This window comes from Streptomyces sp. NBC_01341 (assembly GCF_035946055.1).
Classification (GTDB): domain Bacteria; phylum Actinomycetota; class Actinomycetes; order Streptomycetales; family Streptomycetaceae; genus Streptomyces.
The window spans coordinates 6,571,593-6,802,278 of sequence record NZ_CP108364.1 but is presented as its reverse complement, the minus strand read 5'-3'; the positions used below and the strand labels follow the sequence as shown (position 1 = coordinate 6,802,278).

The 230,686-nt window shown below is 71.6% G+C and carries 182 protein-coding genes, 1 pseudogene and 1 riboswitch (2 of these 184 only partly in view); of the genes and pseudogenes, 73 read left to right on the top strand and 110 right to left on the bottom strand.

Annotated features, from left to right (window positions below):
* A protein-coding gene (locus tag OG206_RS29915) for an SHOCT domain-containing protein (protein ID WP_327121586.1) crosses the window boundary here: on the bottom strand, positions 1-157 show its beginning. The gene continues 338 nt to the left of window position 1, outside the view; only the first 157 of its 495 coding nucleotides appear in the window; it begins with the start codon at positions 155-157; its stop codon lies beyond the left edge, outside the window.
* Positions 158-347: 190 nt separating this feature from the next.
* Between OG206_RS29915 and mutA the strand changes: the two genes are divergently transcribed.
* From mutA to meaB, 3 genes are read left to right on the top strand one after another with little or no spacing between them, the layout of a single operon-like run.
* Entirely contained in the window at positions 348-2,204 is a 1,857-nt protein-coding gene (gene mutA / locus OG206_RS29910) for a methylmalonyl-CoA mutase small subunit (RefSeq protein ID WP_327121584.1), read from the top strand.
* Positions 2,204-4,438: a methylmalonyl-CoA mutase gene (gene scpA, locus OG206_RS29905; RefSeq protein WP_327121582.1), complete on the top strand. Its 2,235-nt coding sequence runs from the start codon at positions 2,204-2,206 to the stop codon at positions 4,436-4,438. The genes mutA and scpA overlap by 1 nt, the downstream gene beginning before the upstream one ends.
* Positions 4,439-4,448: 10 nt before the next feature.
* Positions 4,449-5,468: a methylmalonyl Co-A mutase-associated GTPase MeaB gene (meaB, locus tag OG206_RS29900; RefSeq protein ID WP_327122445.1), complete on the top strand. Its 1,020-nt coding sequence runs from the start codon at positions 4,449-4,451 to the stop codon at positions 5,466-5,468.
* A gap of 282 nt (positions 5,469-5,750) precedes the next feature.
* Here the strand turns inward: meaB and pgm are convergent, their stop codons facing one another.
* Positions 5,751-7,397, bottom strand: a complete 1,647-nt coding sequence (gene pgm / locus OG206_RS29895) for a phosphoglucomutase (alpha-D-glucose-1,6-bisphosphate-dependent) (RefSeq protein ID WP_327121580.1) — start codon at positions 7,395-7,397, stop codon at positions 5,751-5,753.
* A gap of 585 nt (positions 7,398-7,982) precedes the next feature.
* Here pgm and OG206_RS29890 point away from each other — a divergent pair.
* The 9 genes from OG206_RS29890 (at position 7,983) to OG206_RS29850 (ending at position 17,778) form a co-directional block, all read left to right on the top strand.
* Complete coding sequence (locus tag OG206_RS29890; protein ID WP_327121578.1) at positions 7,983-9,158, top strand: glycosyltransferase family 4 protein; 1,176 nt, start codon at positions 7,983-7,985, stop codon at positions 9,156-9,158.
* Entirely contained in the window at positions 9,155-10,639 is a 1,485-nt protein-coding gene (locus OG206_RS29885; protein ID WP_327121576.1) for a sugar transferase, read from the top strand. Before OG206_RS29890 ends, OG206_RS29885 begins: the two co-directional genes overlap by 4 nt.
* 3 nt (positions 10,640-10,642) lie before the next feature.
* Positions 10,643-12,004: an O-antigen ligase family protein gene (locus tag OG206_RS29880; protein ID WP_442805917.1), complete on the top strand. Its 1,362-nt coding sequence runs from the start codon at positions 10,643-10,645 to the stop codon at positions 12,002-12,004.
* Positions 12,001-13,623 (top strand): lipid II flippase MurJ, encoded by a 1,623-nt coding sequence (locus OG206_RS29875; protein ID WP_442805916.1) that lies wholly within the window; start codon positions 12,001-12,003, stop codon positions 13,621-13,623. Before OG206_RS29880 ends, OG206_RS29875 begins: the two co-directional genes overlap by 4 nt.
* The gene (locus OG206_RS29870; RefSeq protein ID WP_327121574.1) at positions 13,613-14,383 is read left to right on the top strand and encodes a polysaccharide deacetylase family protein; all 771 of its coding nucleotides are present in this window, start codon (positions 13,613-13,615) and stop codon (positions 14,381-14,383) included. Before OG206_RS29875 ends, OG206_RS29870 begins: the two co-directional genes overlap by 11 nt.
* On the top strand, positions 14,380-15,522 hold the full coding sequence (locus OG206_RS29865; protein WP_327121572.1) for a glycosyltransferase: 1,143 nt from the start codon (positions 14,380-14,382) through the stop codon (positions 15,520-15,522). Before OG206_RS29870 ends, OG206_RS29865 begins: the two co-directional genes overlap by 4 nt.
* Positions 15,522-16,196 (top strand): YveK family protein, encoded by a 675-nt coding sequence (locus OG206_RS29860; protein ID WP_327121570.1) that lies wholly within the window; start codon positions 15,522-15,524, stop codon positions 16,194-16,196. Before OG206_RS29865 ends, OG206_RS29860 begins: the two co-directional genes overlap by 1 nt.
* Positions 16,193-17,356: a GNAT family N-acetyltransferase gene (locus OG206_RS29855; protein ID WP_327121568.1), complete on the top strand. Its 1,164-nt coding sequence runs from the start codon at positions 16,193-16,195 to the stop codon at positions 17,354-17,356. Before OG206_RS29860 ends, OG206_RS29855 begins: the two co-directional genes overlap by 4 nt.
* 110 nt (positions 17,357-17,466) lie before the next feature.
* Positions 17,467-17,778, top strand: coding sequence for a chaplin (locus OG206_RS29850; RefSeq protein ID WP_327121566.1), 312 nt, complete (start codon positions 17,467-17,469; stop codon positions 17,776-17,778).
* A 90-nt stretch (positions 17,779-17,868) separates the two neighbouring features.
* On the opposite strand, the gene OG206_RS29845 is transcribed toward OG206_RS29850, so the two are convergent.
* Both OG206_RS29845 and OG206_RS29840 read right to left on the bottom strand, forming a co-directional pair.
* Positions 17,869-18,729 carry a tyrosinase family protein gene (locus OG206_RS29845; RefSeq protein ID WP_327121565.1) on the bottom strand — a complete coding sequence of 287 codons (861 nt, stop codon included), beginning with the start codon at positions 18,727-18,729 and terminating at the stop codon, positions 17,869-17,871.
* A 17-nt stretch (positions 18,730-18,746) separates the two neighbouring features.
* Positions 18,747-19,208, bottom strand: a complete 462-nt coding sequence (locus OG206_RS29840; protein WP_327121563.1) for a tyrosinase family oxidase copper chaperone — start codon at positions 19,206-19,208, stop codon at positions 18,747-18,749.
* Between the two features lie 335 nt (positions 19,209-19,543).
* Here OG206_RS29840 and OG206_RS29835 point away from each other — a divergent pair, with 335 nt between their 5' ends.
* Together OG206_RS29835 and OG206_RS29830 are read left to right on the top strand one after the other, a co-directional pair.
* Complete coding sequence (locus OG206_RS29835) at positions 19,544-20,806, top strand: cytochrome P450 (protein ID WP_327121561.1); 1,263 nt, start codon at positions 19,544-19,546, stop codon at positions 20,804-20,806.
* A gap of 136 nt (positions 20,807-20,942) precedes the next feature.
* Positions 20,943-22,136, top strand: coding sequence for a glycoside hydrolase family 26 protein (locus OG206_RS29830; RefSeq protein WP_327121559.1), 1,194 nt, complete (start codon positions 20,943-20,945; stop codon positions 22,134-22,136).
* A 406-nt stretch (positions 22,137-22,542) separates the two neighbouring features.
* On the opposite strand, the gene OG206_RS29825 is transcribed toward OG206_RS29830, so the two are convergent.
* Positions 22,543-23,973, bottom strand: a complete 1,431-nt coding sequence (locus tag OG206_RS29825) for a hypothetical protein (protein ID WP_442805915.1) — start codon at positions 23,971-23,973, stop codon at positions 22,543-22,545.
* Positions 23,974-24,126: 153 nt separating this feature from the next.
* Here OG206_RS29825 and OG206_RS29820 point away from each other — a divergent pair, with 153 nt between their 5' ends.
* Positions 24,127-25,398 carry a molybdopterin-dependent oxidoreductase gene (locus tag OG206_RS29820; RefSeq protein ID WP_327121557.1) on the top strand — a complete coding sequence of 424 codons (1,272 nt, stop codon included), beginning with the start codon at positions 24,127-24,129 and terminating at the stop codon, positions 25,396-25,398.
* 310 nt (positions 25,399-25,708) lie between these two features.
* Here the strand turns inward: OG206_RS29820 and OG206_RS29815 are convergent, their stop codons facing one another.
* From OG206_RS29815 to OG206_RS29805, 3 genes are read right to left on the bottom strand one after another with little or no spacing between them, the layout of a single operon-like run.
* Complete coding sequence (locus OG206_RS29815; protein ID WP_327121555.1) at positions 25,709-26,494, bottom strand: class I SAM-dependent methyltransferase; 786 nt, start codon at positions 26,492-26,494, stop codon at positions 25,709-25,711.
* Positions 26,491-27,150 carry a TIGR04282 family arsenosugar biosynthesis glycosyltransferase gene (locus OG206_RS29810; protein ID WP_327121553.1) on the bottom strand — a complete coding sequence of 220 codons (660 nt, stop codon included), beginning with the start codon at positions 27,148-27,150 and terminating at the stop codon, positions 26,491-26,493. Before OG206_RS29810 ends, OG206_RS29815 begins: the two co-directional genes overlap by 4 nt.
* Positions 27,147-27,878 (bottom strand): glycosyltransferase family 2 protein, encoded by a 732-nt coding sequence (locus tag OG206_RS29805; protein WP_327121551.1) that lies wholly within the window; start codon positions 27,876-27,878, stop codon positions 27,147-27,149. The genes OG206_RS29810 and OG206_RS29805 overlap by 4 nt, the downstream gene beginning before the upstream one ends.
* Before the next feature lie 123 nt (positions 27,879-28,001).
* On the opposite strand from OG206_RS29805, the gene OG206_RS29800 reads away from it, so the two are divergent.
* Both OG206_RS29800 and OG206_RS29795 read left to right on the top strand, forming a co-directional pair.
* Positions 28,002-28,772, top strand: a complete 771-nt coding sequence (locus OG206_RS29800) for a response regulator transcription factor (RefSeq protein ID WP_327121549.1) — start codon at positions 28,002-28,004, stop codon at positions 28,770-28,772.
* 4 nt (positions 28,773-28,776) lie between these two features.
* Complete coding sequence (locus tag OG206_RS29795) at positions 28,777-29,889, top strand: sensor histidine kinase (RefSeq protein WP_327121547.1); 1,113 nt, start codon at positions 28,777-28,779, stop codon at positions 29,887-29,889.
* Positions 29,890-29,908: 19 nt separating this feature from the next.
* Here the strand turns inward: OG206_RS29795 and OG206_RS29790 are convergent, their stop codons facing one another.
* Entirely contained in the window at positions 29,909-30,997 is a 1,089-nt protein-coding gene (locus OG206_RS29790; RefSeq protein ID WP_327121545.1) for an NAD-dependent epimerase/dehydratase family protein, read from the bottom strand.
* 291 nt (positions 30,998-31,288) lie between these two features.
* On the opposite strand from OG206_RS29790, the gene dhaK reads away from it, so the two are divergent.
* Genes dhaK through OG206_RS29775 form a run of 3 tightly spaced genes read left to right on the top strand, consistent with a single transcriptional unit; the run spans position 31,289 to position 33,345 of the window.
* Positions 31,289-32,281: a dihydroxyacetone kinase subunit DhaK gene (dhaK, locus tag OG206_RS29785; protein ID WP_327121543.1), complete on the top strand. Its 993-nt coding sequence runs from the start codon at positions 31,289-31,291 to the stop codon at positions 32,279-32,281.
* Positions 32,282-32,320: 39 nt separating this feature from the next.
* Positions 32,321-32,938, top strand: coding sequence for a dihydroxyacetone kinase subunit DhaL (gene dhaL / locus OG206_RS29780; RefSeq protein WP_327121541.1), 618 nt, complete (start codon positions 32,321-32,323; stop codon positions 32,936-32,938).
* Positions 32,935-33,345 (top strand): PTS-dependent dihydroxyacetone kinase phosphotransferase subunit DhaM, encoded by a 411-nt coding sequence (locus OG206_RS29775; RefSeq protein WP_327121539.1) that lies wholly within the window; start codon positions 32,935-32,937, stop codon positions 33,343-33,345. Before dhaL ends, OG206_RS29775 begins: the two co-directional genes overlap by 4 nt.
* A 116-nt stretch (positions 33,346-33,461) precedes the next feature.
* Here OG206_RS29775 and OG206_RS29770 read toward each other — a convergent pair whose 3' ends face one another.
* Positions 33,462-36,890, bottom strand: coding sequence for a phosphodiester glycosidase family protein (locus OG206_RS29770; protein WP_327122441.1), 3,429 nt, complete (start codon positions 36,888-36,890; stop codon positions 33,462-33,464).
* A gap of 250 nt (positions 36,891-37,140) precedes the next feature.
* Between OG206_RS29770 and OG206_RS29765 the strand changes: the two genes are divergently transcribed.
* Positions 37,141-37,647: an NUDIX domain-containing protein gene (locus OG206_RS29765; RefSeq protein ID WP_327121537.1), complete on the top strand. Its 507-nt coding sequence runs from the start codon at positions 37,141-37,143 to the stop codon at positions 37,645-37,647.
* Between the two features lie 18 nt (positions 37,648-37,665).
* On the opposite strand, the gene abc-f is transcribed toward OG206_RS29765, so the two are convergent.
* From abc-f to OG206_RS29750, 3 genes are all read right to left on the bottom strand, one after another.
* A complete protein-coding gene (abc-f, locus tag OG206_RS29760; protein ID WP_327121535.1) occupies positions 37,666-39,351 on the bottom strand; it encodes a ribosomal protection-like ABC-F family protein in 1,686 nt (561 codons plus the stop codon).
* Positions 39,352-39,624: 273 nt separating this feature from the next.
* On the bottom strand, positions 39,625-40,842 hold the full coding sequence (locus OG206_RS29755) for a PP2C family protein-serine/threonine phosphatase (RefSeq protein WP_327121533.1): 1,218 nt from the start codon (positions 40,840-40,842) through the stop codon (positions 39,625-39,627).
* Between the two features lie 25 nt (positions 40,843-40,867).
* Positions 40,868-41,755 (bottom strand): GNAT family N-acetyltransferase, encoded by an 888-nt coding sequence (locus OG206_RS29750; RefSeq protein WP_327121531.1) that lies wholly within the window; start codon positions 41,753-41,755, stop codon positions 40,868-40,870.
* A 916-nt stretch (positions 41,756-42,671) separates the two neighbouring features.
* Between OG206_RS29750 and OG206_RS29745 the strand changes: the two genes are divergently transcribed.
* A complete protein-coding gene (locus OG206_RS29745) occupies positions 42,672-44,024 on the top strand; it encodes a sulfite oxidase (RefSeq protein WP_327121529.1) in 1,353 nt (450 codons plus the stop codon).
* Here OG206_RS29745 and OG206_RS29740 read toward each other — a convergent pair.
* Both OG206_RS29740 and OG206_RS29735 read right to left on the bottom strand, forming a co-directional pair.
* Positions 43,994-44,917, bottom strand: a complete 924-nt coding sequence (locus tag OG206_RS29740) for an NAD(P)-dependent oxidoreductase (RefSeq protein ID WP_327121527.1) — start codon at positions 44,915-44,917, stop codon at positions 43,994-43,996. The genes OG206_RS29745 and OG206_RS29740 overlap by 31 nt on opposite strands.
* On the bottom strand, positions 44,914-45,714 hold the full coding sequence (locus OG206_RS29735; RefSeq protein WP_327121525.1) for an adenosylcobinamide amidohydrolase: 801 nt from the start codon (positions 45,712-45,714) through the stop codon (positions 44,914-44,916). The genes OG206_RS29740 and OG206_RS29735 overlap by 4 nt, the downstream gene beginning before the upstream one ends.
* 243 nt (positions 45,715-45,957) lie before the next feature.
* On the opposite strand from OG206_RS29735, the gene OG206_RS29730 reads away from it, so the two are divergent.
* The gene (locus OG206_RS29730) at positions 45,958-46,944 is read left to right on the top strand and encodes a PRC and DUF2382 domain-containing protein (RefSeq protein ID WP_327121523.1); all 987 of its coding nucleotides are present in this window, start codon (positions 45,958-45,960) and stop codon (positions 46,942-46,944) included.
* 58 nt (positions 46,945-47,002) lie between these two features.
* On the opposite strand, the gene OG206_RS29725 is transcribed toward OG206_RS29730, so the two are convergent.
* From OG206_RS29725 to OG206_RS29645, 17 genes are all read right to left on the bottom strand, one after another.
* On the bottom strand, positions 47,003-47,848 hold the full coding sequence (locus OG206_RS29725; RefSeq protein WP_327121521.1) for an ABC transporter ATP-binding protein: 846 nt from the start codon (positions 47,846-47,848) through the stop codon (positions 47,003-47,005).
* On the bottom strand, positions 47,845-48,894 hold the full coding sequence (locus OG206_RS29720) for a FecCD family ABC transporter permease (protein ID WP_442805971.1): 1,050 nt from the start codon (positions 48,892-48,894) through the stop codon (positions 47,845-47,847). The genes OG206_RS29725 and OG206_RS29720 overlap by 4 nt, the downstream gene beginning before the upstream one ends.
* Positions 48,895-48,923: 29 nt before the next feature.
* Positions 48,924-49,970 (bottom strand): ABC transporter substrate-binding protein, encoded by a 1,047-nt coding sequence (locus OG206_RS29715; RefSeq protein WP_327121519.1) that lies wholly within the window; start codon positions 49,968-49,970, stop codon positions 48,924-48,926.
* A gap of 58 nt (positions 49,971-50,028) precedes the next feature.
* Positions 50,029-50,215: riboswitch (cobalamin riboswitch) on the bottom strand.
* Positions 50,216-50,313: 98 nt separating this feature from the next.
* A complete protein-coding gene (locus OG206_RS29710) occupies positions 50,314-50,475 on the bottom strand; it encodes a hypothetical protein (RefSeq protein WP_327121517.1) in 162 nt (53 codons plus the stop codon).
* Positions 50,472-52,316 (bottom strand): acyl-CoA dehydrogenase family protein, encoded by a 1,845-nt coding sequence (locus tag OG206_RS29705; RefSeq protein WP_327121515.1) that lies wholly within the window; start codon positions 52,314-52,316, stop codon positions 50,472-50,474. Before OG206_RS29705 ends, OG206_RS29710 begins: the two co-directional genes overlap by 4 nt.
* 39 nt (positions 52,317-52,355) lie before the next feature.
* On the bottom strand, positions 52,356-53,303 hold the full coding sequence (locus tag OG206_RS29700) for a carbohydrate kinase family protein (protein WP_327121513.1): 948 nt from the start codon (positions 53,301-53,303) through the stop codon (positions 52,356-52,358).
* Positions 53,304-53,445: 142 nt separating this feature from the next.
* A complete protein-coding gene (locus OG206_RS29695) occupies positions 53,446-53,709 on the bottom strand; it encodes a type B 50S ribosomal protein L31 (RefSeq protein WP_327121511.1) in 264 nt (87 codons plus the stop codon).
* A 148-nt stretch (positions 53,710-53,857) separates the two neighbouring features.
* Entirely contained in the window at positions 53,858-54,736 is an 879-nt protein-coding gene (locus tag OG206_RS29690; RefSeq protein WP_327121509.1) for an ABC transporter substrate-binding protein, read from the bottom strand.
* A 6-nt stretch (positions 54,737-54,742) separates the two neighbouring features.
* Positions 54,743-55,435, bottom strand: coding sequence for a GNAT family N-acetyltransferase (locus tag OG206_RS29685; protein ID WP_327121507.1), 693 nt, complete (start codon positions 55,433-55,435; stop codon positions 54,743-54,745).
* A gap of 50 nt (positions 55,436-55,485) precedes the next feature.
* Complete coding sequence (locus tag OG206_RS29680; RefSeq protein WP_327121505.1) at positions 55,486-56,397, bottom strand: YihY/virulence factor BrkB family protein; 912 nt, start codon at positions 56,395-56,397, stop codon at positions 55,486-55,488.
* A gap of 128 nt (positions 56,398-56,525) precedes the next feature.
* Complete coding sequence (locus tag OG206_RS29675; RefSeq protein WP_327121503.1) at positions 56,526-56,843, bottom strand: cupin; 318 nt, start codon at positions 56,841-56,843, stop codon at positions 56,526-56,528.
* A 32-nt stretch (positions 56,844-56,875) separates the two neighbouring features.
* Positions 56,876-58,510: a glycoside hydrolase family 13 protein gene (locus tag OG206_RS29670; protein ID WP_327121501.1), complete on the bottom strand. Its 1,635-nt coding sequence runs from the start codon at positions 58,508-58,510 to the stop codon at positions 56,876-56,878.
* Positions 58,511-58,619: 109 nt separating this feature from the next.
* Positions 58,620-59,504 carry a carbohydrate ABC transporter permease gene (locus OG206_RS29665; RefSeq protein ID WP_327122439.1) on the bottom strand — a complete coding sequence of 295 codons (885 nt, stop codon included), beginning with the start codon at positions 59,502-59,504 and terminating at the stop codon, positions 58,620-58,622.
* A gap of 75 nt (positions 59,505-59,579) precedes the next feature.
* Complete coding sequence (locus OG206_RS29660) at positions 59,580-60,542, bottom strand: carbohydrate ABC transporter permease (RefSeq protein ID WP_327121499.1); 963 nt, start codon at positions 60,540-60,542, stop codon at positions 59,580-59,582.
* Positions 60,543-60,630: 88 nt separating this feature from the next.
* Positions 60,631-62,043: an extracellular solute-binding protein gene (locus tag OG206_RS29655; RefSeq protein ID WP_327121497.1), complete on the bottom strand. Its 1,413-nt coding sequence runs from the start codon at positions 62,041-62,043 to the stop codon at positions 60,631-60,633.
* A 571-nt stretch (positions 62,044-62,614) separates the two neighbouring features.
* Positions 62,615-66,901 (bottom strand): discoidin domain-containing protein, encoded by a 4,287-nt coding sequence (locus tag OG206_RS29650; RefSeq protein WP_327121495.1) that lies wholly within the window; start codon positions 66,899-66,901, stop codon positions 62,615-62,617.
* A 397-nt stretch (positions 66,902-67,298) separates the two neighbouring features.
* Entirely contained in the window at positions 67,299-68,483 is a 1,185-nt protein-coding gene (locus OG206_RS29645) for a S8 family peptidase (RefSeq protein ID WP_327121493.1), read from the bottom strand.
* Positions 68,484-68,833: 350 nt separating this feature from the next.
* Between OG206_RS29645 and OG206_RS29640 the strand changes: the two genes are divergently transcribed.
* On the top strand, positions 68,834-72,031 hold the full coding sequence (locus OG206_RS29640) for an alpha-L-rhamnosidase (RefSeq protein ID WP_327121491.1): 3,198 nt from the start codon (positions 68,834-68,836) through the stop codon (positions 72,029-72,031).
* A gap of 92 nt (positions 72,032-72,123) precedes the next feature.
* On the opposite strand, the gene OG206_RS29635 is transcribed toward OG206_RS29640, so the two are convergent.
* The 4 genes from OG206_RS29635 to OG206_RS29620 all read right to left on the bottom strand — a co-directional run bounded on the left by OG206_RS29635 (position 72,124) and on the right by OG206_RS29620 (position 77,662).
* Positions 72,124-74,202 carry a beta-galactosidase gene (locus OG206_RS29635; RefSeq protein WP_327121489.1) on the bottom strand — a complete coding sequence of 693 codons (2,079 nt, stop codon included), beginning with the start codon at positions 74,200-74,202 and terminating at the stop codon, positions 72,124-72,126.
* Positions 74,203-74,296: 94 nt separating this feature from the next.
* The gene (locus tag OG206_RS29630) at positions 74,297-75,637 is read right to left on the bottom strand and encodes an ABC transporter substrate-binding protein (protein ID WP_327121487.1); all 1,341 of its coding nucleotides are present in this window, start codon (positions 75,635-75,637) and stop codon (positions 74,297-74,299) included.
* 159 nt (positions 75,638-75,796) lie between these two features.
* Complete coding sequence (locus OG206_RS29625) at positions 75,797-76,738, bottom strand: carbohydrate ABC transporter permease (protein WP_327121485.1); 942 nt, start codon at positions 76,736-76,738, stop codon at positions 75,797-75,799.
* Positions 76,739-76,741: 3 nt separating this feature from the next.
* On the bottom strand, positions 76,742-77,662 hold the full coding sequence (locus tag OG206_RS29620; RefSeq protein WP_327121483.1) for a carbohydrate ABC transporter permease: 921 nt from the start codon (positions 77,660-77,662) through the stop codon (positions 76,742-76,744).
* 526 nt (positions 77,663-78,188) lie between these two features.
* On the opposite strand from OG206_RS29620, the gene OG206_RS29615 reads away from it, so the two are divergent.
* Positions 78,189-79,175: a LacI family DNA-binding transcriptional regulator gene (locus tag OG206_RS29615; RefSeq protein WP_327121481.1), complete on the top strand. Its 987-nt coding sequence runs from the start codon at positions 78,189-78,191 to the stop codon at positions 79,173-79,175.
* A gap of 126 nt (positions 79,176-79,301) precedes the next feature.
* Entirely contained in the window at positions 79,302-79,919 is a 618-nt protein-coding gene (locus OG206_RS29610; protein ID WP_327121478.1) for a YdeI/OmpD-associated family protein, read from the top strand.
* A 128-nt stretch (positions 79,920-80,047) separates the two neighbouring features.
* Here the strand turns inward: OG206_RS29610 and OG206_RS29605 are convergent, their stop codons facing one another.
* From OG206_RS29605 to OG206_RS29575, 7 genes are all read right to left on the bottom strand, one after another.
* Complete coding sequence (locus OG206_RS29605; protein ID WP_327121476.1) at positions 80,048-80,473, bottom strand: acyl-CoA thioesterase; 426 nt, start codon at positions 80,471-80,473, stop codon at positions 80,048-80,050.
* A gap of 285 nt (positions 80,474-80,758) precedes the next feature.
* Positions 80,759-81,823 (bottom strand): aldose epimerase family protein, encoded by a 1,065-nt coding sequence (locus OG206_RS29600; protein WP_327121474.1) that lies wholly within the window; start codon positions 81,821-81,823, stop codon positions 80,759-80,761.
* Positions 81,823-82,860, bottom strand: a complete 1,038-nt coding sequence (locus OG206_RS29595; RefSeq protein ID WP_327121472.1) for a LacI family DNA-binding transcriptional regulator — start codon at positions 82,858-82,860, stop codon at positions 81,823-81,825. The genes OG206_RS29600 and OG206_RS29595 overlap by 1 nt, the downstream gene beginning before the upstream one ends.
* Before the next feature lie 54 nt (positions 82,861-82,914).
* Positions 82,915-83,961, bottom strand: a complete 1,047-nt coding sequence (locus OG206_RS29590; RefSeq protein ID WP_327121470.1) for an ABC transporter permease — start codon at positions 83,959-83,961, stop codon at positions 82,915-82,917.
* Positions 83,958-84,956: an ABC transporter permease gene (locus OG206_RS29585; protein WP_327121468.1), complete on the bottom strand. Its 999-nt coding sequence runs from the start codon at positions 84,954-84,956 to the stop codon at positions 83,958-83,960. The genes OG206_RS29590 and OG206_RS29585 overlap by 4 nt, the downstream gene beginning before the upstream one ends.
* Entirely contained in the window at positions 84,953-86,560 is a 1,608-nt protein-coding gene (locus OG206_RS29580; protein ID WP_327121466.1) for a sugar ABC transporter ATP-binding protein, read from the bottom strand. The genes OG206_RS29585 and OG206_RS29580 overlap by 4 nt, the downstream gene beginning before the upstream one ends.
* Before the next feature lie 101 nt (positions 86,561-86,661).
* A complete protein-coding gene (locus OG206_RS29575) occupies positions 86,662-87,747 on the bottom strand; it encodes an ABC transporter substrate-binding protein (protein WP_327121464.1) in 1,086 nt (361 codons plus the stop codon).
* 641 nt (positions 87,748-88,388) lie between these two features.
* Here OG206_RS29575 and OG206_RS29570 point away from each other — a divergent pair.
* Positions 88,389-88,511: pseudogene (locus tag OG206_RS29570) on the top strand (RICIN domain-containing protein); the annotation flags it as partial.
* Positions 88,512-88,642: 131 nt separating this feature from the next.
* The gene (locus OG206_RS29565) at positions 88,643-90,994 is read left to right on the top strand and encodes an AbfB domain-containing protein (protein ID WP_327121462.1); all 2,352 of its coding nucleotides are present in this window, start codon (positions 88,643-88,645) and stop codon (positions 90,992-90,994) included.
* A gap of 57 nt (positions 90,995-91,051) precedes the next feature.
* On the opposite strand, the gene OG206_RS29560 is transcribed toward OG206_RS29565, so the two are convergent.
* Positions 91,052-91,891, bottom strand: coding sequence for a phytanoyl-CoA dioxygenase family protein (locus tag OG206_RS29560; RefSeq protein WP_327121460.1), 840 nt, complete (start codon positions 91,889-91,891; stop codon positions 91,052-91,054).
* A gap of 218 nt (positions 91,892-92,109) precedes the next feature.
* Between OG206_RS29560 and OG206_RS29555 the strand changes: the two genes are divergently transcribed.
* Positions 92,110-93,132, top strand: coding sequence for a LacI family DNA-binding transcriptional regulator (locus OG206_RS29555; RefSeq protein ID WP_327121458.1), 1,023 nt, complete (start codon positions 92,110-92,112; stop codon positions 93,130-93,132).
* A gap of 111 nt (positions 93,133-93,243) precedes the next feature.
* Here the strand turns inward: OG206_RS29555 and OG206_RS29550 are convergent, their stop codons facing one another.
* From OG206_RS29550 to OG206_RS29535, 4 genes are all read right to left on the bottom strand, one after another.
* Positions 93,244-96,585: a LamG-like jellyroll fold domain-containing protein gene (locus OG206_RS29550; RefSeq protein WP_327121456.1), complete on the bottom strand. Its 3,342-nt coding sequence runs from the start codon at positions 96,583-96,585 to the stop codon at positions 93,244-93,246.
* 597 nt (positions 96,586-97,182) lie between these two features.
* Entirely contained in the window at positions 97,183-97,521 is a 339-nt protein-coding gene (locus OG206_RS29545) for a YkvA family protein (RefSeq protein ID WP_327121454.1), read from the bottom strand.
* A gap of 41 nt (positions 97,522-97,562) precedes the next feature.
* Positions 97,563-97,820: a WhiB family transcriptional regulator gene (locus OG206_RS29540; RefSeq protein ID WP_327121452.1), complete on the bottom strand. Its 258-nt coding sequence runs from the start codon at positions 97,818-97,820 to the stop codon at positions 97,563-97,565.
* A gap of 101 nt (positions 97,821-97,921) precedes the next feature.
* Positions 97,922-98,779 (bottom strand): helix-turn-helix domain-containing protein, encoded by an 858-nt coding sequence (locus tag OG206_RS29535; RefSeq protein ID WP_327121451.1) that lies wholly within the window; start codon positions 98,777-98,779, stop codon positions 97,922-97,924.
* Between the two features lie 262 nt (positions 98,780-99,041).
* Between OG206_RS29535 and OG206_RS29530 the strand changes: the two genes are divergently transcribed.
* Positions 99,042-99,566: an ATP-binding protein gene (locus OG206_RS29530; RefSeq protein ID WP_442805970.1), complete on the top strand. Its 525-nt coding sequence runs from the start codon at positions 99,042-99,044 to the stop codon at positions 99,564-99,566.
* A 90-nt stretch (positions 99,567-99,656) separates the two neighbouring features.
* Here the strand turns inward: OG206_RS29530 and OG206_RS29525 are convergent, their stop codons facing one another.
* From OG206_RS29525 to OG206_RS29470, 12 genes are all read right to left on the bottom strand, one after another.
* Entirely contained in the window at positions 99,657-100,349 is a 693-nt protein-coding gene (locus OG206_RS29525; protein ID WP_327121447.1) for a ribonuclease H family protein, read from the bottom strand.
* 25 nt (positions 100,350-100,374) lie between these two features.
* On the bottom strand, positions 100,375-101,169 hold the full coding sequence (locus tag OG206_RS29520; protein ID WP_327121445.1) for an SDR family NAD(P)-dependent oxidoreductase: 795 nt from the start codon (positions 101,167-101,169) through the stop codon (positions 100,375-100,377).
* A 162-nt stretch (positions 101,170-101,331) separates the two neighbouring features.
* A complete protein-coding gene (locus tag OG206_RS29515) occupies positions 101,332-101,829 on the bottom strand; it encodes a peptidylprolyl isomerase (RefSeq protein ID WP_327121443.1) in 498 nt (165 codons plus the stop codon).
* A gap of 166 nt (positions 101,830-101,995) precedes the next feature.
* The gene (locus tag OG206_RS29510) at positions 101,996-102,574 is read right to left on the bottom strand and encodes a lamin tail domain-containing protein (RefSeq protein ID WP_327121441.1); all 579 of its coding nucleotides are present in this window, start codon (positions 102,572-102,574) and stop codon (positions 101,996-101,998) included.
* Positions 102,575-102,916: 342 nt separating this feature from the next.
* The gene (locus OG206_RS29505; protein ID WP_327121439.1) at positions 102,917-103,150 is read right to left on the bottom strand and encodes a hypothetical protein; all 234 of its coding nucleotides are present in this window, start codon (positions 103,148-103,150) and stop codon (positions 102,917-102,919) included.
* A gap of 122 nt (positions 103,151-103,272) precedes the next feature.
* On the bottom strand, positions 103,273-103,695 hold the full coding sequence (locus OG206_RS29500) for a DUF6221 family protein (RefSeq protein WP_327121437.1): 423 nt from the start codon (positions 103,693-103,695) through the stop codon (positions 103,273-103,275).
* Positions 103,696-104,031: 336 nt separating this feature from the next.
* Positions 104,032-104,946 carry a PfkB family carbohydrate kinase gene (locus OG206_RS29495; RefSeq protein WP_327121435.1) on the bottom strand — a complete coding sequence of 305 codons (915 nt, stop codon included), beginning with the start codon at positions 104,944-104,946 and terminating at the stop codon, positions 104,032-104,034.
* Complete coding sequence (locus tag OG206_RS29490; RefSeq protein ID WP_327121433.1) at positions 104,943-105,932, bottom strand: zinc-dependent alcohol dehydrogenase family protein; 990 nt, start codon at positions 105,930-105,932, stop codon at positions 104,943-104,945. The genes OG206_RS29495 and OG206_RS29490 overlap by 4 nt, the downstream gene beginning before the upstream one ends.
* Positions 105,932-106,807: a carbohydrate ABC transporter permease gene (locus tag OG206_RS29485; RefSeq protein ID WP_327121431.1), complete on the bottom strand. Its 876-nt coding sequence runs from the start codon at positions 106,805-106,807 to the stop codon at positions 105,932-105,934. Before OG206_RS29485 ends, OG206_RS29490 begins: the two co-directional genes overlap by 1 nt.
* On the bottom strand, positions 106,804-107,769 hold the full coding sequence (locus OG206_RS29480) for a carbohydrate ABC transporter permease (protein ID WP_327121429.1): 966 nt from the start codon (positions 107,767-107,769) through the stop codon (positions 106,804-106,806). The genes OG206_RS29485 and OG206_RS29480 overlap by 4 nt, the downstream gene beginning before the upstream one ends.
* Entirely contained in the window at positions 107,766-109,124 is a 1,359-nt protein-coding gene (locus tag OG206_RS29475; RefSeq protein ID WP_327121427.1) for an ABC transporter substrate-binding protein, read from the bottom strand. Before OG206_RS29475 ends, OG206_RS29480 begins: the two co-directional genes overlap by 4 nt.
* A gap of 143 nt (positions 109,125-109,267) precedes the next feature.
* Positions 109,268-110,029 (bottom strand): DeoR/GlpR family DNA-binding transcription regulator, encoded by a 762-nt coding sequence (locus OG206_RS29470; protein ID WP_327121425.1) that lies wholly within the window; start codon positions 110,027-110,029, stop codon positions 109,268-109,270.
* 443 nt (positions 110,030-110,472) lie between these two features.
* Between OG206_RS29470 and OG206_RS29465 the strand changes: the two genes are divergently transcribed.
* From OG206_RS29465 to OG206_RS29455, 3 genes are all read left to right on the top strand, one after another.
* Positions 110,473-112,185: a lysyl oxidase family protein gene (locus OG206_RS29465; RefSeq protein WP_327121423.1), complete on the top strand. Its 1,713-nt coding sequence runs from the start codon at positions 110,473-110,475 to the stop codon at positions 112,183-112,185.
* A 134-nt stretch (positions 112,186-112,319) separates the two neighbouring features.
* Complete coding sequence (locus OG206_RS29460) at positions 112,320-113,105, top strand: SAM-dependent methyltransferase (RefSeq protein WP_327121421.1); 786 nt, start codon at positions 112,320-112,322, stop codon at positions 113,103-113,105.
* 22 nt (positions 113,106-113,127) lie between these two features.
* Entirely contained in the window at positions 113,128-113,766 is a 639-nt protein-coding gene (locus OG206_RS29455) for a class I SAM-dependent methyltransferase (protein ID WP_327121419.1), read from the top strand.
* 39 nt (positions 113,767-113,805) lie between these two features.
* On the opposite strand, the gene OG206_RS29450 is transcribed toward OG206_RS29455, so the two are convergent.
* The 6 genes from OG206_RS29450 to OG206_RS29425 form a co-directional block, all read right to left on the bottom strand.
* Complete coding sequence (locus OG206_RS29450; protein WP_327121417.1) at positions 113,806-116,490, bottom strand: SpoIIE family protein phosphatase; 2,685 nt, start codon at positions 116,488-116,490, stop codon at positions 113,806-113,808.
* A 78-nt stretch (positions 116,491-116,568) separates the two neighbouring features.
* Positions 116,569-118,686, bottom strand: coding sequence for an MMPL family transporter (locus tag OG206_RS29445; RefSeq protein WP_327121415.1), 2,118 nt, complete (start codon positions 118,684-118,686; stop codon positions 116,569-116,571).
* A 121-nt stretch (positions 118,687-118,807) separates the two neighbouring features.
* Positions 118,808-119,497, bottom strand: coding sequence for a YqjF family protein (locus OG206_RS29440; RefSeq protein WP_327122438.1), 690 nt, complete (start codon positions 119,495-119,497; stop codon positions 118,808-118,810).
* A gap of 134 nt (positions 119,498-119,631) precedes the next feature.
* On the bottom strand, positions 119,632-120,645 hold the full coding sequence (locus OG206_RS29435; protein ID WP_327121413.1) for an NAD(P)/FAD-dependent oxidoreductase: 1,014 nt from the start codon (positions 120,643-120,645) through the stop codon (positions 119,632-119,634).
* Positions 120,642-121,169: an isoprenylcysteine carboxyl methyltransferase family protein gene (locus OG206_RS29430; RefSeq protein ID WP_327121411.1), complete on the bottom strand. Its 528-nt coding sequence runs from the start codon at positions 121,167-121,169 to the stop codon at positions 120,642-120,644. The genes OG206_RS29435 and OG206_RS29430 overlap by 4 nt, the downstream gene beginning before the upstream one ends.
* Before the next feature lie 13 nt (positions 121,170-121,182).
* Positions 121,183-122,241 carry a type III polyketide synthase gene (locus tag OG206_RS29425; protein ID WP_327121409.1) on the bottom strand — a complete coding sequence of 353 codons (1,059 nt, stop codon included), beginning with the start codon at positions 122,239-122,241 and terminating at the stop codon, positions 121,183-121,185.
* A 120-nt stretch (positions 122,242-122,361) separates the two neighbouring features.
* On the opposite strand from OG206_RS29425, the gene OG206_RS29420 reads away from it, so the two are divergent.
* From OG206_RS29420 to OG206_RS29390, 7 genes are all read left to right on the top strand, one after another.
* Positions 122,362-123,249, top strand: a complete 888-nt coding sequence (locus OG206_RS29420) for a UbiA family prenyltransferase (protein ID WP_442805914.1) — start codon at positions 122,362-122,364, stop codon at positions 123,247-123,249.
* Between the two features lie 260 nt (positions 123,250-123,509).
* A complete protein-coding gene (locus tag OG206_RS29415; protein WP_327121407.1) occupies positions 123,510-124,424 on the top strand; it encodes an AurF N-oxygenase family protein in 915 nt (304 codons plus the stop codon).
* 9 nt (positions 124,425-124,433) lie between these two features.
* Complete coding sequence (locus OG206_RS29410; RefSeq protein WP_327121405.1) at positions 124,434-126,089, top strand: FAD-dependent oxidoreductase; 1,656 nt, start codon at positions 124,434-124,436, stop codon at positions 126,087-126,089.
* 189 nt (positions 126,090-126,278) lie between these two features.
* Positions 126,279-126,923 (top strand): MarR family winged helix-turn-helix transcriptional regulator, encoded by a 645-nt coding sequence (locus tag OG206_RS29405; RefSeq protein WP_327121403.1) that lies wholly within the window; start codon positions 126,279-126,281, stop codon positions 126,921-126,923.
* 58 nt (positions 126,924-126,981) lie between these two features.
* Positions 126,982-128,427, top strand: coding sequence for a glyceraldehyde-3-phosphate dehydrogenase (locus tag OG206_RS29400; protein ID WP_327121401.1), 1,446 nt, complete (start codon positions 126,982-126,984; stop codon positions 128,425-128,427).
* Positions 128,428-128,817: 390 nt separating this feature from the next.
* Positions 128,818-130,029 carry a phospholipase D-like domain-containing protein gene (locus OG206_RS29395; protein ID WP_327121399.1) on the top strand — a complete coding sequence of 404 codons (1,212 nt, stop codon included), beginning with the start codon at positions 128,818-128,820 and terminating at the stop codon, positions 130,027-130,029.
* 110 nt (positions 130,030-130,139) lie between these two features.
* Positions 130,140-130,568 (top strand): hypothetical protein, encoded by a 429-nt coding sequence (locus tag OG206_RS29390; protein WP_327121396.1) that lies wholly within the window; start codon positions 130,140-130,142, stop codon positions 130,566-130,568.
* A gap of 145 nt (positions 130,569-130,713) precedes the next feature.
* On the opposite strand, the gene OG206_RS29385 is transcribed toward OG206_RS29390, so the two are convergent.
* The gene (locus OG206_RS29385) at positions 130,714-131,913 is read right to left on the bottom strand and encodes a GDSL-type esterase/lipase family protein (RefSeq protein ID WP_327121394.1); all 1,200 of its coding nucleotides are present in this window, start codon (positions 131,911-131,913) and stop codon (positions 130,714-130,716) included.
* Between the two features lie 57 nt (positions 131,914-131,970).
* Entirely contained in the window at positions 131,971-132,543 is a 573-nt protein-coding gene (locus tag OG206_RS29380) for a TetR/AcrR family transcriptional regulator (protein ID WP_327121392.1), read from the bottom strand.
* A gap of 244 nt (positions 132,544-132,787) precedes the next feature.
* Here OG206_RS29380 and OG206_RS29375 point away from each other — a divergent pair, with 244 nt between their 5' ends.
* From OG206_RS29375 to OG206_RS29345, 7 genes are all read left to right on the top strand, one after another.
* Positions 132,788-133,129 (top strand): SAV_915 family protein, encoded by a 342-nt coding sequence (locus tag OG206_RS29375; RefSeq protein ID WP_327121390.1) that lies wholly within the window; start codon positions 132,788-132,790, stop codon positions 133,127-133,129.
* 15 nt (positions 133,130-133,144) lie between these two features.
* The gene (gene lysA / locus OG206_RS29370; RefSeq protein WP_327121388.1) at positions 133,145-134,479 is read left to right on the top strand and encodes a diaminopimelate decarboxylase; all 1,335 of its coding nucleotides are present in this window, start codon (positions 133,145-133,147) and stop codon (positions 134,477-134,479) included.
* A gap of 493 nt (positions 134,480-134,972) precedes the next feature.
* Positions 134,973-135,062 (top strand): K(+)-transporting ATPase subunit F, encoded by a 90-nt coding sequence (gene kdpF / locus OG206_RS29365; RefSeq protein ID WP_327121386.1) that lies wholly within the window; start codon positions 134,973-134,975, stop codon positions 135,060-135,062.
* Between the two features lie 8 nt (positions 135,063-135,070).
* Positions 135,071-136,735 (top strand): potassium-transporting ATPase subunit KdpA, encoded by a 1,665-nt coding sequence (kdpA, locus tag OG206_RS29360; RefSeq protein WP_327121384.1) that lies wholly within the window; start codon positions 135,071-135,073, stop codon positions 136,733-136,735.
* Positions 136,732-138,831 carry a potassium-transporting ATPase subunit KdpB gene (gene kdpB, locus OG206_RS29355; RefSeq protein WP_327121382.1) on the top strand — a complete coding sequence of 700 codons (2,100 nt, stop codon included), beginning with the start codon at positions 136,732-136,734 and terminating at the stop codon, positions 138,829-138,831. The genes kdpA and kdpB overlap by 4 nt, the downstream gene beginning before the upstream one ends.
* 21 nt (positions 138,832-138,852) lie before the next feature.
* Positions 138,853-139,530: a potassium-transporting ATPase subunit C gene (locus OG206_RS29350; protein ID WP_327121380.1), complete on the top strand. Its 678-nt coding sequence runs from the start codon at positions 138,853-138,855 to the stop codon at positions 139,528-139,530.
* 170 nt (positions 139,531-139,700) lie between these two features.
* Entirely contained in the window at positions 139,701-140,516 is an 816-nt protein-coding gene (locus OG206_RS29345; RefSeq protein WP_327121378.1) for an SAM-dependent methyltransferase, read from the top strand.
* A 229-nt stretch (positions 140,517-140,745) separates the two neighbouring features.
* On the opposite strand, the gene OG206_RS29340 is transcribed toward OG206_RS29345, so the two are convergent.
* Positions 140,746-141,423: a DUF998 domain-containing protein gene (locus OG206_RS29340; protein ID WP_327121376.1), complete on the bottom strand. Its 678-nt coding sequence runs from the start codon at positions 141,421-141,423 to the stop codon at positions 140,746-140,748.
* A gap of 238 nt (positions 141,424-141,661) precedes the next feature.
* Between OG206_RS29340 and OG206_RS29335 the strand changes: the two genes are divergently transcribed.
* Entirely contained in the window at positions 141,662-141,925 is a 264-nt protein-coding gene (locus tag OG206_RS29335; protein ID WP_327121374.1) for a DUF5133 domain-containing protein, read from the top strand.
* 117 nt (positions 141,926-142,042) lie between these two features.
* Positions 142,043-142,681, top strand: coding sequence for a TMEM175 family protein (locus tag OG206_RS29330; protein ID WP_327121372.1), 639 nt, complete (start codon positions 142,043-142,045; stop codon positions 142,679-142,681).
* Between the two features lie 92 nt (positions 142,682-142,773).
* On the opposite strand, the gene OG206_RS29325 is transcribed toward OG206_RS29330, so the two are convergent.
* From OG206_RS29325 to OG206_RS29295, 7 genes are all read right to left on the bottom strand, one after another.
* Positions 142,774-143,130: a hypothetical protein gene (locus tag OG206_RS29325; RefSeq protein ID WP_327121371.1), complete on the bottom strand. Its 357-nt coding sequence runs from the start codon at positions 143,128-143,130 to the stop codon at positions 142,774-142,776.
* Positions 143,131-143,290: 160 nt separating this feature from the next.
* Positions 143,291-145,009 carry an acyl-CoA dehydrogenase family protein gene (locus tag OG206_RS29320; RefSeq protein WP_327121370.1) on the bottom strand — a complete coding sequence of 573 codons (1,719 nt, stop codon included), beginning with the start codon at positions 145,007-145,009 and terminating at the stop codon, positions 143,291-143,293.
* A gap of 46 nt (positions 145,010-145,055) precedes the next feature.
* Entirely contained in the window at positions 145,056-145,622 is a 567-nt protein-coding gene (locus OG206_RS29315; protein WP_327121368.1) for a PadR family transcriptional regulator, read from the bottom strand.
* 117 nt (positions 145,623-145,739) lie between these two features.
* Positions 145,740-146,669, bottom strand: coding sequence for an oxidoreductase (locus OG206_RS29310; RefSeq protein ID WP_327121366.1), 930 nt, complete (start codon positions 146,667-146,669; stop codon positions 145,740-145,742).
* Between the two features lie 78 nt (positions 146,670-146,747).
* Positions 146,748-148,304, bottom strand: coding sequence for an MFS transporter (locus tag OG206_RS29305; protein ID WP_327122436.1), 1,557 nt, complete (start codon positions 148,302-148,304; stop codon positions 146,748-146,750).
* A gap of 168 nt (positions 148,305-148,472) precedes the next feature.
* Positions 148,473-149,027 carry an NUDIX hydrolase gene (locus tag OG206_RS29300; RefSeq protein WP_327121364.1) on the bottom strand — a complete coding sequence of 185 codons (555 nt, stop codon included), beginning with the start codon at positions 149,025-149,027 and terminating at the stop codon, positions 148,473-148,475.
* A gap of 67 nt (positions 149,028-149,094) precedes the next feature.
* A complete protein-coding gene (locus OG206_RS29295) occupies positions 149,095-150,234 on the bottom strand; it encodes a PP2C family protein-serine/threonine phosphatase (RefSeq protein WP_327121362.1) in 1,140 nt (379 codons plus the stop codon).
* 225 nt (positions 150,235-150,459) lie between these two features.
* On the opposite strand from OG206_RS29295, the gene OG206_RS29290 reads away from it, so the two are divergent.
* The gene (locus OG206_RS29290) at positions 150,460-151,125 is read left to right on the top strand and encodes a DUF4232 domain-containing protein (protein ID WP_327121360.1); all 666 of its coding nucleotides are present in this window, start codon (positions 150,460-150,462) and stop codon (positions 151,123-151,125) included.
* A 46-nt stretch (positions 151,126-151,171) separates the two neighbouring features.
* Here the strand turns inward: OG206_RS29290 and OG206_RS29285 are convergent, their stop codons facing one another.
* Positions 151,172-152,137: an aminoglycoside phosphotransferase family protein gene (locus tag OG206_RS29285; protein WP_327121357.1), complete on the bottom strand. Its 966-nt coding sequence runs from the start codon at positions 152,135-152,137 to the stop codon at positions 151,172-151,174.
* 215 nt (positions 152,138-152,352) lie between these two features.
* On the opposite strand from OG206_RS29285, the gene OG206_RS29280 reads away from it, so the two are divergent.
* From OG206_RS29280 to OG206_RS29260, 5 genes are all read left to right on the top strand, one after another.
* Entirely contained in the window at positions 152,353-153,441 is a 1,089-nt protein-coding gene (locus OG206_RS29280) for a tetratricopeptide repeat protein (RefSeq protein ID WP_327121355.1), read from the top strand.
* Positions 153,438-154,553: a polyprenyl synthetase family protein gene (locus tag OG206_RS29275; RefSeq protein WP_327121353.1), complete on the top strand. Its 1,116-nt coding sequence runs from the start codon at positions 153,438-153,440 to the stop codon at positions 154,551-154,553. The genes OG206_RS29280 and OG206_RS29275 overlap by 4 nt, the downstream gene beginning before the upstream one ends.
* Before the next feature lie 142 nt (positions 154,554-154,695).
* On the top strand, positions 154,696-155,493 hold the full coding sequence (locus tag OG206_RS29270) for an SDR family NAD(P)-dependent oxidoreductase (protein ID WP_327121351.1): 798 nt from the start codon (positions 154,696-154,698) through the stop codon (positions 155,491-155,493).
* A 319-nt stretch (positions 155,494-155,812) separates the two neighbouring features.
* A complete protein-coding gene (locus OG206_RS29265; RefSeq protein ID WP_327121349.1) occupies positions 155,813-157,810 on the top strand; it encodes an ABC transporter ATP-binding protein in 1,998 nt (665 codons plus the stop codon).
* 80 nt (positions 157,811-157,890) lie between these two features.
* On the top strand, positions 157,891-159,093 hold the full coding sequence (locus OG206_RS29260) for an MFS transporter (RefSeq protein WP_327121347.1): 1,203 nt from the start codon (positions 157,891-157,893) through the stop codon (positions 159,091-159,093).
* Positions 159,094-159,186: 93 nt separating this feature from the next.
* Here OG206_RS29260 and OG206_RS29255 read toward each other — a convergent pair whose 3' ends face one another.
* Together OG206_RS29255 and malX are read right to left on the bottom strand one after the other, a co-directional pair.
* On the bottom strand, positions 159,187-160,404 hold the full coding sequence (locus tag OG206_RS29255; protein WP_327121345.1) for a MalY/PatB family protein: 1,218 nt from the start codon (positions 160,402-160,404) through the stop codon (positions 159,187-159,189).
* Positions 160,401-162,035, bottom strand: a complete 1,635-nt coding sequence (gene malX, locus OG206_RS29250; RefSeq protein ID WP_327121343.1) for a maltose/glucose-specific PTS transporter subunit IIBC — start codon at positions 162,033-162,035, stop codon at positions 160,401-160,403. The genes OG206_RS29255 and malX overlap by 4 nt, the downstream gene beginning before the upstream one ends.
* Before the next feature lie 397 nt (positions 162,036-162,432).
* Between malX and OG206_RS32645 the strand changes: the two genes are divergently transcribed.
* Entirely contained in the window at positions 162,433-162,510 is a 78-nt protein-coding gene (locus OG206_RS32645; protein ID WP_371604899.1) for a 50S ribosomal protein bL37, read from the top strand.
* Between the two features lie 258 nt (positions 162,511-162,768).
* Here the strand turns inward: OG206_RS32645 and OG206_RS29245 are convergent, their stop codons facing one another.
* Positions 162,769-162,981, bottom strand: a complete 213-nt coding sequence (locus OG206_RS29245) for an MbtH family protein (RefSeq protein ID WP_327121341.1) — start codon at positions 162,979-162,981, stop codon at positions 162,769-162,771.
* 229 nt (positions 162,982-163,210) lie between these two features.
* On the opposite strand from OG206_RS29245, the gene OG206_RS29240 reads away from it, so the two are divergent.
* Both OG206_RS29240 and OG206_RS29235 read left to right on the top strand, forming a co-directional pair.
* Positions 163,211-164,314: an alpha/beta hydrolase-fold protein gene (locus OG206_RS29240; protein WP_327121339.1), complete on the top strand. Its 1,104-nt coding sequence runs from the start codon at positions 163,211-163,213 to the stop codon at positions 164,312-164,314.
* A gap of 607 nt (positions 164,315-164,921) precedes the next feature.
* Complete coding sequence (locus tag OG206_RS29235; protein WP_327121337.1) at positions 164,922-166,271, top strand: MFS transporter; 1,350 nt, start codon at positions 164,922-164,924, stop codon at positions 166,269-166,271.
* Between the two features lie 182 nt (positions 166,272-166,453).
* Here the strand turns inward: OG206_RS29235 and OG206_RS29230 are convergent, their stop codons facing one another.
* On the bottom strand, positions 166,454-166,948 hold the full coding sequence (locus OG206_RS29230) for a hemerythrin domain-containing protein (protein ID WP_327121335.1): 495 nt from the start codon (positions 166,946-166,948) through the stop codon (positions 166,454-166,456).
* A 122-nt stretch (positions 166,949-167,070) separates the two neighbouring features.
* Between OG206_RS29230 and OG206_RS29225 the strand changes: the two genes are divergently transcribed.
* Positions 167,071-169,107, top strand: coding sequence for a prolyl oligopeptidase family serine peptidase (locus OG206_RS29225; protein WP_327121333.1), 2,037 nt, complete (start codon positions 167,071-167,073; stop codon positions 169,105-169,107).
* Between the two features lie 44 nt (positions 169,108-169,151).
* Here OG206_RS29225 and OG206_RS29220 read toward each other — a convergent pair whose 3' ends face one another.
* The 8 genes from OG206_RS29220 to OG206_RS29185 all read right to left on the bottom strand — a co-directional run bounded on the left by OG206_RS29220 (position 169,152) and on the right by OG206_RS29185 (position 189,250).
* The gene (locus OG206_RS29220) at positions 169,152-170,849 is read right to left on the bottom strand and encodes an ABC transporter ATP-binding protein (RefSeq protein WP_327121331.1); all 1,698 of its coding nucleotides are present in this window, start codon (positions 170,847-170,849) and stop codon (positions 169,152-169,154) included.
* The gene (locus OG206_RS29215) at positions 170,839-181,731 is read right to left on the bottom strand and encodes a non-ribosomal peptide synthetase (RefSeq protein ID WP_327121329.1); all 10,893 of its coding nucleotides are present in this window, start codon (positions 181,729-181,731) and stop codon (positions 170,839-170,841) included. The genes OG206_RS29220 and OG206_RS29215 overlap by 11 nt, the downstream gene beginning before the upstream one ends.
* Before the next feature lie 60 nt (positions 181,732-181,791).
* Positions 181,792-183,579: an ABC transporter ATP-binding protein gene (locus OG206_RS29210; protein WP_327121327.1), complete on the bottom strand. Its 1,788-nt coding sequence runs from the start codon at positions 183,577-183,579 to the stop codon at positions 181,792-181,794.
* 43 nt (positions 183,580-183,622) lie between these two features.
* Entirely contained in the window at positions 183,623-184,675 is a 1,053-nt protein-coding gene (locus tag OG206_RS29205) for an iron-siderophore ABC transporter substrate-binding protein (protein WP_327121325.1), read from the bottom strand.
* A gap of 115 nt (positions 184,676-184,790) precedes the next feature.
* Positions 184,791-185,636, bottom strand: coding sequence for an ABC transporter ATP-binding protein (locus OG206_RS29200; RefSeq protein ID WP_327121322.1), 846 nt, complete (start codon positions 185,634-185,636; stop codon positions 184,791-184,793).
* Between the two features lie 30 nt (positions 185,637-185,666).
* Positions 185,667-186,737, bottom strand: coding sequence for a FecCD family ABC transporter permease (locus tag OG206_RS29195; protein ID WP_327121320.1), 1,071 nt, complete (start codon positions 186,735-186,737; stop codon positions 185,667-185,669).
* Positions 186,734-187,792, bottom strand: a complete 1,059-nt coding sequence (locus tag OG206_RS29190; RefSeq protein ID WP_327121318.1) for a FecCD family ABC transporter permease — start codon at positions 187,790-187,792, stop codon at positions 186,734-186,736. Before OG206_RS29190 ends, OG206_RS29195 begins: the two co-directional genes overlap by 4 nt.
* A gap of 111 nt (positions 187,793-187,903) precedes the next feature.
* Positions 187,904-189,250 carry a lysine N(6)-hydroxylase/L-ornithine N(5)-oxygenase family protein gene (locus OG206_RS29185; RefSeq protein WP_327121316.1) on the bottom strand — a complete coding sequence of 449 codons (1,347 nt, stop codon included), beginning with the start codon at positions 189,248-189,250 and terminating at the stop codon, positions 187,904-187,906.
* Positions 189,251-189,488: 238 nt separating this feature from the next.
* On the opposite strand from OG206_RS29185, the gene OG206_RS29180 reads away from it, so the two are divergent.
* Positions 189,489-190,436, top strand: a complete 948-nt coding sequence (locus OG206_RS29180) for a methionyl-tRNA formyltransferase (protein ID WP_327121314.1) — start codon at positions 189,489-189,491, stop codon at positions 190,434-190,436.
* 84 nt (positions 190,437-190,520) lie between these two features.
* Here OG206_RS29180 and OG206_RS29175 read toward each other — a convergent pair whose 3' ends face one another.
* The 3 genes from OG206_RS29175 to OG206_RS29165 form a co-directional block, all read right to left on the bottom strand.
* Entirely contained in the window at positions 190,521-191,912 is a 1,392-nt protein-coding gene (locus OG206_RS29175; RefSeq protein ID WP_327121312.1) for a lectin, read from the bottom strand.
* Positions 191,909-193,201, bottom strand: coding sequence for a lectin (locus OG206_RS29170; RefSeq protein WP_327121310.1), 1,293 nt, complete (start codon positions 193,199-193,201; stop codon positions 191,909-191,911). The genes OG206_RS29175 and OG206_RS29170 overlap by 4 nt, the downstream gene beginning before the upstream one ends.
* 381 nt (positions 193,202-193,582) lie before the next feature.
* Positions 193,583-194,527 (bottom strand): helix-turn-helix transcriptional regulator, encoded by a 945-nt coding sequence (locus OG206_RS29165; RefSeq protein ID WP_327121308.1) that lies wholly within the window; start codon positions 194,525-194,527, stop codon positions 193,583-193,585.
* Between the two features lie 172 nt (positions 194,528-194,699).
* Between OG206_RS29165 and OG206_RS29160 the strand changes: the two genes are divergently transcribed.
* Positions 194,700-195,740 (top strand): NAD(P)-dependent alcohol dehydrogenase, encoded by a 1,041-nt coding sequence (locus OG206_RS29160; protein ID WP_327121306.1) that lies wholly within the window; start codon positions 194,700-194,702, stop codon positions 195,738-195,740.
* Positions 195,741-195,933: 193 nt separating this feature from the next.
* Here the strand turns inward: OG206_RS29160 and OG206_RS29155 are convergent, their stop codons facing one another.
* Genes OG206_RS29155 through OG206_RS29145 form a run of 3 tightly spaced genes read right to left on the bottom strand, consistent with a single transcriptional unit; the run spans position 195,934 to position 200,603 of the window.
* The gene (locus tag OG206_RS29155; protein WP_327121304.1) at positions 195,934-197,505 is read right to left on the bottom strand and encodes a GMC family oxidoreductase; all 1,572 of its coding nucleotides are present in this window, start codon (positions 197,503-197,505) and stop codon (positions 195,934-195,936) included.
* 36 nt (positions 197,506-197,541) lie between these two features.
* On the bottom strand, positions 197,542-199,137 hold the full coding sequence (locus OG206_RS29150; protein WP_442805912.1) for an APC family permease: 1,596 nt from the start codon (positions 199,135-199,137) through the stop codon (positions 197,542-197,544).
* Positions 199,134-200,603 carry an aldehyde dehydrogenase family protein gene (locus OG206_RS29145; protein ID WP_327121302.1) on the bottom strand — a complete coding sequence of 490 codons (1,470 nt, stop codon included), beginning with the start codon at positions 200,601-200,603 and terminating at the stop codon, positions 199,134-199,136. Before OG206_RS29145 ends, OG206_RS29150 begins: the two co-directional genes overlap by 4 nt.
* 490 nt (positions 200,604-201,093) lie before the next feature.
* Between OG206_RS29145 and OG206_RS29140 the strand changes: the two genes are divergently transcribed.
* Together OG206_RS29140 and OG206_RS29135 are read left to right on the top strand one after the other, a co-directional pair.
* Complete coding sequence (locus OG206_RS29140; protein WP_327121300.1) at positions 201,094-201,537, top strand: subtilase-type protease inhibitor; 444 nt, start codon at positions 201,094-201,096, stop codon at positions 201,535-201,537.
* A gap of 240 nt (positions 201,538-201,777) precedes the next feature.
* A complete protein-coding gene (locus tag OG206_RS29135; RefSeq protein WP_327121298.1) occupies positions 201,778-203,166 on the top strand; it encodes an MFS transporter in 1,389 nt (462 codons plus the stop codon).
* A gap of 140 nt (positions 203,167-203,306) precedes the next feature.
* On the opposite strand, the gene OG206_RS29130 is transcribed toward OG206_RS29135, so the two are convergent.
* The 11 genes from OG206_RS29130 to OG206_RS29080 form a co-directional block, all read right to left on the bottom strand.
* On the bottom strand, positions 203,307-203,660 hold the full coding sequence (locus OG206_RS29130; RefSeq protein WP_327121296.1) for an STAS domain-containing protein: 354 nt from the start codon (positions 203,658-203,660) through the stop codon (positions 203,307-203,309).
* A 68-nt stretch (positions 203,661-203,728) separates the two neighbouring features.
* On the bottom strand, positions 203,729-205,396 hold the full coding sequence (locus tag OG206_RS29125; protein WP_327121294.1) for a fused response regulator/phosphatase: 1,668 nt from the start codon (positions 205,394-205,396) through the stop codon (positions 203,729-203,731).
* Positions 205,393-207,180, bottom strand: a complete 1,788-nt coding sequence (locus OG206_RS29120) for an ATP-binding response regulator (protein WP_442805969.1) — start codon at positions 207,178-207,180, stop codon at positions 205,393-205,395. The genes OG206_RS29125 and OG206_RS29120 overlap by 4 nt, the downstream gene beginning before the upstream one ends.
* Positions 207,177-208,376, bottom strand: coding sequence for an ATP-binding SpoIIE family protein phosphatase (locus tag OG206_RS29115; protein WP_327121292.1), 1,200 nt, complete (start codon positions 208,374-208,376; stop codon positions 207,177-207,179). Before OG206_RS29115 ends, OG206_RS29120 begins: the two co-directional genes overlap by 4 nt.
* Positions 208,364-208,789 carry an anti-sigma regulatory factor gene (locus tag OG206_RS29110; protein ID WP_327121290.1) on the bottom strand — a complete coding sequence of 142 codons (426 nt, stop codon included), beginning with the start codon at positions 208,787-208,789 and terminating at the stop codon, positions 208,364-208,366. Before OG206_RS29110 ends, OG206_RS29115 begins: the two co-directional genes overlap by 13 nt.
* Entirely contained in the window at positions 208,786-209,163 is a 378-nt protein-coding gene (locus OG206_RS29105; protein WP_327121288.1) for an STAS domain-containing protein, read from the bottom strand. Before OG206_RS29105 ends, OG206_RS29110 begins: the two co-directional genes overlap by 4 nt.
* Positions 209,160-210,005 (bottom strand): STAS domain-containing protein, encoded by an 846-nt coding sequence (locus OG206_RS29100; RefSeq protein ID WP_327121286.1) that lies wholly within the window; start codon positions 210,003-210,005, stop codon positions 209,160-209,162. Before OG206_RS29100 ends, OG206_RS29105 begins: the two co-directional genes overlap by 4 nt.
* A 657-nt stretch (positions 210,006-210,662) precedes the next feature.
* On the bottom strand, positions 210,663-211,142 hold the full coding sequence (locus OG206_RS29095; protein ID WP_327121284.1) for an NUDIX hydrolase: 480 nt from the start codon (positions 211,140-211,142) through the stop codon (positions 210,663-210,665).
* 9 nt (positions 211,143-211,151) lie between these two features.
* Entirely contained in the window at positions 211,152-212,783 is a 1,632-nt protein-coding gene (lnt, locus tag OG206_RS29090; protein ID WP_327121282.1) for an apolipoprotein N-acyltransferase, read from the bottom strand.
* A gap of 50 nt (positions 212,784-212,833) precedes the next feature.
* Positions 212,834-213,496: a hypothetical protein gene (locus tag OG206_RS29085; RefSeq protein WP_442805911.1), complete on the bottom strand. Its 663-nt coding sequence runs from the start codon at positions 213,494-213,496 to the stop codon at positions 212,834-212,836.
* A gap of 69 nt (positions 213,497-213,565) precedes the next feature.
* Positions 213,566-214,357 (bottom strand): glutamate racemase, encoded by a 792-nt coding sequence (locus tag OG206_RS29080; RefSeq protein ID WP_327121280.1) that lies wholly within the window; start codon positions 214,355-214,357, stop codon positions 213,566-213,568.
* A 58-nt stretch (positions 214,358-214,415) separates the two neighbouring features.
* On the opposite strand from OG206_RS29080, the gene OG206_RS29075 reads away from it, so the two are divergent.
* A complete protein-coding gene (locus OG206_RS29075; protein ID WP_327121278.1) occupies positions 214,416-215,597 on the top strand; it encodes a glycosyltransferase in 1,182 nt (393 codons plus the stop codon).
* A gap of 44 nt (positions 215,598-215,641) precedes the next feature.
* Here OG206_RS29075 and OG206_RS29070 read toward each other — a convergent pair whose 3' ends face one another.
* Together OG206_RS29070 and OG206_RS29065 are read right to left on the bottom strand one after the other, a co-directional pair.
* A complete protein-coding gene (locus OG206_RS29070; protein WP_327122434.1) occupies positions 215,642-216,922 on the bottom strand; it encodes a TerD family protein in 1,281 nt (426 codons plus the stop codon).
* 135 nt (positions 216,923-217,057) lie between these two features.
* On the bottom strand, positions 217,058-217,849 hold the full coding sequence (locus OG206_RS29065; RefSeq protein ID WP_327121276.1) for a hypothetical protein: 792 nt from the start codon (positions 217,847-217,849) through the stop codon (positions 217,058-217,060).
* 694 nt (positions 217,850-218,543) lie between these two features.
* Between OG206_RS29065 and OG206_RS29060 the strand changes: the two genes are divergently transcribed.
* The 4 genes from OG206_RS29060 (at position 218,544) to OG206_RS29045 (ending at position 223,298) form a co-directional block, all read left to right on the top strand.
* Complete coding sequence (locus OG206_RS29060; RefSeq protein ID WP_327121274.1) at positions 218,544-219,035, top strand: DUF6643 family protein; 492 nt, start codon at positions 218,544-218,546, stop codon at positions 219,033-219,035.
* 36 nt (positions 219,036-219,071) lie between these two features.
* Positions 219,072-219,896 (top strand): MOSC domain-containing protein, encoded by an 825-nt coding sequence (locus OG206_RS29055; protein ID WP_327121272.1) that lies wholly within the window; start codon positions 219,072-219,074, stop codon positions 219,894-219,896.
* A gap of 131 nt (positions 219,897-220,027) precedes the next feature.
* Positions 220,028-220,648, top strand: coding sequence for an Rv1733c family protein (locus OG206_RS29050; RefSeq protein WP_327121270.1), 621 nt, complete (start codon positions 220,028-220,030; stop codon positions 220,646-220,648).
* A gap of 205 nt (positions 220,649-220,853) precedes the next feature.
* Positions 220,854-223,298 carry a right-handed parallel beta-helix repeat-containing protein gene (locus OG206_RS29045; RefSeq protein WP_327121268.1) on the top strand — a complete coding sequence of 815 codons (2,445 nt, stop codon included), beginning with the start codon at positions 220,854-220,856 and terminating at the stop codon, positions 223,296-223,298.
* On the opposite strand, the gene OG206_RS29040 is transcribed toward OG206_RS29045, so the two are convergent.
* The gene (locus OG206_RS29040; RefSeq protein WP_327122433.1) at positions 223,268-225,601 is read right to left on the bottom strand and encodes a hypothetical protein; all 2,334 of its coding nucleotides are present in this window, start codon (positions 225,599-225,601) and stop codon (positions 223,268-223,270) included. The two genes, OG206_RS29045 and OG206_RS29040, sit on opposite strands and share 31 nt — an antisense overlap.
* A 308-nt stretch (positions 225,602-225,909) precedes the next feature.
* Between OG206_RS29040 and OG206_RS29035 the strand changes: the two genes are divergently transcribed.
* The 3 genes from OG206_RS29035 (at position 225,910) to OG206_RS29025 (ending at position 228,493) form a co-directional block, all read left to right on the top strand.
* Entirely contained in the window at positions 225,910-226,743 is an 834-nt protein-coding gene (locus OG206_RS29035) for a DeoR/GlpR family DNA-binding transcription regulator (protein WP_327121266.1), read from the top strand.
* Positions 226,744-226,811: 68 nt separating this feature from the next.
* Entirely contained in the window at positions 226,812-227,246 is a 435-nt protein-coding gene (locus OG206_RS29030; protein WP_327121264.1) for an SRPBCC family protein, read from the top strand.
* A 113-nt stretch (positions 227,247-227,359) separates the two neighbouring features.
* Entirely contained in the window at positions 227,360-228,493 is a 1,134-nt protein-coding gene (locus OG206_RS29025; RefSeq protein ID WP_327121262.1) for a PP2C family protein-serine/threonine phosphatase, read from the top strand.
* Positions 228,494-228,610: 117 nt separating this feature from the next.
* Here the strand turns inward: OG206_RS29025 and OG206_RS29020 are convergent, their stop codons facing one another.
* The gene (locus tag OG206_RS29020; protein ID WP_327121260.1) at positions 228,611-229,744 is read right to left on the bottom strand and encodes a PLP-dependent cysteine synthase family protein; all 1,134 of its coding nucleotides are present in this window, start codon (positions 229,742-229,744) and stop codon (positions 228,611-228,613) included.
* Between the two features lie 217 nt (positions 229,745-229,961).
* Between OG206_RS29020 and OG206_RS29015 the strand changes: the two genes are divergently transcribed.
* Together OG206_RS29015 and OG206_RS29010 are read left to right on the top strand one after the other, a co-directional pair.
* Positions 229,962-230,309: a hypothetical protein gene (locus tag OG206_RS29015; RefSeq protein ID WP_327121258.1), complete on the top strand. Its 348-nt coding sequence runs from the start codon at positions 229,962-229,964 to the stop codon at positions 230,307-230,309.
* Positions 230,310-230,609: 300 nt separating this feature from the next.
* Positions 230,610-230,686 carry the start of an ATP-binding protein gene (locus OG206_RS29010; protein WP_327121256.1) on the top strand. The gene runs 448 nt beyond the window's last position, so only the first 77 of its 525 coding nucleotides appear in the window; its start codon is at positions 230,610-230,612; its stop codon lies beyond the right edge, outside the window.

The following is a 230,686-nucleotide window of genomic DNA, read 5'->3' as shown; positions in this document are numbered from 1 at the left end:
GCTGAAGCGTGCCGCCCTCGCCCTTGCGGGCGAACGCCAGATCGAGGATGCGTACCGCGTCCGACGCGACGGCGTCGGCGAGTACGGGCGCGATCGCCTCGGCGAATCGAGCGCCGGGAAACGTGACGACGAGGTACTCCACGGGCCCCACGTCCACGATGCGTCCTTCCCCTGCGGTGCTGGGTCGCCAAAAGCATAACTTCGGACATTAAGTGACGCACTGTGAAACTTCCGAAGCAACAGAACTAATCCGCGTCTCAACCGAAAGAATTGCGCACATTCCGGAGAGTGCAAGGTCACAGCCGGTGGCCCTGCTGCACGTCAGAGTGCTGACCTAGCATCTGACCATGACGGTCCTGCCTGCTGACGGGCTCTCTCTGGCCGCCGAATTCCCCGACCCCTCCCACGACCAGTGGCAGAGCCTTGTCGAAGGTGTACTGCGCAGGTCCGGCAAGGAAGTCACGGGAACGGCCGCCGAGGAAGCGCTGTCCACCGCACTCGGGGACGGGCTCACCGCCCGCCCTCTGTACACCTCCGACGACGCGTCGGCCGACCCCGGTCTGCCCGGCTTCGCGCCCTTCACCCGGGGCAGCAGGGCCACGGGGAACACCACGGACGGCTGGGACGTGCGCCAGCATCACGCCCTCACCGACCCCGTGCGCCTCAACGAGGCGGTGCTCGGCGACCTGGAGAACGGCGTCACCTCTCTCTGGCTGGCCGTGGGCGGCCCCGCAGGGGTGCCGGTCTCCGGCCTCGCCCGTGCGCTGGAAGGCGTCTATCTCGACCTGGCGCCGGTCGCACTCGACGCGGGCTCCGACACCGGGCCCGCCGCAGCCGAGTTGCTCGCGCTCTACGACGCACGGGGCGTCGCCAAGGACGCGGCCCGCGGCAGCCTCGGGCTGGACCCGCTCGGGCAGGCCGCCCGGACGGGCGCCGGAGCGGACACGGACGAGGCCGCCCACTGGGCGGGGATCTGCGGCCGGGAGTACCCGGGCCTGCGCGCGATGGTCGTGGACGCGTTGCCGTACCACGAGGCGGGTGGCTCCGCCGCCGAGGAGCTGGGGCTCTCACTGGCCACGGGCGTCGCCTATCTGAGGACGCTGACCGCGTCCGGCCTCACCGTCGAAGACGCCTGCGCACAGCTGGAGTTCAGGTACGCGGCGACCGCCGACCAGTTCCTGACGATCGCGAAGCTCCGTGCCGCCCGGCGGCTGTGGTCGCGCGTGGCCGAGGTCTGCGGAGCACCGGGCGCCGGGGCGCAGCGGCAGCACGCGGTGACCTCGTCCGTGATGATGACGCGCCGCGATCCCTGGGTGAACATGCTGCGGACGACGCTGGCCTGCCTCGGGGCGGGTGTGGGCGGAGCCGAGTCCGTCACCGTCCTGCCGTTCGATCACGCACTGGGGCTGCCCGACGCGTTCGCCCGGCGGATCGCCCGCAACACCTCCACCATCCTGATGGAGGAGTCGCACCTGGCCCGGGTGACGGATCCCGCGGGCGGCTCGTGGTACGTCGAGCGGCTGACGGACGAACTCGCCGCCGCGGCCTGGTCGTTCTTCCAGGAGGTCGAGCGTGCGGGCGGCCAGGCCGCCGCGCTGCGCTCCGGAATGGTCGGCGAGCGGATCGCGGCCACCTGGGCCGCGCGGAGCAAGGACCTGGCGCGGCGCAAGGAGCCCGTGACCGGGGTCAGCGAGTTCCCGAACCTGTCGGAGCGGCCGGTGGAGCGCGAGTCCGCGCCCGCCGCGCCCTCTCCCGGCGGACTGCCGCGGGTCAGGCGGGACGAGGCGTTCGAGACGCTGCGCGCCCGGTCGGACCGGCACCTGGCCGCCACGGGAGCCCGCCCGAAGGTGTTCCTCGCCGCCCTCGGGCCCGCTTCGGTGCACACGGCGCGGGCGTCCTTCGCCGCGAACCTCTTCCTGTCGGGAGGCATCGAGCCCGTGCACGAGCCCGTCTCGGTCGACGCCTCGACGGCGGCCGCGGCCTTCGCCGCGAGCGGGGCGACGACCGCATGCCTGTGCTCGACGGACGCCCTCTACGCGGAGCAGGCCGAAGGTGTCGCCGCGGCCCTCAGGGCCGCGGGCGCCGAGCGGATCTTCCTGGCCGGGCGCCCCGGGGAGTACAGCGGCGTCGACGTCCACGTCTTCGCCGGCTGCGACGTCGTCGCCGTCCTCTCCTCCGAACTCGACCGCATGGGAGTGGCGTGATGCAGACCCCCGAGACCACCGGGGCCCGCGTGCCCGCGGTGCCGGACTTCTCCGACGTGTCCCTGACGGGGGGCGCTCCGGCCGAGGTGTCCGAGGACCGCTGGCGCGCCGCGGTGAAGGAGGCGGCCGGCCGGTCCGACGAGGAGCTCCGCTGGGAGACCCCGGAGGGCATCGAGGTCAAGCCGCTGTACACCGGACGGGACCTGGAGGGGCTCGACTTCCTCGGGACCTATCCGGGCATCACGCCGTACCTGCGGGGCCCCTACCCCACGATGTACGTCAACCAGCCCTGGACGATCCGTCAGTACGCCGGCTTCTCGACCGCCGAGGAGTCCAACGCCTTCTACCGGCGCAACCTCGCGGCGGGACAGAAGGGCCTGTCCATCGCGTTCGACCTGCCCACCCACCGGGGCTACGACAGCGACCACCCCCGTGTGACCGGTGACGTCGGCATGGCGGGCGTGGCGATCGACTCGGTCTACGACATGCGACAGCTCTTCGACGGCATCCCGCTGGACCGGATGTCGGTGTCCATGACGATGAACGGCGCGGTGCTGCCGGTCCTCGCGCTGTACATCGTGGCGGCCGAAGAACAGGGCGTGGCGCCCGAGAAGCTCGCCGGGACCATCCAGAACGACATCCTCAAGGAGTTCATGGTCCGCAACACCTACATCTATCCGCCCGGCCCCTCGATGCGGATCATCTCCGACATCTTCGCGTTCACCTCGCAGAAGATGCCGCGCTACAACTCCATCTCGATCTCCGGCTATCACATCCAGGAGGCCGGTGCGACGGCCGATCTGGAACTCGCCTACACGCTGGCCGACGGGGTGGAATACCTGCGGGCAGGCCAGGCCGCCGGGCTGGACGTGGACGCCTTCGCCCCGCGGCTGTCGTTCTTCTGGGCGATCGGCATGAACTTCTTCATGGAGATCGCCAAGCTGCGGGCGGCGCGGCTGCTGTGGGCCAAGATGGTCAAGGAGTTCGGCCCGAAGAACTCCAAGTCCCTTTCTTTGCGCACCCATTCGCAGACCAGCGGCTGGTCGCTGACCGCGCAGGACGTCTTCAACAACGTGACGCGCACATGTGTCGAGGCGATGGCGGCGACCCAGGGCCACACCCAGTCGCTGCACACGAACGCGCTGGACGAAGCGCTCGCCCTGCCCACGGACTTCTCCGCGCGCATCGCCCGCAACACCCAGCTGCTGCTGCAGCAGGAGTCCGGAACCTGCCGTGTCATCGACCCGTGGGGCGGCAGCGCGTACGTCGAGAAGCTCACGAACGACCTGGCGCGGCGGGCGTGGCAGCACATCGCGGAGGTCGAGGCGGCGGGCGGAATGGCCAAGGCCATCGACGCCGGCATCCCGAAACTGCGGATCGAGGAGGCGGCGGCGCGCACGCAGGCCCGGATCGACGCCGGACGCCAGCCGGTCATCGGGGTGAACAAGTACCGGGTGGAGACCGACGAGAAGATCGACGTGCGATCGGTCGACAACTCCTCGGTGCGCACCCAGCAGATCGAGAAGCTGCGCCGGCTGCGCGAGGAACGGGACGAGGCCGCGTGCCAGGACGCGCTGCGCGCCCTGACCGAAGCGGCGGGGCGGGAGCCCGGGCCGGGACTCGAGGGCAACCTCCTGGCTCTGGCGGTCGACGCCGCCCGGGCGATGGCCACGGTCGGCGAGATCTCTGACGCGCTGGAGAAGGTGTACGGGAGGCATGCGGGCCAGATCCGTACGATCTCCGGGGTGTACCGCAAAGAGGCAGGAGAGTCCCCGTCCGTGGACCGCACCCGTACCCTCGTCGGCGACTTCGAGGAGGCCGAGGGCCGGCGTCCTCGCATCCTCGTCGCCAAGATGGGCCAGGACGGCCACGACCGCGGCCAGAAGGTGATCGCGACCGCCTTCGCCGACCTGGGCTTCGACGTCGACGTCGGCCCGCTGTTCCAGACGCCCGGCGAGGTCGCCCGGCAGGCCGTCGAGGCGGACGTACACATCGTGGGCGTCTCGTCCCTGGCGGCCGGGCACCTCACCCTCGTGCCGGCGCTGCGGCAGGAGCTGGCGGCCGAGGGCCGGGAGGACATCATGATCGTGGTCGGTGGGGTGATCCCGCCCCAGGACATCGAGGCACTGCACGGGGCGGGCGCGGCCGCGGTGTTCCCGCCCGGAACGGTGATCCCGGACGCAGCCCATGACCTGGTCACGCGGCTCGCCGCCTCGCTCGGTCACGAGCTGTGAGCCGCTGACCGTGGCCGCGAGGATCGACATCGACGCGTATGCCAAGGGTGTGCTCGACGGGAAACGCGCGTTCGTGGCCCGTGCGATCACACTCGTGGAGTCGGCCCGCCCCGATCACCGGGTGCTCGCTCAGCGACTGCTGAGCGAGCTGCTGCCTCACGCCGGGCGGGCCCGGAGGATCGGGATCAGCGGGGTGCCGGGGGTGGGGAAGTCCACTTTCATCGATGCGCTCGGCACCCTGCTGACAGGCCTCGGCCACCGGGTCGCGGTGCTGGCCGTGGACCCCTCGTCCAGCCGTACGGGCGGTTCCATCCTGGGCGACAAGACCCGGATGGAGCGGCTGGCGGTGGACGCCCGGGCATTCGTCCGCCCCTCCCCCACGGCGGGGACGCTCGGCGGTGTCGCCAAGGCGACGCGGGAGTCCATCGTGGTCATGGAGGCCGCCGGCTACGACGTCGTGCTCGTGGAGACGGTAGGGGTGGGGCAGTCGGAGACGGCGGTCGCCAACATGGTCGACACCTTCCTGCTGCTCACCCTCGCCCGTACGGGTGACCAGTTGCAGGGCATCAAGAAGGGCGTGCTGGAGCTCGCCGACGCCATCGCCGTCAACAAGGCGGACGGCCCGCACGAGCGCGACGCCCGCTCCGCGGCGCGCGAACTGGCGGGCGCGCTGCGGTTGATGCACCCGGTGGACGCGGCCTGGACTCCCCCGGTGCTGACGTGCAGTGCCCGGGAGTCGACCGGTCTGGGCGAGCTGTGGGAGCGGCTGGAGCAGCACCGCACGCTGCTGGAGTCCACCGGGCGGCTGACGGCCAAGCGCCGTGAGCAGCAGGTGGACTGGACCTGGACCATGGTCCGCGACGAGCTCCTGGACAGTCTGCGCGGCCACCCTGCCGTACGGACTCTCACCCCGGGTCTCGAACAGCGGGTTCGAGCAGGCGAGTTGACGGCCACTCTGGCGGCCGAGCAGATCCTCCGGGCCTTCCGGGGCGAGGAGCGGACGGACGAGGACCGAGCGGACGCGGTCTGAGGCGGGCCCCCGGCCGCGCTGCGCCCCCGGCTCCGGGGCCACTCTCGCACCCTCGGGCCCGCTCCTGGCGGTGCGGGCCCGAGAGGCACCGGGTGGGCGAACACGGCCTGCGGAGCGCTCCTGGAGCGGATCGGGGCCACCCCGGGCAACGCGGCGCTCTTCGGCATGTGAAGGCCACCGTCCCCGGGCGGGTGACCGCGCGGCCCTGGGTGGGAAACGCCACGGAGGGCGGGACCGGCGTCCGGGTCCGCCCTCCGGCCGGTCCGGCCCCCGTCGATCGGGTCAGTCCGTGGAGCCCAGCGCGTCGGAGACGAGGGCACGGGCCTCCTCCTGGACCGTGGCGAGGTGCTCGGGCCCCTGGAAGCTCTCCGCGTACACCTTGTAGACGTCCTCCGTACCCGAGGGACGTGCCGCGAACCAGGCGCTGTCGGTGCAGACCTTGAGCCCTCCGATCGCAGCGCCGTTGCCCGGAGCCTCGGTGAGTACGGCGGTGATGGGCTCACCGGCCAGCGTGTCCGCGCGGACCTGTTCGGGCGAGAGCCTGGCCAGCACAGCCTTCTGTTCGCGTGTCGCGGGCGCGTCGACCCTGGCGTAGGCGGGGTCGCCGAAGCGTGCGGTGAGTTCGGCGTAGTGCTGCGAAGGCGTGGATCCGGTGACGGCGGTGATCTCCGAGGCGAGCAGGGCGAGCAGGATCCCGTCCTTGTCGGTCGTCCACACCCGGCCGTCGCGGCGGAGGAACGAGGCACCGGCCGACTCCTCGCCGCCGAAGCCCAGGGTGCCGCCGAACAGCCCGTCGACGAACCACTTGAAGCCCACCGGGACCTCCACGAGCTGCCGTCCGAGGTCTGCGGCGACCCGGTCGATCATGGAGGAGGAGACCAGGGTCTTCCCGATGCCGGTACCGGCCGGCCAGCCGTCACGGTGCGAGTAGAGGTAGCGGATCGCCACGGCCAGATAATGGTTGGGGTTCATCAGCCCGCCGTCGGGCGTGACGATGCCGTGCCGGTCCGCGTCGGCGTCGTTGCCGGTGGCGATGGTGTAGGCGTCCCGCTGTTCGATCAGTGAGGCCATGGCGTACGGCGACGAGCAGTCCATCCGGATCTTCCCGTCCCAGTCCAGCGTCATGAACCGCCAGGTGGGGTCGGCGAGCGGATTGACGACCGTGAGGTCGAGCCGGTGCCGCTCCGCGATCCGCCCCCAGTAGGCGACCGAGGCGCCACCCAGCGGGTCGGCGCCGATCCTGATCCCGGCATCGCGTACGGCGTCCAGGTCGAGCACGGCCGGGAGGTCGTCGACGTAGCCGGTCAGGAAGTCGTGGCGACCCGTGGTCCCGGTGGCGAGCGCCCGGGCGTAGGGGATCCGCCGGACCTCCTTCAGCCCGCCCTCGATCAGGGCGTTGGCCCGGTCCTGGATCCACGAGGTGGCGTCCGACCCCGCGGGTCCGCCGTGCGGCGGGTTGTACTTGAAGCCGCCGTCCCCGGGAGGATTGTGCGAAGGCGTGACCACGATGCCGTCGGCGAGACCGCCGGTACGGTCGCGGTTGTACGTCAGGATCGCGTGCGAGACGGCCGGGGTGGGAGTGTAGCCGTCGTCCGTGTCGATCAGGACGGTCGCGCCGTTGGCCGCGAGGACCTCGACGGCCGTGACCCGTGCGGGTTCGGACAGTGCGTGGGTGTCGGCGCCGAGGAACAGCGGCCCGTCGGTGCCCTGCTGGTGCCGGTACTCGCAGATGGCCTGGGTGGTGGCGGCGATGTGGTCCTCGTTGAACGCGGCCGCCAGGGCCGAGCCGCGGTGGCCAGAGGTTCCGAACGCCACGCGCTGACCGGGCTCGGACGGATCGGGGTGGACGGAGTAGTAGGCCGTCACCAGCCGTGCCACATCCACCAGATCGCCGGCCTGGGCCGGCCGGCCGGCCCGTTCGTGAACCATCGTTTCTCCTCTGTCTTCGGCTGCCGCTCGCGGACCGCCCCGGGACGGACGATCATCACGAGTTGTACCCGATCCTGCCGCGTCGACCGCGCCTCGGGTACGGGGCGGGACCAGCAGTACATACGGAACGGGCGGGGCAGAGGGCCTGTTCGGCGTGATCGGCCGGTTCACGCGGAGAGTCGCCGCACCACGGCGCGATCACCGAATTCCACCCCAGGGCGTCGGCGGACACCCGGTGCCTGAATTCTCACCCCCGGGCGGGCGTGGAGAATTCGGCTCCCTTACCGTCGGGAATTCGGGTCGGCGCGGGTATGCGAACAGAGGCACGCGCCACGGCAATCATGCGCCATCGATCGGCAGAAAATCCTATTGCCCCATCCGACACGCCGCAGCATTCGGGGGTAAATTATCCGACGACCCGACAGGGCTAACGGCGGGGCGACGAGTGCGAGTCGTACGCGTTTTCCCACTCGGCGTCTGTCACAGTGCGTTTCGGTTTTACCCACTTGATCTCCGCCGCCATATTCCTTGCCGCCGGTGTTTACCCGAACCGGCTCTTCGGGGGCTTGTGAAAGAGAGCCGTGCGTGCTGCAGAAGAGTTGCACCGAGGAAAGTCGACTGACGGTCCTTCACCTGGTCCAGCCGGTGGAGGGAGGAGTCGCGAGGGTCGTGACCGACCTCGTCGCGGCTCAGGTCCGTGCGGGGCTGCGTCCCGTGGTGGCCTGCCCACCGGACGGTGAACTGGCGGCCGGAGCCGCCGCCGCGGGTGCTCGCGTGTGCGAATGGCCCGCCGAGCGGGCTCCGGGGCCCCGGCTGAGCCGCGAGGTCTCCGCGGCGAGCCGCCTGATCCGCTCGTGCCGTCCGGATGTGATCCACGCCCACAGCGCGAAGGCCGGGCTCGCCGGCCGCCTCGCCGTGCGGGGCCGGGTGCCGACCGTGTTCCAGCCGCACGCCTGGTCGTTCGAGGCCCTCGAAGGCCGGGCCGCCGGTCTCGCGAGGTCCTGGGAGCGGTTCGGGGCCCGCTGGAGCGACCGCATCCTCTGCGTCAGCGAGTCCGAGCGCCACGCCGGCGAACGGGCGGGCATCGAGGCGCACTGGTCGGTGATCCACAACGGCATCGACCTGGGCCGCTTCCGGCCCGCGGGCCGGGATGACGCGTCAGCCGGCCGCGCCTCCCTCCCGCTCCTCGACGGCGTTCCGGCCGACGCCCCGCTCGTGGTGTGCGTGGGGCGCCTGAGCCGGCAGAAGGGCCAGGACGTGCTGCTGCGGGCCTGGCGGATCGCGCGCACGGCCGGTGCGCGGCTCGTCCTGGTCGGCGACGGACCCTGCGCGCCGGAACTGCGGCACACCGCACCCGACGGGGTGCTGTTCGCGGGGGCCACCCCGGACGTGCGGCCGTGGATCCGGGCCGCGGATCTGCTCGTGCTCCCCTCGCGGTGGGAGGGGATGGCCCTGGCTCCCCTCGAAGCCATGGCCTGCGGCACGCCCGTCCTGTTGTCCGACGTCAACGGGGCCAGGGAGAGCCTGCCTACGGAACATCTGCCCCACTGCCTCGTACCGCCGGAGGACCCCGCGGCCCTCGCGGCGGCCCTGACCGCCCTGCTGACCGACCCCGCGCTGCGGGCGGAGCTGGGCCGGACGGCGCAGAGCCGCACACGGTCGGTCTTCGACGTGACGAAGACCGCCGGGGCGGTCCTGCACCTCTACCACGAACTTGTCGGCAAGTCCCGCCCCACGACGAGGAAGCGCACCGAGCGATGACGACGGAGAGTGCCCCTGTTCCCCGAGCCGCCCAGGCAACTGCCGTACGGAGCGCGGCTTCCGCTGTACGACCGCCACGGAGCGGCGGTGACGACGCACCGTCCGCGCAGGCCGCCGCCGGTGTCCGCCGCCGCAGGGCGCCCGCGGCGCTGATGGCCTCCGACGGGCTCGCCCTCGGCCTGGCCGTGGCGCTGGTGGCCCCCGGCCCGTGGCCACCGGTCGTCCTCCTGCTGCAGGTCACCCTCCAACTTCTGCTGAACGGCTACCGGGGGCTGTACCGGACCGGACTGTCCCCCTCGGTCCTGGCGGAGCTGCCCGCGCTGACCGGCCTCGCCCTGGTGCAGTGGTACGTCACCGCCGAGGCCCTGACCACCTACGATCCCCGCTACTCCGCCGGCTGGACGGCACCGGCCTGCGCTTTCGGCGTGCAGCTCCTGCTGAGCTGCTGCGCGCGCGCCGCCGTCCACCGGGTCCTGCTGCGGTCGGCGGCGCGCCATCCGCAGTCCACGCTGGTGGTCGGCGACGGACAGCTCGCCGACCGGGTCGTCGCCGTCCTCCAGGAGCACACGCGGTACGGCATGCGGCCGGTGGGCCGGGTGGGCGCCACAGCCGCCGCGGACGCGGCAAAGGACGCGAAGGCGGGTGAGGCCCCGCTGCCCGTCCTCGCGTCGGTGCAGGACGCGAGCCGGGCGGTCATCCAGAACTCCGTCCGGCACGCCGTGTTCACGGTTCCGCCCGAGTCGGCGTCCGACGGCGCCGAGCTCTTCGCGCTCTTCACCAAGCACGGCTGCCGGGTGTGGCTGATCACCGATCAGGGAGCGGTCGCCCGCTGCCGGACCGGGCCCCGGCCGGACCACGTGTGGGGTTTCGCCGCCCACGCGCTGCACACCGGCCCGCACCGCCCCGTGGCCCACCGGCTGAAGCGGGCCATGGACGCCGTCCTGGCGGCAGTCGCCCTGGTCGCCGCGTCGCCGGTCATGGCCGCCTGCGCTCTCGCCGTACGCGTCTGCGACGGTCCGGGCGTCGTCTTCCGCCAGGAGCGCATCGGCAGGAACGGGCGTCCGTTCGTCCTGCTGAAGTTCCGCACCCTGCGCGCCGACGCGCACGAGTCGGCCACCCGGTGGAACGTGTCGGAGGACCGGCGCATGAGCGCGGTCGGCCGGACCTTGCGCAGGACGTCGCTCGACGAGCTCCCCCAGCTGTGGAACGTGGTGCGCGGTGACATGAGCCTGGTCGGCCCGAGGCCTGAACGCCCCTATTTCGTCCAGCAGTTCAGCCGGATGCACCCCGGCTACCGGACCCGCCACCGGATGCCGGTCGGCATCACGGGACTCGCACAGGTCAACGGCCTGCGCGGTGACACCTCGATCGAGGACCGGGCCCGCTTCGACAACAGGTACATCGAGACATGGTCGCTGTGGCAGGACATGTGCGTGCTCGCGCGCACGGCCGGCTCGGTGTTCCGGCTCGGAGGAAGCTGAACCGTGGCACTCATCGCAACCGCGGCGCCCGCGGTAAGGCCCGCCGGCAGGAGCACGCTCCTTCACGGCTGGGCCGGCCGCTGGCCGCTGCTCCCCCTGGTCTTGACCGTGCTGCTGCTGGCCGTACCGGACGACGGGGCGGGGGCCGGGGCCGTCTTCGGAGTACCGGCCCCCGATCTCCTCTCCGGCGTCGCCGTCCTCGTGTGCGCGGGCCGTCTGCTGTTCCTGCGCCGGCGTCCGCTGACCGTCGCGGCCGCCCTCGTCCTCGGTCTGCCGGCCGCGGGACTCGCTCTGGCCACCGTGACCGCCGCGGACCCGGCGGCGGCGCTCCCCGGACTCGCCCGGTACCTCCAGATCTTCGTCCTCGTGCCCGCGGCGGTCCTGCTGCTGGTCCGGGACGCGCAGGGGTTCAGAGTCGTCGCCGGTTCGCTCGTCCTGCTGGCAGCCGTCCAGGGAGCCACGGGCGTGCACCAGTACGTCACGGGCTCGGGCGCCTCGTACATGGGTGAGGACATCCGTGCGGTGGGCACGTTCGGCCCCAGCGATGTGATGGGAATGGCCACGGTCGTCGGCTACGGGCTGCTCGCCGCCGTCGCCTACGCGCTGCGCACCCCGGCGGGTACACCGGCCTGGCTGAAGCCGTGGGCCCCCGTGACCGCCGCGCTGCTGGTCGTCCCGCTCACCCTGTCCTTCAGCCGGGGCGCCTGGATCGCGACCGCGGCGGGAGCGCTCACCGTGATCGCGCTGACCGGCGCCCGGCAGGCCGTCCGGGCACTGGCGGTCCTGGCGGCCGCGGGGACCGTACTCGTGGGCGGGTTCGGCGTCGGGTCCGAGATGATCTCGCAGCGGCTCACCAGCATCACCCAGGTGACGAGCACGCCGGACCGGTCGGTCAACGACCGCTACGCCATGTGGGCCGCCGCTACGGACATGTGGCGCGAGCGGCCCACGACCGGTGTCGGCCTCAAGGGCTTTCCGGCGCACCGCGACGCGCACGCCTCCATCGGACTCTCGGCGGGCAGCGACACCGCGGGGGCGGGGCAGGAGTTCCGCAAGCAACCGCTGCTCTCCCCCCACAACATGTACCTGCTGGTCCTCAGCGAGCAGGGACTCGTCGGCTTCACCGCGCTGGTCGGCTCCTGGGCCGCACTGCTCGTCGGCGGGGTACGCAGGCTGGTGCGCGCCCGCGCCCGGGGCTCCGCCGCCGTCGACTGCGGGCTCGCCGCCGTCGGGCTGATGACCTGGCAGACCGTCGACTTCCTGTACGCGGACATCGGGGGCCCGTCCACCGTGCTCACCGGGATCGTGCTGGGCCTCGCCGCGTGGTGGGCGCTGGCCGAGCCGGAGAGGACGACCACCGCGTGAGCACGACCGCGACCGGAACGGCAGGGGAGGCGCCGGACACCAAGGCGGCCGTCCACGAGAACCCGGTCCGCCCGGGACGGTTCCTCGCCCGGGCGGCGGGGGGCGCCGCCGGACTGACCGTGATCGCCGCCCTGCTGGGACTCGTACGGGACCAGGCGGTCGCCCGGCTCTTCGGCGCCAGTCATGACAGCGACGCCTTCCTGATCGCGTGGACGGTTCCGGAGATGGCGGCCACGCTGCTCATCGAGGACGGCATGGCGCTCCTGCTCGTGCCCGCGTTCAGCCTGTCCCTGACCAGGCGCGCCGCGGGCGGGCACCTGACGGACCCCGTACGCGCCCTGGTGGCGGACACCCTGCCGCGGCTGTTCGCCGTCCTGGCCTGCGCGGGCGCGCTGCTCGTCCTGGGGGCGCCCTGGGCCGTCGCGGTCCTGGCGCCCGGGCTCGACGATCCACGGCTCGCGGTGGACTGCACCCGTCTGACGGCCGTCACGGTGCTCACCTTCGGTGTCACCGGATACTTCAGCGCGGCGCTGCGGGCGCACGGGCGATTCCTCGCACCGGCCGGGGTCTACATCGCGTACAACATCGGCATCATCGCCGTGACGCTGGCACTGCACTCCGTCTGGGGGGTGCGCGCGGCCGCCGCCGGGGTCGCCTTCGGCAGTCTGCTGATGATCCTGACCCTGCTGCCCACCTTCGTACGGCTGATGCCACGGCGGGGCGGGGCCCCGCCGGCCGCCGCGCGCCGGGAGCGGTCCACACTGCTCGGCGCGACGGTTCTGGCGCCCGTCGTCCTGTTCGTGGTGAGCCGCCAGTCGCAGGTCCTCGTCGAGCGGTTCCTCGCCTCGTCCCTGCCTGACGGCGCCATCTCGCACCTCAACTACGCGCAGAAGGTCGCCCAGTTGCCGATGGTGCTGTCCATGATGATCTGCACGGTGACCTTTCCGGTGGTGGCCAGGGCCATGGCGTCCGGCGACCGTGAAGGCGCCCGGCGGCGGGTCGAACGTGACCTCGCGCTCGCCGGGACCGTGGTGCTGCTGGGCACCGCGATGGTCCTCGGCTGCGCGCCGCAGATCATCGAGGTCCTCTTCCAGCGCGGGGCCTTCGACGCCACCGACACCGCGGCCACGGCCGGCGTCATGCGGGTCTACGCGCTCGGGCTGCTGGGCCACACGCTGGTCGGCGCCCTGTGCAGGCCCTACTTCTCCGCCGGCCGGCCCACCTGGTACCCCCTGGCCGCGATGGCGGCGGGACTGCTCGTGACCACGGGGGCCGGGCTGGCCATGGCCGGTCCGTTCGGTGTCGACGGCATCGCCGCGGCGAACGCCATCGGGATCAGCACCGCCGCGCTGCTGATGCTGCTGGGGCTGCACGAGCGGGCGGTGCCCGTCCGGGCGAGGGCCGTGGCCCTGTCGCTCGCCCGTCCGGCCGCGGCGGCGGCGGTCGCCGCGGCCGCGGCCGGCCTCGCCACCGACCTGGTGCCCGGTCCCCTGGCCGGCCTGGCTGCGGGGTGCCTCGCCGTCCCCGCGGCCTTCCTTCTGACCGCTCTCACGCTCCGGGCTCCCGAAGCCGTCCATCTGCTGGCACTCGTCCGACGGAGGTTTTCCCATGGCCGCTGACACCTCGGCACCCCGTGCCCCCGCATGGCCCGCGCGCACCCGGCCGTGGATCCTCACGTACCACTCCGTGAGCGATCCCACGGACGACCCGTACGGCATCACCGTCTCCGCCGGGCGTCTGGACGAGCAGCTGACCTGGCTGCGGCGCCGGGGCCTGACCGGAGTGGGGATCACCGCGCTGCTCCGCGCGCGGAGCGCCGGCGAGCGCGGGCTGGTCGGCCTGACGTTCGACGACGGATACGCCGACTTCGTCGACGAGGCGCTTCCCGTCCTCCTCGCTCACGGCTGCACTGCCACGGTGTTCGTCCTGCCCGGGCGGCCCGGCGGGTCCAACGTCTGGGACCCCCTCGGTCCGCGCAGACCGCTGCTGACGGAGGAGGGCGTCCGCACCGCCGCCGCGGCGGGCATGGAGATCGGCTCGCACGGCATGCTGCACCGCGATCTGACGACGCTCTGCGACGACGAACTGCGCCAGGAGACACACGACAGCCGGGACGCGCTGCGCCGCATCACCGGGCACGCCCCGGCCGGCTTCTGCTATCCGTACGGCACGGCCGACCGGCGGGTCGTCGAGTCCGTGCGGGACGCGGGTTACGTCTACGGCTGCGCCCTCGCCCCCGGCTCACTGTCGGGGCCGCACGCGCTGCCCCGCACGCACGTCAGCCAGGCCGACCGGGGCACCCGCCTGCGGGCCAAGGAGGTACGGCACCGGCTCCGGGAGCGCCGCGCCGTCGCGTCGCGTCGGGGTGACGCCGGGTGAGGGCGCTGCACGTCATCACCGGACTCGGCGTCGGCGGCGCGGAGCAGCAACTGAGGCTGATGCTGCGTCACCTTCCGGTGCGGTGCGACGTGGTGACGCTCACCAATCCGGGAGCGGTCGCCGAGGGGCTGCGCGCGGACGGCGTCCGCGTCCACCACCTGGGCATGCGCGGCAACCGTGATCTGGCGGCGGTGCCCAGGCTGGCCCGGCTGATCCGCCGCGGAGCGTACGACCTGGTGCACACCCACCTGTACCGGGCCTGTGTCTACGGCCGGATCGCGGCACGCCTGGCCGGGACCCCCGTGGTCGCGACGGAGCACTCCCTGGGACGCGCGGAGATCGAGGGACGTCCGCTCACCCGTGGCACCCGTGAGCTCTACCTGCGCACCGAGCGGCTCGGGGCGGCGACGGTCGCCGTCTCCGACACGGTCGCCGGCCGGCTGCGTGACTGGGGCGTGCCCGCCGCCCGGATCCACACCGTGCCGAACGGCATCGACGCGGCCGCCTTCCGCCACGACGAGGGACAACGGCGCGCCACGCGGGCGCTGCTGGGGATTCCCGACGGGGCCTTCGTGGTGGGCGGCGTGGGCAGACTCGTCCCCGGGAAGCGCTTCGACCTGCTGATCCGCGCGGTCTCCGCGCTGCCGGACGCCTGGCTCGTCCTGGCCGGGGACGGTCCGGAAGCCACCTCGCTGAGTGACCTGGCGGCGCGCCTCGGGGTGGCGGGCCGTGTCCGCCTCCTCGGGGCGTGCGGCTCCACGGGCCCGGCTCCCGGAGTCCCCGCTGTCCTCAGCGGTATCGACGTGTTCGTGTCCGCCTCCCGCGAGGAGACGTTCGGCCTGGCGGCCGTCGAGGCACTCGCGGCGGGACTGCCCGTGCTGTACGCGGTCTGCCCCGCCGTCGAGGACCTTCCGGCGGGCCTCGCGCCAGGCGCGTGCCGCATCGGGTATTCCTCGGACACAGCCGATCCCGCGGCCGGACTGACGGCGGCGCTGAGGCACCGGATGGAGAGTGGCACCGGCCGGCTGCCGCCCCCGCCGGCCGTGGACCACTACGACATCAGACGCAGCAGCCGGCGGCTCATGGACGTCTACGCACAAGCCATCGACACAGAACCCTCGACCGGGAGAGCACACTGATGACCGAGTCCCCCGCGCAGCCGTCCGTCTCCGGACGGTTCCGCAGGCTCCGCCCCGCATCCGTACGCCCCAGCTGGTGGCCCCTGCCCGCCTGCGTCCTGCTCGGGGCGGCCTGCGGATTCTCGTACGGCACGCTCGCCACACCCCAGTACACGGCCACCAGTTACGCGATGGTCACCGCGGGCAAGGCCGTCGACCCCGCCGCCGCCCTGGGGTACGCGCAGTCGTACGGCCGTCTGGCCACCAGCGACGCGACCCTCTCGTACGCCAAGGGGGCCGCGGGCGAGCCGGTGCGTGAACTGCGCACGCACGTGCTGTCCGAGACGTCTCCGGACTCACCGATGATCGCCGTCTCCGGCACGTCGGACGATCCGGACCGTGCCGCGGACATCGCCAACGCCGTCACCGAGGCCGTGGTCGTCAGCAGCGGGCACGTGGCGAAGGACACCGGCGTGAAGCTGATCAAGTTCTCGCACGCCGTGCCACCGGGCGACCCCGTGTCCCCGTCCGTGCCCCTCGGCGCGGCCGTGGGCGCGAGTGGGGGCGGGCTGGTCGGCGCACTGATCCTGCTCGTCCGCCCGCGCCCCGGGCGCAGGGACACCACCGCACCGGTGCCCGCACCCGCCCAGGGCGGGGTCGCCGCACCGGCCGACGAGAAGGAGCTCGTGGGATGAACACCGACCGCCGGCGGCTCACCGTCACGCTCTGCCGCGACCTCGCGGAGTTCACGGACCTCGCCGCGGAGTGGGATGCCCTGCACCGCCGCTGTCCGACCGCCACACCGTTCCAGAGCCATGCGTGGCTCCGCTCGTGGTGGCTCTCCTACGGAGTGTCCGGCCGCCTCCGCGTGCTGCTGGCGCGACGGAACGGGCGTCTGATCGGGGCGGCACCGCTGATGCTCGTACACCGTCCGATGCCCCTCCTCATGCCGATCGGCGGGGCGATCTCCGACTTCTTCGACATCCTGGTGGACGGCGAGGACACCCCCGCGGCGGTGACGGCTCTGGAGCGGGGGCTCCACCGGGCCGCCTCCCACACGGTCGTCGATCTGCGGGAGGTGCGACCTGACGCGTCCGCCCAGCTGCTGTTCGGCAGCTGGGCCGGCGCGCGGAGCAGGCTCACCGACTCGACCTGCATGGAACTGCCCGCCGAGCCGATCGACGCCCTCATCGCGCGGATGGGCGGTTCACGGGCGCAGCGGTCCCGGGCCAAGCTCCGCAAGATCGACTCGCTGGGTATCGAGTGCCGCGAGGCATCAGTCCACCGGGTGGCGGGCGCGATCGGCAACCTGCTGCACCTGCACGAGCTGCAGTGGCTCGGCAGGGGGGTCAACCCGGAGCACCTGCGTCCCCGGTTCTGCGCGCACCTGGTGCGCTCCGCACGCCGGATGGTGCGTGACGGGGAGGCCACGGTCAGGGAGTTCGTGCTCGACGGGGAGGTGGTGGCGGCGGACCTGTCCCTCGGGTCGGCACAGCTCACCGGCGCCTATCTGTACGGTGTCGATCCCCGCCTCAGGGAGCGGAAGGTGGACGTCTCGTCGATGCTGCTGCGGGAGATCGCGCGGGAGGCATCGGGTTCCGGCCGCGGCGTGCTGAGTCTTCTGCGGGGCGCAGAGCAGTACAAGAACAACTGGGGTCCCGCGGCGGTCGTCAACCAGCGTCTGCTGCTCGCCCGTTCCGCCCTGGAGCCGATGCTCCGTCTGCGCGAGGGGCAGCTGGCCGTGCGCGACCTGGCCGCGGAGACGGTGAAAGCCCGCTTCCCGGCCGCGCGGGACTGGCGCGCCCGGCTGAGCGAGCTCCCGGTGACCGGCCTCGCCCTCTTCAGCCGGGGTTGATCCTGGATGATTACTTTTGCGGTGATCCGTTACCGTCCGTCGACTCCCGCGTTGTCAGTGCATACCGGCCGCACCCCCCGCAGCCGGTCTCGAATCCTCAAGGAGAACTGATGTCGCGTATCTCGAAGGTGGCCGCTGTCGTGGCAGGTACCGGTGCCCTGGTCGCCGGCGGTGCCGGCATGGCCGTCGCCGACGCCGGCGCGGGCGCCCTGGCCGCCGGCTCCCCCGGCGTGCTTTCGGGCAACGTCATCCAGGTGCCCGTTCACGTCCCGGTCAACGTCTGCGGCAACACGGTCAACGTGATCGCCCTGCTGAACCCGGCGTTCGGCAACACCTGCGCCAACGTGTCGGACCACCAGGAGGTCGAGGCCGAGCACCACGACGACGCCAAGGCCGAGGGTGACTACGGCTACGGCCACTGATTTCCCTGACGGGACCTGCCGGGCCCCCTCCCTCCGCGTCGGTGCGGGGGGAGGGGGCCCGGCCGCGTCACGGAGGGGTCCGACGACCGCTCATGCGTAACGGTAGAGGCGCGAGTGGTCCATGAGCTGGGAGGGCGGTACGTCCCACGGCGGCATCGGGCGGTCGTACGGGAAGATCCAGTCCTGTTCCGGATCGCCGGCCGCCGGCGCGCCGGCCGGCAGGTAGCGCGAGCGCGGGTGCGCCTTCTGCCAGCGCGTCCAGAGCAGGTCGATGAAGGCGTGGTGCAGCCAGAAGACCGGGTCGTCGGGCGACGCCGCACCTGCCATGGACCCGCCGATCCAGCGGTGGACCCGGTTGTGGTTGGCGATGTCGCGTGAGCCCCTGATGCCCCAGCCCTCGATCCTGTTCCGGAAGCCGCGGGTGCTGACGCTGTTCCAGGGTTCGGCGTCGTAGAGGGGGTCCTTCAGCGCCCTGTCCACCTCCGCCGCGCCGGGCAGGGTGACCGGAGACGACGGACGGCCGAAGTTCCGGCGCAGAAAGGGTTCGTCGGTGGCTCCGGCGCTGATCCGCCAGTTCCCCCGCCGGTAGGCGAAGGGCCCCGTCATGACCTGGCGGTCCCCCGGCCTGCCGTTGCCTCCGAGGAGGTCGTCCCCCCACAGGGACGCCTCCGGCGTGTTGTCCCGGGTCCAGTCCCAGTACGGGATCGAGACGCGCGGGTCCACACCCCGCAGCGCCTTCTCGAACTCCAGCAGGTACCTGCGGTGCCAGGGGAAGAAGGACGGGGTCATGTGGGCGGGACGCGGCCTGCTGTCGGCGTCGGACACGTAGAACTCGCGGTGCGTCCGGACGAACTCGTCGTAATGCCCGGAGCGTTTGAGCTCCAGGATGGCGTCCACGAGGCGCTTCTTCTCCGTACGTGTGAGGTGGCGCTGATTCTTGCGGGTGTACACCAGCTCGTCCTCCGGGGTCAGATGGCGTGCGGGGGCGCCGCGGACAGCTGGGCGGCGCCGATCTCGTCGACCGCCGCGCGAGCCGTCTCGAGCAGCGTGGGGTACGACTCGTAGTGGTTGACGGCGCTGAGGTAGCTCCCGTCAGCGCGCCGCATCACGTGCAGGGGACGGCCGTCGATGCGGACATCGGCTTCGGATGCCGTGGTCACGTCGCCCGCCGCGGCGGCCTGCGGCACCGTCCCGGCGGGAACCACCGGGGTGGTCCCCCCGCGGATGTCGCGTCCCCTGTACAGCTCTGAGAAGCGCTCGGGCCCCACGGCGTCCCGCCGGTTGCCCGCTCCGGTTCCCTGCCCCCGCAGGAGTACCGGGGCGAGCACGCCGCCGGTGCCGGCGACGACGGCCACGGTGAAGGCTGTCCGCAGGACCGCGCGGCGGGCCGGCCCCGCCGGCTCCCCGCTCGTGCGGGTGTTCGGGTTCATGCTGGGTGTACCTGCCTCTCGTCCGCTTCCGCGAGGTGTCTCGCACACGAGGGCAACGAGACACGGGGCGAACGGTTCTCATGGATCGGAACGCGCACGGCCGGCCCCCGCGGGCCCACGGCGCCCCGCGCGAGGTCCGGCGGGCTGTCGGATACGTCCCATTACACCCCGAGCGGGGCGGGCCTCCACCCCACGACTCGCCTCGGGCGCGTGCCGGGCCGGACGGCCCCCGCGCGTACCGCGACCGTGGGAATTGTCCGGCTGCTCCGGCCGTGTCGGCCTCGCGGCGGAGCCCGCCGGGCCAGCATGGCCGTCCGAACTCCCGGAGGTTGTGCATGAACGCGCCGACGCAGGCACCCACGGACCGCATGCGAGGGACGGCGGGTGCGGACCTGGCCGACCCGGCGTTCTGGAGGCTGCCGCGGTCCCGGCGACTGGCGGAATTCGCCCGGCTCCGGGAACTCGACGCCCCGGTCCGCTTCACGCCCGGCACGGGTCCGCGCACACCGTTCTACGCCCTCGTGAGGCACGCCGACGTACGGGCTGCCAGCCGGCAGCCGCTGGTCTTCGCGAGCGCGCCCGGGGCCACCACCCCGGAACCGGCGCCCTGGGCCAAGGCCCTCTTCGGCAACTCCATGGTGAACATGGACGGCGCCGGGCACGCGGGTCTGCGCAGGACCATCTCGCGCGCCTTCACGCCGAGGCTGCTCGCCGCGGCCGAGGAGAACATCTCCGCCGTCGCCGGGCGCCTGGTGGACGAGATGGCCGCCGAGGGCCCCGGCGACTTCATGCGGTCGGCGGCCTCACGCATGCCGTTCGAGATCATCTGCGACCTGATGGGCATCCCCGCCCGCAACCGCGCCGCGATCCTCGCCCGGATCGACCACGCGTCGGAATACGTCGGGGTGCAGCGCCGCGGCCGGGCGCGGCTGCGCGTGCCCGGGCGCGGTCTGCGCTCCCTGGCCCGTATGCAGTTCGAGATGGCGGGCATCGCCCGGGAGCGGCGCCGGGCCCCCGCGGACGACGTGATCTCGGCGCTCGTGCGCGCCGACATCGACGGGCAGGCACTGTCCTCCCGCGAGCTCGGCGCGTTCTTCTCGCTGCTTCTCGTGGCCGGTGTGGAGACCACCCGGAACGCGATTGCCCACGGGCTGGTCCTGCTGACCGCGCATCCGGAGCAGCGGGCGCTCCTGCGGTCCGACTTCGAGCGGTACGCCGACGGTGCCGTCGACGAGATCGTCCGCCACTCGACGCCCATCATCCAGTTCCGCCGCACGGTCGCCTCCGAGTACGAGCTGGGAGGGCGCACCTTTCTGCCCGGGGACAAGACCATGCTCCTGTACGCGTCGGCGAACCGGGACGCGTCGGTCTTCGGGGATCCCGACGCCTTCGACATCACCCGGTCGCCGAATCCCCACCTGGGATACGGCGGCGGCGGGCCCCACCACTGCCTGGGCGCGCATCTCGCGAAACTGGAGATGAAGGCCCTGTTCCGCGAAATGCTCGAACGACTGGGAGACGTGCGGTCCGTGGGAGAGCCGGGGCTGATCGACTCGAATTTCGACAATCGTGTCGGCACTCTCCCCTTCACTTTCTGACGCGTCACCCGAACGGCCCGATCGAAGCGGGCGCGCGTAGCGAATGGTCTATTCCCGGGTGGTCCCGCAGGCCCTTGTTGAATCTTTCTCCTTAATGTCGTCATGGCGGATACAGGCCGTAATCCAAGGAGGAACCGTGCCCGCACAGCGCCGGCTCATCAATTTCGGCATCGGGGCGACCGCGTTCGGCCTCCTCGTGAGCGGCGCGGTCCTCGTCGACCACGACGGCGCGGACACGGAGGCCGGAAAGGGCTCCGCGCGCAGCGCACCGGAACCGGCCGGAACGACCGCCATCGGGGCCTACCTGCATTACGGGCCCCGGGGTGTGCAGCGGATGGCGGAGCTGTCGCGATGGCTCGGCGGCACGGAACTACGGGTCGGGCACAGCTATCTGCCCGGCGACGTGTGGCAGAACATCGAGGGGCGGCCCGGCTTCCTCGCCTACTGGGCCGCGTGGCGTCGCGCGGACGCGAACAGGATGTTCGTCCTCAACACGCCCATGATGGAGCGCAACGAGGCCCGCGTCTCCGACAGCGAGGTGCGGCGCCTGCTGCGGGCCGGGGTGAACGGGTCGTACGACGAGCACTTCCGCAAGCTGGCCGAGCGCCTGGTCCTGCTGGGCATCCCCGACACCGTGCTCGTCCTGGGCTGGGAGATGAACGGGACCACGTACACGCACCGCTGCGGCCCGGACCCCGTGGCCTGGAAGGCGTACTGGAAACGCATCGTCACCACGATGCGCTCCGTGCCCGGCCAGAAGTTCCGTTTCGACTTCGCGCCGAGCAGGGGGCGGGACGCCGTGCCCTGGACCGAGTGCTATCCGGGTGACGACGTCGTGGACATCATCGGCATGGACTCCTACGACCAGCCGCCCGCCCGCACCTTCGACGAACAGGTCAGCGAACCCTACGGGCTCCAGAAGCAGGTCGACTTCGCGGCCGAGCACGGCAAGCCGATCTCCTTCCCGGAGTGGGGGCTGTTCCGAAACGGCGACAGCCCCGAGTACATGCGCCGCATGCTGGAGTGGATCGATCTCCACAAGCCGCTCTACCAGACGATCACCGACTACTGCCCGCACGGGGTGTGGCAGTGCTCCGAGAACCCCCTGTCCTCGGCGGTCTTCCGGGAGAAGCTGAGCGGGCTCCCGAACGCCGAGCCGTCCACGCCCGCACCCGACCCGAGCGGGACCCCGGCCGTGCCGAAGCCGGACAAGCCCACGCCGACGGTTCCCGTCCCGGACACCAACGCCGACGAGTGGTGCGTCAGCATCCCGCTGAGCGACTGGTTCGGCCAGTGGCTGACGGACCGCAAGTTCTGCGTACGCCGCTGAGGTCCGCCCCCGGCGGTGGGAGCGGCCTGCCGGGACCGGCGGATCGAGGGAGCACGACATGCGGGTGGCTGTGGCGGGCGGAACCGGCCCGGTGGGGCGTCCGGTCGTCGGGAACTGACGGCGGCGGGGCACGAGCCGGTCGTGCTGTCACGTGCACGGGGCGTGGACCTCGTCCGGGGCACCGGACTCGACGCGGCCCTGTCCGGTGTGGACCTGGTACGCAGGCTGCTCACCGCCCGTCAGGAGCGCCGCCTTGTGGTGCCTCTGCGGCTACCGGATGCGGCGGGCGCGGCGATGCGGGGGAGGGCCAGTTGCCTCTGGGCAAGGGGCCGAGGGGATCGGAGACGTTCGACGCGTGGCTCTCCCACGCCGGCGGTGCCCCTCACGGAACGGCCCTTCCCGCCTCTCACCACCCGGTCCACAGCAGATGGTTGATCAGCAGGGCGACGGCGGCCTGGGCTGCCAGCCAGCCCCGCCGGTCGGCGGCCGGGAGCAGCGCGGCGGCGGGAATCAGCCAGACCACGAAGGGCTGCCAGATGCGTTCCGTCTCCGCCTTGCTCATTCCCGAGAGGTCGGCGACGGCGATTGCCAGGAGCGCGGCGAGGGCCACGCACGCCAGGCGCTGAGCGGGCGTCACCGTGCCGGGTCGCAGACCGCGTACGGCGGCGGGGGCCGACGCCACCGCCCGGCGCAGGCCGGCGACGGTGGCGAGGCCCGCCGCGAGCGTGGCGCAGGCGAGGTTCGCCCAGACCCAGTAGCTGTAGGGGCGGGTCCCGCCGGCACCCTGGTAGTAGCGCTCGACCAGCAGGTGATAGGCCTCCCACCAGTTGAAGCCCGCCAGGGTGAAGGCCACGGGAGCGACCAGTGCGCCGAGCACCAGGGGACCGAGCGGCCGTGCCGTACGCGCGAGCAGGAGGACCGCCGCCAGGAGTGCCGCGACGAGTGTCAGACCGTAACTGAGGTAGCAGGTCAGCCCGAACAGCAGTCCTGAGCCCAGCGCCGCGGCTGCCGGGTGCCCGGCCGTGCGGGTCGCGGCGACGGCCAGCAGGGCCACGGACCAGGCCGCGACGGCGGCGAAGTACCCGTCGGCCGAGGTTCCCGTCCAGACGGCGAACGGGGCCAGGACGAGGAACGGGGCGGCACGCCGTGCGAGGTCTTCGCCCGTCAGTGCCCGCAGCGCGACCATCACGGCCACCGCGGCGGAGCCCCCGAGCACGATGCACCACATGCCCGCCCAGGCACCGCCCCCGAGTCCTGCCCGGTCCAGGCCGACGAAGGTGAGTGTGGCACCCGGAGGGTGTCCGGCGACGTGCGCGGGCCAGTTGCCGGGCGGCCCGATCACGATGTGGTCGGTGAATCCGCGCAGCGCGGCACCGATGTCGTCGAACCGGTCGATCACGCGCAGGTATTCGTGCTTGGTGGTCAGCCGGCGCTCGATCCCGCGGTACCAGCCCTCGATGAGGGCGAGCGAGAGGATCCAGGCCACCGAGCCGGCCCAGCAGGTGAGGAGCAGGCCCCGCCAGGGCATGCGGGCCGCGAGCCGGGGTCCGCCGGCGATGACCGCGGCGGCCACGGCCGGCGCGGCGAGGGTGCCGGGGCCGATGTGCGGGTCCCAGGAGGCCAGGAGGGGCGGCCAGTGGACCTGCAGGCTGCCGTCCCCCTCCTGGATCACCCACCCGACCCCTATGGCAACCGCCACGAGCAGCGCTCCCGCCGCGGCGGCCGTCAGATCCCGACGACGCCCGGCGGGAGCGGTCGGGACGGCGGACACCGCGGGGTCGGTGGGCACGGCGGGGTCGGGGGTACGGATCAGGTCACTGCGTTCCTCGGTCGTCACGCACGCACGCTACGCACCGACGGGCCTCGCCGGGGGGTGCGACGCCGCCGCGTCACAGATCCGTCAGATCCGCGGAGGGACACGGGCGGACGTCAGACTTTCGTCAGGAGTCGTAAGCCCCCCGGTGCGCTGCCCCGGCATAACGTCGGCACCATGCGCGACAGACACCGGCAGGCCCGTGCACACCTCCCCTCCCCCGGCTTCCCGCTTCCGACCGAGCCCGCGTTCTGGCGCAGTCCGGTGCGCGGCGCCCGGTTCACGGCCGTGCTCGGTCTGGTGCTCCTCGCGGGGATCACCCTGATGTTCGTGACCGGCCTCCTGTCGTACGCGGCGTACAACCCGGACCTCGCCGCCGTGAACGACAAGACACCGGACAAGGGGTGGCTCGGCTTCTACCTGTTCGACTGGCCCACCGGACCCCACTGGCTGTACCGGCTGACACAGGGGGTCCACGTCACCCTGGGCATCGTCCTCGTGCCGGTCCTGCTGGCGAAGCTGTGGTCGGTGGTGCCGAGGCTCTTCGCACTGCCGCCCGCCAGGTCCGCCGGACACGCCCTGGAGCGTCTGTCGCTGCTGCTGCTGGTGGGCGGGGCGCTCTTCGAATTCGTCACGGGACTGCTGAACATCCAGTTGGAGTACCTGTTCCCCGGATCCTTCTATCCGCTGCACTTCTACGGGGCGTGGGTCTTCATCGCCGCGTTCCTCGCGCACACCTGCCTGAAACTTCCCCGGGCGCTGCGGGTACTGCGTGCCGGACTCCCCGCCGGGGAGAAGGACGAACTGGCCTCGCCGCGTCCGACCGTGCCGACCGTCTCCCGGCGTGGCGCCCTCGCCACCGTGGGGGCGGGGTCGCTTCTCCTGCTGGTCACGTCGGCCGGCCGGAGCTTCGACGGCGGCCTGCGGCGCACCGCCCTGCTGACCCCGCGCGGCAGCGCCGAACCGCGTCCGGGTCCCAACGGGTTCCAGATCAACAAGACCGCGGCGAAGGTGGGCATCACTCCGGCCGACACGGGGGAACGCTGGCGGCTCACCGTCGTCGGACCGGCCGGGGAGATCCGGCTGTCGCGGACGGAGCTGCTGGCTCTGGGCCAGCACAGCGCGGCCCTGCCCATCGCGTGTGTGGAGGGCTGGTCGACGTCCGACCAGTGGTGGCGCGGAGTCCGGCTGCGCGACCTCGCCGCGCTCGCCGGATTCCCGGGTGAACCGCCCGGGGTGCTGGTCGAATCCCTCCAGCGCAGCGGGCCGTTCCGGACGGTGGCGCTCAGGGGGAACCAGGTGCGCGATCCGCTGTCCCTGCTCGCACTGGGAGTCAACGGTGAGGCGTTGTCACCGGATCACGGCTACCCGGCACGCGTCATCGTGCCGGCCGCCCCCGGCGTGATGAACACCAAATGGGTGAACCGCCTGACCTTCGGAGAGCTGTGATGAGCGTTCTGCGCCGCTGGTACGGGGAGGGACCACTGCACCTGTTGCTGATGGCCGCGTCGCTCGCCCTCGCGGGATACGCGGGGGTGCGACTGCTCGACGGGGACACCGTCATGATCCTGGTGTGGTTCGTGGGCGCCGCGTTCGTCCACGACCTGGTGCTGGTGCCGCTGTACTCGGCGGCGGACCGTGCCCTGCGGGTCCCCTTCGCGCGGCGTCCGCGACTGGTGAACTTCGTACGCGTCCCGCTGCTCCTGTCCGGGCTCCTCCTGTTGACGTGGTTCCCCCTGATCACGCGTCACGCCGAGCGCTACGAACCGGCGAGCGGGCTGTCCCCCGACAGGTTCCTGGGGAACTGGCTGCTGATCACCGCCGCCCTGTTCGCGGTGTCCGCGCTCTGGCTGGCGCTGCGGACCGTGCGGGAGCGGCGCAGGGCGAGGAACGGGCGGCCGTCGGCCTCCCACTGATCGACGGGCGTCCAGTCCTGGGACCGGGCGTAGCCGAGGAGGGCGGACACGCCGACGCGGGCCCAGGGGAAGTGGGGGCCGGCTCCCGCCTGCACGCGGCCGTCGTCGAGCCGGACCTGGACCCGCTCGTCCACGTCGTGGGGCGCCGCCTCCGTGATGAGCAGTCCGCCGGGGGCCAGCACTGCGGCGACCCGGCGGAGCAGCGCCCCGGGGTCACCGCCGATCCCGATGTTGCCGTCGATGAGCAGGGCCGTCCCCCAGCGTCCCTCGCCGGGCAGCGGCTCGAACACGCTGCGGCGGAGCGCCGAGCCGCCGAGCCGCTGGGTGCGTCCGATGGCGGCCTCGCTCACGTCGATGCCCAGGGCCCGGTGCCCACGCGCGGCCAGAGCGGCGACCAGCCGGCCGGGGCCGCAGCCGATGTCGATGACCGTGCCCTCGCTGCGGCACAGTGCCGACAGGTCGGCGGCGTCGGCTTCCGCGCACCAGCGTTCGACGTCGAGGGGCAGCAGCCATCCGTCCTTGCGCCGGAGGAAGAGAGGGCCGCGTCCCTGGCTCAGTGCTCGCGCGTACGGATCGGCGGTCGCCCACGGGGCGGAGCCCGGGCCCGCCGGCGGCAGGACCGTACTCATCGGACCGCCGCCCGGCTCAGTCGCCCGTGAGCCTCGGCGAAGCGTCCGTGCGGCGCGGCGGCGGCGACGAGGGCCGCGTCCTCGGCCGTGTCCACGTCGCGCAGCGGCGGCAGGTCCCGCACGGCGAGGCCGAGGCCCGTCAGACGGGCACGCTGGAGTCCGCCCGTGTCGGGGCGGGACATCGGAACGCCCCGCACGAGGCAGGGGTCGGGGGCCGCGAGGCCGAGGGCCCAGAAGCCGCCGTCCTCGGCCGGACCGAACCAGGCGTCGCAGCCGTCCCATCCGGCCGGGGAGAGCGCGGGGGCCAGCAGGGCGGGGGTGATCTGCGGGGTGTCCATGCCGATCAGGAGCGCAGGTCCCGTACACGTGGCGAAGGCCGCCGCGATGCGTTCGTCGAGGGTGCCCGCGCACTGCGGCAGTACGTCGAAGCCCGGTGGCGTCCACGGTCCGGGGCGGCCTTCGAGGACCAGGACCCGCCGCCGCACGGGCAGGGTGAGCACGGTCCGCAGGGTGTCCTCGAGTGCCGCGGCGGCGAGTTCAGCGGCCTCCTCGGCGCTGAAGGGCGGCGTGAGCCGGGTCTTGACCTTCCCGGGGAGCGGTTCCTTGGCGATGACCAGCAGTGTCGTCACTCCGCCGCCCGGCGTCGGTGTGCTCATCGGGTCGCCTCCGCGGGGACAGCAGGCGAGGTCCGAGTCGCGGGCTGCCGCAGCACCGCACGCATGTCCCGGACCGCGTGCCAGGTACCCCGCCAGGTGCCGGTGACCTTGGACTTGCCGGTGCGGGGCAGATACGGCACGTCCGTCTCGGCGACGCGCAGTCCGGCGTCCGACGCGCGCACCACCATCTGGAGCGGATAGCCGCTGCGACGGTCCGTCAGACCGAGCGCCAGCAGCGCCTCCCTGCGTACGGCCCGCATCGGCCCGAGGTCGTGCAGTCTCAGACCGGTACGGCGGCGGAGCATCCCGGAGAGGGCGACGTTGCCCGCCCTCGCGTGCAGGGGCCACGCGCCGCGGGCCGTGGGGCGGCGCCGGCCGAGGACCAGGTCGGTCTCGCCCTCGGCGATCCGCCGGACGAAAGAGGGGAGGAGTGCCGGGTCGAGCGAGCCGTCGCAGTCGCAGAAGCAGACGTACTCGGCCTCGGCGGCGAGCAGTCCCGCGTGACAGGCGGAGCCGAATCCGCGGCGCGGTTCGTGCACCACGGTCGCACCGAGCGAGCGGGCGATGTCCGCAGACCCGTCGGTGGACCCGTTGTCGACGACGATGGCCCGCCATCCTTCGGGGACACGGGCCAGTACCCGGGGCAGGGCCGCGGCCTCGTCGAGGCAGGGCAGGACGATGTCGGCGCGGAGGGGGGCGGCGGGATCAGCCGGCGAGTAATCGGTCACGCCGATCACCCTACGGAGCCAAAACCGGCATTCCGGGCTTCGGGATCTTACGAAACGTGGACGTCGACCGTGTGGCGGGGGGAGGCCCTCCACCCGGACGGCCGCTGATGCCACAGTGGCGCCATGCAGAACATCGCTTCCCCGCCGGACTCCGGCGGCGTGTCACCGAACGGCGGTGAGGACGGCGTGTCGCGCGGCCGTGTGCTCGTCGTCGACGACGATCCGACCGTCGCGGAGGTTGCCGCCGGCTACCTGGAACGTGCGGGCTACGACGTCGGACGGGCCGACGACGGGCCATCGGCGCTGGACAGTTTCGGTGTGCGGCGGCCCGATCTGGTGGTGCTCGACCTGATGCTGCCCGGCATGGACGGCTTCGAGGTGTGCCGGCGGATGCGTGCGCGGGGGCCCGTGCCCGTCATCATGCTCACCGCGAGGGGGGACGAGGACGACCGGATCCTGGGGCTGGAGACCGGTGCCGACGACTACGTGACCAAGCCCTTCAGTCCACGCGAACTCGTGCTGCGGGTGGAGGCGGTCCTGCGCCGGGGCCGGCGCCCCGGCCCCGGTGCCCCCGCCCGGCTCGGCGGCGCCGGGATCGGCCTGGAGCCTCTGGCCCGTCGCGCGACCCGCGACGGCAGGGATCTCTGCCTCACGCTCCGCGAGTTCGACCTGCTCGCCTTCTTCCTGAGCCACCCGGGGCAGGCCTTCACCCGCGAGGAGCTGATGCGGGAGGTCTGGGGCTGGGACTTCGGCGATCTGTCGACGGTGACCGTCCATGTGCGGCGACTGCGCGGAAAGGTCGAGACGGACCCGGCGCGCCCCTGTCTGATTCACACGGTGTGGGGCGTGGGATACCGCTTGGACCTGCCCGCCGACGACACCTCAGAGGACTGAGCGCATGGCGGACATCCTCCTCATCGCCCTCCTCGCGTTCCTCGGCGCCGCCGTGGCCGGGCTGCTCGGCGCACTGGTCCTGCGGCTGCTCCGGAACCGGCCCCTGGTGGTCTCCCTGAGCGTCGTCGCCGCCGTGGCGGTGACGGCGATGCTGGCGGGGACCCTGGCCGTGGCCTGGGCGATGTTCCTGTCTCCGCACGACCTGACGGTGGTGACGACCGTCGTGGCCATGGCCGCCGCGGTGTCGCTCGCGACCGCGGTGCTGCTGGGCCGCTGGGTGGCCGCGAGCAGCCATGACCTGACGCTGGCGGCCCGCTCGTTCGGCGACGGGGGCACGTTCGCGGCACCGCGGGGGCAGGCGACGGCGGAACTCGCCGCGCTCACGCGTGAACTGGCGGCCACCAGCGCGAAGCTCGAAAGCTCCCGGGAGCGTGAGCGCGCCCTGGAGAGATCGCGCCGGGAGCTCGTCGCCTGGATCTCGCACGACCTGCGGACCCCGCTGACCGGGCTGCGCGCCATGTCCGAGGCCCTGGAGGACGGCATGGCGCCGGACTCGGACCGCTACCTGCGGCAGATACGCCGTGAGGTGGAGCGCATGAACGACATGGTCGGTGATCTCTTCGAACTCTCCCGCATCCACGCCGGATCGCTCACACTGGCGCCCACCCGGGTCTCCGCCCACGACCTGGTCGGCGACGCCCTCGCCGGTGCCCGCCCGCTGGCCCGCGAACACGGGGTCCGCCTCGTCGGCGACCGGGTCGACGCGGTGCCCGTGGAGGTCGACAGCAAGGAGATGAGCCGGGTCATGGGCAATCTGCTGATCAACGCGATCCGGCTCACCCCGGCCGACGGGACGGTGGCGGTGGCCGCGCAGCGCTCGCCCGACGGTCTCGTGCTCTCGGTGACCGACGGGTGCGGCGGGATCCCCGAGGAGGACCTCGCGAGGGTGTTCGACACGGGGTGGAGGGGCAGCCAGGCCCGCACCCCGCCGTCGGGGGCGGGCCTCGGGCTCGCGATCGTCCGCGGGATCGTCGAGGCGCACTCCGGCCGGGCCGGCGTCAGGAATGTGGCGGGTGGCTGCTGTTTCGAGGTCACCCTGCCCGCCGCCCCGGTCTGAGGCGGGCGGACGCCGGGAGCTACGCCCGCGATCCCGTGGCAGCCCGCAGGGGTGCCGTGGCGAACTCCCGCATCCCCGCGGCGAAGTCCGTCTCCGGCTTCCAGCCGAGTTCCTCGCGCAGGCGCCGGGAATCGGCGGTCACGTGGCGGACGTCCCCGAGCCGGTACTCACCGGTGACGACGGGATCCGGCCCGCCGTGGGCCGCCGACAGGGCCCGGGCCATCTCTCCGATGGTGTGCGGGGTGCCGCTTCCCGTGTTGTAGGCGTCGAAGGTGCCCGGCGCCCGCTCGGCCAGTGCCGCGAGAGCCACGGCGTTGGCCGCCGCCACGTCCCGGACGTGGACGAAGTCGCGCCGCTGGCCGCCGTCCTCGAACACCCGGGGTGCCTCTCCCCTGGCCAGGGCCGACCGGAAGAAGGACGCGACACCGGCGTACGGGGTGTCGCGCGGCATCCCCGGGCCGTACACATTGTGGTAGCGCAGCGCCACCGCCCGGCCGCCCGTCGCGCGGGTCCACGCGGCGGCGAGGTGTTCCTGTGCGAGCTTGGTGGCCGCGTACACGTTACGGGGGTCGGCGAGGGCTTCCTCCGTGACCAGGCCGGGCACCAGTTCCGAGCCGCAGGAGGGGCAGTGCGGCTCGAATCGCCCGGCTTCGAGGTCGTCCACCGCCCTGGGGCCCGGCCTGACCGTGCCGTGCCGGGGGCAGTCGTACCGTCCCTCGCCGTAGACCACCATGGACCCTGCGATCACCAGGTCCCGGACCCCGGCCGCCGCCATTCCGGCGAGCAGGACCGCGGTGCCCAGGTCGTTGCAGCCGACGTACTCCGGTGCGTCGGCGAAGTCCTTGCCGAGACCCACCATGGCGGCCTGATGGCACACGGCGTCGATGCCGGACAGAGCACCGGCCACGGCCTCCCTGTCCCGTACGTCCGCGACGATCGTCCGGACGCCCGGAGGCAGTTGGGCCGTCGCGGACCCGCCGGGCCCGGCGGGTCCGTGCGCCGAGGGGAGCAGGGCGTCGAGGACCACCGGCTCGTGCCCGCCGGAGGCGAGGGTCCGGACGATGTACGACCCGATGAAACCGGCTCCGCCGGTGACCAGTACGCGCATGCCGCCACGCTAGGCCGCCCGCGGACCGGAGAGGCCGCGCGGCACGCCCGCGTCACGGGACCGTAAGAACCTCAGGGGCTCGTGCCGGACGCCCTTCTGCGGGTGGTCCGCGCGCAGACGGGCGTGTACGCGTCCCTCCGACGGCTCGGATGTGTGTCCCTCCGACGCGTCGCTTCCCGATCACACGGGTCTCTTCGATACTGGGGGCCGTACGCACCTGAGACAAGAGGATCGGATTCACGCCGACGGCCGGCACCTGCGGTCTGCCGTCGCTCTCTCCAGGAGGAACCGTTGCGCATGCTCATCAACGTGCCGGAGACAGTCGTCGCGGACGGCCTTCGCGGTATGGCCGCCGCTCACCCGGAGCTGCTCGTGGACGCCGAGAAGCGTCTCGTCGTCCGGCGCGACGCGCCCGTGGCAGGCAAGGTGGGGCTCGTCTCCGGCGGCGGCTCCGGACACGAGCCGCTGCACGCGGGATTCGTCGGGCCCGGAATGCTCTCCGCGGCATGCCCGGGAGAGGTGTTCACGTCTCCCGTGCCCGACCAGATGGTGCGGGCCGCGGTGGCGGTCGACAGCGGTGCGGGTGTGCTGTTCGTCGTGAAGAACTACACCGGTGACGTACTGAACTTCGACATGGCGGCCGAACTCGCCGAGGACGAGGGTGTGCGGGTCGCCCGGGTGCTCGTCGACGACGACGTCGCGGTGGCCGACAGCACCTTCACCGCGGGCCGCCGGGGCACCGGGGCGACGCTCTTCGTGGAGAAGATCGCCGGTGCGCTCGCCGACGAGGGCGCACCGCTGGAGCAGGTGGAGGCGGTGGCCCGCCGGGTGAACGAGTCCTCGCGGAGTTTCGGGGTCGCTCTCAGCTCGGTCACCACACCGGCGAAGGGCACCCCTACCTTCGATCTCCCCCCGGGGGAACTGGAGTTGGGCATCGGCATCCACGGCGAGCCCGGACGGGAGCGGCGCGCGATGATGACCTCCCGTGAGATCGCCGACTTCTCGGTCGACGCGGTGCTGGAGGACCTGCGGCCGAGCGGTCCTGTGCTCGTCCTGGTCAACGGCCTCGGCTCGACGCCGTTGCTGGAGCTGTACGGGTTCAATGCCGAAGTGCAGCGGGTGCTGTCCGAGCGGGGTGTGACGGTGGCTCGTACCCTGGTGGGGAACTATGTGACGTCGCTCGACATGGCGGGCTGTTCGGTGACCGTCTGTCAGGCGGACGAGGAGCTGGTACGACTCTGGGACGCGCCGGTACAGACGCCCGCGCTCCGTTGGGGCCGGTGAACAAACCTCCGTCGGTCCGTGTGAGGAACAGGAGATCTTGTGCTCGACACCGACTTCTTCCGTCGCTGGATGACGGCCACCGCGGCAGCCGTGGACCGCGAGGCGGACCGGCTGACCGAGCTCGACGCCGCGATCGGGGACGCCGATCACGGCAGCAACATGCGGCGCGGGTTCACCGCGGTGCGCGAGGCACTGGAGAACGAGCCACCCGCGACGCCCGGTGCCGTGCTCGGGCTGGCGGGAAGGCAGCTGATCTCGACGGTCGGCGGGGCGTCCGGACCGCTGTACGGGACCTTGCTGCGCCGCACAGGGAAGGCGTTGGGCGACGCCCAGGAGGTGTCGCCCGCCGAACTGGCCGAGGCTTTCGGCGCGGGGGTCGCGGCGGTGGCGCAGCTCGGTGGGGCGCAGGCCGGTGACAAGACGATGCTCGACGCGCTGCTCCCCGCCGTCGAGGTCCTGGCCGACTCGTTCGAGGAGGCTCACGGGGCGGCCGTGGCCGGCGCGTCGGCGACGGTCCCCCTGCAGGCGCGCAAGGGCAGGGCCAGCTATCTGGGCGAGCGCAGCATCGGGCACCAGGATCCGGGGGCGACGTCGGCCGCACTCCTGGTCGGGGCGCTCGTGGACGCTGCGGCTCACGGCGACGGGGGCGGCGCGTGACCGGGGAGAAGCAGGTCGGGATCGTGCTGGTCTCGCACAGCGGGCCGGTGGCGGAGGCCGTGGCCGAGCTGGCCGGGGGGCTGGCGGCCGGCGGCGCGACGGCCCCGGTGGCGGCGGCGGGCGGGACGTCCGCCGGAGGGCTCGGCACGAGTCCGGAGCTGATCGCCGAGGCGGCCCGGAGAGTGGACCGGGGAGCCGGTGTGGCGCTCCTGGTGGACCTCGGGAGCGCGGTGCTGACCGTGAAGTCGATGCTGGCCGAGGGCGATGAACTGCCCCCAGGAGCACGGCTGGTGGACGCGCCGTTCGTCGAGGGCGCGGTGGCCGCACTGGTGACGGCCTCCGCGGGGGGCGACCTGGACGCCGTGGAGGCTGCGGCGTCGGACGCCTACGGCTACCGGAAGACGTGAGCGCCGGGAGCCGGCGGAGTGGATCCTGAGGCCCTGTTCCGGCCGTCCCCGTAGGAAGGGGCGGCCGGAACAGGGCCTTCTGCATGCCTCGCGGTGGTGTCCGATGTTGCGTTGTGTCAGGCGGCGGGCGCCACCGCCCCGGCCGCGATGGTGACCCGCACCTCCCGGGTGGTGCCGTTGACGGTCACGGCGAGCGTGACCGAACCGGGCCGGAGCGCGGTGAGCGTGCCCGTCTCCGGGTCCAGCGCCGCGATGTGACGCCGTCCGGCGGTCCCGGTATCACCGATGTGGACGTCCGGCGACCCGGTCCAGTCGGCGCTGAGGGGGAAGGCGGCCGGCACACGGCCCGCTCCCTGGGTGACGCTCGCGGTGACCTGGGCACGCTCCCCCGCCACGAGCTCCGCTGGTGCGTCGAGGGACAACGCGTCGACGTGGGCGCGTGTCTGCACGGACACCCAGTCCGGCCCGCCGCGCCACGGCTGCTCACGCGCCCGGGTCTGTTCGCCCCGCGGGACGTGGTCGGCTCCGATCAGGGACCACCCCGTGAAGCCGCCCGCGTCCGCCGGTCCGGCCGGGGTCTTCCCCGAGTTGCCGTTGACCAGGTACGGAACCCCGTCGACGTGGGAGGCGTGGAACACCCCGACGTGGCTCCCGATCATCGCCGCGCCCTTGCCGGTCGTACGCCGGAAGTCGGCGAGCCACTGTTCGATCAGGGCAGCCTCCTTGCGGTCCCCGAGCCGGCTCCCCTGCTGCGCGGTGGGATCACGCGGCGGCACGTGCTCGATCAGCATCACGGACCCGACGGAGCGGTCTTTCGCCGCCGCGTCGAGCTGGGCCCTGAACTCCTTGATCTGGGCGATGCCACCACCACGCAGGCCGAGGCTGGAGGTGTCGAGGGTGATGACCCGGGTCCCCTCGTGGTCGAAAGTCCGCTGCGCCGGGCCGAACCGGTCGGTGAAGTCGTCGATCGTGCCGCCCATCACCTCGTGGTTGCCGGGCACGTAGTACCAGGGCAGCGCGTCGCCGAGTTCCTCCTGGAGCACCTGCTGCGCGAAGTCGAGGTCGGCGGGTGACCCCTCGTCGACGAGGTCCCCGTTGACCACCAGGAAGTCCGGCCGGGCCGCCCTGATCTCCCGGAGGGTGCGCCGGGCCTGCCGGACGATCGCACTGTCGGGGTCCCGCGCGACGAACTGGGCGTCGGACATCACCGCGAAGCGCCAGTCCCGGCGTTCGGTCACAGCGGCCGTGTCGATCAACGGGTCTGCGGGCGCGCGCTGTTCGGGAATGTCGACCGTCGGCGGCACCTGGGCTGACAGGTCGTCGATCACGATCTCACCCGTGTACTGCCGTGCGGCGGCGGTCTCGGCGAGGTAGAAGCGGTACACCGACAGCGGCGTCGCCACCCCCGGCGGCACGGCGAAGGTGACCTGCCGCCAGCCGGTCCAGGTGATGTACGGCCCCCGGAGCAACTGGTCCGAACCCGTTGCGTCCTTCAGGTGCAGCGTGGGCCAGGCACCGTTCCCGTCCCCCTTGATCCAGAGCGTGTACGACTGGGACTGTCCCGGCACGGGAACGGGCTGCGGCGGCGCCGCGTAGGCCGCGCGTGTCGCCGTCGACCGGGTGAAGTCGTAGGTGAGGCGGAGGCCCGTACCCGTGTGCCCCTCGGGTGTGGCGGCGAGCGCGCCGTCCGCGCGTGCCTGGCTGAACTTCCAGGTCCCGGCGTCGTCGAAGGACGACACGGCCTGCTCGGTGAGGCCGACGCTCACCGCGAGGGTGGTGTCCGCGCCGCCCACGGCTGCCTTGATCAGTCCCGCTCCCGCTCCGGTGCGCGACCTCACGGTGAAGGATCCGCGTCCGTCGTCGGCGATCTCGAACAGCGCGTGGTCGTAGTCGAGGGTGATGTCGGCCGGCTCGACGGGGGCGCTCGCGCCGTGGGCGTCGAGTCCGACGATGCCGAAGCGGCCCGTGGCCTGCGCGCCCGCGAGCCCGACCCGTGTCGTGGTCGGCATGACGCGGGTCAGACGGTCGAGGACCGTGAGCCTCGTCTCACCGTGGACGCCCGCCCGTTCGGCCCGTACCTCGGTGGTTCCGCTGCGGCGGGCGGTGAAGGTGCCCTCCCCGTCGATGCTGCCGACGGACGGGTTCGCGGCGCGCCAGTGGGGGGTGCCGGCCGCCGGGCCGTACGTCTCGTCGTAGCCGGCGGCGGTGAGCCGCCTCGTCAGACCGGGGAAGACCCGCTCGGGGTGCCCTCCGGCCACCGGGTCGTCCCCGGGGGCGACGCCGGCCGGGGTGCGGGTCTCCAGCCAGAAACCGCGCAGTCTGCCGCTGCCGTCGGGGGCCGTCAGCGCGAGGCCGTTGGGGACGGTGCGCTCGCTGCCGTCGGACGGGCTGTTCTCCACCTGGAGTGCGTCGCTGCCCGGCTCACGGGCGACGAGTGTGGAGGAGCCGCCGCCGTCGAGGTTCAGCGCGCTGTAGGAGCCGGCGCGCCGCATCATCGCGCCGAGTTCGGTGAGCGTGACACCGCCGCTGTCGGTCTGACGGCCGTCGACGGTGAGGACCTGCATGGTCCGGCCGTCCTTGGAGAAGCCCACGGCCGTCCGGGGCGCGGCGGTGTTGTTCCCCTCACCGTCGTGGTTCTGCGCGACCCCGTCGGCGACGAGCAGTTCCCGGCCGCCCACCGCCGTGCGCGGGACCACGCCGCTGTCGGTCCGGGCGCGGTACTCGATGCTCACCGGATCACCCGGTGCCAGGGCCGAGAGCAGCCCGGCCCCGGCCTCGCGGCCGACGAGCACGACGGTGTCCTCGGGCACGGGCTCCGCCCCGGGCGTGCCGGACACGGAGGCGACCTTGCCGTCGCGTACGGCGACTTCGGTCACCGGCCGCGCGTCGTCGACGGTCAGGGCCCGGTCGGCGGTGCCCCAGGCCGAGGTGTAGGCGCCCACTCCCTGGGCCGGTACGTTCGCCGCGTTGTAGGCGGCGAACGGGTGCGGGCCCGACGGCAGGGTGAGCGTGCCCTCGAAGTACAGCTCCAGGACGCGGCCGGCGTTCCCCGGCCCGATGCCCACCGCCCGGTTGATGCCCGGGGCCGGGGAATGGACCGTCAGGCCGTCCTTGATCCCCGGGCCCTGTGGTGCCCCCGTCTGGTTGATGTCGAAGAAGTCGGCGTTGACCGCCGCCACGGTACGGCGCCCGCGCCCCGGATCGTGCCCGGCGGCGAGCTCGGAGACCGTACTCCGGTCCGCGACCCTGCCGGTGGAGAGGTAGTCGGCCCGCACGTCGTCGCCGTCCAGGTCCACCGAGAGGGCGTCGACCCTCAGCCACTTGTCGGACTCCAGGCGGTCGTACGAGTCCAGCCGGACGCCGGGGGCGATGGGCCGGGATGCGCGGGCCGTCTCGATTCCGTCGCCGTCGACGACGGATGCCGCCTCGCCGGGCGGACCGCTGGCGGGCGGTGGCGATACGGGTCTGAGGATCTCGGCTGCGGTGTGCGGGCGGGGGTCGGGACCGGAGTCGGCGGCCGCGGGTGCGACGGCTCCCGCCGCCATCGCCGACACGGTCGCCAGCAGCACGAGTGGCCGCAGGGCACCGCGGAGTGTGGCAAGGCCCACAAATCCTCCTGATACGGAACGGATTGCGCGCAGAAAGCGCTGTCGGCCGCCAGCATGGCCGGACACGTCGGCCCGCACCAGAGGGCAACAGGGACATCAGGAGGAACGAGGTGCGCCGAAGGAGTGATGCCACGGCAGCGGGGTGTCCGGATGCTCGGCAGGCCTACCGCGTGGGCAGACTGACGCCATGACGACAGTCAGGCGCAGTGCCGGGGTCCTGCTCTTCCGGGTCGTGAACGGCGAGGACGGCGGCCGGGACGCCGAGGTGCTCATCGGCCACATGGGCGGCCCCTTCTGGGCGCGCCGCGAGGCCGGCGCGTGGTCCGTCCCCAAGGGCGAGGCGGAACCCGGCGAGGAGCTCCGGACGGCCGCCCGCCGGGAGTTCGAGGAGGAGCTGGGACTGCCGCTCCCGGACGGGACGTGGGTGACGCTGGGCGAGAACCTCCAGGCCGGCGGCAAGACGGTGTCCGTGTGGGCCGTGGAAGCCTGGCTGGACCCGTCCCGGGCCGTGCCAGGGACCTTCACCATGGAGTGGCCCAAGGGCTCCGGTGTGCGGCGGGAGTTCCCGGAGATGGACCGGTTCGCCTGGTGCACCCCGGAGGAGGCCTCGGAGCGCCTGGTCGCGGGACAACGGGTCTTCATCGAACGTCTGCGCGACTATGTCCGGGACGGGCGGGTGCCCTCGGAGGAGTAGGGGCTGCCCCGTGTGCGCTCAGCGGGTGTGCGCACCCGGCACGACGCGGCCTGCCCCGAGTTCGAGGTGGTCGCCGGCGAAACGGCATCGGAAACTGCGGTCGTGCGAGACGACGACGACCGATCCCGTGTACCGCTCGAGCGCGGCCTCCACCTCCTCGGCCAGGTCGAGCGCGAGGTGGTTCGTCGGCTCGTCCAGGACCAGGAGATCCGCCGGGCGGACGACCAGCCGGGCCAGGGCCAGCCTGCGCTGCTGTCCGACGGAGAGGTCGGCTACGGGGACGTGCAGGTCCTCCGGGCGGAACAGGCCGAGGGTCAGCAGTTCGTCGGCGTACTCGTCGGGGAGCCCCGGCCGGCCCGCGGCGAAGGTCACGAGCAGCGTACGGCGTGTGGGGCGCGGAGGGAGTTCCTGCGGGAGGTAGCCGACCCTGCCCCACCGCCGGACCGTCCCGGCATCGGGTGCGAGGTCGCCGGCCAGGACACGCAGGAGCGTGGTCTTGCCCGCACCGTTCGGCCCGGTGACCAGAAGCCGCTGTCCCCGCATCAAGCGCAGTGAGGGCAGGTCCAGCCGGCCGGTCACGACGACGGACTCCAGCTCCGCCACGGGGCCCCGGTCCCGGCCGCCCGCCGGGTCCGTGCCCGGATCCGCGGAAGAGGAGCCGCCCGGGGCGACGGCGAGCTCCGCGGTGAAGCTCAGCGGACGGGGAGGCGAGGGGACCGGGAAGCGGCGCAGCGCTTCCAGCCGGGTCCTGGCAGCCCTGACCCGTCCCGACAGTTTGGCCTCGTGGGACCTGCGGTGCTTGCCGAAACCCTCCCCTGGATCCTTGCCGCTCCCGGCGAGGCGCTGCCCCGCCACGCCCACCAGTGCCTCGGTGCGTGCGACTTCGGCGAGCCACTCCTGGTGTTCCTGGGCCCAGCGGCGGCGGGCGGCGGTCTTCGCCGTCCGGTAGCCGTCCCAGCCGTCGCCGTACCGCCTGACGCCGCGCAGATCACGGTCGACCTCCAGGATCACGGTGGTGGTCCGCTCCAGGAACGCCCGGTCGTGGGTGACGGCCACGACGGTGCCGGGGTGCGCGCGGAGGTGTTCCTCGAGCCAGCCGACGGCGGCGTCGTCGAGGTGGTTGGTCGGTTCGTCGAGCAGGAGGAGTCCGGGCGCCGCCGCGAGGACGCAGGCGAGGGCGAGCCGGGCCTGTTCACCACCGGACAGCGTGCCCAGCTCGCGGTCCCGCGTGACGGCGCCGAGGCCGAGGCCGTGCAGGGCCGCGTCGGTCCTGGCGTCGGCCTGATAGCCGCCGCGTTCCTCGTACCGCGACAGCAGGTCGCCGTACGCGGCGAGGCTCGTCTCGCCGGGATCGCCGTCGGACATCGCCTTCTCGGCCGCGGCGATCAGCCGTTCGAGCGTCCGGAGCTCGGCGAGGGCCGCGTCCACGGCGTCCTGCACCGTGCGCCGGGGGTCGAGTGCGAGGGTCTGGGCGAGGTGGCCGGTGCCGCCGGGGAAGAGTGCGGTGATGTCACCGGCGTCCGGAGCCTCCGCTCCGGCGAGGAGCCGCAGCAGCGTGGACTTGCCGGATCCGTTCTCGCCGATGACACCGGCCTTCTCCCCCGGCCGGATCGTGAAGGACACCTGGTCGAGGACGCGCCGGTCGCCGTACGCCTTGCAGACGTCGTGAACGGCCAGTTGGGCATGACGGGGGTGTGGACGCATGGGTGCTTTCCCTGAAGTGACGTGTCCTGGCGCGCGCGTGGGCCGCCGGGGGGCGGAACGCACCGCGGGACCGGAGTGCCGGACGGCGGAGAGGAGCGCCGCCGACGGCGCGCCCCGTGCGGAGCACGCGGCGTCACCCGGCGGCGTCACGGCCGGGAATCAGAGAAAGAAGTAGTACGTACCCATGACGTCCACCGTAGCCGTGCGGGGCGGGGCCGCGCGAAGGGTTTTGTGCCCGGCCGCCATCCGCCTGCCGCTTGCCGTCTCTGCGGGTCAGGTCACGGGCTCCCGCTCGGGCGGGTCACCGACCCGGGCCCCGCCACCCCGACTTCCCGGCGGGTCCCCGCCGCCCGGTGGCCTGCTCATCACGAGCACGGCGACGTCGTCGCGGCGCACACCGCCGGAGAACTCCTGCAGGTCGGTCCGGAGCGCCTCCAGGAGTTCGGCGGGCTCGCGGCCGGTCCACTCGGCGAGCCGTTCGTCGAACGGGTAGAAGGCGCCGGTCGCGTCCCTCGCCTCCGTCACGCCGTCGGTGAAGACCAGCAGGGTCGCGCCGGGCGGGAACGCGACCCACTCGGCCGCCCGCTGCTCGCTGCTGAGCTCCGCCATGCCGAGGGGCACCGACGTCCGGTCCAGAGTGACGACGGAGGCCGTCCCGTCGCGCAGGAGCCGTGGGAGCATGTGGCCGCAGTTGACGACCCGCACCTTGTCGCCCGCGTCGAATCCGAGCAGCAGCGCGGTGACGAAGCGTTCCGTCTCGCCGATTTCGGCGGAGTAGGCGTTGTGCCGCACGACGGCGTCCTCGACCGCATCCGCGACCGCGGTGAGCTCCGGCTCCCGGACGGCGGCCTCCCGGAAGGCGCCGAGAGCGGCGAATCCCGCCCCGATCGCCGGGAGGCCTTTTCCCTGAACATCACCGATGATCACCCGCGTTCCGTGCGAGGAGTGCACGACCTCGTAGATGTCGCCGCCGACGAACCGGTCCTCCTCGATCGGCTCGTAGATCCCATGGACGCAGACCTGCACCGTCGTGACCGGGAGAGGGCGCAGGATCTGGCGCTGGAGCGCGACGGTGGCCGAGCGCAGGCGGGCCATCTCGGTGGCGTGCCGGATGCGCGCGGCGCACGCGACGACTCCCAGACCGCTGGCGAGGGCTGTGAAGCCGATGAGGAACACCACGTCCCAGAAGGCGCCGGTAGACGTGATGCGGGACGCCACGACCACGCACGTGACCCAGAGCGCGACGAAGCTCGTCTGCCGGACCGAACAGAAGACCGAGGCCAGCGCAGGCAGCACCACCAGCAGCGGGATGAGTGGAAGCTCCTGGCCCGTGAAGGCGTCGATCAGGACGACCGCGGTGGTCAGGAGGACGAGCCACAGGGCGAGCGCCCAGTTCCCGATCCGGGAGGCACCTGCCGCCCTCTCCTCCGGATCGGTCCCCGGCAGTGGTGGTGTGCGCGCCACCGACGGGCGCCGGAGCCCTCTGACCACGGCACGCCTCCCGCCTGTTCGTCGGTTATCGGCCCACTTGTTCCAAGTTACCCGCCCTCCGCTCCGGGGTCCTGACGTCGCCGGGCAGGGGGGTGTCCGAGGGAACGAGGGCGGAGAGAAAGGAGGTCGTACGCCGCAGAGTGAAGCCCAGGCTCTCGTACAGGCGGATGGCGGACGTGTTCGAGGCGGCCGCGTGAAGGAAGGGCGTGTCGCCGCGCTCGCGGATGCCGTGGGCGACGGCCCGGACGAGCCGGCCGGCCAGCCCCTGGCCGCGCGCCGACTCGTCGGTGCAGACGGCGCTGATCTCCGTCCAGCCGGACGGGTGCAGCCGCTCCCCCGCCATCGCGACCAGGACTCCGGCGCGACGGATGCCGAGGTAGGTGCCGAGTTCCACGGTGCGGGGCAGGAACGGGCCCGGGCGCGTGCGAGCGACCAGGTCGAGCATGTCGGCTACGTCCGCGGGGCCGAGGAGCGACGCCTCGCGATCGGGTTCGGCGGCCACGGAGTCGTCCACCATCTGCACACCCGTGGCCTGGAAGACGATCTCCCAGTCGGCCGGCGGCGGCTCGCGGAAGGCGGTGAGGGTCACGGAGGCACCGGCACCCGCGAGCGCGGCCACGTCGGACCAGTCCTGGGGCCCCGGGTCGTCCGGCAGGGCGAGCCAGGGCGTGACGTCGGGGTGGTAACGCAGGACGCGGCCACGCCGTTCGGCGAAGCGGGCGTGCGGACCGGTCAGCGAGGAGCGGGCCGGATTGTCCAGCGGATGCCCCGGGAGCGCGGGTCCCGTGGCCCCGATGGGGCTCGCGCCCGCCGACGGGTCCACGGGGGTCCGCGTGGCCCCGGACAGATCTCCGGGGGCGGGCGGCCGCGCGGACGCGGGCGGGCTGGTGGGCGGGCGTGTGGCCTCGGACATGGCTTTCTCACTCCGGTCGGTATCGGCAGCCGGCGACACGGACGAGAAGCCGATTCAGCCTGCACCTATTCCCTCGCCCCCGGACTGTTCACGTGAGCGCAATGAACGCACCCCTCTCCACGTCCACGCCGGGGCCGGCGGTGGGGCGGGGCGGACCGAGAAGGTGGAGCACGGGGCGAATACGTGGAGGGTTCGGCAATTCGTGTACCGCGGAGGCCGATCCGTCCCCAACGGGCCGCTCACTGTGGCACCCTGGTTACGGCCGCCCCACCGGGCTCCCCCGTACCGGTGGGGCGGTTCCTTGTGCTCCGGCGCATGCGGGCCCCCTGCGCCGCGCACCCCACGAGGTGGTCACGCCGAGCCCCCGCCGAAGTGGCGTCGGTCCGGCTCAAAACCTCGCATGCATGCATGGGTTGGCGCCGACCGAGCAGGCGTCCGCACCTCGTGGTCGACGACCGGAAAAGCGTGACGGGATGACCCCGCGCACTGCCCGGACCACGGGTGCGGCCCCGGGCCGGCAGCGCCGCATACCAGGAGGAGCCGGGCATCTCCCGGATGCACGCGTCCCGGCTGCTCGGCCGCACACTCGGCAAACTGCGCAGCGGCATGCCTGCCCAGGACCGACACCCCTCGGGCGCGCGGCGGGCGCCGCCGGGGGGGGCCAAGCCGCGCGGGCGTCTGTTGCGGCCGCGTTGCAGATTCGTGGCCAGGTGCACGACCTGCTTCCACCCCGGCACGTCCGCCCTCTACGGTCCGTTGACAGTACGCCGCCGACGCCTCGCCACCGCGCTCGCGCGGACACGGTCGAGACCGGGCGAGTACGCCGTTGCGCGCAGGAACCGCCCTGCACCTGCCCACCGCTCGACCGCACCGCTTCCCCGCCCGCCGGATGACCCTCCTCTCCCCTGGAGCGCCCATGAGTTCCCTGCCGCCGTCCGAAGCCGCGTACGACCGGATGCGGCTCCGGCAGTGGTCCCGAGGCCGCGCGAGAAGCGCCGGTATCGATCGCCGCGATCTGCTGCGCCTGATCACGGCCGCCTCATTCGCGGCCCCGCTGGTGCCGGCCGCCGCCGCCTCCGCCCGCGCGGCGGTCGCGCCGGCGGGGATCGTCAAGTCCCTGCCTCCGGAGCTGTTCACCGTGCGCGGCACGAACGCCGAGACGAACTTCGCGGCGCTGCGTGGCACCGGCCTGCTCACCCCCACGGACCGCTTCTTCGTCCGCAACCACACGGCGACCCCGCTCATCGACGTGGCGGACTGGAGACTCACGGTGTGGGGCGACGGGCTGGAGGGCGGCCCGGTGGACTTCACGTACGAGGCGTTGCGGGCCCTGCCGTCGGTCAGCCGCACGGCGTTCGTCGAGTGCGCGGGCAACGGCCGGAGCTACTTCACCTCGCAGCAGGGACAGCAGGTGAGCGGCACAGCGTGGACCCTGGGCGCGATCGGGACGGCACGCTGGCGCGGGGTGCGGCTCGCCGAGGTGCTGCGCGCGGCGGCCGTCGGGAGGAACGCCGTGGACGTGCTGCCGCGCGGCCTGGACGCGGAGGTCGTGAGTGACGGCACGAACCTCGGCCGGGTCCGCCGTCCCCTGCCGGTGGCGAAGGCGCTGGATGACGTGATCCTCGCGTACGAGATGAACGGTGAACCGCTGCCGCCCGATCACGGTGCCCCGGTCCGCCTGATCGCGCCGTCGTGGGTGGGCATCGCCAACATCAAGTGGGTCGGTGACATCGAGGTGAGCGCGGAACCGCTGCTCACTCCGTGGAACACGGGCCTGTACCGGCTGTTCGGCCCCGGCCACCCGCCCGAGGGCAGCGCGCCGCTCACCCGGCAGACACTCAAGAGCGCCTTCGAACTCGCTCCCGGCGCCTCGTTCGCCGCCCGTCGCAGGCACCGTCTCACCGGCCGGTCCTGGTCGGGCGGTGCTCCGGTGCGCCGTGTCGAGGTCAGCACCGACGGCGGCACCGTGTGGCACAGGGCCCGGCTGCGCGACGAGCCGCGTGCGGGGAGCTGGGTGCGCTGGACCGCCGACTGGGTTCCGCGGACGACGGGGCCCGGTGTGCTCCTCGCCCGCGCGACGGACCGGTCGGGCCGCACCCAGCCCGTGACGGCCGCCCACAACACCCAGGGCTATCTCTTCGACGCGGTGGTGAGGCACCCCGTGACCGTCGTCCGAGTCGCCGCTCCGCGCAGTGGTGACATCGCGTCAGGAGCACGCCGGCGGGGCTCCGTCCGACGTCATGACGCGGAACCCCCGGCATCGCGCTGATCGGCCCGGCCCGCGAAGTACGTGGCGATCATGTCCTGGTCCCCGTGCCCCGCCGCCTCCGCCCGGGTGAACCGCTCGGCGGAGGCGGCGACCAGGTCCAGTCTCACTCCGGACGCCTCGGCGGCATCGAGGATCAGCCGGGAGTCCTTGAGCGCCGTGGAGAGCGCGAAGCTCGGGCTGAGGTCACCGGAGAGCACCGCCGCGGACTTGCCCTGCAGATAGGGCGTGTCCAGCGGACCGCCCTTGATCGCGTCCAGGAACAACCGCGGGTCGAGTCCCAGGCCCTCGGCGAGGTTGAGGCATTCGGCCACGCTGTTGACCATGTTGATCACCCAGGTGTTGGCCACGAGCTTGAGCCGGGTGGCGGCTCCCGGCTCCTCCCCGACCCACACGGTGCGCCGGCCGATCGCGTCCAGCACGGGCTGCGCCGTCGCGCGGGCTTCGGACGGGCCCGCGACGAAGACGGTGAGAGCGCCCTGTTCCGCGGGCTGTTTCGTACCCGAGACCGGGGCGTCGAGATAGACGAGGCCCAGTTCTGCCGCACGGTGCACGAGATCCGTCGTGGCGTCGAGCCCGACGGTGGAGCACTGCAGCCAGGTCTGCCCGGGACGCAGACCGGGCGTCGCCGCGTCGAGCGTCTCCGTGACGGCCCGGCCGTCGTTCAGCACGGTGAGGACGACGTCCGCCCCGCTCACCGCCTCCTCCGCGGTGTCCGTCACGGTCGCACCGTGCGAGGCCAGTGGCTCGGCCCTGGCACGCGTGCGGTTCCAGACCCGGACGTCCAGCCCGGCCCTGAGCAGGCTCCCGGCCATCCCGGAGCCCATGATCCCGGTGCCGAGGACGGCGACGGTCGGTGTACCGGGGGCGGCGTCCGCAGGCTGCGGGGTGGTCATGGGAGGTTCCTCTCGTCGGTACGGAGTCGGTCGGGGGCCGGTGCGCGGCGAGCGTGCCGCAGCGCGCCCTCCAGCACGGCGCGGTGAACGGCTCTGGCGAGTCGCGCTCCCCAGTGCGAGCGGGGTCCTGCGAACGGTTCGCCGGGGCCGGCCTCCGGTGCGGGAGCGGCGACGCACACGGCGTCCGTCGGGGTCCCGGAGCAGTCGAGTCCGGCGTCCACGAGCGCCTGGACCTTCGCCTCGGTGGCGGTCGCCACGGCGTTGACGAGGGCGGCGTCGGAGAGGGCGACCGGAAGGGTGACGACGATGTTGACGGTGCCGGCGGGCAGCGGTCCGTCGGTGCCCTCGGCGGGACCGGCGGCCCATCCCCGCACGCCGAGGCCACTGGTGACCGTCGCGGTCACACCGCCGTCGTCCGCGACGGTGTGCGCGGTGACGTCGGCGGCCGTCATGAGTCCGGCGCCGGGGCCCGTCAGCGCCTCGGAGGCCGCGATCTCCGCGAGGTGGCGGTCGGGGTCGAGGCGGGGGTAGCCGCCGGGGACCTGGGCGTTCAGGATCCAGCAGCGCGGCCCGAGGCCTCCGCCGAGCACCGCGCTGCTGCACACCCGCCAGCCGGGGCCGAGCCGCCACACGAGGTGGTGCAGGGCGGCACCGTCCTCGTGGCGTGCCAGCAGTTCGCCGCGCTGCCGGGGCAGGTCGACGCGTGCGGAACCGATGGTGCACCCCCGGTGTACAGGCCCGCTCGTACACCCCTCGGCGTACGGCCTGCCGACGGCCGGCAGCAGCCCGTCGATCATACGGGCGGACGTTGTCCCCGGATGCGGGCGCACCCAGGAAGGCCCTCACCCGAATGGCGTAACGGAGTCGGCGGGCCCGATATCTGCCCGGAACGGGGCCACCGCCCATCCCGGGTAGCCCCGGCCGCTCGGCGTCCAGGCCGGGAAGTTGCAGCGTCCAACCGGGTGAGGCGCGATGGAATCCGGACGCGCCTCACCTGCTGGACCCACCTTCAGGACGCGCCCGGGCGAGGAGGAATCGGCATGGGAGCCGCTGACGGTTTCACGGATTCCGGAGAGCTCGACGGTCTGACCGTCTTCGACAGTGACGGCGAGAAGGTCGGCACGGTCGGACGGGTGTACGTCGACGACGACACCGGCAAGCCGGACTGGATCACGGTCAAGACCGGCATGTTCGGCATGAAGGAGAGCTTCGTGCCGCTCGCCGGAGCCCGTCGCGTGGGCTCCGACCTGCACATCTCGCATCCGAAGGAGCGCGTCAAGGAAGCCCCTCGGGTGGACGCCGACGCGCACCTGTCCGTCGCCGAGGAGGAAGAGCTCTACCGGCACTACGGGCTGACCAGGAAGGGCGCCGGTGCGGGCGGAGACGCGCGCACGACGTCCGGGACCGGCACGGCGGCCATGGGCGCCGCCGGGGCGGCCGGGGCAGCGGGTGCGGCCGGCACCGCCAAGGCCGGTCAGGCGAAGACCTCCGGCACCACGGCCGGCACGGGTGCCGGGGCAGGCACCGGGAAGCACCGCGACATGGACACCTCGTCGACGTCACGCCCGCTCGCGGGAGCCGGGGCCGAGCGTTCGGCCACGGGTGCCGGCGGCCGGGAGGAGATGATCCGTTCCGAGGAACAGCTCCAGGTCGGCACGGAGGAGTACGAGAGCGGCAGGGCGCGCCTGCACAAGTACGTCGTCACGGAGAACGTCACCAGGACGGTCCCCGTCTCCCACGAGGAGGTCCGTCTCGTACGCGAGCCTCTGCGTCCGGGCGAGAAGACGACGGGCACCAAGGACCTCGGCGAACAGGACGTCGAAGTCACCCTCCACGCCGAGCGAGCCACCGTCCGCAAGGAGGCGGTCCCCGTGGAGCGGGTTCGTCTCGAGACCAGCAAGGTCACCGAGCAGAAGGAAGTCTCCGCCGAGATCCGCAAGGAGAAGATCGACTACGCGGACGGCAAGGACGACATGGGCAGCGGCAAGGACATGGGCGGCGAGTTCGGCCAGGGACGTCGTCGCTGACCCCCTCACACAGCGGCGACCGGCCGCGCGGCAGTAGCGAGGGGCGGGCCCGGGAGGTTCACGGGACCGCCCCTTCGCCGTGACCGCGCGGTCCGGGAACGGTAACGCCCGGCAGGAACCGTACGGAGGGGCGTCCGCCCGGCCCGGCCGGTGTCACCACGGCGCGCACGCGGTAGACGTCGGCGATGAGCTCCTCGGTGATGACCTCCGCGGGCGTTCCGCCGGCCACCACGCGGCCGTCCTTCATGACGGTGATCCGGTCGCAGAACATCGCCGCCAGGTTGAGGTCGTGCAGCGCGATGACGGCGGTGACGGGAAGGGCTGCCACCAGCGAGAGCAGCTCGAGCTGGTGCTGGATGTCCAGGTGGTTGGTCGGCTCGTCGAGCAGGAGTTCACGCGGCTGCTGGGCGAGTGCGCGGGCGATCTGGACGCGCTGTCGCTCACCGCCGGACAGGGTGTGCCAGGACTGTCCGGCGCGGTCGGCGAGGCCGGTCCGGGCCAAGGACTCACGGACGGCGGCCTCGTCCTCGGGACCGGGCGCGGACCACGCGCGCCGGTGCGGGATGCGGCCGAGGCGCACGACGTCCAGGACGGTCAGGTCGACCTGGGTGGCGGCGTGCTGTTCGACCACGGCGATGCGACGCGCGACGGCCCTCCGGCCCGTCTCGGCGAGGGTACGGCCGTCGAGGGTGACCACACCGGTGCCGGGTACGAGCACGCCCGCCATGACCCGGAGGAGGGTCGTCTTGCCGGACCCGTTGGGCCCCAGGAGGCCGACGGTCGTACCGGGCGGCGGGGCGACGCTGACTCCGTCCAGGACGATCCTGCCCCCGGCCTCCCTGCTCACGCGGGCCGCGCGGAGTCCGTCGCCCGGGGTTCCGGTCGCCTGTTTCTCGCGCGTCACGCGCTCCTCCGGGTGCGGTACAGGACCAGGACGAACGCGGGCACACCGATGAGGGAGGTGACCACCCCCACCGGCACCTCCTGGGGGTCGAGGACGGTCCTGGCCAGGGTGTCGACCCAGACGAGGAACACCGCACCGGCGAGCGCCGTCACCGGGAGGAGCCTTCGGTGACCCGAGCCGGTCAGGGCCCGTGCCGCGTGCGGCAGGACGAGGCCGACGAACCCGATGGCGCCCGCAGAGCTGACGAGCGCCGCCGTCAGCAGCGCCGTGGTGCAGAGCAGCACGGTCCGGGTCCGGGCGACGTGGACGCCGAGTGCTGCCGCAGCGTCCTGGCCGAAGGCGAAGGCGTCGAGGGTGCGTGCATGTCCGAGACAGATCGCCAGCGTCACGCCCAGCACACCGGAACACATCCACACGTCGGACCAGCCGACCCCGCCGAGGGAGCCGAGCAGCCAGAACAGGACGCCCCGCGTCTGCTCGGCGTCCGCGGCCGTCATCACGACGAAGGAGGTGAGCGCGGAGAAGAGCTGCATGGCCGCGACCCCGGACAGGACGACCCGGTCGGTGGAACCGCCCAGGCTGTGGCTGAGCAGCAGGACGAGCGCGAAGGAGAGCAGCGCGCCGGCGAACGCGCCGGCCGAGACCGACAACGCTCCCCCGCCGGCGCCGAGGACGACGACAGCGACAGCCCCGGTGGACGCGCCGGAGGAGACCCCGAGGACGAACGGGTCGGCCAGCGGGTTGCGCAGGAGGGACTGCATCACGGTCCCGGACACGGCGAGCCCGGCCCCGCAGACCGCGGCGAGCAGGGTGCGGGGCATGCGCAGGTTCCAGATGATGCCGTCCCGGATGGGGGACAGCCGCGCCTCTCCGATGCCGAGGTGGGCCGCGACCGCGGACCAGACGTCGGGGACGGAGATGCGCGCGGGGCCGATCGTGACGGCGACCGCGACGGACAGGAGCAGCAGAGCGGCGCCGGCGCTCCACAGGAGGCCGTCGCGCAGGATGCGCCCGGCTCCCGGCCTGTCGACCGCCGCCGTGCGCAACCGTACGGCCCGGGTGTGTCGGGTGTCCGTCACCCCGCGAGTCCGAACGTGCGCAGCCCGGCGGCGACGCGCTCCACGCCCTCCACGGTCCGGATGCCGGGATTCATGGCCTGGCCGCTGAGCAGGACGTAGCGCTTGTGCCGGACGGCGTCCATGTTCTTCGTGGCGGGGTTGGACTCCAGGAAGTCGATCTTCTTGCGTGCGCTCTCGGCGGTCTGGGACTTGCGGGTCAGATCGCCGATGACCAGGACGTCGGGGTTGCGGTCGGCGACCGTCTCCCAGTTGATCTGGGGCCACTCCTCGTGCGTGTCGTCGAAGACGTTCTTCGCTCCGAGTTCCTCGGTGATGATGCCCGGGGCACCGCAGCAGCCCGCAAGGTAGGGGGATTCGGAGTTGGCGAACCAGTAGAGGAGCGTGGCTCCGGACGCGTCGACGTCGGCGGTGGCCGCGCCGATGCGGGACCGGAGCTCGGAGACGAGCGCGTCCCCCCGCTTCGGCACGCCGAACACCCGTGCCAGATCGCGCACTTCGGTGTAGACGCTGTCCATGGTCAGGGGCTCGCTGCGGGATCCGTCACCACCGCCACTGTTGTCCTTGGCCGCGCAGTCGGCGGGCGCGACATAGGTGGGCACCCCGAGGTCCTCGAACTGTTCGCGCGGCGCCACACCGCCCTTCGCGAGGGTCGAGGCGAAGGAGGCGCTGACGAAGTCGGGTTCCAGGCCGAGGACCTTCTCCGAGGAGGGGCGGTTGTCCGCGATGCGGGGGACCTTCGCGTTGGCCGCCTCGAGCCCCTTCATCACCGGGTCGGTCCAGGTGGAGGTGCCCGCGAGGCTGTCCTGCAGACCGAGGGAGAGCAGGATCTCCGTCGACCCCTGGTCCAGGGAGACCGCGTGGTGCGGCTTCGCGTCGACGGTCACCGTGCGGCCGCAGTTCGCGAGCGCGACGGGATAGCCGTCGGCGCCGGAGCCGTCCCCGGCGCGGGCGGGTCCTGGGCCGCTGCCGCCGCAGGCGGTCAGCAGGACAAGCCCCGTGAGGAGCAGGGCGGTTCGGCGTACGGTGCTGGATATGGGCGGCACGGAGTCCCTCGGCGTCTCTGGGCTCTTGCGCGAAGCCCGGTACGGAGTTCCGCTCCCGGTGCGGAAGCGGGTGCCAGCAGGTCTTCGGACTCGGGTTCGTCCGGACGGGGCGCCTTCCCGGGGCACCCGAGGGTGTCCCAGTGGCCGTGGCCCCGCCCGTCCCCCTCACCGCTGCGCGTCAGCTCCGGATTCGCACCGGATTCCCTGACTCCACGTGGAGTGTGACTGGCGTCTGCAAGCTATCACGCGGCATTTCGCCGGTTTCCGGGGCCGTGGCCGGTACGACGGGGTGCCGGGCCGCACCGGCACCCCGTCGTACCGGCACCTCCCGCCGTCGGGCGCGTCAGGAGCGGGGGCGAACCGATTCGCCGCGGTACGCCGACGGCTTCGCGCACCGGCGCGTCAGCACCGACACCGTCCCCCAGTAGGCCAGCAGCACGACGCGGAGGCCGAGGATCTCCAGGCTCTCGCCCAGCCGTCCGTGTGCCGCGCGGACGGCGCTCACCGGACATCCGCCGAGGCGGTGTGCCACGGCGCGCCGGGGTCGTCGTACGCATCGGCGTAGTCCGCCCCCGCGATCGGCCAGTCCGCCAGCAGTTCGGCGGGCAGTGCGAAGGAGTCCGCCAGTTGCGGGGCGTGCGCGGCGACGGCAGCGATCAGGTCCTCGGTGGTCTCCGCCAGGCACTCGACCTGATCGGGGCTCAGGAATCCGGCGGCCAGGAGATCACCGCTGTTGCGGGCCACCCACTCCACGGCGAACAGCCGCTCCAGCTCTCCCACCCGGTCTCTGGCCTCACCGTCGGGCAGAGCGCGTCGCGCTTCGGCGTACGCCTCGGCGGCCTCGCGGTAGGCGTAGGCCTCCACACCGCGCAGGGCCGGTCCCGAGGCCGCGTTCCACCGCCCGAGGACGTCCGCATCGGGGGCTCGCAGCGCGCGTGCCCTCGCCCGGGCGAACCAGATGTCCTCCACGGCAGCCAGCAGTCGGCCGAGGAAGCGCGGGTCGTCCAGATCGCCGGACTCCGGTTCCTCGGGACCGTCCTCCCGGGGGGCGGCGGCGAAGAGCATGTCGGCGGCGGCCTTGGTGTAGAGGGCGATGTTGTCGCCTTCCGCCGTGATGGCTCCCTCCACTCCGGTGACCAGCTCGGTCATGCCGTTGTTCTCCAGCAGGGCCTGTGCGCCGCAGCGTTCGCGGCTCTGCACGATGACCTCGCGGGCCCGCCAGGTGATCCAGGCCTTGCCGACGTCGACCAGCCTCACGGCCTCGCTCCGGCCCGCCTCGTCCGTACATGCCTCCCACCGGTCGTGCGCCCTGCGGTGCAGCAGGCTCATGGCGAAGACAGTCGCCATGGCCGAGGCGAGCGGGCCGTGGTGGGTCCGGTGGGCGTTGACCGGCACCGGCGGGGTGCCCCGGGAGCCCGGGATGAACCGGTGGCCGCCGTATCGCACGGCGACCGCCAGCGTCGCCCGGGCCGAGCCCGCCGCGCAGGCGCTCAGGGCGATCCGGCCGGGGGTGACCCGTCCGATCGCCGTCAGGAAGCGCCGCCGCCTGTCCCCCGGCTCCGTCCTGAACTCACCCCGGGGGCCGTCTCCCTCGTCGTCCCCCAGCAGGGCGTCCCGCGCGACGAACAGCCGGTCGAAGGACGTCAGGCAGTGGTCCACCGGGCTGCCCATGCGGGCCGGCAGCCGCCGCACCCGGACCCCGGGCAGTTCCTTTACGTCGTCGGTGAGCCGCACCAGGAAGAGGCGTACGCCGTGGTCGGCGCCGTCGGCCAGCAGGCGCGCCGCGACCAGCCCGGACTTGGCGCCGCCCGCCGGGCTGGTGTTGGGCATGAACTTCTGCGCGCCCGCGTTCGGGGTGTGCAGGACGAACCCGTCCCGCGCCCGGTCGTAGGTGGCCGTGGTCTCCATGGCGGAGGCGTTGTTGCCGTGCGCGACCTCGGTGCAGAGGAAGGTGCCGATGCGCCGCATCGAGAGGTGGTCGGACAGATCGCGGCGGCCGGTGCGGTCGTGGTCGAGCAGACTGCCGAGGAAGAGGTTGTAGTGGATGCCCGCGACGGTGGTGAGCGCGGGGTCCACGGGGCCGAGCCAGGCGTGCAGGGCCGCGAGCGCCCGCAGGTCGGCGGCGAGACGCGCGCCGTTGTCGAGCGAGCGGTTGAGGATCCGCAGGCGCTCGTAGGCGACCGCCAGGCGCTCGTCGGGTGTTCCCCCGGCGGGGCGGCGGAACGGTTCTGTGCTGATCAGCCGCTGCCAGAAGCCGTGTTCGCGGCGGAAGTCCGGACCGAGGAGGACGCCGGTCAGCAGCTCGGCGGTGGACGGTGGGGCGGTGTCGGTAAGGGTCACGGTCATACCGAGTTGAACGACCGGACCACGGGGAGGACACCCTTGTCACTCGGGGGCAGTCACGCTGGTCAGAGCGGTTGCCAGCTCCTCACGGTCGGGGGGCAGCGCGCCGGCCCGGCCGACGGTGACGGCGGCGGAGGCCACGGCGTGGCGCAGCACGTCACCGAGCACGGCGGGATCCAGGGACCGGAGACGTGCGCGCCCCCGCGCGCCGAGCAGGCCGTGCGAGGCCAGGGCGTGCAGCGTGCCGGACATGAAGGCGTCGCCGGCGCCCACGGTGTCCTCGATGCGGACGGGCGGCGCGCCGACGCGCACCACGGTGTCGCGCAGGAACGCCAGCGCACCGTCGGCGCCCATGGTGAGCAGGACGACGGCCGGGCCGGAACGTACCCAGCGGGCGGCGGCGCTCTCGGGGGTCTCCTCGGGGTACAGCCGGCGCAGGTCCTCGTCGCTGGCCTTGACGACATCGCTGACCCCGACGAAGTGCTCGGCGCGGCGTACCGCGTCGGCGTGGTCGCCCATCAGCGCGGGGCGCACATTGGGGTCGTAGCTGACGGTCGCCGTGGTCCGCAGGTCCTCCACCAGGTCCAGGACGGTGCCCGCACCGGGTTCGAGCCCGGTGGCGACGGATCCGGTGTGCACGTGCTGCGGCGGCTCCCCCGGCCGGTCCACGTCGCCCAGCGTCCAGGTGATCGCGAAGGTGTACGCGGCCCGGCCCTCGTCGTCGAGTTCGACCGTGGCCGCCGGGGTGGGCGCCCCGCTCCCGTCCGTCAGCACCCGCACCCCGGCCGACACGAGGTGGTCCCTGATCAGCCGGCCGTCGGAGTCGGGGCCGAGCTGGGTCAGCAGTGTGGTGTCACGGCCCAGCCGGGCCAGCCCGTACGCGACGTTCGCGGGGCTGCCGCCCGGGTGGGTCCGGTCCGGCGCGCCCGGCGTCCTGACGATGTCGGCGACGCATTCGCCGATGACCAGCAGGGCGGGGCTGTCGGGCATGGGCGGCGGGTCTCCTGTGGGGGGACGCGGGCGGGGGTGCCCGGCGGGAGGCGGCGGTCAGGGGTCGGACTGCCGCCGATTCTGCCCGGTGCACAGGAGCGTGCCTGACCAGGGGGTCGCTCCGGCGACCCGGGACCGGTGCTCAGGAGGAGGCTCCGCGCCCTTCGTCCCCGTAGCGCTTCTCGAACTTCGCGACCTGCCCCTCGGTGTCGACCACCCGCGCCTTCCCGGTGAAGAACGGGTGGCTCTCGGCCGAGATCTCGACGTCGATGACCGGGTAGCTGTTGCCGTCGTCCCAGTCGATCGTCCGGTCGCTAGACGCGGTGGACCGGGTCAGGAAGGCGTACCCGGCGGAGCGGTCGCGGAAGACCACGGGACGGTACGACGGGTGCTTGTCCTGCTGCATGCCTGCTCCTCGGGGTACGGGGATCTCGCGTCCCGGTTTCTCGGCCCAGCCTCCCGAACGGCGGGGCACGGCGCGATCCGGGGCGTCCGTACGGAGCATCCGGCCGCCCGCGCCGGAGGTGTGCCGGGCGGCCGCCCGGCACACCGGGTCAGCCCGTCGCCCCCAGGGCGTCGGCGACGAGTCCGAGGAAGCGCGCGTGGGCGCGGGGGCTGCAGAGCGGTTCCGGGTTCCACGGCACGGTCCGCACGACCGGGGCGGCCGCCTGCCACGCGGGTGCGTCGATCTCCGCGAGGGGCACGGCGTTGGACCGGATGTCCGCCAGGACGACGCCGGGCTCCAGGGCCGCGGCCTCCGCCCAGTCGACGGTGGCCCAGTTGACGCCGGCGCCCTCGGGCGGGGACACCAGCCCCACGCCCAGCTCGGCCAGCACCCGCAGCTCCGGCCACATCCGTGGGCGCGCGGCATAGGCCTGCTCCGGGCCGGCGGGTGAGAGGGCCAGCACGCGGGGGCCGCCGGGGGAAAGGGAACGTGCCACGGCGCGCAGGCGCTCACGCGCTGTTTCCAGGCCGCTCGCCGCGTCCGGGTCCGTCGAGCCGCCGAGCGAGCGAGCGAGACCGGCGAACCGCTCGCTGACGCGGTCCAGGGTGCGTGCCTGCCCGACGTCGATCACGACGACCGGGACGCTCTCCTCCAGGTGCTTGGCGGTGTCGGGGTCCAGACCGTAGAGCTGGCCGTGGCCGTAGCTGACGGCGACGACCAGGTCGGGCCGGCCGCGTAACAGCGTGTCGACGTCCAGGTCGTCACCGGCGCCCCGGTAGTCGACGGCGTCCAGGGGAAGGCTGCCGGCCTTGGCGCGGTCCGGCTCGGCACCGTCGTGGCCCGAACCGAAGATCCCCTCCGGGTGGACGCCGTGGTCCCACAACGTCGCGCCCGCCTGTATGTACGCCAGCACCCTGGAGGGACGGCGGTCCGCCACCGCCAGCCGTCCACGGTCGTCCTCGAAGCTCCACCCGCTCTGCTCAGCCATGCCGTCTCACCCCTCCGGACGGGCGGCCTCGGCCCTCTCCGGGGCTCGCCACCCACTACCTGCCCAGCCCGCCGGTTCCACACCCTCGGTGGGGCGCCCCAGATAGGTGAGCGGCCCGGGGTGGGCAACGTCGATCACCCGGAAGCCGAGGCGGTCGTAGAAGGCCCTGGCCGGGGTGTTGGCCGTGAGCATGGACAGGTGGACGGCCGGCACGCCCCTGTTGTGCAGGGCGTACAGGAAGGTGTCCATCAGCCTTCTGCCGTACCCCTTGCGCTGCCACGGTGGCAGCAGGTCGATGTGCAGGTGCGCGGGGTGGGCGGCCAGCTCGGGGAGGATCATGCGTTCGGGGCGGTACAGGAGGGCCGTCATGGCCTCCGTGGGCGTTGCGGGCTCTCCTCCGGGCTCCGGAAAGCGTTCCGTGACCCGGGGCAGCCAGATCTCGCGGAAGTTCTCGGCGAAGCGCCGGGTGTCCGCCGTCCCCAGGACGTAACCGACCGCCTGCCCCGATCCGTCGTCGAGGACGAAGGTCAGCTCGGGTTCGAGGTGGGCGTACGGCGCTGCGAAGAGCGCGGGCATCAGCCAGGGGTCGGGGTGGAGGTGCCGGGAGTCACCGCCGTTGTCGGCCGTGCGGACGCAGATGTCCGCCAGGGCCGCACGGTCCGCGGGTCGGTAGGGACGTATGTGCGCCGGCTGCGTCATGGCCGCATCCTCCACTTCTGGGAGCGCTCCCACAAGGGCCCGGAGGCCTGTCAGGACGCCTCGCCCTTCCGCGGGCACGCCGTGCGGGCGAGCTCCACGTTGAACTGGGCGCCGGTCAGCAGGGAGAGGTTCGCGAACCAGACCCAGATCAGGAAGACGACCAGACCCGCGAGGGAGCCGTAGAGCCGGCTGTAGCTCCCGACGTGGGTCGCGTAGAGGGCGAAGCCGGCCGAGGCGACCAGCCACAGCGACGCGGCGAGCACACCACCGGGCAGCCCCCGGCGCACTCCCCGGGCGGAGCGCGGCCCGGTGTTGAAGAGGACCACGATGAGGCAGGCGACCAGGCAGAGCAGCACAGGCCATTTGAGGGCTGTCCAGAACGTCTCACCGGCCTGCGCGAGACCCATGCGGCGGCCGAGCCACCGGGCGAGGGGCCCGGTGAGCACGAGGGCGAAGGCACTGGCCATCAGCAGGACGAGCAGCCCGACGGCCGATGCCACGATGATGTGCGCCTGGCGCAGCGGGGGCCTGGTGTCCTTCACGTGGTGCATGGCGTGCATCGCCCGCCGGAAGACCGCCAGGTAGCTGGACGCCGACCAGATGGCGCTCACACCGCCGGTGGCGACGAGGAGCCACACCGCCGTGCGCTCCTGGGTGGCAGCCTCCAGGGGGCGGCGCAGGGCCGCGCCGGACTCGGCCGGTGCGATCGCGGTGATGTCGCCGATCAGGGCGTTGGTCGCGCCGGGGTTCGCCAGGCCGATGACGGAGACCGTGACCAGGAGTGCGGGGAGCAGGGCGAGGATCGCGTAGTAGGTGAGGGCCGCCGCCCAGTCGGAGACGTCGTCGTTCCACAGCGAGACGGGAGTCCGGCGCAGAGCGGTGCGCCATCGCCTCGTCGTCGCGGTGCGCCCGCCCGTGCGCGGGGCGTGTTCCGCGAGGGAGGTGTCGGTCCTGCTGGGCACGCGGATTCTCCGGGGGACGTAGGAGGAGCGGAGGAACGGGAGGGCCGGGCGTCGTCACGGGTGATACGACGACCCGGCCTCCTCCCTTTCTCTCATGCCTCGATCCCGCGGGTGTACTCCAGACCGGCTCAGACGTTGACGGCCGTGAGCAGCACCACCGCGTCCTCCAGGGCCAGCAGCCCGTGCCGCTCCTGGGGGATGGGGTGGAGCCGGCCCTCCGCCAGCTCCACGTCCCCGGACGCGGCGGTGATCCGCACCGCGCCACGCAGGACCTGCAGCGACGCGGCGGGCGGCGCGTTGTGCTCGTCCAGGGCGGAGCCCGCGGTCAGCGCGATCACCGTCTGCCGCAGCGGCTCCTGGCGCAGCAGCAGGTGCGCGCTGCGCCCGTGGGCTGCGGCACGGGCCGCGGACAGGTGCTCGTCGGCGAGAGCGTTGAGATCGTCCATACGACCACTGTGCCGCAGCCTCCGCTCCCCCGCTATCCCTCCTTGCGCAGCCAGGCCGCGGTGTCGGCGGGCAGCATGCCGGAGGCGTCCAGCGGGGCGCTGGTCAGCAGGACCGTGTCGTGGTCGGGGAGTACCACCGGGCCGGTCGAAAGGTTGACGACGCAGATCAGGCCGTGGGTGCGCGCGAAGGCGAGGACGCCCGGCTCCGACGGCAGCCAGTTCAGCCGGCCCTCCGCCGTCTCGCCGGGGGCCGCGGCGAAACCCGGCTCGGCGCGCCTCAGCCCCAGCGCCTTCCGGTAGAGACTGAGCATGGACGCGGGATCGGTGCTCTGCCCGTCGGCCGCGTACGAGGGCCAGGAGTCCGGCTGCGGCAGCCAGGGCTCCACCGTCGATCCGAAGCCGGCATAGGGCTCGTCGGCGGACCACGGCAGGGGCACGCGGCAGCCGTCGCGGCCGGGGTCGACGCCTCCCGAGCGCAGGTGCATCGGGTCCTGGATCCGCTCGCGCGGGATGTCGGCCTCGGGCAGGCCGAGCTCCTCCCCCTGGTAGAGGTAGACGGCTCCCGGCAGCGCCAGCGAGAGCAGGGCCGCGGCACGCGCCCTGCGGGTGCCCAGCTCCGGGTCGGTGGGCGTGCCGAATACCTTGGCCGCGAAGTCGAAGCCGGTGTCCTCGCGTCCGTAACGGGTGACGGTGCGGGTCACGTCGTGGTTGCAGAGCACCCAGGTGGCGGGGGCGCCGACCGGGGCGTGTTCGGCGAGGGTGTCGTCGATCGAGGAGCGCAGGAGCCCGGCGTCCCACGGGCAGGCGAGGAAGGTGAAGTTGAAGGCGGTGTGCAGTTCGTCGGGGCGCAGGTAGCGGGCGAAGCGCTCGGAGTCCGGCAGCCAGACCTCGCCGACGAAGATGCCGTCGTACCCGTCCGCGATGGTCCGCCAGGACCGGTAGATGTCGTGGAGCTCGTCGCGGTCGATGTACGGGTGCGGGTCGACGCCCTCGGTGAAGTCGGGCAGGGCGGGGTCCTTGGCGAGCAGGGCCGCGGAGTCGATGCGGACGCCGGCCACTCCACGCTCGAACCAGAAGCGCAGGACGTCCTCGTGTTCCTGACGGACCGCGGGGTGCGCCCAGTTGAGGTCGGGCTGGCCGGGGGCGAACAGGTGCAGGTACCACTGGCCGTCGTCGAGCCGCGTCCAGGGCGTGCCGCCGAATTCGGAGACCCAGTCGTTGGGCGGGATCTCGCCGTGCTCGCCGCGTCCCTCACGGAAGTGGAACAGGTCGCGTTCGGGGCTGCCAGGTGGGGTGGCCAGGGCCGCGCGGAACCAGCTGTGCCGGTCGGACACGTGGTTGGGGACGACGTCGATGATGGTGCGGATGCCCAGGTCACGGGCTTCGGCGATGAGCTTCTCCGCCTCGGCGAGGTTACCGAAGGCGGGGTCGATGGCGCGGTAGTCGGCCACGTCGTAGCCGCCGTCGGCCAGCGGGGAGAGATACCAGGGGGTGAACCACAGGGCGTCCACGCCAAGGTCGACGAGGTAGGGCAGCTTCGCTCGGACCCCCGCGAGGTCGCCGGTGCCGTCTCCGTCGCCGTCGGCGAAGCTGCGTACGTAGACCTGGTAGATGGCGGCGTCGCGCCACCACGGTGCGGTGGCCTCGGTCGGACGGATGGCTGCCACGTGACGTTCCTTTCGGGCAGGAGGTACTCCGCCCCCGGCCCGGACACGGGGCGTCGGATGGTGGGCCGGAGGCGGAGTGCTGGTGGGAGGCGGCGGTTCGGAGGGGGCGTCAGCCCTTGAGGCCGCCCGCGGTGAGACCGCTCATGATGTTGCGCTGGAAGAGCAGGAAGATGAGCAGCGTGGGGACCGACGCGATGGTGAGCGCGGCGATGAGGACGTTGAGCGGCACTCCGTTGGACAGCGAGTAGATACCCACGTTGAGGGTCTGCTTCGCCGGATCGGGGAGGGTGAGCATGGGCCAGAGGAAGTCCTTCCAGACCCCGACCACCGCGAAGATGGACACGACTCCGAGGATCGGCCGCGATATCGGCAGCACGATGCTGCGCAGGGTGCGCAGCGCCGAGGCGCCGTCGATGGCCGCGGCGTCGAGGAGTTCGCCCGGGATCGAGTCGAAGAACCGCTTCAGCAGGAAGATGTTGAAGGCGTTGGTGACCGACGGAAGCCAGATCGCCCAGGGCGAGTTGAGCAGGTTGCGCTCGAAGATCGGCACGTCCAGGACCGTGAGGTACTGCGGGACCACGAGCACGGTCGCCGGGATCATCAGGGTGGCGAGCATCATGCCGAGGATGACCTTGCCGAAGACCGGACGCAGCTTGGACAGCGAGTAGGCGGCGGCCACGTCGAGGACCAACTGGAAGGCCAGCGCCCCGAACGCGTAGTACAGGGTGTTGAAGAGCAGTCGGGACAGGTCCATCACGGTCCAGGCCTGGGAGTAGTTCTCCGTGTGGACCGACGACGGGAAGGCCGTCGGCGGGCTCTGCACGACCTCCTGGGTGGCCTTGAGGCCGCCGGTGACCATCCAGTAGAGCGGGCCGAGGAACGCCAGGGTGAAGGCCGTGACCACCAGGGCGAAGACGATCCAGTAGACGGCCCTTCCGCGGGGGCGGCCGAGCTGGGCCGGTGAGACGAGGGTCCGCTGGCGGCCCCGGTCCATGTCCCGGCGCCGGCCGGCGCCGCGTGCCCCGCGCCGGGAGACAAGCGTGTTCGATGCCATCGTCGTGCTCCCGTCCTAGTCTTCGCTGCTGCGGCTGAGGCGTACGTACACCGCGGAGAAGCCCGCGAGCACGATCAGCAGGACGAGTCCGAGGGCCGCCGCGCTGCCGTAGTTGTTGAAGTTGAAGGCGTACTGGTAGATGAGGTAGACGACGGTGGTGGTCGAGCCCTCGGGGCCGGCGCCGTTGGTGAGCAGGAACGGCTCGGTGAAGACCTGCATCGTCGCGATGATCTGCATGAGCAGCAGCAGGGACAGGATGAGCCGCGTCTGCGGGATGGTGACGTGCCAGACCTTGCGGAGCAGTCCGGCACCGTCGAGTTCGGCCGCCTCGTAGAGCTCGCCGGGGATCCCCTGGAGGGCGGCGAGGTAGATGAGTGTGGCCCCGCCCATGTTCATCCAGGTCGAGGCGATGACGACGGAGAGCATGGAGGTGTCCGGGTCCTGGAGCCATTGCAGGGCCGGCAGGTGCAGGAATTCCAGGATGCGGTTGAAGAGCCCGTAGCCCGGGTCGTAGAAGTACTTGAAGAGCAGTACCGACGCGACCGGGGGCAGCATCACGGGCAGGTAGACGAGCAGGCGCAGGTATCCCTGGGCGTGCCGGAACTCGTTGAGCACGACGGCGACGACGAACGGGACGGCGAAGCCCAGGACGAGGGCCAGCGCCGTGAAGAGCAGGGTGTTGCGCCAGGCCTGCCAGAACGCCGGGTCGTTGAAGACGTAGCTCAGGTTGGACCAGCCGGCCCAGGTGGTTCTGCCGTCCTCGGTCTTCTGGAAGGCCAGGACGAATTCCCTGACCATCGGGTACCAGGAGAAGAAGGAGAAGCAGAGCACCGCTCCGATCAGGAAGCCGTGTGCCGAGATGTTGCGGCGCACGGCGCGCACGAACTCCTCACGGGTGGAGTCCGGCCCGGTGGGGCGCTGGTGGTGCCCGGGTGGCGGTGCGCTCGCCTTCCCGGAAGACAGGGTGGGGGCCGACATGGTCTCTCCTCGGTGCCGGTGCAGTCGCTCGCAGACGGACGGTCCGGGTGCGGGGCCGGGCCCGCCCGGCCCGGCCTCCGCACGTCCGTTACTGGTTCGCCAGAACCTGGTTGACCTGCTGCTCCGCGGTGTCGAGCAGCTTGTCGATGTCGGCGTCCTTGTTGGTCAGGACCGCGGACATCGCGTTGTCGAGGATCTTGTAGATCTCCTGGGCCTTCGGCGGTTCGGCCTTGCCCTGGACGGGGTTGTCCATGAATGCCTTGAAGTTCTCCACGGGCATGGTGGCGTTGGCGGCGCGGTCGGCGTCGTCCTTCGTCTTGCTCTCACCGGTGAAGAAGTTCGGCTGCGGCAGTCCGACGGGCAGTGCGTCGGCCTTGGTGCGGGCCCACTCGAACTGGCCCTTGCCGGGGGTGAGGTTCTTGAAGTTCAGCCAGGCGACGGCGGCCTTGATCTTGTCGGGCGAGCTGCCCTTCTTGATCATGTAGTTGTTGCCGCCGAACAGGGTGCCCTCGGCGCCGGGAATCGGCCCGAGCCCGAAGTTCTCGTACTTCGCCCCGAGCTGCTGCACCATGTAGGCGATGTCGTCGGGCGCGGCGAGGAACATGCCGAGCTTGTCGGTGGAGATCTGCTTCTGCAGATCTCCCCACTTCAGCAACTGCGTCTTGCCCATGCTGTCGTCCTCCCAGCGCATGTCGTGCAGCTGCTGGAGGACCTGCTTGCCCTTGTCGTCGTTGAACGCCGCCTTCTTGCCGCTCGCGTCGACGACGTCCCCGCCCAGGCCGTACTGCGTGGCGGTGAAGTGCCAGCCGCCGTTGTTGCCGGCGCTGTACTCGCCGAAGCCGGCGATGCCCTTGCCGAGGGCCGCGATCTTCTTGCTCGCGGCGCGGACGCCCTCCCACGTGGCCGGCGGGGTGTCGGGGTTCAGACCGGCCTGCGTGAAGAGCTTCCGGTTGATCATGAGGCCCATGGTGTAGTTGCTGGTCGGCAGCGCGTACAGCTTGCCGTCCTTGCGGGCGACGTCGAGCACCTGGGGCTGGATGTCCTTCAGAGCCGGGACGGTGGTGTCGTTGACGTACGCGGTGATGTCCTCCGCGCCGTCGTTGTCGAGCACCTGCTGCAGGTCGGTGAAGTACGCGTAGAACACGTCGGGCTGCGACTTGCCCTTGAGCATGGCCGTGAAGCGCGGCGGCTCCAGGCACTGGCCCGGCGTCGACTTTCCGTTGATCTTGACGTTCGGGTACTTCTTGTTGAACGTCTTGATGTCCTCGTTCCACTCGCGCAGCTCGGCGGCCTTCGCGGCCGGCGGCATGCAGTCGATCGACAGCGTCACCTTGGCCTTCGGGTCGAGCGGGGCGGACGGGTCGGACGAACCGCTGCCGGAGTCGTCGTTCCCGTCGCCGCTGCTGCTCGTGCCGCAGGAGGCAAGGGCGGTCAGGGCGAGCGCGGTGACGACGGCGGCCGCGGAGGCACGGCGGGTACGGCGAATCCGAGCACTTCTCATCGGTGGTCCCCTTCGGGCATGAGCACGGTAGGCCCCGGCCGACTCTCTGCCGGGGCGCGGCACACTCAACCACTGGCAACATGTGAACGCAATATCTCGCGCAGTTTTCGTAAATGTTTGACATCCCTCCGCATGCGGCGCACGACCGGGTGGAGGCTCCACGACTCAGCACGGGAGCCCGCGACGGACGGCGGAGCGGCCCCCACGGCGGCTCCGCCGGCGACCCGAAGGGCCCCAGGAGGCCGCCGAGGGCCCGCTCGGAAGCGACCGGTGCCCGGAAGGTCGCCGTGCCCCGGTACGGCGGGCACGCGGCCGTACCGGGGCACGCGTAGGCCATATGAAAAGCCGTCAGCGCCCGGGGGGAGGGAGCGCCGACGATGGCCACCCCGCGACCGCCGTCCGGCGCTCTCCCGGCACGGAGCCCCCTCACCCGCAGGCCCGCCACAGGCCCTCGGGCACGAGGCGGCCCCCAATGCCGCAAGAGACGGACTTCTGAGTGCAAGGGCGTTACGCGAGCGGGGTACCTCCGGATGCTCCCGGAGGTACCCCGCCCGCGTCTGTGCGTGTCCCCCTAAGGGTTGATGTTGATCTTGAATGAGGAGGTGGTGTTCTTCACGTCCTGGGCGTTGCCGCTGAGCTTCAGCCCGTTGAACGTGACCTCACCGACGGCCGGCCCCTGGCCCGCCTCCGGCATCGCGTTGGCCCACAGCCCGAAGCCCGACTTCGCGTCGAAGGCGTCACCGCTCTTGCGCGCGCCCGTGATCGAGATATCGGTGAGCACCGTGTCCTTGATCGGGAACTGCGGCTGGCCTCCCACGTAGTTCGTCTGGAACATGATCCCGCTGTACGTCGGGTCGACGATGTCCACGTGCGAGATCCTGATGCCCTGGAAGACCTTGGAGGCCGAGAACAGCCAGATTCCGGGGAAGGTCTGCGTCCCCCAGAAGTGGCCGCCGGACCGGACGACCGACACGTTCTCGATCGCGGTGGGTCCGGTCCCGAATCCGTTCATCGGGTAGCCGAAGTCCAGCGAACTGACCGTGATCCCCGAGTACACCAGGGTGTCGGCGATGAGGATGTTGCGGAAGGTGTTGTCGTAGCCGCCGTACACGGCCACACCCGCGGCCCGCCAGGTGAGGATGGACGTGAGGTTCTCGTACACGTTGTTCTTCATGTCCGAGCCCCCGGAGTCGATCGCCGAGAACAGCGCGAAGCTGTCGTCGCCCGTGGCCCGCGCCTCGTTGTTGGTGACATGGTTGTCCGTGGACCCGTTGGTCATGTTGATGCCGTCGGCGAACATGTTCCGGATCCGCGAGTTCTTGATCGTGACGTTGTCGGTGTTGGCGCCCCAGTAGAGGCACACCATGTGCTCGTTCCAGATGTTGTCGATCACGATGTCGGAGACGTTCGAGAAGTCGAACACCTTACCGGGACCGTCGATGCGGGACGTGTAGTTGCCGAAGTACGCGAAGTTCGAGAACGACGAACCCTTCGCACTGGCCTCCGCACGGAATCCGATGTCGGTGTTGTCCTGCGTGGACGGGGCCCGGAACCGGGTGAACCAGGGCCCGGCACCGACGACCTTCACGGCCTTGCCGTAGACCTGGAACTTGCTGGAGGTGGAGTAGTCACCCGCCGGCAGGTAGACACCCGCGAGGGTCCCCGTGGTGTCCATACGGACCTTGTCCAGGGCGTTCTGGACGTCCTGGTGGGTGAAGCCGGCCGGCACCGTGTAGGTGGCCGGATCGGGGTTCGCCACCTGGGACACCTGCTCCAGGCTGACGAAGTCGATCGCGTAGTTACTGGTGTTGGCCGCGTCCTTCTGCAGGCGGATCTTGCTTCCCGCCGGGACCGTTCTGCCCAGCATGAGGTTGGCCTCGTCATAGATGTGCCGGGGCGCGCCGGAGCCGGGGTCGTTGCCCGGGCCCGTCTCGTTCCCGTACAGCCAGGCGTACTTCGAGGTGAGGTCGATCGCCTTCAGGAAGGTTCCGTCGACGTAGACGTTCAGCTTCGAGTCGATCCCGCCGCCGCCCGTGGAGTCCGGGATGGAGAAGCGCGTGACCAGGGTGTTGGTGGTGGCCCTGGTGGTGAACTCGACGTACTCGCCAGTGCTGTTGAGGGTCACCGCCTTGCGGCCGGACGCCTCGCCCGCGATGTCGCCGACGGTCCTGTTGGGGCCGACCACCTTGGCGCCGCCACCCGCGACGCCGTCCTCGGCCTCGTACATGTCGTACGGCATGTTGGCGCCGCGTCCGACGAACAGCGACTCCGTGCTGGTGTTGTTCGCACGCTTCACCGGGAGTTCGTTGGCGTCGTCGGCGAGCACCACCTTGACCGTGTAGGAGCCGTTGGCGGCCGTCCACGTACCGAGCGGGACGGGTGACGTCGTCGCACCGGCCGCGATGGCCCCGTTGTACGCACCGGTGAGGGTCTTCACCGTGGCGCCCTTGGAGTCGAGCAGGGTCAGGGTGATGCCGTGGCTGCCGCTCGCGGAGGCCACCGAGCCCTGGTTCTTGACGGCGACGGAGAACGTGACCGTGTCGCCGTCCGACGGGGCCGAGGGCGAGGTCGTGACCGCGCTCGCGACGAGGTCCGAGCTGGAGACCGGCTTCACGACCAGCGGGGTACCGGCGGTGAAGGCGTTGTCGGTCTCGTTCTGCTCGATGATCTCGCCCGCCGGGTCGACGACCGCGCCCAGCGTGTAAGTGCCCGCGTCGCGCGCACCGATGGATGCGGTGACCTGGGCGGAGGCGCCGGCGGCGAGAGCGCCGACCGAGGCGGTGGCCACCTTGGAGCCGCCGAGCTGGAAGTCCAGCTTGCCGGCCGGCGATGCGACCGCGCCCGAGTTGCGGACGGTGGCCGACAGGGTGATGGCGTCCGACTCGACGGGGGCCGCGGGCGAGGCACTGACCGCGGTGACCTGCAGGTCCGGGTTGGGAGCCGGTGTGCCCAGCACCTGGAACTCTGCGACTTGGCCGGCGCCGGATCCGGTGTTGGAGGTGAACTTCAGCTGGACGTCGGCCACCCGGGCGGTGACCGGGATCGTCACCGTGTTGCCGGTGGCCGGACTGAACGCGTAGTCCTTGGCGGCGACCAGGCTGGTGAACGAGGTGGCGTCCTGCTCCCGTCCGAGTACCTGGATGTTCTGGGTGCGCGCGCCCCAGCTGCTGTCGGGGTTGAGCTTGACGACGACGCTCTCGGTGTCGGCGTTGGCGCCCAGCTTGACGGTGAGGGTGTTCGGGTAGCTGCCGCCTGCGCCTTCCCAGTAGGTGGTGAGCGAGTTGTCGTTGGCGTTGGCCGCGACGAACGTGTGCACCACCGAGGAGGCGGTGATCGGCTTGGAGACGGCCAGGTCGGAGGCGCCGCTCGTGGACCCGTTCCGCGTCACCGTGTTGCTGGCGCCGGATATGTTGCCCGCGGCGTCCTTGGCCCTGACCACGTAGCTGACGGTGGTGGCCGCGGACTGGGTGTCGGTGTAGGTGGTGACGTCGCCCGCCACGCTCTTGCGCAGCACGTTGTTGGCGTAGATGTCGTAGCCGGTGACGGCCTTGTTGTCCGTGGATGCCTGCCAGGTCAGCTTGATCTGGCCACTGGCCGGCTCGGTGAAGGCCAGGCCGGACGGTGCGGTGGGCGCTTGGGTGTCACCGGAGTCGCCCGCGCGTGTCACGGTGTTGCTGTTGCCGGACACGTTGCCCGCCGCGTCCCTGGCCCGCACGTAGTACGAGACGCTCTCGCCGGCGGGGCGGGTGTCGGTGTACGTGGTGACGCCGCCGGCCACCGAGGTCAGCAGTGCGCTGCCCGCGTAGATGTCGTAACCGGTGACCCCGGTGTCGTCCGAGGACGCCTGCCAGGTCAGCCTGATCTGCCCGGTGGCCGGCTCGGTGTACGCCAGGCCGGAGGGGGCGCTGGGCGCCTGCGTGTCACCGGTCGCCGGGCCGTAGATCTCCAGTTCCGAGAGCTGCGCGGCGGGCTGGACGGAGTTGGCGGTGACGAGTACCCGCACGTAGCGGGTGGTGGTCGCGTCGAAGGAGATCGTCGTCGCCTGGCCGCCCGCGGCGTTGAAGGCGTAGGCCTTGGACGCCGTCAGGTCCGTGAAGTCCGAGCCGTTGGTGCTGCCCTGGATCTTCAGCGTCTGAGTCCGCTCCCCCCAGCCGTCGGGGAGCCGGAGCACCACGCGGTCGACCCGTACCGAGGAGCCCAGGTCCGCCTGGATCCACTGCGGGAGTGCGTTGTTCCTGCTCTCCCAGTAGCTGGCACGGTTGCCGTCGTTGCCGTTGGAGGCGACGTAGACCTCGGTGTAGCTGCTGGCGGTGAGCGTCCTGCCCGCGGCGAGGTTGGCCGACGACTCCCCGGCGGCGCGCACCTCGAGCTCGGAGAGCTGGGCGTTCTGCCAGCCCGTGTTGGCCGTGATGTTCACCCGGACGAACCGGGTCTGCGTGGCCGGGAAGGAGATCCGCACCTCGTTGGAGGCGCCGGGGCTGAAGGTGTAGGCGGCGGACGTCTTGAGCGTCGAGAAGCTGGTGCCGTCGGCGCTTCCCTGCAGCGACAGGGTCTGCTGCCTGCTCTCCCATCCCGCCGGGAGCTTCAGCCTCACCTCGTCGACCCTGGCCGTGGAACCGAGGTCGGTCTGCACCCACTGCGGGAGCGCGCCGCCCGTGCCCTCCCAGTACGTCGCCTGGTTGCCGTCCGTCACGTTCCGGGCGACGTACTCCCCGGCGCTGCTCGCCGCGGCGGGCCGGCCCGAGGCGATGTTGGGTCCGTCGGCCGCCGACGCGGTGAGCGCCGGCCATCCGATCATCAGAAGACTGGTCGTGACCACGGCGGAAAGGGCCCGCAGTCTCCAGCGTTGGGCTCTCATAAGTCCCCGATCTTCGGCCTCGGCGCGAGACACGCCGAGTGCGCGGCTCTGTCTGTGCGATTCACTGGCGCTTGTTTCTGCATGTACTCAGCCATGTTTTGCGTAGAGCGGTCAGAGAGTTGCAGAGAACTGCGAGAGCGTCCACTGTTGCGACAGAAACCGGAGCAGAGAAACTTATGGCTATGCGACAGCAAAGCCTCTGCACATAGGCATACTTACGGGCCACACCGATAGATCGGCGCATGAAAAGGAGCTCGCAAGCAGCGCAAGCGACTTGCATGGAAATGCAAGGCGCCGGAAAGCCGCTGTTCCACGGCACGACGAGCTGTTCCACCGCACGACGAAGAGCGGGGCCCGCGTGCCGCGGGCCCCGCTCCGGTGATGGTGTCCGACGGGGTCAGAGCCCGCCGGTGAACAGCAGCCGGTCGGGCGAGCCGGAGCCCAGGCCGGTCAGGACGTCCGGGGTGGCTTCGGCGGCGAGCCAGTCGGACACCTCCTGCGGGGTCGCGTCCGGGTTCTGCTCCTTGTAGAGAGCGGCGACACCGGCGACGTGGGGGCTCGCCATGGACGTACCGCTCAGCGCTGTGGACCCGCCACCGAGCTTCGCGGACACGATGCTCACGCCGGGGGCGTACGTCCACACGCAGGTACCCCAGTTGCTGAAGGTCGCCTGCCGGTCCTGCTTGTCGCTCGCACCCACGGCGAGCACACCGTCGGCGCGTGCCGGGGACACGTCGCAGGCGTCCTGGTTCTCGTTGCCCGCCGCGACCACGGGCAGGGTGCCCTCCGCCGCCAGCGCGTCGAACGCGTCGTCGACCGCGGACGACGCCGGCCCCCCGAGGGAGGCGTTGACCACGGCCGGCTGCTCGGCGTTCTGTGCGATCCAGTCGAGACCCGCGATGATCCCGGCCCAGGAGCCGGAGCCCTCGCAGTTGAGCACCCGGACGGGCACGAGCGAGGCGTCCGGGGCGACACCGTACGTCGCACCGGCCACCGTCCCCGCCACGTGGGTGCCGTGGCCGTTGCAGTCCTCACCGTTGCGGCCGTCGCCCACCGCGTCGTAGCCGGAGCCCACCCGGGCACCGAACTCGGTGTTCCCGGACTCGATGCCGGTGTCGAGGATGTAGGCGGTCACGCCCTCGCCCCGGCCGGCCGCGGTGTACGTGCCGTCCAGCGGCAGCTTCCGCTGGTCGATGCGGTCCTGCCCCCAGCTCGAGGCCGCGACCAGGCCGGCCGCCGACGATGCCGCGTCGGGCGGCGAGACGGAGGCCTCGCTGTTCTCCTCGACGGCCGACACGCCCGCCGTCCCGCGCACCTGCTCGAGCTGCGCGGGCGTCAGAGAGGCCGCGAACCCGTGCAGCACCTTGCCGTAGGTGAACAGGGTGCTGACCCCGAGCTGCTCTGCCATGGCCTGCGGCGCCTGCTCGGCGGAGAGGGTGACGATGTACTGCCCGGGCACGGCCCGGGGCGACTTCTGCACCGGCACGAGGGCCTCGCCGGTGTCGGCCGTGGCCGTGGTGGTGCCGATCAGCGGGGCGATCAGCAGTAGGGCGGCAGGTGCCCAGCGGGCGCGCAGGCGCATGCGGTCTCCCTTGAGGTGGAGGCGGATCGCGGACCGCGTCGGGCCCGCGACGTGCGAACACCTGACCTTTCGTCCACATCCCGGGCGGGCCTTGAGCCGCGTCAGCCGGACAGCGCAACGATCGGTACGGGGTGGACCCATTCAGCCCCCATCATGAAAGGTTTCAACTCCGCACCGCGACCGAAGATAGACCGGCGCCGGCGAGGCAGTCAATGCCGCACACAGCGACCTTGCCAATAAGGCTCCGGAAAGACCCTCATTGCGACAGATCTATTGACAGGGTCAGGCTAGGACTCTAGCTTCACATGCCTGAAACGATTCATTGTCGCGTCGTTACGGAGAGCCCTCTCGTGATCAGCAGAAGACGACTGCTCAGCACCACCGCCGCCGCAGCCGCGCTCGCCGCCGTGTCGGCCCCCGCCGCGGGCGCGTCGGAAGGCACGGCCCGGGCCGCCGGACGGGCTCGCGTCACCCGCCCGACCGTCGAGTACGTCCACCAGCCGCTCGGCCTCGGTACCCGGAGTCCACGGCTGAGCTGGCCCGTCGACTCGGACGGCACCGACCGGAGCCAGACCGCCTACCAGGTGCGCGTCGCGACCTCCCCCGACCGCCTCGGGACGCCGGACGTCTGGGACAGCGGGAAGGTCGTGTCCGCCGCGTCGGTTCTCGTGCCGTACAGCGGCCCGGAGCTCGCCTCCCGCACGCGCTACCACTGGTCCGTCCGGATCTGGGACTCCGACGGCCGGGCCTCGGGCTGGAGCGAGCCGTCCTGGTGGGAGACCGGCCTCCTGGAGGAGTCGGACTGGTCGGCAGGGTGGATCGGCGCCCCGGCCGCGCTCACGGCCACCCCCGCCCTGGACGACGCCTCGTGGATCTGGTTCCCCGAGGGCGACCCCGCGGTCGAGGCACCGGCCGCCACCCGGTGGTTCCGCGGCCGGGTCGAGGTGCCGGAGGGCGTCACCCGCGCCCGTCTGGTCATGAGTGCGGACGACGGGTTCACCGCGCGGGTGAACGGCGTGCAGGTGGCACACACCGAGGCCGACGGCCCCGCCGAGAACTGGAAGCGCCCGGTCCTCGTCGACGTGACGAAGCACCTCACCCCCGGCGTCCAGGTGATCGCGGTCTCCGCGACGAACGCCACCACCGGTCCCGCCGGAATGTTCGGTGCTCTGGAGCTGACCACGGCGGACGGTGTCGTCACGGCCGTCACCGGTGCCGACTGGCGGGCCACCGACAAGCAGCCGTCGGACGACTGGCATGGGGGTACCTACGACGACTCGGGCTGGCCCGCCGCCAAGGCCCTCGCCCGCTGGGGCTCGGGCCCCTGGGGCAAGGTGGCGGTCGCGTACTCCCCCGCCACCCAGCTGCGCCGCGAGTTCCGGATGGGCCGCAAACGGGTCGCCCGGGCACGGCTGTACTCGACGGCCCTGGGGCTGTACGAAGTGTCCCTCAACGGCAGGACCGTGGGCGAGGACCGGCTGGCTCCGGGCTGGACCGACTACGACAAGCGGGTGCAGTACCAGACCCACGACGTCACGGGTCTGCTCGAACCGGGGGGCAACGCACTGGGGATCACCCTGGCCGCCGGATGGTACGCGGGGAACATCGCGTGGTTCGGCCCGCACCAGTACGGCGAACAGCCGGCGGCGCTCGCCCAGCTGGAGGTGACGTTCACCGACGGGACGACCGAGCGCGTGGTGACGGACACCGACTGGCGGGCCGCGTCCGGGCCGGTCACGGCGGCGGACCTCATGGCGGGCGAGGAGTACGACGCCCGCCTGGAGACCGACGGCTGGACCCGCGCCGGTTTCGACGCCTCGGGCTGGCTCGCGGCCGGCCGGGTGGACGGGGTCACCGCGGCTCTCGTCGCCGAGGTGGACGGCGCCTGCCGCGTGGAGCGTGAGCTGACGGTCCGTGAGATCACCGAGCCGAAGCCCGGTGTGTTCGTGTTCGACCTCGGACAGAACATGGTCGGCACCGCCCGGCTCTCGGTGTCCGGCCCCGCCGGGACGACCGTGCGGCTGCGGCACGCGGAGGTGCTGAATCCGGACGGCACCATCTACACGACCAATCTGCGCACGGCGCGCGCCACGGACACGTACACGCTCAAGGGGCGGGGACGCGAGACCTACGAGCCCCGCTTCACCTTCCACGGTTTCCGCTACGTGGAGGTCACGGGCTATCCGGGCACACCGGGCCGGGACGCGGTCGTGGGCCGCGTCATTCACACCTCGGCGCCGTTCACCATGGACTTCACGACCGACGTGCCCATGCTCAACCAGCTGCACAGCAACATCACCTGGGGACAGCGCGGCAACTTCCTCTCCATCCCGACGGACACCCCGGCGCGCGATGAGCGCCTCGGGTGGACCGGTGACATCAACGTCTTCGCACCCACCGCCGCGTACACGATGGAATCGGCGCGCTTCCTCACCAAGTGGCTGTACGACCTTCGGGACGCCCAGACCTCCGACGGCGCGTTCACGCACGTCGCCCCCGACCTGCCGAACGTCGGCAACGGGGCCGCGGGCTGGGGTGACGCCGGGGTGACGGTGCCCTGGGCCCTCTACCAGGCGTACGGCGACGTGCGGGTGCTGGAGCAGTCCTGGGCCTCGATGGTCAAGTGGCTGGGGTACCTGGAGGCGCACAGCACCGGACTGCTCCGGCCGGCCGACGGGTTCGGGGACTGGCTCAACATCGAGGACGAGACCCCCAAGGACGTCATCGCCACGGCCTACTTCGCCCACAGCGCCGACCTGGTCTCCCGGATGGCCGAGGTGCTCGGCAAGGACCCCGCCCCGTACAGGACGCTGTTCGGCCGGGTGCGCGACGCGTTCCGGACCGCTTACGTGTCCGCGGGCGGGCGGGTGAAGGGCGATACGCAGACGGCGTACGTCCTGGCCCTGTCCATGGACCTGCTGGCGGCGGGCGACCGTGCGCCGGCGGCCGACCGCCTGGTCGCTCTCATCGAGGCGAAGGACTGGCACCTGTCGACCGGCTTTCTCGGCACCCCGAGGCTGCTGCCGGTGCTCACGGACACGGGCCACACGGATGTCGCGTACAAGCTGCTGCTGCAGCGGACCTTCCCGAGCTGGGGCTACCAGATCGACCGGGGCGCCACCACGATGTGGGAGCGCTGGGACTCCATCAGGCCGGACGGGAGCTTCCAGGACGCGGGGATGAACTCCTTCAACCACTACGCCTACGGCTCGGTCGGGGAGTGGATGTACGCGAACATCGCGGGCATCGCCCCCGGTGCGCCCGGCTTCCGGAAGGTCCTCGTACGGCCGCGTCCGGGCGGAGGGGTGAAGCAGGCCGAGGGCCGGTTCGACTCGCGGTACGGGCCGGTGACGACTCGCTGGAAGAAGGACGCGAAGGGCTTCGCCCTCAGGGTGGTTCTGCCGCCCAACACCACCGCGGAGGTCTGGGTGCCGGGCGGTGACCGGCGCAGCGCGGGCAGCGGACCCGCGGTCTTCCTGAAGCAGGACGACGGTTGCGCGGTGTTCTCCGTCGGCTCGGGCACTCACGCGTTCACGGCGTCCGCCTGACGGGTGCCGGGCCCCGGGGACGTATCCGTCCCCGGGGCCCCCTCCACGCCGGCGGAGCGGGCCCGCCGGCTACCGCACGGCCGTGGCGACGCTCAGGACCGGCCGCCGAAGGGCGATGTCCCGGCCGCCACCCGGAGCACCGCGACTCCCCGCGGGGCGAGGACGAGGCCACCGTCGTCGTCCCGCGCCGCCGCGCCCGCCAGGAACTCTCCGGCCACCTCGTCGAATCCGACGGGCGCGTCCGTGCGGTTGACGAGGAACCAGAACGCGTCGGTGCCGTCGGTCCGAACGGTGAGCTCCACCGCTCCACGGGCAGCGGCGGGCAGTTCGCTCGCCACACCGGCGCCGGACAGCAACGGCCGCAGCATCTCGGCCAGCCCGTCGACGCCCAGCCGGGTGGAGACGTAGGCAGCGGACCCGCCGTCCGCCGCGGCGCGCCTGGTGAGGGCGGGGCGTCCTGCCTGGTCCCCGGACGCGTAGTGCGCGAGCACCGTGACCTCGGGGTCGGTGACGTCGATGCGGTCGGTCCACAGGGTGCCGGTGAGGCCGTTGTCGAGCCGTACGGCCTCCCCTTCCGGCAGCGGGCCGAACTCCTCGATCCGGATGCCCAGCAGGTCGCGGAGCGCGCCCGGGTATCCGCCGAGGTGGACGTGGTCGTTCTCGTCGACGACCCCGGAGTAGTAGGTGACGGCGAGATGCCCGCCTCCGTGCACGAAGGCGTCCAGGCGACCTGCGAGCTCCGTCGGGACGACGTGCAGGACCGGGGCGGCGACGAAGTCGTAGCCGGTGAGGTCACCGGCGGCGGTGACGACGTCGGCCCGGATCCCCAGGGAGAGGAACGCCGAGTACCAGTCGAGCGCCTCCTGCTTGTAGTCCACCAGGGAGGACGGCTGGGAGTCGCGCTCGACGGCCCACCAGGACTCCCAGTCGAACACCAGGGCGACGCGGGCCGGTTCCCGTACGGAGCCGACGACGGGAGCGAGCGTGTCCAGTGTCCGGCCCAGGGCCGTCACGGAGCGGAAGACCTCGCTGTCCGGGCCGGCGTGGGGCACCATCGCCGAGTGGTACTTCTCCGCGCCGGCGGCGGACTGGCGCCACTGGAAGAAGCAGACCGCGTCGGCTCCGTGCGCGACGTGGACCAGGGAGTCACGGGCGAGTTCGCCGTCCTTCTTGGCGAGGTTCACGTGCTGCCAGTTGACAGCGCTGGTCGAGTGCTCCATCAGGAACCAGGGGGTGCCGCCCGCGATGGAGTGGGTGAGGGCGGCGGAGAAGGAGAGCTCGTCCAGGCGCTGCGGCCCCGGGTGGGCGTAGTGGTCGTTGGAGACGAAGTCGATCTCGCCTGCCCAGTCCGGGTAGTTCATGCCCTTGGTCCCGCCCATCACCATGAAGTTGGTGGTGACCGGGATGCCGGGGGTGATCCGGCGCAGGACGTCCCGCTCGGCGCGGAGGTAGTCCTTCAGAGCGTCCGACGAGAAGCGCTTGAAGTCGAGCTGCTGGGTGGGGTTGGCGTGGCTCGCGGCGAGTCGCGGGGGCTGGATCTGCTCCCAGTCGCCGTACTGCTGAGACCAGAAGGAGGTCGCCCAGGCGTGGTTGAGCCCGTCGAGTGTGCCGTAGCGGCTGCGCAGCCAGTCGCGGAAGGCTCGGGCGGCGTCGTCGGAGTAGTCGTAGATGTTGTGGCAGCCGAGCTCGTTGGAGATGTGCCAGGCGACCAGCGCCGGATGGCCGGCGTAGCGGGCTGCCATGGCTTCGACCAGCCGGAGGGCGTACGCGCGGAACACGGGTGACGTCGGCCGCCAGTGCTGCCGCGCGCCCTGGGACAGGGTCTCACCGGTCCGGGTCACCGGGAGGATCTCCGGGTGCAGGGTGGTGAGCCAGGGCGGTGGCGAGGCGGTGGCGGTGGCGAGGTCGACCGCGATCCCGCCCGCGTGAAGGAGGTCGAGCACCTCGTCCAGCCAGTCGAAGTCCCAGCGGTCCTCGGCCGGCTGCAGCCGGGCCCAGGAGAAGATGGCGACGGACACGACGGTCACCCCGGCTTCACGCATCAGCCGGACGTCCTCCTTCCACACCTCGCGCGGCCACTGCTCCGGGTTGTAGTCGGCCCCGTACGCGAATCGCGCGGGGCTGCCGTCGGCGGTCGGGCGCAGCCAACGGCGCCCGGAGGTGGGGGTCATGATGATCCTTCTCGATGCGGAGGTGCGAGTACGACGCGGGGCGGCCGCCCATGGGCAGGGCGGCCGCCCCTGTACCGGTTTCAGGCGGAGGACGTCACTTGTTGACGCTGAAGCCCTGGTCCGTGCCGTAGTCGACGGCGGACTTCTGCCACTGCTTCAGACCTTCGGCCAGCGTGGTGCCGGAGACGTACGCCTTGCCGACGGAGTCGTTGAAGATGGAGTTCGCGTAGACCTGGTAAGGGAGGTAGGACCAGCCCTCGGGCACCTCGTTGGCGGAGCGGGCGAAGATCTCGTTCGCCTTCTGGCCGCCGAAGTAGGGGAAGGGGGTGTCCAGGAACGACGGGGAGGACAGGTCAGCGGTGGTCGCGGGGAACGCACCGGACTTGATGCGCGCCTGGACGCCGTCGGAGTGGTTGGCGTACTCGTTGAAGGCGTACGCCAGGTCCTTGTTCTTGCCCGCCTTCATGACGGCGAGGGAGCTGCCGCCGTTCTCCGAGCTGGACTGGGCCCCCTTCTCCCACTGCGGGAGCGCCGCCGCGCGCCAGTCACCCGCGGCGGACTCGACGCCCGAGGCGAAGTTGGCGGGCATCCACGCACCGGTGGCGAGGGTGGCGATGGTGCCGTCCGCCAGGCCCTTGTACCACTCGTCGCTCCAGGAGCTGATCGGGGCGAGGAGCTTGTCGTCGATGAGCTTCTGCCAGACCTTGGTGAAGGCGGCGACGCCCTTGTCCGCGGTGAGGTCGACGGTCACATTGGTGTCACGGGACTTGAACGGGGTTCCGCCGGCCTGCCAGATCATGCTGGTGGTGAACCCCGCGTCACCGGTGTCGTTGGTGATGTAGGCCTTCGGGTCCGCGGCGTGCAGCTTCCGAGCGGCCTCGAGGTACTCGTTCCACGTGGTGGGCGTGGCTATCTGGTGCTTGTCGAGCACCTTCTTGTTGTAGAAGAGCGCCATCGGACCGGAGTCCATGGGCAGGGCGTACACGGCCTCGTCGACCGCGACCGAACTCCACGGTCCGGGCGAGTAGTCGTTCTCGTAGGCGTCCGCGCCGTAGCGGCTGAGGTCCTCCAGGGACTTGCCGAGGGCGAACTGCCCGAGGGCGTAGTACTCGACCTGCGCGACGTCCGGTACGCCCTTGCCCGCCTGTACCGCGTTCTGCAGGGCGGTGTACTGGTCGTTGCCCGTGCCGGCGTTGACCAGCTTCACCTTGACCTTGGGGTACTTCTTCTCGAAGTCGCCGACGACCTGCTTCAGTGTCGGTTCCCAGGCCCACACCGTGATCGAGCCGCCCTTCTTGAGGGCAGCCCTGAGATCACCACCCGTGACGGTCGTGTCCGAACCGGCGTCGTCGGAGGACCCGCACGCCGTGAGGCTCAGCGCCGCCGCACACAGCAGGCCGACACCGCGCATGGCGCGTCTGGTCATGGTTCTCATATCGCTTCACTCCGTTGTGGTGAGGGTGGAACACGAACCGTCGAGCGACCCGCACGCCGTGGTGCGGGAGATGGGGAGGGTGGCAAGCCGCGCGGACCGGACAGGGGGAGGCGGCCCCGGGGCACGGGGATCGATCGGCCGGCCGGCGTGGGAGGCGGCTCAGCCCTTGACGCTTCCGGCCGCGAGCCCGGACTGCCAGTAGCGCTGCAGGAGCAGGAACGCGATGACCAGCGGCACGATGGTCATCAGCGACCCCGTGATGACCAGGTCGAAGACCGGGGTGCCGCCCGCGGTCGACGCCTGCGCGTTCCAGGCGTCGAGACCCAGCGTCAGCGGGTACCAGTCCGGATTCTTGATCATGACCAGTGGCAGGAAGTAGTTGTTCCAGGTCTGCACCATGGTGAAGAGCAGGACGGTCACGATTCCCGGGCCGAGCAGTGGGAGCACGACGCGGAAGAAGGTGCGCAGCTCGCCGGCGCCGTCCATCCTGGCCGCTTCGAGGAGCTCGGTGGGAACCGCGTCCGCCGCGAAGACCCACATGAGGTAGAGCCCGAACGGAGAGATCAGGGAGGGGATGATCACGGCCCAAGGGGTGTCCGTGAGACCCAGCTTGCTGAACATCAGGAAGGTGGGGACGGCCAGCGCCGTCGCCGGCACGGCCACCGCCCCGATGACGGTGGCGAAGACGGCACGCTTGCCGGTGAAGTCGAACTTGGCCAGGCCGTAGCCGCCGAGTACCGCGAGGAAGGTGGCCCCGCCCGCGCCCACTGCCACGTACAGCAGGGTGTTGAGGAACCAGCGGACGAAGATGCCGTCGTCGTAGGTGAGTGTCCGGGTGATGTTGTCCCAGAGGACGAAGTCCCCGCTGAACCAGAGGCCGAAGGAGTCGAGGAGGCTTCTCTGGGTCTTGGTCGCGTTGATGGCGAGCCAGGCCAGGGGCATGAGCGCGTAGAGGGCGGTGACGCCCATGAGTGCTGTGAGCAGGACGCTGCGGCGGGGCCGGCCGGCCGGGTGACGGCCGCGCGCGGCACGCCGGGGTGCCGGGGCGCGGTGGGTGGTCCGCCGGGGTGTCCGCGGGGCGGTGTAGGACGGTGCGCTCATCGCTCACGCCTCCTTTCGCATGCCGCGCAGCTGGACCGCGTACGCGATGATCATCGTGACGACGCCCATGACGAGCGAGACCGTGGCGGCGTAGTTCTGCTGCCGGCCGGAGAAGGACAGCGTGAACGTGTAGAGGTTGGGCGTGAAGTACGTCGTGATCGCGTTGGGCGCCAGCTTCTGAAGGATGCTCGGCTCGTTGAAGAGCTGGAAGCTGCCGATGACCGAGAAGATCGTCGCGATCACCAGGGCGCCGCGGATCGCGGGGATCTTGACCGACGTGACGATCCGCCACGGGCCGGCTCCGTCGATCTCGGCTGCCTCGTAGAGGGACTTGGGGACGACGCGCAGGGCCGAGTAGAAGATCAGCATGTTGTAGCCGATGAACTCCCACGTGACGATGTTCCCGATGCTCGCCAGGACGAGGGACGGCGAGAGCGGATCGGGCAGCGTGACACCGAGCACGTCGTTGATGTTCGCCACCAGACCGAACCTGGTGCCGTAGATGAAGCCCCACATCAGCGAGGCGACGACGGCGGGCACGGCGTAGGGCAGGAAGACGGCCATCCGGAAGAAGCTCTTGCCGTAGAGCCTGCCGCTGTCCAGCGCGAGGGCCACCAGCAGTGCGAGGCCGAGCATGACGGGGACCTGTACGGCGAGGAACAGGGCGACCCGGCCCACGGCGGCCCAGAACCGGTCGTCCGCGAAGGCCTGGCGGAAGTTGTCCAGGCCGACGAACGACGTCCCGCCGACCAACTGGTCCCGGAAGAAGCTCAGATACAGCGAGTAGAGGATGGGCGCGAGGAACACCAGCGCGAAGACGGCCATGAAGGGCCCTACGAACATCCAGCCGACCTGACCACGCCGGCCGCGAGAGCCTCGGGCTGGTGGGCGGCGTCCGGTCGTGAGCGGCGTGACGGCCGTCATGGGTACTCCTACTGGTCCGGCGTTGTTGCATGGCCCCGGCCGGATGGGGGACACCGGACATCGTGGAGGCGCTGTGCTTGAGAAGGCCGATGTTCACGTCAACACCATGGCGCGATGTTTACGTAAACATTTCTCGGTGAGGTGATGTCTACACGCACTCCGACCCGCGGTCAAGACCTGAACTCCCCTGGAGGCGTACGACGTTCCGGAAGCCGGTGCCACCGCCGCTCCCTCCCGCGCGGCGGCACCGCCGTGAGCCGGGTACGCGTGTCGGCGGCGCCCGCCCGGAAGTGGTAAAAATGCCGGTGGCCGGAGCCTTCGGCCCGCACACGGTACGAGCCGGACGCGCGGCGGCGGCGGCACGCGGACCGATCGGCACCCCCCTCGGTACGGCCTACGGTGGAAGACGGCCGCGGCCGGACGACGCCTCCCGACGGCGAAAGGCTCACGGAGAAACACGACGGAGGCAGACGCAGTGCACGGACAGGAACGAGCCACGGACCGGCCTCCGCACAAGGAAGCGTCCATGGCGGACGTCGCGCGGCTCGCCGGCGTCTCCTCGCAGACCGTCTCCCGTGTGTCCAACGGCCACTCCGTGGTGTCGGAGGAGACCCGCGAACGCGTCATGAGCGCCATGAAGCAGCTGAACTACCGCCCCAACAGCGCCGCCCGCGCCCTCAAGAGCGGGAAGTTCCGCACCTTGGGGGTCATCCTGTTCACCCTGGCGACCACGGGCAACGTCCGTACGCTGGAGGCTATTTCGGCCTCCGCCGCGGACGAGGGCTACGCCATCACCCTGCTGCCCGTCGCGACACCCACGAGCCAGGGGGTCAGGGGCGCCGTCACCGTGCTCGGTGAGCAGGTCGTGGACGGCATCATCGTGATCATGGAAGTCCGGCTTCTGGACGCCGCCATCTCACTGCCGCCGCACACCCACGTGGTGGTGGCCGACTCCGACGCCGGAGACCGTTACAGCGTCGTGGACACGGACCAGTCCGGGGGCGCGCGGGCGGCCGTGCGGCACCTCCTCGACCTCGGGCACCGCACCGTGGTGCACGTGGCGGGGCCTCCCGAGTCGTTCGCCGCCCAGCGCCGCGCCCTTGCCTGGCGGCAGACCCTGGAGGAGTCCGGCCGTCCCGTCCCGGTTCCGGTGGACGGCGACTGGTCGGCGGCTTCGGGGTACGAGGCCGGCCTCGTCCTGGCGGCCGATCCCTCCTGCACCGCGGTCTTCGCGGCCAACGACCAGATGGCCCTGGGCGTTCTCCGGGCCCTGCAGGAGCAGGGCAGGCGGGTACCCGAGGACGTGAGCGTGGTGGGGTTCGACGACATCGCCGACTCCGCGTCGTTCCTTCCACCGCTGACCACCGTGCACCAGGACTTCGCCGAGATCGGCCGGCTCTGCGTGGACGGCGTCCTGCGGCAGATCCGCAGCGAGACGACGGAACGCGGGACCACCCTGGTCCCGACGCGACTGGTCGTCCGGGCGAGCACGGCCCCGCCGCCCCGTTCGTGATCGTGACCCGGCCCGCAGAGCACTCTCCGCATCGGAGTCCCGAGGAATGCGTGAGGGCGGGAGCGCGGTCGGCGCGGCGAGTCCCGCAGGACCGGCCCTGACCCAGTACGTCCCTACCCTGGTCACATGACCTCATCGGGGAAGAGCACGGACAACGGGTCGGCCGCGGACGGACCTGCGGGAGATGCCGCGGATCCGGTGTTCTGCGAGCGGATCCCCTGCCTGGAGTCCTGGCTGGAGCGGCACCACGGCGAACGGTCGGAGCTGTGGCTGAAACTCGCGAAGAAGAGCTCCGGCATCACGTCCGTCACCGCGGCCGAGGTCATCGACGTGGCGCTCTGCTTCGGGTGGATCGACGGGCAGCGCAGGTCCCTCGACGCGACGTACTACCTGCAGCGGATCTCGCCCCGCCGCAGAGGCAGCCAGTGGTCCCTCGTCAACGTCCGCAAGGTCGGGGAGCTGACGAAGGCGGGCCGCATGCGCGACTCCGGTCTGGCCGAGGTACGCGCCGCTCAGGCCGACGGGCGATGGGCGGCGGCCTACCCCTCGCAGAAGGAGGCCGTCGTGCCGTCCGACCTCGCGGCTGCGCTCGCCGCGCACCCGCGGGCGGCTGAACGCTTCGAGCGGCTGGGGCGGACGGACCGGTATCTCCTGATCCTCCAGCTCCTGCGGGCCCGGTCCCCCGAGGTCAGGGCGGCTCGGCTCGCCCGGCTGACAGCAGCGCCGGACGAGGAGAACGGCTGAGCGAGGCGGGACGGCCGGAGCGGGAAACGGCCACCCAGGACGGTCGGCCCGCCCGTGAGTGCGTCACGGTGCCCGACGCTCCCGGGGTTCCGGCGTCCGCTCGGCCGCCCGGCCCGGCGCCCCGGCCGTCAGGAGTTCTTGACCCCGAGGAGTTCGGGCTGATCCGCCAGTGAGGCAAGGTGCCCGGCCGGGTCCTCGATCAGCCGCCGGGCGGACAGGTCGAGCATGCCGGCCAGTCCACTGATCTCCGCGGCGACCGTGCCGTCCTCCTTGACGATCTGCTGCCGCACCCCGAAGGTCTTCCCGGCGCCGTAGGAGAACTCGCAGCTCACGCGCACGCGGTCCCCGCCCCGCAGTTCGCGGAGGTACTTGACCGTCACTTCGAGCTGCACGGGCCCCACTCCGCTCGCGAGCAGCTTCTCCTGGGGAAGTCCCGCGGCTCTCAGCAGCTCCCAGCGTGCGTGCTCCGCGTACTGGAGATAGACGGCCTGGTTCAGGTGGCCCTGGGTGTCGAGCTCGTAGCCGCGCACCGTGACGTCGACGAAGTAAGTCATGAAAACCAAAACACCGTCGGCCGGCCGGCCATTCCGACGATCACCACCGCTCCGCCGATCACCGCCGGATCCGTCGAACTCCCCCGCCGCACTCGCCATGCTCTGCGCCGGGATTCCCAGGTCGCGCGGTGAGCTTCAGGCCCTGGAGACAGGTGTGGATTCCTGTCCGGGTGGACACAGAAGCCCGGCGCACGGAGTTTCCTCCCGAACTGACCGGCGGGTCACGGGGAAGGGAGCAGCCCGCCGGGACGAGGAGCAATGGGTTTCGGGGCCGCCCGGCCGGCCTCAGCCGCGCAGGTGCGGGAACCGCAGCTCGGTCCGGCTGTGGCGGGTCTCGCCCGGACGGAGCACGGTGCTGGGCCATTCGGGCCGGTTGGGTGAGTCGGGCAGGTGCTGGGTCTCCATGCACACCGAGCCGTGCCGTTCGTGGCGGCGGCCGGCGCCGTCGGTGCAGGAGCCGTCGAGTTGGTTGGCGGTGTACACCTGGATGCCGGGCTCGGTCGTCCAGACCTCCAGAACGCGGGCGGAGCCGGGGGCGGTGAGGCGGGCGGCACGGCGCAGACCCGCGCCGGCGTCCCTCAGCACCCAGCAGTGGTCGAACCCGCCCGCCGACCGCAGTTGGCCGTCGTCGGCGCCGAGGCACTCCCCGAGCACGCGCGGCTCGGTGAGGTCGAACGGAGTGCCGTGGACCTGGGCCCGGTAACCCAGCGGGATACCGTCGTCGTCCACCGGCAGATAGGTGTCGGCGTCGACCTCCAGGAGGTGGCCGAGGATGTCAGGGCCGCCGGCGAGGTCGAAGTAGGCGTGGTTGGTCAGGTTGACGACGGTGGGCCGGTCGGTGACCGACGCGTAGTCGACGGCGAGGGTCCCGTCCGTGTCGACGGTGTACGTGACCGCTGTCTCCAGCGCCCCCGGAAAGCCCATGTCCCCGTCCGGGCTGTGCAGGGAGAGCCGGACGGACGCCGTGCCGTCGCCGTGGTCCGGGGCCGCGTCCCACACCTTGGTGTGGAAACCGTCGGGTCCTCCGTGCAGGGCGTGGCCCCGGTCGTTGGCGGGGACGTGGTGCTCGGCCCCGTCGAGGGTGAAGCGGCCGTGGGCGATGCGGTTGGCGTAGCGGCCCACGACGGCGCCGAAGTACGGGTGCTTCGCCGCGTAGTCGTCGAGGGCAGGGAGCGACCGGACGACGGAGGCGGGCGTGCCCGCGGTGTCGGGCACCGTGAGGCGGTGCAGGGAGGCTCCGTAGGTCAGCACCTCGGCCCGGACTCCCGTACCGCTGTCGAGGGTCCACAGATGGGTCTGCGCCCCGTGGACGGAGCCGAACGGGGTGCTGTGCACGATGGGGCGCGGCATCAGAGATCCTCGGTGTGGCCGGAGTCGGACCCGGACGTGGTGGATTCGCGGACGACGAGGCGGTAGCCGGGGCGCGGTCGCCGGGGTTCGGTGAACGGCTGCCCCGCGAGCCGTTCGACGAGGCTGTCGACGGCGAGGCGGGCGATGGCCTCCTTGTCGGGCGCGATGGTGGTGAGTGTGGTGGTGGTGTAGCGGCTCTCCTCGATGTCGTCGAAGCCGACGACGGCGACGTCCTCGGGGATTCGCAGGCCGCGTTCGGTGACGGCCCGCATGGCGCCGATGGCGATGAGGTCGTTGTACGCGAACACGGCGTCGGGACGGTCCCCCCGGTCCAGGAGGGCCGCCATGCCCGCGGCACCGTCCTCGCGCCCGTAGCCGTCGGTGACGACGACGAGCGATTCGTCCGGGGTGATCCCGGAGGCGACGAGTTCCTCGCGCCAGCCCCGCAGCCGCAGGTGCGCCGGCTGGCGTTCCCGGCCGGTGCGCGACCCGAGGAAGGCGATGCGCCGGTGGCCGCGACTGACGAGATGGCGCACGGCGGCGCGGGCCGCTGCCACGTTGTCGATGGCGATGTGGTCGTACGGTGCTTCGTACTCGCGTTCACCCAGCAGGACCAGCGGCGCCGTCTCGGTGCGCGTCATCAGGTCCTCGGTCTCCAGATGGATGGGGCTGAGGATGAGGCCGTCGATCACGTGGGACCGGAACCCCTGGCTGACCAGGAGTTCCTTCTCACGCAGGCCGGCGGTGTGGTCGACCAGGACGGTGTAGTCGTGCCGGGCGGCCGCGTCGATCACCGCTCCCGCGAGTTCCGCGAAGTACGGGTTGCCGAATTCGGGGACGGCGAGCGCGATGATGCCGGTGCGGCCCTTGCGCAGGTGACGGGCGGTGAGGTTCGGCCGGTAGCCGAGCTCGTCGATCGCCTGTTGCACCTTGGTGCGCATGGCGGGCGTGACGTGCTGATAGTTGTTCACCACGTTCGACACGGTCTTGATGGACACGCCCGCCCGTTGCGCAACGTCCTTGAGGCTGACGCCCACGGCACTCCTTGGTTCGGCTGGACTCGATGGATCTTGTCGGCGAGCGGACTGTCGTCAGGTGCTTCTCCGGCTGCGCGCCAGATAACGCTGCGCCACCACGACAACGATAAGGAAACCGCCGCTGACCACCGACTGGTACGAGGAGTTGAGCGAGCCGATCTGGTTGATCAGGTTCTGGATGACAGCGAGCAGCAGGACGCCCCAGAGGGTTCCGCTGATCGAGCCGGCGCCGCCGACGAGGAGGGTGCCGCCGATGACGACGGCGGAGATCGCGTCGAGCTCCATGCCGACACCGACGATGGTGACCCCGGAGGACAGCCTGGCGGCGTTGAGCGCCCCGGCGAGACCGGCCAGCAGGCCGCTCAGGGTGTAGACGAGGATCTTCGTACGGGCGACGGGAAGGCCCATCAGGGTCGCCGCGTCGCTGCTGCCGCCCACGGCGAAGAGCGTCTGCCCGAACGAGGTCCGCTGCAGGACGATTCCGCCGGCGCCGAAGAGCACCGCGGCGATCAGGATCGGGTAGCCGAAGCCCCAGACGCTGCCCTGGCCGAGTTCACCGAAGGCCGAGTCCTTGGGGACCAGATAGGTGGTGGCGCCCTCGTCCGTGATGGCGAGCAGCAGTCCGCGCGCGCCGAGCAGCGTGGCGAGGGTGATGATGAACGGCGCCATGTTGCCGCGGGCGATGAGGAGCCCGTTGAGCAGGCCGGTCCCGCCGCACACCACGAGGGGTACGAGGAGCGCGGCGAGGAAGCCGTACTGCGAGGCCCAGGCGGCGAGGACGCCGCCGAGGGCGAAGACGGATCCGACCGACAGGTCGATGCCGCCGGTGATGATGACCATGGTCATGCCGAGGGCGACCACGGCGAGGAAGGACGCCTGGATGGTCACGCCGCGGGCGTTGTCCAGGGAGGCGAACGTCGGGTAGATGAAGGAGGAGACCAGCACGACCACGAGCAGGACCGCGAGCACGCCCTGACGCTGGAGGAGTTCGGCGGCGCGGGCTCTGCCCGTCCGCTCGGGTCCGGCGGCGGGGCGCGGGGGCTTCGTCTTCTTCTGCGGCATCGGAGCCGGGGCGGCGGGGGCGGATGTGGTTTCGTTCATCGGGACCGACGCTCCCGGGCGACGTAGACGGCGGCGACGATGATGGCCGCCTGGGCGATCTGAGCGGTGGAGTCGGGCAGGTCGTGCTTGACGAGCGTGGCGCGCAGGAGCTGCATCAGCAGGGCACCGGCCACGGTGCCGAGCACCCGGACGGAGCCGCCGTTCAGCGGGGTGCCGCCGACCACGACCGCGGTGATGGCGGAGAGTTCCATGAGCGTGCCGAGCGAGGAGGGGTCGCTCGCGGTGAGCCTGGCCGTCGCCAGTACGCCGGCGAGGGCGGCGAGCACGCCGCAGAGGACGTAGACGCCGATGAGGACCCGTTTGACGGGCAGTCCGGCGAGCGCGGCGGCGGAGCGGTTGCCTCCGACGGCGACGATCTGCCGGCCGAAGGTGGTGCGCTGCACCAGGAAGGCGACGGCGACCGCCAGCACCCCGGCGATCAGGACGACCAGCGGGATCCCGAGGAAGGAGCCGGTACCCAGCGACAGCAGGTCGGGGTTGACGATCTGCTTGAGCTGACCGTCGGCCATGACGAGGGCGAGTCCGCGGCCCCCGACGAACAGGGCCAGGGTCGCCACGATGGGCTGCAGCCCGATGAGGGACACCAGGGTGCCGTTGACGGCACCGACGACGGCGCCGGCCAGGAGGGCGACGACGAGCGCCGGCACGAGCCCGTAGCCGAGGTAGAGGGGCAGGAAGGCGGCCGCGAGTGCCATGGTCGAGCCGACGGACAGGTCGACGCCCTCGGTCCCGATGACCAGGGCCATGCCCAGGGCGACGATGACGATGGGGGCGACCTGGACGAACTGGGTGCGGAAGTTGTCCGCGGTCATGAAGTGTTCGGTGAACAGGGCGTTGAAGAGGAGCACCACCCCGACGGCCACGTAGACGCCGTAGCGCTGGTACCAGGCGGGATCACGGAGCCGGGCCAGGGGGCTCACGGACTTCGGCGGTGTGTCGCCCTTCACGGGCGGGACGACGGCGGTCTGGGTCATCGGGGGTCCTCCTGAGCGGCCGGGGCCGTGTCCGCCGGCACGGGCGCGTGGTCGGCGAGCACTTCGAGCAGCCGGCTCTCGGCCACGTCGTCGCCCCGCAGTTCGCCGGCGACCGCTCCACCCCGGAGTACGACGATGCGGTCGGCGCCCTCGATGAGCTCCTCGATGTCGGAGGAGATGAGCAGGACGGCCAGGCCTTCGCCGGCGAGGTCGTCGATGAGGCTCTGGACCTCGGCCTTGGCACCGACGTCGATGCCGCGGGTGGGTTCGTCGAGCAGCAGCACCTTGGGTTCCAGGCAGAGCCAGCGGGCGAGCAGGACCTTCTGCTGGTTCCCTCCGGAGAGTTCGCCGACCTTCTGCTCGGGGCTCGACGCCTTGATCCGCAGGCGCTTCATGAAGATGTCGACGATCCGGTCCTGCCGGGCACGTGAGACGACACCGGCACGGGAGAGCCGTGGCATGGCGGCGAGCACGATGTTCTCCCGGACCGAGAGGCCGGGGACGATTCCCTCGGCCTTGCGGTCCTCGGGCAGCAGGCTGATGCCGGCCCTGATCGCGGCCGCCGGGGTAAGACGTTTCAGGGAGGTGCCGTCGACGGTGATCTCACCGGCGTCCAGGGGCAGGGCACCGGACAGGGCCTTCGCCGTCTCGCTTCGGCCGGAGCCGAGGAGGCCGCCGAGGCCGAGCACCTCGCCCGCGTACAGCGACACGGAGATGTCGTGGAGCCGGAGGCGGCTGGAGAGGCCGGCCGCCGTGAGCACGGGGGTGCGGGCGACGTCGTGCCCCTCGGCGGCGAAGCTGGTGACGCCGGAGCGGCGGACCTCCGAGAGGTCGCGGCCGAGCATCATGGACACGAGCTGCATCCGGTCGAGCCCGGCGAGGTCGCCGGTGTGGATGTGCCGGCCGTCGCGGAGGACGGTGACACGGTCGCAGATCCGGTAGAGCTCGTCCATGCGGTGGCTGACGTACAGGACGGCGATGCCCTGGGAGCGCAGGCGTTCGATGACCCGGAAGAGGGTCTCCACCTCGCGCGGTTCGAGCGAGGAGGTTGGCTCGTCCATGATGACGACCTGGGCGTTGACGGACACGGCCCGGGCCAGGGCGACCATCTGCTGCGTGCCGATGCCCAGCGTGTGCAACGGGCGCCTGGGGTCGACGCGTACGCCGAAGCCGTCGAGCAGGTCACCCGTCTCGCGGTGCATGCGGGCGAAGTCGATGAGGCCGAAGCGGTTTCTGGGCTCGCGGCCCAGGAAGATGTTGCGTGCCACGCTCATCAGCGGGACGAGGTTGACCTCTTGGTAGATCGTGGAGATGCCCGCCTGCTGCGCGTCGAACGGCCGGGCGAACCTGACGGGTTCACCCGCCATCCGCAGGTCGCCGCCGTCGGGGCGGTAGACGCCGGTCAGCACCTTGATGAGGGTGGACTTGCCGGCGCCGTTCTCCCCGACGAGCGCGTGGGTCTCTCCTGCGCGCAGGGAGAAGGTGACGTCGTCGAGGGCGACGACGCCGGGGAACCGCTTGCTCACCGAGCGGGCTTCGAGCACCACGGGGGCCGCGGACACGGCCGCTTCCGGTGCCTGAGGTACTGCTTCGGGTGGTGCCATGGGTCTTCTTGGCCTTCCGCTGTCCAAGGGTGAGGGCCCGGCGGCCGCCGTGGCCCGGTGCGGGTACCACGGCGGCCGGGGCCGTTGGCTTCGGGAGCGGATCAGTACGCCCCGCCGAGGGATTCCTTGGCGTTGGTCTCGTCGTAGGCCCGGTCGGTGATGATGACGTTCTCGGGGATCTCCTCGCCGCCGTAGAACTTGCTCGCGGTCGCGAAGGCGAGCGGTCCGAAGCGCGGGTTGGACTCGATGACGGCGTTGTACTCGCCGTTGACGAGGGCCTGCACCGCGTTGCGGGTGCCGTCGATCGAGACGACCTTGACGTCCTTGCCGGGCTTCTTGCCGGCTGCCTTCAACGCGGTGACGGCACCGAGACCCATCTCGTCGTTCTCGGCGTAGACCGCGGTGATGTCGGGCTTGGACTGGATGAGCTGCTCCATGACCTGCTGGCCCTTGTCCCGGGCGAACTCGCCGGTCTGCTGGGCGACGATCTGGATGCCGGGGGCCTCGGCCTTGACCTGGTCGACGAAGCCCTTGGTCCGGTCGGTGGTCACGTTGTTCCCCGAGGCGCCGAGGAGGATGGCCACCTTGCCCTTGCCACCGGTCGCCTTGATCATCGCGTCGGCGGCGCGCTTGCCCTGCTCGACGAAGTCGGAGCCGAGGAAGGCCACGTAGTCCTTGCATGCCGTGGAGTTGACCTTGCGGTCGATGGTGAGGACGGGCACCTTCTTCGCGGCCGCCGCCTTGAGCGCCGGCTCCAGACCGTCGGAGTTCAGCGGTGCGATGATGAGGAACTGGGCGCCCTGCGACAGCATGTCCTGGATGTCGCTGATCTGCTTGGACAGCTGCGACTGCGCGTTCGTGGTGAGCAGCTTCTTGACGCCGATCCTTGCCGCCTCGTCCTTGATGGACTGGGTCTCCGCGATACGGAAGGGGTTGGCCTCCTTCTCCGACTGGGAGAAGCCGACCACCGCGTCCTTGAGGTCGAGCTTGGGTGCGCCGTAGGTCTGCAGCGAGCAGCCGGGGCCGGACGCGGCCTCGGGGGACTTGGCCGCCTGGGCTCCCTGGCTGCTGTCACCGCCCGCGTTGTCCGAGGTCTCCGACTTCGAGCAGCCGGACACGGCCAGCGTGGCGGTGGCGGCGAGCAGGCAGGCCGCGGCGAGGGTACGGGATCGACGCTGGATCATCATGCGCGGGACGCTCCTTGGCGAGGTGACGGCACGCCGTTCGGCGTGCGGTCGGGCATGGCTGGACGGTGCTTCGGCCACTCGGTGGCACATGGCGCTGTGTTCCCCACAACCCCTGCTGCGAGCTGCGGGAACTACAGTCGTGAAGGCCTGTGCGGCCTCTCGGCGGCTCGGGTTTACAACGTTATATAGGCGAGGTGACGCGGGCGGCAAGAGAGTTGTCGATGCGTTTCCAAAATGTGTCACCCCGGCACACGGCCGCCGTTCCGTGCACCGTCGGACCCGCACGGCACAGGTGCTGCGCCCCCTCTGGACACCAACTTGACCGCGTGCTGTCATACCGCCGAGATCAATTTTCCATCGTTGCAAGCGAGTTGTCGCGCCGACCGGTCCGGACGCGGCGGCTGCCCCAGCCGCGCACCGGCCCTCCCCTGGCCGGTCACCCGCCCCTTTTCGCAGCGGAAGTGGAGTCCCCACGATGCCCCTGAACCGCAGACAACTCATGACCGGCGCCCTGGTCACCGCTCCCGCCGCCACCTCGGCCGGCCGCCGGGGGACGACCGCGACGGCCGCCGGGGGCATGGCGGCAGCCGCGCGCGGGGGTCACTACTCCCCGAACGCCGCTCCCCTGCGGCCGACGGCGTTGGTACAGGATCGGCAACCGGAACTCCGGCAGGGTGCTCGGGGTGGACCTCATGTCCACGGCCAACAGCGCCCACGTCGTCCAGTACGACGACAACGACACCGCGGACCACCTCTGGCGCTGATCTGAGAACCTCCCTGACCGCCCCGCACAGCCGCCCCCGGGCGGACGTCCGAGGCGCCCGCACCGCTCCCCGCGCCGGTCCGGCGCGGGGAGTTCCCGGCCCATCGTCCCCACCCACCGAGGAGCCCCTGGATGGAGTCCGCACCCGCACCACGCCGACGCCCGCGGAGACGGCGCTTGACCGCCGCGACCGGCCTGCTGGCCCTGCTCGCCACCGCGCTCGTGGGAGCCGGCACGTCCCCGGCCGCCGCCGCACCGGCGGCATGGACGCCGAAGCCGGCGCCCATGACGACGCCCTGGACCGACCAGGTGTCCGTCGACAACCCCCTTCCCGAGTACCCGCGCCCCCAGCTCACCCGCCCCGACTGGGCCAACCTCAACGGCATCTGGGACTTCGCGGTGACCGGCCGGGATGCCGGGCAGCCGGCCTCGTTCTCCGAACAGATCAGGGTCCCGTTCGTCGCGGAGTCCTCGCTCTCGGGCATCAAGCGCAAGATCACGGAGAACGACAAGCTCTGGTACAAGCGCGCGTTCACGGTGCCGTCCAGCTGGAACGGCCGCCGCGTCGTGCTCAACTTCGGCGCCTCGGACTGGCAGAGCACGGTGTGGGTCAACGGCACCCAGGTCGGTGCGCACAAGGGCGGGTTCGACTCGTTCTCGTACGACATCACGCCCCAGCTGAACGGCGGCTCGAACACGATCGTCGTCTCCGTCTACGACCCGACGCAGACCGGCGGCCAGGCCGTCGGCAAGCAGCGCATCAATGACGTGAACCCGCACGCGGGCGGCGGCATCTTCTACACCGCCGCCTCCGGGATCTGGCAGACCGTGTGGCTGGAGCCCGTCGCCGCGTCGCACGTCGCACGCCTCGACATGACGCCGAACCTCGGCAACAGCACCCTGCGGGTCAAGGTCCAGGCGGCCTCGGCGAGCGGCCGGACCGCGCGGGTCACCGTGTCGAGTGGCGGCACCGTCGTGGGTACGGCGACCGGGGCGCCCGGCACCGACATCTCCGTCTCCGTGCCGAATCCCCGTCTGTGGAGCCCGGACGACCCGTTCCTCTACGACGTGCGCGCCGAGCTCCTCGACGGCACGTCCGTGGTGGACGCGGTGGGCAGCTACGCGGGCATGCGGTCCATCGCCGTGGCGAAGGTCGACAACATCCTGCGCCCGGTGCTCAACGGGAGGTTCGTCTTCCAGACCGGCACGCTCGACCAGGGCTACTGGCCCGACGGGATCTACACCGCGCCCACCGACGCCGCGCTGAAGTACGACCTCCAGGCGCACAAGGACCTCGGCTTCAACATGGTCCGCAAGCACATCAAGGTGGAACCGCAGCGCTGGTTCTACTGGGCGGACAAACTGGGCCTGCTCGTCTGGCAGGACATGCCCGCGATGGACACCGGCAAGACCCCCGACGGCCCGTCGCGCACCCAGTGGGAGGCGGAGTACCACGCGGTCATCGACCAGCACCGCAGCTCGCCCTCCGTGGTCATGTGGGTCAACCAGAACGAGGGCTGGGGCCAGTACGACCAGGCGCGGATCGCGAACGAGGTCAAGGCGTACGACCCGTCCCGCCTCGTCGACAACATGAGCGGGGTCAACTGCTGCGGCTCCGTGGACGGCGGCAACGGCGATGTCATCGACAACCACATCTACGTCGGGCCCGGAAACACGGCGCCCAGCGCCACCCGGGCCGCCGTCCTCGGCGAGTTCGGAGGGCTCGGCTACAAGGTCCCTGGCCACGAGTGGTACCCCGGCGGCGGCTTCAGCTACGAGGACCAGGCGAGCGTCGGCGCGCTGAACAACCGCTTCGTCGGACTCCTCGACGCGATCCGGATCGGCCAGCTGCCGGCCGGTCTCTCCGCATCGGTCTACACGGAGATCACCGACGTCGAGAACGAGGCGAACGGCCTGCTCACCTACGACCGCCAGGTGGTCAAGGTGGACACCGCCCGGGTGAAGGCAGCGAACCAGGCCCTCATCCAGGCGTCCAGGAGTCCCGCACCGCCGGTCACACTCCCGACCGGACAGTACAAGTCGCTCCGGGTCACCACCCCTGGGCACACGAACAAGTACCTGCGTCACTACGACGCGCTGGCCTTCACCGAGGTGGTGGACGGCGGCAGCGCGGCCGTACTCAAGAGCGACGCCACCTGGAAGATCGTCACAGGTCTGGCGAACAGCAACTGCTACTCCTTCGAGTCCCGCAACTATCCGGGCGAGTACCTGCGCCACCGGGACTTCCGGGTGCGGCGTGACGCGAGCGACGGCTCGGCCCTCTTCAAGGCCGATGCCACGTGGTGCGCGCTCTCGGGCACGGGCGGCGTGAGGTTCTCCAGCGTCAACCTCGCGGGCAGCTATCTGCGCCACATCGGCTCCGAGGTGTGGCTGGCCACCCCCGGCGGCGGTCATGCCTGGGACAACGCGGCCACCTTCACCGAGGACACCACGTGGGCGGTGGAGGCGCCCTGGGCGCCGTGAGATGAGTCCGGCGGCCCGGCACCGGCCCCTTGCGGGCCGGGGCCGGGCTCCGGAGTGTCAGGCGTCCCCCATCACCAGCCCCTCGATGGTGTGCTTCTGGACGATGGGGGTCAGCTCGTCCACGACCGGACAGTGCAGATGCGCGCGGACGCGTTCGGGCAGGGAGGCCCGGAACGCCCCGGTCACCGCCATGTCGTGCTGTGCGTCGTTGCCGGCGCCCGGAGCGTCGGCACCCAGCACCAGCACCGGACGCGAGTCGGCCGAGTGGTTGGCGGTGCCCCGGTGGATCGTCAGGGCGGACCGCGCCGAGATGTCTCCCCGCTGCGGGTACTTCCGCTCGGCGAGACCCTCGTAGCGCGGGTAGGTGTCACGGGGCGGGAACATCCCGTGGCCGAAGCGGGGGTCGTCGTCCCACTGGGTACCCGGCGCGATCTCGAACGGGCCCATGTCCTCCCGCGTGTCGACGGCGGTGAGGTTGAAGGCGAGCGAGGTCAGCCGGCGTTCGCCGCGAGTGGCGTCCGGCATGGGGAAGTCCCGGTGCCAGGGCTGGTTCACGGCTCCCGCGAAGGGGATGTCGAAGCCCAGCTCCACGATGCGGTAGTCGGGGCCGAGCACGGCCTCGCACACTCCCCGGACCCATGGGTGGTCGGCCAGCCCGACGAAGCCGCGCAGCTGTTCCGGGTGGATCTCGACGTAGTACCGGTGGGGGCCCCGGCCCACTGCCCCTCCCTTCCGCCCGCGCGCTTCCGCGAAGGCGGCCTCCACGTCCTCACGCATCAGGTCGGCCCACTCCGGGGTGAAGGCTCCTCTGCAGGCCGTGATCCCGTCCCTGTAGAGGTCCTGGACTGCGGCCTCCAGGTGCGGGGCGAGGGCTCCGGTGGGTGCGGCTCCGGGCATGGCGACGGTCCCTTCGTCGTGTCGATGCGGGGTGGCAACAGGCCCGCGACGAGGGGAAGTCACTGCCTGCCGACCTGTCGACGCCCATTTTGCAACGTTGCAATCAACGTGGCAAGAGGACGGGCACACCAGTCTGCCCGGCTGCTGTTACGGTGCACAGCGCGGAGGGCCACGGTCGGCCGACCACCCCGCGCGCGGAGGAGAGGAGCGCACCCGCTGTGGCAGCGAGACTCAAGGACGTCGCCGCGCTGGCCGGCGTGTCCGTACGGACCGTCTCCAACGTGGTGAGCAACGCCGCGGCCGTGGCCCCGGCGACCCGCACCCGAGTCATGGCGGCGGTGGAGGAACTGGGGTACCGCCCCAACCTCGCCGCACGCAACCTCCGTCAGGGGCGCACGGGCCTCGTCGGAGTCGCTGTGCCGGAGATCCACTCGCCGTACTTCGGCAGGCTGACCGGCCTGCTCATCGATGCGGCCCAGCAGCGCGGCTGGACGGTGCTCCTGGAGCGGACGGGTGGACAGGCAGCACTGGAGCGGAGGCTGCTGGACGGGTCGGAGGGCCACCGGGTCGACGGGATGATCATCAGCCCCTGGTCGACGTCGCCGGCCGAGCTGGCCGCACTGTCCGACGGCCTGCCGCTGGTGGTCCTGGGAGAACTGGAGCCGGACGGGTCCATCGACCACGTGGCCCTGGACAATGTCGCCGCCGCACGGGACGCCGCACAGCACCTGGTCGCCACCGGGCGTCGGCGTGTCGCCGTGATCGGCCTCCAGTCCCGGCTGGGCCACGGGACGGCCGAGCTGCGCGCCGAGGGCTTTCGCCGCGGACTGAGCGAGGCGGGCGGCCTCCGCCCGGTGGCCGAGGTGGAGGTCGCCGACCTGCACCGCACGGAGGGCGCCCGGGCCCTCCGTGCACTGCTGCGGATGCCCGAGCCACCCGACGCCGTCTTCTGCTTCAGCGACGAACTCGCGCTCGGCGCCCTGCGTGTGGCGGCCGAGGAAGGCGTACGGGTCCCCGGCGACCTGGCTCTCATGGGGTTCGACGACATCGAGGACGGCAGGTTCGCCGCTCCCTCCCTCACCACGGTCGCCCCGGACACGGAGCAGATCGCCGAGCGCGCCGTGCAGTGTCTGAGCGAGCGTGTCCTCGGCCGGATGGACGCCCTGCCCGCCCGCCGGATCGTGGTCCCGCACCGCCTGCTGGTCCGGGAGAGCACCGGGGCCGCCGCCACCCTCGTGTGACGTGCCGCCGTGCCCTTCCCGTACGGGATGGAGCCGCGGACACGCCGGAGCTCCCGGCAGTGCGGCGTGCGCTGCACACTGCCGGGAGCGGCCCTGCGGGGTGGGCGGACCCTACGGCTGCTCGCCCTCGTGGAGCGCGGTCACCTCCAGGTCGGTGAGCGCCTTGTCGTACACCTTCACCTGGTCGACCGAGCCGTTCCAGAAGTCGACGTTGCCGCCGGACCACTTGGCGCGTCCCACGGCGAGGGACCCGGTGCTGACGTCGGCGGTTCCGGCGGCCGCGGTGGAGGCGAGCCGGCCGTCGACGTAGAGCTTGATCTCGTCACCGCTGCGGACGCCGACGAGGTGGTACCAGTGGCCGAGTTCCGGCTCGATCTCCAGCCGGGCGCGGTGGGCGCCGGGCGTGGAGAAGGCGAACGCGCCCTGTCCGTACTGCAGGTAGAACGGGTTCTCCTGACGTCGGCCGTCCTGGCTGACGACGGTCGCGTAGTTGCCCGGGAGCACGTCGAGCGACGCCCACGCGGAGACCGTGTAGTCGCCGGTGGTGTCGACGACGGGACCGGTGGTCTGCGCGAACTGGCCCTTGCCGTCGAACTTCAGTGCCGAGCCGTGCACTCCCTGCGTCCAGGACGTGCCCTCGGACAGAGCGAGGTCCCTGTGGTTCGGACCGCTGTCGGCCGCCTTCGTGCCCGTGTTCTCGTCGAGGGACCAGGAGCCGCCGCCCTTGATCTCGTCGCGCTCGCCCGCGGCGGCGCCGGCCGCGATGACCTCCTCGTTGATCTTCCGCACCTTGGCGGCGTCGACCTTGATCTCGCGGCGGTCGTACGTCCAGAGCCCGTTGAGTTCGTTCTCCAGGTCGGTCACCTGGGTGTAGATGGAGCCGGAGAGCTCCGCGCGGGCCGCCTCCAGGTAGTACGTGCGGGTGTTGTCGACGTACTTGGCGGTCAGGGCGTCCTTGTCGGCCACGCCGCTGTAGATCGCGGTGGGTGCGCCGGGCCACATGTTGCCGGGCATCCTCAGGGTGAAGCCGCCGTGCTCACCGTCCATGGCGGCGCGCTTCTCGTCCGGGAAGGCGGGATCGGTGTTGTTGTAGTCGTGGTGGTCGATGATGTCGCCCTTGCCGGAGTCACCCTTGGAGTTGCAGCAGTTGACTCCGCTGTGGGCGTTGACGACGCGCGAGGGGTCGGCGGCCTGCACCTTCTCGGTGATCTTGCCGGTCTCGGTGCGGTCCCACTCGCCCCAGCCCTCGTTGAAGACGATCCAGGCACCGATCGAGGGGTAGTTGTGCAACTGCTCCATCATCTCGGCACCCTGGTCGAGGAAGGCCTTCTGGCCCTTCTCGCCCGTGATGTTGCCGGAGACGAAGTCCTGCCACACCAGGAGACCGAGCTGGTCGGCGTGGTAGTACCAGCGGGCGGGCTCGACCTTGATGTGCTTGCGGACGGAGTTGAAGCCGAGGTCCTTCTGCGCCTTCAGGTCGAAGACCAGGGCCTTGTCGCTGGGCGCCGTGTTCAGGCCGTCGGGGTAGAAGCCCTGGTCGAGCTGGGCCAGGGAGAAGAACGGCTTCCCGTTCAGGACCAGCTTCCGGTAGCCGCCGACCTCGGCGACGCCGAAGGACCGCATGCCGAAGTAGCTGTCGACGGTGTCCTCGGAACGGCCGTCCTTGAGGGTGACCTCGAGGTCGTACAGGTACGGGTCGTCCGGCGTCCACAGGTGCTGCTTGGCGACGGGGAGGCTCAGTTCGCCGTTGGCGGGGCCGGTGACGGTGCCGACGACCTTGCCCTTCTTGTCCCGGGCGACGGCCGTGACCTGGGCGGACTTCGACGCCTTCGCGGAGTTGACCGTGAGCGCGAGCCGGCCCTTGCCGATGTCGGGGGTGGTCTTCAGGGAGTCGACGGCCGCAGGGGCCACGGGCTCCATCCAGACGGTCTGCCAGATGCCGGACGAGGCGGTGTAGAAGATCCCGCTCGGGTTCGCGGACTGCTTGCCCGTTGGCTGGTCGGCTCCGGTGGTGTCGGTGACCGCGACGACGATCTCCTGGGGGCCGCTGCCCTCGAGTGCGTCGGTGATGTCGGCGCTGAAGGCGGTGTAGCCGCCGGTGTGCTCGGCAACCTGCGTGCCGTTGACCCAGACCCGCGCCCGGTAGTCGACGGCGCCGAAGTTGAGCTTCAGCCGCTCGTCACTGCCGCGTCTGCCGACGGACCAGTTCTTGGGCACCGTGACGAGCTTGCGGTAGAACATGTGGTCTTCGTGGCGCTCGAGGCCGGAGAGCTGCGACTCGACGGGGTAGGGCACCGTGATGCGCTCGTCGAGCGACTTGCCGAAGGCCGGCATCTCACCGGCGGTGGCGCCGGCGAACTCCCACTGGCCGTTGAGGTTCTTCCAGTCGTCGCGTACCTGCTGGGGCCGGGGGTACTCGGGCAGCGGGTTCTTGCGGTCGACCTTGTCGCCCCACGGGGTGGTCAGGCGGTGCGTGGAAAGGTTCTTGGCCCTGCGGCTTATCTCCGGGACGGTCTCGTCGCCGTTCTTCAGGCCGCCCTCACCGTCGTACGCGATCCGGGTCTGCTGACCCTTCTGGACGGCCGCACCCAGCGTGATGACCAGCGCCTTGTGGTTGCCGGAGGCCCTGGCGACCGACTTCACGGGCATCGGCGTGGTGTCCGCCTCGACGGCGAGGTGGTCCTTCACGTCCTTGATGCCACTGACCTCGTGGTCGAAGGTCGCCTGCACCTTGAGGCCGTTCTCCGCGACGCTCAGGGCGACCGGGTACACCTCGAAGTCGGCGGGCGGGGTGAACGCGGACTCGGGCACGATCTGCTTGGCGAGCTTGGCGCTCGACCAGCGCAGGAACATGTTGGCCCCGCCGACGTCCTGGAACATCTCCAGCCGGAAGGAGTGCTGTTCGCCGGCCTTGAGGGCGACCGGCGCGCTGGTCTGCTCCTTGTCCCAGTCCGGCACCCAGTGGTCGATGACCGGCTTGTCGTCGATGAAGAGCCGGAAGCCGTTGTCGCCGATGGCGGAGAAGGTGTAGTCGCCGGTCTCGGGAGCCGCGATCTGCCCTGTCCAGCGGGCGGTCGTGTGCTCGGTCTTCCCGGTGGCCGACTCGAACGCCCCCGTCAGACCCGGGAAGTTGATCTCGGGGTCGAGCGCGGTCGCGCCGAGCACGGCGAAGTCGCGGGCGCCGGGCGCGGACATGGCGAAGTACTCGCCCTTGAGTCCGTGGGGCTCCGTGGACGGGTCTTCCTTCACGAACGCCGAAGCCGTGGCGGCCCCTTCGGCCGGAGCGGCAGCGGGAGCGGCGGTCGCGGCGGCGGGGACCAGGACGGCCCCGGCGGGAAGGAGCAGCGCGGCCGTACAGGCGAGCGTTCTGAACAGGGCGCGGGGGCGGGCTGGTTGTCGTATCAAGGCGTCGTCCTCGTCGAAGAAGCCGGAGTGCTCCGAACCGCGAAGCACTGCACATAGTCGAACATTGAGCCACAGCCTCAAACACCTGACAACGGTCGTGCACGCAGAATTTTCAACGATATAAAAATTGCTCCCCGTCCCGGCCACCACAGGAGGCCGGGACGGGGAGAGCGGCGTACGGCTGCCCACCAGGGTTCGGACCAGGGCCAGTTACCGTGTCTTCGCGGCGGATCCACGGGTGTGGCACGGCCTTCACGGCGTTCGAACGGCCTGTGGGCCGCCGGCCGGGCAGCTCCCTCCGTGCGACCGGCCGGGCCCTCGTCCGGCACCTCCGGTCCGGGACATCCGTCACCCCTCACCGGATCGATGTACGGATGTGTCGCATCCGCCGCCGGGCACCATGGGCGCCGCCGCCGGGGCCGTTTCTCGTCGCCGCAGGCCGCGCCGGTGACCGGCGGAGACGTCGCCGGGGCGGCCTGCGAGGCCGGGCCGGGACCGAGGGCCCGCCATCAGGGAGTCGGCCGGCGCACAGGCCCTGCGCTGGAAGCGGAACTCACCGCAGGAACACTCACCGCAGGAACATGCGCCGCAGGAAAGCGGATGTCCCGCAACGGGCCCTTTCGGGCAGGGGCGACTGACCCGCTCTCACTTGCCGCCCGAGGCCGAGAGGTTGCCGCCGGAATCGGTGGGGTCCATCGCCGTCCGCCCGCGCCCCGCACCCACCGCGTGCGACGCGGCGTGGAGGGAGCGCAGGGCGAGCAGGAGGAAACCGATGTCATCGAGGTAGACGGGGTCCGGCAGGAGGTCGACGGGCGACACGGTGTAGATCACCGCGGCCCAGACGAGAGCCTTGTTGCGCAAGGGGATTCCCGCGTCGACGAGCAGCTTCCTGGCCCTGATCACGCGTACCAGGAGCACGGCGGCGATCCCTGCCATGAGGAGCAGGACGAGCGCGCCGACGACGAACCAGACCGAGGTGTCCATGGCTCATCGTCTCCCGCGCCGCGGGCCGGAGCCCGCAGGCCTCATCCGGCACTCCTGGCGTGGCGGCGGGCACGGCGGCGCTTGAGCGCACGTCGCTCGTTCTCGTCCATGCCTCCCCATACGCCCGCGTCCTGCGCGTTCTCCAGGGCCCAGTCCAGGCACTGTTCGCGCACCGGGCAGGTACCGCAGACCGCCTTGGCCTCCTCGGCCTGCACGAGCGCGGGACCACTGCTGCCGATCGGGAAGAAAAGGTCAGGGTCCTCGTCGCGGCACGCCGCGTGCATGCGCCAGTTGTCCATCTCTCCCACTCCTCTTCGAGGCGACTTCCGCGTCGCTCCTGTGGTTCCGTACTGTGCGCGTGACCGGCTTCGGCCGATCGAAACCCGGAAAACCTCAGGGTTCAGGCGTTCGAATCCGTCCCCGGGGGGCCGGGCAGGGGAGCCCCTGGGGGCGGGGCCTCCGCGCAGGCGCCGTCCAGACGGATGCGGTACTCCGTGACCCCGGCCGCGTCGTCGAGGATGTCCGGCCGGGAACCCGGGGTCTCCAGGACCACCCGGTCACCGATCTCGGGGGCGGGCACACGCAGGAGCCGCAGGGGCGGGACGCCGGTCAGGGCGTGGGGCGGCGCGTCGAGGGGCACCACCTGGACCGTGCGGTAGCGCTGGTGCGCGGCCTCCTCCAGCAGCGCGCGCTGTTCCGCCATCACCCCGGGTCCACCCACCCTGGTGTGCAGGGCGGCGGCCGGGAACACGGCCCAGAGCGTCGCCCCGCGCTCCTCGAGCCGGCGCTGCCTCTCCCCCAGCAGCTCCAGGCGCAGATCCCGCCGCACCGCGGATTCGCCGGGCAGCAGCATCCGCGACAGGGCGGACTCGTAGGCCGGGGTGCGCAGCAGTTCGGGAACCAGCGAGGGGTGCCAGGTGCGCACGAGCCCGGCGGAGGATTCGATGCCGATGACCCCCTGCTGCCACGGCTCGATCGCGTCCCGCCAGCGGTGCCACCAGCCCGGCAGGTTCGCGGCGGTCAGACCCGCCATGATCGTCCCGGCCTCCCCGGCGGACACCCCGTAACGGTCCAGGAGGACTCGGACCTGCCCGGAGTCCAGTCCGGTCTCGGCGCGTTCGATACGCCGTACGGTGGCCGGGTGGGCACCCAGGGCGGAGGCCGCCGCAGGCAGGCTGACACCCGCACGCTCCCGCAGTATCCGCAGGCGCGCCGCCATGACTCGGTGCTCGACCGTGGGGCCGGATCGGGGCCTCATGCACCCACCTTCCTCGCACAGTCCGGCGCGGACAGGACGGAGGAACGCGACGTCCGCCCGTGCACGTCCAGGCCCGAAAGACGAAGTCTGTCTGTATTCATGTCCGCGCCATACAGACTCTTCGTCGATTCCGAACTATTTAGACATTCTGTCGCTTGCAAAGTGTGCATTTTGCACGGAGAGTACGAGCATGTCGGAAATAGTCACGTGCGCACGCCTGGCTCCGGAGGATACGAGTGGGCGTAGCGCACATACCTGGTGGATTCCCCGTCTCCCCCGGGGCGTCCCGGAGGCCAGGCACCGCGTGCAGAAGGCCATGCGGAGCTGGGGAGAACCCGATGAACGCATCCAGACGGCGGCCCTGGTGGTGACCGAGCTGGTCACGAACGCGGTGCAGCACACCGCCGGCCGGCGCGTCCGATGCCGCCTCCTGCGTTCGCCCGGCGGAGTCCGCATCTGCGTGTGGAACCGTGGGCGGCGGAGCATGACGGCACTGCCCCGCCCCAGGGACCCCGCCAGGATCTCCCACGTGACCCGCGCCCCGGTCCCGCGCCGCCCGGAGCCGCACCGCGTGGCGGGCGACCGGCCGCACATGGTGGTCGGCCCCGTCGAGGGGCCCGGCCCGGTGGCCTTCGACGCCCCGGACGGAACCGGTGGGCCGGACGAGGGCTTCGACCTCGCGTCGGTGGCGGAGGACGGCCGGGGGCTGATGCTCGTGGACGCGCTGGCGACACGCTGGGGGACCCGCAGCAGCCTCTCCGGCCGGCTGGTCTGGGCCGATCTCTGACGGACACGTCTTCGCGAAGGCGGCTCCTCGACGACACCGGGTGCGAGGTGCCCGGAAGAGACTTTCCCACCGAGCCCGTCCGCGTGCCGCTCAGGCGAGTACGGCCCGGCACTCGGGGTGGCCCCAGCCGGCGGGGTTCTTCGCGATCATGTCCTTGGCCGCATACGGCTTTCCGCAGTGGCATCGGCCCGCGAACTTGGCCCTGATCGTCGATCTACCGGAGCGTGACCGGCTCGCAGCCCCGCCCGCGGACGCCGCCCCGCCCGCCCTTCCCTTCGTCGAACGGGCCGGAGCGGGCACCGGCAGGCCGGCCGCGCCGTGCGCTGTGCCCGCCGCCTGCTGCGACACCGCGACCTCACTCGCGGCCTGGTCGGCGAGCGCGTTGAGCGGATCGCCGTCCACCTGGTGCGCCGGGACGTAGCGGAAGCTCACGCTGCGCCCGCCGAGCAGCTCGTCGATGCCGACGACCAGCTCGCGGTTCGCCACGGGCTTGCCGGCCGATGTCTTCCAGCCGTTGCGCTTCCAGCCCGGCAGCCACTTGGTCACGGCGTTCATCGCGTACTGCGAGTCCATGCGCACCTCTACGGGCACCGCCGGATCGGTCGACCTCAGCAGTTCCAGCAGAGCGGTGAGCTCGGCGACGTTGTTGGTGGCGGTGCCGAGCGGCCCCGCCTCCCACCGCAGGGGGCTGCCCTGGTCATCGGCCACGACCCACGCCCAGGCGGCAGGTCCCGGATTGCCCTTCGATGCCCCGTCACACGCGGCGATGATGCGCTCGTCCATCCCTTGATCATGCCAGCCCCACGGCTCAGGGCACGATCGAGTCGACGTATCCGCCGTCCACCCGCACGGCCGCGCCCGTGGTGGCCGAGGCCTGGGGCGAGCTGAGGTAGACGACGAGGTTCGCGATCTCCTCGGGTTCGATGAGTCGCCGCAGCAGGGACTGCGGGCGGTGCAGGCGCATGAACTCGCGCTGAGCCTCGTCCCACGGGAGATCCCCGCCCACCAGTTCGTGGACGAAGTCCTCGACCCCGCCGGTGTGCGTGGGCCCGGCGATCACCGAGTTCACGGTCACTCCCGTACCGGCGGCCTCCTTGGCGAAGCCGCGGGAGACCGCGAGCAGGGCGGTCTTCGACATCCCGTAGTGGATCATCTCGGCGGGAATGACGATCGCAGAATCGCTCGCGATGTTCTGCACCCGGCCCCACCCCTGTCCGGTCATGCCCGGCAGGTAGTGGCGGATCAGGCGTACGGCGCTCAGGACGTTCGTGTCGAAGTAGGTGCGCCATTCCTCGTCGGTGATCTCCAGCGGTGGCCTGGAGCCGAAGATGCCGAGGTTGTTGACGAGGATGTCCGTGGCGGGCACGACATCGTGGAGTTCCGCCGCTCCCTGCTCGGTGGCGAGGTCGCAGGTGACCGTGAGGACGTCGGCGTCAGGCTCGCCGCTCCGCAGGGCCCCGGCTGCCGACTCCAGTCGCTCCCGGCTGCGTCCGGTCAGGACGACCCGCGCTCCGGCGGCGGCGAGTCCGGTGGCGATGGCGAGCCCGATGCCCTGGGAGGAGCCGGTCACGACCGCGGTCCTGCCGTCAAGAGCGATACGCATGGTTCGATCCCTTCGTCCCGTGTCAGCGGTGGACAAGTGGTGTCCACCCTGGCACTCCGGGACGGGGACGTCCGGCAGGACACGGCGCGGCAGCCGCGCCGGGATGGCCCGACGCGCGGGGCCCCGGCCGGAACACGACCGGCCGGGGCCCCGTCGCGTACGTCAGAGAACGCCGGACGCGGAAACGGCGATCGCTGCCTTCGTGGTGCCGTTCGGGGTGCCGTAGGACTCGATCTTGCGGACGAGTTCCATGCTGGTCTCGTCGGCGACCTCGCCGAACACCACGTGCTTACCGTCCAGCCACGGGGTGAGGACGGTCGTGATGAAGAACTGCGAGCCGTTGGTGTTCGGGCCGGCGTTGGCCATCGAGAGCAGACCCGGCTTGTTGTGCTTCAGCGTGAAGTTCTCGTCGGCGAACTTCTCGCCGTAGATGCTCTTGCCACCGGTGCCGTTGCCACGGGTGAAGTCGCCGCCCTGGAGCATGAAGTCCGGGATGACACGGTGGAACGGCGAGCCGGCGTAGCCGAAGCCGTGCTCACCGGTGGCCAGCGCGCGGAAGTTCTCCGCGGTCTTGGGTGCAACGTCGTCGAACAGGTTGAACACGATCCGCCCGGCGGGCTCGTCGTTGATGGTGATGTCGAAATACGCCTTGATGGTCATGAGGCCATCCTGACATCACCGGCGGCCCTCCGTTGCACAGCCCCCGCCCGACGCGGCTCGGGGCGCGCGGGCTGCCCGCACGAGTGCGGCGCACCACGGGATCGATCCGTGGTGCGCCGCATCGGTGTCATTCAGGGGAGACGCCGCGTCCCCCTACGGGTATTGGTCAGCGGTTGCCGCGGGGGCCGCCACCGTGGCTGTTGCCACCGTTGTGGCCGTTGTGGCCGTTGTGGTTGCCACCCTGGTGGCCGTTGCTGCCGCCGTGACCGTGGTTGTTGCCGCCGTGGTGACGGCCCCAGGACTCGGAGTCGATCTTGCGACCGCGGTTGTCGCGCAGCGTCGCGGTGTCCCGGCTGTCCCACACGTAGTTGCGACGGTCCTGGTAGACGTCGCGAGCGGTGTCGCGCCCTACTCCGGTGTGGACCCGGACGGAGGAGCGGCCCGGGAGCCGCAGGTCGAACCGGTACGTGCGGTTGCTCTCGTCACTCAGCGTCCAGCCACGGAGGTTGACGGAGTGGCGGCCGGTGTTCGTGACGGTGACCCACTCGGCGTTCAGGCTGCGGTTGGAACCGTTGTCGCGACCGGGGCTGTCGTACTGGATCGCTCCGAGGACGACCGCCGAGCGCTGAGCCGGCCGGTTGTGGCCGTGGTCCCGGCCGTCGGCCGAAGCCGGGAGGGCCGCTGCGGCGAGCAGGGCGCCGGAGGCGAGAACGGTGGCGGTGATCCGTCGTGCGGAACGGGACATGGAAACCCCTCATCATGCAGGCCCGGTACGAAGGTGCCGGGCGTTTTCCGACCCCGGCGTCGGTGCCGGGAACGCAAACTTTGTCCGGCTTTCGCGGTGGCCGAAAGGTGCCCTGGTTCGTGTGACAAAGTGCGGACATTTCTGTCACACACAACTGCACTCCGCACGGATTCCCCCGGTCGTAGACCTGTCAACCGTTGATCGCTGCACCGACCCGTTCCGGGCGCCGTTCACCTGGTCATGGCACCCCGTTCGCACCTGGCCCGCCCCCCGGGCACCCGTGCCTGCTCAGGGCCGACGCGTGTAACAAAAGGGACAGCGCTTTCCTGGACAAAGGTTTCATTACCGCCTGGAAAGGAGTTCGCGCGTTCGAGCCTTCAGGACCCAGCGGGACGGGGCGAGGCGGGCACGCTGTCCGCCGTTGATGACCAGCGCGTTCACGGGCGCCATGGGATCGAGGGCCATGGACCTGGCCAGCAGCACGCCGGCGGCCAGCGGGAGCAGGGTCACGGCGAGTGCCGTACCGGCGGTGGTGAGGGTCCGGATGCGGGGGCGCGTCGGCGCGTCGGGGGCCATGACCCCATTCGACCAGCGGGAAGGCCGGCCGGGATCGGGTGACGTACTCAGACACCCCCGGGCCGGCTACTCAGCCGGCCGGACGCGTGCGCGGTCCGGCCGGCGCCGTCCGGCCGGTCCGGCTACTCCGTATCGGCGGACGGACCCCAGTGGGAGAACCGGGGCAGCCACTTCACCCGGTAGTCGGGGTGGCCCGCGTGCTCCGCGGCCATCTGACGGACGACGAACCCGAGACCGACGGCCCGTCCCGAGGTGAAGTCCTGGGCGGGACGGTCGGTGTCCATCGCCGCGATCTCCTCGTACTCGTCCAGGAGGACCCTGGTGGTCTCGATGCGGCGCAGGGTGCGCGCAGGGTCCTGGTAGGCGATGTGGCGGTCGTACGCACGCGACCGCACGACGAACGCGATGCCGCTGGTGCGGTCGTGCACCTCGCCCGGCGCCTCGGCCGGTGTACGCCAGCCGTCCCCTCCCGCTTCCCGCGCGATGCGTTCCTCATCGGCGAGGCGCGCCCGCACGAAGACCAACAGGTCCGAGTTCTCTGCCATCTGGTTCCGCATCCTTCTCCGTCACAGACCGCGACGGACATCCACACTCCGCCGCGGACCCGTTCTGCCCGACCAGCAGAGGATGCCTCACCCGTACCCCGTGGGCGCACTCGGCACCGGGCGGGTTCCGCATGACGGACACCACAGCGGGCCGTCACCGGCCGGTACGAGGCCTCCGGGTCGACCCCGAGGACCACGCCGCCGGCACTCACCGCGGCCTGGGCGAGCACCGGCGACAGGGCGTCGGGCGTTCCGCTGCCATCGGGACTCCAGGCCACACAGCCGGCATGCGCACCCGTGCGCGGGCGCGTATGTCGAGGGCCCGCCCGGATCCCGTCAGTCCTCCGCGGGCACCGTGGGCGCGGTACCCGCCGACCCGCACACCGACGCGGCGGCCCGCGAGGCGTAGGACAGCATGTCCCGCAGCCGCTCCGGGTCCGGCTCCGCCGTGAAGGGGCCGAGGGCGCCCATCCTGCTGAGGAAGCCCGCAGTGAAGGCGTCGCCCGCCCCGATGGTGTCGACGACGTCCACGGGCGTCGCCGCCACCGAGACCGGCGGCCCCGTCGCGGTGTAGGCCGTACTTCCGCGGGCGCCCCTGGTCAGGATCACCAGCCGGCCGCCGGCCGCCAGCGCGCGGCAGGTCTCGGCCGGGTCGGCGCCGGGCCAGAGCCGCTCCAGGTCCTCGTCGCTGGCCCTCACCACGTGCGCGAGCGCGCACAGCTCGCGCAGGGCCGCCGCGCCGTCGTCCGTGCCCAGGGTGCGGTCCCGGCGGACATTGGGGTCCACGACCAGGAGGGAGTGGCGGGCGGCGGCCGCCGCGGTCGCCCGTACGGCGCTCGCCGCGGGCTCCACGACCGCGGCGAGCCCGCCCACGTACACGGCGCCGAAGTGTCCCGCCCGCGCCGACAGGTCCGGCAGCCGGAACGTCGCCGTGTCCTGGAGGTGGAAGTGATAGCCCGTGCCGCGGTACCCCGGCTCGGCCACGGCCAGCGCCGTGGGCAGATCGGAGCGCGCGCACAGCGTGACGTCGGCCCCCGCCTCCCGCAGCCGCTCCTCGATCGTGCGGGCGAAGCCGTCACCGCCCAGGCCGCCGGCGAAGACGGCCCGGGTCCCCAGCCGGGCGAGCCCGACGGCGACGTTGGCCGGGGCGCCGCCGAAGCGGGCGGCCCGCGTCGCCCCGTCGCCGTCCATGGGCACGAGGTCGATGAGCGCCTCGCCGAGCACCAGGACGGCGCCGGGTCCACCTGTCACGGCTCGACCACGATCTTGCGGCCGATGCCCGCCCTGAAGCGGTCGAGCGCCTGCGGGTACTGGTCCAGCGGCAGCCGGTCGCTGATGAAGACCGACGGGTCCAGGACGCCGGCCGCGAAGAGCGCGGCGGCACGTTCGTAACTGTGCAGGACCGCCATCGACCCGGTGATGGTGATCTCCTGGTTGTAGATCCGGTACGGCTCGATGACCGCCGTGGTCGCGTAGTCGGCGACTCCGAACTGGAGGAAGGTCCCGCCCTTCGCCACGCGGCCCAGGCCGTCCTGGATCGCCGCGGCGTTGCCGGTGGCGTCGATGACGACGTCCCAGCCGCCGGGCCGGTCCAGCTCGTCGGCCCCGGCGGCCGAACGGCTGCAGCCGAGGAGCCCGGCCGTGGCGAGGCGCTCGGGATTGACGTCGAGGACGTCCACACCGGCCGCGCCGGTGCGCTTGGCGAGCTCCAGCATCATCAGGCCCATGGTTCCGGAGCCGTAGATCAGCACCTCCGCACCGAGCGTGCTGTTCAGCACGTCGTAGCCGCGCACGGCGCAGGACAGCGGCTCGATCAGGGCCGCGTCCTTCACGTCGATGTGCTCGGGCAGCCTGACGCAGTTGGCGACGGGGGCAACGGCGTACTCGGCGGCGCCGCCCGGCACGGTGACGCCGATGGCGGCCCAGCGCTCGCAGAGGTTGCCGCGCCCGTTGCGGCAGTACCGGCACTCGTGGCAGTGCAGGGAGGGGTCGACGGCGACCCGGTCCCCGACGGAGAGTTCCGTGACGTCGCGCCCGACGCCGACGATCTCCCCGGCGAACTCGTGGCCCGGGACGATGGGCAGGGTGGGCGCGAACTCGCCCTGGAGGATATGGAGATCGGTGCCGCACAGTCCGCACGAGGCGACGGACACGACGACCTCGCGCGGTCCGGGCGTCGGATCGGGGACGGTGGTGACGGAGACCTTGCCGGGGGCTTCGACGATCGCTGCCCGCATTATTTCACTGCTCCGAGGGACAGGCCCTGGACGAGTTTGTCCTGGGCGGCGTAGCCGGCGGCGAGCACCGGCAGGGACACGACGACGGAGGCGGCACACAACTGGGCGAGGAAGAGACCCTGGCTGGTGACGAATCCGGTGAGGAAGACGGGCGCGGTCTGGGCGACGACGCCGGTCAGCACCCGCGCGAAGAGCAGTTCGTTCCAGCTGAAGATGAAGCAGATCAGGGCGGTGGCGGCGATGCCGGGCGCGGCCATGGGGGCGACGACCCGGCTCAGGACCGTCGGCAGCCGTGCTCCGTCCACCTGTGCCGCCTCGATGACCGACACGGGGACGTCGGCCAGGAAGGACTGCATCATCCAGACCGCGATCGGCAGGTTCATCGAGGTGTAGAGCAGGACGAGGAGCCAGATGTTGTCCAGCATCCCGGCGTTCTTGGCGAACAGGTAGACGGGGAGCAGCCCCGCGACGACGGGCAGCATCTTCGTGGAGAGGAAGAAGAACATCACGTCCGTCCACTTGCGTACGCGCCTGATGGAGAGCGCGTACGCCGCCGGGAGCGCCAGCAGGAGCACCAGGACCGTGGAGAAGAGCGAGGCGCCCAGCGAGTTGAGCAGGGGCGGCCAGGGGGTGACGCCGGTGTCGGCGCCGAAGAAGGTCCGGTAGCCGTCGAGGGTGAGCGGCGCGAAGAGGGACGGCGGGTTCGTCGCCGCGTCGGGCTCGGCGTGCAGGGAGGTCAGCAGCATCCAGAGCGCCGGCAGGCAGAAGGCGAGTCCGGCTGCCCAGGCCAGCACACCGAGCATGGTGGAGCGGCGTCGTGCCCGGCGCGGGGCGCGGGACACGGACGGGACGGCGGGTGGGGTGGCAGTGGTCATGCGCGGGTCGCCTCCTCACTGAAGAGGGACGAGACGGTCCGGAGCGCGAAGGTGGCGATGATGATCGTGCCGATCACCACGACGACTCCGGCCGCGGACGCCAGTCCGTATTCATGGGCCTGGTAGAAGGTCTGGTAGATCGTGTACGGGAGGTTGGCCGTGCCGAGTCCGCCCGCGGTGATCGTGAACACCGCGTCGAAGTTCTGCACGATGTACACGGCGCCGAGCAGGACGCCGAGTTCGAGGTACCTGCGCAGATGGGGCAGCGTCAGGTAGCGGAAGGTCTGCCAGGCGCTCGCCCCGTCGAGGCGCGCGGCCTCGACGACCTCGGCGGGCCGGCTCTGGAGCCCGGCCAGGAGGATCAGCATCATGAACGGCGTCCACTGCCAGACGAGCGCGGCGACGACCGCGAGCAGCGGCATGTCCGCGATCCAGTCCGGCTGGGCCGGGTCGGTGTCGCCGAAGAGCTCGCCGATCCCGCTGAGGGCGCCGTTGAGGAGGCCGTACTCCGGGTTGTACAGGGCGTGCTTCCACAGCAGTGCCGCGGAGACCGGGACGATCAGGAACGGCGTGATGAGCAGGGTCCTGACCATGCCGCGGCCGAAGAACGTGCGGTCCAGCAGCAGGGCGAGCGCCAGGCCGACGACCACGGTGGCGATGACGACGCTCGCGGTCAGCAGGACCGTGTTGAGGACCGAGTCGCGGAGCGCGGTGTCGGTGAAGACGTACGCGTAGTTGTCGAGCCCGCTGAAGGCGCGTTCGTCGGGGCTGAGGGAGTTCCAGTCGAAGAGGGAGATCACCAGCGTCGCCACGAAGGGCAGTTGTGTGACGACGATCAGGAACACGAGGGCGGGCAGCAGCGGGGCCCTGGTGACCCAGGCCCGCGTACCGGACCGCTTCGGCCGGGCGGGGGCCGGTGGCCGGGGTGGTGACTGGGGTGTGGTGCCGACTGCTGTGGTCATCGGTACTCCTTGGCGACCTGTTCGGCCAGCTTCTGGGAGGTGGCCAGCGCCTTCTCGACGGACTGGCGGCCTGCGACGGCGGCACTGATCTCCTGTGCCACCCGGGTGCCGAGGTCGGTGAACTCGGGGATGCCCACGAACTGGATGCCGGGTACGGGGCGTGGCTGGGTGCCGGGGTTCTTCGGATCGGCGCGGGAGATGGCCCGCTCGGTGACGTCCGCGAAGGCTCCGGCGGCCTCGCGGTAGGCGGGGTTGTCGTAGGTGGAGGCCCGTTTGCCGGCGGGTACGTCGGCCCATCCGCTGGTCTCGCCGACGAGCGCCTCGTACTCCTTGCCGGAGGCCCAGGAGACGAACTTCCAGGCGTCGTCCGACTTCTTGGACGCCTTCTGGATGCCCCAGGCCCACGTGTAGAGCCATCCCGAGCTCCTGGTGCGCTCGACCGGCGCCGGCACGTAGCCGATCTTCCCCTTGACCGGGGAGCCCGCCGCTTCGAGCGAACCGGCGCCCGCGGTGGCGTCGTACCACATGGCGGTCTTGCCCTGCGTCATGTTGTTGAGGCACTCGGCGTACCCGGACTGGGAGGCGCCGCGCTCGCCGTGCTTGCGCACGAGGTCCACGTAGAAGCGGGTGGCCTTCTTGAACTCCGGTGAGGTGAGCTGCGGTTCCCAGTCCTCGGTGAACCAGGTACCGCCCATGGTGTTGACGACGGTCGTCAGCGGCGCGATGAGTTCGCCCCAGCCGGGCAGCCCGCGCAGGCAGATGCCCTTCATCCCGCGTTCGGCGCCGTCCGCCCGCGCGGCGAGCGCGGCCACCTGCTGCCAGGTGGGGTCCGGCGGCATCGTCAGGCCCTTGGCCTCGAAGACGTCCTTGCGGTACATGAGGAAGGACGACTCGCCGTAGAAGGGTTCGGCGTAGAGCCTGCCCTCGGCGGTGAGCGAGTCGCGCAGCGGTTCGAGGATGTCGTCCTGGTCGAAGGCGGTGTCCTGCTCGGCGTAGGTGTCGAGCGGGTGCAGCCAGTCGTTCTTCGCGAAGAAGGGCACCTCGAAGTTGCTGATGGTCCCCACGTCGTACTGGCCGGCCTGGTTGGAGAAGTCCTGGCTGATCTTGTCGCGGACGTCGTTCTCGGGGAGCACGGTGAAGTGGACCTTGATGCCGGTCTCCTCGGTGAAGTGCTCCGCGGTGAGTTTCTGCAGCTGGACCATCTGCGGGTTGTTCACCATGAGTACGTTCAGTGCGTCACCTCCTCCGAACGCGGTGCCGCCTGCTCCGGCGCATCCGGCGGCGAGGAGTGCCATGGCTGCCGTGCCCGCGAACGCACGCGCGCGGGTCCCACGGCGCCGTTGCTGGTGGGGCATGAGTTCTCCTGATCGGTCGTAGCGGCTCGTACATCGAAGCTGTGGCCGTCCGGTGCTCCGGGCGGTTCGGGGCACGGCGGGGCCGCCCTCCTGCCCCCTGACGGAGGCGGGGACGATGGGGTGCGGGCGGCGCCCGCCGGCTGTCAGACGCGGATGACGTTCGGGCCGAGGAGCGAGTAACGCTGGGCCTCCGCGGACGGCAGGCCGGTGTCGGTGATGACGGCCTCGAAGTCGCCGACGCCCGCGAAGCGGCAGAAACTGACCGCCCCGAACTTCGTGTGGACCCCGGCGAAGACGCGACGGCGGGCACTGCGCATGGCCTGCGCCTTGACCTCGCCGACGGCCGGGTCGGGAGTGGTCAGCCCGTACTGGCGGGAGATGCCGTTCGCACCGACGTAGGCGAGGTCGATGACGAAGTCGGCGAGCATGCGTGTGGCCCAGTGGTCGACGGTCGCCATGGTGCCGCCCCGGACGCGTCCGCCGAGGAGGAGTACGGCGGTCTTCTCGGTGTCCGCGAGGATCGTCGCGACGGCGAGTGAAGCGGTCACGACGGTCAACTGCCGGTCCTTCGGCAGGGCTTCGGCTATCAGCTGCGGCGTGAAGCCCTCGTCGACGAAGACCGTCTCGGCGTCGCCGAGCAGCTCGGCGGCGGCCGTCGCGATCCGGGACTTCTGCGGTACGTGGTGTGTGGTGCGCATGGCCAGGGTGGTCTCGAAGCCGGCGCTCTCCACCGGGTAGGCGCCTCCGTGCGTGCGCCGCACGAGGCCGTGTTCCTCCAGGGTGTGCAGGTCACGCCTGATGGTCTCCCTGGCCACCTGGAACCGCTCGGCGAGGAGGTTCACCTCGACCGCGCCCTCCTCTCGGGCCGTCTCGAGAATTGCTCGTCGGCGTTCCTCGGTGCCCACGCCACCATCCTTGCGCTAGGTACGGAATCTGGTTGGCCCCGGCGTCCGTTCGGGCCCACGCATTGTTTGTACAAGCAGGAACGGCTGTTCGACCAGCTTCTTCGCGAAGCGGGCTGTGCCCGTTCGTGCCCGTTCCGCTCGGCCGACAGGCCCTGGTGGCCCGGGATTCGGCTGTCGCCCCGCGGCCGGGGGTCGTCCGCTTCGGCGGGAACGGCGCCCGTTTCGCGCCCGACACCGGTCATGGAGGACGGGCGGCTGATAGCACACCCATCACAAGATCACGGGTAAAACGACGCGAAAATGTCTCATTACATGCTTCGATGCGTGATTCCGGCCAATCATGCGTGTTTCGTGGGCCTTCGGACAACCGCGGTGGCAGATGCCGTCTCTCACCGGCAAAGCGATTCCATCGGCCCCACGGGGCACCCGGACATCGGAGAACGATGAGCATCAGAACCCCCCGCAACCGCCTGTGGCGTCCGGTGGTCGCCGCCGCCGCCGCGATCACGGTGACCGCCGGCGTCGTCGCCGCCGCACCGGACGGCAAGAAGGCCGGGCCGGTCCCGCAGCTCGGCCTGGTCGCCGCATCGACGTCGGTGACGCTCGACTCCTGGAAGGAGGAGCCGGGCGTCTACCTGGACCTCGGCACGTACCTCACCGCGGCGGGCGGCCCGTTCGAACTGCGGGTCACCCGGAAGGGCTACAACGATCCGGTCGTCGCCGCACAGGTCGTCCACGAGGGGAGGAAGACCCGGACGAAGGTGCTGCCCAAGGGTGTGGTGAAGGACTTCACCGGGCTCACGGACTTCATCCGGATCACGGTCCGGGACGCCTCCGGCAAGACCGTCGTGACCCGCACGGAGTCGTTCTGCCCGAACAACGCGTCGGGCCGCATCCGTCCGGACGCACCCGCGCGGTCGAAGTACCCCGAGAGCTGTCCCACGAACCCGTTCACGCTCGGTTCGGTGTGGGGCGTCGAGAACGGCTGGGCCGCCAACACCTACGCCGGCTACTACGGGAAGCCCGTCCTGATCCCGGCCGGCAAGTACACCGCCGAAGTGGCCGTGACCAAGCGCTACCGCGATCTGTTCAAAATCGCCGACAAGCCGCAGAAGATCCGCCTGACCGTGCGTGAGCGCAGTTTCGAGGAGGAGAACCCGACCGCCCCCGCCGCCGGAGCCCACGCCGCGCACGGTTCCGGGCACATGGACCACACCGGCCACTCCGGCATGGCGCCGGCACGCACACCCGCGCCGGTGGCCCCGACGACCGGCGCCGGGCCCTCGTACAACGTGGGCCACGGCCCCTTCCCGCCCGCCCCCGCCGCCGTGCCCTGGGCCGTGAAGCGCCAGGGCCTCCGGGCCACCACCGGCGATGGGCCCGGCCGCACGGACGGCTCCCGCCGGGCACCCGCGGCGCAGCCGGAGGCCGCACGTCCGACCGGCAGGGCAACGGTTCCGGACGTGCCCAAGCCCGACCTGCGCTCCCTGCCGGCCTACGGCATCACCATCGGCGGGGGCGACCCCGCCACCCCGGGCCGGGACTACCTGGCGTTCAGCGCGAACGTCTGGAACGCCGGCCCCGCCCAGCTCGTGGTCGACGGCTTCCGCAAGCCCGGAAAGGAGCTGATGGACGCCTATCAGTACTTCTACGACGCCAAGGGCAAGCAAGTGGGGTACGCGCCGACCGGCACCATGGAGTGGGACCCCCGGCCGGGGCACATGCACTGGCACTTCACCGACTTCGCGAGCTACCGGCTCCTGAAGGCGGACAAGAAGGAGACCGTGCGCAGCGGGAAGGAGGCCTTCTGCCTGGCCAACACGGACGCCGTCGACTACACGGTGAAGAACGCCAACTGGCACCCGGGCAACACCGATCTCTCCACCGCCTGTGGCCAGGAGAACTCCATCTCCGTCCGGGAGGTGCTCGACATCGGGTCCGGTGACACCTACACCCAGGACCTGCCTGGCCAGTCCTTCGACATCACCGGCCTGGCGAACGGCACGTACTACATCCAGGTACTGGCCAATCCGGAGAAGCGCCTCAAGGAGACGAACCTGACCAACAACAGCGCCCTGCGCAAGGTGGTCCTGGGCGGCAGGCCCGGGGCGCGCACGGTGACCGTGCCCGCGCACGGCCTGGTCGGAGGCAACTGACAGCCCGCTGCGGCAGGCCCTGGGGAAGCTCCCCCCGGGCCTGCCCTCCCGCCTCAATGAGTGCCGCTGGCAGCGGAGTTGCTGTGGCAGACTTCGCAGGTGGAGCGGTTCACCCATCTGCAACGGAGCGCGTCATGACGACCGGGATACCTCAGCCCCCCATCGACACCAGCAGGCCCCACTCGGCGCGCGTCTACGACTCGCTGCTGGGCGGCAAGGACAACTACCCGGTGGACCAGGCGGTGGCCGAGCAGCTGCCGCCCGAGGCGAAGGCCGGCGCGTTCCAGAACCGTGCCTTCATGAACCGCGCGACGGCGTGGCTGGCCGGTGAAGGCGTCGGTCAGTTCCTCGACATCGGCACGGGCATCCCGACGGCGCCGAACCTGCACCAGATCGCCCAGGAGATCAGGCCCGACGCGCGGGTCGTCTACTGCGACAACGACCCGATCGTGCTGCGGCACGCGGAGGCCCTCCTCGTCAGCCGCCCCGAGGGAGCGACGGACTACGTCCACGCCGACGTGCTCGAACCCGCGACGATCATCGACGCGGCCCGGAAGGTCCTGGACTTCGACCGGCCCATCGCCCTCTCCCTGCTGGGGCTCCTCCACTTCCTGCCCGACGACCTGGATCCCGTGGGGATCGTGCGCACCCTGACGGCCTCCCTGAGCCCGGGCAGTTACGTGGTCCTGTCCCAGGGCGCGTCGGACGTGAACCCCGAGCGGGGCGAGCAGGGGAGGGCGGAGTACGGCAAGGGCGGTATCCGGCTCGCCCTGCGCACCCGCGCGGAGTTCGAGCGGTTCTTCGAGGGCATGGACATCGTCGAACCGGGGCTGGTGACGGCCCCCGAGTGGTTCCGCGGCACGCCGGCCCCGCGTCCCGAGATGAGCGGCGTGTACGTCGCGGTGGCCCGCATCCCGTAACCGTCCGGAAGGGGACGTCCTCATGACCGAAGACCGGCGGCAGCCCGCGGCCGACGTGTTCGACGCCATCGGTGCCGACTACGAGACGGCTTTCGCCGGCTCGCGGGCCCATCACGCCTCTCTGGAGACGCTACTGGGTCAACTGGCCCCGCACAGCCGGATCCTGGACGTCGGCAGCGGCACGGGCCGACCGACCGACCGGACACTGGCGGCCGCCGGGCACGAGGTACTGGGTGTCGACGTGTCCGCGGTCATGGTCGACCTGGCGGCCCGCCGGGTCCCGGACGCCACGTTCCGCAACGCCGACATCCGCGAATTCCCGCTGCCCGAGGCCGGCTTCGACGCCGTGTGTGTCTACTTCTCGCTCCTGCAGATGTCGCGGGACGAGCAGCGTTCCCTGGTCCGGCGGCTCGCCGGGGCGCTCCGGCCGGGCGGCCGTCTGGTACTGGCCACGATCCCGCTGGACGTCGAGGGCGTGGACGCCGTCTTCATGGGCCAGGAGGTACGCGTGACCAGTTTCGGCCCCGGGGAATGCAGGGCGCTCGTGACCGGCGCCGGCCTCAGCGTCACGCAGGAGCACGACGCGGTGTTCACCCCCGCCCATCCCGGAGCCGTGCCCGAGCCGCACCTCTATCTCCACTGCCTCCGGGAGCCGCTGTGACGACGTGCACCGGGGCCCCGCACGATCCGGCCGAGGGCCCTACGGCTGCAGGAGCTGCTCGGTCCAGATGACCTTGCCCCCGTCGTCCGTGTAGCGGGTGCCCCAGCGCTCCGCCAGCTGAGCGACGAGGAAGAGCCCCCGGCCCCCTTCGTCCGTGCTGGCCGCCTGGCGCAGGTGGGGGGAGGTGCTGCTGCGGTCGGACACCTCGCAGATCAGCGTCCGGTCTCGGAGCAGCCGTACGCCGATGGGGCCGGTGGCGTAGCGGATCGAGTTGGTGACCAGTTCACTGAGGATCAGCTCGGTCGTGAAGGCCTCCTCGGCCAGCTCCCACTCGGTGAGCTTGCGGGACACGTCGGCGCGTACCCGGGCGACTGCCGAGGGATCGGACGGCACCTCCCACTCCGCCACGTTCTCGGGGGCCATCCGGCGGGTACTGCCGACGAGCAGCGCGACGTCGTCGCGGGCGCGGGCGGGCACCAGGGTGCGCAGGACGACCTCGCAGGTCTCCTCCGGAGTCCGCTCGGGATGCCCGGCCAGCGTGGAGCGCAGGAGCTCCAGTCCTTCGTCGATGTCACGGTGCCGGTCCTCGACGAGTCCGTCCGTGTAGAGCACCAGCCGGCTGTTCTCGGCGAGCTGCACGTCGAGGGTCTCGAAGGGCATGCCGCCCAGCCCCAGCGGGGGCCCACCGGGCACGTCGGCGAACCGCGCGTCGCCCTCGGGGCTGACGACCACGGGCTGGAGGTGGCCGGCCCGCGCCATGCTGCAGCGTCCGGACACCGGGTCGTAGATCGCGTAGAGGCAGGTGGCACCGGTGACGCCGCCGCCCGCGGAGCCGTCGGCCGACTCGTCCTGGTCGATCCGGGCGACCAGTTCGTCCAGGTGCCACAGCAGCTCGTCCGGCGGCAGGTCCAGGGTGGAGAAGTTGTGGACCGCCGTGCGCAGGCGCCCCATCGTGGCTGCCGCGTGGAGGCCGTGCCCCACGACGTCGCCGACCACGAGCGCGACCCGGGCGCCGGGCAGCGGGATGATGTCGAACCAGTCGCCGCCGACACCGCCGAGCCCGCCCAGGCCGGCCTGCGCGGGCAGGTACCGGTAGGCCGCGTCGATGGCGGTCTGGTCGGGGAGTCCGCGCGGCAGCAGGCTGCGCTGCAGAGTGACCGCGACGTTGTGCTCGCGCGAGTAGCGGCGTGCGTTGTCGATGCTCACCGCCGCGCGGGCCACCAGTTCCTCGGCGACCGACAGGTCCTCGTCCTCGAACGGTTCGGGCCGCTCGGCCCGCCAGAACATCGCCACTCCCAGGATCACGCCCCTGGCCCGCATGGGGACGGCGATCAGCGAGTGGAGGCCGCATTCGACGATCCGGGCGCCGCGCTCCGGGTCGTGCTGCTGCCAGCCGGAGTGCTGTGCCAGGTCGGGTACGAGGACCGCCTCGCCCCTGAGGAGACCCGCCCCGAGGTCCGTGTTCGGCAGGAAGCGGACCACCGAGCCCAGCGGGTGGAGTCCGGTGTCGTCGCGGGGTCCGCTGAAGGCGGACCGCCGCAGTCCGCGGGAGGTCGCGCCGGCCGCCGTCGGCTCCTCGCCGCGCAGGACGGCCTCGGCGAGGTCGACGGTGGCGTAGTCGGCGAATCTGGCGGTGGCGAAGTCGGCCAGTTCCTCGCAGGTCCGGATGACGTCCAGCGCGGTGCCGATCTCCGTGCCCGCGTCGTAGAGCAGTTTGAGCCGTCCGCGGGCCATGGCGGCCTTGCCGGACAGGGCCTGCAGTTCCGTGGTGTCGCGGAGGGTCGTCACGCTGCCCGGCGGACCTCCGTCCCTGTCGGTGGTGCGCTGGCTGACGGCGAGGAGCCTGTCGCCGACGGAGTACACCTCGTCGGTCGCGGTGCGTCCCGAGGCCAGCAGACCCGTGGTGACCTGGTCGAGACCGAGGTCCGTGACGGGCTTGCCGTCCGCGTCCGGGGGCAGGGCCAGAAGCCTTCGTGCCTCGTCGTTCGCCAGCAGCAGCCGCCCGTCGCCGCTGACGATGACCACGCCCTCCCGCACGGAATGCAGAACGGCGTCGTGGTGCTCGTACATCCGGGTCATCTCGGTCGGGCCGAGGCCGTGGGTCTGGCGTCGCAGCCGCCGGGTGACGAGCGCCGTACCCCCCATGGTGAGGAGCAGGATCCCGGCGGCCGAGCCGAACAGGAGGGGGAACTGGTTGTCGGCCACCCCGCTGACGCTCTTGATGGTGATCCCGGCGGACACCAGACCGATCACCTTGCCGTCGGCTCCGAACACGGGGACGACGGCCTGGACCAGCGGCCCGATGGTCCCGGTGATCCTCTCGGTGACGACACGGCCGTCCAGTGCCGGCCCGACCTCGCCGACGAACTTCTTGCCGATGCGGTCGGGCAGGGGGTGCGTGAAGCGGATGGCGTCCCGGTTGAGTACGACGATGAAGTCGACCCCGGAGCCCTTGCGCGCGGCTTCCGCCTTCGGCTGGAGCACCGCGGTGGGATCGGGGCTGTTCAGGGCGGCTTCCATGCCCGGGGAGTTCGCGAAGGTCTCGGCTACGGCGACCGAGCGGTTGCGGGCCTCGCGCTCGCTGTCCGCGCGGGACTGCAGCACGAGTGCGGCCACGGCGGCTGCGACGAGCAACACCACGATCGCCACTTGGAGGAGAAAGACCTGACCGGCGAGGCTTCTCATGCCGAGAAACGAACGCGGGCGGCCGTCGCGTCCGGCCATGCCCCCCTTTCTACACCCTGGCCATACGCCGGGCGAGCCGTGCGCGGCGGGCCGGGCGGCCACGGCGGCCGGAGACGGTCACGGGGCGGGAGCCGGCTCCGGCCCCGCCGAGCCGTCCTCCCGGGCCATCCGGTGCGGCCACCACACGCGCGGGCCGATGTCCAGGAAGAGGGCGGTGACCAGGACCGACCGCACGACGAAGGTGTCCAGGAGCACGCCCAGGGCCACCGTGAAGCCGATCTCCGCGAAGGCGACCACGGGAAGGGTGCCGAGTGCCGCGAAGGTGCCCGCCAGGACGAGTCCGGCGGAGGTGATGACCGCCCCGGTGGCGGCGAGCCCTGTCACCACCCCCGCCCGGGTGCCCTGGTGCAGGGCCTCCTCGCGGATCCGCGTGGTCAGGAAGATGTTGTAGTCGATGCCGAGTGCCACCAGGAACACGAACACGAAGAGGGGGAAGTCCGTCGTCTCCCCCGCGTAGCCGAAGACGTGGCGGAAGGCGAGCGCGCTGATGCCGAGCGCGGCGGCGAAGGACAGGACCACCGTCGCGACCAGGAGCAGGGGCGCCAGCAGGGCGCGCAGCACCAGTGCCAGGATGATCAGTACGACCAGCAGCACCAGCGGGATGATCAGCAGATTGTCGTGGCGGGTGGCGGCGTCCATGTCGAGCGCGGCCGCCGTGTCACCGCCCACCAGCGCGTCCGCGCCCGGAATCCCGTGGACGGCCCCCCTGACCCGCTCGACGGTCCGCTCGGCCCGGTCGCTGTCCGCGGCGTCGGTGAGGGTGGCCTCGAAGATGGCACGGCCGTCCTGCACCGGGCGGGCGCCGGGCGGCACGACGAGGGATCCCGGTACGACGCCCCGGGTCCCCTGGACGGCTGCCCGCACCTCGGTACTCCGGCCGGCCGCCGCGATCACGACGAGCGGACTGCCGCTCCCGGCCGGGAAGTACCGGTTCTGGACCTCCTGTCCGGAGACGGAGTCCGGCTTGTCGGGGAAGGAGTCGGCATTGCTGAGACCCGCCGCGCGCAACTGGAGGAGTCCGAGGGACAGCACCGCCAGCGCCAGGGCCGTGGCCACCCAGTACCTTCGCGGGTGCGCGGCGAGCCGCCGCCCGGTCCGCGCCCAGAATCCGCGCTCGGTGGGCTCGGGTGTGCCGTGGTGCGGGACGGCCGGCCAGAAGACCCACCGCCCGAAGATCACCAGCAGAGCAGGCAGCAGCGTGAGCATGGCGATGAGGGCGACGGCCACGCCGATCGCGGCCACCGGCCCGAGGCCGCGGGTCGAGTTCATCTCGGCGGCCAGCAGGACGAGCATGCTCAGCACCACGGTGCCGCTGCTCGCCAGCACGGCGGGCCCCGCGCGGTGCAGCGCACGGGCCATGGCCTCGTGGCGGTCCTCGTGGCGCCGCAGCTCCTCGCGGTAACGGGCGACGAGGAGCAGGGCGTAGTCGGTGCCCGCGCCGAAGACCAGGACGGTCAGGATGCCGGCGCTCTGCCCGTTGACCGTGAGGCCCGCGTGAGCCGCGAGGAGGTAGATCAGGGCCTGCGCGGTGAGGAGGGCCGCGACCACCGAGACCACGGGCAGCACCAGCAGCGTCGGGCTCCGGTAGGTGATCAGCAGCATGACGATGACGACGCCGAGCGCGGCGAGCAGCAGGGTCGAGTCGATGCCGGAGAACGCGTCGGCCGAGTCGGCGGCGACTCCGCCGGGCCCGGAGATGTGAACGGCGAGCCCTCCTCCGCCGCTCCCCACGACATCCCGTACGGAGTCGACGGCGGGACCGATCCGCTCCCATCCCTTCTCGTCCATCGTGATCGGTACGAAGATCTGGGCCGCGGCGGGCTCGGTCTTCCGGTCGTAGAGGGGCCCGCGGACCTCCTGGCCGCGCACACCGTGGGCCCGCAGGGCCGTGAGCTGCCGCTCGTCCTCGGCGATCCGGGCCCGGTCGGCGCCGGTCAGGCCGCCGTCACGCGCGTACACGACGACAGCCGTGATGACCTCGGGCCTGAACTCCTTGGACTCCTCCCAGACCCGGGTGGACTCGGCGCTGCTCGGCAGCCAGGACGCGGCGTCGTTGTCCTGGGCTCCCGTGAGTTTCCCGGCGAGCGGAGCGGCCAGGACGAGGATGATGATCCAGAACAGGACGACGAGCCATTTGGTGCGGCGTCCGCACAACAGCCGGGCCACTCCCTGCATGCCGCTCCCGCCCCTTCGTCTTCCTGTGCCGTGGCGGCGAGAGTAGAAGGGGCCCGGGCGGCCGGGACGGCGACATGCCGTGGACGGCGCCCGCGGGCCACGGTCGGACCATCGGCGTCCGCTACGGACGGGCCGGGCGCCCGAAGCGCACCGGGACGCCGGGCGAGTACAGCACGCTCTGCGGCTGCCCGGCCGGTGCGGGAAGTCCTGCGGCCGCCACGAGGTCCTCGTCGCACGCGACGAGGTGCGCACGGTGCAGAGGCCAGCGGGGATGGGCGTTCGGGAGGTACATCGTGCGTCCGTGGAAGGTGCTGTGCATGCCCCAGCGTGCCGTCACGAAGTGTTCGAGTGCGCTGGGGGTGCGGATGCGATCGCCGGTGCGCAGGACGATCCGGCTGTGGGCGCCCCGGGGGCCGGGGGCCAGCCGCCTGCTGGTGTAGGTGAGTGTGTCGCCCTCGCGCCGGATCGCCATGCGGGACCAGACGTACGGGAGCCGGAACGTGGCACGGGCGACGGCCACGGGGATCAGGCGCGAGGCGTCGAGCGAGCGGAAGACCACCCCGCGCCGGCCATGCGCGTCCCGCGAGTAGAGCCGGACGTTGGTCTCGGGGAAGGTGCCGAGGTAGGGGATGCCGGGCAGACGCAGCCATCCGACGCGGTACATGCGGAAGGCGACCAGTCCGACGTAGGTGACGCCGTCCAGGGTGTCCGGTTCGGTCCCCGCGGGGAGCAGCGGCGCCACGTCGGCCGGGTCGGCGGCCCAGTGCAGGAACGCGAGGTCCAGCCAGGACTGCGTCATCAGCGGTCTCATGGCCGGGTCCGGCGGATCGGGGGTGACGGCCTGCGGGGTACGGGAGGTGGGCGGCACCCACCCAGAATGGCAGAGCCGTCGCGGTGTGCGCGGCGGCGGCAGCGACGACCCGGACGGCGCGCCCGGCGAACGCCTCACTGCAGCGCGCGCACGGCGGCGCCGAAGAGCGGGGGCAGGCGCTGGGCGGCGGGCACGATCATCCGGGCGGTGACCGGGCGGCGCGCCAGACCCACCAGCGCCCGGGTGAGCAGGCGATGACGGCGGGTCAGCCGGGCCCACTGTGCGGGGTACGCGTCGGGCCGGCCCGCGACGAGGCAGTCCACCGCCGCCGAGGCGGTCGCCGCCGCGAGGGCGACGCCCTCACCGGTGAGGGCGTCGACGTACCCGGCCGCGTCACCGACGAGCAGGACCCGGCCCGCTCCCGGCGTGCTGACGGTCCGGCGCAGAGGGCCCGCGCCGCGCACGGCGCCGTCCTCCAGTCCGCGCAGCGCACGGGCCAGTGCGGGGAACGCGTCGAGGTGATCCTCGTGGGAGCGGCGTCGACCGCTGAGCACGGCGACCCCGACCAGTCCGTCTCCGACGGGGGTCACGTACGCCTCGCCGTGCGGGGACCAGTGCACCTCGACGAAGTCGGTCCAGGGCGCGACCCGGTAGTGGCGGCGCAGTCCGTACCGGCGTGGTGGGGCGGGGGCGCGTTCGAGTCCGAGTGCGCGGCGCGTGGGCGAGTGGAGTCCGTCGGCGGCGATCAGCCAGCGGGCCGTCAGGCCGGCCGCCGTGACGCGGTCCTCCCCCTGTCGCACCCCGTCCACCCGGCCGGCGACGAAACGCACCCCGAGCTCCGCCGCGCGGCGGTGCAGCGCGAGGTGCAGTGCGGTCCGCCGCACGCCGAGCCCGGAGCTCCCGCGGAAGCGCGCCTCGGCGCGCCGGGCGCCCTGGACGTACCGGATCCCCCGGAGTTCCCGGCCGGCAGGGGTGACTCCCAGCGCCTTCAGGGCCGCCACCCCGCTGGGCATGATGCCCTCGCCGCAGGCCTTGTCCACGGGTACGGCGCGGGGCTCCACCACCACGGCCTCCAGGCCGGCCGCCGCCGCCCGGATGGCGGCCGCGAGACCGGCCGGTCCGCCGCCCGCGACCAGGATGTCGATCACGCGCGCACCCCGGCTTCCGCGAGGCGCGCGAGGGCGTCGTCCTCGCACCGGATGCGTACGGCCATGAGGGCCGCGTTGAGCACGGTGAACAGGACGGCGGTCACCCAGGCGCCGTGCACCAGTGGCAGGGCGGCCCCTTCGGCCGCGACCGCCACGTAGTTGGGGTGGCGGAGCAGCCGGTAGGGCCCGTCCGTCACCAGCGGGAGACCGGGGACGACGATGACCCGGGTGTTCCAGCGCCGGCCCAGCGTGCGGATGCACCACCAGCGCAGCCCCTGCGCGGCGGCCACCACCGCCACCATGGTCCAGCCGAGCCACGGGACGAAGGCGCGGTCCGCCCGCCAGGTCTCTGCGAGGCAGGCGGCGAGCAGCCCGGTGTGGAGGGCGACCATCGCCGGGTAGTGGCCGCGACCGGCTTCCGTGCCGCCCCGCGCGAGGCTCCAGCGCGCGTTGCGCAGGGCGAGCCCCAGCTCGGCGAGGCGTTCGGCCGCGACGGCCGCCACCAGGGCCGTGTACCAGATCATGTGTCCCTCCGGACTACCAGCGCAGCAGCACCAGTTCGCAGCAGAAGCCGGGGCCCATGGCCAGCAGCAGCCCGGGCGAACCGGGCTCGGGCCTGCGCTGTTCCATGGTGTCGCGCAGGACGTGCAGGACCGATGACGACGAGAGGTTGCCGGTCTCGGCCAGCGCACGACGGGTGACGTCCAGGGCCCCCTCGGGCAGGGACAGCGCCTCGGTGACCGCCTCCAGGACCTTGGGGCCTCCGGGGTGGCAGACCCAGCGGGCGATGTCCTTCGGTTTCAGCCCGTGCTGCTCCAGGAAGGCGCCGACGTCCTCGGCGAGATAGCGGCGTACGACGTCGGGGACGGCGGGGTCCAGCACGACGGTGAAGCCGGACTCGCGGATGTCCCACCCCATGATGTGGCCGGTGTCCGGGTAGAGGCGGCTGCGGGTGTCCAGCACCTCGGGTCCGTCCGCGGGAGCCGCGTGGTCGCCGCCGACGAGGACCGCGGCCGCCGCACCGTCCCCGAACAGTCCTGTGGCGACCAGGTTGGCGGGCGACGGGTCGTCCCGCTGGAAGGTGAGGGAGCAGAGCTCGACCGAGAGGAGCACGGCCACCTGCCCCGGCCGGCCGAGCAGGTAGTCGTGCAGCCGGGCGACCCCTGCGGCCCCTGCGACACAGCCGAGCCCGAAGACGGGGAGCCGCTTCACGTCGGGCCGCAGGCCGAGGCGCCCGACGAGCCGTGCGTCGACGGAGGGGGCCGCGATCCCGGTGACGGAGGTGAACATGAGGAGGTCCACGTCGGCGGGACGCAGCCCCGCCTTGCGCAGCGCACCCCGGATCGCCTCTGCTCCCAGCTCGACGGCGGCGCCGATGAACACGTCGTTCGCCGCCCCGAAACCGTCCAGGCCGGCGTAGCGCTCCAGGGGCAGCACGGTGTTCCTGGTGCGCACTCCCGCGTTCGCGTGGATGCGGTCGAGCAGGCGCCTGTCCGCCCCCGGGGGCAGACAGGTACGCGCCGTCATGTCGGTGACCTCCCGCTGGGTGTGGCGGTACGGCGGCAGGACCCCGTGAACGGCCACGATCCGGGTCATGCCGGCCCCCGCTTCGGAAAGGTCATGACCACATCCTGACGGCATACCGGGGTAAAACAACGCACATTGCGGTTCGTGGCAGCCGTGTTCGTAGCACCCCGGACTGTCTAGGATCACCGGGTGGACACCACGGACGGGGCAGCGGCGTCCGCCACCGTCGTGCGTCCGCCGGGCGCAGCGCGGGGGCTTCTGCTGTCCTGCCATCCGGGGCCCTCCTGCGCGGTGACCGCGCTGATCGCCGTACTGGCCGTCAGTTCCGGTCTGAGCGGCAGCCGTTGCCTGCTGGTCGCCTCGGCGGTGCTGGCCGGGCAGCTCTCCGTGGGCTGGTGCAACGACGCGTTCGACGCCCGGCGCGACGCCGACGCCCGCCGCCCTGGAAAGCCCGTCGCCCAGGGGGCGGTGAGCCGGAGGGCGGTGTGGGGAGCGGCGTCCGCCGCCCTCCTCCTGTGCGTGGCGCTGTCGCTCGCATGCGGTGTGGCGGCGGGTGCGGCGCATCTGACCGGGGTGGCGGCGGCCTGGGCGTACAACCTGAGACTGAAGGCGACGGCGCTGTCCTGGCTTCCCTACGCGATCGGCTTCGCCGCCCTTCCCTGCCTGGTCACCCTGAGCATGCCCGGCGGCGCCCCGCCCGCCTGGTGGGTGGTGTCGGCGGGCGCTCTGCTGGGGGTTGCGGCCCACCTGGGCGACGTGCTGCCCGACATCGAGGACGATCTGAGGGCGGGCGTCCGCGGCCTTCCCCAGCGCTGGGGGCCGGTCCGCAGCAGGCTGCTGCTGCCCGTGCCCCTCGTCGCGGCCACCGCGGTGCTGGTGTTCGGCCCTCCTGGCGGCCCTGGAGGGCCGAGCGTCGTCGCACTCGCGGCCGTCGCGCTCTGCGGGACGGTGGCGACGGCCGCGGGAGCCGCTCCGCGCCGCGACGGGACCCGGCGCAAGGCCGCGCTGGCCGGGACGGTCGTCGTGGCCTCGGCGGATGTCGCGCTGCTCCTGGCCCGCGGTTCGGGAATCGCGTGACGGGTCCACGGACGCCGCGCCGCCCGGAGATGCGGCGGTGATGCGCTCACATTTCTTACTGGGGGGTAGGCCCGCCGGGAGTCCTTGCTATACCTTGCGTCTAACAAGCGGGACGGAAGGCGGCCGGGCGAGGCCCGCGCCCAGCCCCTCGCCCGACCCTGCCGCCATGCCTCCACCCGGGTACGGCACATGACGGCCCGTCCCCCGACCACGCTGTGACAGCGCCAAGGAACATCGCTGACGAACCGAGGAGCCGCACCATGGCAAGCAGCACCGTCCGGCCGGACGCGCAGGACCGGCCCCCCGAGAACGACCTCACCCGCCGTCTGCTCGAATCCGCGGCGACGCTCGCCTACGACCCCGCCACCGAGGTCGACTGGGACACCCCGCTGGACAAGGCGTACCACGGCGCGAGCCCGGAGTGGAGCACCCTGTACGGCACCGCCTACTGGGCGGAGCTGACCCAGGCGCAGCGCACGGAACTCACGCGTCAGGAAGCCGCGTCGGTCGCGAGCACCGGCATCTGGTTCGAGATGATCCTGCAGCAGATGATCCTGCGTGACGTCTACGCGAAGGACCCGACGAGCACGGACGTCCAGTGGGCGCTGACCGAGATAGCCGAGGAGTGCCGGCACTCGATCATGTTCGCCCGCGGCGCGCAGAAGCTCGGCGCCCCCGCCTACCGTCCGCGCCGTGTCGCGGTGGAGCTGGGACGGGCCTTCAAGACACTCGCGTTCGGCGAGGCGGCGTACGCGGCGATCCTCGTCGCCGAGGAGGTCCTCGACGTCATGCAGCGCGACTGGATGCGGGACGAGAGGGTCGTGCCCTTCGTCCGCACGATCAACAACATCCATGTCGTCGAGGAGTCCCGCCACATGAAGTTCGCCCGCGCGGAGACCCGCAAGCACCTGAGCGGCGCGGGGCCCGTGCGACGCCGTATCAATGCGCTGGTCATCGCCATCGCCTCGTACGTCATCGTCACGAGCATGGTCAACAAGGACGTCTACGCCAACGCGGGACTCGACCCGGAGCGCGCCCTCGGCGAGGCGAAGACCAACGAACACCACAAGTCGATGATGCGGTCGAGCTGTTCGGGACTGATGGACTTCCTGGCGTCCGCCCGCCTGCTCACCAAGCCCGCCCTGGTGTTCTACAAGCGTGCCCACCTGATCTGAGCGGACGACATGACCTACGCCATCACCCAGACGTGCTGCAGCGACGCCACCTGTGTCTCGGTGTGCCCCGTGAACTGCATCCATCCGACGCCGGACGAAGCCGACTTCGGCCGGACGGAGATGCTGTACATCGACCCGAAGTCCTGTATCGACTGCGGCGCCTGCGCCGACGCCTGCCCGGTGGACGCGGTCTTCCCGACGGATGCCCTGCCCGCCGCGCAGCGGGAGTACGGCCCCCTCAACGCGGCCTACTTCGCGGGCCGTGAGCCGGCGGCGGCGCCCGGAGGGCCGAACTTCCACGTGTGGGGCGGGCCGTCCTTCGAGCGCAGTCTGCCGTCGGACTTCGGCCCGCTCCGGGTCGCGGTGGTCGGCACGGGACCGGCGGGGATGTACGCCGCCGAGGACCTGCTGCTGCACACGGGTGCCGAAGTGACGCTGATCGACCGGCTGCCCGTCGCGGGCGGCCTGATCCGCTACGGCGTGGCGCCCGACCACCGGCCGACCCGGAAGGCCGGCGACGCCTTCGCCCGCTTCCACACCCACCCCCGGGTACGCATGCACCTCGGCCTGGAGGTCGGCCGGGACATCACCCCCGCGGAACTGGCGTCCCACCACGACGCGGTGATCTACGCGGTCGGCGCGCCGGCAGGCCGCCGGCTGGGGATACCGGGCGAGGACCTGCCCGGCAGCGTCTGCGCCTCGACGTTCGTCTCCTGGTACAACGCCCACCCGGACGTCGCCGCGGACGCGATCGACCTGTCCGCGGAGCGGGTCGTCGTGGCCGGCAACGGAAACGTCGCCCTGGACGTGGCGAGGATCCTGGTCTCGGACCCCGCCGCCCTCGCCGCCGGTGACATCGCGGGCCACGCACTCCACGCCCTGCGAGCCGGCGCCGTGCGCGAGGTGGTGGTGCTCGGGCGGCGCGGTCCCGAGGACGCGGCGTACACGAGGTCGGAGCTGCTCGCGCTGAAGCATCTGCCGGGCGTGGACCTGGTCGTGGACGACCACGACCCGAGGGTGGGTGCCGCGATCGATGCGGCCCCTCCCGGGGAACGGGCCGCGCTGCTGACCGGTGTCGCGCGCGAGCGGGTGGACTGGTCGCTCCCGCCGTCCGCGGGGCGTCGCATCGTGTTCCGCTTCCACTCCTCGCCGCTGGAGGCACTGGGCGACGGCACCGTCACCGGTGTGCGGGTCACGGAGGCCAGGAGCGGCATGGGGGCCCGGGAGATCCCGGCCGGAATGCTGCTGAGTGCCGTCGGCCAGCGCGGGGTCGCGCTCGCAGGCCTGCCGTTCGACGAGGCGAGCGGCACCGTTCCGCATGTGGCGGGCAGGGTGACGGACCGACCGGGGACGTACGTCGTGGGATGGATCAAGCGCGGCCCTTCGGGTGGCATCGGCGCCAACAGGACGTGCGCCGCCGAGACGGTCGGCGCCCTGCTGGAGGACGCCGTCGGGGGCACACTGGCCCCACCGGAACACGGGGCGAAGGCCTTCCAGCGGCTTGCCCGGCGCCGTAACCGCGAGATCGTGGACGCCCGCGGCCTGGCGCGGATCGAGCGGACCGAACTGGCCCTGGGACGCCGGGACGGACGCCCCAGGCTGAAACTTGCGACGACTTCCGAACTCGTCGCGGCGGCGAAGGGCCGCCGGAGGGCGGCGAGCTGACCCCCTCCCCGCCTGCACCGCTCCCTGCCGTCCTCCGGCCCGCCGACACAGTCGGCGGGCCGGACCGCATTCCCCTTCGGCGGGTGACGTGACATCAACTCCGTTCAGGATAAACCTCATTGCACACTAAGGTTAGGCTTGCTTTACGAAGCACGCGAGCCGCATCGCGGTGTCCGAGGAGGAAGAACCATGCCCCAGCCGGCCTCCCCCGGGACGGAACGCGACATACCGGCCCCCCAGGCCCCAGGAAGGCCCGGCCCGCCACCCCCCGCGGCACCCCCGAGCGTGCTCGACCTGAACGCCTACCTCATGTACGCCGCGGGCAAGGCCGCACGCCGCAGACTCACCGAGCGGCTGTCGGCCCACGGGCTGCGACTCTGGCATCTCACCATCCTGGCCATGCTGGAGGGCGCCGGCCGGGTGTCCAAGGGTGATCTCGCCTCACGGCTGGACATGAATCAGAGCGACCTCGCCAGAACGGTCACCGATCTCGACCGTGCCGGATACGTCGAGTGCGCCCGCGACCCCTCCGACCGCCGCCGGATCGAGGTCACACTGACGCAGGCGGGCAGGTGCGCCCTGACCGCACTGAACGCAGACATCGCGGCGGCCGAGTCGGAGTTGCTCGCCCCGCTGACCACGGACGAGCGCGAGTGCTTCGCCCTCCTGCTCCGCCGCGTGCACGCGCGCCTCGAGCACGACAGGGCGGGCACGGCCCTCGACGTCACCGCAGGCCGACCGCGCTCGCCCCTCGGCCACGGGCCGAGCCCCATCGGGAACCCGGTCAAGACAGGGCGGAAGCCCCGCGCCGCAGCCGGGGGCGGCACCGAGTGAACGAGCGTTTTCACGTGCGGTTAACATATGAGCACCGCCTAGCTCGAAAGATGGACTTGTGACTGCCACCGAGGACTCGTTCACCAATTGGAAGACCCGTGAGGAGATCGCGGAGTCGATGATCCCGATCATCGGGAAGCTGCACCGGGAGCGGGACGTGACGATCCTGCTCCACAGCCGCTCCCTGGTGAACAAGTCGGTGGTCAGCATCCTCAAGACGCACCGCTTCGCCCGGCAGATAGCCGGCGAGGAGCTCTCGGTCACCGAGACGCTGCCCTTCCTGCGCGCGCTGAGCGCCCTCGACCTCGGCCCGTCCCAGATCGACCTCGGAATGCTCGCCGCGACCTACCGGAGCGACGACCACGGCCTGTCGGTCGAGGACTTCACCGCCGAAGCCGTCGCCGGCGCCACCGGCGCCAACAAGACCGAGCGCCGCGAGTCGCGTGACGTCGTCCTCTACGGCTTCGGCCGCATCGGCCGCCTCCTGGCCCGCCTGCTCATCGAGAAGACCGGCTCGGGCAACGGCCTGCGGCTGCGTGCCATCGTCGTACGCCGGGGAGCCGGGCAGGACATCGTCAAGCGCGCCTCCCTGCTGCGCCGCGACTCGATCCACGGCCAGTTCCAGGGCACCATCACCGTCGACGAGGCGAACAACCGGATCATCGCCAACGGCAACGAGATCCAGGTGATCTACTCCGACGACCCGACGACCGTGGACTACACGGCGCACGGGATCAAGGACGCCATCCTCATCGACAACACCGGCCGCTGGCGCGACCGCGAGGGCCTGTCCAAGCACCTGCTCCCCGGCATCGCGAAGGTCGTACTGACCGCACCGGGCAAGGGCGACGTCCCCAACATCGTCCACGGCGTCAACCACGAGACGATCAAGCCGGACGAGCAGATCATCTCCTGCGCCTCCTGCACCACCAACGCGATCGTGCCGCCGTTGAAGGCGATGGCCGACGAGTACGGCGTGCTGCGCGGACACGTGGAGACCGTCCACTCGTTCACCAACGACCAGAACCTGCTGGACAATTACCACGACTCCGACCGCCGCGGCCGCTCGGCGCCCCTCAACATGGTGATCACCGAGACGGGCGCGGCGTCGGCCGTCACGAAGGCCCTGCCCGACCTCGCCGCCACGATCACGGGCAGTTCGATCCGCGTGCCGGTGCCGGACGTCTCCATCGCGATCCTCAACCTGCAGCTCGCCCGCGGCACCGACCGCCAGGAGGTCCTCGACTACCTCCGCAACGTGTCGCTGACCTCGCCGCTGAGGCGGCAGATCGACTTCATCACCGCTCCCGACGCGGTCTCCAGCGACTTCATCGGCTCGCGCCACGCCTCGATCGTCGACGCGGGCGCGACGAAGGTGGAGGGCGACAACGCGATCCTCTACCTCTGGTACGACAACGAGTTCGGCTACTCCTCCCAGGTCATCCGGGTCGTCCAGCACGTCTCCGGCGTGGAGTACCCGACCTACCCGGCTCCGGCGGTCTGACCCCGCCCGGCACGGCCGACGGCCCCCGGCACGTGCCGGGGGCCGTCGGCCGTGCCGGGCGGAGGGAGCAGCGCCGGCACACCGCGCCGCGTCGGTGCGAGCCCGGATCGCCTACCCCGTGCCGGTGTGAGGGGTCTCCCCCCAGCGTGCCGTGAGGCTCGCGACGGGCAGGAGCCCTCGTTCCCATCCTCGTCGGACATCCGGGCGCGGCTCAGGCGCGGGCTGTGCCGCCGCCGTCCCCACGACCCGACCGGAGTGACGCGGTACACGCCCGGCGCGGGGCATGACCGGCCCCGCTCGGGACAGGGGGTGGAGTGGACCGCCCCCGGCCCTTGCCCGGAAAGCCTGGGAGTAGTCGCCCTGCCCACACCCCCGTCGACCAGGTGAGAGATGACGAGCCACATAGACGAGAAGTCCACCCCCTCCAGATCCGGCAACGCGCTCCACACCGAGCGCACCCGACGGCTCCGGCGACGGCTGGAACGCCTCATCGGCATCGCGGCCACCGAGGGCAACGAGGTGGTCCCCCTGCGCAACGGGGACGAGATCTTCGCCGCGATGCTGGGTGCGATCCGTGGTGCCGAGCACACCGTGGACATGATGACGTTCGTGTACTGGCGCGGTGACATAGCGAGGGACTTCGCGGAGGCGTTGTCGGAGCGGGCGCGTGCGGGTGTGCGGGTGCGGCTGCTGCTCGACGGGTTCGGGAGCCGGCTGATCGAGAAGGACCAGCTGGGGATGATGGAGGACGCCGGGGTGGAGGTGGCGTGGTTCCGCAAGCCGCTGTACCTCTCGCCGCTGAAGCAGAACCACCGCTGCCACCGCAAGGTCCTCATCACCGACGAGCGGACGGCGTTCACGGGCGGGGTGGGGATCGCCGAGGAGTGGTGCGGCGACGCCCGCAACGAGCGTGAGTGGCGCGACACCCATGTCCAGGTGCGGGGGCCCGCCGTGGACGGCCTGGCCGCCGCGTTCGCCCAGAACTGGGCCGAGTGCCATGACGAGTTGTTCACCGACCGGGACCGGTTCGTCGACGCCACGCACCACGGCGACGCCGTCGTGCAGGTGGTGCGGGGTTCGGCCAGCTTCGGCTGGCAGGACATGCAGACCCTGCTCCGTGTCGTGCTGGAGTCCGCCGAGGAGCGGGTGCGCCTGACGACGGCGTACTTCGCGCCCGACACGTATTTCGTCGAGCTGCTGTGTGCCACCGCCCGGCGCGGTGTCACCGTGGAGATCCTGCTGCCCGGCCCGCACACCGACAAGCGGGTGTGCCAGCTGGCCGGGCAGCACCACTACGAGGACCTCACCGCCTGCGGCGTGAAGATCTACGAGTACCAGCCCACCATGCTCCACACGAAGGCGCTCACGGTGGACGGCGTGGCCTCGCTCATCGGGTCGACCAACTTCAACCGCCGCTCCCTCGACCACGACGAGGAAGTGATGCTCACCGTCCTGGACCCGGCCTTCACCGCGACCCTCGACGAGCACTTCGAGGAGGACCTGCAGCGAAGCGTGCTCATCGAGGAGGGCCGCTGGAAGCGCCGCTCCGTGGGCCAGCGGGTGCGGGAGGCCGCGATCCTGCCGATCCGCCGCTGGCTCTGAGGCGGCCGGGCCTCGGCTCGCCAGGTCACCCGGCCGCCGGGGTGTGGCGGCCCGCGCGCGGGGCATACGGGCCTTCACCTGCTGTTCAACGGGCGAGAGGGAGTGGAGTCATGATCGAGTCTGTCGAAGCACAGTCGGGTGCGACCGCGGTGACGACGGAGCCCGTGCCCGACCTGCAACTGCAGCTTCTCATCCAGTTGCTGGACAGGGAGATGCGTTCCAGCCTCCCCATCACCCTCACCCTGACCGGCGGCGTCCTGCACGGCGACGTGATCGGGCACGAGGCGTGGAAGGCGGACTGGGCCAGGAGTCTGCGCCAGGTCGAGGGCGAGGGCGCGAACCTCATCGCGGAGTTCCCGGAGACCGTCGACCAGGGAATCCGGGAGCTGGGGGCCGACGAGGGGTCCTCCCAGCTGCCGCGCTGGATCCATCTCCGGGACGCGACACTGCTGTTCGGTGGCACGGGGTCGCTGGGGCTTCCCCTGTGGCGCGGGCGGCTGGCCGACGTGTCGGGCTGGGCATTGGGGCGTCCTCAATGACGGAAGGCCAGGTAGAGGCCGACAGGACCGGAGCCCGGCTGATCCGGACGAGAGGCTCCGTTCCGGCCGGCCGTGCTCGACGGTCGGACGTACTCGACGGCCGGGGCGTGCTCCGGTCGGGTACGGCGCCGGCGGGAGGACCGGATCAGTCGCCTGAGGCCGCGAACGGGCCGTCGGCGGCGAACACCAGCGACGCGAACCGCTCGCCCATGCGCAGGTGTGTGGCGGCGTCGGGGTGGAGTCCGTCGGGCAGCGGAAGTTCGGCGTGGTCCGCCTCGCCGTAGAGCTCGCGGCCGTCGAGGTAGTACAGGTGGGGGTCCTCCGCCGCACGCTGCTCGACGATGCGCGCCAGTTCGTCCCTGACGACGGTCAGGGTGAGCTTCCCGGCGGCGGTCTCCGCCGGATCGCCCGCCGCGCGGAAGCGCAGCCTGCCCTCGCCGAGCGCGGTGAAGTCGGGAGCGCTCGGACCGGGCGTGTCCTCGTGAATGGGGCACAGGACCGGTGAGACGACCAGGAGCGGTGTGGCCGGGTGCCCTTCGCGGACGGTGTCGAGGAATCCGTGGACGGCCGGTGTGAAGGCGCGGAGGCGCATCAGGTCGGTGTTGACCAGGTTGATGCCGATCTTGACGCTGATCCGGTCGGCCGGGGTGTCGCTGAGCGCCCGGGCGGTGAACGGGTCGAGCAGGGCGCTGCCCCCGAGCCCGAGGTTGATCAGCTCCACCCCGCCGAGAGCGGCGGCGCGGGCGGGCCAGGTCGCCGTCGGGCTCGCGGCGTCGGATCCCTGGCTGATCGAACTCCCGTGGTGCAGCCACACCTTGCGGCTCCCGGCCGGGATCGGCTCGACGGGGGCGTTCGCGCGCAGGGCGACCAGTCGGGTCGTCTCGTTGTGCGGGAGCCAGATCTCCACGTCCTTCATGCCGGGGGCCAGTCCGGCGAAGCGGGCGGTGCCCGCGTCCCCCGGCCGGACCTCGGCCGATCCCGTGGTCATGTCGATGGTCAGGACGTCTCCGCCGGCCACCGTGGTGCTGCCGGCGAAGGTGCCGTCGACGAGCAGGTCATAGACACCGTCCGGCCTGGGCGGTGCGCCCACGTAGGCCCGCTTGGTCGGCAGGGTGTCGAGCTCCAGGACGGTGGCACGGGTACGCAGTGCGAGCCGCACCCCGGACGGCTGTGCCTCGGCCAGGGCGAGCTGCGCGTCGGTGTTCCGGGTTCGGGCCCGGGCGGGGAGACGGTGCGGCAGCAGGCCGCGCTCCGTGCTCTCCAGCTCGCTGAAGCCACGCAGGAGTTGTCCGGTGAGCGGAATCTCCGTCAACTCACCCTGCGTGCCGTCGTGGTGGGGGTGCATTCTGTGCCGCCTGTCCGGTCGCGCATGGCTGGTGGGGTTCGAGGGGGCCGGCCGGTGTCAGGGGGCCGTGGGCCAGTTCCGCAGCAGGGCGTCCAGCGCGTCCAGGACCCGCACCCAGGTCTCCTGCGTCCCGGGCGAGCTGTGGCTGAAGCTCCCGCCGCTCTCCAGGCTGATGTAGCCGTGGAAGACGCTGCCCAGCAGCCTGACGGCGTGTGTCTGGTCCGGCTCCGTCAGGTCGTAGCCGCGCAGGATCGCCCGCGTCATCTGTGCGTGCCTGACTCCCGCACTGGCGGCCGCGGCCTCGGAGGACAGCCGGAGCTGCGCCGCGGCGTAACGGCCCGGGTGCTCCCGGGCGTAGTCGCGGTAGGCGTTCGCGAACGCCTCCAGGGCGTCCTTGCCGGCCCGCCCGGCCAGCGCCGCGGCGACGCGGTCCGCGAGTTCCGCCAGCGCCAGGAGGGCGATCCTGGTCTTGAGGTCCTGGGAGCTCTTCACGTGCGAGTACAGACTCGCGTCCTTGACGCCGAACCGCCGGGCGAGTGCCGCGACGGTGACCTTGTCGAACCCGGCCTCGTCGGCAAGTTCGGCTCCGGCCTGCGCCAGTCGTTCCGCTGTCAGTCCTGCACGCACCATGGGCACCACCCTCGTCGATGACCTCGATTATGCATCTGCCTAGTACTCCTAGGCAAATGCCTAAGCTCTCATCGCGCGGGGGCGCACCCCCTGTCAGTGACCTGTATGGACACGGACCCCCCGCGTCAAGGAGCTGTCAGGGGCCGTCCCGGAGAGCCTCGGGCCGGGGATAGCTTCGGTGGCGCGCCTCGGATCACCTCTCGCTCCGGGTGCCGCCACCCGCCACCCACCCCCAGGAGAAGCCATGTGCCTGATCTCGTACGAAAGCGAACCCGAGCCCGAGGAACCGCTCCCGGCCGGGCCCCTCCACGTGCCCGTCCGGCCGGGAAGGGGCACGGAGGCGGCCGTACGGCTGTTCCGCACGCCCTTGGGCATCCGTACGGCCGTCGGCTTCACGAGTGCGGCTCGCCTGGAGGCGACCCTCGGCCGCGGCCAGGCGTACGTCCGGCTCTCGGAAGCGCTGCTGCGCACCCTGTGCGAACCCCTCGGGGCGCACCTGGTGACGGTCGACCCGACTCTGTCGGCTCCTGCGGTGGTCACCGCCTCCACGCCTCGGCCGGGCCGCGCGCCGGCCCGTACCGCCTGAACGGGGGCGACTTCCATGACCATCACCACACCGCCCGTGATCGCCGCGGGCGCTGACGACCTGTCCGTCTGGCCCGCCTCGACCGGACGTCTGCCCCGAGGTGACCTCGCCGTCGGCGGGGTGCCCCTGTCGGAGATCGCCCAACGCTTCGAGACACCGGTCTACGTACTGGACGAGGGCGAGCTGCGGGCCCGGTGCAGAACCTACCGGGATGCCTTTCCCGAGGCCGAAGTGATGTACGCCGCCAAGGCGTTGCTCTGCCGGGCCGTCACCCGCTGGGTCGACGAGGAAGGGCTCGGCATGGACGTGTGCTCGGCGGGCGAACTGGAACTCGCGGTCGCCGGCGGGTTCCCGCCGGAGCGCATGCTCCTGCACGGCAACGCGAAGTCACCGCGCGACCTGGAGGCCGCGCTGCGGCTCGGGGTGGGACGGATCGTGATCGACAGCCCGTCGGAGATCGCGCGCCTGGCCGCCGCCGTGGGACCGCACGGTTCCCAGCGCGTCATGATCCGGGTGACGCCGGGCATATCCGCCGGCGGGCACGAGAAGATCCGTACGGGGACCGACGGCCAGAAGTTCGGGCTCTCCCTGACGGACGGGTCCGCTCAGCACGCGATCGCCCGCGTCCTGAACCAGCCGCAGTTGCGGCTCACCGGCCTGCACTGCCACATCGGCTCCCAGATCACGGACATCAGGCCCTACGTCACCGCCCTGCGCCGCATGGTCGGACTGATGGCCAGGATCCGCGACGTCCACGGCGTGGTACTGCACGAACTCGATCTGGGCGGCGGACACGGCGTCGCCTACCGCCCCGGCGAGCCGTCGATGGCGCTCCCCGCCCTCGCCCGCGCCCTGCGCGCGGAACTCGTGGCGAGCTGCGCCGCCGCACGGCTGGACGTTCCGCGCCTCCTGATCGAGCCCGGGCGTGCCATCGCGGGCCCCGCCGGGGTCGCTCTCTATCGCGTCCTGGCCGTCAAGCGTGCGGGCGGCCAGGTCTTCGTGGCAGTCGACGGGGGCATGAGCGACAACCCCCGGCCCGCGCTCTACGGGGCGCGCTACGTCCCGCGCATGGTCGGCCGGCACTCGTCGGCCACGCCCGCACGGGCGACCGTCGTGGGCAGGCACTGCGAGGCGGGCGACATCCTGGCCGCCGATGTCGAGCTGCCCGGCGACATACGCCCGGGCGATCTGGTCGCCGTACCCGTCGCCGGCGCCTACCACTTGTCCATGGCCTCCGGATACAACCTGGTCGGGCGGCCTCCGGTGGTGGCGGTCGGTGACGGTTCCGCCCGGCTCCTCGTACGGCGGGAAACCCTCGACGACTTCCGCGGGAGGGACGTCGGGGAATAGGAGCGGCCGGAATACCGCACTTCCGGCTCGGGGGCGTCCCGTCATTCACCCGTGTCCAGAAACAATTCGGGACGGGTGACAACCGCCCCGCGCCGAAGGAAGTGCGGTACAGCCGCACCTACGCGCCCAGAATGCACTCGGCATGCGGAAACCGCGGCCGTTCCCCGGAAGTCCGAACGCCGGCGTCCACGCACCTCGTGCGGTGTTCTTGCTGGTCGTCGGCATTTCGGCGATGGGAGGGCCCGCCGGCCCAACCCCCGGCCGGCCTTCCCGGCGTAGGGACCGCATCAAGAAAGCGGCAGCCCCCGTATGGAGCCCGTCAAAGGCGCCCGAGGTACTGCCGGACCTGGGGTTTGCTTTCCATCGGCCCCACCGGCCGATCCCATTTCATTCACTTCACACAGGAGCTCACGATGGCCGATCTGGCCTTCGTCGTCACCACGGCAGCGGTATTCGCACTGGTGGCGTTCATCGCGAGGGGAGTGACGAAGCTGTGACCGCCGAGAACATCGCCGGCCTGGTCGTGGCCGTCGCCCTGCTGATCTACCTCGTCGTCGCGCTCGTGCACCCGGAGAGGTTCTGAGCACCGAAATGAACCCTCTCACAGCAGGTGTGCTGCAGCTGCTCGCGCTGATCGCCGCGCTCGCGCTCGCATACCGTCCGCTCGGTGACTACATGGCCCGGGTCTACTCCTCCGAGAAGCACTACCGGCCCGAGAAGTGGATCTACCGGGCCATCGGCGCCGACCCGTCGACGTCGATGCGCTGGCCCGCCTATCTGCGCGGCGTCCTCGCCTTCTCCGCGGTGAGTGTTCTCCTCCTCTACGCGCTCCAGCGCGTCCAGGGATCGCTGCCGGGCTCCCTCGGCTTCGTGTCGATCGACCCGGACCAGGCGTTCAACACGGCGGCGTCGTTCGTCTCCAACACCAACTGGCAGTCCTATTACGGCGAGCAGGCCATGGGCCACGTCGTGCAGACCGGCGGCCTGGCGGTGCAGAACTTCGTCTCCGCGGCCGTGGGAATGGCCGTCGCCGTCGCCCTCGTGCGCGGCTTCTCGCGCCACCGCACCGGCGAGCTCGGCAACTTCTGGACGGACCTGGTCCGCGGCACCGTGCGTATCCTGCTGCCCATCGCGGTGATCGGCGCGATCGCGCTGGTGGCGAGCGGCGTCATCCAGAACTTCGCCGGCATCCACGGTGTCGGGCAGTTCGCGGGCGGATCCCAGCAGTGGAACGGCGGGGCGGTCGCCTCGCAGGAGGCCATCAAGGAGCTGGGCACGAACGGCGGCGGCTACTTCAACGCCAACTCCGCCCACCCCTTCGAGAACCCCACCCCGTTCACCAACCTCTTCGAGATCTTCCTGATCCTGCTGATCCCGTTCGCGCTGACGCGGACGTTCGGCCGCATGGTCGGCAGTCTGCGCCAGGGGTACGCGATCCTCGCGGCGATGGCCACCGTCTGGATCGGCTTCACGGCCCTCATGATGTGGACCGAGTTCGCCCACCACGGCCCGGCCCTCGACCTCGCCGGCGGAGCGATGGAGGGCAAGGAGACTCGCTTCGGCATCGGCGGGTCATCCATCTTCGCCGTGGCGACCACACTGACGTCGACCGGCGCGGTGAACTCCTTCCACTCCTCGTACACGGGGCTGGGCGGCGGTATCACCTTGCTGGGCATGCAACTGGGCGAGATCGCTCCCGGCGGTGTCGGTTCCGGCCTCTACGGCATCCTGATCATGGCGATCATCGCGGTGTTCATCGCGGGGCTCATGGTCGGCCGTACGCCGGAGTACCTCGGCAAGAAGATCGGCACCCGTGAGATCAAGCTCGCGGCCTGCTACATCCTGATCACCCCGGCACTGGTACTCGGCTTCACCGCCGTGGCGATGGCGCTGCCCACACCGGGCAACTCCATGACCAACAGCGGAGCGCACGGCTTCTCCGAGATCCTCTACGCCTACAGCTCCGGCGCCAACAACAACGGCTCGGCCTTCGCCGGGCTCAACGCCGACACGCAGTGGTTCAACAGCACCATCGGCATCGCGATGCTGCTCGGCCGTTTCCTGCCCATCGTGTTCGTACTGGCACTGGCCGGCTCGCTCGCCGAGCAGCGGCCCGTGCCGGCCACCGCGGGCACGCTGCGCACCGACAAGCCCCTCTACGCGGGTCTGCTCGTCGGCACGATCATCATCATCACCGGTCTTACCTACTTCCCGGCCCTTGCGCTGGGACCGCTCGCCGAAGGACTCGCCTCATGAGTACCGTCACCCCCACCCGTGCCCCGCACGACGACTTCTCCGGCGGCGGCACGGCGGACTCGGGCCGAGTGGGCGGAGGCCTCTTCGACCCGAAGCAACTGCTCATGTCCCTCCCCGACGCGGTCAGGAAGCTCGACCCCCGCGTCATGATCAAGTCACCCGTGATGTTCGTGGTGCTCGTCGGTTCGGTGGTCACGACCGTGCTGGCGGTCAAGGACCCCGGTGACTGGTTCGGCTGGGCGATCACCGCGTGGCTCTGGCTGACCACACTCTTCGCGAACCTCGCCGAAGCGGTCGCGGAGGGCCGGGGAAAGGCCCAGGCCGACACCCTGCGCAAGGCCAGGACCGGCACGGTCGCCCGGCGCCTGGAGGGCCACCAGGAGGTCGAGGTCCCCGGCACGGACCTGCGGATCGGCGACCTGGTCGTCTGCGAGGCGGGGGACGTCATACCCGGCGACGGCGACGTGGCCGAGGGTGTCGCGTCCGTCGACGAGTCGGCCATCACCGGCGAGTCCGCCCCGGTCATCAGGGAGTCGGGCGGCGACCGCAGCGCCGTGACCGGTGGCACGAAGGTGCTGTCCGACCGGATCGTCGTCCGGATCACCACCAAGCCCGGTGAGACCTTCATCGACCGGATGATCGCGCTGGTCGAGGGTGCGGCCCGGCAGAAGACCCCCAACGAGATCGCGCTCAACATCCTGCTCGCGTCGCTGACCGTGGTCTTCCTGCTCGCCGTCGTCACGCTGCAGCCGTTCGCGGTCTACGCCGGCGCCCGGCAGTCCCTCATCGTGCTGACGGCCCTGCTCGTCTGCCTGATCCCGACCACGATCGGCGCGCTCCTCTCCGCGATCGGCATCGCGGGGATGGACCGCCTCGTCCAGCGCAACGTCCTGGCCATGTCGGGACGTGCGGTCGAGGCGGCGGGCGACGTCTCGACGCTGCTGCTCGACAAGACCGGCACGATCACGCTCGGAAACCGGCAGGCAACCGAGTTCGTGCCCACCCGTGGGACGGCGGAGGCCGAACTGGCCGAGGCCGCACAGTTGTCGTCGCTGGCCGACGAGACTCCCGAGGGCAGGTCGATCGTGGTGCTCGCCAAGGAGAGGTACGGGCTGCGCGAGCGCAGCCGGGGTGAGCTCGCACAGGCCACCTGGGTCCCCTTCACCGCCCAGACCCGCATGTCGGGTGTGGACGTGGACGGCCGCAAGGCGCGCAAGGGCGCGGCGGGTTCCGTCATCGCCTGGGTGAAGGAGCGCGGCGGCCACGTCGCCGACGACGCCTCACTCCTCGCGGACCGGATCTCCGAGGCCGGCGGCACGCCGCTTCTGGTCGCGGTCGAGGACAGCGAGGGCGCCCGGATCCTGGGTGTCATCCACCTGAAGGACGTCGTCAAGGAGGGAATGCGGGAGAGGTTCGCCGAGCTGCGCCGCATGGGCATCCGCACCGTCATGATCACGGGTGACAACCCGCTGACGGCGAAGGCCATCGCCCAGGAGGCGGGGGTCGACGACTTTCTCGCCGAGGCCACCCCCGAGGACAAGATGGCCCTCATCAAGCGGGAGCAGGCCGGCGGCAAGCTCGTCGCGATGACCGGCGACGGGACCAACGACGCCCCCGCGCTCGCCCAGGCCGACGTGGGCGTGGCGATGAACACCGGCACCTCGGCCGCCAAGGAGGCCGGGAACATGGTGGACCTGGACTCCGACCCCACCAAGCTCATCGAGATCGTCGCCATCGGCAAGCAGCTCCTCATCACCCGGGGAGCCCTGACCACCTTCTCCATCGCCAACGATGTCGCGAAGTACTTCGCGATCATCCCGGCCATGTTCGCGGTGGTCTACCCGGGCCTCGACAAGCTGAACGTGATGGGGCTGGCTTCTCCCGAGTCCGCGATCCTGTCGGCCGTCATCTTCAACGCGCTGATCATCGTCGCCCTGGTGCCGCTCGCCCTCAAGGGCGTGCGCTACCGGCCGACCACCGCCGACAGGATGCTCCGGCGCAATCTCGCGCTCTACGGAGTCGGCGGCCTGATCGCCCCGTTCATCGGCATCAAGCTCATCGATCTCCTCATCTCCCTCATTCCCGGGCTCGCCTGACTTAGAAACGGCTGATCAGCCATGAACACCTCTCTCAAGAACACCGCCCGGCTGCTCGGGGCGGGGCTGCGCGCCCTGCTCGTCCTGACCGTCGTCTGCGGCGTCATCTACCCCCTCGCCGTCACGGGCGCCGCGCAGGCGCTCTTCAAGGACAAGGCCAACGGCTCCGAGATCAGTGACGCCGGCGGAAGGACGGTCGGGTCCTCGCTGATCGGGCAGTCCTTCAACCTGCCGAAGAAGGACGCCGGCGATCCGGACGAGGCCGCTGTTCCGGACCTCAGGTGGTTCCAGCCGAGGCCGTCCAACGGTCTGGGTTCCAATGGCGTGAACCTGCAGTATTCGCTGATCCTCTCCGGTGCCACGAACCGTTCGGCCGACAACGAGGAACTGATCGGGTGGGTCAAGGACGCGAAGGCCGCCGTCGTCGCGGACAACTCCACGCGGACCTACAAGGTCCGGCCGCAGGACGTGCCCGCCGACGCGGTCACGTCGTCGGGATCGGGGCTCGACCCCGACATCTCCCCGGCCTACGCGAAACTCCAGATACACAGGGTCGCCGAGCGCAACCACCTCGGGGTGGAGCGGGTGGCCGCACTGGTCGCCGCGCACACCGAGGGCCGCACCCTCGGATTCATGGGCGAACCCCGTGTCAACGTCCTCGAGCTCAACACCGCGCTCAAGGACCTCGGCAAAGGCTGAACCCGGAGCAAGGGAAGCGCAGGGCGGCGGCGGATCCGGAGGATCCGCCGCCGCCCTGCGCACGGTCGAATCCGGCAACCGAGTTGTCGCTTCCTCGACACCTCCGTCACACGAATTCCCTAAGGTGGTCGCAATCCGATCACCAGCAGCTGCACACACAGGAGTTCGCCGTGTCCCGAACCGACGACGAGGCACCCGCCCTGCGCATCGACACCAGCCGACCGCATCCCGCCCGGATGTACGACTGGTTCCTCGGGGGCAAGGACAACTACCCGGTCGACGAGGCGATGGGCCGTCAGATGCTGTCCGTCGAACCCGGTGTGCCGGTCATGGCCAAGGTGAACCGTGCCTTCATGCACCGTGCGACGCGCTGGCTGACGAGCCAGGGAGTCCGGCAGTTCCTCGACATCGGCACCGGTATACCCACCGAGCCCAACCTGCACCAGGTCGCCCAGCAGGAGGCGCCCAGCACGCGTGTCGTCTACTGCGACAACGACCCGATCGTGCTGGCGCACGCCGAGGCCCTGCTGAAGGGCACCCCGGAGGGCGCGATCGACTACGTCCAGGCCGACGCCCGCGATGTCGACTCCATCCTCGAACGCGCGGGCAGGACGCTGGACTTCAGTCGGCCGGTCGCACTGTCGATGATCGCTCTGCTGCACTTCGTCAGCGACGAGGACGGCGCGTACGAGCTGGTGGAACGGCTGACCGGCGTGCTCGCACCGGGCAGCCACGTGGTGATCTCACACCTCACCGCCGACTTCCACCCGGCGGCGGCCGACAAGGTCGACGAGCTGTACAAGGCCAACACGCTGACGCTGGCGCCCCGGAGCCGCGATCGCTTCGCGCGCTTCTTCGACGGCCTCGACATCCTCGAGCCGGGCATCGTGGCGGCTGAGGCCTGGCACCCGGAGCTCGGCGAGCCGGTCCCCGGCCAGGACGACGTCATCAGCGCCGGCTACGTGGCGGTGGGCCGCACGTCGTAGCGGGGTGGTCGCACGGCGACGGCAGCACCCGGCCACCCGCTGCCGTTCGACCCGGCCCCCTCGTCCTCCAGGAGCACGTGCGGGCCGGCGTGGGCGCGAGCGCACCGGTGCGGGTCGCGGGTGGCATCGTCGGCCCGCACGTCCGGCGGCGCGACGTACCGTCAGGCCCCCGCGTCACGCACACGGGAACGGGAGTACGGAGCCGCCCGGGGCCGCGTGATGCCGCCGCTCAGACGGTCCGCCCGTCGCCACCGTCCCACCGGGCGCAGGAGACGACCACGATGAGCGGCCAGAACGACTGGGCGAACGTGATCACGCGTTCGGCCGCTCCGGCTGTGTCGAGCACGAACAGGGCGAGCAGGAACCACGCTCCGCCGAGCCATATGAACACGGTCGCCCCGACGGACGGCCAGGGGCGCAGACCCCACGGCGGGGTCCCGGCGGGCGGCGGCTCCGCCTCCCGGCGGAGCGGCGCTGCCAGCGCCACCGCCCCTGGACCGCCCCGCGTGCGCGGGGCACGGCGTCTCATGGCCAGGACCGGCCAGACCGCGAGCAGCGAGAACCCGACCGCCACCACCACACCGTGGGAGAAGGAACCACCACTCAGCGGGGCCGGGAAGAAAGCCAGGAGTATCGCCGAGAGTCCGCCGCCCGCCAGTGCCGCGCGTCCGAACGGCGCGGCGAGGCGCAGCCCGCACGCGGTGACCACATGGCAGAAGCCCAGGGCGACCAGAGCCGACGTCATCACCCAGTAGCCGCCCGCCCCGTCGGCGGCGAGGACGCTGATCGTCGTCGTCGCGGGGTCGTACCCGGGCCCCTGCAGTTCGGCCGACACGGACCAGCCCGCAACCAGGAGGACCGGGGCCGACATCGAGGAGAGCAGGATCCACCAGGGGGCAGTGCGCATCGGAGAACGGTAGAACGCCGGGACGCGCAAGCCGGGGTGCACACGCAGGCGGGAACATCGATCAGTCCGGTGGATGTTCACCGTCTGCCCGGACGAGCGCCCCGTCCTCACCCTCGGTACGACAAGTCCGCACCCTCGGGACGTAATCCGCCGTCGAGGGGGTAGGCGCGTGATGCCGGCCCACCCGACGACGCGTGTCCGGCACCGGACCTGGATCGACCCAGAGGAGAAACCTGCTGTGCTGACGCCCAGTCCTCAGGACCTGCGAGTCGCCCTCGCGCGCTACGCCGACGCCCGCATCGAAGACGCGCGTCGTCCTACCGACGCCAGCGCGCGTGCCGTCGAGGACGCGACCTACACGCTGTGCGTGATGACCGGTACCCGGGACATCCCGCAGGCGCTCCACATCGCCGACACCATGCTCGGCATGCCGGCCCCGGCCTCCCCCACGGCGGCTCCGCACGACGGTCTCCAGCAGGGCGGCAGCCTCCAGGCCGCCTGAACAGCCGTCAGCACGGTGATCGGGACGGCGTGGCGAACCGGGGGCAGGACTGCTCCGGCTTGCCCGCCGTCGGCCTAATCCGGGCCGTCGTGGCGGCGGCCCGGGGAGTCTGAACGGGTGGACGACACCCAGGCCGGGAGCGGCGCTGAGAAGAGCGCGGAACGTCTGACGGCCCTGTCCGACGGCATCTTCGCGATCGCCATGACGCTGCTGGTACTCGATGTCCGCATCGCTCCGGGGCTGAGCACCGACGGCTTCAGGGAAGCCTTCCTCGACGTGCTTCCGGACCTGGGCGCCTACGCCCTGAGCTTCTGGATCCTGGCCGGCTTCTGGCGTGACCACCGGCGGATCGTGCGGCTGGTTCCGCCCACCGAGAAGCTGCCGCTCAGATTCGCGCTCATCTGGCTCGGCGCCATCGCGCTCATCCCCTTCCCGACCTCCCTGCTGTCCGAGTACGCCGACCAGCCTCTGGCCGTCGCGGTGTACGCGGGCACGGTGTGTGTCACCAACCTGCTGGAACTCGCGGTACTCAGGACGGGCCTCAGGGGCTCCGGACCTCATGGTCCGGCCACGGAGTTCACGGCCCGGTCGGTGTCCGCGGACCTGGTGTGCACCGCCACGGTGTTCGCGGTCAGCGTGCCGCTCGCCTACGGCTTCTCGACCGCCGTCGCCCTGTGGTCCTGGCTGGCCCTCCTGCCGGCCAAGATCGTCCTGGCCCGCAGGGTCCCTGACGGGCCCCCGCCGACGGCGGGCTGACGCCCCGGTACGTTCCCGGTGCCGGGCGCGTGGCCGTACGGGGGCCGGCGCCTTCCGGCACCGGCCTCCGTCACCCTCCCGCCGCACTGCCGTCACGCAGGGGCGACGGCGAGCGATTCGTAGTACGCGCCCAGCTTCCGCAGGTAGAAGAGATCCCCCGTGTCCTGATCCCGCTCGAAGCGCGGGGCTTCCTTGATCTGGTCCTTGGTGCACCTGACCTTGATCACCCGTTCGGTGTCGTCGACGGCGGTCACCATGCCGGCCGGGACGACGACGCTCCTCCCGAACTTCCAGACCCCGGCATCGATCACCAGGTGGTCGAAGCCCGGGACGGGCGAGAGCCTGACGACGGTGCCGACGCTCCCGTCGGGCGCTTCCACACCGTATTCGACCAGGTCGTCGCCCAGGGAACGGTTCAGCTCGGCCGGACATGCCCAGACGGTGTTCATTGTCGCCTCCTCCTGGCAGCCGACCGTTCCGGCCGCCGGACCTTCCATATGCCCCGCCGAGCGCCCCCGATGCGCGGAGGGAGGAGGCGTTGTCGGCCAATCGGCCGTGCGGGCGGGGAAGGCCGTCGCCCCCGGTGACCGGGGGCGACGGCCTTCCCTCCTACGGAGCCAACTCGTACGCACCCGCGAGGGCTTCGACGCGCTCCCAGATCCGTCCCGAGCGGGCGCCGTCGATGACGGGACGCCTCACGGCGGCGATGGCCCAGGCCTGCTGGTCCTCGGTGGCCGAGTCCTTGCCGTGCAGTTCGACGGCGTTCGCGGAGAAGTCGCGTACGAGGACGGAGAACAACTCGTCGAGCACGTCCTCGTCCAGGCCGGTGAGGCGGGCCTGTTCCAGGATCAGCTGCCCGTGCACCACGAGGGCGAAGAGCTGCCCCACGGACAGCAGGAGGTCCAGGTCGCGGCTCTGCTCCTCGTCCGGCGCGTGGTGGGTGACGAAGTCGCACAGCGCGTCGGCCTGCTCCCTGAAACGGGCGACGTTGGGTACCTCCCCGTAGGCGTCGAAGGCGGGCCGCCAGTCGTGGAAACGCACGGAGCCCAGGCCGCGAGCGGGCCCCTGCCGGAAGAGGAACGCGTCGTCGGCCGCGTCCGCGCGTGTCTCCACGGGCTCGTGAGCGACCGGATCCAGCAGGTGGTTGCGCATGAACTTCAGGATGAGGGCGAGGTTGACGTGGACCGTGCCCTCGAGCTTCGGCAGGCTGCGGATCTCCACGGCGGCCTGGGCGAAGTAGGTGTCCTTCTCAAAGCCCTTGGCGGCGATGACGTCCCACATGAGGTCGATGACGCGCTCGCCCTCCGTGGTCACCTTCATCTTGGTCATCGGGTTGAACAGAAGGTACCTGCGGTCGTCCGGCCCGGCCGAGCGGAAGTAGTCGACGGCACGGTCGCTGAACAGCTTCATGCCGACGAGCCGGACGTAGGCGTCGGCGAGCTCACGGCGCACGTGCGGGAAGGCCGTCACGGGGCGCCCGTACAGGATGCGTGTGTGCGCGTGGGTGACGGCCTCGTACATCGCGTGCTCGCAGATGCCGATCGAGGCCGTGCAGAGGTTGAACTTGCCCACGTTGACGGTGTTGAGGGCGGCGTCGAAGGCGGCCCGCCCCGTGTGCAGGACGTCGTCGGGCGAGACGGGGTAGGCGTCGAGGCGGAACTCACTCACGTACTTGGAGGAGTCGACGACGTTCTTCACCAGGTGGTAGGCGGGGTGGCGGCTGTCCGCAGCGAAGAAGACGTAGCCGTCCGGACCCTCGACGTCGGTCCGGCGGCCGAAGACGGAGACGAGCCCGGCAGCGTTGCCGTTGCCTATGTAGTACTTGGATCCGGTGGCGAGGAATCCGCCGTCGCCATCGGGCTCCAGCAGCATGTCGGTGGAGTAGATGTCGGCGCCGTGCGCCTTCTCGGACAGGCCGAAGGCGAACACTTCGCCCTGAGCCAGGAGGTCCGCGGCCCGGCTGCGGGCGGCGGCGTTGTCGCTCTGCCAGACCGGACCGAGGCCGAGGATCGTCACCTGCCAGGCGTACCAGTAGTCGAGTCCGTAGAACCCGAAGATCTCGTTGAGCGCGGCGATCCGGGCGGTGTCCCAGCGCTGGTCGTCCCGGCTCGCGTCGGACGCGGGGGTGAGGAAGGTGGCGAACAGCCCCTCCTTGGAGGCGAACGCGAGGAAGTCACCCAGCCAGGCGCGCGACCGGTAGTCCTCGATGAGCCGGCGCTTGCCGCGGTCCTCGAACCAGTCGACGGTGGCGCGGAGCAGCCTGCGGGTCTCGGGGTCGAAGTGCGCCGGGTCGTAGGCACGCGGGTTGAACAGCAGCGGGTCGGCCATGGTGGTACGCCTTCCGGAGGTCGGGGACGGGAGTGGGCGGGGCGGTTCAGGTACGCGGCCGGGCGCTGCCGAGCCGCCGGAGGGTGGCGAGCACGTCGTCGAGCCAGGCCACGGTCATGCGCTCGTACGCGATACCGCCGCGCAGCACCACGTGCTGCAGCTCCTGGCCGGCGTCGAGCGGTGCGGGAGCCTCGGGACCGGTGAAGTCGCGCAGCTCCCCGGCGAGGTAGTGGGCGAGGCGGTCGCTGTGCACCGCGTGGTGGCGCTCCACCTCGCGGAGCAGGACGGCCGGGTCGTCGAAGGCCGCCCCACGGATCTTCACGGCGAGGTCGTGACGGACGCTCTCGGGTTCGATCGGTTCGTGCAGCCACGCGGAGAGGACCGCGCGGCCCGGGCCCGCGACGGAGTACTCGCGTTTGTCCGGGCGGCGCTCCTGAGGGACGTCGCGGACGTCGAGCAGGCCCTCGCCCTCCATACGTTTGAGGACGCGGTAGATCTGCTGGTGCGTGGCGGTCCAGAAGTAGCCGATGGACCGCTCGAACCTGCGGGCCAGCTCGTAGCCGGAGCCCGGCTTCTCCAGCAGGGAGACGAGGATCGCGTGTTCGAGCGCCATGCCCCGATCGTGCTGTGCAACTTGTTGCATAGCAAGCGACGGCGCCCCGGTGAGACACGCCTCACTCGGGGCGGGCCGCTGTGCGGCCGGCCGTTCGGCCCGTCGGGTGCGTCGTCCTCAGATGACGTCGCCGGCGATCCCGGTCAGGCAGACCGACTCCTGCCACAGCGCCAGAGCCATGTTCATGTCCTGGGCGCGCGCCGACATGCGCGCGGGTGCGGGCCCGCCCCTGGTCTCGCCGAGCAGCCGGGGACCGTAGTAGCTTCCGCCGAGTGCCTCCGGCAGGGTGGCCGCGTACAGGCTGGGAAGTGCTCCGGCGGATGCCGGCTGTGTGAAGACGCGCGTGGCGCGCTCGAGCTTCGCCGCCCAGGTCCGTCCGGCCAGACGCGGGCCCGCCTGTCCCAGTTCCGTCGCGGACAGACCGGGGTGGGCGGCCAGCGCCAGCACCTGCTTGTCCGCCGCGTCCGCCCGGCGCTGGAGTTCCGCCGTGAAGAGCAGGTTGGCCAGCTTCGACTGCGCGTAGGCACGCCACTTGTCGTACCCGCGTTCGGCGTTGAGGTTGTCGAAGTCGATGCGGCCGATGCGGTGGGCGAGCGACGAGAGGGTCACGACCCGGGAGGGGCCGCCGACACCGAGGAGCGGCATGAGGTGCAGTGTGAGCGCGAAGTGACCGAGGTGATTGGTGCCGAACTGCATCTCGAATCCGTCGGCCGTACGCAGCAGGGGCAGGGCCATCACCCCGGCGTTGTTCACCAGGAGGTCCAGCCTGCCGTCGGTCTCCTTGGCGATCCGGCCGGCGGCTTCGGCGACGGCCGACAGGTCCGCCAGGTCGAGCGCGACCAGCCGGGTGTCCGATCGCGGTGCTGCGCGGCGTACGGCCTCCAGCGCGCGTCGCCCGCGCTCGGGATCACGGCAGGCGAGGATGGTCCTGGCGCCTGACCGTGCCAGGGCGAGCGCGGTCACCGCTCCGATTCCGCTGTTCGCGCCGGTGACCACCGCCGTGGTGCCGGAGAGGTCGGGCATGTCGTCGAGGGTCCATGAATCCATGGGCTACGCCTCCCCCGCGACGGCCGACGCACACCCCCGGCGGGCCCGTCACCGGGAGCGATGAAGCGGAGCGCGCCGTCAGCCGCCGTTCCGTTCCCGTTGCGGGTCGGGGGCCGGGGTGACGGTCCCGTCCGTGGCGGTTTCTCCCGTGACCCGGGTCCCCGGATGCCACAGCGAACACAGGAAGGCGATGGCGAGTGCGATGGCCATCCCGTAGAAGACCCGCTGGTTGGCCTCGGCGAAGTCCATCCTGACGGCGTCCATCGAGTCCCGCATCAGGGTGGCGATCCGCCCGTCGCCGCCCGGCTCCTTCGCGTCCGCCTGTCCGGTGACCGCCTCCGCGACGGACCGGGCCGCTTCACGGGCGGGTCCGGACGGCACACCCTTCGAGGTGAGGGTCTCGACGACCTTGTCGGTGGTGACGTGCGTCAGGACGGTGCCGAACACGGCGATGCCGATGCTGGCCGCGTAGTTGCGCACGGTCTGGGTGATGCCCGTGACCTCGCCGTACGACGCGCCGATCGACCGGTTGACCGCGTCGGTGGAGGCGGGGGCGAGGAGGAAGCCGATGCCCGCACCGGCGAGCGCGGCGTACGGCCACTGGTCGTGGATCGAAAGGTCAGTCAGCTTGCCCGCCCACAGGGCGAAGCCCGCCGCGCCGAGGGCCGTCCCCAGCTTCATCGCCGGGCGGGCTCCGCGGCTGTCCAGGATCCGGCCGCCCCACTGGGACGCGATCCCGAAGCCGATGAAGAAGTACAGGAGGTACAGCGCGGCCTGGTTCGGTGAGGCGCTCAGGGAGACCTGCGCGTAGACGGAGGCGAAGAAGAAGACGGGGACGAACGCCGTCATCGCGAAGAACAGCACGAGGGAGTCGACGGTGAACGCCCGGTCGCGGAAGACCCGCAGGGTGATGAGCGGCTCCGCCACCCCGAGCTCGTACCGGCAGAACACCGCCAGGACGACGAGGCCGCCCACGATGCAGGCCCAGGTGGCGGCGCTGCTCCAGCCCCACGCCGAGGCCTGCTGGAAGCCGAGCACGCTCAGCCCCATCCCGACGGCGACGAGGACCGCCCCGGGTACGTCGAGTCTCTCGCGCCTGCGTTCCTCGGGGATGTGGGCCAGGGCGACGAGGACCAGCGCGACAACGGCGACCGGTACGTTCACCCAGAAGATCGCGCGCCATGTCCAGTCCGTCAGCCAGCCGCCGAGCAGCGGCCCGACGGCGGTGAGCGCACCCGACAGGCCGAAGAAGAGCGCCAGCGCCCGTCCCCGTCTCTCGACCGGGAAGACGGAGATGACGACGGCGAGAGCGGCGGGGAACATCAGTGCCGCGCCGAGCCCCTGGGTGGCGCGGAAGACGATCAGCCAGCTCTGGGCGTATCCACCGGTGGGGACACATCCACAGAGCACGGAGGAGACGACGAAGACGAGCGTGCCGGTCAGCATCACCCGGCGGTGGCCCATGATGTCGGCCAAGCGCCCGCCGAGTGCGAAGAAGGCTGCCAGGGAGAGCAGATAGGCGTTGACGACCCATTGCATCCCCGACGACGAGAGACCGAGTTCGTCGATGATGCTCGGCGCGGCGATGGAGACGATCGTCTGGTCGATGAACGTCATCGACACGGCGAACAGCATCGCGGCGAGGGTGAGGGTCTGGTTGGCCGTGCCCTGTCCGGCCCGGGATCCGGCGGGGTCCTTGCCGCGCCCCGGAGGACCGCTGTGCTTGCGCATGATCCGAGTGTGAGCCGGACGCGAACTCCGCGCACATCAGGACGGGCCGCCCGGTCCGGCGGAGGCGGTGGCTCAGTCCTTCCTGACGAGCAGTCCGGCCGCGAGGAGTCCGGCGTGGCCCATGTCCGCGTCGGTGTACTCGCCCCCGAGCAGATGGGCGACGTACGCGTCCCGCTCCAGGGTGAACGGCTCGACGAACTCCTCGGCGTCGGGTGTGGGTTCGGCGACCTTCCGGCAGTCGCGCGCCAGCACCCCGTAACGCACGTGGGTCGCGTAGGACGCCAGGTACGTCCTCATGAAGACCTCCAGCGTCCCCGCACGGTATCCGCTCTCCTCGAGCAGTTCGCGTGCCGCCGCGTGCAGGACGTCCTCACCGGGCTCGACCATGCCGCCCGGGAGTTCCGCCAGGACCTTGCCGGGTCCGGGGCGGAACTGGCGTACGAGAACGCCCCGGCCGTCCTCCGTGAACGCGACGAGGGCGACCGTCGGTGAACCGTGCAGGATGTCCCACCGGGAATCCTTGCCGTCGGGCTGGACATAGGTACGGCAGCTCACCGTCAGGTAGCCGGCCGGCTCGGGGCGCTCGCTCTTCAGCGCCCATGTCAGTGCGTCAGGACTCTCCGTCACGACCGGGATCATGTCCATCCCGCAGCAGGACAAACGGGTCGGATCGCTCGGCCGCCCGGCCGGACCCTCACCCAGGAGCGGCGGCCGGGGCGGGCCGGTACGGCGGGGGTTCGCGTCCGGCGTGGGCGCGGTGCAGTGCGAGGAGGGCCTGGTCGTCCTTGGGCCGGCCTCCGATGTGCCGCCTGACGTCCTGGATCAGGGCGTCCAGGATCTGTCCGGGCGCGAGGTGGCCCCCGGAGCGTGTCCGGTGTCCGAGGGCGAGGGGCAGACGGGCGACGGGGTCGTAGAAAGCTCCGGCCGCGTCCCGGGACTCGGTGATGCCGTCGGTGTAGCAGAGCAGGGTGGAACCGGCCGGGAAGGCGTGGCTGTCCACCGGGGCGGACCAGACGCCGAGGTCGCTCATACCGAGCGGTGGGGCCTCCTCGGAGGCGTCCAGCAGGGTGGCCCGGCCTCTGGCGTCCAGAAGCACGGGGGGCGGATGGCCGCGGTTGACCAGGCGTACGGTTTCCAGGTCGGCGGAGAACTCCACGATGAGCGCCGTGGTGAATCCCTCGGCCTGCTGCTGGCCGCCGCGGCGGCCGCCTTCACGCAGGAGCGCCCGTTCCAGCCTCGTGACCAACTGCGGGAGGTCCTCGGCCTCGTCCGCCGCGTACCGGAAGGCGCCGAGGTCCGCGCTGACGGCGCTGACCGCACCGAGCCCCTTGCCCCGTACGTCGCCGACCATGACGCGGATCCCGAACGGGGTGCTCTGCACCACGTACAGGTCGCCTCCGATCAGGGCCTCGCTCTCGGCCGGCACGTACCGCGCGTCGATGTGCAGGTCACCCAGGCGTGACGGCGGCCTGGGCAGCACGGCGTGCTGGGCGACGGCGGCGACGTGCTGCGCCCGCCTCGCGCGGGCGTCCTGCGTGCGCAGCGTGCGGTGGATCAGTACGGCGAGAGCGGTGACCGCCGCCAGGGTGATCTGGTTGGCCAGGCCCGCCCGCCAGCCGAAGGTGCCGTCGAGGCGTGCGAGGAACGCGTGGACGATCATCGCCGTCACACCGACCCCGATGATCCCGCGGACCCCGAAGAGCGGCGCGGCGGCGACCGGCGCCGCTATCAGGAGCGGAGCGGACGTGACGTCGTGCGGGGTGACCAGGTCGATCACCACGGCCAGCACGATCAGGCCTACGGGGATCCACTGGGTTCTCGGCGGGTGCGGCACTCCCCCACGTTGCCCGTTGGCGCGGCCCTCCGCATCCGGGCGAACCGCCGTTCGACGCACATGGCGGGGAGCCCGGCGGGCACGAGCCCTCTGTGGTGGCGGGCCGCAGATGTCCCTCCGTACGGAGTGATCTCCGACCGGCGGGCAGCCACCTGCGGCAGAATCGCGTGTATAAGGCATGCACGTGCTCGTACGGAGCAGCCGATGCCTCACCGAGGGGAACTCATGCACCTTCAGAAGACTTCCGCCGTCGTCGTCGCCGCGGTCACGGCGGCCCTTTCGCTCACCGCCTGCGCCGATGGCAGCGCGCACTCGGGCGCGTCGGCGAAGTCGTCGTCCGCCGGCGCCTCGGCGAGCCCGAGCGCCTCCGGGAGCCCGGGTGGCGCGGAGAGCCCGAGTCCCGGAGACCCGAGTGGCGCCGCCGCTCCCGGGAGCCGGGCGCCCGAGGCCGGAGACGCGCAGGCGTCCGCCTCGGCCGACGGCTCATCGGCCCCCGAGGGCGGCTTCTGCCGGACCTCGCAGCTGACGTTCGGCAGCTCCGGCGGAATGGCGGAGGGCGAGGTACTGATCAACCTGAAGAACGCCGGCTCCTCCTCCTGCACGATGCACGGATTCCCAGGCGTGGACCTGAAGAGCAAGGACGGCACCGTGAGCGCGGCGCGCGGGAACCGGCCTGTTCCGGTGGTCACACTGGCACCCGGGGAGGTCACCGACTTCCCCGTGCACTTCCCGCCGGACCACAGCGGCGGCACCGGTGTCACGTTCACCTCGGCGGTCGTGACACCGCCGAACGAGACGCACGCACACCGCATGCCCCTCTCCGTCGGCATCCCCGCGGGTTCGGACTCCACGCCGCGCATCACGGTGGAGCCGGTCGGCTCGGGCAAGTAGCACGCGCTCCGGCACGGGCCGCACGCCGGGGCGTCGCGCCGACCGTTCAGGGGCGGCTGAGACTCAGCAGAAAGCGGGTTGTCGGGTCGTCCTGCCCCGTGCGGAGCCTTGGGACCGCCTCCAGCACGGCAAGGGCACGGCACCAGGCCAGTACGCGGTCAGGTGACTGGCCGGGGACCAGCCTCGCGAGCCTTTCGATCCTGGCCTTGAGTCCGGCCATCTCCCGGGCTCCCGCCAGTACCCAGTCCACGGCGTCGAAGTCGGGATCGCCGAGCACCGGCCGGGGGTCGATCGCGACGGCGCGGCCCTCAGGGCCCGTGAGCACGTTGCCCGGGTGCAGGTCCCCGTGCACGAGTCCCGCGGCGCCGCTGTCCGCGAGCTGCAGGGCGGCTTCGCGTGACCGTTCGAGCACGGTCCGGTCGAGCGCACGGTACGCGCCGGCCGAGCGGGCGTGTGCCAGTCTGCGACCGGTCAGTTCGAACAGGAACTCCACTCGGCGGGCGAGCGGCCGCAGCACCGAACCCCTCCGCGGGACCGGCGCGGGCATCCGCAGCTCACGCAGCAGGACACCCACCTGCGGCAGGCTCCAGCCCGACTGCTGCACCGGTGTTCCGGGCCGGACCTCCGCCAGGAGCAGTGCCCCGCTCCCCAGGTCCTCCGCCAGGAGGGTGACGACGGACGTCGAAGTGGCCCAGGCCGCCAGTGCCTCGGCCTCCTCGGCGGCGATGAAGGGATCCGGGGTCAGCTTCAGCCGGACGGTGCTTCCGTCCTCCCGCCGGGTGCAGCGGAAGACGCGGGATGTCCCGCCGCCGCCCGCCTCGCGGACGTCCAGACCCCAGTGAGCGGACAGCCGCTCCACCAGCGTCGGCAGCCGGTCGCACCAGCCGAGCACCGCCGGTCCGAAACGCACGACGAGCCGCTCCCGGACCTCGGGCGTCACCTCGGTCGTGTCCACCGCGCCCCGTTCGCCGTCACCGGTGACCGACCGTATCAGCCGGTGCGACGCGGTCACTTGGCGAGGCGGGGCGACCGGACGCCGGCGCTCCGTCGTCCGTCGCGCTGACGAGACCGACCCCCTCCCGGTGGCACTCAGGTACCACGCGCAGGACCCGTACGGGGAGGGATTCGGCTACCCCGCGCCGCTTCGTACCGTCGTGATCGTCCCGGCGGCCGACCACCGCCGGGACGACGGATTCCGAGGACGGGCGAGTGGAACAGGTGACACCGGTGACTCAGCAGCAGCGACCGACGGACAAGGCGTTCGCCCCCGAATACCAGGGAGCGCTCGGCTCGTTGTCGGTGAACTCCTCGCTCACCGACGTACTGGCGAAGGGCGTCGAGGAGCTGCGGGCGGCAGAGCGGGCGCGGCAGCCGGTGGACGTGGCGCGCTGCGGACTGGCCGTGGCGGAGGCGTACCGGCGGCTGGGGCGCGTGGCGGACGCCGACCGCGCCTGGAAGGCGAGTTACCGCGCGGCGCGCTCGGCCGGGGACACCGGGGCGATGGCATGGGCACTGTGGAGCGGTGGCACGCTCGCCCGGCAGAGGGGCTCGCTCGCCCTGGCCTACCGGCTGCTCGGGCTCGCGGCGGAACTCGGCGAACGCGGGGGTGATGTGGTCGTGCGGGGTTACTCGCTGGCCGGTCTCGCGGAGACCGGACGCATCCAGGGCGACTACCAGGCCGTCGGTGAACTGCACGAACAGCTGCTGGCCGAGGCACGAAGGCGCGGAGAGGCCAGGCACACGGTGTGGGCGCTGGAGGGCATCGCCCAGATGCACCGGAACACCGGCTCGTACGACCGGGCGCTGGCCCTCTTCGAGGAGGCGGCCGACACGGCGGGCCGGGCCGACGACCGTCGGGGGCGGGCATGGGCGCTGCGGGGAATCGCCGACGTGGTGTCCGTGCGCGATGGAGACGTGGACCGCGCGCTGGCCCTGCTCGCCGAGGCCGAGTCGGTGTGCCGTGAGATGAATCTGTCCAGCGCGCTGGCGTACAACCTCAAGATGCGCGGCAACGTGCGCTACCGGGCCGGGCGGTACGCGCAGGCCCGGGACGACTACGCGCAGGCTCTCGCGGGGTTCCGGGAGATGAACGAACCGCGCGGCACCGCGCTCGCGAGGCTCGGTCTGGCCAAGTCGCTGGCCCGGCTCGGACGGAATCCGGCCGAGACGGCCGTCGAACTGGCCGACCTGCGCCGGACCCTGGACAGGATCGGCCTGCGGCACGCACGGGACATGGTCGACAGGGCGACGGACGAGCTGGGGGTGGGCCCCTTCCCGGGCGAGGACAGGCGCGTCGAGGAAGCGACGGCGCGATGAGCTCCCCGACGACCGCGCGGGCAGGGAACGCGACCCCCCGGGCGGTCACCGGCTGCTCGGACACCACGCCTCCGGCGCCCGGGGTCGACGCCCGGCGCACACTGGCCCGTTGCCGTGCGCTGGTACGCCCCGCGTTGTCCGCCGCGATAGGGCGGCTCCATCCGTGGACCGGCGAGATGGCGGCTTTCTCGCTCGGCTGGTGCGAGGCCGGGGGCGCGCCGAGGGATCCGTCCTCCGAGGGCAAGGGTGTCCGTCTGGCTCTCGCCGTGCTGTGCGCCGAGGCCGTCGGCGCTCCCGGGGAGAGCGCCGTCCCCGGCGCGGTCGCGGTCGAACTGGTCCACGCCTTCTCGCTGATGCACGACGACATCATGGACGGGGACGTCACACGGCGCCGGCGGGAGACGGTGTGGAAGGCGTACGGTACAGGGCCCGCCGTGCTCGCGGGCGACGCGCTCCTCGCACTCGCCGTGCAGACCCTCGCCGAGGTGCCGGGTCCCCGTGCGGGCGCGCTTGTCGGACGCCTGTCGGAGACACTCGGCGAACTGGTGCGCGGCCAGGCGGAGGACCTGCTCTTCGAGTCCCGCCCGTGGACGGGTCCCGAGGTGGTCCGGCCCGCGGAGTACCGGGCCATGGCGGAACTCAAGACGGGGACCCTGCTGGGCTGCGCGGCGGCGCTCGGCGCTCAGCTGGGCGGGGCTCCCGCCCGGACGGTCACCGCGCTCGACCTGGCGGGGCGTCACCTGGGGGTGGCCTTCCAGGCCGTCGACGATCTGCTCGGCATCTGGGGCGACCCCGAGGTGACGGGGAAACCGGTGCACAGCGACCTGCGGCAGCACAAGAAGACCTACCCCGTGCTGGCGGCGCTCGCCGCGGACACGGTCCACTCCGGGAACCTCCTCGCGCTCCTGACATCCTCGCGTCGCCTCGACGGGGAGCGCGCGAAGGACGCCGCAGCACTGGTCGAGGCGTGCGGCGGCCGCACCGCCACGGTGGCGGAGGCGCGCCGCCACCTCGACGCCGCCCGGGCCTGCCTGCGCAGCGTGCCCCTCGCCCCCGAGGCCGCGCGCGAGGCGGAGGGACTGCTGGGTTTCCTGCTTCACCGCACGGTGTGACCCGGGCAGGCACGGTGGCACCCACTTTATGGACTTGCCGGTCCATTTTGTTTGCCGCACCTTGGACGCAGAAGCGCCCCGCACTCCGTGATTCCGGAGCGGGCCGCCGTCGTGAATCGTCCGGAAGAAGGGGAACAGTGCGATGAACCTGGAACTGCAAGGCAGGCGAGCGCTCGTCACGGGGTCGAGCGCGGGCCTCGGCGCGGAGATCGTGGAGCAGTTGGCGGCCGAGGGAGCGGCCGTCGTGGTGCACGGGCGGGACGAGGCGAGGGCCGAGGCGGTCGCGAAGGCCGTCCGCGGAGCGGGCGGTAGCGCCACCGTGGCCATCGGGGACATCGGGACGGACGCCGGAGCGGACGCGGTCGCGGCGGCGGCGCTCGCCGGCGGGCCGGTGGACATCCTGGTCAACAACGCCGGTGTCTACGATCCCGCCGCCGACTGGGGCGGCACGTCGCCCTCCGAGTGGGCGGACATCTACAACGTCAACGTCATCGCCGGCGTACGCATGATCCAGCGGTTCGTGCCGGCCATGCGGGAACGCCGCTGGGGGCGGGTGATCCAGATCAGCAGCGTCACGGGACACCTGCCCCAGGCGAGTCAGCCCCACTACGCCGCGTCCAACGCCGCCAGGGACAACCTCGCGGCCTCGCTCGCCCGCGAGCTGGCGCGCACCGGCGTCACGTCGAACGCGGTTGCGGCGGGCGGCATCCTCGTCCCCGCCACCCAGAAGATGCTCACCGGGCTCGGCCGGGAGAAGGGCTGGGGCGACACCTGGGACGAGATCGAACCGCATGTCGTCGACAACCTGGCACCCAACGACTCCGGGCGGATAGGCAGGCCCGGAGACTACGCCCGGCTGGTGGCATTCGTCGCGGGCGCCGGGGCCGGGTACATCAACGGCACGACCCTGCGCGTCGACGGAGGATGGCGCGACGCCTGATCCCCGGACAGGCCGGCTTCTGCGTCCGTTCACCTCCCACGGGCGGCGCCGCCGAGTCGCACTCCACCGGGCCGCCGTCCCGTCGGTCGCCCCGCGGCCACGTGCCGCGCACCCCCCGCGCGCCCCCCTGTTGCCCGCTTCGCTTCGGCGGGCGTGCTCGGCCGTCTGGTCTCCGAGGCTCGCGCCGGGGATCGTCTACGGGCAGAGGGAACCGTCCCGCGGCGGGGCGTCCGATGAGAGGAGGCGGTCGTCCGCAGCCTGCCGAGGACCCTTCGTACCCGGTGCTGAACTCACCGGACCTCACCCGAGGAGGCGGCAGTTGAGGAAGTTGTTCCGACGGGTCCGGGCGCTCGAGCCGACGGTCTCCGAGGCCGAACAGGAGCTGTTCGGCGGACCGTTGCGCTACGACATGGGCTTCTCCGAGCACGAGAGTGCCCGGCTGGAGCTCACGATGCTCTCGGCGATCAGGGCGATGCCCCGCCTGGTGGCAAGCACACTGCGCCGGGCGTGGGCCGCCGACCGGCCGGCGCTCCTCGTCGTCGGCGTCAGTGAAGTGGGGCAGGGCGTCGCCGCGGCCGTGGGCCTCCTGGCGGTCAATTCCGTCATGCACGCCCTGCTCGGCGGCGGGGACCCGGCCGACAGGCTGCGCGCCGCGGTGCCCGCCCTGGTCGTCGCCGCCGGCGTCGCCGTGGCCAACGCCGGTCTCGCCGGGCTCTCCACTTCCCGGGCCGGCCGCCTGGAGCCGCTGGTCGAACGGATCGCGACCACCGAGTACCTGGCCGCGGCGACGGTGGTGGAGCTGGAGGCCATCGAGGACCCGGAGTTCCGTCGGCTGATCGACGTGGCCCAGTACGGTGCGGCGTCGGCACGGCGCATGATCGGGGCGTGCGTGGCCGCGCTGAACGGCACCATCTCCCTGGTCGCGACGGCGAGCATCCTGACCGTCCTGCACCCGGCCCTGCTCCCGATGCTGCTGCTGATCGCGGCGCCTCGTGGCTGGGGTGCGATGAGGGTGGCCCAGCAGCGCTACGTGTCGGTGATGACGTGGGTGGAGCACATCCGCGCCGGCCGCCTGATCGGGAATCTGCTGACGGAGCGCAGCGCGGCCCAGGAGGTCCGGATCCACGGCGTCGGCTCCTTCCTCCTCGACAAGTACCGCGTCATGGCCCTGAGCGCCGAGGCCGAGCAGAAGCGGCTGGCGAACGGGAAGGCGATGACGGAGCTGGCGGCCGCCGCGCTGTCCGGCCTGGCGACGACCTGCACCTACGGCGTGATGCTCTGGCTGATCATGACCGGCCACATGGGTCTGGCCGTCGCCGGGACCGCGGTGATCGCCGTGCGGTCGGGGTCGGCGGGCCTGGGTGCCCTGGTCATGAACATCAACCAGCTGCACGAGGAGAGCCTCTACGTACGGGACCACGACCGGTTCCTGGCCGGGGCCGCGCGAAGGTCGATCCCCGATGACGGGGAGGACCTGCCGGAGCGGGTGGGGCAGATCGTGCTGGACAAGGTCACCTACCGCTACCCGGAACGCGACGACCCGGCGCTGGACGGCGTCTCGATGGCCCTTCCCATGGGATCGGTGACGGCCGTCGTGGGTGAGAACGGCTCGGGCAAGAGCACACTGATGAAGGTGCTCGCCGGGCTGCTGCTCCCGCAGAGCGGCACGGTGCGCTGGGGCTCGGCGGAGCTGTCCGCCCTCGACCGTTCACAGGTGTTCGACCGGGTGGCGCTGCTCACCCAGGACTTCCAGCGGTGGCCGGTGACCGCGGGCCTCAACATCCGCATCGGGCGCCCTCACCGGCACGCAGGACACCAGGACCTGCGGCCCTCGGTCGACTACGCGGGAGCCTCCCCGGTGCTCGCGAAACTCCCCCGCGGCCTGGACAGTCTTCTGGCCCGCGTCTTCCGCGGGGCCTCCGAGCTCTCGGGTGGCGAATGGCAGAAGCTGGGGCTGGCCCGCACCCACTGGCGCACGGTGACCGGCCGGGCGGACAGCGTCCTCATCGTCGACGAACCCACCTCGGCCCTCGACCCCGAGGCCGAGATCGCCGCCTTCGACGCGGTCCGCCGGCTGGCCGGACCGGACAGGGCGGTCGTCCTCGTGACCCATCGCATGTCCGGTGTCCGGGAGGCGGACACCATCTACGTACTCGACCGGGGCCGCCTCACCGAGCAGGGCAGCCATCACGAACTCATGGCTGCCCGGGGGCGCTACGCCGCCATGTTCACCACGCAGGCCGCGCAGTACGCCCCGGAGCCCCGTGGCGCTGTGCCACGTCCGGGCGGCCCGGCCGGACACCCCACGGAGCGGTGACCGGGCGCGTTTGCTTGGGGCGGCGCGCCGAGCGGTGCGGGGGACTGCCGCAGCGAGGTGCCGCTCGTAGGGTGACCTGCGTGAACGTGCGCGAGAACGGAAAGACCACGGCCGGTGGCCGGCGGCCGGGCTACGCGGCGGCGGCTGTGGTCTTCGCCGTCGGAATGGCCGGAACCACCCTGCCCACACCGCTGTACGGCCTGTACCAGGAGCAGATCGGATTCTCCGAGCTGCTGGTGACGATCGTCTTCGCGGTGTACGCGCTGGCGGTCATCACGGTCCTCCTGGTGGCGGGGAACTACTCGGACGTGGTCGGCCGGAGGCCGGTTCTGCTGTGCGCGATGGCACTGTCGGCGGCGAGTGCCGGGTGCTTCCTGCTGGAGAGGGGCCTGCCACTGCTCTTCGCGGGGCGGGTGCTGTCCGGGTGCGCGGCCGGTCTGCTCAGCGGTGCGGCGACCGCGGCCGTCATCGAGCTGGCCGGCCCCGGGCAGAAGGCACGGGCGGGGTTCGCGGCGACAGCGGCGAACATGGGCGGCCTCGGCTGCGGCCCGCTGCTCTCCGGCCTCATCGCGCAGTACAGCTCCCGGCCGCTGTCCCTGCCGTTCTGGGTCCACCTGGGACTCGTGGCCGTCGCGTCCGCGATCATCTGGCTCCTGCCCGAGACGGTGAAGACTCCGAAGCGGTGGCCGCGGCTGACTCCTCAAGGGGTGGCGGTGCCGCCGGAGGTGAAACGGGTGTTCGCGTCCGCCTCGGTGGCGGCGTTCGCGGGCTTCGCGCTGCTCGGGCTTTTCACGGCGGTCGCGCCGAGCTTCGCCGCGCAGACGCTCGACGTGCACAACCTCGCGGTGTCCGGCGCCGTGGTGTTCTCGGTGTTCCTCGCGTCGACCTTCGGGCAGTCCCTGACGCAATGGATCAGCGCCCGCCACGCGCTCCCCACCGGGTGCGGCATCCTCATCGTGGGCCTGCTGCTCGTGGCGTCCTCGCTCGTCGCCGAGTCCCTGCTCCTGCTCGTCCTCGGTGCCCTGTGCGGCGGTACGGGCCAGGGCCTGGCCTTCCGCGCCGCACTCACGCTGGTCAGCGGCGCGGCGCCGCCGGAGCACCGCGGCGGCACGATCTCGGCCTTCTTCGTCGTCGCCTACACCGGCATCTCGGTGCCGGTGGTGGGCGTCGGGGCGCTCGCCACCTGGCTCGGGCTGCGCGAGGCCGGCCTGGTCTTCACGGGCTGCGTGATCCTGCTGGCGGCCGGGGCGGGGGCGTACGCCGTGCGCAGACCGGCGGCCTGATGCGCAACGCCCGTGCCCCGTCCGGCTCCTGACGGCACCCGGCGCCCCGCGCACGGTCGAACGCCCACAGCCCCGTCCGGCCGCCCCGGGCCCTCAGGCCGGGTCCGGCACCTCCTCCACCGAGGTGAGCCGTCGCAGCGCCCTCACCAGTGCGTCCACCCCGGCCTCGGCCTTCGAGCGGGGGCAACCGACGTTCAGCCGGACCCGGCCGGCTGAGCCGTACGCCGTACCCGGCATGATGGCCACCTTCTCCACCTCGACGAGTTCGCGCTGCAGTGCGTCGTCGTCTGCGCCCAGCGGCCGCAGATCGATCCAGGCGAGATACCCCGCGTGCGGAGGCTCCCAGCCGAGCTGCGGAAAGGCCTCGCGGAGCCGGGCGGCGACCATCGCGAGGTTGCCCGCGAGATAGTCGCGCAGTGCGTCCAGCCACGGCGCTCCCTCCCGGTAGGCGGCGATGTGGCCGACCAGCGAGAGCACCGCCGGCGAGGAGAGGCCGTCCGCCTCCTTGAGCTGCCGGAGGTACGCCTCGCGCGAGGCGGAGTCGCGGATGATCCCGTAACTTCCGTTCAGCGCAGGAATGTTGAACGATTTGGACGCGGAGGTGACCACCGCCCAGCGGCCGTCACCCCCGTACTCGACCCACGTGCGGTGGACATGCGGGGCATGGGCCAGATCCGAGTGGATCTCGTCGCTGATGACCGCCACGCCGTACCGCGCGCAGAGCCCGGCCATCCGGTCCAGTTCGTCCGCCTGCCAGACCCTTCCCGTCGGGTTGTGCGGTGAACAGAGCAGCAGCACCGCCGTGTCGGGGAGCGCGAGGAGGCGCTCGAACTCATCCCAGTCGTCGAGGGGGCACTCACGGAGTTCCCTGCCGTGCGCCGCCACCGTCCGGGGGAAGGCGTCGTACATGGGCGTGTGGACGACCACACCGTCGCCGGGCCGGGACCACAGGCGCAGCAGCTGGGACACCTGGTACATGACGGACGGGGCGTACACGATCGACCCGGGGTCCACGGACGCCGAGTGCCGTGAGGCGTACCAGTGCACGATCGCTGACAGGAAGTCCTCCTGCCGCCAGCGCGAGTAGCCGAGCACACCGTGGTCGAGGCGACCCCGCAGCGCGGCCCTGATCTCCGGGGCCGTCTCGAAGTCCATGTCCGAGATCGTGAACGGCAGCAGACCGGGTACACCGAAGCGGTCCTCCACGTAGTCCCACTGGGTGCACCAGGTGCCGTGCCGGTCCACGGCCGTGTCGAACGCGTACGGGGCCCGCCCGGCCTCCCCGGCCGCCCGGGAAGGGGTGGCCGTCATGACCGGCCCACCGGGAGCATGGTGGCGATGGCGTCCTTCACCGACTGGACCTGCGGCCCGATGACGACCTGCACGTTGTGGGCGTCGAGTGTGACGACCCCTACGGCGCCGAGCTTCTTCAACCTGGCCCCGTCGACCAGTTCGGCGTCCGCCACCGTCATACGCAGACGGGTGATGCAGTTGTCGAGGGACTCGATGTTGCCGGACCCTCCGATCGCGTCGAGGATGGCTACCGCGTCGTACTTCCCCGCGATCAGTTCCCGCACGGGCGCGGGTCGTCCGGCGGACGCGGCGGATCCGGCCGGCTCGTCGGGCTCCGCGTCCTCCCCGCTGTCCTGCTCGGGCTCGTCCTCGCGGCCGGGGGTCTTGAGGTCGAAGCGGGTGATGGCCCAGCGGAACAGGAAGTAGTACACGGCGAACCAGACCGCCGCGATCACCGGCACGAGGTACCACTTGGTCGTCGTCCCCTGGAGGACGCCGAAGACCAGCCAGTCGATGACGTTGCCGTCGGTGTTCCCGATGAAGACGCCGAGCAGCGCGGCCGTCAGGAAGCCGAGCCCCACGAGGACCGCGTGGATCGCGTACAGCCACGGGGCGACGAACAGGAACAGGAACTCCAGGGGCTCCGTGATCCCGCCGACCACGCAGGCGACGACGCCGGACACGAGGAGGGCCTTGATCTCCGGGCGCATCTCCTTCTTCGCGCAGTGGTAGATCGCGAGCGCGGCGCCCGGCAGGCCGCCCAGGTAGGAGGCCATCTTGCCCTGGGAGAGGAAGTGCGTCGCGTCGGTGACGGCGGTGTTCGGAGGGGCCGGGCAGTCGAGGTGCGCGTAGAACATGTTCAGGGCGCCGGAGACGCTGTCACCGCAGACGGTCCCCGAACCGCCGACGTCCGTGAACCGGAACATCGCCACGAGGATGTGATGCAGCCCGATCGGCCGCAGCAGCACCTCCCCCATGCCGAAGAAGAACGGCCCGAAGACACCGGTGTGCCCGATGCCGCGACCGACGGCGGTGATCCATCCGTTGAAGGTCGGCCACACCAGGGGGATGAGCAGCCCGAGCACGCTCAGGACGAGGGCCGAGACGATCGGGACGAAGCGCAGACCGCCGAAGAAGGCCAGCGCATCAGGCATGCGCTGCGCACGGAAGCGCTGGTGGAGGAGGCTGACAACGATGCCAACGGCCACAGCTCCGAGGAGTCCGGTATCGATGGACTGCACACCCAGCACATCGGCTATGCCGTAGTACTCGACCACCTTGGCGTCCTCGAGGTCGACGCCCTTCGCGGTGAGGTAGAAGTTCACCGCGAGGTTCATGGCGGCGAAGCCGACGAAACCCGAGAACGCCGCCACCCCCTTGTCCTCACGCGCGAGCCCCAGCGGAATCGCCATCGCGAAGAGGACGGGCAGGAAGGAGAAGGCGACCAGCCCGGTGTTGGCCATCCAGGTGAAGACGAGGTGGAAGCCCTCGGCCTTCAGGAAGGGGAGGTTTTCGGTGACCGCCTCGCTGGAGAGCGAGGATCCGATGCCCAGGATGATGCCGCAGAACGCGAGCAGGGCCACGGGGAGCATGAACGTCTTGCCGAGCCCTTGGAGGAATTCCCACAGAGCGGCTTTGGTCTTCTGCATGTGTACGGAACTTTCGGGGCATGGGGGGCGCACCCCGGCGCTCGCCGTGGCGATGCGCGGCCCGCGGCGCAGGGTGGAGGACATGACGAGAGGAGTCGGGCCGTCCTCGCCCGATGCACCCGGGGATCGCCCGGTGACCGGCGCCGGACAGGGCCCGTTCGCCGCACGGATCACATCACAGCAGGTCGGCGGCTGTCCATGGAGTCACGCAGGCTCATGACCGGGGCGCGGCGATCTTCCCACCCGGTGAGGGAGCAGCGGCACGCATGACGTACGCCACCCATGTGCGGGCATCGCGGGTGTTTGCCGACGCCTCGACGGGTAAGGGGCTCCTTGATCGCCGGAGGCGGCAATCCGGCGGAAGGTTCATGAAAGACAACACGAAGAGGAGGGTTCGATGTCCTCGAAGCGACGTCGCAAGAAGAAGGCCCGCCGCAAGAACGGCGCGAACCACGGAAGCCGTCCGCAGACCTGAGGACGCTCCGGCGACGGGGGGTGGCAGCGCCACCCCCCGAACGCGTTCCCCGGGCCCGGCGCGGCCACATCACCCCGCCGACGGTCCCACACGCGGGCCGGGACCGGAGCCCGCCCGACGCGCGGCACGAGCGCTCCCGAGCCGGGCACATCACCGTCGGCGTGCGCGCAGGGACGCCACACACCCCATCCGCGCGAAGGCGACGCAGCGAGGCCGCTCCGCCGGTTCGGACCCGGCGGTGGCGCTCCGCCTGCTCGGTCAGGCGTCCGTGACGGCTGCGAGGGAGCGGGGGCGCAGATCGGTCCAGTGGACCTCGACGAAGTCCAGGCACGCCTCTCGGGTGTTCTCGCCGAAGACGGTCGTCCACCCGCCCGGCACCTCGGCGAAGGACGGCCAGAGCGAGTGCTGGCCCTCGTCGTTCACCAGGACCAGGAAACGGCCTTCGGGGTCGTCAAAAGGGTTGGTGCTCATGGGTGATTGCCTCCTCGGCTCCGGCGGACGGGGCCGGGAGGCCGCCGCGTAAGGACGGGTTGCGATTAGGTTAGGCTCGCCTAATCGGTGCGAGCCTACCCTTTCAACTTCGCCCTCACAAGGAGATGTTCATGCGCATGGTGACGGAATGGGCGTCCTTCGGGTGCGACGCGAACGAGCCGGCAGCCGCGCACGACCGGATGACCCGGCCGCGCCGCACGGCCCGGTCATGAGCGCGTTCGCCGGTGGGGCGGAGCACACCTTCGCGAAGTTCGGCCTGTCCGGCACGCCCGGCAGCGAGGCGTTCTGGGACGGGGTGCGGGCGCCGGCCTCCGTCCCCGCCGAGGGCGGCGGCTGGCTGACACTGTTCCTCCGTCGCGGATCTCCGGCGAGCATAGGTTTCGAGAGCTGGTCGGACCCGGTGCCGCTCCACAGGTGGGCGGAGACGGACTGCTGGTACGCGCAGGTGCGCATGCCCGCCAGGCTCCGGGTGACCTATCAGTTCCTCACGGATGACGAGGCGTACGCCGACCCCTTCAATCCGGCCGGCGCGGGAGGCGACCGGTCCATCGCTTCGACCCCGGACGTGCCGCCCCAGCCGCACTGGCCCGCCGTCGGTGCCGACGACATCCTTCCCCTCCCTGCGACACGGCTGCGCTGGGCCTCGGAGCGCCTGGGCGGACGGCGCACCGTACGGGTCCACCCGGTGGGCGGCGGGGGTCCGGTCGTCCTGCTGCTCGACGGGGACGACTGGCTGTATCTGCACCCCGCGACGACCGCGTTCGAATCGGCCGTGGCCGACGGCGCGATGCCGCCTGTCACGCTCGTCTTCCTGCCGGCCAAGGACAGGGCGGCCGAGTTCGGCTGCCGGCCCGAGCTGTGGCAGGCCGTCCGGGACGAACTGCTGCCGCTGGTCGCGGGATCCGGCGTGCCGTCCGACCCGGACACACTGGTGGTCGCCGGGCAGAGCCTGGGCGGGCTGAGCGCGATGTACGCGGCACTGGAGTTCCCCGGCCTGGTGTCGCGGATCGCGTGCCAGTCGGGGTCCTTCTGGTGGGAGCCCGGGGCGGAGAAGCTCCCGGACCCCCTCGCCGGGCCGCTCGGTGGAGCCGTGGCTGCCCGGCTGCGGGAGAGCCCCGACCTGACCGGTCTCCGAATCGCGTTCGACGCGGGGGAACACGAGACGCGGATGCTGCCCCACTGCGAGCTGGTCGAGAGTCTGGCCGGGCGAGCCGGGGCGGCGGTCAGGGTTTCCCGTTCGCCGTCGGAGCACGACCGTGCGGGCTGGCGGCACGCCCTGCTCCGGGACGTGGCCTGGGCACTGGCCCGGTAGCCCTCCGTCACCTTCGGCGGCCTCGTGCGGTGGCGGTCATCCCGAAGGCCTGCCACCGCACGATCCGGCGCGCCCCTATGGGCGTCCGGGGACCACCCGGCTGCCGGACGGCGCGGGCGCGATCTTCACCGACGCCCCTCAGCGCCTGCCCCCTCGGCATGGCGAGGCGTACCTCCAGGCGGGGCCCGGCCGGGGTGGGCCGGGACGGTCCGGATGGCTCGCGGGGTTCCGGTCCGAGCCGATCCGTGCGGTGTGACGGTGGGCATGGCCCAAATCGTGCAGATCACACCAGTGTCCGGGCGGGACCGTTTGCCATTTTGGATGAGGTGCATCATCCTCAATGTGGATGACGAAAATACTCCACAAGCCGCGGCCGTCCCTCACCACCGACCCCGTCACCTCCCGCCCGAGGCTCACGGCTCCGAGCCCACGGCGATACGCGTCAGCCACGGGCTGAAGCGCCGGGACGTTCGCTCGAGCCGTCGTGTCCGTCCCCGGGCCGGCCCCGTGTGCCGGCCGGAGCCCCACGGGTGCACTGCCCAGTCCCGCGCGGGACTGTCCGAGGCAGGTGCCCGCCACTCCAGCCGATCTTCGCAGAGAGGAAATCGTGACCACAGCAGCAGCCGCCATGCCGAACGCAAAGCGCGGAACCATTCCCGTCTTCGCCGCTGCCACCGCCGTGACCGTGTCGAACATCTACTTCACGCAGCCCCTGCTGGAGCAGATCGCCCGTAGCTTTCACATCTCCGCCGCGGCCGCCGGTCTCGTGGCGACCGCCGGCCAGATCGGCTACGCCCTGGGCATCGTGGCGATCGTCCCCCTGGCCGACGGAGCCAAGCTGCGGCGGCTGTCCGCCGTCCTGCTCACGGTGACCACGCTGGCACTCGTCGCCGGAGCGTTCGCGCCCTCGATCACACTGCTGAGCCTTGCGGCCCTGATCCTGTCCGCCACGACCGTGATCCCCCAAGTGATCATGCCCACCGCCGTGGCCATGGCCGCGAAGGGGCAGGCAGGCCGTGTCCTCGGAGCGATCGGAACCGCACTGACGCTGGGTGCGCTGGTCTCCCGCAGCGTCTCCGGCGTCCTCGCCGAGATCACAGGAACATGGCGGGCAGGATTCCTCTTCTCGGCAGTCGCCACAGCGGCCCTGCTCCTGATCCTCCCCCGGTACATGCCCGCCAAGGCCGGACAGGGGACCGGTGAGACCCTGGGCTACCGCCGGCTCCTCAGGTCTCTGCCGGCCCTCTTCCCGCGCTACCCCGCACTGCGCATCTCGGCAGCGCTGGGCGGACTCGTCTTCGCCGCCTTCTCGGGCTTCTGGGCCGTACTGGCCTTCCACCTCACCGAGCAGCCGATAGGACTCGGGGCCGCCGCGGTCGGGCTCTTCGGAATCGCCGCCGTCCCCGGCGCGCTGGCCGCCCGGTACTCGGGCCGGATGGCCGACCGGTGGGGGCCGACGGTCGTCAACGCCGCCTCGCTCACCGCAGTGGCACTGGCCCTCGCCCTGTTCCTGATCGCCGGCGACTCCTTGGTCGCCCTGTTCATCGGCGTCAACCTGCTGGGCTTCGGCACGACGAGTGGCCAGATCGCCAACCAGGTCCGCGTCTTCACCGCCGGGCCCGAGGTCCGCGCCCGGATCAACACCCTGTACATGTTCTCGGTGTTCGCCGGTGGCGCCACCGGGACGGCGGTCGCAGGGGCACTCTTCGCCGCTTACGGCTGGTCAGGGGCGATCGCGGGCGGGTTCGGCTTCCTCGGCCTCGCGGTGGTCGTGCTCGCGCTGCACGCGGCCGGGACCCGGCGCAAGCCGGCCGGATCTGCACTGGCAGACGACTCCGTGTCCCTCCCCGGGGCCCGGGCCCGGGTTTCCAGTGACTCCGCGTCCCTCCCGGACACCCGTTCTCCGGGTGACCGCGTCCGGGCCGGCGTCGGTTCGGAAGGCTCTTCCGGCCGGTAGGACGGTCGGGGGCGAAGCCGCAGCCGCCCCGGTTCCGGCGCCGCTCAGGCGTCACGTCCGTCGGCGGGGGCGGTGCACCGGCGATCGACGCACCGCCCTCCACCTGTGCCGTCGGGAGGAGCCACGGCCACGGGCGGGCCCCGATCGGCCTCCCCGGAGCGGTCCGCGCACAGCCGCGGACCTCAGTGGGCCCGTACGACCGCGCGAACATTGTCGATGCTGCCGCAGCCGGTCTTCAGGTGCTTCTCCCGGTCGCGGAGGAAGACGGCGGCGAGTTCGGCGCGGCGCTCGTCCGGCACGTTCTCCCGGGCACCGTTGAGGATCGTGCGTTCCTCCTCGTCGAGGTGGTGCGTGATCGCTTTCGCCAGTTCCTCCAGCCTCTCGTCCCACTCGTCGGAGCCGACGTCCCGGACTTCCATCAGGGCGAGGAGCGCCTCGTTTCCCTCGTGGTGTTCCTCCTCCCCGTGCTCGATCTCCTCGTTGTCCACGCCGCGGAACCGTTTGAGCGCGGGGTACACCTCGGCCTCCTCCGCCTCGCCATGGGCGATCAGGAGCGCGGCGAAGTCGTTCAGAGCCGCCCGCCGGTCCTCCTCGACACTCCTCATCCGCCGCAGCAGCTCCTCCATGCTGCGATGGTCCGCAAGAATCTCGGCTACCACGTCATGCGCTTCGGACACCACACGCTCCTTCTTCTGGACGGTGCTTCGCTGCTACCCCCGGGAAGGGCGGGCAAGCAGGGCCGTGGTCGGCGTGCCCGGAGCCGGACGCGATGTGGTCCCGGGCCGTCCCGGCCTGCACAATGCAGCGTGTGACTGATCAGGACCCGTATCTGTGGCTGGAAGACGTCGAGGGGGAGGCCGCTCTCGCGTGGGTGGCCCGGCGGAACGCGGAGACCGAGGCGGCGCTGGCCGTCGGCGACGGCTTCGCCGCGCTGAGAACACGCCTGCGGGACGTGCTGGACGCGTCGGACCGCATCCCGTACACCACCCGGCGGGGCGCGCACCTCTACAACTTCTGGCGGGACGCCACGCGGGTGCGCGGCGTGTGGCGGCGTACGACGCTGGAGCAGTACCGCAAGGACGCGCCCGAGTGGGAGGTCCTCCTCGACCTCGACGCGCTCGCGTCGGCCGAGGGCGAGAAGTGGGTGTGGGCGGGCGCACGCGTCCGCGATCCCGGCCACGACCGCGCGCTGCTGAGCCTGTCGCGCGACGGCGGCGACGCGGTCGTGGTGCGCGAGTTCGACCTCGGCAGCCTGGAGTTCGTCGAGGACGGCTTCCGGGTGGCGGAGGCGAAGACGCGGATCGGCTGGATCGACGCCGACACCGTCTTCGTCGGTACGGACACCGGGCCGGGTTCGCTGACCGACTCCGGTTATCCGCGCACGGTGCGCAGGTGGCGGCGCGGGACGCCGCTGGACGAGGCCCCCGTGGTCTTCGAGGGGGACGCGGGTGACGTCTCGGCCGGCGGCTGGCACGACAGCACCCCCGGCTTCGAGCGGGACTTCGTCGTGCGGACGCTGGACTTCCACCGCGGTGAGCTTCACCTGCTGGGCGCGGACGGCACACCGGAGCGGATCGACGTTCCCGACGACGCCGCCGCGTACGCCCATCGCGGGTATCTCGTCGTCACGCTGAAGTCCGCCTGGCTCGGCCGGCCGGCGGGCTCGCTGCTGGTGTTCGACTTCGACGCGTTCCGGGCGGGCGACCGTACCGCGCAGGTGCTGTTCACCCCGGACGAGCGCACGGCCCTGGCCGGCCACTCATGGACCCGTCACCATCTGATCCTGACGACGATGCGCGACGTGAGCACTCACATCGAGGTGCTCACCCCGGCCTCCGACGGCGCGTGGGCCCGCAGTCCGCTGGCCGAGGTGCCGGCTCTGTCCGACGCGACCGTCGTGGACACGGACCCCGACGTGTCGGACGAGTTCTTCCTCGACGTGTCCGGGTTCCTGCAGCCCTCCACGCTCTACCACGGTGAGACCGGGGGCGGGATGGAGATCCTCAAGCAGGCTCCGGCACGCTTCGACGCGGCCGGCCTGCGGGTGGCTCAGCACTTCGCGGTCTCCGAGGACGGCACGCGGGTGCCGTACTTCGTGATCGGCCCCGCCGATGGCGGGCCGGGTCCCACCCTGCTCTACGGCTACGGCGGGTTCGAGGTCTCGCTCACGCCGTACTACGGAGCGGTGACGGGCAGGGGCTGGCTGGAGTACGGCGGTACGTACGTGATCGCGAACATCCGGGGCGGCGGGGAGTACGGCCCGACGTGGCACCGGGCCGCGCTCGGCGCGGACCGGCACCGGGCGTTCGAGGACTTCGCCGCGGTCGCCGCCGACCTCGTCGCCCGTGGCATCACCACGCCCGCCATGCTCGGGGCCGAGGGCGGCAGCAACGGCGGACTGCTCATGGGCGCGATGATCACCCGCTACCCGGAGCTGTTCGGGGCCGTCGTCGCGGACGTCCCGCTGCTGGACATGCTGCGCTTCCACAAGCTCCTGGCGGGCGCGTCCTGGATCGCGGAGTACGGCGATCCCGACGACGAGGCCGATCGCGTCCACCTGCGGGAAACCTCCCCCTATCACCGGCTGGCGGCGGGACTCCCCTGCCCGCCGGTCCTGCTGAAGACGTCCACCCGCGACGACCGGGTCCACCCCGGGCACGCCCGGAAGACGGCCGCGCGCATGCGCGAACTCGGCCTGCCGGTCCTGTTCCACGAGAACGTCGGCGGCGGCCACGCGGGCGCGTCGGACAACGAACAGGCCGCTCACAACCATGCACTGGTGCACACCTTCCTCCGGCAGCACCTGGCACCGGGGGATCCGCCCGCCGCTCCCTGACGAAGGCCGGGCGGGGGGCCGGCCCCCCGCCCGGCCCCCTCGGATCAGCGCGCCACGGCGAGGCAGTAGGCCTCGTCGGTGGCCAGGAGGTTGCGGTGGGTGTCCTCGGCGGTGATCACGCCGTCGTCCAGGACGAGGACACGGTCGGCCGCGTCCAGGAGCGCCGGGCTGCTCGTGAGCACGACGGTCGTCCGGCCCCGGCGCAGCTTCGCGATGTTCCGGGAGATGAGCTGTTCGGTGACCGCGTCCACCGCGGTCGTCGGGTCGTGGAGCACCAGGACCTCGGCGTCCGCGGCGAGGGCCCGGGCCAGGGACAGCCGCTGCCGCTGCCCTCCTGAGAGGTTGGCCCCGCGGTCGCGTACACCGTGGTCGAGCCCCTCCCTGTGGAGGGCGACGACATCGGTCAGCATGGACGCCTCGACAGCCTCCGCGACCGTCGCGCTGGTGCCGGACGGGTCGATGTTCGTGCGGAGGGTGCCCGCGAAGATCTCACCGTCGTAGGGGTTCACGAGCATGTGCTCCCGGACCGCCTCGACCGACAGGCCCGAGAGGTCCTGCCCGCCGAGCCGCACCGCTCCCTCGTACGCGTGGGGCGGGGTGTTCATGGCCAGCACGGACGCGAGGTCGGCGGCCGCGCGGGGCCGGTAGGCGGTGACCGCCACGAACTCCCCCGCGCGCACCCGGAACCTCAGCCCGCCCAGACACCCGTGGGTGACGTCGTCGATCTCGAGGTCCCCCCCGGTGGCGGGGCGTTCGGGCCCCGGGGTGGTCACCGGAGGTGCGGTGAGGACCAGAGCCATCCGCTCGGCGGAGGCGCGCGCCATCATGACGTACTTGGGCATCTCCGAGAACATCTTGAGCGGTTCCATGATGAACTGCGCCAGTCCCACGGCCATCACGAGCTCGCCGATGGTGATGCGGCCCTCGAAGGCGAGCCAGCCGGCCGTCAGGGTCACCGCGGCGGCGAGGACCGCGTTGAGGGCCAGGGCGGTGCCGGCGTACACGCCGTTCACCCTGGCGACGGTGACCGCCTGGCGCCGTGCCTCGGTACTGACCTTCCGGTAGGAGAGGAACGCCGCGTGGTTGCCGCCGAATCCGTGCAGCGGGCGCAGGCCGGTGATCAGGTCGGCGACCTTGGCTCCCGCCCGCGCCACCCGGGCCTGCTGCTCCCGGGTGCTGGAGCCGATCCGCCCGGACATCACGCTCAGGACCGAGAGGATCGCCACGGTCCCCGCGATCACCAGGAGGCCGAGCCGCAGGTCGGCCAGGCCGAGCGCGACCGCGGCGACCACCACCGCGACCAGCGAGCTGATCAGCAGCGGTACCACCTCGATGATGTCCGCGGTCTGGTCGGCGTCCTCGGTGGCGATGGTCAGCACCTCGCCGGACTTCAGGTCGACGTCACGGGCCACCGGCTGGAGGCCGCAGGCCGCGACCCGCACCCGCCAGCGATGTGCCTCGGTCGTGTTGGCCTTCTGCAGGACGCGCATCCCGAAGCGCCACGACAGCGACACGGTCGTGATGATCACGGCCAGGGCGGCGATCGAGAGGCCGAGCGAACCGGGGCTCCGGTTCTGCAAGGTGTGTTCGACGATCAGGCCGAGGGCGATGGGGAAGGCGGTCTCACCGGCCTGGTACAGACCCATGAGCACGGTGCCCCAGGTCATGGCGCCGAGGTTGCGGCCCAGGGCCGTCCTGAGGATGTCGGACCCCTGGCGGGGCCGCTGCGTGTCAGTTGTCATCGAGGTGGCGGGCAATCGCTTCCGGGGTTCGCAGGGTGAGCAGGTCGCGGATGGTGAGTACGGGGCCGAACTCCCGCCGCAGCAGGCCGACCAGCCGGACCGCCACCATGGAGTGGCCTCCCAGGGACACGAAGTCGCTCACCGCGCTCACCTCGTCATCATCCAGGTCGAGCGCCTCGGCGAAGAACTCGCAGACCAGGGTCTCCGTCCCGGTCTCCGGGCCGCGCTCGCCGCCGGTGGTCAGCACACCCAGGGGTTTGGCCTCGGGCAGCGCCTTGGTGTCGGCCTTCCCGTTCACGGTCAGCGGGATGCCGTCGACCTGGGCGTAGTGCGTCGGGCGCAGGAAGTCGGGCAGTCCCGCCCCCGCCTCCGCGGCGACCGCGGCCAGGTCGGAGCCCGCCTCCAGCACGAGGTAGGCGGCCAGCCGGTACGCGCCGTCGACCTGCGGGGCGGGCTGGGCGACCGCGGCGACGAAGCGGACGGCGGGGTGCCGCGCGAAGGCGGCCTCGACCTCGCCCAGTTCGACGCGGTGGCCCCGGATCTTCACCTGCTGGTCGGTGCGGCCCAGGTACATCAGGTTTCCGTCCGGGCGCCGGACAACCAGGTCGCCGGTGCGGTACATGCGCTCTCCCGGCGCTCCGAACGGGCACGCCACGAAGCGGTGGGCGCTCTGTGCGGGCTGCCCGAGGTAGCCGCGCGCGATGCCGATGCCGGCCACGTACAGCTCCCCGGGGACACCGTAGGGCAGGGGACGCAGCCACGGGTCGAGGACGTACACGTCGGTGTTGTCGATCGCGACGCCGACCACCGGGTCCTGGCACTCGAAGGTGCCGACGCCGAGGGTGTTGATGGTGTATTCGGTGGGCCCGTACAGGTTGTAGCCGACGGTCCCCTCGGTGTCGGCGAGCCGCTGCCACAGCGCCGGGGTCACGGCCTCACCGCCCAGCAGCACCAGGGCGGGCCGCCGCGCGGGTTCGTCGAGCAGGCCCTCGGCGACCAGTTGCTGGGCGTACGTCGGGGTCACGTTGATGACGTCGATCCCGTGCTCCGCGCAGTACTCGACCAGACGGGGTGCGTCGCGGCGCAGTTCCTCGTCGCAGATGTGCACCTCGTGACCGTCCGCCAGCCAGAGCAGTTCCTCCCAGGACATGTCGAAGGCGAAGGACACGGTGTGCGCGATGCGGAAGACGCGGTGGCCGTGCTGCGCAAGCACCGGTTCGAAGATGCGGCGCTGATGGTTGATCAGCATGTTCGTGAGACCGGCGTACTCGGTCACGACGCCCTTCGGCCTGCCCGTCGAACCGGAGGTGTAGATCGTGTACGCGGGATGCCGCAGCCGGTCCGGGTCGTCGGGCGCGTATGTGACGAAGGGCTCTGCCTCGGGCAGTGTCCTGTCCAGCTCGATCAGTTCGCCCGTGAGCCGCGGGGACACGGCGCTCACGGTGAGGGTCACCTCGGGCCGGGCGTCGTCGACGATCGCGGCGATCCGCTCGTCCGGGTGGTCCAGTTCCAGCGGTACGTAGGCCGCGCCGACGCGCAGCACCGCGAACAGGGCCACGATCGAGTCGAGGGACCGGGGGATCGCGAGGCCCACCGTCGTCTCCGGGCCGATGCCCCGCCCCGCGAGTACTCCCGCGACCTCGCGGCTGCGGTCCCGGAGCTGGGCGAAGGTCATGGTGGAGCCGTGGGCGACGAGGGCGGTCCGCTGCGGGTCGAGATCCGCCGCCCGGTCGAACCGGTCGACGACCGTGTCCGTGCCGACGTCCGTGCGCCCGGCGGGTCCGGCATCGTGGCCCAGCCCCGGGAGTGCTCCGACCGGGCCCGTGGACCGGACGAGGTCGTCGAGCACCCGCAGGTAGTCGTCGAGCAGGCGGCGGGCACGCGCGGGATCGTCCTCGCGGTGCTCCAGCTTGACCGTGAGCCGGTCGCCGGGCGTCACGACCCAGGTGTACGGGTAGTGGGTCGAGTCGTCCGCCGTGACCGAGGTGATGCCGTGCTCGGCGTTCATCTCGGCGAACGCGTCCATGTCGAGGAAGTTCTGGAGCACGAACAGGTTGTCGAACAGGGTGTCGTGGCCGCCGGCCCGCTGGATCTCACCGAGTCCCAGGTGCTCGTGCTCCATCGCCTCGACCCTGGCCGCCTGGACTCCTGCCAGGTACTCCCCCACCGTGTCGCCGGGCCGTGGCCGCGTCCACATGGGGACGGTGTTGAGGAGCACACCGACGATGCCGGACAGGCCTTCGCCCTCCCGGCCGGAGACGGTCACGCCGAAGACGGCGTCACTCCGGCCGGTGTGTGCGCCCAGCAGGAGGCCGAAGGCACCGGTCAGCACCGAGTTCAGTGTGACGCCGTGCGTCCTGGCCGTCCGGCGCAGTGCCTCCGACTGTCCGGCCGTGAGCGTGCGGACGAGCGCGCGCGGCAGGTCGTCCGTGACCGACGGCTGAGGTCCCGCGAGGAGCGTCGGGCCCGGAAGACCGGACAGCTGCGCGGCCCAGAAGCGTTCCGAGACCGTGTGGTCCCTGGAGTCGAGCATCCGGGCGTAGTCCTCGAAGCCGGGACTCGCCGGGGCCGCGGTCAGGGACTCGCCCGCGACGACCGACCGGTAGGCGTCGAAGAGGTCCCGCAGCAGGATCTCGCGCGACCAGCCGTCCCACAGCAGCAGGTGGTAGCTGAGCAGCAGGCCGTCGTGGCCGCCGGGCAGGCGCACCACGGTGAGGCGGATCAGCGGGGGGGCGTCGAGGTCGAATCCCGTGTCGCGGTCCCCGGCCCGCAGTGCGTCGACCTCGGCGTCCGTCGCGAGGCCGACCGTGCGTACGTCGACCCGGCGGCCCGCCTTCAGGACCTGGACCGGGTTGCCGTCGCCGTCTGTGGTGAAGCCGGCGCCGACGACGGGGTGCCGGACGATGACGTGGGCCATCGCCTCGCCGAGCGCTTCGGTGTCGAGGCGCCGGTCGAAGGTGAAGTAGGACTGCGCGACGTAGTGTCCGGCCCGGCCCGCCAGCTGGGCCTGGAAGAAGAGGCCCCGCTGGAGCGGGGTGACCGGTGCGGTGCGCTCGGCCGTCGTGGAGGCGTCCGCGGCGCGCTCGAGTGCCCTGTGCCAGTGACCGGCGACCTCGTCGGGGATGCCCTCGGCGAGCGTGAAGGCCGCGTGCAGGCTTCCGGTGACGTCGTCCGTCCAGGCGTTGACCTCGACGGCGTACGGGCTGCCCTGATCGCCCGCGGTGGGACGCAGTGCCTGGGACTCGCTGCCCCGGCCGAGGTAGTTGAACAGCACCTGCGGGCGGGCGGTCAGCAGCGGGGCGGTCTGCGGGTTCAGATACCTGAGCTGCCCGTAGGCGACGTGCCCGCTCTCGTCGGGCTGGCGTTCGGCGACCTCGCGCGCCGCGGCGACGGGGTCGGTGTGGGCCGTGAGGCGCACGGGGGCGATGGAGGTGAACCAGCCGACCGTGCGGGTGTAGTCGTGGTGCTCGAGTGCCGGAACACGCCCGTGCCGTTCCAGCTCGACCGCGAGGTCGGTGGGCGACGCCTGGACCTGGGTGAGCGCGACCCTGAGCGCTCCGCAGAGCAGCTCGGTGAGACCGATGCCGAGTGCGCCCGGTGCGATGCGGGTCACCCGGTCGCTCAGCTCGGGAGCGAGGACGACGGTGCTCTCGCGCCGGTTCGTGACGGCCGGCAGCAGCGCGGGCGCCCCGAGGGTGTCCAGCCAGTGTCCGAGGCCGTCCAGCAGGTCGAAGGAGCCGGAGTGCAGCGCATCGGCGTATGCGGCGTAGGGGGTGGTGGGCTCCCCCGGGGATGTCCCCCGCATGGCCGCCGTCAGGTCGTCGAGCAGGATGAGCCAGGACACCGCGTCCACCGCGAGGTGGTGCACGGTGATGACCAGGGTACGGGTCCCCTCAAGCCACGTGAACGCGATGACCTCACCCGATGCGGGATCGAGCCGTCCGGCGGCCTCGTCGGCCGCTTCCGTGGGATCGGTCGCGTCGCTGCGGGTCACGGTGACGGCGCGCGGGGGCTCGGTGCGCAGCGCCCACACCCCGTGCTCGGCGCGCAGACGCAGCCGGAGGACCGGGTGCGCGGCCACGACCTCGTTCGCGGCGCGCTCGGCGTCGGCGAATCCGGTGCCCGCGGGTGCGGCCAGCGTCCTGGCCTGGACGAACCGGTGGAGGCTGCCGCCCAGTTCACGCTGGCGCAGGATGACCGGCGTGGCCGGCAGCGGGCCGTCCTCACGGCGGACCGGCACGGGCGTTCCGGTGGGTGGTGTGCGTGTCTCCAGGTGCGCGGCGAGCGCCCGCGGCGTCTTGAGGAGGAACACGTCCCGGGGCGCGATCGGCAGGCCGAGCGCCCTGGCCCGGTTGATGACGGTGATGGCGACGATGCTGTCGCCACCGGCCGCGAAGAAGTCGGTGTCGGCGTCCACGGCGACGGCGCCGGGCAGTGCCTCGTCGAAGACGCCGACCAGCGCGGCGAGCGCGGATCCCGCCACGGCCGCCGGGGCGTCGTCACCGGCCGCGCGCTCGGTGAGGGCCCTGCGGTCCAGCTTGCCGTTGACGGTCAGCGGGAGGGCTTCGGCCGGCAGCACACGTCCCGGCACCATGTGGGGCGGCAGTTTCGCGGACAGGTGGCCGGCGAGGTCGTCGGGCGCCCGGCCCACGATGTGCGCGACCAGGTGGTCGCCGGTGTCCGCGACGGTGACCGCCACGTCGACCACGCCGTCGAGCTCCCTGACAGCGGCCTCGACCTCGCCGAGTTCGATGCGGAAACCCTTCAGCTGCACCTGGTCGTCGGCCCGGCCCGCGAACTCCAGCTCACCGTCGAGCGTGCGGCGCGCGAGATCGCCCGTGTGGTACATCCGGGAGCCGTCGCCGGCGAACGGGTCGGCGACGAACCGTCCCGCGGTGAGCCCCGGCCTGCCGAGGTAGCCGAGCGACACCTGGTCACCGGCGACGTAGATGGCTCCCACCCGGCCAGGCGGCACCGGCCGGAGCCGGTCGTCGAGGAGATGGGTGACCAGACCGGGGAGCGGGCCCCCTATGGGGCTGACCTCGCCGAGGAGGTCGGCGTCGGTGAGCACGCGGTGCGTGACGTGGACGGTCGTCTCGGTGATGCCGTACATGTTGACCAGTTCGGGCGAGGCGGTGCCGTGCCGCTCCGCCCAGGGGCGCAGGCGCACGGGGTCCAGCTCCTCGCCCCCGAAGATGATCCGGCGCAGCGAGGTGACCGGCTCGGCGGCCTGCCGGTCGGCCTCGATGAACTGGTGGAAGGCGGACGGGGTCTGGTTGAGCACCGTCACGCCGCGCTCGCGGACCAGCCGGTGGAAGTCGACCGGGGAGCGGGTCAGGGCGTAGTCCGGCACCAGCAGTTCACCGCCGTGCGCCAGCGCGCCCCACAGCTCCCAGACCGCGAAGTCGAAGGAGTAGGAGTGGAACTGGACCCACACGTCCCGGGGCCCGAAGTCCATGGCGGGCCGGGTGTTGGCCAGCAGCGTCACCACGGCCGAGTGCGGCACGACCACGCCCTTGGGCCTGCCGGTGGACCCGGACGTGTAGATCACGTAGGCGGGTTCGTGCCGGCCGGATTCCCCGCGCACATCCTGCGTGGGCGCCGCGGGCGGCTCGTCGCCCATCACGAGCAGGTGAGCGGCGGCTCCGTCCGGTGCGGCGGCCAGCAGCCGCGCGAAGCGAGTGCGCTGTTCACGGTCGACGAGCACGACCTGCGGGTCGGCGTCGGCGAGGACGTACTCCAGCCGTTCGTCCGGGTACGCAAGGTCCAGTGGTACGTACGCCCCGCCGGCGCTGACGATCGCCACCAGTGCGACGACCTGTTCCAGCGAGCGCGGGACGGCGACCGCGACACGTGTGCCCGGCCCGATCCCGGCCGCGCGCAGCGCCGCCGCCAGGGAGTCCTTGGCCTCGGCCAGCTCGCCGTACGTCATGGACGTGGTGGAGCCGTCCAGGGCGCACAGGGTGACCGCTGTGGCGGCCGGATCGCGCTTCGCGGCGGCGTCGAACAGCCCGTGCAGGGTCGCCGGGGTGACGGCGGCCGGGAGGGGGCCCTCCTCGGTGGCGAGTTCACCGGCGAGGGCGTCCGGCCGGGTGAGCAGGCCGGTGAGGGCCCGGGTGAAGGTGTTCAGGATCGCCCGGGCGCCCGGCTCCCCCAGGAGCTGGGCGTCGTAGATCAGGTCGAAGCGCGGACGGCCGTCCGGGGTCCGCTCCACGACCAGGGTGAGCGGGTAGTGCGGAGCGCCCTCGTTGGCGATGCCGGTCACGGCCGGCTCGTCGCCGGACCCCCGCAGTTCGTCCACGTCGGTCGCGACGTCGAACACCACGAGGGTGTCGAACAGTGCGCCGGCGCCTGTCCTGCGGCCGATCCGCGCGAGGGAGACGTGCTGGTGCGGCAGCACGGCGCTCTGGTGTTCCCGGACCGACGCCAGCAGTTCGCGCGCGGTGGTCGCGGGGGCCCAACGGGCGCGCACCGGGACCGTGTTGATGAAGAGGCCGACCATGTCGCCGATGCCGGGCACATCCGCGTCGCGCCCGGACACGGTGGAGCCGAACACCACGTCGCCGCCGTGCAGGAGGCCGCCCAGCGTCAGCGCCCAGGCGCTGTGCACGGCCACGCTCAACGGCACGCCGGCGGCGCGGGCTCCCGCGTCGACGTCGTCCGCCGGGTCCACGGCCGTGTCGGCGAACCGGTCCGACGGGGTGTGCCCCTCCGCGACGAGTGAGGGGCCGGGGAGGCCGGCGAGTTCGTCGGCCCACACCCGGTCGCTCTCCTCGTCGTCACGTCCGGCGAGCCAGCGCACGTAGTCCGGGAAGCCGCCGATCGGATGGACGGTGCCGGGTGCGCGGTACTCGGTCAGCAGGGCGCGCAGCATCGGCGGCACGGACCAGCCGTCGGCGACGATGTGGTGCACGGTCTGCACCAGGACGGAGCGGCACGGGCCGGTGCGGACGAGCGTGAAGCGCATCAGCGGACCGGTGGCCAGGTCGAATCCCGCGCGCCTGTCACGTTCGGCCAGGTCGCGGATCTCCGCCACGGTGATGCCGGGGCGGTCGAGCACGGTGAACGGCGCCGGTACCCCGCTCTCCAGCACCGACACCACGCGGCCGTCGGCCAGGGCGACGAACCGGGCGGCCAGGTTGGGATAGAGCGCGAGCAGCCGGGTGGCCGCCGTCGCGAGCCGTGCGGCGTCCACCTCGCCCTCCAGGGTGAGCAGTTGCTGCTCGACGTAGCTGCCGGCCGAGTCGTCGTCGAAGACCGAGTGGAAGTACAGGCCCTCCTGCAGCGGGGTGAGTGGCAGCACGTCACGCAGCGCCGGGCCGTCCACGTCGTCGACGTCGGCCTGCGTGAGCGGTACGAGGCCGAAGTCGCTCGGGGAGTGCCCGCCCTCGTCGAGCGAGGCCAGCCCGGTGAGCGCCGCCTCGAAGTACGCGCCGATGGTGGCCACGTCCTCGTCGGCGAACACGCCCTCGGGCCAGGAGATGGTGGTGACCAGTTCGTACGCGCCGTTCGCCGCGGGTTCGGCGATCGCGTTGAACTCCAGGGCGCGCGGCAGGCGCATCCTCGGGTCGCGCTTCTCCCCCAGGTGTCCGGTGGTACCGCCGATCCCCCAGTCCCCGGACGCACCCGAGCCGAAGCGGCCCAGGTAGTTGAACAGCACCTGGGGCGCGGGCGCCTCGAAGGCGACGTCGTTCAGGTACCGCAGAGCCCCGTAGGACAGGCCGTTGCTCGGCACACGTGCGAGGTCGTCCTTGACGGCCTTCAGCGCGGCGGCCAGACAGCCGGGTGCGGCGGGATCGTCCGTCGGGCCGGGGTCCACGATCACCGGGAAGAGGGTGGTGAACCAGCCGACGGTCCGGGAGAGTTCCGGCTCGTGGCCGGCGGGGCCCGCAACGAAACGTGCCTCGCGGCCGTGCCCCTCGAGTTCGATGTGCGCGAAAGTCTGGTCCTGTCCGAGGTCGCGCCGCCACCGGGCGAGGGCGACGGCGAGCGCGGTCAGCAGCACGTCGTTGACGCCGGCGTGGAACCTGGCGGGGACCTCACCCAGCAGCGCGGACGTGGTCCCGGGACCGACCCGCACGGTGCGGGTCCGCTCGCGGGCGACGATGTCGTGGTCCGAGACCGGGCGTCTGCCGAGCGGCCCGTCCGGGCCCGGCAGCGGACGCCGGAAGTAGGCGCGGTCGGCGTCGAACGACGCACCGGCCAGCAGCTGCGTCCAGCGGCGGAAGGACGTGCCCACGGGCGGCAGGTCGACGGGCTCACCGGAGGCGAACTGCCGCCAGGCCGTAGCCAGATCCTCCATCAGGATCCGCCAGGACACCCCGTCGACGACGACGTGGTGGACGACGAGGACCAGTTGCCGTGCCGCGCGCCGCCAGACGGCGCTCAGCATCACGCCGTCGTCCGGATCGAGTGCGCCGGTGGCGAGCGCGGCACACGCGTCCAGGGGCTCGTCGCTCTCCTGCCACCGGACCACGGATCCGTCGGCCGACGGGATGTCGAAACTCCACCGCTCGCCGCGCACGAGCTTCGCGCGCAGCATGTCGTGCCGTTCGAGCAGGGCGGCGAGGATCGCGTCGAGGGCCGTCGCGGTCAGTTCCGCCGGGGTGTTCAGCACCACCGACTGCACGAAGCCGTCGACCGCGTCCGTCGTCTCGCCGAGCCACTGGACGACGGGCGATCCCACGACAGGTCCGGTCGCCACGTCGTCGTCTCCGGCCGGGGGGACGTCCTCGCGGCTCGCCACCGCGGCCAGGGCGCCCACGACGCTGTGGGTGAAGATCTGCCGCGCCGTGACGTAGAGGCCCACGTCCCGCAGCGCGCTCAGCAGTGATATCGCCAGGATGCTGTCTCCGCCGAGCCGGAAGAAGTCCTGGTCGACGCCGACCTCGTCCAGGCGCAGCAGGGACGCCACGGTCGCGCACACCAGGCGCTCGTCCTCGGTGGAGGGCGGGACGACCGAGCCGGTGTCGTTCACGGGCTCCGGCAGCGCGCCCCGGTCGACCTTGCCGTTCGCGGTGAGCGGGAACTCCTTCATCACGACGAGCCGGGCGGGCACCATGTACTCCACCATGTGCGCGGCGGCCCACGCCCCGACGTCGTCCGCCCGCAGGTCCTCGCTCCCGGCGGACGGGATCACGTAGCCCACGAGGTAGGTGCCGCCCGCCGTGTTCTTCTTCGCGACGACGCAGGTGTGCCGTACCCCGGGGTGTTCCGCGAGCCCCGCCTCCACGTCCTCGATCTCCAGGCGCATCCCGCGGATCTTGATCTGGTTGTCGGCCCGGCCGAGGAAGTCCAGTGAGCCGTCGGGGGCGAAACGCGCGAGGTCGCCCGTCCGGTACAGGCGCGAGCCGTCACCGGCGAAGGGGTTGGCCACGAAGCGGGACGCCGTGAGACCGGGCGCGCCGACGTAACCGCGTCCGAGGAGGAAGCCGCCCACGTACAGTTCGCCGCCGGCCCCGACGGGGACCTGGCGCAGCTCGTCGTCCAGGACGTACAGCTGGGTGTTGGGGTTGGCCCTGCCGATGGACGTCGACAGGCGTTCGGCTTCGCCGCGGTAGATCACGTGCGAGACGCCGATCGTCGTCTCGGCCGGGCCGTAGCCGTGGTACATCGGGATGTCGAGCCGCGCGCGGAAGCGTTCGTACAGCTCCGGGGTCAGCACCTCCCCGCCGCACCAGACGTGCCGCAGGCTGTCCAGCAGGTCCGAGTCCCCCGCCATCTCCAGGAGCACGTCCAGCATGGACGACACGAGGTAGGTGAAGGTGACGCGCTGCTCCGCGATCACGCGCAGCAGGTGGTGCGGGTCGCGTTCGCCGCCGGGCCGCAGGACGACGAGCCGGCCGCCGGTGACGAACGGCAGGAATATCTCGTTGATGGAGATGTCGAAGGACAGCGGCGCCTTGAAGAGTGACGCGTCGTCATGGCCGAAGCCCAGGATCTCGCGCGACTGCCACAGGAGGCGTTCGCTGATGGCCTCGTGCCGGATCATGGCGCCCTTGGGGCGGCCGGTGGAGCCCGAGGTGAAGATCACGTAGGCCAGGGCCGTGCCGTGCACGGTGACCTCGGGGGCTTCGGCCGGGTGGGCGTCGAACGCCCGGTCCCGGAGGTCCAGGGCGACGGCCCGCGGCTCCGCGGCGTCGTGCTCGCCCGTCTCGTTGAGCTGGAGGACGACCCCGGCGTCCTCGATGACGACCGCCCTGCGCGCGGCGGGCCACTGCGGATCGAGCGGTACGAAGGCGCAGCCGGCCTGGAGCACTCCGAGGAGCCCGACCACCATGTCCGCGGACCGGCTCAGCGAGATGCCCACGACCTGCTCGGCGGTGAGGCCGAGTCCGATCAGGTGGTGAGCCAGCCGCGCGGAGAGCTCAGCCGTCTCGCGGTAGGTGAGCGAGCGGTTCTCGTCGACGACGGCGATGGCGTCGGGCCGGGTCCGCGCCTGCTCGCGGAACATCTCCACCAGGGTGGGGCGGACCCGGTCGGCGTACGTGTCGTTCCACGCGGCCAGGGCTTCGGCCCTCGCCGCGGCGCCGGTCGGGGCCATGGTCCCGATCGGCCGGTCCGGGAAGTCCGCGAGGTCGTCGAGTGTGGCCTGTGCTTCGGCCGGTACGACGCCGGCGGGGACGCTGATGCTGCGGCCGTCCGTGCCCACCTCCCAGCCGGCGCTCCCCGCGCCGCCGTTGGCGGCCCATCCGAGGACGTCGGCGAAGAGCGTGCCGGGGGTGAGGTCGAGGCCCTCGGGACTCCGGCCGGACGACCAGTAGGCCAGCCCGATGGCGCAGGCCTCGGCGAGCGTCCTGTCGGAGTGCTCACCGGTCCGCCGGCGCAGGTCGGTCAGGTTCGCGGGAGAAAGCCGCACGACATGACCGCTCGGTTCCAGCATCGAAGACTCATCGCCCTTCCGAAGTAGGAAAATTACCTGACCTGACCTGCTCAGGTGTGTCTAGCTGCCCTCGCGCCAGGCCTGCCACAGTCGCGCGTAGCCGCCGCCCAGGGCGACGAGTTCGTCATGGGTTCCCTGCTCCACCACGCGGCCCGCGTCCAGCACGGCGATCCGGTCGGCTGCCATGGCCTGCGTCAGGCGGTGCGCCACGAAGAGGGTGGTCCTGCCCGCGCAGGCGGCCAGCACGGCGCGTTCCAGCTCGGCGGCGCCTTCGCTGCCCGCCTCCGCGGTCGACTCGTCGAGCACCACCACGGGTGCCCGGCCCAGCACCAGCCGGGCCAGGGCGATCTGGGCGACCTTGGTGACATCCAGCCGCTCCCCGCCCTCACCGACCAGGGTGCCGAGGCCGTCGGGCAGGCCCTCGACCCACTCCTGGGCGCCGACCGTGCGCAGCGCGGCCGTGAGTTCGGCGTCGTCGGCCCCAGGTGCGGCGAGCCGCAGGTCGTCGGCGAGCGATCCGGAGAAGACATGCGTCTCCTGTGTCAGGATGCTGACCAGTGCCCTGGACCCCGCCTCGTCCAGACCGGCGAGGTCCTGCGGGCCGATGCGCACCGATCCGGATTCCGGGGTGCCGATGCCTGCGATCAGTGCCGCCAGCGTCGACTTGCCGGCGCCCGTCGCGCCCACCAGGGCGAGCGAGCCGCCGGCCGGGATCGTCAGGTCGACGTCCAGGAGAACCGGGCTCTCGGCGTCCGGGTAACGGTAGGTCAGTCCCCGGACGGTGACCGGGTACGGCGTGGCCTGCGCCCTCGTGACGGAGTCGTCGCCGACCAGCCGGCTCTCCGCGGTCTCCCCCAGCACCCCGACCAGCCGGGTCAGGCTCGCGCCCGACTTCTGCGCCTCGTCGAAGGTGAACATGATGGCGCCCAGCGGTGTGAACAGCCGGTGGAACATGAGCGGGGCGGCCGACACCTCGCCCAGGGTGGCGGCGTCGCCCTCCAGCAGGGCGTATCCGACCACCAGGATGAGGACCAGACCGATGAACTCGGCGCGGTTCTCCCTGCCCACGAAGCGGCCGAAGAAGCGGAAGACCTCCACGCCGAGATCCCGCACCCGCCAGGATTCCGCGGTGACCTTCTCGCGGACGGCGCCCTCCAGGCGGTAGGCCCGGACCGTGTCGATCCCGTTCAGTCCGCTGATCAGCGCCTGCGCGCGGTCGGCCTGGGCCACCCGCTGCTCGCGGTAGAGCGGGGCGGACCGGGGGAGGTACCAGCGGAGGGCGAGGGCGTAGGCGGGGAGCGCGCCGGCGCCGGCCAGGCCGAGCCGCCAGTCCAGCCCGAACATGCCGACCGTGGCGATGGCGACGAGGACCCCGGCGGTGAACACCGTGGGGATCGCCGTCCGGATGCCTCTGGACAGCACGGCCACGTCGTCGCCGACCCGGGACAGCACGTCCCCTCTGCCGACCTGCTCGATCCGGGCGCTCGGCATGCCGAGCACGGCGCGGACCGCGTTCTCGCGCAGCCGGGCGAGCAGGTCCGCTCCCAGCCGCCCGATCAGGTACGTCGACACGGCCGTCGCCGCCGCGCCGAGCAGCGCGGCGGCACCCAGCAGGACACCGACCGTGACGAGGGCCGAACCCGACGCGCCGTCGACCACCCCGTCGACGACTCGCCCCAGCAGCAGCACGGGGAGCACCTGGAGTGCCGCCCCGGCCACCGTCGTCAGCACGGTGGCCGCGGTCAGCCACGGGGCCTCGCGGCAGTGCGCCGCGACCCACCTGGTGGCCTCGCTCCCGGACGCCGTACGCAGGGCCACCGGAGCGGGGCGCGTGTCCGTGGTGCTCACGCGTCGGCCGGGAGGAGCGGGGCCGGGGCCGGGGCGGTCGTCGTCACTGGTCGACCGACTTGACGAGCTCGTCGATCGCGTACGGCAGGGAGAGCAGCGTGCCCTGGGACATGGCGGCGCCGACTGCGGGGCCCTCGCTGTCCAGGAGGTAGGAGACCTTGCCGTTCTTCGCCGCGGAGAGGTTGGCGAAGAGCTTGAACTTCTTCAGGGCCTCCGTGTCCGCCTTGTCGTTGATGACGAAGATGCGGTCGACGTCGACGAGGTCGATGCGTTCGGGCGAGAGCTGGGTGTAGAACTTCCCGCCGGCGACCTCGTCGATCTTCGTGGCGCCCTTGTAGCCGATGCCCGTCACCAGCCGGCCGCGTACGTCGGTCGTGGTGAACGGTGCCACGGAGTCCTCGTACCAGGACAGGGCGACCGCGGTCTGGTCCGCGAACTCCGGGTGTGCCGCCTTGGCGGCGTCGAGCTTGGCCTGGATGCCCTTGACCAGTTCGGCGCCCTCGGCCTCCTTGCCGAGCGCCTTGGCGATGTGGACCGCGTTGTCCTGCCAGGGTGCGCTGAAGGGCTCCTTCTCGGCCTTCGTACGTCCCACCGTGGGGGCGATCCTGGAGAGCTTGTCGTACGCCGCCTGGTCGACCTCGGAGTAGACCGCGATGATCAGGTCCGGCCGCAGGGCGGCGATCTTCTCGTAGTTGGGGCCCGTGTCGCCGTTGCTCATGACGACCTCGGGGCGGGTGTCACCCCACTTGTCCTTCACCCAGGGCCACTGCGTGTTGATGTCGGGCGTCCTGCCCGTCGGGTTCGGGTACTGGTCGACCATGCCGACCGGCTTGATGCCGAGGGCGAGGATCGCCTGGTCGTCGGTGTAGCCGACGGAGACGACCCGCTGAGGGGCCTTCGTGACCTTCGTGGATCCGAACGCGTGCTCCACGGTGACCGGGAACGCGCCGGTGGCGGCGGACGGGGCACTGTCGCTCTTCGTGTCCGCGGAGTCGGAGCCGCATCCTGCGAGGAGGCCGGCACCGAGAACCGCCGCAAGCAGTACGGCCGCCGGCCGACGCCCTGGCTTCGTGAGAGTCGTTCTGTGGAGAAGCATCCCGGATCCCTTTGTCTTCACGCCGCCGACCACCCCCTTGTGAGGGCAGCCAAACCTTACCTCGAAGCAGAAAGGTTAGCCTAGCCTAACTTAGCCATGGACCGTTACCCGTAACCTAGTTGAGCTGCGCGTGGACGTGAGCACGGCCGATCGGCACGATGAGCGGCCGGTCCCCCACCGGATCGTCGATCACCACGGCGCGCAGCCCGAACGCCTCGTACAGCAGCTCGGCCGTGATCACGTCGCGCGGATGACCCTGCGCCAGGATCTCGCCCTCCCGCATCACCACGAGGTTGTCGCTGTAGCGCGTGGCCAGGTTGAGGTCGTGCAGCACCATGACCACGGTGCACCCCGACTCGTGCAGATCGTCCACCAGATCCAGCACGTCCAAGGCGTGCGCCAGATCCAGGTACGTCGTCGGCTCGTCCAGCAGCAGGAGGTCGGTTCCCTGGGCCAGCGTCATGGATATCCACACGCGCTGGCGCTGGCCGCCGGACAGCGAGTCCACCGGACGGTCGGCCAGGTCGGACACGCCCGTCATGGCCAGCGCGCGTTCGACGACCTCTGCGTCGTCCGACGACCACTGGCGCAGCCAGCTCTGATGCGGATGCCGTCCCCGGGCGACGAGGTCGGCGACCGTCAGCCCCTCGGGGGCGACGGGTGCCTGCGGAAGCAGCCCGAGCTTCTTCGCCACGTCCCTGGTCCTCAGTCCGGCGATGTCCTCGCCGTCCAGCACGACCGCCCCCCTGGCCGGCTTGAGCAGCCGTGTCAGGGTGCGCAACAGGGTCGACTTGCCACAGCCGTTGGGACCGATGATCGTGGTGACGACCCCCGGCGGGACGGTGACGTCGAGTCCGTCCATGACCGTCCGTGCGCCGTAGCCGACCGTGATGCCCCTGGCGGCCAGCCGTGCCGTGCCGCCGGCCCCGGACTCGTCTCCGGTGATCTGTTCAGCGGCCACACGTGCCCCTCCGTCTCGCATGCTTGCCCCTTACGTGAGCTGTCTGAGGTTGGCCCGCACGAGCAGGAAGACGAGGAAGGGACCGCCGATCGCGGCGGTTACCACGCCGACGGGGAGGGCCATCGGGAGCGCCGTACGCGCCGTCAGGTCCGCACCGATCAGCAGCAGCGCGCCGACCAGCCCCGACGCGATCATCGGAGGCGTCGGGTGCCTCACCAGGCGCATCGCCACCTGGGGCGCCACCAGTGCGACGAAGGGCACGGGACCGGCCGCGCTCACCGCGACGGCGGCCAGGAGCACGGCGCACAGGAGCAGGACGGCCCGCACCCGGGAGTACCGGACGCCGAGACCCGCGGCGACCTCGTCGCCGAGGTGCATCGGTTTGAACTGGAACGCGGCGCACGCCACGACGCCCAGGAGTGCGAGCGTCGACCAGAGCGCCACCCCGACCTCGTCCCACGACCGGTTGTCCAGGGAGCCGACCAGCCAGGCCTGGGCCCGCGCCACGTCCCGGATGTCGGCGGTGGAGAGGAGCCAGGTCGTGATCGCCTCCGTCACCGCGCTCACCGAGATGCCGATGAGGATGAGCCGGAAGCCGTCGATCCCGCGCCGCCACGCCAGGAAGTACACCAGCAGTCCCGTGCCCAGGCCCCCCGCTAGCGCCGCCGCGGACACGCCCACGGAGCCCACGACCGCCGCGGCGGTCCCGCCCGACACCGTCACCAGGAACACCGCGACCGCGCCGGCTCCGCCGGTGATCCCGAGGATGTCGGGACTGGCCAGCGGATTGCGGGCGATGGACTGCGTGATGGCCCCGGACACCCCGAGCGCGGTCCCGACGACGAGACCGGCCAGCGCGCGCGGCATCCGCAGGTCCATGATGACGAACTCGTCGACCTGCTCGCCCCGGCCGGCGATCGTGGCGATCACCCGGGAGAGCCCGAGTGGGAAATCCCCCACGCTGACGGAGAGACAGAACACCAGGAAGACCGCCACCGCGAGGAGCACGGTGACGCCGACCATCCAGGGCCGCCACACGAACGACAGGGTGCCGAGCCGTACGCCCGGCATCACCGTCGGCTTCACCGCTGTCCCGTTCACGCGTTCCTGAACTTTCCCCGCCACACCAGGGCGGCGAAGAAGGGGGCTCCGAGGAGGGCCACGACGACACCCGCGTCCAACTCGCCGGGCCGCACGACCAGTCGGCCCACGATGTCACAGACCAGAAGGATCACCGCGCCGAGCAGGCCCGCGTACGGCACCAGCCATCGGTAGTCCGGCCCCGTCAGGTACCGGGCCACGTGGGCCACCATGAGCCCCAGGAACGCGATGGGCCCGCAGGCCGCCGTCGCCGCGCCCGCCAGCAGCGTGATGGCGACGATGCCGGCGGTCCGGCTCAGTGCGATGTTCACGCCGAGTCCGCGCGCCACGTCGACGCCGAGGTTCAGCAGATTGAGCGAGGGCAGGGTGGTGAGAGCCAGCACGAGACCCGCCGCGACGAACCCCGTGACCGGCCAGATGACGTCGAACCCGACTCCGGCCACCGAGCCCGAGTTCCAGAACCTCAGTGCGTTCAGGGACGTCAGGTCGGACAGCGCGACCGCCATGGTCATGGCCGCGAGGAACACCGTGACGCCCTGCCCCGCCAGGGCGAGCGTCAGCGGGTTGCCGGCCCCCCTGCCGATGCTCGCCAGCCCGAACACGACGACACCCGCGGCACCGGCCCCCAGGAAGGCGAACCACACGTACTGGAAGGGGTTGGAGAAGCCGAAGAGTGCGATCACCGAGACCACGGCGAACGACGCCCCGGTGTTCACCCCGAGCAGTCCGGTGTCGGCGATCGGATTGCGCGTGTACCCCTGGATCAGCGCCCCCGAGACCCCCAGTGCGATGCCCGCGACGATCGCGAGCACCGTCCGGGGCACCCGCACGGTCTGCACGATGAGCCGGATCTCGGTGAGCCCGCGGTCGGGGTCCGGCGCCGCGAAGAGGCCGTGCCAGACCTCGGCGGGGCTGAGCGCCCGCGCCCCCACGGCCAGCGACACCGTACAGGCGGCGACGAGGACCACCGTCAGGGCGGCGGCGCCCACAACCCGGCGCCTGCGGGCTCCTGTTGCACGCTTCGGCGCGGCTCGCTCCACTGCAGTCGTGCTCATGTCGACGTACGTTATCCCTTGATCCGTCGGTGGGACGCGGGCGTCGGGGGCCGCGCGGTCCCGGGCGGCGGTCCGCCCCCGGCGGGGCGGCCGGCGGCGGACCGGTGCCCGCTAGCGGGCGCTTGCGCCGGGGACCGGGCGCGCCTCGTCGGAGGCCGCCTTGACGCCCCGGTCGAGCAGTGAGTCCAGGATCTCCCCGACCCGGATCGCGATGTTGGACAGCAGCGCGGAGGTGATGCCGTGCGTGTGCTCCGTGCCCCCCTGGAGGTATATGCCGCAGTGCAGTTCGGGGTCCGTGGCGATGCGGTAGTCGCGCTCGACCCGGACCCGGTCCTCGCCGTCGCGGAGGCAGCGGTCCGCCACGTCGCCGAGGAGGGCGACCGGGTCGACGGGGCTGTAGCCGGTGGCGAACACCACGACATCGGCGTCCAGGAGGGTCTCCTCGCCCGTGACGAGGGACTTCACGGTGGCCCGGGCCTTGTCCGGCGTCTCGTCGACGGCGACGAGCCGGGACACGTTGAGGAAGCGCAGCCGTTCGGTGCCGAGGACCTTCTCCTGGTACGTCTGCCGGTAGAGGTCGTCGATGAGGTCGATGTCGACCACGGAGTAGTTGGTGTTGCCGTGGTAGTCCATCAGTCTGCGCTTGACGTCCTCGGGTGCCTCGTAGAACTCGTCGACGGCCCCGGGGTCGAAGATCCGGTTGGCGAAGCTGCTGTCGTCGGCGGGGCTGTAGCCGTAGCGGCTGAAGACCGCGCAGATCTCGGCCTCGGGGAAGCGGCGGTGCAGGTAAGCGACGTTCTCGGCGGCGCTCTGCCCCGCACCCACGACGATGAACCGGGACGGCGCGGTGCCCTCCAGTTCGCCGACCCTCGCCAGGAGCTCGGAGTTGTGCCACACCCGCTGGCCGCGCTCGATGCCCTCCGGCACGAGCGGGCGCAGTCCGGTGCCGATGACGAGGTTGCGGGCCCGGTGGACGGCGAGCCCCTCCGCCGAGCGGACGGTCACGTCCAGGTACTCCACCGCCCCGTCCCGGACGAACGGCGTGACCCCGACGACCTCGTGGCCGTAGGAGGCCATGTCGTCGACCTTGGCCGCGGCCCATTCGAGGTAGTCGTGGAACTCCACCCGCAGGGGGAAGAGGTTCTTGTGGTTGATGAAGTCGACCAGCCGGTCCTTGCTCTTCAGGTACGAGAGGAAGCTGAACTCGCTGGTCGGGTTCCTGAGCGTCACCAGGTCCTTGAGGAAGGACACCTGCATCGTCGCGTCGTCGATCAGCATGCCGCGGTGCCAGCCGAAGCGGGGCTGCTGCTCGAAGAAGTGAGCGGTGACCGAGTCGTGCGGGCTGTTGCGCGCGTTGTGCTCGTTGAGCGCGATGGCCATGGCCACGTTGGACGGCCCGAAGCCGATGCCGATGAGGTCGTGGACCGGTCGGATATCGCCGGGCTGTACCTGTGACATGTCACTCCCATTCGTGCGGGGCAGGCGCCTGTCAGGCGTGGGGAATCGTGCGAGACCTGGGCACGCCGATGGCGCGACCCGCTGGAACTTAGGTGAGCCTAAGCTAATTTTCCGGAGCTGTCGACAGGGCAGTCGAAAGCGGGCTCCACTCAACTCGGCGACATCGCGCTCCCGTTGCAAAGTTAGGGAAGGCTCGCTTTACTGGGCGCTGATCAGCCCCTGCCCTGAGGAGGAACCCATGCGGGTCGTCATGTTCGGATACCAGACCTGGGGCCACCGCACCCTGCAAGCCCTCCTGGACTCCGAGCACGACGTGGTGCTGGTCGTCACACATCCCAAGAGCGAGCACGCGTACGAGAAGATCTGGAGCGACTCCGTCGCCGACCTCGCCGAGGAGCACGGCGTCCCCGTGCTGATCCGCAACCGCCCCGACGACGAGGAACTGTTCCAGCGCATCGAGGAGGCGGCCCCCGACATCATCGTGGCCAACAACTGGCGCACCTGGATCCCGCCGCGCATCTTCGCGCTCCCGCGCCACGGCACGCTCAACATCCACGACTCGCTGCTGCCGAAGTACGCCGGCTTCTCCCCGCTGATCTGGGCGTTGATCAACGGCGAGTCCGAGGTGGGCGTGACCGCCCACATGATGAACGACGAGCTGGACGCCGGCGACATCGTCCGGCAGGAGGCGGTGCAGGTCGGGCCGACGGACACGACGACCGACCTCTTCCACAAGACGGTCGACCTGATCGGCCCGGTCACCACCGGCGCACTCGACCTGATCGCCTCCGGACGGACCGAGTTCACCAAGCAGGACCGCTCCCGGGCGAGCTTCTTCCACAAGAGGTCCGACGAGGACATCCGGATCGACTGGAAGTGGCCGGCCGAGGACCTCGAACGCCTGATCCGCGCGCAGTCCGAGCCCTACCCCAGCGCTTTCACATTCCACCGGGGCAAGCGGCTCGAAGTGCTCGCCGCGGTCGTGTCCGAGGGGCGTTACGGCGGCACGCCCGGACGCATCTTCTACCGCGAGGGCGACGGCGTGGCGATCGTCGCGGGAGCGGACGCCCGCACCGGACGCAACCACGGCCTGGCCATCACGCGGGTGCGCACCGAGGACGGCCGGGAACTGGGCGCGACGGAGTACTTCACCTCCATGGGCGGCTACCTGACCGGCCGTCCCTGAACGAACGGCCCCGGACGCGGCGCGTGGGGACGGCCCCGTTGTCCGGCAGCCCGAGGCTGCCGGACAACGGGGCCTGGGCGGGTTTCAGCCCGTGTACGAGGCGAAGACCCGGGTGAAGTCCCATGGCTGCTGGGAGACACCCGAGCAGGTGTCGGCTCCACCGCCGGTGCAGGGCCGGTCGCGGTTGACGGACCAGAAGGTCAGCCGTGCGAGGTGGCGCTGCTGGGCGTAGGCGAGGATGGTGCGGAAGTCGGCCACGGTGACCGTCTCCCCGTTGTCCGTGATGCCGTTCATCGAGGAGATCCCGGTGTGCCGGTAGGCCTGGTCGTCCGAGTATCCGTAGGCGTTCTTGACCGCGGTCTTGAGGCCTTCGGCGGCACGGACGGTGAGGGTGCCCATGTTCTGGCCGGCGCCGCCGAAGTTGAACGGCATGATGGTCCAGCTGTCCACGGTGAGCCCGGAGGCCGCGGCCTTGCTGATGAGGCTGTTGTCCGGGCCGTTCTGGCCGGTGCCGAAGGTCACGTACACCTTGATGCCGGGGTTGTTGGCCCTGACGGTCTTCAGCGCGTCCACCGTGCGCTGCTGGACGGCCGGACTGTCGTACGCCGCGGCCTCGATGTCGATGTCGATGGCCTTGAGCGCGTAGGCGTTGATGACCTTCTGGTACGCGGCGGCCAGCTCACCGGCACTGGAGCAGGAGCTCTCCAGCTTGTTGCCGCTCCAGCCCCCGAAGGACGGGATGACGTCGCCGCCCGCCGCCCGTACGGTGTTGACGGTCTGCTGGTCGACACCACCGGTCAGCGGCCGGCCCCCGTCCCACTGGGGGTTGCAGTAGCCGTTGCTGAGGACGAAGGCGAGCGTGAACCACTTGACTCCGGTCGCGTTCATCACGGTGGTGGGGCTGGGCGGGCTGCCCCATCCGTTGTAGAGGTAGGGGGCCACGGCCATGGCTCCGGGCCCGGGGGTCCCGCCGCCGCCTGCGCTGGGCGCGGTCCACTTCTGGTTGGCGGAGCCGGTGCAGGTCCAGATCTGCAGCCGCGTTCCGTTGGCGCTGCTTCCGCCGGTCACGTCCAGGCACTTGTCCGCCTGCGGGTTCACGATGTCCCGCGCGGCCGGCGTCGCCCACTGCTGCGCCGCCGAACCGTTGCAGTCCCACAACTGCACCTTCGTACCGTCCGCCGTGCCGGCCGAAGCCACGTCCAGACACTTGCCCAGCGCACGGATCGTCCCGTCGGCACCCACCGTCCACTGCTGCGCCGCCGAACCGTTGCAGTCGTACAACTGCACCGCCGTACCGTTCACCGCCGAACCAGCGGCCACATCCACACACTTGCCCGCCAGACCGGTGATCTGTCCGGTGTCCGCGACAGCACCGCTCGCGGGCGTGGCGGTCAGACCTGTCAGGAGCGCGGCGGTCACGGCCACCGTGCTCAGCAGGCCGCGCACGACAGGTCTCGCGAAGCACTTGGCGGTCATCGGGTCACCGTCCACTTCTGGTTGGCGGAGCCGGTGCAGGTCCAGATCTGCAGCCGTGTTCCGTTGGCGCTGCTTCCGCCGGTCACGTCCAGGCACTTGTCCGCCTGCGGGTTCACGATGTCCCGCGCGGCCGGCGTCGCCCACTGCTGCGCCGCCGAACCGTTGCAGTCCCACAACTGCACCTTCGTACCGTCCGCCGTGCCGGCCGAAGCCACGTCCAGACACTTGCCCAGCGCACGGATCGTCCCGTCGGCACCCACCGTCCACTGCTGCGCCGCCGAACCGTTGCAGTCGTACAACTGCACCGCCGTACCGTTCACCGCCGAACCAGCGGCCACATCCACACACTTGCCCGCCAGACCGGTGATGGGTCCGCCGCCGCCCGGCTGGCCGCTGTCGGAACTCACGCGGACGTAGTCGACGAGGAGCTGCTGGGGGAAGACCGTGCTCCCGTCGGGGTCGCCCGGCCAGTAGCCGCCGACGGCGAGGTTCAGGATGACGAAGAACGGCTTGTTGAAGACCCACTGCTTCCCGCCCAGGTCGGCGGGGGTGCGGCGTTGGTAGACGGTGCCGTCGACGGACCAGGTGATCGCGTTCGGGCTCCAGTCGACCGCGAAGGTGTGGAACGCGTCGGCGAACGCCTGCCCGCCCGGCAGGGAGTAGCCGGCGCCGATGCCGCCGCTGCCGGAGTAGCCGGGGCCGTGCAGGGTGCCGTGGACCGTTCCGGGTTCGAAGCCGACGTTCTCCATGATGTCGATCTCACCGCTGTTGGGCCAGCCCACGCTGCCGATGTCGCTGCCCAGCATCCAGAACGCGGGCCAGATGCCCTGCCCGCGCGGGATCTTCATCCTGGCCTCGACCCGGCCGTAGGTGGTGGTGAACTTGCCGGACGTGTTCAGCCGGGCCGAGGTGTATTCGCACCGCCCGTACCAGCACTGGTAGTTGCCGGGGTTCTCTTTGCGGGCGGTGATGACGAGGTTGCCCTGGCCGTCGAGGGCCGCGTTGCGGTTTCCGGCGGTGTAGTACTGCCGTTCGTGGTTGTTGACGTTGTCGCCGGTCTCGACCTGCCACTTGCCGCCGTCGACGGCGGCGCCCGCCGGTCCGTCGAAGTCGTCGGAGAACGTGACGGCCGCGGCCGCGGCCGCGGCCGCGGCGGCGTCGGCCGGCTGCACGGCGGAGCTGGTCACGGGGGCGGGCTCACTCTGCGCCAGTCCGGTGGAAAGGGTGGCGAGGCCGAGCGTCATGACGAGGGACAGGACCAGGTGCCGAGGCAAGCGTGGGGATCTCATGCCTCTCCCTTCGGGGGAGGTGAAGTACTGACACATACATGTCAGTTCCGGGCGGGCGGAAAAGCGCGGCCTCCCCTGCGGAGCGGGGGGAGGGTGTGGGGAACAGCACTTAGTTCACACCGTGATTTAAGAAATGAACGCTGACCCTGTCAAGGGTTTGGTATAGACCGGAGACGCGTGCGCCTCTTGCGGCCGGGGCCGGTGGCTGAAAGGGCCGGGGCACCGATCTGCCGCCCTTCCCGCTGCGGAGGACAAGGGGGCAACCGGCCCCTCGCTCCCGGAGGCGGCATCCGGACCCCGTGCCGTCCCGGATCGCCCGCCGCACGGTTGGCTGATTCTCGATCCGTGTCCCGACGCCCGCTCCGGCCCCCGTTCCTCCCGCTACTGACCGCCGGGCACGGCCGTTCCGGCCCGCGTCGCGTCCGCACCCCAGCTGGCGAGCAGGCGCAGCGCCTCCGCCGACTCCGACCCGGGCTCGGCGTGATACGTGACCATCGACTGCTCGGCGTCGTCGGGAAGCGTGAACGTCTCGAACGAGAGGGAGAGTTCACCCACCAGCGGATGGCACAGCCGCTTGACGCCGTGGCTCTTCTCCTTGACGTCGTGCCTGGCCCACAGCCGCCGGAAGTCCTGACTCTTCACGGACAGCTCACCGACCAGGGCGGAGAGCCGGGAGTCGTCGGGCCGGCAGCCGGCGTCCATGCGCAGGAAGGCGACGATATCCGACGCCTTCTGGTCCCACTCCACGAAGAGGTCGCGGTAGCCGGGCTTCAGGAACACCAGGCGCGCCCAGTTGCGCTCCTGCGCGGGCAGCTCCGACCAGTCGCCGAAGACGGCGGCGGCCATCCGGTTCCAGGCCAGGATCTCCGCACGGCGTCCGACGACGTACGCCGGCACACCGTCCATGCTGTCGAGCAGCTGGTTCAGGGCCGCGCGTACACGCTGCTGCCGTGGAGACGGCTTCTTCCTGTGCTGTCTGGGCTTCGCGAGGTGCGACAGATGCGCGCCCTCGGCGTCCGTCAGCCTCAGGGCGGACGCGATCGCGTCCAGGACCTCCACGGAGACGTTCTGGCCGTTGCCCTGTTCGAGGCGTGTGTAGTACGCCACGGAGACACCGGCCAGCTGGGCCAACTCCTCACGGCGCAGCCCGGGGACCCGGCGGTGCCGCCCGAAGTCGGGCAGCCCCACATCATCCGGCTTCAGCCGCGCGCGGCGGCTGCGGAGGAATTCGCCGAGCTCGGCGCGCCGGTCGAGGGCGAGCGGCGCGCCGTCACCGGGAGCGCCGCCGCCGTGGGGCCGCGGATCGGATTCGGGCTGGTCGTCCATCCGCCCAGTATCCATGGACGTACGCACATCATCCTGACCCCGCCAGTAGTAGGACCACTGGTCGTACGCAGAACCATGGTCTGGGTGAAGTGCGCGAGCCGGGGCAGGCTTGACCGCGTGCCCGGATCCGAAGGCTGCCGGGCACAGGACCACTCCTTAGGAGAACTCCCGCATGACCACTGTCCCGGCGTACGCCGCCCCCTCCGCGAAGGCTCCACTGGAGCGCACCACCATCGAGCGTCGCGCGGTCGGCGAGTTCGACGTCCTGATCGACATCAAGTTCTCCGGCATCTGCCACTCGGACATCCACCAGGCCCGCGACGGCTGGCAGGAGGGCATCTTCCCGATGGTGCCGGGCCACGAGATCGCCGGTGTCGTCACCGAGACAGGCTCCGGCGTCACAAAGTTCGCGGTGGGCGACCGCGTCGGCGTCGGCTGTCTGGTCGACTCCTGCCGCGAGTGCGACAACTGCAAGGCCGGCCTGGAGCAGTACTGCCTCAACGGCAACACGGGCACGTACAACGCCGTGGACAAGAACGGCGACCCCACCTACGGGGGCTACTCCACCCAGATCGTCGTCGACGAGAACTACACCGTCCGCATCCCCGAGGGCCTGGCCCTGGACGAGGCCGCGCCGCTGCTGTGCGCGGGCATCACCACCTACTCCCCCCTGAAGCACTGGAACGCGGGCCCCGGCAAGAAGGTCGCCGTCGTGGGCATGGGCGGCCTCGGGCACGTGGGGGTCAAGATCGCGCACGCGCTCGGTGCCGAGGTCACCGTGCTCTCGCAGACCCTGAAGAAGCGGGACGACGGCCTGAAGCTCGGCGCCGACCACTACTACGCCACCGGTGACCCGAAGACCTTCGAGGACCTGGCCGGCACGTTCGACATCATCCTGTCCACGGTGTCCGCGCCGCTGGACATCGACGCCTACCTCTCCCTCCTGCGGACGGACGGTGCCCTGGTGAACGTCGGCGCTCCGGAGGAGCCGGTCTCCCTCAACGTCTTCTCGCTGCTCGGCGGCCGCAAGTCCTTCTCCGGCTCCGGCATCGGGGGCATCCGGGAGACCCAGGAGATGCTGGACTTCTGCGCCGAGCACGGGTTCGGCGCGGAGATCGAACTGATCGGCGCCTCGGAGATCAACGAGGCGTACGAGCGTGTGCTGAACAGCGATGTGCGGTACCGGTTCGTGATCGACACGGCCACGATCTGAGGGTCGAGGGAGTGAGCACGGCCGCGGGACGGCCGGCTCGCCCCGAAAAGCACGGACGCCTCCCCGGCCGCACACTACCGGGGAGGCGTCCGGCGCTCACCCGGCGTCCGTGCGAGCGCCGTCCTCCTCCTCGATGGCCACCGGGCGCATCTGGGCGGCGCGGACGCGGCCGACGTCCAACTTGGTGCCCCCGTCAGTCCCGGTCCTCCCGGATCATGTCGGCACACTTCTCGCCGATCATCATCGTGGTGATGCAGGGGTTGACCGCGGGGAGGAAGGGCATCACGGACGCGTCGGCCACCCTCAGGCCCCGCACGCCCTTCACCCGCAGCCGGGGATCGAGGACGGCCTCGGGGTCGTCGACGGCGCCCATCCGCACCGTGCCCGCGGGGTGGTAGACCGTGTTGTGGGTCTTCCGGATGTAGTCGAGCAGTTCCTCGTCAGTCGTGGCGCCGCTCCCGGGCGCCAGCTCACGGCCGGCCCAGGACGCCATCGGCGCCCGCGAGACGATGTCCCGGGCGAGCCGAAGGCCGTAGGTCATCACCCGCACGTCGTGCTCGTGGGTGAAGTAGCGCGGGTCGACCCGGGGCTTGTCACGGAAGTCACGGGTGCGCAGGCGGACGGTGCCCGTCGAGCGCGCACGGGTGACGTTGGGCGTGAGGCAGAAGGCGTTCTCGGAGGTGGGATATCCGCGCCGGTAGGTGTTCATGTCGAAGGGCACGGACCCGTAGTGGAACATCAGGTCCGGTCGGTCGAGGCCGCCTTCGGTGTCGGCGAAGATGCCGATCTCCCACCACTGGGTGGAGGTGGTGACCATGGGCTGCCGCGCCTCCCACATGATCACCCCTTCGGGGTGGTCCTGGAGACGGGCTCCGACGGCCGGCGAATCGACCTCGACCTCCACGCCCATCTCGCGCAGGTGTTCCGCCGGGCCGATCCCCGAGAGCATGAGCAGCTTCGGCCCGTCGATGGAACCGCAGGCCACGACGACCTCGCGGCGCGCGCCGACGGTGCGCGAGTGGATGAGGTCGGGTGTCAGGTACTCGACCCCGGTACAGCGCCGCCCGCCGTCGAGGACGAGGCGTTTCGCCTGCAGCCCGGTGCGTACCTCCAGGTTGGGCCGCTGCCCGATGACCGGGTGGAGATACGACACGGACGCTGACGAACGGGTGCCGTCGGCCCGGGCGTTGATCTGGAACCAGTGCGCCCCGCGGGTCACCGTCGTGCCGGTGTTGAACGGGGTGGTGGGGATTCCGGCGTCCGCGCAGGCCTCGAGCAGGGCCGCGCCGCACGGGTCGTTCGGCGGGATCGTGCGGATGGTCACCGGACCGCCGCGTCCGTGGTGGTCGCCCGGCGCGTCGTTGGTCTCCAGGCGCTTGTAGAGGGGGAAGCAGTCCGCGGCGCTCCAGCCCTCGCACCCCCGAGCGCTCCATTCGTCGAGGTCCTCGGCGGGCGCCCAGAAGGCGATGCAGGAGTTGTGCGACGAACAGCCGCCGAGGACCTTGGCCCGGGCGTGCCGCATGAAGCTGTTGCCGTTCTCCTGGGGCTCCACCGGGTAGTCCCAGTCGTATCCGGATTCCAGGAGCCCCATCCAGCGGTCGAGCCGGAGGATGTTCTGGTCACCGACGTCGGAGGGACCTGCCTCCAGCACGCATACGGTGACCGAGGGATCCTCGGACAGCCTGGCGGCGACGACCGCGCCGGCCGTACCCCCGCCCACCACCACGTAGTCGAACTCGTCCCTCGGCCGGCTTTCAGCGGACATCTGGCTCTCCAGGAATCAGGGGGACGCGGACAGCGGTCAGGCGGACGGTGGTGCGGACTCCGCCGGGTCGTTCGTCACGGACCGGTGGCTCTCCAGGACCCCGGTCCTGTGCCGCTGGACGAACCAGTAGTAGGCGAAGCCGCCGAGACCGACGATGCCGACGAAGACGAACGCCCCCCAGCGCAGATACCAGTGCTGGGGCCCCGTCGCGTTGTAGACCTCGGCTCGCGGCCACGCGAGGTTGAGCGCCATCCCCGCTCCCCACAGCACGGCGAGGAGGTTGACCGGCAGCCCGAACCGCCCCAGTGTGAAGTTGCCCTCCGCGCAGCTCCAGTGGCCCTTCAGCCTGCGGACGAGCATGGGAGCCGTGACCAGCAGGTAGGCCACGTAGATCATGATGACGGCGATGCTGGTGATCACCGAGAAGATCTGCGGCTGGTTGATGTTGATCACCAGGATGACGACGCCCACCACGCCGATCACGACGGCAGGCACGACGGGTGTCCTGAAGCGGGGACTGACCCGGGCCAGTACCGAGCCCGCGGGCAGGTTGTTGTCCCGTGCCATCGCGAACATCAGCCGGATCCCGGCAGCTTGCACGGCGAGCACGCAGACCGTGATCGCGACGACGACGCACCAGAGGAAGATCTCGCCGATGGTCGAGCCGAGCGTCTGCAGGACGACGTACTGCAGACCCCCCGTCGACAGCTCCTTCGCGGCCAGGTCGGGGACGGCGAGCAGCGCGAAAAGCAGAATCAGACCGCCGATGAGGAACGAGGCGATGAGGGCCCGCAGGATCGCACGTGGTGCGTTCCGGCTCGGGTGGTGCGACTCCTCGCCGAGCGAGGACGCCGTGTCGAAGCCGTACATCACGTAGGCGGACGCGAGCGACGCGGTGAGGAACGCGCCGAAGTAGCCGAGGGTCCGCCCCTCTCCGAGCCCGTACGTGTCCGTCAGGACGCTGCTGGGGCCGCGGGTGATGTGCGCGGCCAGGAAGATGATCAGTGCGACGGCGGCGATCAGCTCGATGAACACGCCGGCGGAGTTGATCCGCGCCATCAGCTTGACGCCGAACGCGTTGATCAGCGTGGAGAACAGGATCAGTACCGTGCCCAGGAGCACCGCGTTCTTCGCCGCGTCGTTCTTGCCGCTGCCGTCACCGACGAACTGGAACCAGCCGTCGATCTGCGGCAGCGTGATCTGGTAGGCGAGGGCCACGGCGGACAGCGAGACCATGGTGGCGGTCATCATCATCCACCCGCCGAGCCAGCCGATGTGCGGACCACCCATGCTCTTGGCCCAGTTGTAGATCGAGCCGGCCACGGGATACCGGGCCGCGAGCTCGCAGAAGCACAGGGCGACCATCAGCTGTCCCACGAACACCATGGGCCAGGACCACCAGTAGGCGGGCCCTCCGAAACTCACGCCGAAGTAGAACAGCTGGAAGGTGCCGGTCAGGATCGAGATGTAGCTGATGCCCGCGGCGAACGTGTGGAAGTTGCCCAGGGTCCGCTTGAGTTCGGGCTTGTAACCGAGTTCGGCGAGTGAGTCGTCGTCGTGTGTACCGTCGGCCCGGGTACCGGGCGGCGGCATGCCCGTCGGCTCGGGGCTCGTGGGGCCGGACGGGCTCATTCGAACCACCTCTGCGGACGGGCTGCGGTGTTGCGCCAGATGTGCTTGGCCTCCTGGTACTCCGCGAGCCCGGCCGGGCCCAGCTCACGGCCCACGCCGGACTGCTTCATGCCGCCCCATTCGGCCTGCGGCACGTACGGGTGGAAGTCGTTGATCCAGATCGTGCCCGCGCGCAGCCCCGCGGCCACCCGGTGGGCGCGCTCGCCGTCCTGCGTCCAGACGGCTCCCGCCAGCCCGTAGACGGTGTCGTTGGCCAGGGCGACGGCCTCGGCCTCCTCCCTGAACCGCTCGACGGTGAGGACGGGGCCGAAGGACTCGTCCCTCACGACGGACATGTCCGGGGTGCACTCGTCGAGGACGGTCGGCAGGTAGTAGAAGCCCCGCTGCAGGGCCGGGTCGTCCGGGCGGGCGCCTCCGCAGCGCAGCACGGCGCCCTCCGCGAGACCGGCGGCCACATAGGTCTCCACCTTGTCGCGGTGGGCGGCCGAGATCAGGGGCCCGCTGCGCGACTGCTCGTCGAAGGGTCCGCCGAGCCGGATGTCGCGGGCGCGGCGTACGAGTTCGTCGACGAAGGCGTCGTGCAGCTCGTCCTGCACGAGGAGCCGGGCACCGGCCGAGCAGACCTGACCGGCGTGCAGGAAGACGGCCATCAACGCGTAGTCGACCGCGGTGTCGAACTCGGCGTCGGCGAAGACGATGTTGGGGTTCTTGCCGCCCAGCTCCAGGGCGATCTTCTTCACGGTGGGCGCGGCGGCCGCCATGATGAGCCGTCCGGTGGCCAGGCCGCCGGTGAAGGAGACCATGTCCACCCGCGGGTCCGAGGTCAGGGGCTCCCCCACGGCCGCTCCGGATCCGAGCACGAGGTTCGCGGCCCCGGACGGCAGTCCGGCCTCGGTGAGCGCCTTCATCAGGAGGATCGCGGTGTGCGGGGTCAGTTCGCTGGGCTTGAGGACGAAGGTGTTGCCCGCGGCGAGCGCGGGGGCCACCTTCCAGGCCGTCTGCAGCAGCGGGTAGTTCCAGGGCGTGATCAGTGAGCACACGCCCACCGGTTCGTGCACCACCCGGCTGTCGATGCCGGGATCGCCCGTGTCCACGACGCGGTCGGTGCCGCCGGCGGCAGCGAGGTTGCCGAAGTAGCGGAAGCAGTTCGCGATGTCGTCCATGTCGTACTCGCTCTCCACGAGCCGCTTCCCCGTGTCCAGGGTCTCGGCTCTGGCGAACGCGTCCTTGTCCCGTTCCAGCAGGTCGGCGACGCGCAGCAGGAGCCGGCCGCGCTCCGCGACCGGTGTGCGCGGCCAGGGCCCCCCGTCGAACGCCTCGCGCGCGGCGGCCACCGCCGCGACGGCGTCCCGCGGTCCCGCCTCGTCGACGGCGGCGACCAGTTCGCCGTCGGCCGGGCAGCGGATCTCCCGCGTCCCGCCCTCGACGGCGGCGCTCCATCGGCCACCGATGAACAGCTCAGGCATGGTTCCCTCCGGGCTCGGTCCGGGCTCGCACGGGTGGGTGGAGGCCGAAGCCGAACGTGCCGAGCTCGCCACCCAAAGTAAGCGCCGGACGGTGGAGCCGCGCGGCGAGCGACTCTCCGCGCTGCCCCTGGCCCACCCGGCCTGCCACGCGGCCTGTGACGCTCACACCGGAGCGACGACCCTGCCCACCTCGGGGAGCGGTGGGCGGCCTCGAAGCGCCGCTTTCCGGCCGAAGACACGATTCTCGCGTGGGAACCAAGGGAGCATCACCGCAGGTCAGGCGGTAGTTCTGGGTTGTACCACTGCAACTCGTCCACATGTCGGACACGCGCCACCCGGTCGGCGCACCGCGTCCGAGCTGGCCGAACGGCCATTCGGTCGGCTCGTCCCACGCCGACCGGGCCGGAAAACACTGATCGATGTGCGCTCACTGCCCGCAGGCGCAAGACTCCCGACCGCAATCACGCCCCCAAGTGAAGGAGTTTCACCAATGCGTCACAATCTCGGCAGGGTCGGCGTCATCATCACGGCTTCCACACTCGCCATGGGCGGCACCGCAGCCGTGGGCGTGGCCGAGGCCGGCCCCGCCCGCTCCGCCGGCCTCTACGCCCCGTCGGCCCTCGTCCTCTCCGTCGGCAAGGCGGACGCCGCGTCGGTCACCGTCCAGCGGGCGGTCACGCTGAGCTGCGCACCGCGCCCCGGCGGCACGCACCCCGCGCCGGGCGCCGCCTGTTCGGAGCTGCGCGCCGTCGAGGGGGAGTTCGCGCAGCTGACCAGGCCGCAGTCGCAGGGCAACTGCACGCGCCAGTGGGACCCCCTCGTCCTCAGTGCGACCGGAGTGTGGCAGGGCCGCAACGTCTCCTGGTCCGCCACCTTCGGCAACGAGTGCGAGATGCGGGCGAGCCTGGCCGAGGGCTCGGTCTTCTCGTTCTGACCGGCGCGTCCGGTGAACGCTTCCCGGTGCGACGGGCGGCCGTCGCACCGGGGAGCGGACTGCTCACGGGCCGACGCCGGGGCCGTCGTGGCGTCCGGCACGCTCCGCCGGCAGCCGTAGCGGTCACCCGCACACCGGTCGACCGAACTATGGTGTCCCACCACATACGCCCCTGACCTGCACCTTCCTACGGTATGGCGACACGGAAACGTCCCCGCCAACTGTCCGGAAGTGGTGTCCATGGCCGCCCCAGCAACCGCTCCCCCGCCGCCGTCCAACCTCCGCCGCATCGTCGCCGCGAGCCTCGTCGGGACGACGGTGGAGTGGTACGACTTCTTCCTCTACGGATCGGCCGCCGCGCTGGTCTTCAACAAGCTGTTCTTCCCCGGCTCCGACCCGCTCGTCGGCACCCTGCTCTCCTTCCTCACCTACGCGGTGGGCTTCGCCGCGCGCCCGATCGGCGCCCTGGTCTTCGGACACTACGGAGACCGGCTGGGGCGCAAGAAGCTCCTGGTCCTGAGCCTGCTGATGATGGGCGGCGCCACCTTCGCCATCGGCCTCCTGCCCACCCACGCCACCATCGGATCCGCCGCACCGGTCCTGCTGACCGTCCTGCGCCTCGTGCAGGGCTTCGCTCTCGGCGGCGAGTGGGGCGGCGCGGTCCTGCTCGTCTCGGAGCACGGCGACGCGAAGCGGCGGGGCTTCTGGGCCTCGTGGCCCCAGACGGGAGCGCCTGCGGGACAGCTGCTCGCCACCGGTGTGCTCTCCGCGCTCACGGCCCTCATGTCGGATTCGGCGTTCGAGTCCTGGGGCTGGCGCATCCCGTTCCTGCTCTCGGGGGTGCTCGTGATCCTCGGCCTGTGGATCCGCCTCTCCGTCGACGAATCGCCCGTCTTCAAGGCGGCCCTGGTCCAGGCCGAGCGGCGCAAGGCCGCCGCGGAGCCCGCGGAGAAGATGCCACTCGTCGCCGTGCTGCGGCATCACTGGCGCGACGTGATCATCGCGATGGGCGCGCGGATGGCCGAGAACATCAGCTACTACGTGATCACCGCGTTCATCCTCGTGTACGCCACGACAGCCGTGGACCTGAGCAAGCAGACGGCACTCAACGCCGTACTCGTCGCCTCCGCCGTGCACTTCGCCGTGATCCCGTTGTGGGGAGCGCTGTCGGACCGCATCGGGCGCAGGCCGGTCTACCTGATCGGTGCCATCGGTGTGGCGCTCTGGATGTTCCCGTTCTTCGCACTGATCGACAGCCGGAGCTTCGGGAGTCTGCTGCTCGCCGTCACGGTCGGTCTGATCTTCCACGGCGCGATGTACGCGCCCCAGGCGGCGTTCTTCGCGGAGATGTTCGCGACCCGGATGCGTTACTCGGGGGCGTCGATCGGCGCCCAGTTCTCGTCGGTCGCGGCAGGGGCCCCTGCCCCGCTCATCGCCACGGCGCTGCTCGCCGACTTCGGCACCTCGACCCCGATCTCCCTGTACGTCATCGCCGCCGCGCTGATCACGGTGCTGGCGATCGTCTGCGCCAAGGAGACCAGGAGCAGGGACCTCGCGGACATCGAGCCGGGGGTCGGCCAGCAGGCCGCCGTCGCCGAGGACCTGCCCGCCGACGCCCGAACGGTCTGACCCCAGCCCCCGAGGGGGCGGATCCGAGGCCCGTCTCCGTCACCCGCCCCGCGGGAAGGGACGGGCCTCGGGGCGCTTGCGGCGCGTACCCCTCCCGACGCGGCAGCCGTCACGTCGGCCCCCACTCGGACGCCCCGCACTCACCCGCCGGAGCCAGGTGCCCCGTACGGCCCTTCCCTCGTGGTCAGCACCCGGTCGACGCCGGTGAGTTCGAGGAGGTGGCCGAGTTCCCTGCCCACCCCGACGAGTCGCAGGGACGTTCCTGCGGCCAGGGCCCTGCGGTGGGCGAGGACCAGTTCGGTGATGCCCACCGAGTCGCAGAACACGAGCAGTGACATGTCGAGGACCAGGGGCACCCCCGCACGTGGGGGGATCTCCTCGACGGCCCGTCGGAAGCGGTCGGCGGTGAGGTGGTCGAGCGCTCCGGTGAGCCGCAGGACGACGGCACCGGGATGTCCGTGATCCACCGTGAGCACCAGCGCGTGCTCAGGCATCGCCGATGCTCCGTGAGAACGGGCGGATGCCATGGGTACGGTGGACGCCGGCCGGAATGCGCCGGACGTCAGAGGAGCCGGGCCGCCAACAGCGCGATGTCATCGGTCTTTCCCTTTCCGAAGGTGTCGAGCAGGACGTCGCACAGCTCCTCGAGTGCCTGTGGCGCACCGCGGAGGGTCTCGCTCAGGGCTTCCATACTGTCGTCGAGGTCCTCGCCGGGTACCTCGATGAGTCCGTCCGTCAGCAGCAGGAGTGTGGAACCTTCCGGCACGTCGTGGCACGTGGCGGGCGGATGCGGCAACTGGAGGCCGAGCAGCGGGCCGTGCTCCGTCAGGTAACGCGTGGAGCCGTCGGTGCACCTCAGCAGCGGCGGTATGTGTCCAGCGTTGGCGACGTGGATCCGGCGGCCGCCCGGCTCGACCAGGACGAGGCACACGGTGACGGTGATCGACGGGCGCAGCCGCACCAGCAGTGCGTCCAGGCGGTCGAGCAGGGTCCGGGGATCGTGCCCCTCGATGGCGTAGGCGCGCAGTCCGTGGCGCACCTCGCCCATGATCATGGCGGCCTGGAGGGAGTGCCCGGCGACGTCGCCGATGGCGAGCAGCAGGCCGTCGGACGTCTGGATGGCCTCGTAGAAGTCGCCGCCGATCTCGGTGTGGTCGGCCGCGGGCTCGTACCGTACGGCCATGTCCACGCCGCGCACCTCGGGAAGGCGGTCCGGCAGGAACGTGCGCTGGAGGGTGAGCACGAGGGCGTGCTCCTCGCTCTGGCTGCGGAGCGCCTCCAGGCCCAGCGCGCACGCCTGGGCCAGCTGCGACAGGAGCTCGCCGTCGTCGGCGCCCCCGAGCGTCGTCGCGTCCACGGCGAGGGCGACCGGCGGACGTCCCTGCTTCGTCCGGGCGAGGATCAGCCCGACCCGGCCGGGGAACACGTCGGCGCGGCCGGAGGGATCCCGTGAGATCAGCGCCTTCCACTGCTCGCCCGACAGGAGCACGGTGTCCGTCCCCGTGCCGTCCCCGAGAGCCGTTTCGCAGAGGAGGTCCAGGACGCGCAGGTCCGCCTGCCAGACGGGTACGGCGGCCTGGTCCGGGCTCCCGGGCCCCACGCCCCGCCCGGACCCGCTTCGCGGAGCCGCGGCGAGATGGAGGGTGCGGTTGTCGGGACTCAGGGACACGGCCACGGCAGGTGAGCCCATCAGGGCGGCCGCCCCAGCGGCGGCGGCGGTGGTGAAGGCCTCGCCGTCCCGCGCTCCGTACACGGCGAGGGTGCTGCTGTTCAACGCGGCGACACGCGTGGCGAGCCGCTCGGCACGCCGTCGGGCGCGGGCGTAGCGCAACGCGGCCGTGACGGTGGCGAGCAGTTCGTCCGGAGCGATCGGCTCGGTCAGATACGCGTCCGCGCCGCGGTGCAGCCCCTGTGCGCGGTCACTCACCTCGATCGCCGTCGCGGACACGTGGATGACGGGCAGTGAGGCGGTGCGCGGGTCCGCCTTGATCTGCTCGCACACCTCGAATCCGCTCATGTCCGGAAGCCGCACGTCCACGACGGCGAGTTCCGGAAGATCGGCGTCGGAGGCTCTCGCGAGCTGGGCGAGGCCCTCGGCGCCGTCGGCGGCCTCCACCACCGTGTGCCCGGCACGGCGCAGCCAGCTGGACACGATGTAGCGCTTCGTGTCGTTGTCGTCGAGCACCATGACGGTCGCGACGGCGCTGTCCGGGTGGGAGTGGTGACTCACTGCCTGCCGTCCTCTCCGGCTGTGTACGGGGCCTCCGGCGGCTCGTCCCCGAAGGCGGAGGCGAGTTGCGCCAGAGAGAGCGTCGACTTGTCGAGGACGGCTCGCGCGTGTGTCAGTCTCTCGTTGTCCAGCGACTCGGCAGGTGCCGAGGTGACGACCACGACGGGTATGCCGCACAGTCCGGGGTCGTCGGCGAGCTCGGACAGGACCGCGTAGCCATCCATGTCCGGCATGTGCAGATCCAGGAGAACCGCGTCCGGCCGCTCGGTCCGTACGGTGGCGCTCGCGAGGCCGCCCTCCCCGACCTCGATCAGCCGGCCGGCCAGTTGGGCCAGGACGGGACGGACCGTGCTCCTGAACACCTCGTCGTCGTCCACGGTGACCAGCACATCGAGTGCGGGGCGGCCGGGGGTGCCGGCGGCACCGGCGTTCCCGGCGGCCCGGTCGGCGGGCAGCCGCACCGTGACCTGTGTTCCGGATCCCGGCCGGCTCGTGAGCTCCAGGGTCCCGCCGAGGAGTTCGGTGAGCCTTCGCGCGTAGGGCAGCCCGAGGCCCGTGCCGGGGCGCCCGCGCTGGTGGGGGCCGCGTACCTGGTAGAACTCCTCGAAGATCTGCTGCTGCTCGTCCTCGGGGATGCCCACACCCGTGTCCGTCACCGTGAAGACCACATGGTCACCTCCGGGCCCGCCGTCAGCGTCCACTTCGAGTCCCACGGCCCCCTGCTCCGTGAACTTGAGCGCGTTGGACAGGAGGTTGCGCAGGATCCGGGTGAGCATCACCTCGTCGGTGAGCAGCGGCAGTTCCGACGTGGCGACCGACAGTTTCACCTCCCCCTGCGTGCCGTAGCCCTTCAGCGTCCCGCGCAGTTGGCCGAGCACGGCCCGGAGATCGACCGGCGCGACGTGGGGTTCGAGTCGTCCGGACTCGGCCTTCGCGACGTCCAGGAGTTCGTCGACGAGGGCGAGCAGCGTGGCACCGGAGGCGGAGATCAGGGAGACCTGCCTGCGCTGTTCGTCGTCCAGTCCACCGGAATCAGGGTCGAGCAGCAGTCTGGCCAGGCCCACCACCGAGTTGACGGGTGTGCGCAGTTCGTGGCTCACGTTCGCCCAGAACCGCGTCTTGGCCTCGCTGGCCTGCCTCAGCTGGTGCGACTTCTCGTCCAGTTCCGCGTAGAGGGCGACCACGCCCCGGTTGGTCTCCTCCAGTTCCTCGGACAATTCCGAGTAGAGGGCGACCACGCCCCGATTGGTCTCCTCCAGCTCGTCGTTCAGTCGGCTGAGCTCCTCGCGCTGGGCTCGTGACTCCTCCAGGGCGGCAATCAGGTCGCTGGTCTGTGCCCGGGCGTCCTCGAGGACGCTGCTGCCCGTGTGCTGCGTGAGCAGGTCCCGGGCCTGCCGCACGCTGTCGGCGGTCAGGACGCCGACGGCGAGCTGCTGCTCGACCAGCAGCGTCCGGGTTCCGGCCTCGTGATGCACCTGGACCAGTCGGGAGGCCGCGCGCAACGACTCGTCGCCGGGACCGGGACCGTCCCCCCAGAGGAGGGAGGCGCGCAGCGCGGGCGGAGTTCCGGGTACCGCGCTCAGGGCGACCCGGAGGGCGGACGAGCCGAGCAGGTCGCGGCCGAGTTCGCTCAGGGCGGTCGCCAGACGCGTCTGGTCCTGTCGTTCGGCCCCCAGCGCCTGCGCCGCGGCCTTGCCTGTGCGGCGCAGCGCGAAGACGTCCTGTTCGGTGGCGATGGCGATCGTCACCAGATGCGTGGTGCCGTCTGCCGCGGTCGGAGTCACCATGGTCCTTTCACTACGGCGACGCCCGCGTCGTCGCGGCGTATGCCTGCCTCCCGCAGCAGCTGGGCGGCCGCCACCAGTGGGGAATGCTCCAGGAAACCCGGCAGCGACGCCGGCTGCCAGCGTTCTGTGAGCCCGTCCGAATGCATGACCACCCCGCCGTGGCGCGGGAGTTCCTGGCGTACGGCCCGGAGGTTCGGAAGCTGGTGTCCCACGATCCCGGGCGCGGAGAGGAGCGATCGCCTGCTGTCGGTCTCCGAGTCGACGACGAACGTGCTCACGTTGCCCACGCCGCAGAAGAGCAGGCTCTTCGTGAGCGGTTCGATGCGCACCACGGCGACCGCTCCGCCGCGGCTGCCGCGCAGGGCCTTGTGGATCTCGGTGATCACGCCCGCGGGGTCGTCGGTCCGGCTCTCACGGAACGCGGTCGCGGCCGCCTCAGAGGCGCGGCGTGCGAGTGGGCCGTGTCCGAGTCCGTCGCAGAACATCAGAAGCAGCGCGGGCCCCTCGGCGTGCCCCGTCGGCTCCGGCGCTTCCCTCACTTGCCGGGGCCGGTCCGGCGCCGGCCGGAATCCGGTGAGCGCCGCCCACCCGAGCGGCTCGGCGGGCCGGCTCCCCACCCGGCGGATGGCCTCGTCCGCCTGATCCGGCGTACGCCGGCCGACCGTACGCGCGGCCCAGATGTCCCCGCACACCACCTCGCCGGTGATGGGCCGGGTGAGTCCCGCGACGACCGGCTCTCCCAGCGCGGCCGAACGCCGGGCGGCGTCCTTCGTCCAGAACCGGGCGGACAGCACGGTGCCCCGCCCGGGCAGTGAATGGACGTCAAAGGTGTCGGCCAGGCGGGCGATCGCCCCGAGACCGATCCCCAGCGTGCCCGTCGAGGACGTACCGTCCACGAGACACCGGGCGACGTCCGGCATGCCGGGGCCCTCGTCCGTCGTGACGATCTCGAGCCCGGCGTCCTGTTCCGTCCGCACTATCCGGAGCAACAGCGCACCGTCGACGGCGTGCTTGCGCAGGTTGGTGGCCGCCTCACTCACCGCGAGGGACACCTCCGCACAACGCTGCTCGTCGAAACCGAGGCGCCTGGCGAGCGCCGCCGCGGCTCCGCGCGTCGACGCCGGGAGCGACTCGTCGTCACGGAACCACGCGACGTCCTCGGATTCGAGCAGGGGCGGCGTCAGCGAGCCCATTTGGTCACCGCAACCTGCGTGCCCCGGCCGACCTCCGTGTCGAGCGAGAAGTCGTCCACCAGGCGCCGGGCTCCGCTGAGGCCCAGGCCGAGACCTCCGCCCGACGTCCAGCCGTCGGTCAGGGCCAGGTCCAGGTCGGGGATGCCGGGACCGGTGTCCTCGAAGACGGCCGTGACGCCCACCCGGCTGTCCTGACGGACGAGACCGGTGCGCATGACGCCGCCGCCTCCGTAGACCAGGGTGTTGCGCGCGAGTTCACTCGCCGCCGTGACCAGCTTCGTCTGGTCGACCAGCGAGAGCCTGCACCGCTGGGCGAGGGTGCGCACCAGCTGACGGGCCCGCACCACGTCGTCGTTCGTCGCGATGGTGACGGTCTCGTGATCGGCGTCCGGGACGGGCCGGGACCCGCTCACGGCTTCGCCGGAGGGCGGCTGTCGGGCCGGGCCAGCATGTCGAGCCCCTTCTCCAGGGTGAGAGCCGTGCGCACGCCGCCGAGCGAGAGCCCCAGTTCGACGAGCGTGATGGCGACGGCGGGGCGCATGCCGACGACGACGGTCTCGGCGTCCAGCATGTGGGAGATGGCGGCCGTGGTGGCGAGCATGCGTCCGACGAACGAGTCGACGATCTCCACCGCGGTGATGTCGATGACCACGCCGGTCGCCCCGGTCGTCACGATCCGTGCCGCGAGGTCGTCCTGCAGGTCGAGGACGGTCTGGTCCTCGAGGTCGACCTGGATGGAGACCAGCAGGACGTCGCCGATCTTCAGCACGGGGACTCGCTCGGTCACGCTCGTCCTCCGACCCGGCCGAGTTCGACGCTGTCGCGGCGCAGGGCGTGCTTGAGGGCGTCCGCGAGCGTCGCCTTGGTGACAATGTCGCCGAACTGGATGCCCAGCGCCACGATCGTCTGGGCGATCTGGGGGCGAATGCCCGAGATCGTGCACTCGGCGCCCATCAGCCGCGCCGCGACGACGGTCTTGAGCAGGTGCTGGGCGACCTCGGTGTCGACGGCGGGGACACCGGTGATGTCGATGATCGCCTGATCGGATCCGGTGTCGACGAGGGTCTGGAGGAGCTTCTCCATGACGACCTGGGTACGTGCCGAGTCGAGGGTGCCGACCAGGGGGACGGCGACGACGCCCTCCCACAACTTCACCACGGGGGTGGACAGTTCCATCAGCTGCTCGGCCTGGGCGCTGATGATCTCCTCACGCGTCTTCGCGTACACCTCGAGCGTGTACAGCCCGAGCGCGTCCATGAGACGGCTCAGCCGGAGGTAGGCGTGGATGTCGTCGGCCGACGTCTCGCCCGACGGTTCGAGGAGCTCCTTGCAGGCGAGCACACTGATCGCGGTCTCGGTCGGCGAGAAGCCCTGCCGCGCGCGGTTCCGCGAAAGTTCACCGAGGAGCGCGCGGACTTCGGCGTACTTCTCGCCCTGCCAGTCGAATCCGCCCTCCCTGAGGCCGTCCACCAGCGCCGAGTACAGCTCGCGCAGCTCGCGGTCCAGCTCCGCCACGGAGATGCGTCCGCGCAGGGTCCGCGAAACGGTCTGCACCCACGCGGCGCCGAGCGTCTCCCGCTGCTCCGTGAGCAGCCCCACCAGGCGGGTCGATATCTCTTGGTCTGCCACCGAAGTGACCCCTTCTCTCATACCCGTCATCACAGTTCCCGCGCAGCGTATGCCATCGTTCCGGCGCCCCTGGCGGCATGTCGCCCGCAGCGACAGTCGCTGTTCTCACACCCTGTGCGCCAGGGGCTTCCGGCCGCCGGAGGAACGGCCGTCGGCACCTCGGGTGCGCGCGCCGACCAGGCAGTCCTCGACGGGGCGGCAGGCCGGACGGCACACGGGGCGGCGATACGGCCCGCACGGAGGCCTCGGTTCATCACATCTCTTCGAGCGCGAACCCGGCGCAGAGGAGAACCAGGCCGAGGAGGAGTACGAGCGCGACGGGAAGCATGGGCACCGCGTGCCCCTTCACAGGTACTTCACACCCCACTCGCGGGGGATTTTCGGCCGCGCGTTTCCGGAGCCGGCGCTCGCATCGCGGGGCATGGGCGGCGTAGGGGGAATCCGTGACGGCGGGGCCCCGGGCTCGGCCCGGCGATATTCCTGCGGCCCGTCAGGTTTGCGGCGGTGTTTCCGGGTGAGACGGCTCCACGGTCGCACGAGGGCGCGTGAGCTCCTGACGGCAACACGGAAAGCGGTCGTCCCATGGACCTGGGGAGGTCACCGGGACACCGCCGCCCGTGTCACTGTCATGCCCTGTGCCGGCCCGTCGACGCCGTGTCAGGCCGCGGGGGTCGGCTCGAACCAGGTGGGGCCGTCCGTCAGGGACTGCTTGATACGGAACAGCGAGAACTCGTTCAGCGGCGGCAGCGCGTCCACGTCGAACCAGGCGACTTCGAGCGACTCGTCGTCGTTCACGCGCGCCTCTCCTCCGACGGCACGGCAGCGGAAGGTGACGTCGAGGTACTGGCAGCGGTCGCCGTTGGCGTACTGCACGGGCTTGAGGGCCTGGGTGAGCACCACCCGTTCCGCGACGCAGCGCACGGCCGTCTCCTCGTACACCTCGCGCTCCGCCGTCGCCGCGGGCTCCTCGCCGGGCTCGCAGATTCCGCCGACGACCGACCAGTTGCCCGTGTCGGACCGCCGGCCGAGCAGCACCCTGCCGTCGTCGTCGAAGACGACGGCGGTGACTCCGGGCAGCAGGAGCAGTTGGTGGCCTGCGGTCGCACGGATGTCACGGATGAAGTCTGGAGTAGCCATGGAGCGAGCCTACGTGGCCGCTCCCGCGTTCTCCCGGCCGGCCGGGGCGTCCTTCCGGGCCGTCCTCGTGCGCACGGAGCGGACCACGGCCCAGCCGAGGCCGGCGACGGCGAGGAGCGCGAGGACGCCCTCCGGGAGTGTCCCCATCCGGGTGGCCGGTGTGAGCGAGGAACGCAGGGGCACCTCGTCGACCAGGGCGTCCGGGGTGAACATCTTCGTCTTCTTCACGATGGTGCCGTCCGGCCGGATCACGGCGCTCACGCCACTGGTGACCGGCACGACGACGGACCGGCCGTGCTCGACCGCCCGAACCTGGCTCATCGCGAGCTGCTGGTAGGTCATCTCGCTGCGTCCGAAGGTCGCGTTGTTGCTCGGTACGGCGATGAGCCGGCCACCGTGCTCGACGGTGTCCCGCACGGCGTCGTCGAACGCGGCCTCGTAGCAGGTCACGAGCCCCACCTTGGTGCCCGCCAGGTCGAACACCCCGACCTTCGTGCCGGGGCCGAAGTCCCGCTGCACCCGGTCGACGTCCTTGCTGAAGAGGCGCACGAAGGACCGCATCGGCATGTACTCGCCGAACGGCTGGATGTGCCGCTTGTCGTAGGTGGCGACGGGACCGCTTTTCGGGTCCCACTGGATCAGGGTGTTGCGGAGCGGACCGGTGTCCGGCGTGACGACCGTGCCGACGACCGTGGGGGCGCCGATGGCCCGTACGGCATCGTCGATGACCTGGCGGGCGTCGGGGTTGCGGTACGGGTCGAGGTCGGAGGAGTTCTCGGGCCAGAGGACGAGGTCGGGCTGCGGCACCTTGCCCGCCTTCACGTCGCGGGCGAGCTGCTCCGTCCGGGCGGCGTGGTTGTCGAGGACCGCACGGCGCTGCGCGTTGAAGTCGAGCCCCAGTCTCGGCACGTTGCCCTGGATCGCGGCGACCGTGGCCGTGCCGTCCTCGGGCGAGTCGTTTACGAGCGGGAGCGTGGCGAGCGCGGCGGCGACAGGAGCCGCGACGGCGGCCGCCGCGGCCACCACCGCGGCGCGGGGCACGGTGCCGGTGGCACGGTACCGGCGTACCTGGCGGGCGGCATCGAGCAGCCCGAAGCCGCACAGCACGACGGCGAAGGACAGCAGGGGGGTGCCGCCCAGAGCGGCGAGCGGCAGGAACGCGCCGTCGGCCTGGCCGAAGGCGATCTTGCCCCAGGGGAAGCCCCCGAACGGGACCCGCGCCCGGAGCGCCTCGTCCAGGGTCCAGACGGCGGCTCCCCACACCGGGGCGCAGGGCAGCCGGGAGACCGCGCTGATCCCCACGCAGCCGGCGGCGATGAACAGCGCCTCGGCGAACGCGAGCGCGAGCCACGGGACGGGGCCGACCTCCTCACCCGTCCAGTGCAGAAGGGGCAGCATGAAGCCCAGTCCCGTGAGGAGACCGAGTCCGAACGCGGCGCGCGGTCTGCGCGCGGTCAGGACCCATCCCAGCAGGGCGAAGCCGGGCAGTACCAGCCACCAGAGGGGCCGCGGCGGGAAGCTCGCGTAGAGCAGCGCACCGGACAGCACGGCAGCGGCCGGCCGGACGAGCCGCGGCCACAGCCTCCTGCTGCGGGACACGGGGGCGGGCGGCGGTTCGGCGGTGGTGATGGTGGCGCTCACCCGGCGGAGTCTACGGTGGACGGCCGTACGGGCGGCAGCCACTCCGGCTGTCAGGTTCCGGGGCGGTGACCGGGCTCCCCCGGGCGGGGGCCGGGGGCCGGTGGCCGCAGCCGGACCGCACGCGTTTCCCGGGCCGGGCTCAGAAGCCGCGAACGGCCGGTGACCCTGCTGGTGGACCCGAGGTGCAGCCGGTCGCGGATGAAGCGCACGGCTGCCTCCGCGTTGTCGACGGTGACGGTGAAGGTCCTGCCGTCACCCAGCCGGAGCACCAGCGCCTCCCCCCGGCGCACGACCACGGCGGTGCCCTGCTCGGGACGCCAGCGGTAACCCCAGCCGCCCCACTGACGCGGGGTGACCTTGGGTGCGAAGTCGGCGCCCACCACATGGGTGAGCAGGATCCGGCGCCTGGGGAGTCCTGCGTGCCCGCAGCGCACTTCCAGCGCGTCGCCGTCGACCTTGACGGCCACGTGGACGAAGGCGAGGGTCCCGAAGAGGATCAGCAGCCCGGCGAGGACACATCCGATGACGGACATGAGCAGGGGCGCGAATCCGGCGCCCCAGGCCGAGCCGACGGCGAGCTGGACGCCGAGCGCCAGGCATCCGGCGCCCACGGCCGCCAGCAGCCACTGGAAGCGGTTGGTGGCTCGTCCCGTCCAGACCATGGTCGGGGCCTGGCTGGAACCGTGCCTCGCGTTGGCGGGGTGGTCCGTCATGCCGGTCAGCGTACCCAGGATCCGCACGCCGGGGAGAGGCCGCGCGAGCCCTCCGGAGCGTCGAATCCGTCACACCGCGGGGCTGACGGCCTTGAGCAGCAGGCCCTCGGCGTAGGCCAGAGCGGGTTCGGGCAGCCCCGCGGCGTGTCCCGCGAGGAGGACGGTGAGGGTTCCGGCCGGTACGGCCGACGGAGCGGGCGCCGCCCCGATCCGGCGCAGTGCCTGCGCGGCCACAGCCTCGGCGGAGCCGTGCAGGACGAGCGGGGCACGTCCGGGCCGGTTGCGCTCCACGGCGGCGCGGATGCGGTCGGCCACCAGCTCGTAGTGGGTGCAGCCGAGGACGACGTCGGTCACGTCGGCCGGGGTCAGTGCGGCGGCTGCCGCGACCGCCCGGTCGATGGACTCCTCGTCGGCGTGCTCCACCGCGTCGGCGAGACCCGGGCAGGGCACCTCGGTCACGTCCACCGCCCGGGCGAAGTCGTTGATCAGTCCGCGCTGGTAGGGGCTCCCGGTGGTCGCGGGTGTGGCCCAGATGGCGAACGGGCCGCCGCCCGCGGCGGCGGGCTTGATCGCCGGCACCGTGCCGATGACCGGGAGTCCCGGTTCCAGCTCGGCACGGAGCGCCGGAAGGGCGTGGACCGAGGCGGTGTTGCAGGCGACGATCAGGGCGTCCGGACCGTGGGCCGCGGCCGCTTGCGCCACGGCGAGCGCGCGCAGGGTCACGTCCTCGGGCGTACGGGGCCCCCAGGGCATGGAGCCGGGGTCGGAGGACAGCACCAGATCGGCGTCCGGCCGCAGTCGGCGTACCGCGGCCGCTGCCGCGAGCAGGCCGATTCCCGAGTCCATGAGTGCGATCTTCACCCGGTCACCATAGTCGACAGCCCTTGCGGCACCGCGGGAGTGGGGCACACTTCGACGGATGAGCGCCGTTGCCTGGATCGCCGTGGGTTCACTGACCGTGTGGGTCTGGCTGCTACTGGGCCAGGGCTTCTTCTGGCGGACCGACCAGCGGCTCCCCGCCCGAAAGGACCCTGCGCGCTGGCCTTCGGTGGCCGTGGTGGTGCCCGCGAGGGACGAGGCCGAGGTCCTGCCGGTCAGCCTCACCTCGCTGCTCGCCCAGGACTACCCGGGGGACGCGGAGATCATCCTGGTCGACGACTGCAGCGAGGACGGCACGGGTGAGCTGGCGCGTGCGCTGTCCGCACGGTGCGGAGGACTGCCGCTCACCGTGGTGACGCCCGGTGAACCGGAGCAGGGCTGGACCGGAAAACTCTGGGCCCTGCGGCACGGGATGGCGCTGGCCAGGCAGCGTAAACCGGAGTTCCTGCTCCTGACGGACGCGGATATCGCCCACGAGCCGGACAGCCTGCGGGAACTCGTCGCCGCCGCCGGGACCGAGGACGCGGACGGGTTCGACCTGGTCTCGCAGATGGCCAGACTGCGGGTGACGAGCGTGTGGGAGCGGCTGGTCGTGCCCGCCTTCGTCTATTTCTTCGCACAGCTCTATCCCTTCCGCCGGGTGAACCGGAAGGGCGCGCGCACCGCCGCCGCGGCGGGCGGGTGCGTGCTGTTGCGGGCCGGCGCCGCGGAGCGGGCCGGTGTCCCGGACTCCATCCGCCAGGCGGTGATCGACGACGTGTCACTGGCGCGCGCGGTGCGCAGGACCGGCGGCAGGATCTGGCTGGGGCTCGCCGAGCGGGTGGACAGTGTGCGGCCGTATCCGCACCTGACGGACCTGTGGCGGATGGTCTCGCGCAGCGCGTACGCGCAACTGCGTCACAGCCCGGTCCTGCTGACGGGCACCGTACTCGGACTGGGCCTGGTCTACGTCGCGCCGCCGGTCACGCTGTGCGCGGGCCTGGCGACGCGCGACGTCGTGACGGCGGTGGCGGGCGGAGCGGCCTGGGTGGTGATGGCCGGGACGTATCTGCCGATGCTCGGGTACTACCGGCAGTCCTTCTGGCTGGCTCCTCTGCTCCCCTTCACCGCAGTCCTCTATCTGCTGATGACGGTCGATTCCGCGGTGCAGCACTACCGGGGGGCCGGTGCGGCCTGGAAGGGGCGGACGTACGCCCGCCCCGAGGCCGCGCCGGAACCCTGAGCCCGGCGGGCGGAGTCACTCCGGGCCGGGCGCCCGCCGTGGCCTCACTTCCGCCCGGGGGTCCAGTTCATGCCCCAGCCGTACGCGGCGTCGACGGTCCGCTGCGGACTCACCCCGCGCTGCGGGACGAGATAGCGGGCCTCGCGCCGGACCGTGAGGTCTCCTCCGCCGCCGGTGATCAGTGCGAGCGCGCAGACGGTGGACGGCACCGTGCACTCGTCCAGGGAGAAGTCGATCGCGGCGCCGTCCTGCGGCTGGAGGGTGACCGTGGCGTGCAGCTCGGCGAAGCTGCGGGCGCCCTCGTAGACGGTGACGAAGATCAGGACGCGGCGGAGCCGGTCCTTGTGGTCGAGGCTGACCGTGAGGTTCTCACCCGCGGAGGCCGCACCGGTGCGGTCGTCGCCGTCGAGGTGGATGTACGGCGGCTGCCGGAGAGATCCGAAGGCGTTTCCGAGCGCCTGCACGACTCCCTTGCTCCCGTCGGCGAGTTCGTAGAGCGCACAGAGATCGAGGTCGAGATCGGAGTGGTTGGCGACGGCCCTGCCCAGTTTCGCCCCCCAGCCCTTGAACTGCTTGCGCACCTCCCAGTTGAGATTGACGCGGAGCACCCCGGTCGTGCCGCCCTGTTTCGAGAGGGAGACCGTCGGCGCCTCCTTCGTCAGAGTGACCTTGGTCAGACGAACGGGCTGCGCGGCGGGCAGTGCGGCAGGGGGCGCGGGGGGCCGGGTGGGGGCGGGACGGTGCGTGACGGGCGGCGCAGGAGTTCGTGGAGCCGTCGCGGGCTGCTGCGGCTCGTCCACCGAGATACCGAAGTCCGTGGCGAGGCCCGCGAGCCCGGTGTCGTACCCCTGCCCCACGGCCCTGAATTTCCAGGCTCCCTGCCGCAGGTAGAGCTCGCCGAGGATGAAGGCGGTCTCCACCGTCGCGTCCGCGGCGTCGAAACGGGCGATCTCGGAGCCGTCCGCCTGGTCCACGATCCTGACGTGGAGCCCGGCCACCCGCCCGAAGGTGCCGCCGTCCGCCGAAGCCGCCACCACGACACGGTCGATGGACGGCTCCATCTGCCCGAAGTCGACCCCGAGGCTGTCGGTGACGACGTCCCCCGCCGTCCGCTTGCCCTCGTGGCGTACCGCGCCGGACCCGTGCACCGGCTGGTTGTAGAAGACGAAGTCGGCGTCGCTGCGCACCTTCCCGGACACCGTGAGGAGTGCCGAACCGTCCACGTCCGGTGTTCCGGGAGACGTGCGCCAGCCCAGTTCGACCCGCACGGCCCGTGCCGGCACCGCGACGTTGGTTCCCTTGTGCATGGTCATGCTCGCCCCCATCACGAGTTCGGCTGCCCGGAGAGCTCCCGCCAACCTGGTCCCCGGCCACCCGGGAGCCCACACTCACGGCGCGACGACGGCCGGCGATCCTCCGGCACCCCGTGAACCGGGTACCGGAACTCCGGGGCCGGTTCCTCAGCCCTGTTCCACCGCGTAGGCGATCGCCGTCCGGTGCTCCTGATGGCTGTCACGGCCGTCCCGCGCCCTCAGCGCCAGGTCCGAACCGAGTCTCCGCGCCAGTTCCCGGGCCTCGGGCCGGGGCGCCGCGCCCTCGACGTACTCCAGGAATCGCACCAGGGACTCGAGCTCCCCCGTGTGCAGCACCAGGTCGACGAGGTCCTGCTCCGGTTCGGTGAGGGCCGCGAGGACCCGCTCCTGGTAGGCCTCCGCCCGCACGCTCGCGAACCGGTGATCGAAGTACGCTCCCCCGGCCGCCGCCTCGTCCCCGATTCCGCGGAGCCTCGCGAGCAGTGCCTGCGGCTCCGCGCGTGGGGCACGGTAGAACGGCCGCTCGGCGCTGCCCGCGGCCGCGGGGTCCAGCCGCACCTCGGACAGGAAGGCCGCGACCCGCGCCGGAGCCGGCAGGAGGCCCGCGCCCATCCAGCGGGCCGAGTGCATGAGTCCCCGTCCGGAGCCGTGGGGGGTACGGAAGAGACACCATCCCGAGACGCCGCACCACAGAAGGCCCGCACCGCCCCCCTCGGCGGTCAGTCGTCGCTGAAACGCCTGCGTGAATTCCACGCTGCCCTCGACGTCCCCGTCGAAGTCGGCCTGGCTCGGGTCGTCGTACGAGCCGAAGGCCGAGATGCCGGCCACCGGCAGGCCCTCGTCGAGGAGTTCGACCGACACCGCCACCATGTAGTGGCCTATCGCGTCGTCGAGTTCCTCCCGAAGCCGTTGAACGCCGTCCTGGTCATACGTCACCATGGTTCTCCGAATCCGAGCGGGCGACGGGCTCGCCTTTCGTGAGGTTTCCCGGAAGTTGCCTGCTCACACAAGTTTCACCGGACGTGCCAGGGGGCGGGATGCAATTGCGTTGATCCGCGCTTCCCCGGATGCCACCGACTCCATCAGCCCTGAGTGCGCCTTCGCTCGGCTGCCTGTCGGCAGGCCGAAGGCCGGTGCGGCGGAAGCGGGGGATGGGAACAGCCGGTCCGCGGTCACCCTCCAAGCGGATCCGGCCGGGGGGGGCTCCGCCCTCGCATCCCGTCGTCGCCCGGGGCGCGGGGGGCCGAGCACGATCCTGGCGGCCCCCCGGTGACCATGGAGAAGGACGGCCGGGCTCCCGCCCTCGCCGGCGGATCCGGGCTCCTCGGTCACCCGCGGGTCACCGCGCCCCGCCCACGTTGAAGCCGGGCCGGAGGAATCGAACAGCGGGGGCTCTCTCCCCTGGGCCGCCGGGGGGGGGAACGCGGCCGGCAGACGTCGAGCAGTTGGCGGTTGTCGCCCTTTGTAGCGTACCCGCCACAATTTGTTAGCCCGCCCTCCGACGGAAAAGCCCGGCTGTTTACGGGGGCTTTAACAGCACCCTGACAGGTCGGACCGACAAAAGCAGCGTAAAACGGATAACCCCAAGATTGGGGCTCCCCAACCGGCACATCGTGGGCTTAACTTATGTGTCATGACCTCCCCCCGCTCCACCTACGGCAGCGGCTACTACGCCGCGCCGTCGTTCCCCGACACCCCGATCTACGACTCCCTGGTCGCAGAGCGGGGAACCCCTCAGATCGCGCCGATCCGAGTCCCCGCCGCCTACGACACCGGGAACAGCTACCTGCCGGCCCTGCCGTCGGCACTCCCGGCGCTGCCCGCGGCCCCGTCCCAGCCCAACGGGTCGTACGGCTACCCGCAGCAGACGTCGCAACCGCAGTACCAGAACGCCGGGATGCAGCAGGCCCCGATGATGCAGCCCGCACAGCTGCAGCACGCGCCCGCTCCGTACATCCCCCAGCAGCCTTCCGCGCCCCGCGGCTACCAGCAGCAGTCGCCACAGCCCCAGCGCCCCGGCACGGGGTACGAGGCCATGCGCCCCGCCTCCCCGCGGCCGGCGCCCGCCCAGTCTCCGTACGAGGACCCGTACAACCGTCCGTACCAGGGTGGCCGGGGGTACTGACCGGGCATCGCGGGTCGAGACTGGCAAAATGGAGGCATGCCTTCTCCCTCACTCGGTGCTGTGTACATTCATCCGGTCAAGTCGCTGGCCGCACGCGCGAGCGACGAGGCCGTCGTCGAGCCATGGGGACTCGACGGCGACCGCCGGTGGATGCTGATCGACGGCGACGGGAAGGTCGTCACCCAGCGTCAGCAGCCCCGCCTGGCACAGCTGTCCGCGAGAGCGCTGCCCGGGGGCGGCGTGGCCCTGTCGGCGCCCGGGAGCGCGCCGCTGGACGTCGAGGTGCCCGGAGCGGGTCCCACGGTCGTCGCGGAGCTGTTCCGCAGCAAGGTCGAAGTGGTGGAGGGCGGCGCGGCCGCACATGACTGGTTCAGCGCGCGCCTCGGTACGGAGGTCCGGCTCGTCCACCTCGACGAGCCGTCGTACCGCAGGCCCGTGGACCCGGAGTTCGGCCGGCCGGGCGAGACCGTGTCCCTCGCCGACGGATTCCCGCTGCTGCTCACGGCACGCGCCTCACTGGACGCGTTGAACACCCTGATCGGCCAGGGCGACCATGCACACGAGGGCCCGCTGCCGATGAACCGGTTCCGGCCGAACGTCGTGGTGGACGGCACGGGCCCCTGGGACGAGGACGGCTGGCGGAGGATCTCCGTCGGGGAGGTCGTCTTCCGCGTGGCCAAGCCGTGCGGGCGGTGTGTCGTGACCACCACCGACCAGGGGACGGCGGAGCGCGGCAAGGAGCCGTTGCGGACTCTCGCCCGCCATCGCCGGTCCGGGAAGGATCTGCTCTTCGGTCAGAACCTGGTTCCCGAGGGGACGGGCGTCATCAGGGTGGGCGACCCCGTGCGGGTACTCGGCTGACGCACGGACCACGCGGTGCTCCGGGAACTCTCGGGTACACGAGGCGTGTTGGCGTAGTGAGCTTGCTCTCTCTTCGGCGTCGGCGGACTTTTCCGGGGCCCTGCGGGGTTATCACGGACGGGAAGGGGGTGATGGCCGTGCAAGCGTTTCTGGGGCTCCGGCGGTGGCGGGGCAATCCTGTGTGCCGGGCCACCGATCGTCATGAGGCATGGGTCGCCCTGGCCGCGCTGCTGCTGATGGCCCTGGGGGCACCGGTGCTCGGCTGGCTGAGCGGTTCGCTCACCGACGACGCGCTCCAGCAGTCGGTGCGGACGCAGCACGCGCAGCGCCATCCCACTCCTGCCGTCGTCGTCCGCAAGGCCTCCGGCAGATCGCGGTTCGCCCAGGACCCCGAGTCCGCCGCCGTCACGGAGGACTCCAGCCGCACGTCCGTGGTGGCCGGTTGGCGCGCCCCCGACGGAACCGCGCGCACGGGCAAGGTGACGACGACGTCCGCCGCCACGACGCCCGGCGCCAGGATCCGGATCTGGACGGACGAGCAAGGGCTCCCCGCGACGCGTCCCATGGACTCCGCCACGGCGCGCACGCACGCCGTGCTGGCGGGAGTCGGCGCCACACTGGCCGGCGCGGGTCTCACGGAAACGGCACGGCGGCTCGTCGTATGGCGCATGATGCAACGGCGGTACAGCAGGCTGGACCGCGCCTGGGCCGAAGTCGGCCCCGACTGGGGCAGGACCGGCACGGGCAGCTGATCTTCGGGGTGCACGCAGCCCCCGCACACGCTCGAACAGGGCCCTTCGGCGGCCGACCAGTCAACTCGCGCCCGTCACGCGCGCTACGGTGGACCGGCCCGCCCGACTCCTCGGCAGGCGGGCCGGAGAGCCGACCCGCCACGGGCGGCTCGGGCGGACAGCACGAGGCAGCGCACACGGCACGAGGTGGGGGCACAGCAGCACCATGGCACAGGGCACGGTCCAGGTGACGCACACCGGCACATCGCGATGGCGCCGCCGCACGGGCGAATACGCTTCCCTCAACGCCGCCCTGGAGGCCGCAGCGGACGGTGACGTCCTCACCGTCGCTCCCGGAACCTACCGGGAGAACCTCGTCGTCTCCCGCGCGGTGACCCTGCGCGGCCCCGAGGGGTCCGTCGGTTCCGTGCGCATCGCTCCTGCGGACGGTGTCCCCCTCACCGTCCGCGCGTCCGCCGTCATCCAGGATCTGCACGTGGAGGGCCAGGACTCGGCGGCCCCCGCGCTGCTCGTGGAGGAAGGTACGCCCGAACTGTCCGATCTGCGCATCGTGACCAGGTCGGCCGCCGGCCTGGAGGTGCGAGGGGCGGCCAGGCCCACGGTCCGGCGCTGCACCGTCGACAACCCGGCCGGCGTGGGCATCGCCGTACTCGACGGCGCCGGAGGGGTGTTCGAGGAGTGCGAGATCGTCTCGGCGGGGCAGTCGGGCGTGTCGGTGCGCGACGGCGCCCATCCACGGCTCGAGCGCTGCCGCGTGCACCACTCCAGCGGCGCGGGACTGAGCGTGACAGGGGAGGGCAGCGCTCTGGAGGCGGTGGGCTGCGAGGTCTACGAGATCAAGGGCAGCGGGGTGCAGGTCACCTCGCGCGGAACCGCGCACCTGACGGAATGCACCGTGCACCGCACGTCGGCCGACGGCGTCACGCTGGACACCGACGCGGTCCTCACGCTCGCCGACTGCGACATCCACGACATCCCCGAGAACGCGGTGGATCTGCGCTCCCGTTCGGTGCTGACCCTGACGCGCTCCACGGTGCGCAGGTTCGGCCGCAACGGTCTCTCCGTGTGGGACCCCGGAACCCGTGTCGACGCCAATCAGTGCGAGATCCACGACAGCACGGGCGACTATCCGGCGGTCTGGGTGAGCGACGGGGCGACGGTCATACTCGACTCGTGCCGCGTCCACGACGTGCCCGACGCCCTCTTCGTCCTGGACCGCGGCTCGCGCGCCGATGTCGTGGACAGCGACCTGTCCCAGATCCGCAACACGGCCGTCTCGGTGAGCGACGGAGCGACCGCGCAGCTCGACGACTGCCGCATCCGCGAGGCGTCCACCGGAGCGTGGTTCCGGGATCACGGCAGTGGCGGCACCCTGAACAACTGCACCATCGACGCGGCTCAGACCGGTGTCATCGTCACCAAGGGCGCGGACCCGACGATCGAGCGGTGCACGGTCACCTCGCCCGCCGAGGCCGGCTTCTACGTGTCCGCGGAGGGCCGGGGCACCTTCGACAGCTGCCGGGTCACGGGCAGCGAGGGCTACGGCTTCCATGTCATGGACGGCTGCCGCTCGACCCTGACGCGCTGCCGCACCGAACGGTGTGCGCGTGGCGGTTACGAGTTCCCCGAGCCCTCGGCCCACGGGGACGGCCACGCCGGCGGCCCGGTCGCTCAGGACTGCACCAGCGACGAGAGCGGTGTGCGCCCCACCACCGCTCCCCCGGTCCTCGCCGTGCTGACGGCGACCCGTACGACACCGGGGCTGCTCGGTGCGATGCCCGGGCAGCGGGCCACCGAGCCTGAAGCCGTTCCCGCCCCGGCCCTGTCCGCCGGACCGGTGCGCGACTCCGGCGCCGTCCTCGGCGAACTCGACGCGCTGGTGGGCCTGGACAGCGTGAAGCGGGAGGTGCGGGCCCTGACGGACATGATCGAGGTGGGCCGCCGCCGCCGGCTGGCCGGCCTGAAGGCTGCCTCGGTGCGCCGGCACCTGGTCTTCACCGGCTCCCCGGGAACGGGCAAGACCACGGTGGCGCGGCTCTACGGCGAGATCCTGGCCTCGCTCGGGGTCCTGGAGCACGGTCATCTGGTGGAGGTGTCACGCGTCGACCTGGTCGGGGAGCACATCGGCTCCACGGCCATCCGCACGCAGGAGGCGTTCGACCGGGCGCGCGGCGGCGTCCTCTTCGTGGACGAGGCGTACGCCCTGTCACCCGAGGACTCGGGCCGCGACTTCGGGCGGGAGGCCATCGACACCCTGGTGAAGCTGATGGAGGACCACCGCGACGCGGTGGTGGTGATCGTGGCCGGTTACACCCACGAGATGGAGCGATTCCTCACCGTCAACCCCGGTGTGGCGTCGCGCTTCTCACGGACCATCACCTTCAGCGACTACCTGCCCGAGGAACTGCTGCGGATCGTCGGGCAGCAGTCCGAGGAGCAGGAGTACACCCTGGCGGACGGCACGGGGGAAGCGCTGCTCAAGTACTTCACGGCGCTTCCCAAGGGGCCGGCCTTCGGCAACGGGCGCACGGCCCGTCAGACCTTCGAGTCAATGGTCGAACGGCATGCGGGCCGGGTCGCCCAGCTCGCGGAGCCCAGCACCGACGACCTGACCATGCTCTACCCCGAGGACCTGCCCGAGCTGCCCTGAGCCTCCGCGCCGGCCTCCCGGGCCCCCGTCTGCTGGGGCACCACGGGCCCCAGCCGTTCCAGGAGTGCCGCCCGCTCCACGGCGAACACCGGGTCGGCCTGGTAGTCCGAGTGCCCCAGGATCGGTTCGGGAAGCGGGTGTTCGGGCGTACGGCCGTAGACCAGCGGGTCCTTCAGCGGGCCCAGGTCCACCTCGTGGCCCTGCCCCTCGTCGATGCCTACCGGGCCGCCGATCGGGTCCGTGGCACGCCACAGGTTGCGCCAGCAGTGCACGGAGCCGTGCAGCCCTTCCAGGGGGGCGCGACCGAAGTAGGCCGGGAACCAGCGTCCGTACAAGCGCTCGATCGGTGAGCCGTAGGTCAGCAGCGCGACCCGGCGCCTGGCCGTGTCGGGAAGCTGCCACACCGCCGCGGCGGCCAGGACACTGCCCTGCGAGTGGCCCGAGATGACGAGCCTGCCGCGGGTGCGGCCGGTCCACGCGCACATCCGGGACGAGAGGTCCGGGACGGCACGCTCGGCGTAGCAGGGCGGTGCGAAGGGGTGCGCGGCACGGGGCCAGAAGGTGCCGACGTCCCAGAGGACGCCGATGCTTCGGCGGGCCGAGACGTCGCGGTACGCGCGGCGGCCCCAGGTGACGAACAGTATGGCGCCGAAGCCGATCAGCCAGGATCCGGTGGCCTGGGCGGCTTCGGCCATCGATTCGAGGAAGGGACCCGCGTCGTCCATGGCCAGGCCGGGAACCCGGCCCGTCAGCCAGGAACCGGCCACCGCTCCGACACCCAGCAGCAGCGTGGCCCCGGAGAGCAGCCCCAGGATCCCCGGCGCCGAGTCCGTGAGGGCTGCCGTCGCCCTGATCCGCGCGATCCGCCGGGTCCTGCCCGGGTCGGGGCACGGCTCGCCGTACTCTGCCTCGATTCCGGGGCCCATCCGACGGGCGTGCCGCAGGGTGCGGACGGCAAGCCAGGTGAGAGGGACGAGCAGGAGCAGCAGGAGGACCGGGATGACCGACGCCTGCCAGCTGAGGAGCACGGGCGGACCCACTATCGCCGAGCCCGCGCCCATGCCCGGGGTGCCGGGGCCGTCGAGCCAGTCGGCCACGCGCTGGGAGACCCCGCCGGTCATCACACCACCGAGTGCGCAGGCCAGCATGGCGACGGCCGGCCCGCCCAGGCCACGCAGCGTGGTGCGCGGCTCGGGCCTGCGCCGGTGGAGCCGCAGGGCCACCGCCGCGAGTACGACGACGAGCAGACCCTGGCCGAGAGTGAGGGCACGGAAGGCCCACTCCCCGGGAAGCGTGCCGGAGGACACCCACTCGGGGCGCGACCAGCCGGCGTAGACCACCCCGGCCGCCAGCAGGGCCAGCGCGGTGCCGGGCAGGAAGGTGGTGAGCGCCCGGTCCAGACGGTTGTCGAGGCGCCGCTCGCTGCGGCCCCGGTGGCAGACCACGGCGACCACGATCAGCCCGCACAGGGCGAGACCGGTCTGGAACAGCACCCCGATCGCCCCGGGCACGGGGCTGCCGGCGTCGCGGTCGTGCCGGGCGGCGGCCACTCCGACGCTCGCCGCGACCGTGAGGAACCCGGCCGCGGTGTGAGCGGCGCGGAGCCGGGCCACGAGGCGGCGGCCGTACCAGAAGCCGGGCCGGCCGAGAGCCGGGCGCACCGGGGGGACGCCGGGGCGGGATGCCTCCCCGGTGTCCTCGGTCCCGTGCTCGTCCGTGTCCTCGTCGGCGGGTGTGCCGGTGCGGCCGGACTCGTCCGGGAGGAGCGGGCGCTGTGATTCGTAGGCACTCCAGGTGCGGTTGGACAGGTACCAGAGCAGGCCGACCAGGGCCGTGGGCACGGCCGCGGCGACGGCCAGCCTGCGGCCGGGCTGGGAGAACCATCCGTCCCGCCGGGTGGACAGGAACCCGAGCCAGGACCGCTGCCCCGAGCATCCGGGCGTCCCCGCGCACTGCCAGGCCACCAGGTCGAGGGCGACCTCGCAGGCCGCGGCGGTCAGCAGCACGGTGAGGCTGAGCGCGATCAGGCGCACGACGAGCCCGTACAGCCGGACCGTCCGGGGGCTCCCCTGCGAGGAGGGACGCATCCAGTGGGCGAGGTTGACCACCATGAACGGGAGGAGCAGCAGCCACAGGGCCCGGGAACCGTTGCCGGACGTGAGGTTGGACCAGCAGTAGGCCTCGGCGACGGGGCCTTCCCGGTGGCGTTCGGGGTGCTGCTCGGCGGCGACGTCCTCGGTGCGCCGGTAGATGGCCGCCGTGGCGTCACCGGTGATCCGGGTCGTGCGCGGGTCGCCCAGCATCTCCTGCGGGGTGGCCCCGCCGACACCGTGGACGAGCAGTTCCAGTGCGGCGCCGCTCGGGGCGGCCTGGGGGGCAGGGGGCAATTCCGTGACTCGCTCTCTGGATCCGGGCGCCTCATGGCGACGGGAGGGGGAAGGGCGGCTGGGCCCTGACACGCAGTCACCACCATCCCGGATGTGCGGTGCCCACCGCACCGCTCTCACCGAATCTCCCCAGTGCCCCACCCCGCAGGGGTGCGTGGCAGGATGAGGGCGTCCCGCAGGCCGCTGCCGGACCGTGTGGACAGACGGAAGGGCCGGGCCCGGCGTTGAGCGAGAATCAGAACCTGCTCGCGGAGCAGCGGCGTGCGCTCATCCTCGACGACGTGCGCAGGCGCGGCGGGGTCCGGGTCAACGAGCTGACCCGCAAACTGAGCGTCTCCGACATGACCATCCGCCGGGACCTGGACGCGCTGGCGCGTCAGGGGGTCATCGAAAAGGTGCACGGCGGCGCTGTGCCGGTCGTCGAGGCGAGCACGCACGAGCCCGGTTTCGAGGCGAAGTCGACGCTGGAGCTCAGCGCCAAGGAGGACATCGCGCGCACTGCCGCCGCCATGGCCGCGCCCGGCAGCGCGATCGCACTCTCCGGCGGTACGACCACGTTCGCCCTGGCCGCGCATCTCGTGGACGTACCTGGCCTGACCGTCGTGACGAACTCGGTCCGGGTCGCCGATGTGTTCCACAGCGCGCAGCGGCCGACGGCGGCGGGGGGCGCGCGGGCCGGTGCGGCCACGGTGGTGCTGACCGGTGGGGTGCGTACGCCCTCGGACTCGCTGGTCGGTCCGGTCGCGGACCGTGCGATCGGCTCTCTGCACTTCGACGTCCTGTTCCTGGGCGTGCACGGGATCTCCGTCGAGGCGGGTCTCTCCACGCCGAACCTCGCGGAGGCCGAGACGAACCGGCGCTTCGTGCGGGCCGCCCGGCGGGTCGTGGTCGTGGCCGACCACACCAAGTGGGGCACAGTGGGGCTGAGTTCCTTCGCGGCGCTCGACGAGGTGGACGCGTTCGTCACGGACGCGGGCCTGCCGGACGGCCTCCGCCAGGAGATCGAGGAGCACCTTCCGGGGCTCGTGGTGGCGGGCGAGCCGTCGGACGGGGAGTAGGTACGCCACGACGGGCCAGGATCCTCCGCTCCCCGCCTCACGGGCGCCGGACGTCCTAGGATCGGGCTGTGGCCGTATTCCGTATCGAACGTTCCTCGCCCCTCCCCGCCGCCGAGGCGTGGCGGCGGGTGACGGACTGGGAGCGGCACGGCGACACGGTTCCGTTCACCTCGGTCACGGTCCGTACGGGGCCGCGCACGCGGCCGGGTACGGTCTTCGTCGCCCGCACCGGTCTGGGTCCGCTGGGCTTCGACGATCCGATGGAAGTGGTCCGGTGGACCCCTCCGGCGTCCGGCCGCGCGGGCCTGTGCCGGCTGGAGAAGCGGGGCTCCCTGGTGCGTGGGCAGGCCTCGATCGACGTGTATCCGACAGGCTCGGGCTCACATGTGATCTGGGTCGAGGAACTGCGCGTACGGCTGCTGCCCCGCTGGGCGGATCCCGTGCTGGCCGGGGCCGGCCGACGGGTCTTCGGGCGGGCCCTTCGCATGCTGCTCGACGACTGACCGCTCTCCGGCTCCGCGGGCCGGCCGACGGCGGGAGCGGGGACACAGGTGTACCGCACACTCGGGGTTCCCCACGAGGGGCGGTGCGAGGGCCGGTGAGGTATTCCGGACTCATGGGCTTGTGGCAGTGGATCGACGGCCTGCGGGACGGCGACCGGCCGAGCAGGGCACTCGTCGCGGTGCCGTTCGTCCTGATCGCCGTGGTGACCGTGGTCGATGTCAACGTGCCGCCGGAGGTGCATCTCGGGCCGTTCCTCGTGGCGGCACCTGCGCTCACCGCGTCGTTCGCCGGTCCCCGCCCGACGGCCTTCGTCGGCGCGGTAGCGGTGCTGGCCCAGGCGATCGTGGCCGTCAGCCGGTCCAGCATCACCGACCTGAATCACATGTACCAGATCGTCGCCCTGTTCCTCATCTCGGCGATCGTCACGTTCTTCGCCCACCTGCGGGTACGCAGTGCCGCGGAGATGGTGCGGCTGCGGACCGTGGCCGTAGCCGCTCAGCGCAGCGTGCTGCGGCCTCTGCCCCTGTACAGCGGCCCGCTGCGCCTCGCCTCCGTCTATCTGGCGGCCGAGGAGGGGGCCCAGCTCGGGGGCGATCTCTATGCCGCCGCCCGGACGGACCGGGGGACGCGTCTGATCATCGGCGATGTCCGCGGCAAGGGCCTCGACGCGATCAGCGGCGCCGCGGGGGTGCTGGGCGCCTTCCGGGCGCTGGCCCGCCAGGAGGAGCACCTGCCCGACCTGGTCGCCCGCCTGGAGACCGGTGTCGCGGCCCACCGGATCGACTCGCTGAACGAGAACGACGACCGGACCGAGGAGCACGACATCGCCGAGTCCTTCGTGACAGCCGCCGTGCTGGATGTTTCCGACGAGGGTCACGGTCTGCGGCTCGTCAGCTGCGGGCACCCGCCGCCCCTGCTGCTGCGGCAGGGCCGGGTGCGGGCGCTGCACGCGACGGAGCCGGGGCCTCCGCTCGGAGTCGGGCCCCTGGCGGGGGCCCGCCCCACGGAGGACGTGTTCGCCTTCCGCCCCGGCGACATGCTTCTGCTGTACACCGACGGAGTCACCGAGGCGCGGGACGCCTCGGGGCGCTTCTATCCGCTCGCCGAGCGCGCGGCCTCGTGGACCGGTCTCGGCCCGGAGCACCTGTTGGAGCGGTTGTGCGCGGACCTGCTGCGGTATGCGGGCGGCCACCTGGGCGACGACGCGGCCGCCGTCGCCGTCCAGCGGCTCCCCGGCCCGGGATGACCGGTACGGCGGTACGGCGCGGGCGTCACCCGGGGGCACACGGGACGCGTCGAGCGACCCGGGGCTGTCCCCCTGACCGGTACGCGCGGACGCGACCGGGCCCTGTGCGCCCGACGGTCAGGCGGGCCAGCTGCCGGTGGCCAGGAAATGGTCGATCGTCTCCGTGTACGGGCGGATGTCCATGTCCTGATCCCCGAGCCAGGAGTCGGAGTAGTACTTGTCGAGGTAGCGGTCGCCCGGGTCGCAGAACAGTGTGACGACGCTGCCGGTGCTGCCCCGCGCGACCATCTCGGCCACCAGCCTGAACGCGCTCCACAGCCCGGTTCCCGTCGAGCCCCCGGCCTTGCGCCCGATGGCGCGCTCCAGCACCCGGACGGCGGCGACGCTCGCCGCGTCGGGCACCTTCATCATGCGGTCGATGGCACCGGGCACGAAGCTCGGTTCCATTCGGGGGCGGCCGATGCCCTCGATGCGTGAACCCCGGTCGCTCGTCGCCAGTTGGTCGTGCCGGGTCCAGCCGTCGAAGAAGCAGGAGTTCTCCGGATCTGGCACGCAGATGCGTGTGTCGTACTGCATGTAACGGACGTAGCGCCCGATGGTCGCGGACGTGCCGCCGGTCCCGGCGGTGGCGACGATCCAGGCGGGCTCCGGATACCGTTCCATCCGCAACTGCTGGTAGATGGACTCGGCGATGTTGTTGTTGCCCCGCCAGTCGGTGGCACGCTCGGCGTAGGTGAACTGGTCCATGTAGTGCCCGCCGGTCTCGGCGGCGAGGGCAGCCGATTCCTCGTAGAGCCGGCGCGCGTCGTCGACGAAGTGGCACTGTCCGCCGTGGAATTCGATCAGCCGGCACTTCTCGGGGCTGGTGGTGCGCGGCATCACCGCGACGAACGGCACGCCGATCAGCTTGGCGAAGTACGCCTCCGAGACGGCGGTCGAGCCGCTGGACGCCTCGATGACCGGCTTGCCCCTGCGGATCCAGCCGTTGCAGAGCCCGTAGAGGAACAGCGACCTGGCCAGCCGGTGCTTGAGGCTGCCGGTGGGGTGAGTCGACTCGTCCTTGAGGTAGAGGTCGATGTTCCAGTGCTCCGGCAGCGGGAAGCGCAGGAGGTGGGTGTCCGCCGAACGGTTGGCGTCGGCCTGGACCTTGCGTACGGCTTCCTTGAGCCAGGCCCGGTAGTCGGGGTCACTGCGGTCGGTGTCCACGGTCGCCACGACGCCACCGTCCGTTCTCGGCTCACTGGTGTCCATCAGCGGGGTCTCCTTCGCGTACCTGAGGTGCTCCGGAGCTCCCACGATATGCCCCCCACCTGCACAAACGTTTACTTTGACCGCCCATAGCCCTCCCTTGGCCCCGCACCCCGCAGCCCTGCGGTCCGGACCGCGGAACCGGCCTCGTCGCGGTCTGGTGCGCAGGCCCGCGGCCGGGCAGACTTGCAGAAGACGGTACAAGGGGGGCGAAGTCGTCATGGCCGAAACGGAATTCAGCGCTGCGGAGTTCGACACAGCCGAGTTCGTCGCGAACGACGTCAGGATCCAGCGGTGGGCACGGTCGCTCACCCGGGCGGGACAAGTGATCGTCAAGGACGGGCGGCTTGCGCTGCTCACGAGCAACGGCCGGGAGATCGACAGCGCGCCGCTCTCGGCGGTGAGCGCCGGGAAGCCCTGGTTCCTGTCGGCCGACTCCGCGATCGCGCGGCTCAACGGGGTCCGCTACCGGCTCACGATGGGGCAGCGCAACCGCAGGCCCGGCGGGGCCCTTCCGGTCCGCAGATTCCTGGAGGCGCTGCGGAGTGCCACGGGGCGGCAGTCCTGACCTCCGGGGCCGCCCCGGCGTGAACACCGCGCGCGGCGGACGGTCCCGGCGTCGTGCCGGCACAGCGAGGCGTCCGGCCGCCGCCAACGCTGCGGCACACCGCGGGCACCGCGAGTTGCGGAGCCCAACCCCCTGAGTCACGCTGGTCACACGTCACTGATGGTGCACCGACGGTAACAGCGAAAGCCGGACCGCCGGAAGCCGCTCAGGGCGGACCACGCATGACCAGAAACAGCAGTCAGCCATCTGCTGGATCCGCTTCTTCGTCTTCTTCCGGACCTATTTCGGGGAGTCGCAGCCGTGATCAGCGAGCCAAGCAGGCACTGCGCGGTGGAGCTCCAGGCCCTGCCGTCGCGGATCGGTCAGGTCCGCAGAAT

Bases quoted from the DNA above. Each gene is read 5' to 3' on its own strand.
- OG206_RS29155 (WP_327121304.1), bottom strand. From the start codon at position 197,505: ATGTCCGCTGAAAGCCGGCCGAGGGACGAGTTCGACTACGTGGTGGTG.
- OG206_RS29505 (WP_327121439.1), bottom strand. From the start codon at position 103,150: ATGGCCCCCGACGCGCCGACGCGCCCCCGCATCCGGACCCTCACCACC.
- OG206_RS29485 (WP_327121431.1), bottom strand. From the start codon at position 106,807: ATGACCACTGCCACCCCACCCGCCGTCCCGTCCGTGTCCCGCGCCCCG.
- OG206_RS29310 (WP_327121366.1), bottom strand. From the start codon at position 146,669: ATGGATTCATGGACCCTCGACGACATGCCCGACCTCTCCGGCACCACG.
- OG206_RS29020 (WP_327121260.1), bottom strand. From the start codon at position 229,744: ATGGACACCAGTGAGCCGAGAACGGACGGTGGCGTCGTGGCGACCGTG.
- OG206_RS29520 (WP_327121445.1), bottom strand. From the start codon at position 101,169: ATGCGTATCGCTCTTGACGGCAGGACCGCGGTCGTGACCGGCTCCTCC.
- OG206_RS29405 (WP_327121403.1), top strand. From the start codon at position 126,279: ATGCCCCAGCCGGCCTCCCCCGGGACGGAACGCGACATACCGGCCCCC.
- OG206_RS29765 (WP_327121537.1), top strand. From the start codon at position 37,141: ATGACGACAGTCAGGCGCAGTGCCGGGGTCCTGCTCTTCCGGGTCGTG.
- OG206_RS29750 (WP_327121531.1), bottom strand. From the start codon at position 41,755: ATGTCCGAGGCCACACGCCCGCCCACCAGCCCGCCCGCGTCCGCGCGG.
- OG206_RS29395 (WP_327121399.1), top strand. From the start codon at position 128,818: ATGACGAGCCACATAGACGAGAAGTCCACCCCCTCCAGATCCGGCAAC.
- OG206_RS29650 (WP_327121495.1), bottom strand. From the start codon at position 66,901: ATGAGAGCCCAACGCTGGAGACTGCGGGCCCTTTCCGCCGTGGTCACG.
- OG206_RS29190 (WP_327121318.1), bottom strand. From the start codon at position 187,792: ATGAGCACGACTGCAGTGGAGCGAGCCGCGCCGAAGCGTGCAACAGGA.
- OG206_RS29675 (WP_327121503.1), bottom strand. From the start codon at position 56,843: ATGGACGATCTCAACGCTCTCGCCGACGAGCACCTGTCCGCGGCCCGT.
- OG206_RS29015 (WP_327121258.1), top strand. From the start codon at position 229,962: ATGGCCGAAACGGAATTCAGCGCTGCGGAGTTCGACACAGCCGAGTTC.
- kdpA (WP_327121384.1), top strand. From the start codon at position 135,071: ATGAACCCTCTCACAGCAGGTGTGCTGCAGCTGCTCGCGCTGATCGCC.
- OG206_RS29075 (WP_327121278.1), top strand. From the start codon at position 214,416: ATGAGCGCCGTTGCCTGGATCGCCGTGGGTTCACTGACCGTGTGGGTC.
- kdpB (WP_327121382.1), top strand. From the start codon at position 136,732: ATGAGTACCGTCACCCCCACCCGTGCCCCGCACGACGACTTCTCCGGC.
- OG206_RS29205 (WP_327121325.1), bottom strand. From the start codon at position 184,675: ATGCTTCTCCACAGAACGACTCTCACGAAGCCAGGGCGTCGGCCGGCG.
- OG206_RS29625 (WP_327121485.1), bottom strand. From the start codon at position 76,738: ATGAGCGCACCGTCCTACACCGCCCCGCGGACACCCCGGCGGACCACC.
- OG206_RS29320 (WP_327121370.1), bottom strand. From the start codon at position 145,009: ATGGCCGACCCGCTGCTGTTCAACCCGCGTGCCTACGACCCGGCGCAC.
- OG206_RS29815 (WP_327121555.1), bottom strand. From the start codon at position 26,494: ATGAGTACGGTCCTGCCGCCGGCGGGCCCGGGCTCCGCCCCGTGGGCG.
- OG206_RS29610 (WP_327121478.1), top strand. From the start codon at position 79,302: ATGACCTCATCGGGGAAGAGCACGGACAACGGGTCGGCCGCGGACGGA.
- OG206_RS29085 (WP_442805911.1), bottom strand. From the start codon at position 213,496: ATGACGGACCACCCCGCCAACGCGAGGCACGGTTCCAGCCAGGCCCCG.
- OG206_RS29700 (WP_327121513.1), bottom strand. From the start codon at position 53,303: ATGCCCGACAGCCCCGCCCTGCTGGTCATCGGCGAATGCGTCGCCGAC.
- OG206_RS29275 (WP_327121353.1), top strand. From the start codon at position 153,438: ATGAGCTCCCCGACGACCGCGCGGGCAGGGAACGCGACCCCCCGGGCG.
- OG206_RS29070 (WP_327122434.1), bottom strand. From the start codon at position 216,922: ATGGGGGCGAGCATGACCATGCACAAGGGAACCAACGTCGCGGTGCCG.
- OG206_RS29565 (WP_327121462.1), top strand. From the start codon at position 88,643: ATGGAGTCCGCACCCGCACCACGCCGACGCCCGCGGAGACGGCGCTTG.
- OG206_RS29790 (WP_327121545.1), bottom strand. From the start codon at position 30,997: ATGCGCGTACTGGTCACCGGCGGAGCCGGTTTCATCGGGTCGTACATC.
- OG206_RS29430 (WP_327121411.1), bottom strand. From the start codon at position 121,169: ATGATCTGGTACACGGCCCTGGTGGCGGCCGTCGCGGCCGAACGCCTC.
- OG206_RS29575 (WP_327121464.1), bottom strand. From the start codon at position 87,747: ATGATGATCCAGCGTCGATCCCGTACCCTCGCCGCGGCCTGCCTGCTC.
- OG206_RS29605 (WP_327121476.1), bottom strand. From the start codon at position 80,473: ATGACTTACTTCGTCGACGTCACGGTGCGCGGCTACGAGCTCGACACC.
- OG206_RS29450 (WP_327121417.1), bottom strand. From the start codon at position 116,490: ATGGCCGGACGCGACGGCCGCCCGCGTTCGTTTCTCGGCATGAGAAGC.
- OG206_RS29380 (WP_327121392.1), bottom strand. From the start codon at position 132,543: ATGGTGCGTGCAGGACTGACAGCGGAACGACTGGCGCAGGCCGGAGCC.
- OG206_RS29745 (WP_327121529.1), top strand. From the start codon at position 42,672: ATGAGTTCCCTGCCGCCGTCCGAAGCCGCGTACGACCGGATGCGGCTC.
- OG206_RS29135 (WP_327121298.1), top strand. From the start codon at position 201,778: ATGGCCGCCCCAGCAACCGCTCCCCCGCCGCCGTCCAACCTCCGCCGC.
- OG206_RS29415 (WP_327121407.1), top strand. From the start codon at position 123,510: ATGGCAAGCAGCACCGTCCGGCCGGACGCGCAGGACCGGCCCCCCGAG.
- OG206_RS29115 (WP_327121292.1), bottom strand. From the start codon at position 208,376: ATGGGCTCGCTGACGCCGCCCCTGCTCGAATCCGAGGACGTCGCGTGG.
- OG206_RS29535 (WP_327121451.1), bottom strand. From the start codon at position 98,779: ATGAGGCCCCGATCCGGCCCCACGGTCGAGCACCGAGTCATGGCGGCG.
- OG206_RS29860 (WP_327121570.1), top strand. From the start codon at position 15,522: ATGACCGAGTCCCCCGCGCAGCCGTCCGTCTCCGGACGGTTCCGCAGG.
- OG206_RS29170 (WP_327121310.1), bottom strand. From the start codon at position 193,201: ATGAGATCCCCACGCTTGCCTCGGCACCTGGTCCTGTCCCTCGTCATG.
- OG206_RS29490 (WP_327121433.1), bottom strand. From the start codon at position 105,932: ATGCGGGCAGCGATCGTCGAAGCCCCCGGCAAGGTCTCCGTCACCACC.
- OG206_RS29730 (WP_327121523.1), top strand. From the start codon at position 45,958: ATGGGAGCCGCTGACGGTTTCACGGATTCCGGAGAGCTCGACGGTCTG.
- OG206_RS29410 (WP_327121405.1), top strand. From the start codon at position 124,434: ATGACCTACGCCATCACCCAGACGTGCTGCAGCGACGCCACCTGTGTC.
- OG206_RS29460 (WP_327121421.1), top strand. From the start codon at position 112,320: ATGACGACCGGGATACCTCAGCCCCCCATCGACACCAGCAGGCCCCAC.
- OG206_RS29185 (WP_327121316.1), bottom strand. From the start codon at position 189,250: ATGTCACAGGTACAGCCCGGCGATATCCGACCGGTCCACGACCTCATC.
- OG206_RS29500 (WP_327121437.1), bottom strand. From the start codon at position 103,695: ATGGCAGAGAACTCGGACCTGTTGGTCTTCGTGCGGGCGCGCCTCGCC.
- OG206_RS29390 (WP_327121396.1), top strand. From the start codon at position 130,140: ATGATCGAGTCTGTCGAAGCACAGTCGGGTGCGACCGCGGTGACGACG.
- OG206_RS29375 (WP_327121390.1), top strand. From the start codon at position 132,788: ATGTGCCTGATCTCGTACGAAAGCGAACCCGAGCCCGAGGAACCGCTC.
- OG206_RS29385 (WP_327121394.1), bottom strand. From the start codon at position 131,913: ATGCACCCCCACCACGACGGCACGCAGGGTGAGTTGACGGAGATTCCG.
- OG206_RS29515 (WP_327121443.1), bottom strand. From the start codon at position 101,829: ATGACCATCAAGGCGTATTTCGACATCACCATCAACGACGAGCCCGCC.
- abc-f (WP_327121535.1), bottom strand. From the start codon at position 39,351: ATGCGTCCACACCCCCGTCATGCCCAACTGGCCGTTCACGACGTCTGC.
- OG206_RS29705 (WP_327121515.1), bottom strand. From the start codon at position 52,316: ATGACCGTGACCCTTACCGACACCGCCCCACCGTCCACCGCCGAGCTG.
- OG206_RS29045 (WP_327121268.1), top strand. From the start codon at position 220,854: ATGGCACAGGGCACGGTCCAGGTGACGCACACCGGCACATCGCGATGG.
- OG206_RS29800 (WP_327121549.1), top strand. From the start codon at position 28,002: ATGCAGAACATCGCTTCCCCGCCGGACTCCGGCGGCGTGTCACCGAAC.
- OG206_RS29245 (WP_327121341.1), bottom strand. From the start codon at position 162,981: ATGAGCACCAACCCTTTTGACGACCCCGAAGGCCGTTTCCTGGTCCTG.
- OG206_RS29140 (WP_327121300.1), top strand. From the start codon at position 201,094: ATGCGTCACAATCTCGGCAGGGTCGGCGTCATCATCACGGCTTCCACA.
- OG206_RS29350 (WP_327121380.1), top strand. From the start codon at position 138,853: ATGAACACCTCTCTCAAGAACACCGCCCGGCTGCTCGGGGCGGGGCTG.
- OG206_RS29525 (WP_327121447.1), bottom strand. From the start codon at position 100,349: ATGGACGAGCGCATCATCGCCGCGTGTGACGGGGCATCGAAGGGCAAT.
- OG206_RS29820 (WP_327121557.1), top strand. From the start codon at position 24,127: ATGCGCGACAGACACCGGCAGGCCCGTGCACACCTCCCCTCCCCCGGC.
- OG206_RS29580 (WP_327121466.1), bottom strand. From the start codon at position 86,560: ATGGCACCACCCGAAGCAGTACCTCAGGCACCGGAAGCGGCCGTGTCC.
- OG206_RS29870 (WP_327121574.1), top strand. From the start codon at position 13,613: ATGGCCGCTGACACCTCGGCACCCCGTGCCCCCGCATGGCCCGCGCGC.
- OG206_RS29150 (WP_442805912.1), bottom strand. From the start codon at position 199,137: ATGAGCCCGTCCGGCCCCACGAGCCCCGAGCCGACGGGCATGCCGCCG.
- OG206_RS29440 (WP_327122438.1), bottom strand. From the start codon at position 119,497: ATGAGACCGCTGATGACGCAGTCCTGGCTGGACCTCGCGTTCCTGCAC.
- OG206_RS29540 (WP_327121452.1), bottom strand. From the start codon at position 97,820: ATGGACAACTGGCGCATGCACGCGGCGTGCCGCGACGAGGACCCTGAC.
- OG206_RS32645 (WP_371604899.1), top strand. From the start codon at position 162,433: ATGTCCTCGAAGCGACGTCGCAAGAAGAAGGCCCGCCGCAAGAACGGC.
- OG206_RS29835 (WP_327121561.1), top strand. From the start codon at position 19,544: ATGAACGCGCCGACGCAGGCACCCACGGACCGCATGCGAGGGACGGCG.
- OG206_RS29850 (WP_327121566.1), top strand. From the start codon at position 17,467: ATGTCGCGTATCTCGAAGGTGGCCGCTGTCGTGGCAGGTACCGGTGCC.
- OG206_RS29095 (WP_327121284.1), bottom strand. From the start codon at position 211,142: ATGGCTACTCCAGACTTCATCCGTGACATCCGTGCGACCGCAGGCCAC.
- OG206_RS29130 (WP_327121296.1), bottom strand. From the start codon at position 203,660: ATGCCTGAGCACGCGCTGGTGCTCACGGTGGATCACGGACATCCCGGT.
- pgm (WP_327121580.1), bottom strand. From the start codon at position 7,397: ATGGTTCACGAACGGGCCGGCCGGCCGGCCCAGGCCGGCGATCTGGTG.
- OG206_RS29695 (WP_327121511.1), bottom strand. From the start codon at position 53,709: ATGCAGCAGGACAAGCACCCGTCGTACCGTCCCGTGGTCTTCCGCGAC.
- OG206_RS29315 (WP_327121368.1), bottom strand. From the start codon at position 145,622: ATGGCGCTCGAACACGCGATCCTCGTCTCCCTGCTGGAGAAGCCGGGC.
- OG206_RS29655 (WP_327121497.1), bottom strand. From the start codon at position 62,043: ATGAGAAGTGCTCGGATTCGCCGTACCCGCCGTGCCTCCGCGGCCGCC.
- OG206_RS29630 (WP_327121487.1), bottom strand. From the start codon at position 75,637: ATGAGAACCATGACCAGACGCGCCATGCGCGGTGTCGGCCTGCTGTGT.
- OG206_RS29160 (WP_327121306.1), top strand. From the start codon at position 194,700: ATGACCACTGTCCCGGCGTACGCCGCCCCCTCCGCGAAGGCTCCACTG.
- OG206_RS29175 (WP_327121312.1), bottom strand. From the start codon at position 191,912: ATGACCGCCAAGTGCTTCGCGAGACCTGTCGTGCGCGGCCTGCTGAGC.
- OG206_RS29165 (WP_327121308.1), bottom strand. From the start codon at position 194,527: ATGGACGACCAGCCCGAATCCGATCCGCGGCCCCACGGCGGCGGCGCT.
- OG206_RS29645 (WP_327121493.1), bottom strand. From the start codon at position 68,483: ATGCGCCTGCGCGCCCGCTGGGCACCTGCCGCCCTACTGCTGATCGCC.
- scpA (WP_327121582.1), top strand. From the start codon at position 2,204: ATGCAGACCCCCGAGACCACCGGGGCCCGCGTGCCCGCGGTGCCGGAC.
- OG206_RS29475 (WP_327121427.1), bottom strand. From the start codon at position 109,124: ATGCCCCACCAGCAACGGCGCCGTGGGACCCGCGCGCGTGCGTTCGCG.
- OG206_RS29735 (WP_327121525.1), bottom strand. From the start codon at position 45,714: ATGATCGACGGGCTGCTGCCGGCCGTCGGCAGGCCGTACGCCGAGGGG.
- lysA (WP_327121388.1), top strand. From the start codon at position 133,145: ATGACCATCACCACACCGCCCGTGATCGCCGCGGGCGCTGACGACCTG.
- OG206_RS29445 (WP_327121415.1), bottom strand. From the start codon at position 118,686: ATGCAGGGAGTGGCCCGGCTGTTGTGCGGACGCCGCACCAAATGGCTC.
- OG206_RS29635 (WP_327121489.1), bottom strand. From the start codon at position 74,202: ATGACCCCCACCTCCGGGCGCCGTTGGCTGCGCCCGACCGCCGACGGC.
- OG206_RS29290 (WP_327121360.1), top strand. From the start codon at position 150,460: ATGCACCTTCAGAAGACTTCCGCCGTCGTCGTCGCCGCGGTCACGGCG.
- OG206_RS29325 (WP_327121371.1), bottom strand. From the start codon at position 143,130: ATGAACACCGTCTGGGCATGTCCGGCCGAGCTGAACCGTTCCCTGGGC.
- OG206_RS29885 (WP_327121576.1), top strand. From the start codon at position 9,155: ATGACGACGGAGAGTGCCCCTGTTCCCCGAGCCGCCCAGGCAACTGCC.
- OG206_RS29465 (WP_327121423.1), top strand. From the start codon at position 110,473: ATGAGCATCAGAACCCCCCGCAACCGCCTGTGGCGTCCGGTGGTCGCC.
- OG206_RS29255 (WP_327121345.1), bottom strand. From the start codon at position 160,404: ATGACGGCCACCCCTTCCCGGGCGGCCGGGGAGGCCGGGCGGGCCCCG.
- OG206_RS29810 (WP_327121553.1), bottom strand. From the start codon at position 27,150: ATGAGCACACCGACGCCGGGCGGCGGAGTGACGACACTGCTGGTCATC.
- OG206_RS29620 (WP_327121483.1), bottom strand. From the start codon at position 77,662: ATGACGGCCGTCACGCCGCTCACGACCGGACGCCGCCCACCAGCCCGA.
- OG206_RS29220 (WP_327121331.1), bottom strand. From the start codon at position 170,849: ATGACAACTGACACGCAGCGGCCCCGCCAGGGGTCCGACATCCTCAGG.
- OG206_RS29040 (WP_327122433.1), bottom strand. From the start codon at position 225,601: ATGCTGGGCGACCCGCGCACGACCCGGATCACCGGTGACGCCACGGCG.
- OG206_RS29455 (WP_327121419.1), top strand. From the start codon at position 113,128: ATGACCGAAGACCGGCGGCAGCCCGCGGCCGACGTGTTCGACGCCATC.
- OG206_RS29510 (WP_327121441.1), bottom strand. From the start codon at position 102,574: ATGTCCCGTTCCGCACGACGGATCACCGCCACCGTTCTCGCCTCCGGC.
- OG206_RS29840 (WP_327121563.1), bottom strand. From the start codon at position 19,208: ATGAACCCGAACACCCGCACGAGCGGGGAGCCGGCGGGGCCGGCCCGC.
- OG206_RS29590 (WP_327121470.1), bottom strand. From the start codon at position 83,961: ATGAACGAAACCACATCCGCCCCCGCCGCCCCGGCTCCGATGCCGCAG.
- OG206_RS29660 (WP_327121499.1), bottom strand. From the start codon at position 60,542: ATGTCGGCCCCCACCCTGTCTTCCGGGAAGGCGAGCGCACCGCCACCC.
- OG206_RS29665 (WP_327122439.1), bottom strand. From the start codon at position 59,504: ATGGACCGGGGCCGCCAGCGGACCCTCGTCTCACCGGCCCAGCTCGGC.
- OG206_RS29270 (WP_327121351.1), top strand. From the start codon at position 154,696: ATGAACCTGGAACTGCAAGGCAGGCGAGCGCTCGTCACGGGGTCGAGC.
- OG206_RS29215 (WP_327121329.1), bottom strand. From the start codon at position 181,731: ATGCTGGAACCGAGCGGTCATGTCGTGCGGCTTTCTCCCGCGAACCTG.
- OG206_RS29180 (WP_327121314.1), top strand. From the start codon at position 189,489: ATGCGGGTCGTCATGTTCGGATACCAGACCTGGGGCCACCGCACCCTG.
- OG206_RS29615 (WP_327121481.1), top strand. From the start codon at position 78,189: ATGGCGGACGTCGCGCGGCTCGCCGGCGTCTCCTCGCAGACCGTCTCC.
- OG206_RS29545 (WP_327121454.1), bottom strand. From the start codon at position 97,521: ATGGACACCTCGGTCTGGTTCGTCGTCGGCGCGCTCGTCCTGCTCCTC.
- OG206_RS29600 (WP_327121474.1), bottom strand. From the start codon at position 81,823: ATGCCGCGCCCCATCGTGCACAGCACCCCGTTCGGCTCCGTCCACGGG.
- OG206_RS29690 (WP_327121509.1), bottom strand. From the start codon at position 54,736: ATGGCTGAGCAGAGCGGGTGGAGCTTCGAGGACGACCGTGGACGGCTG.
- OG206_RS29560 (WP_327121460.1), bottom strand. From the start codon at position 91,891: ATGCCCGGAGCCGCACCCACCGGAGCCCTCGCCCCGCACCTGGAGGCC.
- OG206_RS29425 (WP_327121409.1), bottom strand. From the start codon at position 122,241: ATGACCCGGATCGTGGCCGTTCACGGGGTCCTGCCGCCGTACCGCCAC.
- OG206_RS29740 (WP_327121527.1), bottom strand. From the start codon at position 44,917: ATGACCACCCCGCAGCCTGCGGACGCCGCCCCCGGTACACCGACCGTC.
- OG206_RS29055 (WP_327121272.1), top strand. From the start codon at position 219,072: ATGCCTTCTCCCTCACTCGGTGCTGTGTACATTCATCCGGTCAAGTCG.
- OG206_RS29145 (WP_327121302.1), bottom strand. From the start codon at position 200,603: ATGCCTGAGCTGTTCATCGGTGGCCGATGGAGCGCCGCCGTCGAGGGC.
- OG206_RS29025 (WP_327121262.1), top strand. From the start codon at position 227,360: ATGGGCTTGTGGCAGTGGATCGACGGCCTGCGGGACGGCGACCGGCCG.
- OG206_RS29065 (WP_327121276.1), bottom strand. From the start codon at position 217,849: ATGGTGACGTATGACCAGGACGGCGTTCAACGGCTTCGGGAGGAACTC.
- OG206_RS29240 (WP_327121339.1), top strand. From the start codon at position 163,211: ATGAGCGCGTTCGCCGGTGGGGCGGAGCACACCTTCGCGAAGTTCGGC.
- OG206_RS29225 (WP_327121333.1), top strand. From the start codon at position 167,071: ATGCAGCGTGTGACTGATCAGGACCCGTATCTGTGGCTGGAAGACGTC.
- OG206_RS29585 (WP_327121468.1), bottom strand. From the start codon at position 84,956: ATGACCCAGACCGCCGTCGTCCCGCCCGTGAAGGGCGACACACCGCCG.
- OG206_RS29770 (WP_327122441.1), bottom strand. From the start codon at position 36,890: ATGGCGGCGGGAGCCGTCGCACCCGCGGCCGCCGACTCCGGTCCCGAC.
- OG206_RS29060 (WP_327121274.1), top strand. From the start codon at position 218,544: ATGACCTCCCCCCGCTCCACCTACGGCAGCGGCTACTACGCCGCGCCG.
- OG206_RS29795 (WP_327121547.1), top strand. From the start codon at position 28,777: ATGGCGGACATCCTCCTCATCGCCCTCCTCGCGTTCCTCGGCGCCGCC.
- OG206_RS29305 (WP_327122436.1), bottom strand. From the start codon at position 148,304: ATGCTGTTCGCCGTGTCGATGACGTTCATCGACCAGACGATCGTCTCC.
- OG206_RS29855 (WP_327121568.1), top strand. From the start codon at position 16,193: ATGAACACCGACCGCCGGCGGCTCACCGTCACGCTCTGCCGCGACCTC.
- mutA (WP_327121584.1), top strand. From the start codon at position 348: ATGACGGTCCTGCCTGCTGACGGGCTCTCTCTGGCCGCCGAATTCCCC.
- malX (WP_327121343.1), bottom strand. From the start codon at position 162,035: ATGCAGAAGACCAAAGCCGCTCTGTGGGAATTCCTCCAAGGGCTCGGC.
- OG206_RS29340 (WP_327121376.1), bottom strand. From the start codon at position 141,423: ATGCGCACTGCCCCCTGGTGGATCCTGCTCTCCTCGATGTCGGCCCCG.
- OG206_RS29050 (WP_327121270.1), top strand. From the start codon at position 220,028: ATGGCCGTGCAAGCGTTTCTGGGGCTCCGGCGGTGGCGGGGCAATCCT.
- OG206_RS29685 (WP_327121507.1), bottom strand. From the start codon at position 55,435: ATGACGCAGCCGGCGCACATACGTCCCTACCGACCCGCGGACCGTGCG.
- OG206_RS29480 (WP_327121429.1), bottom strand. From the start codon at position 107,769: ATGACCACAGCAGTCGGCACCACACCCCAGTCACCACCCCGGCCACCG.